Below are 230,686 nucleotides of genomic sequence, written 5' to 3'. Positions count from 1 at the left end.
TCAACTTCTACATATTACGCTAACTCCACCCGTTGAAGAAGCAGTTAGCTTAGTAGCAAGTGCGACAATTCCAACAGTTATGATTGTTCTAGGGATGCAGCTTGCTAATATCAAGTTAAAAAACATTGCGTTTCGCAAACTGTCTTTTTCGTTATCATTAAAATTATTAGTTTCACCAATTCTTGCATTTATCATTGTTCAATTTTTACCGATTGATCAAATGACAAAGCAAATACTCATTATTATGGCTGCCATGCCAACAGCAGCTAATACCACAATGTATGCGCTCGAGTATAACACTGACACCGAGTTTGTCTCATCATCCACGCTTATTAGCACCTGTTTGAGCCTTATTACTCTTCCGATTGTATTGAGCGTTGTAGTCTAAATAAAAAGAGACTGAGACATAAGTAGTTCAGCCTCTACTATACCTGAACGATTGAGAATTCATAACTTTTAATCGTTCAGGTTTTTTGATGATTGTGAAAAACAATGTTGGAAACAGGGTGGAATGGAGCGTAGGGCACTCGACTCCTGCGGGAAAGAGAGGGAAAACGGAGATCCCGCAGCGCAGCGAGGAAGCTCAGGTTCCTCCCCGCGGAAAGCGAGTGGCCGTAGCGCAATGGAACGAACGAGTTGAGACAAATCAAAGAGATAGGAACAGCTAGTGTTCGTCTTTTAGAAGCCATCATTTTGTTATGTCCCAAACTCTTTTTTATCATTTTTTAAAAATCCCGAACGGTTTTCCAATCGGAAGCACTTCTCTTCCAAAATGCGTATTCAATACTGCGGCTGCCGATCCATAGAATGACATAATTGCAATTAAAAGCTCTGAAAAAGCAGCTAATAAATGTGTGACATGGTACATAACATTAAACGAACTCAATGATAAACCAATAAATAAGAAATCGATAAGAACAAAAATAATGAAAAGAACTTTATTCGTTTCCATTGCTCCAACTGTCATAAATAAGCTGAAAATTAAATAGCCGATAAAAGCCATACCTAATTGTCGCCCATCAACTACTGCGAGTTCTTCTCCAAAAACCCCTAGCTGCATTAACCATGAAGCAGCTACACCGAACCAGAACAATCCGAATGCTCCAAATGCAGTCATACCAAACGTATTATTATGCTTGCCATCTTGAATAGCTGCGAACAATTGCGCAAGACCACCTAAGAAAATAGCCCACGGCAAAATAAAAGCTAATCCATCTGTTAAGCCCAGCTTTTGTGATGATGCTACTAGCGTCACCATTGCCAAACCGAATAACCCAATAGCTGATGGATCAGCAGTGGTAATCTTTACTTCTTGTGCTTTAACTTGACTCATTCTTTACCTCCTAAAATACACATGCTTAAATAAAGTACTTGTTTATTGAGAAGCTGTCAATACATTTTTGTAAAATAGAAAAAGCTACCTTAAATAAGGTAGCTTTTAACGATTTAAATTAAAGTTTTACAACGTTTTCAGCTTGAGGACCACGTTGACCTTCAACGATTTCAAACTCTACGCTTTGGCCTTCTTCTAATGTTTTGAATCCGTCTGTTTGAATAGCTGAGAAATGAACGAATACGTCATTTTCTCCTGGAACTTCGATGAACCCAAATCCTTTTTCACTATTAAACCATTTTACTGTACCTTTAGTAGCCATAAAAAAACCTCCAAAAAAATGTAAAAAATTTAATATGTTACTCTATATTTACACCGTAAATAAAAAATTCACATATTATAAAGACTTTCTACTACGAAGTAGATCTCCTTTATAACACGTGAATTGTGTATCAACCATCTAGTTCGCAATAAATCCTCTCATTCTGAAATAAGTGAGAGCACTTAATTTTTTATTTAAAAATTAAAAATGTTTACGTTTTCATTCTACAATAACTTTTTCTAAAATGCAAGAGAGAACGGTAGTTTTTTACATTCTTCTTTTCTTGATTTAAAAAAGAATACAAAGCCGAATCAACAGGTTCGGCTCTCACCTCTCTATTATGTAAGCATATTGTCTAAATCTTCATCGATGACTTCTTTACGCTTATTTTGTAGCGTTTCAAATAACAATCGTGCTTCTACTTCTGTTAAAGCAAAGGTTGTTTTCTCATGTTCATTCCCTGTTTCGCTTCGTATAATCAATAAGCTTTCTTCAATTCCACCGTTCATTTTTACCACTCCTTTTTGGCTTAGTATAAGCTTATTTCAAATTTCTATGTATGTTTTCACCTCGTTTAACGAAAGCTAACGAACGAAAATTATTTCACAAGGAGGAATGAGACATGATAAAAAAATCACTTTTTGTAGCAGTTAGTTTCGCAACAATTTTATCATTATTTGGTTGTAACACTACAGACCAAGGAAAAGATGGCCTCATTAATGACGATACGGTCCGCAACGTTTCATATGAAAATGAAATGGATAACAATATGAATGACGTAACGCAAGAAAAAAAGCGTGATCAATATGCTGAATCACGCATGGAAGTAGCAAACGGTGCAGCCGATCGAGTAAATGCATTAAGTGAAGTGAAAAATGCAAACGTTGTTATAATGAATCGTGATGCGTATGTTGCAGCAGTTTTAGAAGATAAAAAAGAAGGCAAGTTAACAAAAGAAATGGAAACAAAAATTGCTGATGAGGTTAAAAAATCTAACAACAACATTCAAGAAGTATATGTTTCAACAAACCCAGATTTTGTTGATCGCATGAATAGTTATGTTAACAAGTTGGAAGATGGACAGCCAATTACCGGCATTATCGACGAATTTAATGAAGTAGTACGCCGAGTATTTCCGAACAATCGTTAATTAAAAAAGGCCAATGCGGCCTTTTTTTGTTTTAGAACGTGTACATATTTTTAATCAAAAAGCATCATATTAAATAGTAGAAAGCAACAATTTTATTGGTAATTTATTCTAATTTTTAAAGAATAAATACATGTTTTAATATTCATAATATTTTTACTTTATTTTTATTTAGTAAGCGGTTTCATTGGCTTTATTTATGTAATCAAGCGGGTTTCATTTCAAAAAATTCGTGTTTAATAACTTGATACTCTGGGAAAAGTTTGTTAGCTTAAAAAACCGTAAGCTGTTTATATGACACGATTTTCCACAAGTCATATATAAAAACAGAAAAAGGAGAGATATTGTGGATATTAGTTTATTTATTTCACTAGCAATTTATTTTATAGGGATGCTGGCTATCGGTTGGTATGCTTATAAAAAATCTACTGATGACATTTCAGGCTATATGCTAGGTGGTCGTGGACTTGGTCCTGCTGTAACAGCCCTATCAGCTGGTGCATCTGACATGAGTGGTTGGATGTTAATGGGTTTACCAGGTGCTATGTATGCTACAGGAGTATCTAGTTTATGGATTGCCGTTGGTTTAACAATCGGAGCTTACCTAAATTACCTAATTGTTGCTCCGCGTCTTCGAACGTACACAGAAGTAGCAAATGACTCCATTACAATCCCAGATTATTTTGAAAACCGCTTCAATGATACATCCAAAGTTCTTCGAACAGTATCAGCCATCGTTATTTTTGTCTTCTTCACTCTTTATACTTCTGCTGGAATGGTATCCGGTGGTACATTATTCGAGTCTGCGTTTGGTTTAGACTATCGAATTGGTTTATTTGTAACAGCAGGTGTTGTTATTGCTTATACACTATTCGGTGGATTTTTAGCGGTAAGTTTAACCGACTTTGTACAAGGTATTATTATGTTTATCGCTCTTGTTCTTGTACCGATTGTAGCGTTTACTGAATTAGGCGGTGTTGGAACAACGTTTGATGTAGTTCGTGACATTGACCCAGCGTACTTAGATTTCTTTAGAGGTACAACGGTTGTTGGAATTATCTCATTCTTAGCTTGGGGTCTTGGCTACTTTGGGCAACCTCACATTATTGTTCGATTCATGGCTATTTCGTCTATTAAAGAGTTAAAACCAGCTCGCCGAATCGGTATGGGATGGATGATTATTTCCATTATCGGTGCAATGTTTACTGGATTAATTGGTATTGCTTATGTTGACCAAACTGCAACCACATTAGCAGATCCAGAAACAATCTTTATTAAATTCGCACAAGTATTGTTCCATCCATTTATTACAGGGTTCTTACTAGCAGCGATTCTTGCTGCAATCATGAGTACAATTTCGTCTCAGCTACTTGTAACATCAAGTGCTATTACGGAAGACTTTTATAAAGCGTTTTTCCGTCGCAAAGCAACAGATAAAGAACTTGTCTTAGTAGGACGTCTATCTGTACTAGGTGTCGCAATCATTGGTATTCTCTTATCATTAGATCCAAATGATACGATTTTGGGTCTTGTAGGTTATGCATGGGCCGGGTTCGGTTCAGCATTTGGCCCTGCAGTTTTACTAAGTCTATACTGGAAGAAGATGACTCGTTGGGGTGCTCTTGCCGGTATGATTGTTGGGGCTGCTACGGTATTAATTTGGGTAAACGTACCTGGATTAAGCGAAGCACTTTATGAAATGATTCCTGGTTTCGTACTAAGCTTCTTAGCTGTCGTCGTTGTCAGCTTGTTAACAAAAGATCCTTCAACGAAAGTTCAAGGTACTTTCGTTGAAATGGAAGAAACATTAGAAGAAGAAACTAAATAAATCCAAACGAAAGCTCGCAAACATCTTTTTGCGAGCTTTTTATTTTCTATACGTAGCCCAAGCTTTTTCTTCATACGTATATAGATAAGAGCTTATAAGGAGGTTTATAACATGCATCCATCCATGTTTCCATATAATCACCAGCCCCCACCATCACGTGAAGGAAATGAGCGTGAGCTAAAAGTGATAGGAGAAGGCCATATTACGGCTGTTCCAGATGGCATTTCCATTATTATCGGTGTTCGTACAGAAAACCTAAGCGTACAGCAAGCATTAAAAGAAAACACTACCGTTTCCAATACAATGATTGATGGCTTTCAAAATGCCGGAATTGAACAAAGTGATATTGAGACCGCATCGTTTACTATTAACCCAAAATATGACTACACTGATGGCAAAACGACATTAGTTGGATACGAAGTACAGCATTTATTTGAAGTTCATGTTGCAGATATTAAACAAGCTGGTGAAGTGTACGCTATCTCTGTTGCAAGCGGTGGAAACGTAGCAGAAGATATTCGTTTTTTTGTGAAAGATCCGACACCCTATGAAAAGCAAGCACTTTCTCAAGCCGTTCAGCACGCTGGAGAGAAAGCAACGGCTATTGCAGACACCCTAGGCGTTGCCTTAAACCCTATTCCGCTGGAAGTCACTGAACGGACTCAGCAGCCCCCTGGTGGCTATGTAGTGGCAGCTAAGACACTTGGGTCTGCTCCACCGATTCAAACGCAGTCTCTGACAGTTGTATCAGCTGTAGAAGTGACATACAGGTACTAGAGTATGTGTGCTAAACTAATACGTATATTAATAAAAGGAGTTTATGCATCGTGATATCAGATGAACAATTGTTTAGCGCCTATCAAAAACTTTGGGTAAATCGCTCTTTTTCCAACCAAGATAATCTTTCCGTTAAAGAAAAGTTATCCTATGCTATTCAAAAGGATTTACGTGATGAAATGACGCATCCTCGCGTTCGTAAATCTCCTGAGGTAAAATATGAACTGGCCGTTCAGCGGATTAACAATAGCAGTCTTGCTCATAGCGAACAGCTGGCTTTAATCGACCTGTACACAAAACTACTCAGAAATTGCTAAAAAAGAGGTTGTTTCTATTTAAATCTAGAAACAACCTCTTTTCTTCTATTATTATTTAGTTACGGCTTTTTCTTGAAAAGAAATTAGAGCATTATTAAAATCTTCTTTTAAATCCTCATACTCTTCCAGTCCAACTGATAAGCGTAACAGCGATTCTGTAATACCTTTTTCATCTCTCACTTCTTTTGGAATACTAGCGTGAGACATTGTTGCTGGGTGTGTTAAGATGGATTCAACTGCGCCTAAACTTACACCAATCGAAGATAAGCGCACGTTTTTTAATATATGCTGTGCGAGTTCATCATTGTTTAATTTAAACGAAATAATTGCTCCGTATCCGTTTGCCTGCTCAGTAATCAATTCATAATCAGGATGTGTCTTCAGCCCTGGGTAATAAACCGCTTCGACGTCACGTTGCTCTTCAAACCATTTCGCTAGCTCTAAAGCCGTTTGTTGTTGCTGATCTAACCTTACTTTTAATGTTTTAATGCCTCGTAGAAATAAGAAGCAATCCTGTGGCCCTAAAATAGCTCCAAATGCGTTTTGAACAAACTTTACTTCATCAGCAAGCTTTTCATCACTTACAACAACCAATCCACCAATTACATCGCTATGGCCACTAATATACTTTGTCGCACTATGAATGACGATATTTGCCCCTAAATTAATTGGTTGCTGCAAGTAAGGTGTCATAAACGTATTATCAACGATTGTTAACAGGTCATAGCGTTTAGCTAACGCTGCAACGCTTTTAATATCCGTTACCTGTAAGAATGGATTTGATGGGCTTTCAATGTAAATCGCTTTTGTTTGGCTCGAAATGACTTCCTCTACTTCCTCTACATTTGTCATGTTGACAAATGTAGTTTTAATACCAAACTTTGAAAATAATCTTGTTAATACGCGATATGTGCCACCATAGATATCGTTTGAAACGATAATTTCATCGCCTGCTTCAAATAAACAAAGAACAGATGATACAGCGGCCATTCCTGATGAAAAAGCAAACCCAGCAGCTCCATTTTCAAGCTGTGCAATCGTATTTTCTAAAGCTTCTCGTGTTGGATTACCTGAACGCGAATAGTCATAGCGCCCACCGTTTGTTTCGTCTTCTAGATTGAAAGTAGACACTTGATAAATGGGAACATTTACCGCTCCAAAATGTCCATCAATACCTGTTTTTGCATGAATTAAATTTGTACCAAATGAGTGTTTATTTGTTGTATGCATCAAATGCCTCCTTTAAGTCTTGAATTAAATCCTCTGCATGTTCAATCCCAACAGATAAGCGTAATAAGCAATTCGTTACGCCAACTCGATTTCGTATTTCTTCTGGAATATCTGCGTGAGTCTGACGAGCTGGGAACGTCATTAAGCTCTCCACACCACCTAGACTTTCAGCAAAGGTAATCACCTTTATATTCTCAAGTAAGACTGGCACAATTTGCGGGTCCGTTACAGCGAAGGAAATCATTCCGCCAAAGCCTCCTGCTTGTTGCTTCATTACGTGATAGCCTGGATGAGATTCAAGACCTGGATAGTACACTTTCTCAACCAGCTCATGTGAAGTCAGCCAATTCGCAATTTTCAGCGCATTTTCATTGTGTTTCTCCATGCGCAAAGCAAGCGTTTTAATACCTCGCAGCAACAACCAGCTATCTTGCGGACCTAAAATTGCACCTGCTGCATTTTGATAAAAGCGAATTTTTTCACCTAGCTCACGACATCGTGCAACGACTAACCCGGCTACTACGTCATTGTGACCACCAATGTATTTACTAGCGCTATGAATAACGATATCCGCTCCAAGAGAAAGAGGTCTTTGATAATAAGGTGACATAAACGTATTATCCACAATTGTTAACAAGTTACTTTCTTTAGCAAGTTCAATTATTCCTTTTAAATCGGTTACGTGCATCATTGGATTTGTCGGTGTTTCAATAAATAACGCTTTCGTATTCTGCTTTAATACTGCTTTAACTTGGTCTAAATGAGCTGTATTTACATACGTTACTTCTACACCTTGTTCTGCAAAAATATCATTTAAAACTCTGTATGTACCACCGTATAAATCTTCAGAGACGATTAAATGATCACCGTTTTTAAACAAAGCAAGTACAGCCATAACTCCTGCCATTCCCGAAGCAAATGCCGCTCCAACTTCGCCTTCTTCTAACGCAGTGATCGCATCTTCTAACGCTGTTCTTGTTGGATTAGCTGTTCTAGCATAGTCATATCCTGTGCTTTCTCCTAAACGGGGGTGTGCAAACGTAGATGCTTGGTAAATAGGTGTTGTAATGGAACCTGTAGCAGGGTCTCGATTGACGCCCGAACGAACAAGTAGTGTTTCAATATGCATAATGTCCTCTCCTCTTTGCAGTAAATAAAAAAAACTCTTCACAGATGGAAGAGCGTTCGCTTAATCACGACTTCTCTCATCTGTTAAAATACAATCGTATTTCACAGGAATTAGCACCGTTCAAACTCACTGACTAACATATGGTTTGATGGTTGCCGGGCTTCGCAGGGCCAGTCCCTCCGCCACTCTGGATAAGAGTTTTATTAAGTTAATTATTCATTGTGTATACTTTAATAAAAATAACAAAGAATGTCAATAGAATTTTCTAAACAATTTCAATTGTCTCATTTATTCAAAAAGACTTCATTGATTTTCTTATATAGGCTGCTCTGTCTTTAATAAAGTCACAAATAAACGCAGGTTCTTGATAAAAAGTAGCTAACTTGTGCTGTATATACGGATCTTTCTCTACATAAGGCAAAATCAGCTGGTGGAGTGCTTCAATCTTTGGTTTCATATAGTTAACAGTGAACTGATGATTTAGCGCAGAATTCATTTTTTCAATATATTGTTTCTTAAATTTTGATATGGCCAAAAGTCGTGCTGTTAACGTATTAAACCCTTCCATTCTCACATAGTTACTTTCCATTTCATCTCCGTTGACATCGCGCCCCCACGTAGCATCATAGTCCCAAGGAAGGAGTTCAAAGCACTTCGTATCACTGTTCCGGTACAAAGCATAGTTATGAACAAAACCATCAAAGTTTTGAAGACAAATTACTCCCACCAACCAGGCTAAATAGCGATCTACCTCCAAGTGCTCTTCAATGTTATCTTCAAACTCTTGATTCGTCCATGTATTCAAGTTATAAATAAAATATTCTAGCGCTTCTTCATCTTTTCCGTACGCTACTTTTGTTTCGTATCCTGATTGAAGCGATTCTTTTGGCTTCTCATCCAAATCACTCATTAACGAGAAGTTGGCATCTCCGTCTACAGCGTAAAAGATAGAGCCTTTTGGCAAGCTACGCTTTGTTAAGAAGTACTCGTTTACCGATTCTAACTGTAAATAAACACCTTCATTTTTCCCGTTAATGGTGAGATGAACAAACTGTGATTTCGGTGATAGTACACCAAGGTCTGAAAAGAAATCGAGCGATAGTTTATTGCGAACTAGCGATGGATCTTTATATTCTGCATTGAGATGAATTTCGTTGGTCTTCCCGAATTTATTTGGTGAATAAAACTCTATATAGTACGATTTCTTTCTCATTTCTCGGATGTGTGATCCCCTTAGAGTTAAGCCTATTTCATACCTCTTTTTGTGAACTTTCATCACTGCGGGTATGGAATCTTCAGACCAGATGTCGGCCTTTAGTTCTTTAAAGTCCCGAACATTAGCAAAAACAGAATAGGTGGCAATTCCCATCTCTTTCCCTCCTTTTGGATACATTTTAAATTATATGAGCTCCTCTCCCACCGAGATGCTAGAAACTCCTTGGTTATTTCTTAAAATTCCACGTTTATCTCATAGCAAGTACGGCGTATTAAGCGTATCTTATGGTGAAAGGCAAAAAAATGATTCTCATAAGGAGGTTTTTAGATTGTATATTCAATCTAAGCGTATTCGTAAAGCTGCTGAATCTTTACAAAAATCAGAGCTAGGCAGATTTATGTATCAAGAACCAAAAGGTCATAGCTCAAAAAGTTCATCTAAAAAAACAGCTCTTTCTCACAAAAAGACGGAGAAAAAGACAGAAAAGAAAACAGAGAAAAGAACGGAAAACAAGTACTGTACGAAAAGCTCACGTTCTCACAAAAAGCATCGTTCTCACAAAAAAGTAACGTGCTTCTGTAAAGAAAAGCATTCTCATAAAAAGCACCGTTCTTGCAAAAAACACTCTCACTCCACAAAGCACTCTCATAAAAAGCACCGCTCTTGCAAAAAACATTCTCACTCTACAAAGCATTCTCATAAAAAGCACCGTTCTTGCAAAAAACATTCTCACTCTACAAAGCACTCTTATAAAAAGCACCGCTCTTGCAAAAAACATTCTCACTCTACAAAGCATTCTCATAAAAAGCACCGTTCTTATAAAAAACATTCTCATTCCACAAAACACTCTCATAAAAAACACCGCTCTGAAAAGAAAAAAACATGTTTCTGTAAAGAAAAACACTCTTACAATAAGCATCAACCTTCTCAAACGTTTAAACATTCCCATAAAAAAGAGAAACACTCTTCAAAAAAATATGGTCACAAGAAAAAAATTGGGCATTCACACTTACCTAACTTAACAAGCCATCCAATTACAGGCAAAAAGCCAGTTAAAAAATGTGACCATTCTCCTTGCTTCTGTAATCACCCATTCAACCGCTTCTTTAGATAAAACATTACATGCTCTACAAGACGTTATAGCTTCTTGTAGAGCCCTTTTATTCCATTTACATACTATACAATTCTTTATATTTTAAAGATACCTGTAAACCCTTTTACTAAGTTTGTTAATTGATTCATTGCTCCCATCATCTGTCCCGCTGTATTCATCATTTTATTAACGTCATAATTTCCGTCTGAAGATTTAAATTGAGACATTAAAGAATGAAACTGGTTAGGCTGTTGCTTCATTTGCTGATTACCTTTTGGATAAGGATTTGGAAAAGGCATTCCATTTTGATAAAAAGGGTATTGCTGTTGGTTGTTTACATATTGCATTTGGGGTGGAACTTGAGCATAAGGCTGTTGCGGCAACTGTGTATGATGCCATGGTTGCTGATGATATTCTGGAAATGGGTACACCTGACTTAAATCAAACCGTTCTTCTTCCCATTGATTCTGCATGTAATATGGATAAGGATTCTGTTGATTATACATACTGGCTCGCTACCTCCCTTTAAAAATTTTATTATATGGTATGTGGGTACTCAATCTGAGGTGACGCACTACACCTTTTATTTTTCACTTTATATTTAGAAGAAAGTTGTGAAAAATGTTAGTTTCTGTCGAAAGTTTAAATTTTTCAAAAAAACGAGATAATTTCAATCTATGTTACGATAACTATAAGTGATGCTAACAAGACAAGCACACAAAATGGGGATAAGGAGTGAATTTACATGTATGTGAACGAGCTTCAACAAGCTTTTATGGCTAAAAAACAGTATGAGCCAACTTCAAGTAATGAGCTGCTAGACTTCGCGCAGCAGCAGTATTTAAAAGGTTGTTTAACACTATCCGATTATAAAATCGCCGTTCGTGAGTTAGAACAAATCGGAGCTTCAAAACCCGAATTTGCACACGAGAATTAATTGTACTACATTGCCCTCAGCTAATTGACTGAGGGCTTTTCTATATTTAACTACTTATACTCACCGCTACTGTGACGCATATTAAAAAAGATCGTCCATTTCATTTCAAGGAGGAGTTTCGATGAGTCGAGGAAAACACTTTAACCATAAAAAGCAAGGGCATGAACCAACCGTTTCGCAAGCGGGGCAGCCCGTTACACCAAAACACACTCAAAAAGTGGATTATGTAATCAATACAGTCGGTACGGAAGACGATCCTGCTGTTAGCATCCACGTGCAAAAAGATAACGATTAATTCAATTACAACACAGCAAAAGCCTAAAAGTGTAAACACACCTTTAGGCTTTTACTGTTTAATCAAACTTAACCGTTCATTAAAATGGACTCTAATACGTACTTATTTGATTGATACATTTGCTTAAAGCGCTTGTCTCGCGTCTCTTGATAAAAAGACTGGAGCACTACGTTTTGCAAGTTTTCACGAAGGGTATCTACTTGATTGATGTGAATATATTTAGGCTTTGTTTCTTTGAGCCACTTGGTAACAAGATCCGTCCACATATCTAACTCATAAAAAAAACTGATCAACATATGGTTTGACCTCCCCAAAGAAATTCACCTCATACTCTGAATTACTTTTAATAGTGGATAAACGAGTAAGAGCTAACTCATTATAGTGATGTAGTACCTTTGTTGCTTCTATCATTAAATTCATATTTGTCACCTCAACGATGACATTGTACCATAAATCATCGTTACACTGTACGTAGTAGTACTTCTCTTCTCCGCCATTCTGATTGAGTTGGGATTTCATAGGCTGCAGCTTCAATTTCTCGTAACGACTCGTCAATACGCTGAACGTGATTGCTATATACTTCTTCACAAGTAGTAAACGCTTGATTAACTTGTGAAGATAATGTATCTTCTACAACATCTATTTGCTCTAATACATTATCGAATAAACTTAACACTTCGTTCGTATTTACCATTTTCAGCTTCATAGCCATCCCTCCAACTTTTCGTTTAACTACCTATTCTCTTTTTATTTTTAATCTACCTTCACACATGACAAAACTAGTTTCCATTCGGCAAAGAAAGATGTTTTACGCAGAAAATGTTTTAATTTGCACGAATTGAAATGAGGATGAGTGAAAACACTATGATTAGATTGTGCAAGAAACACGTATTGTATGTGCAGTCAACTTTGTTACAACATTCATTTGGAGGTGTAAGAAGTGGCAAATAAACATGAACAAAAACAGCCAAAAAACAAGCCTGAAACAAAAACATTTGGTGACCCTAAAAAATTAAACGGACCAAACCGTCCGTCTACGTAATATGTCCACCTAGATGAGGCTGGACATAAGTAATTCAGCCAATGATAAACCTGAACGATTGAGAGTTCATAACTTTTAATCGTTCAGGTTTTTTTGGTTGATTGTGAAAATAATGTTGGAAACAGGGTGGAATGGAGCGTAGGACACTCGACTCCTGCGGGAAAGAGAGGGAAAACGGAGATCCCGCAGCGCAGCGAGGAAGCTCAGGTTCCTCCCCGCGGAAAGCGAGTGGCCGTAGCGCAATGGAACGAACGTGTTCAGACAAACTAAAGAGATTGGAACAGCTAGTGTTCGTCTCTTAGAAGCAATCATTTTGTTATGTCCCAAACTCATCTAAAAAACTTCTTTATTCCTACCAAGACATGCAGCTGCTTCTGTTTATTTTGGTACCACTCCGTAATCGGCATAGGTGCGGGTAAATCAAGACTCTTCATTAATTTCTTCTCTCTACGCTTTGAAATTCTCCACTGTCCCCTTTTTTTCTCATGATGTGAAACAATTGGAAAGGTCATTCGCAAATAGGGTGTGTCTCTTCTTTTAGACCGAAATACATACTGTTCATAATCAACGCGTGATCCCGTATGAACAGTCGACATTGAAAACTGAAGGAACTTTGGATACAAAGCTTGTGAAAACAGCAGTTCACCGAGCTTTTTACCAAGCTTAATTCGCTCATCTACCTTGGTGAAGCTATGTACGGAGCACCCATAAATTTCACCTTCCATTGTAGGGAACAAAACGGAACTAAAATGCAAAGAGTCCTGAAAGTGAAATACTAAGCGATGAAACACTTTCTTCTGGTAGAAAGGATGTGCTATTACCGCTGGCTCAATAATATGCTGTTCATTAATAATGAGAGCATGCATAAGCTCAATTTCTTTCTTCCTTTCCCAAAAGACAGTCCATTTTTCGTACATGAACGGAGATACATCAAAATATTCAAGAAGGTGAAAATAAGACTTCTCGTGTTTTTTTGATATTTCATATAGCAGCAGCTGTGGAAAAGCGTCTTGAAAGATCAGCCAATTCGCTCGCTCGTACGTTAAAAACAATAAATCTCGCGTTTCTATAGATAGTAGCTCAGGAAACCACTTTCCCTGCAAGTCACACATATTCCAGCCTGCGTTTCGTGAAACCATGCTAGCAAGAAACGACCACTTTACTTCAGGATGATTATTGTAAAAAGTTGCGTAAGCTTCTGTTCTTGATATATTATCAATGTTCAACTGTTTTGTTTTGAGCCTAATTGTTTCCACTACTTGCTGTTCAAAGCTTGTCAACATGCTGCTTTCTTCCTTTACATTTGGTATGAACACGAAGTATGTTTTCATTCTATCTCAACTGAAATTTGGTATAATAGAGTGTGCGTGTGTGAAATTAAGTAAAGGAGTGATGTGCATGATTCGTTATCCTAACGGAAAAGCATATAACCCTGCTAAGCCTCCCAACAGTCCTTCCCGGGCGAAAGTTGAGTCCGTATACAGTAATCGAGGTATGACTTTGGAAGAAGATTTAAATGAAACCAATGAGTATTATTTAGCACAAGGAATAGCAGTGGTTCATAAAAAACCTACGCCGATTCAAATTGTGAACGTTGACTATCCTAAGCGAAGTGCTGCAGTTATTAAAGAAGCTTATTTTAAACAAGCTTCTACAACCGATTACAACGGCGTATACAAAGGAAAGTATATTGATTTTGAAGCAAAAGAAACAAAAAATAAAACGTCTTTTCCCTTGCGTAATTTTCACGAACATCAAATTCAACATATGAACCAGATCGTGAAACAAAATGGAATCTCATTCGTTATATTAATGTTTACTTCTTTGGAAGAAATATACCTTTTTGAAGCACCGTCCCTTTTTCCCTATTGGCAAGATATGAAAAAAGATGGACGAAAATCCATCCCAAAAGCCGATATTGAAAAAAAAGGACATTTAATCGAACTTGGTTACCATCCTAGAATCGATTACATAAAAACTATAGATAAATTGTATTTTTAAGAGTATGATATATATGTTTACGGAAATCATTCTCTTACAATTGTTTGAAAGGTAGGAGCTTTTATGTCAGATAATTATCGCTCGCGTGAAGAACGAAGACGAGCAATGAATGACAACAAACAAACGAACAAATCACAAGGAAACAAGAAAAAAGGCGGCATTTTCCGCAAGATTGTTGCTGCAGTTTTCATTTTAGGTATTATTGGACTGATAGCTGGTGTTGGAACCTTTTTCGCATTAATAAGCGATGCACCTAAAGTTGACGACTCTGTTTTAAAAGACTCGTTTTCATCTAAGATTTACGCAAACGATGGAAAAACGGTCCTTAAAGAAGTCGGAGGCGAAAAGCGTACATACGTACAATATGATGAAATTCCTCAGACTGTTAAAAATGCGTTCATTGCAACCGAAGATGTTCGCTTTTATAAACACCATGGAATTGACTTTTATCGAATTGGTGGCGCTGTAGTGGCCAACTTCAAAGAGGGCTTTGGATCAGAAGGCGCAAGTACCATTACGCAGCAGGTTGTGAAAAATTCATTTTTATCACCTGAAAAAACCGTAAAGCGTAAAGTACAAGAGATGTGGCTCTCTTATCAGCTAGAACGTAAATATTCAAAACAGCAAATTCTTGAAATGTACCTAAACAAAATCTACTTCTCGACTGGAGAAGTATACGGTATCGCCAAAGCAGCAGAAACATTTTATGGCGTGACTGATCTAAACGATTTAACAATTGATCAAGCCGCTATGCTCGCTGGCTTACCAAAAGCACCATCAACGTATAATCCGTATAAAAACCCAGAGAATGCTACAAAACGCCGTAACACAGTATTAAATTTAATGGCTAAAAACGGATTTATTACACAAGCAGAAGCAGATAAAGCAAAGCAAGTTGACGTGCAGGCAAATTTGGTTGAACAAAATGAGAAAACGTCAAAGTATGATGCATTCATTGACCAAGTAATTGAAGAAGTTCAAGAAAAAACGGATGCTAACGTCTCTTCTTCTGGATTAGAAATCTACACAACGCTTGACGTGGATGCACAGGATTATGTTGACCAATTAATGAATAACGAAATTGTCACCTTCCCTAACGATAAGTTCCAGGCTGGTCTTGTCGTGTTAAACAATGAGACAGGTGCAGTTGAAGCAATTGGTGGAGGTCGTAACCGCGTAGCTGGAGGCCTAAACTTTGCTACCGACATCGAGCGTCAACCAGGCTCAACAATCAAACCTGTTCTTGACTATGGACCAGCCGTTGAGTATTTAAAATGGTCTACCGCAGAACCAATTAAGGATGAACCACATCAATACTCAAACGGTACGCAAATTCGAAACTATAGCCGAAACTATAAAGGCTGGGTATCAGCTCGTGAAGCTCTAGGACGTTCGTTAAATATCCCTGCTTTAAAAGCCTTCCAAGCTGTAGGAGCTGATAAAGCACAAGAGTTCGGTGAAGGCTTAGGTCTTGAGCTTGGAGAATCTAGCGGCGAAAAGTTTGCCGAAGCGTTTTCTATCGGTGGATTTACTAAAGGTGTTACGCCTATGGAACTAGCCGGCGCTTATAGCGCATTTGCTAACGAAGGAATGTTTACAAAACCTTATACGGTAACAAAAGTAAAATTCTCAGATGGTACAGAGTTAGACCTATCGCCAAAACCGAAGCGTGCGATGCAAGACTACACGGCGTTTATGGTAACGGACATGATGAAATCCGTTGTTGAAGCACCGTACGGAACAGCACGTGCTGTACGTGTACCTGGCTTAGACATCGCAGGTAAAACCGGAACATCTAACTTTAGTGCCAAGGAAAAAGCAAGCTTTAATATTCCAGAAGGCGGCGTAAAAGATGTGTGGTTCTCAGGCTTCACGCCAAAATACACGGTATCAGTTTGGACAGGATATGAGAAAAATTCCGACGGCTATATTTATAGTGAAAACGAAAAAGCCATGGCAAAGAATATTTTCAAGCAAGTCATTACACACGTATCTCAAGGTGAAGAAAAAGGCAGCTTTAAACAACCTGATAGCGTGGTAAAACGTGCCGTTGAAAAAGTCTCAAGTAAAGATGTGAAGAAACCAAGTGGTGCAACACCAAAAGATTCAATCACGTATGAGTACTTCGTACGCGGCACAGAGCCAACAAAAGTTTCTCAAGTCTTTGTAGAAAAAGAGAAAGAAAAAGAAGAGAAAGAAGAGAAAGAAGAAAAAGCAAAACTTACAGCTTCCTTCAGCGAAGGTTCTAACGCCATTAACGTTAACTGGTCAGGTGGCGATGACGAAACAGAATTTACCGTCAATATGACCTCTTCTGATGGCGCGAGCCAAACGTTAGCGGATAAAGGAAGTGCTGGCAGCACCTCTATCCCATCACCTACTCCAGGTGCGACGTATAGCTTCATCTTAAGTACAAATAACGCCGGCAGCGCAAGTGCTTCTGTAAAGGTACCTCAAACAGCTGAAGAGGAACCAGAAGATGATTCGGAATCCGAACCGGGTGATGAAGAGCAAAATCCTGATGAAGGAACGCGCCCTGAAGATGAAAACGAAAACGATGGTGAAGAAACCGATCAGCCTGATAGCGAAGGTCCACAGAACCCTGATCAAGGTCAACAGCCTGATCAAGGTGAAACGGAGAACTCTAGTGAACCACCTAGTCAGCCTGGAAACAATGGCAATAATGGAAACGGAAATAATGGCACTAACGGCAATGGACAAGGAAACAACCAACAGCCTCCTGCCACTCCAGATCAACAAACTGAAAATGAATAAAATAAACCGCTCACGATGAGCGGTTTATTTTTTTAAACGTATACGCTTAATGGCATACTGCTTTTGCAATTCTGTATATAGTTCACTAAGTTGAACGAATGAGTGATACATTCCAGGCTTTTTCAACAAAAATAATACGCGCTCAGACGTGTTAACTGGCTTGTATGTTAGCTTTTGAATATTAGCTTCCAGTGCTGTAAGACCTTGAAGAGGTCCCCCATTAATCCAAAACAGCGCGCTTAAAAACCGTCCACTCCATTCAGTGACTATCTCTTTTGCGTTTGTCACTTTACGCAGAGAAAATTGTTCATGGAGAATTTTCTCTTGGGTTTTCCATTCTATAAACAACGAGGGGATACAGTCTTCTAGTGAATTCCACGGTGCTTCTAAAAGCCCTTCTTCTTTCGCTACTATATCATAGATAAAAATTGGTTGATGATGCGTTTTATGCCTTAGCAGAGGCGGCTGAAACGAAATAACATCTTGTGCGAAAAAAATGGATCACGCTTAAATTCAGGCGGCACTTTAACTTTTGCTAACATGCTGACCTCTCGCTTTCATTCGCTTTTTTCCTTCTCGACACAGCTCTAATAATGGACAGGTTGGGCATTGCGGCGACTGAGCTTTACAGTGATAGCGACCAAAGAAAATTAAGCGGTGATGAGTAACTCCCCACTCTTCTTTTGGAACCTTTCGCATCAGCGTTTTTTCTACTTCTAATACTGAATCTTTCCACCGACAAATACCAAGCCTTTTACTAACCCGTTCCACGTGCGTATCAACCGCAATAGCGGGAATACCAAAAGCCACGGAAACGACGACATTAGCTGTCTTTCGGCCCACTCCAGGAAGCTTAGTAAGCTCATCTCGATCTTGCGGTACTTCACCGTTGTACTCATGAATTAAAAGCTCACACAGCTTTCGAATATTTTTTGCTTTATTACGATAAAGACCTATTGAACGAATATCTTGCTGAAGCTCTTCTAATGAAACAGCTAAATAATCCTCAGGTGTTTGATATTTTTGAAATAATTCTTTTGTTACTCTGTTGACAAGTGCATCCGTACACTGAGCGGATAGAGCAACTGCAATCACAAGCTCAAATGGATTTTTATGATTTAATTCACAGTGTGCATCAGGAAACATTTCAGCCATTACGCCTAAGCAGTGACGAATTTGTGTTAGATTTAACATAGCTTACTAAAACAAACTTAATTTGTTTTAGCTTTTCACCCCTTTTTATTTTGGTATGTATTATCATGCTAAAAAAGCTGATTCAACATCAGGCACGCCTGATGTTGAATCAGCTTTCCTCTTCCGTTAACCACTCTAAGTAATAGAGCATGTTACTTTACTGTTCAAGCCAGTTGAAAAATGGAACGGCTGAGGAATTTTGAGATTGAGAAGGCTTCTGATTTTTTGGTTGTTGATGTTGTCTAAATTTTTGACTATGCGCTCGTGCTTGATCAATAGTCTTAATGCCGTTTTTCTTCCACTCAAACAAGATGCGGTCGATGTATCGAAAGTTTAATTTTCCGGACATAACGGATTCACGAAGAGCCGTTTTAATAATGAGTGGGTCGTGATGATCTTGGTCTACCCACATAGCCAACGTTTCACATTCAAACGGCGAAAGCGGACGACCAAACTCTTTTTCAAAAATAGAATATAAATTTATCTCTTCTTGCTCCTGCTCTTGCTGCACTTCATTTTGATTTTCTTGCATTAATAAATTGATTAGCTTTCTCCAAAGCGGTTTAAGAGAATATTGCTCAGAAATAACCGAAGAGGAATCATCAAGCTGTTCGATCGTTAGAACACCTTTTTGAATAAGATTTCGAAGTACTTCCATACACTTTGTCGTGGAGACGCTCATTTTTGCAGAGAGATCATGTGGAGTGGGAAAGGATTCACCACTATCAATAAATACATTAAGATGCATCAGCATCATAAATTCTGTTTCGTCTAAGCCTAAATCGCTATAGTGATTAAACAATAGCTTTGGAATAGAAACTGAGCCTTGCTCAAACCATGCGATCATGTCATCTTTTTTCATTTTGGAACACCTCTAAAGTTAGTATATCACGAAGGACAGATGAAAACGAAAAACTGTTTACGAAAACTTTCATCAAAAAACAAATAAAAATCCACCGTTTTCTAAAAAGGGTGGACGTTTATTTAATGTGAAACAACATTCATTAGAAAAAGATGGCGTAATGCCACCTTTTTCTAATGTAACAATTTTACATCCGAAGTCACTTCGCTTCTATTAAGGATACAAACGGTTTAATAAGCGTGGGAATGGAATTGTTTCACGAACGTGTTCAACACCACTAATCCATGCTACCGTACGCTCAAGCCCTAATCCGAATCCAGAATGTGGAACTGATCCATACTTACGAAGCTCTAAGTACCATTTATATGTTTCTGTATCTAGCTCATGTTCTGCTACGCGCTGAGCTAGTAGTTCTTGGTCGTGAATACGCTCTGATCCACCAATGATTTCACCATAACCTTCTGGCACAATTAAATCTGCACATAACACTACATCTGCATTTGTTGGATCCGGCTGCATGTAGAATGGTTTTAATGACGTTGGATAGTGCGTGATAAACACAGGTTTATCATAGCTTTCTGCGATAGCCGTTTCGTGTGGTGAACCGAAGTCATCTCCCCACTGAATATCATCAAATCCTTTTTCATGTAAGAATTTTAGTGCATCATCATACGTAATACGTGGGAACGGAGCTTTAATTTGCTCTAATTTAGACGTATCTCGACCTAGTACATTTAACTCTAGCTTACAGTTCTCTAGTACTGACTGAACCACGTGTGATACGTATTCTTCCTGTACTTTTAAGCTATCTTCAAATTGATAGAACGCCATTTCAGGTTCAATCATCCAGAACTCAATTAAATGACGACGCGTTTTTGATTTTTCTGCACGGAAAGTTGGACCAAATGAAAATACTTTTCCAAGTGCCATTGCAGCTGCTTCCATATAAAGTTGGCCACTTTGTGAAAGGAATGCATCTTCATCAAAGTACTTCGTATGGAAAAGTTCTGTTGTACCTTCTGGCGCGCTTCCCGTTAAGATTGGAGGATCTACTTTTGTAAATCCATTATGATTAAAGAATTCATATGTTGCACGAATAATTTCGTTACGCACTTTCATTACAGCGTGTTGACGCTTTGAACGTAACCATAAGTGACGGTTGTCCATTAAGAACTCTGTCCCGTGCTCTTTTGGCGTAATTGGATAGTCAACTGCTTCATGAATAACTTCTACATCCGTTACTGTTAATTCATATCCAAAAGGTGAACGTTCATCTTCTTGAACAGTTCCTGTTACGTATAAAGAAGATTCTTGCGTTAAGGCTTTTGCTTTTTTGAAAATATCTTCCCCTACTTCTGCTTTCACAACAACCCCTTGAATAAATCCAGAGCCGTCTCGAAGCTGTAGGAATGCAATTTTACCACTTGAACGTTTATTTGCTAACCAAGCACCGATTGTCACTTCTTTTCCAACGTGCTTACTTGCTTCAGAAATCGTAATTTTCACGATTAAAATCCCTCCAAAAAACTTACATCCTTTAATTATGTATGCCACCCTATTATACATTTCGACACTCACAATAACAAGTAACAATCATGGGAAACTTATGACATCACCAATAAAAGAGCGGCTTCTATAGAAGCCGCTCTCCATCACTTTATTTCATGTGTCTTGCCATAAATGACGCAATTCGCGCCACTGCTTTTTCCAATAGCTCAAGCGAAGTAGCATAAGATAAACGAACATTTTCAGGAGAACCGAATCCTGAACCTGGAACAAGCGCTACTTTTTCCTCTTCTAAAATCGCTTCTACCCAAGCATCAACTGTTTCAAATCCTGTTAGTCTAGCAGCTTCGATTGCATTAGGGAACAAATAGAATGCACCTTGAGGCTTTAAACAAGAAAAACCAGGAATGTCATTAAGTTGTTTATGCATTACGTTTAAACGTTCTTCAAAAGCTTTGCGCATCATTTCCACAGGCTCTTGCGTTCCGTTATAAGCTGCAATTGTTGCATATTGAGCAATCGACGTTGGGTTAGACGTGCTGTGACTCGCTAGATTCGTCATTGCTTTTATAATGGTCTCATTACCAGCTGCGTAACCAATGCGCCATCCTGTCATTGAGTGAGATTTAGATACCCCATTGATAATAATAGTTTGCTCTTTGAGAGCTGGTGATAATTCTGCAATCGAAACATGCTCTGCACCATCGTATACTAACTTTTCATAGATTTCATCTGATACGATTAGCACATTATGCTTTAAGCAAACTTCACCGATTGCTTCTAGCTCTTCACGCGTATAAATCATACCTGTTGGGTTACTTGGTGAGTTTAAAATCACAGCTTTTGTTTTATTAGTAATCACTGACTCTAGCTGTGCTGGCGTAATTTTAAATTCATTATTTTCAGAACCTTCAACATAAACCGGTGTACCTTCTGCTAGCTTTACTTGTTCAGGATAACTTACCCAGTAAGGAGTTGGGATGATCACTTCATCTCCCTCATCTAAAATTACTTGAAACAATGTATACAAAGCATGCTTTGCACCTGAACATACAATAACTTCAGATGGCTTGTATGTTAAGCTCTGATCACGGTTAAACTTTTCAATAATTGCGTCTTTTAAAGGCATAAGTCCACCTGCAGGCGTATACTTTGTTTGGCCTTCATTCATTGCTTTTACAGATGCTTCTAATATATGCTGCGGCGTATTAAAATCTGGTTCACCTGCACCTAAGCCAATGACGTCATGTCCTGCGGCTTTGAGCTCTTTTGCTTTGGCTGTAATAGCCAATGTCGATGATGGTGTTAAAGCTGATACACGTTTTGCTAATTTCACTAAAATCTCCCCCTATGAACTACGGCTATAATCAGCTATGTAAAGCTGATTATAGCAACAATTTTGCTTCACTCTAAGGTGCAAAGCGTTTTATAACACGTATGTGTAAACATACGTTATAAATAAACTCATTCAGGTTTTGTTAAGCTATAGCGCTTCATAAACTCCCCGCTTGTAAAATCAAGATAGTAGTAAGTTAAATGTTTTTCTTCTTGATCAATATACGTAACTTCCCATAGCGGCTTTTCATTTTCAATTCCTAGTCGAACTGATTTAATTTCTTTTGGATCTCGGTCTCGCTGAACAATCTCTATGGCTTGTTCTTTTGTAATTCCATCTGCTACTTTTTTTAGCACCGCTTTTTGCTTTTGACTTTTTGGAACCCAAGCGATAACATCTTCGTTTTTATTGTTAGTACCTTCTACTACATAAAATGTATGATCTCCAAAATATGCTTGTGTACTCGTCACAGATTTCAGATTAAAATCTTCTTTTGCCTTGGCTGATGCTTTTTTTTCGTCAGCTTGTACATCGTTTACAGCCGCTTTATAAATTGAATGGGTTTGCCACCCTGCTACTAAACATACAACAACAACAATTCCAATAAACCACTTTTTCATTTTATCCCTACTTATGTACGATAAATCGTAAAAATTGCTTTACTTTGATCTTCTTGGTCTAACGCTAGGCCAAACATCAAATCTTTCTTTTTTAACGTTCGATTTAAGCTGTCCACAATTTTATATAAATCAGAAGAATGCTCAATACGAACGGTTGATAAAACTTCAATTTTGCTTTCCATGCTGTTCCTCCTCTTACAAACACCTCTAAATAAAATGATTATCTGTTTATCATAACACACGGCTTGGCTTTTGGGCTATTGTATTCCCCACCTAAACATAAAATCAAACTGAGAGAATTCGTTCCGCTCCCTCTAAAGCCTCTCTATTTTCATTATAATTATCTCTCTTTCTTTTGCAAAAGAAATTTAGGTAGTCTTCTTAAATTTCATGACGTCATAGATGGTAGGTGACATTTTAATAGAAAGCGATTCTCTTTTATTTGTATCGTATAACTCAACCCATCCATCCGTTAATCTTGATACAAGCTCAGGATGAATAGTACGGTCTTCTTTTGAGAATAAAACACCAATCTGAGGGTTTAACTGCTTTAAAAACGACTCAGACAGCGGCTCACCTTCACCAAAATTTGCGAGTTTAATCAAGTCTATTTTTTTTAATGGCTTCATAAGCAAATGCCTCTCAATAGTAGATGCTGAGTTACTCATATAAAGCATTTGATGCTCGCCGAATGCTATTATCAAATCCATTGAGGGTGAATTTACTTCCTCATGATAAAGAACAGATACATGAATATGCTTTGATAGCTGATACACATCCCTACCTTGCCACATGCGAATATGTTGACTTTGTAAATCATTTGAGCCTTTAGGCAAAACTACTTCTTCCACCTGATATTTCTTTGTAACCCAGTCTACATTTCCGTTGTATTTCTCGCTTTGCTTTGTAATAATCACTTGGTTAATTTGCTTAATATGATAAAAATCCAGCCAATACGCCAACTCTTTTCGCGATTTTTTACTACCTGTATTAATGAGAATAACTCGATCCGTTCCGTCTTGCAAAAGCGTGGCTTCTCCATCGAATAAAGGAAAAAAAGAAATTGCTGCTTCATCTTCTTTAAGGCTAAAGTCCACTTGACTAGCCCCTTGCACGGTAGAACCGTTGCTAAAAAAGCATAAGCATACCGCCCATATTAACATATTTCGTTTAATCATATTAAACACCCTCACTTCCTGTGTTTTCCACTCTTAGCGTGTACATCTACAAGAAGAGCTATGCAAAAAAAGCTTTAGCACTGAGTATGCTAAAGCTTTTTTGACGTCCACCATGCTTCAAAATCATGAAGTGCTACCGAAAATGACTCACTTACGATATCTACATCCGGCAAAGAATGAAGAAAATGAGAGCCATACATCGTTGTAATCATACGATTATCTAAAATAAAGATAGATCCTTTATCTTGCTTGGTTCGAATTAGTCTTCCGAATCCTTGCTTGAAACGAATGACAGCCTGAGGTAGTGAATAGTCCATAAATGGATTTTTCCCTTCTTTTCGGAGTTGCTCAAATTTTGCTTTTAGAAATGGATGTCGTGGTGACGCAAAAGGTAAGCGAACAATGATGAGACTAGATACTAATTCACCAGGAAGATCAATGCCTTCCCACAAGCTGTTCGTTCCTAATAAAATCGATTGTGAAAACTGCGCAAAGTCTTTTAATAATCGATTTCGATTACGGGTTGTGACTCCTTGACCAAGGATGACAAATTCCTCTAAATCATTTAGTTCTTTCATATACTGATACGTCATTTTTAACATTTCATAAGAGGTAAATAGTACAAGCATGCGCCCTTTAGTAATAGATGCGATATCTAAAATACTTTCTGCCATAATCGCACTATATTCTTCAAGCGTTACATCATTTACAGCTGGCATATCTTTTGGGATATATACTTTTGCCTGGCTTCGATAGTCAAATGGAGACGGTATCGTCATTTGAAGTGGTTGAAAATCATATAAACCAAGCTGTTCAATAATATATGAAAAAGAATGATTGACCGTTAGCGTAGCAGAAGTTAGTATAACGCTTTGCTTTTTCGCAAAAAACGTATCTGCTAACGTGTCCGCTACCGAGAGCGGTTGACGATATAAAAAAGTAGCGTTTGCCGCTCCTTTTGGCTCTATTTCAATCCACGTTACCTCTTCAAGATGCGGCTGGAAGAAAAAGTCCGCAAACTCACTCGACAGATGATGAAATTGTTCAATTGCGCTTGTTAACTCATGAATATGGGACTGTTCCCTTTTTGTAAGCTGCTCCTGATAGGAATCCATCACCTGAAAATCAGCATGTAAAAGAGATAGAATATCGTTCATTAAAAATCTCACTCGAGATGCCTGTTCCTGGATGGTATGCCAATGAAGAGTATTCTCTTCTTGAACATTATAGCGATAGCTCACTCGCCCAATTTCACTATCCGTTTGCTTATTTTTTTTCATTACATACGCATGGACAAGACGAAATAAGTCATCACACTCAATGCGAAGCTTTTCTAGCATTTCTTCTAGTTTTTTCGTATTTAGCCTTATATCATGTTTTTGACAAAGCTTATGTACTTTGTTTAACAAACCTTTATCGTCTAACAAGCCAATCCTGCTCAACAAGGCATGAATGGAAAAGTAATCTAACCTCCCTCCAAGCTCTTCGCTTGCAATCGTGTCGAAATGATGCGCTTCATCAATTACAACCTGTTCATAGCTTGGAAGTAAGTTCCGCTTACTTACAACGTCTAACAAAAGAAGACGGTGATTTGTAATGATAATCTGAGCTTGTGCTGCACGCTCCTGTGCACGATTATAAAAAGAATGTTGGTTCCACGGATGCTTAAAGTCTAAGTGGGAAGGATTGCTTTCATTCAGCTGTTCCCAAAATAGTTTTCCACCTGACGGTAAGTTGATTTCATCAACATCGCCTGTGTCCGTCTCCGTCAACCAAATCAATAGCTTTGCTTTCGTTAGAATAACATCATAGTTATGGTTGCGCTCTTTTAAAAACTGATTAAATTTCCGAATGCTAAGATAATGTTCACGCCCCTTTAAAACTGCTGCGCTTAGCTCAAATGGCATAAGCTTTTTTAACATTGGTATATCTCTTTCCATTAGCTGTTGTTGTAACGTTACAGTATGCGTTGAAACAACTACTGGCTTTTTATGCTGTTGAGCATAAAAAGCAGACGGAATTAGATAAGCAATCGTTTTTCCAATACCAGTTCCCGCTTCAATAAGCGCGTGTTCGTTATCCATTAAGCTCTCATGGACTGCATTCATCATTTTTTCTTGACCCGTTCTCTTTTCAAATGAGCTAAACACTGATGCTAAAGTTTCCCTTTGTTCTTGAAACTCCTCGTATGTAACAAGAACTTCCGATGGCTTCACAACAGGCCTTTGCTTTCTAAGCGCTAAGCCATGAACAAAATCATAACCTTCATGATAATCATCTTGCTTTTCATTCATTATACCTTGAATCAACTCACCAATCTCACTTTTCAAATGCAAAGACAGCGTGTATAGCTGCTTTAATGTTGCAAGAGGAAGACTATTTAATTTTTCCATTAATAGAAGTAAGATCTTCGCCGTCACTTCAGCATCACTGTCAGCTTGATGAGGCTGATCATGATTTAAATTTAAATATTCAGCCAGCTGATTGAGCTTATACCCCTCTACTGTAGGGAGAAGCATACGCGCTAATTCGACCGTATCCACCGTGGATGGATACAGCTTATCATACCCGCTTTGAGCTAATGATTCCTGTAAGAAATTAAGGTCAAAAGCAACGTTATGTGCTACAAAATAAGCACCTTCTAACAGTTCAATAATTTTCTCGGAAATATCCTCAAACGTCGGGGCATCTTCGACCATTTTTTGATGAATATTTGTCAGTTGTGAAATAAAAGGAGGAATTGGTATATTGGGGTTCAAAAACGTTGAGAAACGCTCAACTATGCGGCCGTTTTCAACAACCACGGCTGCAAATTGAATAATTTGATCTCCTTGTTTTGGAGAATGTCCTGTCGTCTCTAAATCAACAACAACAAAGCGTTTATTCATCATCATGACCTCACCTGCCTGTTCTTATAGTATAAAAGAAAATACATGCTTCTATACGAAACTACTTATGTAGAGCTTATATTCGCTCAAAAAAATCCCCCTCGATTAAGGGGGATAATATTATAAAATTGTACCAGCTGGCTCTTGTTTAAGCAATTGTTTAATTTTGTTGTGTTCATCCATAATGGCTACTGTTGGATGGTGATCAGCTACTTTTTCTTCAGCTACTAGTACATAAGAGATAATAATAACAACGTCTCCAGGCTGTACAAGGCGTGCTGCCGCACCATTTAAACAAACAACCCCGCTGCCTCTCTTTCCCGGTATAACATACGTCTCTAAGCGAGCACCATTATTATTGTTTACGATTTGCACCTTTTCATTTGGCTGGATACCTACAGCCTCAATTAAGTCTTCGTCAATCGTAATACTTCCTACATAATTTAAATTTGCTTCTGTTACATGTGCTCTATGAATTTTTGCATTCATCATTGTTCGGAACATCGTGAAACCCTCTTTCTATGGTCAAATTTCCATAATAATATTATCAATTAATCGAGCTTTAGAGAATTGTATAGCAATTGCAATAATAAACTGCCCATCTAGCTTGTCTAAAGGCTTTAGCTCTGGGTAAGAATAAATTGCTACGTAATCTATTGTACCGCTTGTATTCTTTTTAATCGTTCTTTCAATTTCCATTTTAACCATTTCAACGTCACGTTCGCCACTTCCAATTAACTGCTTGGCTTTTTGCAAGCTTTGATATAAGGCTGGCGCTTCTTTACGTTCAGAATCTAGCAAGTTTACGTTTCTTGAACTTTTTGCTAAGCCATCTTCTTCACGCACCGTATCAACTGCCACGAGCTCAATTGGGAACTTAAAATCAGTAATCAACCCATGCACCACGGCTACTTGCTGAGCATCCTTTTTCCCAAAGTATGCTCGGTTTGGCTGCACGAGATGGAATAGTTTTGTCAGCACTGTTGCAACACCGTCAAAATGTCCTGGACGCTTTGCTCCACAAAGTACATCCACACGATCAATAACCGATATGGAAACAGAAGCTTGACCGGGATACATTTCAGCTACGCTTGGATAGAACAAATAGTCAGCTGCCTCTGCTTTTGCCAAGCGTTCATCACGTTCAAAATCTCGTGGATACGTATCAAAATCTTCGTTTGGTCCAAACTGAGTTGGATTAACAAAGATACTTAAAACCACAATATCATTCTCAGCACGTGCCTGCTTAAGTAATGCGAGGTGACCTTCATGTAGAAACCCCATCGTCGGTACAAATCCAATTGTTTTTCCTTGATGCTGAAGCTTGATTGAAAGCTCCTGCATGTCTTTGGCAGTAGAGATTACTTTCATCTTACTTCCCCCCATATAAAGCCGTTAGCTGTTCATCATTCATGGTAAATGTATGACTCTCTTCCGGAAATTCACGAGCTTTAACATCATGCACATACTGGGACAGACCTTTTTTTGCAACGTCTCCAATGTTACCAAACGGCTTAACAAATTTCGGAAAGCGCTCAACCCCATACGTCAATACATCGTGATAGACGAGCACTTGACCATCTGTTTCCTTTCCTGCTCCAATTCCAATAGTTGGAACGCTTAGTCTGGTAGAAATATCTTTAGCCACCTGTTTAGGTACACACTCTAAAACCACTGCAATTGCACCAGCTTGCTCACATTTCACGGCATCTTCAATCAACTTTTTCGCTCCGCTCGCTTCTTTACCTTGTACCTTATATCCCCCAAGAACTCCAACAGACTGAGGTGTTAAGCCAAGATGAGCGATAACCGGAATTCCTGCTTGGGTTAATTCTGAAATTGTAAAAATAACGTCGTCTGCGCCTTCTACCTTTAGAGCATGCGCCCCACTTTCTTGCATAATTCGAGCGGCTTGTTTCATCGTTTCTTCTCTTGAAATATGATAAGACATAAAAGGCATATCTGTTACGATAAATGTATTAGGCGCGCCTCTTTTCACCGCTTTTGTATGATGAATCATATCATCGACCGTCACTGGAATCGTTGAGTCGTATCCTAACACAACCATTCCTAATGAGTCTCCTACTAAAATCATGTCCACTTCTGATGCTTCCGCATATTTCGCAGACGGGTAGTCGTAAGCAGTAAGCATCACAATTGGTTCTTGTTGCTGTTTCATTTTTAAAAAATCCAGCTTCGTTTTCAACATAAATCTCCTCCTATACTAGAGGAGATGACAACGCAAAAAACCTTCTTACACTAAAGCGGAAGAAGGTTTTTGACAAAAGTAGTCTATAGCTAAACAGCGTGCTTAAACGCACACGCTTGTCCTTATATATTGTCATCCCTCTGTCCTAGTCTTTTTTAGATCAAGGCAGTTCGTAAACGATAAATTATAAAAAAGAGTATCAGGTGAAGTTCTGTCGATACTACCCTGATACTCGTATTATAAAGAAATATTCTTACATTTTCTAGTTTTATTTCGAAGAGAGTTCAATATCAGCGGAATGAATGTGATGAACCGTTCCATTATCGTCCTCTAACAGCAGGACGCCATCGTTTGTAATCCCCTTTGCATGCCCTTCAATCGTTGCTTTTAAAGTGCGTGCAATAATCCGCTTTCCAATGCTAATAGAATAAGATTCCCATAAATGCTTTACTAATCCAAAACCATTTTCCAAGTAATCTTCATACAAAGATTCCATCTTTAAGAAAATCGCTTGCATAAGGGCTGCGCGATTCACTTCTTTTTGCTCTTCAATTGATAAAGAAGTAGCCAAGTGTTGAATGTCGGAATCAAAATGTTCTAGCTTTTGATTGACATTGATTCCTATCCCAATAATAACAGAGTGAACTTGCTCAACATCAGCTTGCATTTCAGTTAAAATTCCTACTAGCTTTTTATTGTTCACTAAAATATCATTTGGCCATTTGATATCAGGTAGCACATTCGTTACTTCTTGTATCGCTTGTACAATCGCTACGGCGGCTAATAGGGTCAGCTGTGGTGCATGCTGTGGTGGAATGGCAGGTCGTAAAATAATGCTCATCCATACTCCCGTATATTTAGGAGAGTACCATTTGCGAGCAAGGCGACCTCGACCAGCTGTTTGCTCTTCCGCTACAATCACCGTTCCTTCTACAGCTCCTTCTTGAGCAAGACGATGCGCAATTTTTTGTGTTGACTCCACGGTTTCCTCATAGTGAAGGTTTTGACCAATTTTTTTCGTATGCAGGCCAAGAAGCAGCTCGTTTGTACTTACTTTATTAGGCTTAGTGACAATACGATAGCCTTTCTTTCGAACAGCTTCCAGTTCATAACCTTCTTTTCGTAAGTCTTCAATATGTTTCCACACCGCCGTTCTTGAACAGCCTAGCAAGTCGCTAATGCGCTGGCCAGATACATATTCACCCTCTGCGTTTGTAAACATCTCTAATAACGTTCTTCTAATATCTGTTTGCAAGACTGAATCCACTCCTTTATCGACGCTTTGCTATTTTTTATTTCACCATTTAATACTTTCATTTCTATGGTTTGTAACAAGGCTGAAAGCCATGGACCGCCCTTACGATTTAGCCACGTCATAACATCTTGCCCCGTGATGGCAAGCTCTTTCATAGAGTGAATAGGAAGCTCTCGATAACGAGAAACAAGCAAGGTTGTATGCAGATAATTAGTACTTCTCACTAATTGCAAAATTCGATTTACTCTTAAAGAAGACTCTTCTCCAAGTTTATACATCGTTTCTTTTGACCAACCATTTTTTAATACGTCCTCAAGTCCACCAAGCTGAAGCTTCACGGATTTTATTTGTCGATTAGCAAGCTTCCATTTACGTAAAAATGGATCTAAATCAACGCCTAGTAAATAAAGAAGAAGCGTCCAGCATTCCGATATATCTTCAAGCATCATCCAGTCGTATTTACACAAGCGTCGAAAAGCTTCTTCACCAATATCTAATCCCGGCAAATGCTCATATAATTTAGTGTCTGCTATGAGCGCAAGAGCTAAAGAGGGGCGTTTACCCAAAAGAAGCTTCTCAAACTCAATGGTAATTCGTTCAACTGATACGTGCTTCAATAGATTTCCATGCTCTGAAATAGCTCTCTTCGTTTTATCTGAAATAGAAAACGCTAGTTGACTCACAAAACGAACAGCTCTCATCATTCGCAGCGCGTCTTCATGAAAACGTTCTTCTGGATTCCCTACCGTACGAATAAGTTGGTTACGTAGATCCTCTCTGCCATTAAACGGATCAATAATTTCACCTTTTTCATTCATAGCCATAGCGTTGATGGTAAAATCACGACGTTTTAGATCTTCCACCAGTGATGAGATAAACTGAACAGATGTCGGGCGTCTAAAATCTGCATATTCCCCTTCTGAACGAAAGGTAGTCACTTCATATTGCTCTCCTTCATGAAGCACCACAACGGTCCCATGCTCAATCCCCACATGAATTGTTTTTGGAAATAGACTCATAACATCGTCAGGACGAGCAGATGTCGCGATATCTACATCACCTACTTTTCGCTGCAAGATCATATCTCGAACAGCACCACCAACAAAATAAGCTTCGTGTCCGGCTTGTTGTAGTGTGTGAATAATAAATAATGGATGGATGAAAGGCTCTTTCATAATATCCTCCATTCCTTAACGTTGTAAAAGATTGTAATAAAGCTGTTCATATTGGTTTACAATCTCCGTTGAATGAAATTTTTGATTCACTGCCTGTAAAGCTCCTCTGCTTATTTGTTGATGAAGCTGTTGATCACTTAACAATTGCACTGCTTTACTCGCAGCTGTTTCAACGTCCCCTAATTCACAAATATAACCTGTTACACCATCTTCAATAACCTCTGGAATACCACCGATTCTTGTGCCAATACAAGGTACGCCACAAGCCATGGCTTCTAGTAGTACGAGACCAAAACTTTCTTTTTCAGAAAACAGAAGCTTTAAATCACTAATGGAGTAGAGCTCCGCTACATTATCTTGCTTCCCTAAAAACAGTACATCATCCTCAAGGTTCAATTCTTTTACAAGCTGACTTACATTTCTCATATCCGGACCGTCCCCAACGAGCAAAAGCTTAGAAGGAATGCGCTCATGGATTCGTTTAAACGTACGCACAACATCTTGTACTCTTTTAACTTGACGGAAATTTGAAACGTGAATAATGACCTTTTCATCGTCTGAAATACCGTAGTCCTGCTTTAAATTACCAACATCTTTACGATGGTACTCTCGCTCATCGATAAAATTATAAACTGTACAAATATCTTTATCTGGATTAATGAGCTGATTCGTTTGCTCAATTAACGCATCAGATACCGCAGTTACACAATCCGATTTTTCAATTGCAAATTTGATTAGTTCTGTTAAAGACGAGTCTTCTCCAAGAACCGTAATATCCGTCCCGTGAAGCGTCGTTACTATTTTTAGATTTGGTGACACCATTTGCTTAGCTAGAAACGCACACACCGCATGCGGAATGGCATAATGAGCATGAATTAAATCTAATTTCTCACGCTGTGCAACTTCTGCCATCTTACTTGCTAGTGCCAAATCGTAAGGTGGATACTTAAATACAGAATACTGGTTCACTTCTACTTCATGAAAATAAATATTTGGATATACCTTATTTAAGCGAAAAGGCATACTTGAAGAAATGAAGTGAATTTCGTGTCCCTTTTCTGCAAGGAGCTTTCCTAATTCAGTTGCGATGACACCAGAACCACCAACTGAAGGATAACACGTGATACCAATTTTTAATTTCATCTACCGCCACCTACTAAATCATCATAAATAAGCAGCGGCTTCTTAGAAAGAAAGCCTTCTGCATACTGAACGCCTACTTCTTTTCCAAACATGCGCTCTCGGCTTTCAACTGTTTCTATATACCCGTTGACCAACGGCGTCTCCACGCTTCCTGCTTGTTTGATGAACTGACTTTCATAAGCTTGTAAGCTTTGCTTTTTCTTTTCAAATGTATTCGTTACATCAACAGCAAAATCGGGTTTATGAAAACCATTAATCATATAAAAATACAGTCCATCCGGTCGATGAGACCCCACGTTTTGCTCTGCCGTATAGTTGCGAATTCCAGCTGAAAATACGGCTTCTTCCACTAGGCGCGCGCAGTTTCCATGATCCGGATGACGATCATCAAAATAAGGAGAAAACACAAGTTTTGGCTGATATTTGCGTATTACCGATACAATTTCTCTAATGTAGGATCGCTGTAACAAAAGTCCTCTATCCGGCATCTGTAATTGAACTCGCTTGTATATACCAAGAAGTTGTCCCGCCTTTTCAGCCTCTTGTTTGCGTAGCTCTACCGTTCCGTTTGACGATAGTTCTGCTTCTGTCAAATCACAGATAACAACTTTTAAACCTTGCTCAGTCATCTTGGCGATAGTGCCGCCCATGCCGATTTCAACATCATCAGCATGAGCTCCAAAAGCAAGAACATCTATTTTTTCAATCATTTTATTTCACCCTATTGTTTTAAAATTGAACGCCACTGTAAATCTCCTCGCTCTAAACCATGGATTAGAACCTCAGCTGTTCCCATATTGGTTGCGAGTGGAATAGCATACACATCACATAGGCGCATAAGTGCTGATACGTCTGGCTCATGAGGTTGAGCTGTAAGCGGATCACGAAAGAAGATAATCATATCCATTTTATTCTGTGCAACAAGAGCACCAATTTCTTGGTCTCCACCTAATGGACCCGATTGAAAACGATGAATCGATAATCCTGTCGCTTCAGAGATTCGCATTCCCGTTGTACCCGTTGCAAAAAGCTCATGGTTCTTTAGAATATGTTGGTAAGCAGTTGTAAATTGAACCATGTCATTTTTCTTTTTATCATGTGCAATTAATGCTATTTTCATATATGACTCTCCTTACTCAATAATATTTTCCAAACCATATACAAGCGTATCAATATTTATTACCGCTTCAACCGCGAGCTTCACGCCAGACATGAAGGACGCACGATTATACGAATCATGACGAATCTTTAATCCTTGTCCAAAGCCACCAAATAATACTTCCTGGTGAGCAATTAATCCTGGCAAGCGTACGCTATGAAGATGAATGCCGTCATATGTAGCTCCTCTTGCACCTGCTAAAATTTCTTTTTCTTCTGAGTGACCTTGCTTTTTCGTTTCACGAACTTCACTAATGAGCTCTGCTGTTTTTAACCCTGTTCCAGAAGGTGCGTCTAATTTTTGATCATGGTGAAGCTCAATAATTTCAACATCGTCAAAATATTTAGCTGCCATTTGAGAGAACTTCATCATTAAAATAGCACCAATCGCAAAGTTTGGAGCAATGATACAGCCAATTCCTTTTTCTTCTGCTAATTCTTTTAATTCCGCTAAATCTGCTTCGGAAAAACCTGTCGTTCCGACTACTGGACGGATGCCGTATTCTAACGCTTTTTTCGTATGTACTCTTCCAATTTCAGGCGTTGTTAAATCAACTAATACATCAGCTTCAACAGTTTGGAAGCATTTTTCAATATCTGTAAAGATAGGAGCTTGAACATTTGGCATTCCTTCTAAGTCGCTAATTAACTTCCCTTCATGAATACGATCAACAGCAGCTACTAATTCAAACGCTTCTGTTTCTTGAATTAGGGTCACAGCTTCTTTTCCCATTCTCCCACGAGGGCCTGCAAGTATAATTCGAGTTTTTTTCATGTTAATTCTCTCCTTGTTCATCAATTTTTGTCCAACGATCTTTATCCCGCGTATTAAATTTCTGCATAACGCGATTATGTGCTTCTTCTAAATCAATATTTAACGAATTGGCAAAGCAAATTAATACAAATAAAATATCGCCCATTTCTTCTTCAACTGTCCGCTCTGCTTCTGTTGTCTTTTTAGGCTTTTCTCCGTAATAATGATTAATTTCACGGGATAACTCTCCAACTTCTTCAGTCATACGAGCCAACATCGCCAAGGGGCTAAAGTAGCCTTCTTTAAACTGTCCAATATATTGATCAACTTCAGCCTGCATAACCTTCATTGATTTATCTGCCATATGTATTCACCTCTTTACCTTCTATGCCTCTCTCATTGCATAATAAGTATTTACCTTTTATTTTTTTGTACATTCAACTTCATATTATAACATTTCTTCCCTAAATTTCTTAATAGAAAAGTTTGATTAACAAACATTATAAATGAATAAAGCTATTCTCTTTAGCCGTGCATGATTCAATATTTAAACGTGTATGATACAAACAAAGCGCTTTGGACGGTTCATTTGGACGATGACATTTCTCTTATCCATTTAGTATGATAGGAAAGAATGTATTCATGTTTATAGAAGGAGGTTTTCTATTGTGAAAGGACTAAAGTTCAAGAATATCTTTTTTATTTTGTTAGGTTCGGCTATTTTTGGATTTGGACTTGTGAATTTTAACATGCAAAACAACTTAGCAGAAGGCGGTTTTACTGGTATTACACTGCTTTTATACTTTTTATTTAACATCGACCCTTCCTATTCAAACTTAGTGCTTAATATTCCACTATTCTTTGTCGGATGGAAGCTGTTAGGACGAACCTCATTTTACTACACCATACTAGGCGTTATCAGCCTTTCTGTTTTCTTATGGATTTTTCAGCGCTTTCCAGTCGATATGCCTTTAAAAGATGATATGACGCTCGCAGCTCTATTTGCAGGTGTATTTATTGGAGTGGGGCTTGGAATTATTTTTAGATACGGAGGGACAACGGGTGGAGTTGATATTATCGCTCGTCTCGTTCAGAAATATATTGGGTGGAACATGGGAAAAACAATGTTTTTATTCGATTTTCTTGTTATTATTACCTCTCTTATCTATTACCTAACCTATACAGAGGCAATGTATACGCTCGTAGCCGTATTTGTCGCTGCTAGAGTCATTGATTTTATTCAAGACGGAGCTTACGCCGCAAAAGGAGCAACCATTATCTCTGCTCGTAACGAAGAGATCTCAGCAAAAATCATGCAGGAAATGGATCGTGGAGTGACTATTTTAAAAGGCCAAGGATCCTATTCTAAACAAGAAACTAACGTATTGTACTGTGTTGTAAGTAAAAATGAAGTCTTTCGATTAAAACAGGTCATCACTTCTGTTGACCCATACGCGTTTGTAGCGGTGAGTGACGTTCACGATGTACTAGGTGAGGGTTTTACATTGGATGAAAATAAAAAGCCGTTAGAACGTTAAATCGTACATACAAAATGAGGGTGGGACATAACAAAACAAATTTCCAAAAAGACGAACACTCGCTTTTCTCACCTCTTTACGTTGTCAGAACAAGTTTATTCCATTGCGCTACGGCCACTCGCTTTCCGCGGGGAGGAACCTGAGCTTCCTCTCTTTCCCGCAGGAGTCGAGTGTCCTACGCTCCATTCCATCCTGTTTTCACAATCAACAAAAAACCTGAACGATTAAAAGTGAAGAACTCTCAACCGTTCAGGTTTAATATTGGCTGAATTACTTATGTCCCAGCCTCATTTCAATTAATCTTCGTTGTTCATTCCTGTGTAAATTAAGATTAAACGCACAAGCTCTAGTACTGCAACCGCTGCTGCTGCAACGTATGTTAAAGCTGCTGCGTTTAGTACTTTTCGCGTCTCACGCTCTTCGTCGTTGCGAATTACACCGCTTGATACGAGAAGGTTCATCGCGCGATTTGAGGCGTTAAACTCAACTGGAAGCGTTACGACCTGGAATAAAACTGCTGCTGCCATAAACACAATCCCTAGCAACAATAGGCCGCTCATCTGAGCAAAGATACCAATCATGATTAAAATCCATGAAAAGTTTGATCCGATGTTAGCTACTGGTACTAAGGCATGACGCATGCGTAAGAACGAATAGTTTTCATCGTCTTGAATTGCGTGCCCTACTTCATGGGCTGCTACCGCTGCGCCTGCTACAGATGTTCCGAAGTAGTTATCTTCAGATAATCGTACTACTTTTGAACGTGGATCGTAGTGGTCAGACAACACGCCGCGAACTGGCTCAACTTGAACGTTGTACAAGCCGTTTTCGTCCAAGATACGTCGTGCCACTTCAGCACCTGTCATTCCAGAAGAACTGCTTACTTTTGAATATTTTTTATAAGCACTTTTCACTTTAAACTGTGCCCAAATCGGCACTAAAATAATGATGAGAAAATAAACCAAAAACCCCATATGCACACTCCTTTACTTGTATGGTTGGTACATTTTCATTTTAGACAATTCGAATATGTCCGTCAATCATTTCGCTCCGGCTCAGCCTTGCGAACACGCTCTGCTCGATACTTACGAAAACCAACATACGATAAAGTAAATACAATAATACTTCCTGTCGTAATCATGACCCATATAAGTGATGGATCTACCTTATCTTCTTTTAAATGTTCAAACAGAGACTGAAAATCTTCTTCTGCTGCTACTAATTCTTGTGAAGACATCACCATTGCATCATCTTGCTTTAAATCTTCAATATGCTGTTCAACACGTTCAATATCCTTATCATCAACATCGACTTGAACACTTGGAGAAATCAATTCATAGGCTTGTAGTAAACTTTGAAGCTCTTCTTGATACTGCCCATCTTCACCTTTTGATATACTCATTTTCATATCTTGAAACGTGGTAATAACTTCTTTTTCCATTTCTGTCCAAAGAGGTTGGTATTCACTTGATAAAGCATCAACTAGTAACCGAAACTGTAATGCTGTATTTACAGGGTCACTATTTTCATCGTCCAGTGCTCTTTCAACATTTTGAGCTGTTACTACCAGCACTTGATACTCTTTAGTGGATAAATCTAAATCATGTATATTTACGCTTGAAACTTCATGTGAAAATTGTTTCATTAAATCACGCGCTTCATCATATTTTTCCTGCTGAGCAAGGTCTAATGTTTCATCAGCAAGTTCATTTAACTTATCCCAAGATTGCTGTGTAGCCGCATTAACTGATGTTGTTAATAGTAAAAAAATAAGCATGGCGATGACAGATATTTTCTTGTTCATTCTTGTCCCTCCTCTAGCTTCTATTAGAAACTTATGAGGAATAGGACAAGAGTAGACCTATTAAATCCCTACTTCAAAGGGGTAATAAAGTTTTGCGTATAAAACTTTTCATACACGCCAACACCAAGATGCGTAAAATCATTATTTAAAAGCGCCTTACGGTGACCTTCACTATTTAACCAGCCTTCAACCGCAGCAGGACCATCCGTATAGTTAGATGCAATGTTTTCACCAGCTGTTCGATACAAGACGTCTCCTTTTTGCAGACGATTTCTTAAATCTCCTTGAACTGGAGACTCATGAGCAAAATATTCTAAATCGCTCATTTCTTTGCTGTGTAAATAAGCCACTTTCGCCGTATCTTCATCCCACGATAATGCCTCTTTTCCATGGCGCTTTCTAATAACGTTCGTCAAGTCGATAATTTGTTGAGAAGCTCCATCTTCAATCTCTTTCCACTCTTCTTGAGAAAGTGATGGTACTTCAGGGAAACTCCCTCTATACATTACTTCATACGGCTTTTGCTTCATTAAAGTTTCACTATCCATGACGCGGATACTTGATAATGTATTTAAAAATTGATCAAAATAAAGCTGGATATATACATCATCATACTTTACTAATGGGCGCATTTTTAAATCTTCGTCATTGAGTTGAAAACGATAATAATCGAGCCCTTCTCTCAATTCAACTTCTCGCTCAATTTTAACAGCTTTCGCTACTTCAGATCGAGATTGACCAATCACAAATGGTGCGGTATTTACGTTTTGACCAATAGAATACACGCTCACCACTCGGTCACCATCTACCCCTACCTGCATGTAGGAATGATCATCGGTTTTATACACCCACCAATCATATCCGTAAGCAGAAGGATCAACACGGGTTGGTTCTCCATACATTCCCATGACTTGTTCAGGATGTAGACCAATCAAATCAATAACGTTTTCCCCTTCTATTTCTGGTGCAGCCGTTTCAACCGCACGGTCATTTATAGTCTCATTATTTGAAACCTCTTCCTGTGCTGATTCATCTACATACTGCTCCAATAAAGGGATATATTCATCAGCGTATACAAATGCAACGATTAACACGAGAACAAATATAACTTTTTTCAGCGTCAGTTCCTCTCCTTACATCTTCAAGAGTTCGTATAGTTATTATACATGTAATGACGTGAAAATAGCTAATAAAAAAGCTATCAACACCCTTTGGTGGCGACAGCTTTTCCTGGATTAATGAAGTTGATTGGAAATACGAGAAAGAGCTTGACCAGCTTGTTCATCTGTAAAGCGATACGTAGATAAATCTCCTAAAGCGACAACGCCAATAAGCTTGTTTCCTTCTACAACTGGAAGCCTTCTGATTTGATGATTGGCCATAATTTCCACAGCTTCTTCTACCGTTGATTCGCCCGATACCGTTACTAGTTTATCACTCATTACGTCGGTTACTTTACTGGAATTGGGCTTCTTTTCAGCAATACCTCGAATAACTAAGTCTCGATCAGTTATTAATCCAATTAATCGGTCTTGATCAACAATTGGAATACTACCAACGTTTAATTCTTTCATCTTTAATGCAACTTCGTATACATTATCTAACGTGGTACACGTTTCAACGTCTGTTGTCATTACATCACGAACACATTTCATAGAATCTCCTCCTTTACATTCAACGTTATTTTGACCGTTTTTCAAAAAATCTTTCACGTTATTTACAATTTCTTGGTCTTTTCAACTGAAAATCCGGATAAACATTGCAAGTTTTATCCAATCATACTATGATGAAAATGGGAGAAACATTTGGTTTAAAGGGGGAACTGTAATGAAACTAGAAGATATGGATTTTACTGATGTAAGAGTTGATTTAGAGCATGCCGATGAGATTATGAGCCGATTTGGACTAGTGCGAGCTGGACAGTGGGATTACGAGCGGGTAACATATGATCGCAAGTTTGAAATTCAGCACCATACCTTTTATTTACGCGTACAAGGATATGCTGCTGAAGGGGACATTGGCGGCAGGCATGCGTTGATTCAATTTATGACGCCTCTGCTTGGCAAACACTATTATCCGCACGGCGTAGAATATGGAGAAGAAGAAAATTTCCCTTCTACACTGGTTGATCAATGCAAGCGAATTTTAAGCCAAATTCATTCCGAACTTCAAAGCGTTCAGGCTTCCTAATAAAAAGAGTGCTTACAATCCTGTAAGCACTCTTTTTATTGAGAAGAAATCGGAGATGAAGCATCATAACCTGCATCAAGTTCCATTTCCTGCTTCTTATCTTTTTCACGCTCTTTCTTCGCCCACCGGAAAAAGGTGTAGCCAAGAATAATCCCATATACAATCTCTTGAATAATTTTCATGATGACTCCCCCAAGCTGCTGGTCTTCTACCGGAGGCAATACGTTAAACATTTCTGGGGCTAATGCGCCCATCGCTTGAATAACATCCGGGGATACGCAAAGGGCTAAAGCATTCACCCACGCCTGCGAATCAGTATACGTGGCATATAGCGACGTATCAGCAAATATAATTAACGCACAAGCAGGCGTTAACAACATCCCATCAGCAAAAATGTAGCCAATTTTTTTCACACCGTTTAACGTCTGATACTCCTCCAGCTTGTTTAAAAGTGGCCACCACATGCAAAAAGAAGCTATAAACAGCAAAATGCTAATAATTGCGTGAAGCGTCATATCTGTCTTCACAGTGTCAAACACAAGCGGTATATGATAAAGAGAGAATAATCCGTTAAAGACAAGTAAAGCAATGAGCGGCTTTGTTAAAAAGTGAAACACTGGCTTAATGCCTTTTTGATGAATCAGTAATCGCGCCATCCACGGCGGTGTTCCCAGAATAAGTAAAGGTGGAATAGCTAAATAAACCAGCGCCATTTGGGCCATATGTGCACTAAACATCAAGTGCCCTAGTAAATCTAGCGGACCGCCTTTGCATATGTATAGCAGCGCCATTCCAAATACAAAAAACGCTTTTGTTTTACGATCAACTTCTTTACTTCCTTCAATTTTATATCGATACGGACCTGTGAACAATAAATAAACAACTGTCACCGCACAAATAACGAAGAAAAAATACGGACTCCATAACGCTTCGAATCCAAACATTCTTAAATTATCAATCACAATCCGTCCCTCCTTTACTCAATTGCGAATAGTACATGCTTGAAAAGAGCTAGCAAGCGCTAGCTCTTCTTTACTTACCACCAAATAATTGTAACAAATGCCCAAACCGTTATAAGTGCTACAAGCACTCCTGAATATAGAAACATCGTTGGCACTTCATGTCCTTTATGATTCATATGCATAAAGTAATAAAGCTGAAAGATAACTTGCACAACTGCTAACAAAATAATAACTGGTACGGTAAACCATCCGCTAAAGCTATCGCTCCATACGGCAAAAAAAGCTATGAGCGTAAGGAAAATCATTAACGCAAACGAGATTAACTGCATTCGCATGTCTTCAGCGTTTTTCTTCTTACGATACTGTAAGTCTACCTTTGGGTTACCTGTGTCAGAATGATTTGTTGTCATCTCTTCATCCCACCATTCCCATTAAGTATACAACTGTAAAAATAAACACCCATACAACATCAATGAAATGCCAGTATAAGCTTGCTACATAAAATTTTGGCGCATTGTATAGACTTAAGCCACGCTTTGAGTTACGGATAAGCAATGAGCCAATCCACAATAATCCAAACGTTACGTGCGCTCCGTGCGTTCCTACCAAGGCATAAAATGCAGATCCAAACGCACTGCTCGTAAACGTATGGCCTTCATGAACATAATGCTTAAACTCATAAATCTCTAATAGTAAGAAAGCGAACCCTAACAGCCAAGTAATCCACATCCAAAGCTGCATCTTCTTATAGTTAAAGTTCTTCATATGATACATTGCATATACGCTTGTTAATGAACTTGTTAATAAAATCATTGTGGCAATAAATACAAGCGTAATATCAAATAATTCTTCTGCTTTTGGGCCTGTATGCGTTGAATTTCTCAACGCTAAATACGTTGCAAACAACGAAGCAAAAAGTACGGTTTCTCCCCCAAGAAAAAGCCAAAATCCTATGAACTTATTTTTCCCTTCAAGGGTTGATTTCTCAGGCGAATCTGGAAAAGTTTCAGGCGTTAATTTTTGTTCTGCTTCCATCTTTATTTCGCCTCCTCATCAAGCAAATCTTCTTTATGAATATGATAGCCATGATCATCAATCCACGAACGGAAGAACATGGAGATAAAGGTAATCACTAATCCTATAATTCCAACTAGATCTCCCCAGCCATGGTCATTGCGGAACAAAAAGCCAAATGCTGAAACAAACAGACCAAGAGAAATAATAAACGGAATGATTGATGAGTTTGGCATATGAATATCACCAAGCGGCTCAGCAGGCGTAATGCCCTCTTTGTTTCCGGCACGTTTTTCTAACCAGAATGTGTCTAATCCACGCACAAGCGGCGTTTGTTTAAAGTTATATTCTGGAGGCGGTGATGAAATCGCCCACTCCAGCGTACGACCTTCTCCCCACGCATCGCCTTCTGCTTTTGGTCCATTGATGCTTGTTTTGATGACGTTAATAATCAGTACAATGGTTGCCAAGGCCATAAAAATGGCTCCAGCTGAGCTGATTGCATTTCCAAGATCCAAGCCCTGTCCTGGTAAAAAAGTTGCTACACGACGAGGCATACCCATTAAACCTAAGAAATGTTGAATAAAGAACGTTAAGTGGAAACCGATAAAAAACAGCCAAAACGTAATCTTGCTAAGCGTTTCATTAAGCATACGCCCAAACATTTTCGGCCACCAAAACGTGACTCCTGCAAATAGAGCGTACACAACTCCACCTACAATAACGTAGTGAAAGTGAGCAACAACGAAATACGTATCATGGAACTGATAGTCTGCTGGTGCCGCAGCAAGCATAACACCTGTTACACCACCGATAACAAACGATGGAATAAACGCTACAGAGTACAGCATTGGTGATGTAAATTCAATGCTTCCTCCCCAAAGCGTAAACAACCAGTTAAAAATCTTAATTCCTGTCGGTACAGCAATTGCCATCGTCGCTACTGCGAAAATTGCGTTTGCGATTGGTCCAAGGCCTGTTGTAAACATATGGTGAGCCCAAACCATGAATCCTAAAAACCCAATCAGCACTGTTGCAAATACCATAGAAGAGTATCCGAACAGTCTTTTTCTTGCAAACGTCGGTAAAATTTCTGAAAAAACTCCAAAGGCCGGTAAGATTAGTATGTATACTTCTGGATGTCCGAAAATCCAAAATAAGTGTTCCCAAATAATTGTGTTTCCACCCATCGTTGGATCAAAGAAATTCCCACCAAACAAGCGATCAAAAATCATTAAAAATAATCCAACAGTTAAAGCAGGAAATGCAAATAAAATAAGTGCTGATGCCACAAACGTAGTCCACGTAAAGAGGGGCATTCTCATGTAAGTCATACCAGGTGCTCTCATGTTAATAATTGTAACAAGAAAGTTAATACCCGCAATCAGCGTTCCAGCACCGGAAATTTGCAGACCTAATGCGTAAAAATCAATTCCGTGTGTAGGCGATGCTAGTGATAGTGAAGCGTATGATGTCCAGCCTGCATCAGGTGCTCCACCTCCTATAAACCAGCTTAAGTTTAGAAACAATCCACCAAAAGCAAATAGCCAAAAGCCAAGTGCGTTTAAAAATGGAAACGCTACGTCACGAGCGCCAATTTGAAGTGGCACAACTGCGTTCATTAGCGCAAACAACAGCGGCATAGCTGCTAAGAAAATCATCGTTGTGCCGTGCATTGTTAAGATTTCATTATATGTTCCCATCGCGACAAAGTTATTTTCAGGAATAGCCAGTTGAATTCGAATAAAAAGTGCTTCGATTCCTCCAACTATGAAGAAAAAACCTCCCGCAATTAAATACAAAATGGCGATTTTTTTATGGTCAACGGTTGTTAAATAGTCCCATATTGTCGCCCCTATACCCCTTTTTTGAGTGAGCGTACTCATAGCTAGACCTCCCCTTTTGAAAGCTAATTACCGTTTATTTTTCTTTCAGCTCTAATAAATACTCGGTTAGCTGATCGACTTGTTCATCTGTTAAGTCAGGATATGTATTACTCATTTTGTTTCCTGGCTTAATTTCTTCAGGGTTTTTGAGCCATTGTTTTAAATTTTCTTCATTATGTTCTAAAACACCTGCAATACGCTCACGATCTGCAAATCCAGCTAGATTTGGAGCCTGACGCGCTTGTTCTGGTCGACCATCCTGCGCTTCAACAGCGTGACAGCCAATACAGCTTTCTGTAAAGATTTCCTCTCCCGCTTTTGCTGAAGCTGTCGATACGTCTGGTTTCACATCTTTAATATCGCTAACCCATGTATCAAACTCTTCACTTGGAAGGGCTTTAACTTTGAAATCCATATAGGCGTGAGATGGACCACATAGCTCTGCACACTTCCCATAAAAAAGACCGTTAGCGCTTTCAGCCTTTTCTGAATCAAACACAAGCCAAAACTTGTTCTCATTCTCTGTATTCGTATCTACTTTTCCGCCCACTGAAGGAATCCAAAAGGAGTGTTTGACATCTGAGGCTTTCACGTTAAAATACACTTTTGTATCTGTTGGTACAACAAGATCTTGGGATGTAATGATTTTTTGGTTTGGGTATTCAAACTCCCACCAATACAAGTTAGCTCTTACATTGACGACAATTGCGTCTTCCTTTTCCATTCCTTTCACATCAGCTAATTTAAACGTATCAGCTACTGTGGGAACTGCTAGGATGACAAGTAGAATAATAGGAATAACAGTCCAAAGAATTTCTAACTTGTGGTTTCCTTCTACTTGTTTTGGAATCACATCTTCCTCACCTTTGCGGCGTTTAAAACGCACAACTACATACACAAAGATGATTGTAACAACAATAATTACAAGAACCATAATTGCTGTACTAAGCAGCATAAGTGAATACTGCTTTTCTGCCACTTCACCTGCAGGACGAAGCGTTGATAAAAAAGGCTCTCCGCAGCCAGCTAATAGCACGGCTACCAGACTAAACAACGATAAAACACGAAAGTTTAATCGCCATTTTCTCATAGCTTTTTCAACCTCTCTTTCATGGACGTGATTTTCTTATTCATAACAGAAGCTGCTATGAATAAACTTTCTTCCTTCTATGATAAATTCTAGATTAGAAGAAATCCCCTGTATTTAAATTTTTATGTAGGACTACGGTGTCTAGGAGCTCGTTACGCAAAATAGATGACTTCTTAGCGGCCTCTTTAGGTAAGCATATGTTGTTGAAGCAGTGGTATGAAGAATCCGTTTACAGTTTTGACATCACAAAAATCATCTATTCACAAATATTTCACATTTGTTTTAGATTTCTGAAATCTTACAGCCTGATGCATGAACATGTAAAGATGTAAATTACTATATTTCTCCTGTTTATTAAAGCATATTTTGGAAAGTTTATGTGAAATTTTTTTGAAATAAATATGGATTTTTTTTGTCACCTTGTACAAAACCCTATCTTATACTTGATTATTGTATACTATTATAAGTAGAATAAGGTGTTGTATCTTGTCGAATGAGTTTAATAACTTATCTTTCTAGCAATACAACCTTACACTTTCTACCATTATAACAAATGAATACATGCTTATGGGATTTTATTCGAACTTTTTCAACGAAACCTTAAACTAGTAAGTCATGTACTTCCATTCGTCTTCCTGTCTAAAGGAAACGTTTAGCGGACTAATTATCATACTTTAGGAAGGTGAATACATTGAAACGTGGATTAAAAGGGCTTTCTGTTATTGTAACGTTAGCAATGCTCCTGATTTTACTTGGGGGAGCACTTGTAACCAAAACTGGATCAGGAGATGGCTGTGGCGACTCTTGGCCTCTATGTAACGGTGAATTGATTCCCAGCAACATAACATTTGAACTCGTCATTGAACTTAGTCACAGACTTGTATCAGGTGCTTCAGGCATCTTAGTACTTTTACTCTGTGTGTGGGCTTGGATTGCACTAGGACATATTCGTGAAGTAAGACCACTTGCTTTTATCTCGTTTTTCTTCTTAGTGCTACAAGCGTTAATCGGTGCTGCTGCGGTTATGTGGGGACAATCAGATGCCGTACTTGCACTACATTTTGGAATTTCACTTATTTCATTTGCATCTGTTCTCCTATTAACTCTCATCATTTTTGAGGTAGATAAGAAGTTTGATGCTGATAGCGTCGTCATTGGTTCAACGATGAAAAAACATATTTATGGATCTATTCTTTATACGTACGTTGTCGTCTATACAGGAGCGCTAGTACGCCATAAAGAAGCAAGCTTAGCTTGTCCCGATATTCCGTTCTGTTCCAATGCAGCTGGCTGGTTACCAGGTGATATTAACCAATGGATTCAAATGGGACACCGAACTGCTGCAACCTTAATTTTCGTTTGGATTTTAATTGCGTTTATTCACGCGTTTAAGCACTACCGTGACCAGAAGAATATTTATTATAGTTGGCTAATTGCTTTAGTGTTAGTAACAATGCAGGCCATTTCAGGTATGTTAGTTGTTGTTACTCGCCTAAACTTAGGACTAGCTTTAGCCCACGCACTAATTATTTCTCTATTATTTGGGGTCTTAAGCTACTTGACACTTCTTGCTACTCGCAGTAAAAGAACAAAATAAAAAGTACGAGCAGAATGTCTGCTCGTACTTTTTTTAGCTTTCGAATTCAACAAGTAAGTCTCCAGGTTGAATAGCGTCTCCGCTTCCTACATGAATATTTTTCACAACACCATCAAATGGTGCCTGCACCGTTGTTTCCATTTTCATTGCTTCTGTAATCATGAGATGATCACCTTTGGATACTTTATCGCCTTTTTCAACGATAACGCGAATGACCGTTCCAGGCATAGACGCTCCAATTTGATTTGGATTTGTTAGATCTGCCTTCATCTTTGATACAACCGTCGTCTTCACGCTTTCGTCTTTAATGACTACTTCACGAGGCTGACCATTTAGTTCAAAGTAAATTGTACGATTACCGTCAGCTTGTGCTTCTCCAATTGATACAAGGCGAACGATTAACGTTTTCCCTTTTTCAATCTCAATTTCAGCTTCTTCTCCAAGACGCATTCCATATAAGAAAGTAGCCGTATCAAGTACCGAAATGTCACCATATTGCTCAACCGCTTTGTGATAATCCATAAATACTTTTGGATATAAAGCATATGCCAAGGCATCAAAGCTTGTAACTTGACGTCCTAACTCGTGGAATAGCTTTTCCTTAAGAGCATTAAAATCAACATCTTCTAACAGCTCACCCGGACGCACCGTAATTGGCTTTTTACCTTTTAAAATAATTCGTTGAAGCTTTTCAGGGAATCCACCGTGTGGTTGACCTAAATAGCCCTCAAATAGTTCAATAACTGAATCAGGGAAGTCTAATGATTCACCACGTTCAAATAGCGTTTCTTCCGTTAAATTGTTTTGAACCATAAACAGCGCCATGTCCCCTACCACTTTGGAAGAAGGCGTTACTTTGACAATGTCACCAAATAACTCATTCACACGTGAATACATGTCTTTTACTTCATCCCAGCGGTTTCCAAGACCAACTGCTTTCGCCTGCTGTTGAAGGTTGCTATATTGACCACCCGGCATTTCATGAACATAAACTTCCGTATGCGGAGCATTCATGCCACTTTCAAAGTCTTGGTAGTACTTGCGTACATCTTCCCAATAGTAAGATAGCTGTTCAAGGTTTTGAATGTCCAGCTTCGGCTTACGCTCGGTCCCTTCTAAAGCATAATATAATGAATTGGCGCTTGGTTGCGACGTTAAGCCTGCCATTGCGCTTACTGCTACGTCCACAATATCAACGCCTGCTTCAATTGCTTTGGCATATGTTAGAATGCCGTTTCCGCTTGTATCATGCGTATGAAGATGAATTGGAATATCCACCGTTTCTTTTAATGCAGACACTAAGTCATAAGCAGCTTGAGGCTTTAATAATCCTGCCATATCCTTGATTCCTAAAATATGTGCCCCGGATTGCTCTAATTCTTTCGCAAGGTTTTTGTAGTACGTTAAGTCATATTTGCGGCGAGATGGATCTAAAATATCTCCCGTATAGCACATTGCTGCTTCGGCAATCTTACCTGTTTGTCGTACGGAATCAATGGCTAACGTCATACCCTCAACCCAGTTTAAGCTATCAAAAATTCGGAACACGTCAATTCCAGCATATGCTGATTTCTCAACAAATTCTTTAATTACGTTATCCGGATAGTTTTTATACCCTACGGCGTTTGATGCACGAAGAAGCATTTGGAATAAGACATTTGGCGCCTCTTGGCGTAGCGTTAACAAACGATCCCAAGGATCTTCTTTCAAAAAGCGATACGCTACATCAAACGTCGCTCCTCCCCACATTTCAAGAGAAAACAAATCCGGTAATAGTCTTGCTGTTGGATTAGCAATTTGTTTTAAATCGTTCGTACGTACACGCGTTGCTAGTAAAGACTGATGCCCATCTCGGAATGTTGTGTCTGTTAAAAGAACTTCTTTACGCTCTTTTACCCAGTTAACAAGCCCTTCAGCACCCTGTTCATCTAAAATTTGCTTCGTTCCATTTGGCACTGGCGTTGATAAATCTAGCTGAGGAACGCGAGGTTTTGTGAAAATTGGTTTTTTCTTTTCAGCTACCCCAGGGAAACCATTAACCGTTACGTTTCCAATGTATGTTAGCATTTTAGTACCACGGTCTTTACGCTTAGGAAATACAAATAGCTCTGGCGTAGTATCGATAAAGGACGTATCATACGCTCCCGTTAAGAACTTTTCATGCTTTACCACGTTCTCAAGGAACGGAATGTTTGTTTTAATACCACGAATTCGAAATTCTTTTAAGTTACGAACCATTTTGGACGCCGCTTGATCAAACGTTAAGGCCCACGTTGTTACTTTTACAAGAAGAGAATCATAGTAAGGCGTGATGACTGCTCCTTGGAAGCTGTTGCCCGTGTCAAGACGCACGCCAAAGCCACCGCCTGAACGGTACGCCATAATCTTACCCGTATCTGGCATAAAGTTGTTTAGTGGATCTTCTGTTGTTACACGAGATTGAATAGCATAACCATGCGTGATAATCTCTTCTTGCTTCGGTATTGCAACAACATTACTATGAAGGTCATAGCCATCCGCAATTAGAATTTGAGATTGAACGATATCAACACCTGTAATCATTTCTGTAATTGTGTGCTCCACCTGTACGCGAGGGTTTACTTCAATAAAGTAAAACTCTTTACCTGATACTAAGAACTCTACAGTACCCGCATTTATGTAGTTTACATTATCCATCAGCTGTACCGCAGCATCACAAATTTGATCACGCAGCTCTTCGCTTAGCGACAAGCTTGGTGCAACTTCTACTACCTTTTGATGACGACGCTGTACTGAACAATCACGCTCATACAAATGAACAACATTTCCACTGTGATCCCCTAAAATTTGAACTTCAATATGCTTTGGGTTTTCAACAAGCTTTTCGACATATACCTCGTCGCTTCCAAAGGCTGCTTTTGCTTCAGACTTAGCACGTTCATACGATTCCGCTAGGCTTGCTTCATTGCGAACGACGCGCATGCCACGACCGCCTCCACCTAACGCCGCTTTAATCATGAGGGGGTACCCGTGCTGTGCAGCAAATTCTTTTGCTTCATCTAATGAATCAATTGGTCCATCCGTTCCTGGAATGACAGGGATATTAGCTTGAATTGCTTGATGACGAGCTTTTACTTTATCTCCAAACATATCTAAATGCTTAGACTTTGGCCCAATAAAAATAATGCCCTCTTCTTCACAACGTTTCGCAAATTGGATATTTTCTGACAAAAAACCATAGCCAGGGTGTATTGCGTCAACATCATGTAGCTTTGCCGTTTTAATAATATCTTCGATGTCTAAATATGCATCGATTGGTTTTTTGCCCACACCAACCAAATACGCTTCATCTGCTTTGTATCGATGATAGGAACCTGCATCTTCTTTTGAATAAATTGCCACCGTTCGAATATTTAGCTCCGTACAAGCTCGAAATACTCGAATTGCGATTTCTCCACGATTTGCAACTAGTACTTTTTTTATTTTTTTAGTTACCAGACTCACATCGAATTCTCCCTTCAATCTTTATATAAACTTCAATATATAGCAAAATTGGATAAAAGAAAAGCAAAAATGAACGGAAAGTTATAAATTAACCGTTCATTTTTGCTTTTTTGAGATGATATATATACCCGAATGTTAAGATAAGTCAGGATTAGCATTATTCGGATAAGAAACAACGTTATTCGCTTTTTTGCTACTTTTTTCTTGATAGTTCACAAAGAACGAAATATTAACAACAATCCCCATGGCAATCATTAAACTTAGCAGTGATGATCCACCGTAACTAATAAACGGAAGCGTTACGCCGGTAATCGGAATAAGACCGGTTAAGCCACCCAGATTAATAAACGCTTGAATTCCAAGCATGGTCGCTACACCTATGCAAATAAGGCTAGCAAAAGGGTCCTTTGAGCGTTTGGCAAGTGTCAGAATGCGATAGATTAAAAAGCCTAGTAAACCTAAAACGAGAAATACGCCAAAGAATCCAAGTTCTTCTGCAATAACCGCCATAATAAAGTCGGTATGTGACTCTGGAAGATAGCCATACTTCTGCACGCTTTCACCAAGTCCAAGCCCTTTTAACCCTCCAGAACCGATAGCTAAGTAAGAGTTTACAAGCTGATATCCTTCACCTTGTGCGTATTTAAAAGGATCCGATGCTCCTGTAAAACGTCCGATACGATTTTCAGTCACTTGCCCTGTTAATACACCAATCGTTCCCATAATGGTCAGCATGACAAGCCCTAATAAAATAAGCTTAAAAAATGTTTTTCGAGATATTCCCGAACATAGCATGATTGCAACTGCTATCATTAAAATAATGAGGCCTGTCCCAAGGTCTGGTTGAATCGCTACGAATATAAAGATACCCATTGTTAACCCAATTGGCCCAATAAAAGCACGCTTAATATCATTTATGTATTCTTGACGTTTTCCTAACACAAGCGCTAAATATAAAATAACCGTTAACTTTGCAAACTCAGCGGGCTGCAAGCTTGCTCCAGCTAACTTTAGCCAACTTTGAGCGCCTCCTGCCGTATGCCCCATTAAAAACACAAGCCCTAAAAGACCAAATGTACCAAGTACAGCTATAGGTAACAGCTTTTGATATAGCTTGTACGGGAATAAAATGGTTGCTAAAAATACGAATCCAGCAATGATAAGCCAACCTTTTTGTTTGCCATAGAAAAAATCGCTATCCTGCCCATACCGCGTAATACTCGTAATCATGCTGGAGCTATATACCATTACAAGGCCAATTGTACAAAGCAACGCAATGGTAATAATGATAGAATAATCATAGTGCTTAAAGATTTTTTTTAGCATAAACCTCTTCCTTTAAACGTTAATAAGTGATGCCTTTACTCATTTTACTATACATTATATACTTTCGCTTTTCTCACGTAAGAATGTAAACGAGCTGTAACAAAAAACTCAAACTATCCATCTAATAGTTTGAGTTTCACCGTGTGTGTTATTTTTTTGTAAATGCTTCATGCAGTGCAGAAAGTTCACGCTCAAGTCGATCTAGCAATGTTTTTCCGACATGCTCATCAATTAAATTTAAACGAACTGCAAAATCAATTTCTCTTGATAAACCAAACATTTGTGTATCTAAAACCTCTTCGTAAAGAGGACATTGTGGCATTGTTAAGTTATCCATTTGAACTTGAATTAATTGCAAAATCTTATCTGCATCAGCTTTTAACAATGCATAAGCTTTTTCACGATGATCTATCATTGTCTCAGGCGTCAAACTCAATCCCTCCGTTTCCGAGCGATTACCTAATCTATCTTTTAATAGTAAGGTTTTACTCGTAAAAAAGCAAGAACTAACATGCATGTCATCAGACCTACGAATTCTCTTACAAATTACGTGTACTATTCATCGCAACTCTCGCTTTATTAATATAGATTTATTATAGCACATTCTATTTTAGTACTTCTACCAAAATCCTGAGTATGGATGACAAATTACAAGAAAGCGCTTATACTTTTACCAAGGAGGCGTTTTTATGAATTCAATTATTTCGCTACATGGGAAAGTGCGTTACCCCCTCACGTTAGATCCTGGAGTTTGGATTTTTGATGATCGAAAAGTAGACTTAACTACTTTTTTTGATACTGAGGTCGAAAACGTAGATGAAAATGAACAATATACGAAGGCTGTTTCAAAACATTGGGATCGAGAAATCCAAGAAGGTGCCGTATTCCCACCAACTTTAAAAACAGAAAAGAAATACGAAAAACAAAAGCTATTGAACGGTACGTTCGGTATCTCCTTTGCTCCTTTTTTAAAGAACGCTCAGCCTCTAGAAGAGGCAACCGCAGTTACGCTTGTAACAGCTAATGAATCCGTTAGCTACTCATTAGAAGAGGCTAAAACGCTTATTTTTGGCTTTAGTAAAAACGGAAAACCTTTAACTGAAGATGGACCTGTACACGTTTATGAACGCGATGGCTCTAACCGTGACAAGCCGCTTACGTACTTAAAAGAAATTATTATTACATAATGAACGAGCGCGCAGAAAGGAAAAGCTGCGCGCTCATTTTTTTCCACTTATAAAATATCAGCAGCTAGCTGTGCGAGACCTGAACGCTCTCCTTTAACAAGCCTTACATGACCTGATATTTTCTGTTCTTTAAATTTTTCAACTACATATGTTAACCCATTATTGTATTCATCAAGATATGGATGATCTATTTGAGCAGGGTCACCCATTAACACAATTTTACTCTTTTCACCAACGCGCGTTAAAATGGTTTTAACCTCATGCTTTGTTAAGTTTTGTGCTTCGTCAATGATGATAAATTGTTCTGGTATACTTCTTCCTCTAATATACGTAAGGGCTTCTACCTCAATTGAACTAAGGCCTGCTAGGATAGCATCCAGTTCCCCAGGCTTTTTTGTGTTAAATAAATATTCTAAATTATCATAAATTGGCTGCATCCATGGTCGAAGCTTTTCTTGCTTTTCACCCGGTAAAAACCCTAAGTCTTTTCCTACCGGTACAATTGGCCGTGCAACCAACAACTTCTTAAAGCAGCCCAAGTCTTCCGTTTGCATTAAACCCGATGCTAAAGCTAATAAGGTTTTACCCGTTCCAGCTTTTCCGATGAGCGTGACAAGCTGGACATCGTCTCGTAAGAGCAGTTCGAGCGCCATAATTTGTTGAACATTTCGCGGCTTAATTCCCCAAATATGGTCATATTCAAAGAGAAGCTTTTTTACTTTTGTAGCGGTCTGATCGACGATTCCAATAGCAGAACCTGAACCTCCAAATGCATCTTTCATAACGAGAAATTGATTTGGGAAAAATGGATGATTTGCGATCTGAGAAGTGAGAATTTCACCGTTTTCATAAAAATGATTTAACACTTCTCTTGGGATATATACTTCCACAAATCCCGTATATATACTGTTAAATTCGACAACACGATCGCTTAAAAAATCCTCTGCTTTCAAACCGATAGCATCAGCCTTCACGCGTACCAATACATCTTTACTAACAAGAATGACTTCACGGCCGTCTTCCTTGGTTTCCTCTTCGAGCGACAAATTTTTTGCGACCGCTAAAATACGATTATCATTCGTTTTCTCTACAAAAATCTCTTGTAATTGATGAAACGAACGGTGATTGAGCTCGATCCGTAAATGTCCACCATTTTCCAAAGGGATTTTCTCATGTAATTTACCGTGTTGACGCAAGTTATCAATGAGCTTTGATACTTGTCTCGCATTCCTTCCAACCTCATCCATATTTCTCTTTTTCGAATCTACTTCTTCTAATACTACAGCTGGTATTACAACTTCATTATCATCAAATGAAAAGATTGAATGCGGATCTTGCAATAACACATTTGTATCTAAAACGTAGATTTTTCCCAACAATTCAGCCTCCTACTCCATTTGGTTTCCAGTTAAGGAGTGTAACAAGGAATCCATTCACTTTTATCTTATGTAAACCGCACGCGTGAAGTTCGAGTAAATGGACGGACCATTTGCTTTAAATATATGAACATATGCATAAAGATAGAAGAACTATTGAAAACTAAACACAAATTGCTACAAAAAATGAGCCATTACCAAAGGAGGTATCTCCCCAATGAAAAAAGGATTACTTATTGCTAGCTTAGCTTGTTTTACAATAGCAGGTTGTAACAATAATCAATCCCAGATTGAAGAAGGACAAAAAACAGACCGCATCGTTCAGGTGAAAAACTCAACGCCTGAAACTGAAACAAAACGCTCTGCTGGGCAAATTTCTCAGCATCTTGTAAGCTTAGCAACAAGCGCTCCAAACGTAAATGATGCTACTGCTATTGTGTTAGGAAAATATGCAATCGTTGGTATTGATGTAAATAACGAAATTGATCGCTCCGAAGTAAGTTCGATTAAGTATACGGTAGCAGAAAGTCTAAAAGCAGACCCATACGGAGCAAATTCCGTTGTCATTGCTGATCCTGATACCGTAACGCGCTTAAAAGAAATTGCGAGAGAAATCGGACGTGGTCGACCAGTTACAGGCTTTTTAGATGAGCTTGCTGCCATCGTAAACCGCGTCATGCCAGAAGTAGCGGAAGAGATTCGCCGCAACCCAGAACCTACCAAAACAAATGATGAAAAGTTAAACAATGAGCAGCAGCAACAATTACGAGACAAGCAAGAAAAACAATCAAATAATCACCTTCAAAAGAACGAATAAAGAATAGACAAGCTTAGTTCACGCTAAGCTTGTTTTAATGCGCTCATTACCTGTTTATCTAATTTAGAAGCAGCTACTGGATCATATGTTTTTTCATAAGTCGGATTGGTAGAGATTTTAGATCCATAGAACATAACGTCTCTTACTTCTTTTATGCTTACTTCAATCAGCGTCAGCTTAATTGGAACGTTTTCCATTCTCTCTTTGGCAACAATTGCACTGCCTTTAATCGCATAGCAAGATTCATTTGCAATCAAATTCACAACAACATCTTTACACTGCGAAATGTCTTTAACCATTCGGGACTTGCTTGCGACAGCAAAACGGATGATTTGATTGGTTGGAGCATAAATCCATGAAATGGCACTCACATTTGGTCCTTTTGTTTCATAATCAACGGTTGAAACTGTTACAAAACGTTCTGCTTGTAGCTCTTCGTACAGTGCTTCGACTAAACTGGATTCAACTTCATTTGCCATTTATATCCCTCCTCCCGTTTATGTATACTTACTTGTTTTCTAGACAAAGAATCTGTTTACCTGCTTACTTTTCCTTGTTTTCAAAACTTTTACATTGTTTAAATAACGACTAAATACATTTTACAGCTTTATAAACAATGCACTTTGGGCTAGAATGTTGTATAGAGAAAACGAGGTGAGATAGATGAGAGTAAAATGTGTCCTATGTGATAAAATTGAATCAATTGAGGATGAAACGCTTGTAGCAAAAAGACTTCGTAATCGTCCTATACATACATATATGTGCAATGAATGCTCAGAACGTATTGAAGAGCGCACAAAAGAACGAATTGCTACCGGAAACTTTAAGCTATATCAATCCAAGCAGACGGAGGAGGACTGGTAAGCATGATTTATAAAGGAATGGTTGTAGGAGTAATAAGTGGCACTGTGCTAGGTTTGGTCTTAAAATGGCTGGAGCAGCTGATGTCTAAAAAGGTTTATACACTCTTATTAAACGTCGATTTCATTCCCATTATAGGAGACATCAAATGGCCTGAATGGGTGGAGTTTGTGTTTCACCTAGTCATTGCAGTCATTATAGGGATTGTTTTTATGTGGATACAAAATCGATTTCGTCACTTATCGTCAGGTAGCATGCTTGTTATAGCCTTTCTCTTAACTTTACCTACCATTCCTTTATATTTCCTCTTACAGCTTTAGCCATTAAAGCTACCCCGCGTATCGATGACACGGGAGCTTTCTTCTATTGGACGGCGGGACATATTCTTTTTGCCCTGTCTTTATGGATAGGTAGCTTCATTTATAAAAGCCGCTAAGATTTGTCCTTAGCGGCTTTTACATATTTATCGTTGAATCTTCTTTTTTGGATTGATACAGCCTAATCTTATAAATAATTAAAATAAGCGCTGCCACAACTAACCCTTCTGCTACCGGCAAAAAGATACCTAAAAACGTAAGCACAGTACAGCCGAACCCTAGGAACAGATAAATAATAATGGATTTTAAAAGCGGCAATTTTTTCGCAAACCCCAGCTTATATACAACAATTGACAGCAATAAAATTGTAAGATAAAGCATCCACATTCCGACATCCGAGTTTTTATCAACACGATATAGAGCTGCAAAAAAAGACAGACGATCTTCTACGTTCACCCTATGTTTCCTCCTTTATGTAATCCCACTGACTTCTCTCTTATGAAGTAGGCTTCTTTTTACTTATCAACATATACAATATTCGACAATGAGCTTCCTTTTACCTCTATAAAAAACAAAAAAGTTGCTAGAGCATAGCGCTTTAGCAACTTCTTTACTGCTTATTTCATATCAGCATATTTTTTCTTTTTCGCGATTTTTTCACGCTCGTTTTTATCTAGAATCTTTTTACGTAAACGAATCGATTCTGGCGTAATTTCGCAATACTCGTCATCGTTTAAGTATTCAAGAGATTGTTCTAGAGACATGATACGCGGCTTTTTCATACCTGTTGTTTGGTCTTTGTTAGCTGAACGCATGTTTGTCATTTGTTTCATTTTACAAATGTTAACAACAAGATCATTTTCACGCGTATGCTCACCAACGATCATTCCTTCATACACTTCCGTACCAGGCTCTAAGAAGATTGTACCGCGGTCTTCTACACCTTGGATTCCGTAAGTCGATGATTTTCCTGTCTCCATTGATACAAGCACACCTTGACGACGTCCGCCTACTTGACCAGCTTGCATTGGCTGATAGCTATCAAATGAGTGGTTGATGATACCAAAACCACGAGTTAATGATAAGAACTCTGTTGTATATCCAATTAATCCACGAGCCGGCACCATGAAAATAAGGCGAACTTGACCGTTTCCATTGTTGATCATATCAACCATTTCACCTTTACGAGCACCCATAGATTCCATAATAGAACCAGTATGCTCTTCTGGCACGTCTATTTGAACGCGCTCTACAGGCTCACAGCGTACACCGTCAATTTCACGTACGATTACTTCTGGTTTTGACACCTGAATTTCATAGCCTTCACGACGCATATTTTCAATTAAGATAGATAAGTGAAGTTCACCGCGTCCTGATACAACCCATACGTCAGGAGAATCAGTGTTTTCAACACGAAGACTTACGTCTGTTTCAAGTTCAGACATTAAGCGCTCTTCAATTTTACGAGATGTAACAAACTTACCTTCACGTCCTGCAAATGGTGAATTGTTTACTAGGAACGTCATTTGTAATGTTGGCTCATCGATACGTAATACAGGAAGTGCTTCTTGGTGTTCTGACGGACAAACCGTTTCACCCACGTTAATGTCTTCCATTCCTGATACGGCAATTAGGTCTCCTGCTTTTGCTTCTTCGATTTCTACACGCTTTAGCCCTAAGAAACCGAACATCTTCGTTACGCGGAATTGCTTAACTGAACCGTCAAGCTTCATTAAAGCAACTTGCTGTCCTACTTTCATTGTTCCGCGGAACACGCGTCCTACTCCAATACGACCAACGTAATCGTTATAGTCAAGCATTGCTACTTGGAATTGAAGCGGCTCTTCACTGTTGTCAATTGGTGCTGGAATGTGCTCAATAATAGAATCAAATAATGCTTCCATGTTGTCATCTTGCTTCTCAGGATCTACGCTTGCAGTTCCGTTGATTGCTGATGCGTATACAACCGGGAATTCAATTTGCTCTTCTGTTGCACCTAACTCAATAAATAAGTCAATTACTTCATCAACAACTTCAGTTGGACGAGCAAAGTCACGGTCAATTTTGTTTACAACAACGATTGGTGTTAACTTTTGTTCTAAAGCTTTCTTTAATACAAAACGTGTTTGAGGCATACAACCTTCATATGCGTCAACAACAAGTAGAACACCATCTACCATTTTCATAATACGTTCAACTTCTCCACCGAAGTCGGCATGTCCTGGCGTATCCATGATATTGATACGCGTATCTTTATAATTAATAGCTGTATTTTTAGCTAAAATTGTAATTCCACGCTCACGCTCTAGGTCATTTGAGTCCATCGCACGCTCTTCCACGTGCTCGTTTGTACGGAAAGTTCCGGACTGATGTAATAATTTATCTACTAACGTTGTTTTCCCATGGTCTACATGGGCAATAATGGCAATATTACGTAAATCTTTACGAATGTTCACGCATTTCACTCCTATGCTTGTAATAACTAAGCTATTATATCACACTAAATCTAGAATTGCTGAATGATTTTGTTGTACACTATACTTATTGAATAAATTTGGGAGGAATCAACATGAAAAACATTAAGTGGGTATTTGTTTTATATGCAATGCTAGCAACTTTTTCAATTATGGCAATTGGTATATTTATCGGGGAAGGAAGCGCTACCGGTGTTATTGGATCCATCGTTGCCCTCGTTGCAATTATGGGCTTCGGATTCACAACAAAAAAGAAAATGAGAGAAAAAAATCAACTGTAATTTTTTTCTGAAATAGCACAAAAACGAAACGAGGTTGAGACATAAGTGTTTCAGTCAATGATCTATCCGAACCATTGAGAGTTAACGACTCTTTTATAGTTCGGATTTTTTGTTGATTGGGAAACCAATTTTAGAGAATTAGTGGAATGGAGCGTAAGACACGTGACTCCTGCGGGAGATAGAGGAAAGGCTGAGACCCCGCAGCGTAGCGAGGAGGCTCAGATTCCTCCCCGCGGAAAGCGAGTGTCTGTAGCGCAATGGAACGAACCGGTTATTATAACCTAACGACTTTAAAAAAGGCATCATTCGTCCTTTAGAAAGGAACATTTTGTTTTGTCCCAGACTCGTCTTTTTTCAGCCTTTATACTTAGAAAGATACGTAGACAAAATTTCTTCGTGTAAACCTGGCTTGGCAACGAATACGCTGCTTCTGTCTAAAATATCTAAAGGCTTCCCTTCTAAGTCTGTTACGACGCCTCCAAGCTCTTCAATTAAAACTTTCCCTGCTGCAAAGTCCCACGGTGCTAAGCGCATCGTAATATAAGCATCTAACCTTCCTGCTGCAACATATGCAAGCTCAATGGCTGCGGACCCATATGACCTTGTTCCTCTCACACGCGTTACTAGAGGTGAAAGCACCGATGGATCAATTCTTCTATTTTCCGTTACCCACGTTGCGTTTAAGCTGACAATAGACTCTTCAATGCTAACTTGCTTTAAAGGTGGCAGCTGTTGGTCATTAATATATGCTCCCTTCCCTTTTCTAGCATGGTACAGCTCATCATGTACAACATCATATATGAATCCAGCTTGTCCAACTCCATTTTCAAAAATACCTACGGAAATAGCAAAATTTCGCTGTTGATGAACAAAGTTCATTGTTCCATCAATTGGATCAATTACCCAAATAACACCTTCAGATGTTTCAATTTTTTCGCCATACCCTTCTTCACCTAAAATCCGGTGGCCTGGAAATACTTCTTTAATCTTTGAAATAAAGAACTGTTCAATATCTTTATCCATATTGGTTACTAAATCGTTAGGGTTTGATTTTGTTTCAATCACGAGCTCTCTACTAAAAGAAGCTTTAATTCGATCACCTGCTTCTTTAATCCATTGCTTTGCATATGTATCAACCTGATTCCAAAAATCCCTCATTTAGTGTTCCCCCTTTTTTGAAAGTCCTGTATTAAGCTTAAAAAAACGACTGCAAGATGTCAATTCACAGAACAAAGGAGAGAAGTATTTACGCTCCTCTCCATTCCCTTTACTCTTATATTCACCAGTTTTTTCTACTCTCATTCCAGCATCAGCTATCTTTATTGCAAGGAGATCATTTCTTGGCGAAGCTTCTCTAACTTTTGCTTGCACTGATTCTTTTTCTCTTCGTTATTTTCAACCATTGCTTCATACAGCGTAGCTAATTCGTAATCAAGCTCTAATCGAATAACTCCTAGTCTCTTTTGCCCATCATTCTTCTTATACATATTCACCACTTGTTTCATTGATGAAACACCCCTCTCAATAATAATGAATGGTCCTCAAAACGGCTTCAATAAAACTAAATTTTCAGAATTTTTTCGGTTAGAATAGTCTATGTTGAAGCTCAATTTCATGTAACTAAATTGTGTGATTACCTATAAAAAAATGATAGACGTGTTTTTGACAAGCATATGCGAATAAATTGGTGATTATGCCCTTTCTATGGTAAAATCACTACGAAATATGAGATGAATTATCTATTATTGGATATTGGAGGTATTGAATTTGTTTGAAGGATTTTCAGAAGCTGATTTTAACGTATTTACAATAGGTGGTTTAGATGAACGAATGGAAGCAATAAAAACACAAATTCGTCCTAAATTCGAAGAGTTAAGCACGCACTTTGCTCCTACACTTTCCTCATTAGTGGGCGATGAAATCTTTGTCCATGTAGCAAAACATGCGCGTAGAACGGTAAATCCACCAAAAGATACATGGGTAGCATTTGCTACTAACAAGCGTGGCTATAAGATGTTACCTCACTTCCAAATTGGTCTTTGGGGCACTCACGTTTTCGTTTGGTTTGCGGTTATTTATGAAGCACCGATTAAATCAGCGTACGGCAAAATACTAGCCGACCAGATAGACCACATTAAAGAGCAAATTCCTCAATCATTCGTTTGGTCAAAAGACCATACAAAACCTGCTGTCGAAAAAATGAGTTCCTTATCTACCACAGAACTTAAGGGATTATTTGAACGATTAGAACATGTTAAAAAAGCAGAGATTTTATGCGGAATTAATGTATCAAAAGAAGAAGCAGTTAAGATGACTGGCCAACAATGGATTGATTTAATTGATGATACATTTAAGACATTAGCTCCTTTATATGAACTTAGTAAAAAAGCGCACGCGTAAAAAGAGATGCTAAGAAATAAATATTTCAGCCACTAATATATCCGGACTATCAAAAGTTAACTACTTTTGATAGTCCGGATATTTTTTGTTGGTTCGGAAAACATGTTAAAGAATTTTCTTTACTTTTTCATGCGAATAATGTCACCAGATTGGCCAGCTTTTGCTTGTTGAATTGTTCGATAGGATGAATACCCACTTTGATCTTCAAAGTCATTGCAAATTGTTTTTTCTTCTGCTTTGCTTGGAACAATTTCTTTAAAACGACGATAGATACCCATTAGCTGTTCGCGCTCAATTCCTTTTTCATAAGCTTTTCCAATGCTTTCAAAAAATTTAACCACATCAATGATTTCTTCTGTACTCCAATCAAGGGAGATAGGATATTGATATTCCATCTAACTCCTCCGCTCACTTTTTATGTATTTGTCCTAAGACTTTCAAGTAATACTTTATCATATGAATTCAGCTTCACAAAACTTTATCGCTACGCGTAAGTTTAGATTGATTTCTTATAATGCGAATATGTTTAAAAAATCCCTTTGCAAACATATTAATAAGTGCTATAATTCATTTGTTTTATTGAATACATAACGAAGAAACTGTATGAAATTACATTTCTTCTTATTGTTTTTATTTTTATAAAACAGTTTACATGTCATGCACATTTAATCAGTGGAGAATGAATCTTCACTGATTCTTAGTTATAGCAATATAGCGCACGGGAGACCTTCGTACAAAAGCTGGCTCCGCTCATTATTTTTATTAAAGAGGTGTTTAGCAAAGTTGACTTCTCAATTCTCAACTCCATTATTCACAGGGTTAGTGGAACATGCAAAAAAAAATCCCATTCAGTTTCATATTCCTGGTCATAAAAAAGGAAATGGCATGGACCCTGAATTTAAAGATTTTATTGGCGACAACGCACTTTCAATTGATTTGATTAACATTGGACCACTTGATGATTTACATCAGCCAAAAGGTATTATTAAAGAAGCTCAGGACTTAGCTGCTGAAGCGTTCGGAGCAGATCATACTTTCTTTTCTGTCCAAGGAACAAGCGGGGCTATTATGGCAATGGTCATGACAACTTGTGGGCCTGGAGATAAAATCATCGTTCCTAGAAACGTTCATAAATCCGTTATGAGCGCCGTTGTCTTTTCTGGAGCTACGCCTGTTTTCATTCATCCTGAAATCGATGAAAACCTCGGTATTTCTCATGGAATTACGACTGATGCAGTTGAAAAAGCGCTAGCTCAGCATCCTGATGCAAAAGCGGTACTCGTTATTAATCCTACCTACTTTGGAATTTCAGGTGACTTACGTAAAATTGTTGAAGTTGCTCACTCTTATAGGGTACCTGTTTTGGTTGATGAGGCTCATGGTGTTCATATTCATTTTCACGATGAATTACCGCTATCAGCTATGCAAGCAGGCGCAGACATGGCCGCTACAAGTGTTCATAAGCTTGGGGGATCAATGACTCAAAGCTCTATTTTAAACGTTCGCGAAGGGCTTGTATCGCCACAGCGTGTTCAAGCAATCCTAAGTATGTTAACAACAACATCTACATCATATGTGCTACTAGCTTCTTTGGACGTAGCTCGTAAGCGATTAGCCACAGAAGGCGAAAAATTAGCTAATCAAGCTATTGCACTGGCTGAATATGCTCGTACAGAGCTTAACAAGATTGAGCATATTCACTGTATTGGTCGAGAGATTTTAGGGACAAAAGCAACGTACGACCTAGATCCTACAAAGCTTATTATTTCCGTATCAGACCTTGGTATTACAGGATATGACGTAGAGAAGTGGCTGCGCGAGACGTACAATATTGAAGTGGAAATGTCTGATTTATATAATGTTTTATGTATTGTAACACCAGGAGATAGTAAGGAAGACATCGATTGCTTACTTACCGCTTTACAGCAGCTGTCAAGAGAAGTTCATCACTTAGCTGAAAAAGCAACAAAACCAGCTATTTTACTACCTGATATTCCAGTCTTAGCAGTTACTCCTCGCGATGCTTTTTATGCTGAAACCGAAGTTGTGCCATTTCATGAATCAGCTGGCCGAATTATCGCTGAGTTTGTAATGGTATACCCACCGGGAATTCCAATCTTTATTCCTGGAGAAATTATTACGGAAGAGAATCTGAGTTATATTCAAACAAACCTAGAAGCTGGTCTACCCGTTCAAGGACCGGAAGATTTTGAGTTAAAAACATTACGTGTAATTAAAGAACATAAAGCAATTCAATAACAAAAAGGTGCGCTATAATGCGCACCTTTTTCTATTTATTAGTCTAAATCTTCATGGACTGCTTGACATTCTCCCTCTTTACATTTTGAATATAGCCGCGTCACTTTCTCATCTTCAAAATGTTCAATTGTGCAGTTGCAAGTTTGACATACAATAGTTCCCATGTGTAACTCCCCTTTGGTTTCAAAGATTTTTGAAAGCGTTTTATTCTTCTTGATATTATAATAGTATGTAACATTTATTCTGTCAATACTAAATTAGTATGTCACATTTAATTTTTCGACCGCCTTTTTTCGACATTCAAACGTAAAAAAAGAGTTTGGGATATAACAAAATGATTGCTTCTAAAAGACGAACACTAGCTGTTCTCATCTCTTTAGTTTATCTGAACACATTCGTTCCATTGCGCTACGCTCCATTCCACCCTGTTTCCAAACTGGTTTTTCCCAATCAAAAAAAGCCTGAACGATTAAAAGTTGTGAACTCTCAATTGTTCAGGTATAGTAGGGGCTGAACTACTTATGTCTCAATCTCTTATAGGATGAGCTATTCGTTATTATTCAGTTGGCTAATTAATACATCTTTAACGTCTTCTTGTGATAACCCTTTCCAAAACAGGGTACCGTTAATCAACAAGTCTACATGCAAATGTAATTCTGTATTATCTTTTTGCACCTCTCCGCTTGTACCAGAATTTCCAACGTAGCCGATTAGCGTATCTTTTGTAATAGTATCACCCACGTTTAACTCTTCATCGACTTGATCTAGATGAGCAAATCGTGCCTGCATGCCATTGTCATACTGAATCCATACTTGTCTACCACGTAGCTTATCCAGGATATAAGCAGGAGTCTTTTGAACCTCTTTACAATATGCTAAATCTTTGTTTCGTTGCTCCACGGATTCATACGGCTTATAATTATGATCCACTCGTACCACTTTGCCTTTTCCCATTCCATACACTTCAGTTTCTTTATTGACAACTACGCCCGCTGAGTATGTATACCAGTCTAACCCTTCATGGAAACCATGGCGATATGTACGATCAGCTCCTGGCAAATGAGATGGAAACGTATCAGCTTTAGCGTTTTCTAGTGGTGGTGTTAACCCACTCATATACTGCATCACTTCTTCTCTTGTAAACTGCTTAGTACTAACTGCTTGAGCTGCTTCTTCGCTTGATTGAGATGACTTTAAAATAGCATACGCTGCTTTAAGTTTAACGTAGCTAGGTTCTTGTTTTTCTAAGAACGATGCTGATATAAACGCTCGATTGTTTTGAATGAAAAAATCTTGTTCAGCGAGTGGAAAAAGTTCATTATTAATTTGGACGACGGGAACATTTTCAATAAACATATAAACGTTATCCGCGACAACAAGCTGAAGCTGACGGTCGACCGGGCTGTATGTAGAATCATAAGCCGCCGATTGAATCGTCATATCTAAATAGGCCTTTCCTTCCCTGTATACATATCCTGCTTTTTCTTCCGTGCTTAACTTCATAAATAAAAAAGCGGTACATGCCATTAAAACAACTACCGTAAGCCACACTCTTTTTTTCATACGGACTCCCCTTTCTATTATTACGTCATTTTGTCCTCTTTGACATTGTCTTAAACGAAAGATGAATCGTACTGCACGAGGAAAGTGTAAAAATGGTTTCATGTATAGTAAAAAAGGTTAAAAGAGAAACTGTACATAAGAGGTTTTTTCACGAAAGGAGTGCGAGCTAATTGAAAAAGCTGACGCCAGTGTTTCTGTTTTCTGTGATTATTGCGGCTTTGTTTATTATTTGGGGAGTCATTCCAGAAAGCACGCTAGGAAATGCCGCTTTAACGCCTGTTACCAGTGCTATTCATCAATTTATTATTGAAAAATTCGGTTGGTATTACCTATTAGCTGCTACCCTATTTTTAGGCTTTACACTATTTTTAATTTTTTCACGGTATGGAAATATCAAATTAGGTAAGACAGAGGATGAACCTCAATATAGTTATATATCCTGGTTTGCCATGCTGTTTAGTGCAGGGATGGGGATCGGTTTAGTATTCTGGGGCGCTTCTGAACCTATTAACCATTTTCATACCCCACCTTCTGGAGATGGAAATACAGCAGAAGCCGCTCGAGCAGCAATGCGATATTCTTTTTTTCATTGGGGATTACATCCTTGGGCTATTTATTCAGTGCTTGCTTTGGCACTTGCGTACTTTCAATTTCGTAAGGGATATCCTTTTGTAATTAGCAATATTTTACGTCCTCTTTTAGGTAAGCGCGTAGACGGAGGGTTAGGTACTCTTATTAACGTTATCTCCGTGTTTGCAACTGTGTTTGGCGTAGCCACATCACTTGGGTTAGGAGCCATTCAGATTACAGGTGGAATGGCTTACTTATCTCCAGCCATTGATAACAACTTTACTACACAGCTAATCGTCATTATTATTGTTACGGTACTATTTATGTTATCCGCTCAAACGGGTCTTAATAAAGGAATTAAATATTTAAGTAACATTAATATCCTATTAGCTATTCTTTTAATGCTTTTCTTACTATTTGCGGGTCCTACAAACTTTATAATGGACTTATTCGTCACAACAATCGGGTCTTACATTCAGTATTTACCATCTATGAGCTTCCGATTAAGTCCGTTTGATAACAACACGTGGGTTCAGGACTGGACGATTTTCTACTGGGCTTGGTGGATTGCTTGGGCTCCATTTGTTGGAACTTTTATAGCTCGCATTTCTCGCGGACGTACGATTCGAGAGTTTTTAATTGGTGTGTTAGCCGTCCCAACAATATTTGGTGGCCTATGGTTTTCTGTATTCGGTGGATCAGCCATTCATTTAGACTTCTTTAAAAACATACCAGTTATGGATGTCATTAACGAGCGAGGCTCAGAAGTAGCTCTGTTTTATGTATTAGAACAATTTCCATTAGGAACGGTTATGTCAATTATCGCTATTTGCTTGATTGCTACCTTCTTTATTACATCAGCCGACTCTGCAACATTTGTTCTCGGCATGCAAACGACGAATGGTGACTTAAACCCGTCAAATTCTGTGAAGTTTATTTGGGGTATGATTCAAACTTTAACTGCGGTTATCCTGCTTTGGACTGGTGGATTAGATGCGCTTCAGACAGCCGCCATTATTGCAGCATTGCCATTTTCAATCGTACTGGTACTCACGGTCTTCTCACTCATCAAATCGTTTAGAGAAGAATTAAAAAAAGCAGATGTACATCCTAAAAAAATTTAAGAAAAGAAGCATTCCCGTTTTCGGAATGCTTCTTTTACTATGTTATAATTTCACATTAAACGAAATAATCCTTTTATTATCATCTAATAAATAAAAAAATGACGGTGTAGCCTAGAAAAAAAACAAAGAGCGAGCTACATGTCACAAAGAACGCTTTTTTCTTCGAGTGTACATTCATTTTAGCAATTCCATATGCTAAATAGGCAAATACAAAGAAAAGAATAATTTTTGCTGTTAATTCATCACGTTTTGATAAAAGCTCAACTGTCGCATAGCCGCTCCAAATCATAAGCTGCAAGCTGTACAAAAAAGGTTTAACCATCGCTCATTCCTCACTTTTATAACGGCACTTACATCACTTATATGCAGCTTGACCACGTTTTACAACAAAAAAGCTCATGCCGGAGGCATGAGCTTTTTCATCTATTATTTTACAATGTGAATTGGGCTTCCGATTGCTACTTCAGCTGCTTCCATTGTAATCTCACCTAATGTTGGGTGAGCGTGAATTGTTAATGCAATATCTTCAGCAGTCATACCGCTCTCGATTGCAAGACCAAGTTCAGCGATCATGTCAGATGCACTTGGACCAGCAATTTGAGCACCGATTACAACGCCATCTTCTTTACGAGTGATTAGCTTTAAGAATCCTTCTGCAGCGTTAAGTGCAAGTGCACGTCCGTTAGCTGCGAATGGGAATTTAGAAGCTTGAATTGCTAAACCTTCTTCTTTCGCTTGTGCTTCTGTGTAACCCACGCTCGCAAGCTCAGGCTCAGAGAATACAACAGCTGGAATTCCTAAGTAATCAATTTCAGCTGGTTCACCAGCGATTGCTTCAGCAGCAATTTTACCTTCGTATGAAGCTTTGTGTGCAAGTGGTGGTCCAGAAACGATATCACCGATTGCATAGATGTTGCTTACAGATGTACGGCATTGTTTGTCAGTTTCGATTACACCGCGGTCAGTCATTTTTACGCCAACTTGCTCAAGACCAAGCTCGTCAGTGTTTGGACGACGACCAACTGTTACTAATACGTAATCAGCTTCAACTGTTTTTGCTTCTCCACCAACTTCAAACGTTACTTTAACGCCATCAGCAGTTTCTTCTACACCTTTAGCCATAGCTTTAGTGAAGATTTCAACGTTTCCTTTTTTCTTAAGGTTACGTTTTACAAGAGAGCTCATTTGTTTTTCGAAACCAGCTAAGATTTCATCAGCTGCTTCAACAAATGTTACTTCAGTTCCGAAGTTAGCATAAGCAGTACCAAGCTCAGTACCGATGTAACCTCCACCGATTACAACTAATTTTTTAGGAACTTCTTTAAGCGCTAATGCACCTGTAGAGTTGATTACGCGCTCAGAGAATTTGAATCCTGGAATCTCGATTGGACGAGAACCAGTTGCAAGAATTGCGTTTTTGAACTTGTACGTTTGTGCAGAATTTTCATCCATTACACGTACAGTTTCGCTATCCACGAAGTAAGCTTCACCTTTTACGATATCTACTTTGTTACCTTTAAGTAAACCTTCAACACCGCCAGTAAGTTTGTTTACTACGCCGTTTTTGAACTCTTGAACTTTTGTGAAGTCAACAGTTACATTTTCAGCAAAAATACCCATATCTTCTGAGTGTTTTGCTTCTTCAAAACGGTGACCTGCTGCGATTAATGCTTTTGAAGGAATACAACCAACGTTTAAGCACACACCACCAAGGTTACCTTTTTCAACGATTGTTACTTTTTGTCCTAGTTGAGCTGCACGAATTGCTGCAACGTAACCACCAGGGCCAGCACCAATGACAAGAGTATCAGTTTCGATTGGGAAATCTCCTACTACCATTTATTACGCCTCCATTAATAATAATTCTGGATCATTTAATAAACGCTTGATTTGGTTAAGAGCGTTTTGAGCTGTTGCACCATCAATGATACGGTGGTCAAAGCTTAGAGATAATGCTAATACTGGAGCAATTACAATTTCACCGTCACGTACAACTGGTTTTTCAGCAATGCGTCCGATACCTAGAATTGCAACTTCTGGGTGGTTAATTACTGGAGTGAACCATTGTCCACCAGCAGAACCGATGTTTGTGATTGTACAAGAAGCGCCTTTCATTTCAGCAGGAGCTAATTTACCTTCACGTGCTTTTCCAGCAAGGTCATTAATTTGGTCAGAAATCTCAAATACAGACTTGCGGTCAGCATTTTTCACTACAGGTACTAAAAGACCTTTTTCAGTATCAGCCGCGATACCGATGTTGTAGTAGTGTTTTTGGATTACTTCATCAGTAGAATCATCAATAGATGTGTTAAGAGCTGGGAACTTCTTAAGTGCAGAAGTTAATGCTTTAACAACATAAGGTAAGAATGTTAATTTAATACCTTGGTCAGCTGCTACTGATTTGAACTTCTTACGGTGTGCAACAAGTGCTGTAACATCAATTTCGTCCATTAATGTTACGTGAGGAGCCGTTTGCTTAGAGTTAACCATTGCTTTTGCAATTGCACGACGAATACCGCTCATTTTCTCACGAGTTTCTGGTAAGTCACCTTCTGGAATTGCTGTAGCTGTAGCTTTTGGTGCTGCCTCAGTTGCCGCTGGAGCCTCTTCAGTTGCTGTTGAAGCTGCTGCAGTTGAACTACCAGATAAGAAGCTATCGATGTCTTCTTTTACGATACGGCCGTTTTTAGCTGATCCTGGAACTGCTTTAATGTCTACGCCTTTTTCACGAGCATATTTACGAACTGAAGGCATAGCAATAACTTTGCGGTTTGGATCTACTTCAGCTTGTGGTTGCGCGCTAGCTGCTGCTTTTTCTACGTCTTGTCCAGCTTCAGCTGTTGCTTGAACTTGCTCTTCTTCTTTTGGAGCTTCTTGTTTTGGCGCGTCGTCATGATCGTCGCCTTTGAATTTTAGATCTTCGTAACCAGGAGCATCAAAAGTTACGATAACTTGACCTACAGTTGCTACTGTACCTTCGTCAACCTTAACTTCTAATACTTTACCTTTTACAGGAGATGGGATTTCAACAACAGCTTTGTCGTTTTGTACTTCGGCAAGTACATCATCCTCATCGATTTCATCTCCAGCTTTTACGAACCATTTTACGATTTCACCTTCGTGGATACCTTCACCGATATCCGGCAGTTTAAATTCAAATGCCACGTGTCTTCAACCTCCTAGTTAGTTGCAATATGTTTAGTTGGTTTTTATACCTTATTTACAATAGAAATCAGCAAAATGCTGATTTCTATAGAGTAACAATCAATTAAAATTCAAGAACTTTTTTAGCAGTTGCTACAATATCCTTGTGGTCTGGTAACCAAACGCCCTCTGCTTGAGAGAATGGGAATACTGTATCTGGAGCAGCTACGCGTAATACTGGAGCTTCTAAGCTTAAGATTGCGCGGTCGTTGATTTCAGCTACAACGTTTGAAGCGATACCAGCTTGCTTTTGAGCTTCTTGAACAACAATTGCACGACCAGTTTTTTCAACTGATGCGATGATTGTTTCGATATCTAAAGGCTGAACTGTACGTAAGTCAACAACTTCTACAGATACGCCTTCTTTTTCTAATTCTTCAGCTGCTTTTAATGATGAATGAACCATTGCACCATAAGCGAAGATTGAAACGTCAGTACCTTCACGTTTTACATCAGCTTTACCAATTTCAATTGTATAAGCTTCTTCAGGTACTTCTTGACGGAATGAGCGGTATAATTTCATGTGCTCTAAGTAAACAACAGGATCGTTGTCACGAATTGCTGAAATTAAAAGACCTTTTGCATCGTATGGAGTTGAAGGAATTACAACTTTCAAACCAGGTTGAGATGCTACTAAACCTTCTAAGCTATCAGCGTGAAGTTCTGGTGTGTGTACGCCGCCACCGAATGGTGAACGGAACGTGATTGGTGCGTTCCAACGACCGCCAGAACGATAACGCATACGAGCTGCTTGACCAGAAATTGAATCAAGAACTTCAAATACGAAACCGAAGAATTGAATTTCAGGTACTGGACGGAAACCTTGAGTCGATAGACCAACAGCAAGACCGCCGATACCAGATTCAGCAAGTGGTGTATCGAAAACGCGATCTTCACCGAATTCTTGTTGAAGACCTTCAGTTGCACGGAATACTCCACCGTTTACGCCAACGTCTTCACCAAAAACTAATACGTTTTCGTCGTTTTTCATTTCTGTGCGTAACGCATCAGTGATTGCTTGAATCAATGTCATTTGCGCCATGGCTTACTTCGACTCCTTCTCTTTGTAGATTTCATACTGCTCTTTCAAGTTGAAAGGCATTTCTTCATACATGATATCCATTAAGTCTGTAACTTTTTGTTTTGGATAGTCATCTGCTTTTTTGATTGCATTTTTAATATCTTCTTTAGCTTGCTCGATTACTTTGTTTTCTTCTTCTTCATTCCAGATGCCTTTAGCTTCTAAGAATTTACGGAAACGTACTAGTGGATCTTTCTTTTCCCACTCAGTATCAAGCTCTGCTGTACGATAACGTGTTGGGTCATCTCCAGCCATTGTATGTGGACCATAACGGTAAGTTAATGTTTCAACTAATGTTGGACCTTCGCCGTTTACTGCGCGCTCACGAGCTTCGCTTACGGCAACATAAACTGCTAATGGATCCATTCCATCCACTTGTACCCCTGGGATACCTACTGCAGCTGCTTTTTGAGCAATTGTTTTAGCAGCAGATTGCTTTTCAACTGGTGTTGAAATCGCAAAGCGGTTGTTTTGAACAACAAAAATTGCTGGAGCTTTGAACGCACCTGCAAAGTTCATACCTTCGTAGAAGTCACCTTGTGAAGCTCCACCGTCACCAGTGTAAGTGATTGCTACTGCTTTTTTACCACGTTTTTTAAGACCTAATGCAACACCCGCTGCTTGAACGATTTGTGCACCGATGATAATTTGTGGTGAAAGTGCGCCTAAATCCTCTGGCATTTGGTTACCGTGGAAGTGACCACGAGAGAATAAGAACGCTTGGTATAATGGAAGACCGTGCCAGATTAATTGTGGTACATCACGGTATCCAGGTAAAATGAAGTCTTCTTTCTCTAATGCAAAATGAGATGCAATTTGAGAAGCTTCTTGACCAGCTGTTGGTGCATAGAAACCTAAACGACCTTGACGGTTCAATGAAATTGAACGTTGATCAAGAATACGTGTGTACACCATACGAGTCATTAGTTCTTTTAATTGTTCATCAGATAAATCTGGCATTGCTGATTTATTTACTACTTCGCCCTCTTCATTAAGAATTTGGAACGTTTGGTACTGCTCAGCAATTTTATCAAGTTGCTTTGATACATCAATAATAGCTTTTTTAGTTTTAGCAGCCATCTAAGTCACCTCTTCCTTTCATTTAAGCCTTACTTTTCAATGTGCTAATCAAACAAAAAAATACACATTGCTAGGATACCCAAAACAAGCACCTAAAAGTCATTTTTTGTCGACTAGAATTCCATTTGAGTCCGCTACGTATTTCAACATGTTTTATGTATTCCCGGGCGCACTCGATTCAAACATTTAAGTAAAAGGAAAGTTTAAGCGAAACTTTCATTCCGTTAAACTGTATTAATTATTTCAACAAAATGATTAATACAACACTTACTACGCTAAATAGTGTACACCACATTAAAACGGTTCGTCAATCTATTTACGCTTATAAATTTAAGCTTTTTGCCTTATTACACTTTTAAAAAATGTTAAATCCATCTGTGCTATTACACAAACATATCCTGTACTACTTGTCTTATAATAACCGTTTAAAAACCTGCTTAATATCACCGTTTAATTTCTTACAAACCCTTTGAATGAAAGCGTTTTACAGACTATTTAATTCATGTCGAATACTGTTGTATATCAAATCAAAAAACAGCCAATGCTTATTGCTTTGAGTGTTTCCTGCTTTTATTCTTGATCTGATTTCACCTTTTTGTAGAAGTTCTTTTTTTCTTCATTATAAGCATCCGTTGCTTGATTAAACTTTTCACTATTCTCCTGCACCTTTTGGTACATCTCATTAATAGAAGAAATTTGGTTTTCTAAATCGTTTAGCTTCACGTTTGTTTTTTGAAACATTGTGTATAGCTCTCTGTCTAACTCCACCGATTCTTCATACGAAGCATACATCAAGTCGTATGCCTTATAGCGACTTTCCATTAAAGAAGCGAGTTTGTTGGCTTGCTTCTCTATGTCTTCATCTTTTACCAGTTCGATTTTCTCTTTGGCTTTTTCAAACTCTTCTTTTGAACGCTGCATACTTTCCTGTTCTTTTACTAAATGTTCTTCTCGTTCATCTAATAATTGGAGCGCTTCGCTTGCTTTTTCGTCAACTTTTTCTTTTTCTTTCATTCCAATTGATAAGATTTCTTCATATAGAACATTTTCTTTGTCTTCGAGTGCCGTCATCGGTTGCTGCTCTTTTATAAACTGCTTCTCTTGATCAGCGACTTTCTCAAGCGCTTTATAAACTTCTAGTTCGTCTCCGCTTTCTGCTGAACATCCTGCTAAAAGCATCATACTTATACCTATTGCACTTACTATTTTTTTAGTCTTCATACCTGGTAAATCCTCCCTTATACCAGCACTATTTTATCTTTATTGCCCGAATTAAGCAATTCATCTACACCATTTTATTATCTTTTAATATATTATACTAACCCATCAAGAAAAAACGGTTAAATCGTTTGTGTTTTTTGGGATTCTGTCTGTTCAGGAGTGTGTTAGTTATGTATTACGGAGGATATGGATACGGATGTGGCGGTTCAAATAAAGAATTCGTTCTTTTAATTGTGCTATTTATTTTACTGGTTATTATTGGCTGCAGTTGGGGCGGCTGTTAATTAGTTAAACAAAGAGAAAGTCAAGTGGCTTTCTCTTCTACATATAGCAACTCGGATGACTTTTCATATGTCTTTTGATACACTTTATAGTACTAAACTGACAAGTATATGTCATAACTATTAGTACCATATATCGTTAGGGAGATGTGAACAGTGATTACAATGGATAAAATTATTAGGGATGGCCACCCTACTCTGCGCAAAGTAGCACAAGAAGTAAAGCTTCCAGCAACAGCTGAAGATAAAGAAACGCTTAGACAACTACTTGAGTATGTTCAAAACAGCCAAGACCCTGAAATTGCAGCCAAGTATAATTTACGTCCTGGAATTGGATTAGCTGCTCCTCAAATCAACGTATCAAAGCGAATGATTGCTATTCAAGCACCTGATGAGCGTGGAAACGTGCAAAGCTATGCTCTTTTCAACCCGAAAATTGTGAGCCACTCCGTTGAAAAAACGTATTTAACAAGCGGTGAGGGATGCTTATCCGTAGATGAAGAAATACCTGGATATGTCCCAAGGTATGCTCGTATTACTGTAAAAGGTACAACGCTAGAAGGAGAAGAGGTTAAAATCCGTTTGAAAGGCCTATTAGCTGTGGTCTTTCAGCATGAAATTGACCATCTTGATGGCGTTATGTTTTATGACCATATTAATAAAGCAGAGCCGTTTAAAGAACCTGAAAATGCAAGCCCTTATATGCGCTAAAAAAAGAGGCTGGGACATAAGTAATTCAGCTAATGATAAACCTGAACGATTGAGAGTTTCTCACTTTTAATCGTTCAGGTTTTTTGTTGATTGTGAAAACAATGTTGGAAACAGGGTGGAATGGAGCGTAGGACACTCGACTCCTGCGGGAAAGAGAGGGAAAACTGAGATCCCGCAGCGCAGCGAGGAAGCTCAGGTTCCTCCCCGCGGAAAGCGAGTGGCCGTAGCGCAATGGAACGAACGTGTTCAGACAAACCAAAGAGATGGGAACAGCTATTGTTCGTCTCTTAGAAGCAATCATTTTGTTATGTCCCAAACTCTTTTCTGTTAAGACAGTAATCCTACAAGTTGAAGACCGTGTGCAATTCCGTTATCAGCTACGTCTTTTGTAATATAATTTGCCACTTCTTTTACTTCATCATGGGCATTTCCCATTGCTACGCCATTTCCTACGTACGAGAGCATTTCAATATCATTTAAGCCATCGCCAAATGCATACACATTTTCTTTCTTATAGCCTAACTTATTGATCATAACCTCAATTCCCTTTGCTTTTGATCCACCAGCAGGAAGCACATCCGTTGAGAATTCATGCCAACGAATATAATCAAATTTTTTAAATTTTTCTTCGTAAGGCTTCTCTTCACCATCCGTACAGAAAAGAAGCGCTTGATAGATTTCGCGGTTTTCATAGTACAAAGGGTCATGAATTGGATGTGTGATGCCAAGCTTTAGCGTGCTAATGCTTGCTTCAATATGTTCATGAAATTCAATATTAGACCTCATATCATCATGATCTAAATAAACGACTGGATGATTTTTTTGAGCAGCAAACGCGGTGAGCGCTTGAAGCTCTTGTACGTCTAATGGATTTTGATACAGAACTTCACCATTTAATACGATGTACTGACCATTAAAGCTAATATATGTATCGATACCAAGCTCATCTCGAAGCTCTTTAAACATAAACGGTGCTCGGCCTGTAGCAATGGCTACTTCATAACCTTTTTCCTTGAGCTGATTTACCGCTCGCTTTGTTGACTCAGGTAATTTTTTATCATGATCTAACAATGTACCATCAATATCAAAGAACACTATTTTTTTGTCCATTGTTTCACCTAACTTTTCTATTTTTTTTCGTTTCTCACGCCATTATAACAAACCACTTCTACTTTCTCCATCTTTCCATATATAACCACGCAAGTCTATGCGCTTTTTTCATATACTACAACTATAAACATAGACAGGCATTCATCAGATATAAAGGAGATGAGATTCATGCTAAAAGATTTTCGAAAGCGCCTTTTAAGACGTTGGAATGAATTATTACGAAAAAAATCAATTGCTTAATTAACGATTTAAGGGCTTTCTATCAATACATTTGCAGAGCGTGTGTCTGCAACGTAAAATAGAATAGCCCTTATTTTCTATTTAAATAAGCAGTCCAGTCAGTCAATTTTTTCACATAGTCATAATTTCATATTAGCTATTCGTATAATTTTTCAATAAAATTTAAGTTTATCGATAGAAATCGTCCCTATTTTGCATTTAACGAATTGACTTGTGTTATTTTGATGTCTAAAATGTAGTGAAAGCAAGTTTCTTTAGAAAATACATGAAATACATACACATTTTATATTATAATAAAATAAGTTATTTGAATTTCGGATTTAAGGAGAGAATGAAGTTATGATTTTTAAAGTATATTTTCAAGAAAAATTAACAGAAGTACCAGTTCGTGAAAACACACAAACTGTTTATGTAGAAGGAGAGTCTGAACGCGACGTTCGTAAAAAGTTAAAAGCGCGTTCAATTAACATTGAATTTGTTCAACTAGTGGACGGAGACTACTTAGAATATGAGCAACACAGCGAAGATTTTAAAGTATTGGAGATATGATAAAAATGAAATTTGTAAAAAATAATCAGACGGCGGTATTCGCTCTAGGTGGACTAGGTGAAATCGGTAAGAATACCTATGCCGTACAGTTTCAAGATGAAATTATTCTTATCGATGCCGGAATTAAGTTTCCAGAAGATGAACTATTAGGTATTGATTATGTAATTCCTGATTACAGCTATTTAGTTAAAAACGCAGACAAAATCCGTGGACTTTTCGTAACACATGGTCATGAGGATCACATCGGTGGAATTCCGTATCTTTTACGCGAATTAAACATTCCAATTTATGCTGGAAAGCTAGCGTTAGGTTTACTACGCAATAAGCTGGATGAGCACGGATTACTTAGAACTGCACAGCTTCATGAAATTACAGAAGACGACGTTATTAAGTTTCGCAAGACGTCGGTAACGTTTTTCCGTACAACACACAGCATTCCTGATTCATACGGTATTGTTGTAAAAACACCAAATGGACAAATTGTACATACAGGTGACTTTAAGTTTGACTTTACACCAGTTGGAGAACCAGCGAACTTAACAAAGATGGCTGAAATCGGTAAAGACGGCGTACTATGCCTACTATCAGATAGTACAAACAGTGAAATCCCTAACTTTACAATGTCTGAGCGTCGCGTTGGTGACAGCATTCATGACATTTTCCGAAAAGTTGAAGGCCGTATTATTTTCGCAACGTTTGCATCTAACATTCATCGTTTACAGCAAGTTGTTGAAGCTGCTGTATTAAACAATCGTAAAATTGCTGTGTTTGGTCGCAGTATGGAAGCAGCAATTGATATTGGTCAGGAGCTTGGCTATATCTCTTGTCCAAAAGATACGTTTATTGAACCATCTCAAATCAATCGTATTCCTGCTAACCGCGTAACAATTTTATGTACAGGTAGTCAAGGTGAACCGATGGCTGCTTTATCACGTATTGCAAACGGTACACACCGTCAAATTCAGATTATCCCTGGGGATACAGTTGTTTTCTCTTCATCACCAATTCCAGGTAACACAGTAAGTGTAAGCAAAACGATCGATATGTTATTCCGTGCTGGTGCTGAAGTTATTCATGGTAAACTGAATGACATCCATACGTCAGGTCACGGTGGACAAGAAGAACAAAAATTAATGCTTCGCTTAATGAAACCAAAGTACTTTATGCCAATTCATGGTGAGTACCGCATGCAAAAGATGCATATCAAGCTAGCAACTGACTGCGGTGTTCAAGAAGAAAACTGCTTCATTATGGATAACGGTGAAGTATTAGCACTAAGCGAGAACGAAGCATCCGTAGCGGGTAAAATCCCATCTGGTTCTGTTTATATTGACGGAAGCGGCATTGGTGATATTGGTAATATCGTACTGCGAGATCGTCGTATTCTATCTGAAGAAGGTCTTGTAATCGTCGTTGTTAGCATTAACATGAAAGACTTTAAAATTGCAGCGGGTCCAGATATTATCTCACGTGGATTTGTTTACATGCGCGAATCTGGCGATTTAATTAACGATGCACAATCATTAATTACAAAGCACTTAAATAAAGTAATGGAGCGCCGTACATCTCAGTGGTCTGAAATTAAAAATGAAATTACAGACACACTAGCTCCATTCCTCTATGAAAAAACAAAACGTCGTCCAATGATTTTACCAATCATTATGGAAGTATAAGAAAAAGGATTCGCTTACGCGAATCCTTTTTACGTATGTTTCTTCTCTAAAATATTAATTCCAAGAGCCATTAATACCACTGTAATAATGCATAATAATAGGCTTGAGTACGCAATTTTTTGCCATGCATAATCATAGAGCACAACTTGCTTTAAAAGGTCCATTCCATATGTCAACGGTACGAACTTTGAAAGTGTCAGCATAACTGGAGATGTGACAATTTCAAGAGGCCAATATGCCCCTCCTATCATTGCCATACTCACTGCTAATAGAGGAATAAGCACGTGATACTGAGCAATGCTCTTGACCACTCCTGCTAGAAACATACATAGAGCAACAGTTGCCAATAGGTAAGGAATAACGATGAGTAAACTAAGTACAAATCGACCGTTAAAATCTACTCCAAGACCAAAATGGAATGTGCTAAAAATAACAATGACTTCTACATACGCAATTAAAAATGAATATACTAAGTTCCCTGTATAAAGGTCTACTTTTGAAAGTCTTGAAATAAGAAGGCGGTCCCAGACTCCAATTTTCCGATCTTGCAAAATTTTGAGCACACTAAATCCAATGGTATATATGATAAAAAATAGCGTAAAGCCAAAGAGCGCCTGCATATTCTCTTGAAGCATAATTCCTTCTGTTTTTTGCATACTTTCTACATTAACCTTAAAGATAGGAGCTTCTTCAATTTTTTTGTTAATCATGCCTGCTTCTTTGGATGTAAACTGCTTCGCAAGTGATTGGGTTTGTATTCGCTGTTCGTAATGTGCTTTCACATGTTGATTTACTTTTTCTGTAAGTGTTGTTTCTGATGTTAAGATTAACTTAAAATCATTTATCCCTGCTTCTAAAGCTACTTCTGCTTTACCTTCTTTTACTTGATCTCGCGCTTCATTTTCATTGCTTTCTTTAAATAGTAAGTGCTGGGTTTGGTTTAAATCGTGAATAAGAGATGTGACGTTTACTTGTTGATCTTTACTATATACAAGGATAGTAGTACTCGTTTGATCAACTTTTCCCATTAGGTACGCAAATACAATAACTAAAAAGAGTGACACCACTACCGCCCATGGACTTCTACGCAGCTGCTTAAATCGCCCAATTAAAACCGTATTCAACTTTTCCACACCTTCCTTCCAAGCAACCAGACGGTACTAAACATGACGACAGCCGTCATAAGCAACGTAAACAGTTCCCCGCTAATATTCAGAATAGATTCCCCTTGCAACACGCGTAAGTAAGCTTGCGTACCAGCTCCGTTTGGCACTATTTCACCGATTTTTGCAAGCTGGCTTGAAAGCTGTTCAGTAGGAAAAAAGCTGCCTCCCAAAAATGCTAATATCGTAACAACTACATTTCGAAAGATGGAAACCACATCCTCTGAATTGCAGCGATGCACCACAGAAGATAGACATGCGCTAATTCCTCCTACAGCCATACTCACAGCAACAGTAATGGTTAAAAACGCCAGTAAGTTCGGCCATATAATTCCAAAGCATATTGTCACGAGACTATACAAAATAAGCAATTGACATAGAGCTAGTAAGAAACCTGTACAGAAAATACTAAAATAATAAAGAGTCGGCGATACGTTAGCAAGAATGATACGCGACAAGCTATGAGCTTCTTTTTCTACATAAGCGTTCGTAGCTAAGCTAGGAGCAAGATAGAGAACAAACATCATGCTCATGCCTATCGCATAGTAAGCAAGAGCTGAAAGCGGCTTTTCTTTGTTCGCCGTTTCTTTTTCTCCTAAAGAACCTACTATTTCGATATTACCTGCTTTTTCAGGATTTACTTGACTAGCATAAGTGTACAGAGATAACTTTTGTTGATAAGCTTCTATTATACTAGTTACCGTATCGGCACCAATTGATTTGTCTTCATTTTGAATAATTGTTAGCGGTGGATTCTCGATGTTTCTTTTTAAAAATTGATTTTGTAATACCCCGTATGAGAACCCTTCAGGAAACACCATAATTGCACTATATTCATTGCTTCGTTTGGCTTTTTCTAACCCAGTATCTGAAATCTGTTTCATCTTAATAAACTGCGTTACTTCTTTTTGTTGAAACGTATTTTGTAGTAAAAACTCTATTGGCTTCATATGATCAACAGTCGTAAACACCTGTTTCTTCGCTTCCTCAGGTAACGATTGCAGGGCTAATTCTTTTTTAAAGCGTTCTATTTCTTCTTCTTCATCCCCTTTCACAACTACCCCAACAGTGGCTTCAAAACCAGGCTTATCAGACATAATACTTCCAAGAGAAAATCCTAAGATTACAATTAAAACAAACGGCATTAACAATAAAATAATAAGTTCTTGAGGGCGTCTAATAAACTGTATGAACTGCTTTTTTAAAAGCGCAAAAAACATCCTTATTCCCCCTCATCAATCTCTTAACGTTCGACCAGTTAAATGTAAAAACACATCTTCAAGCGTTGGTGCTTCAATCTGGACAGCGGAAATCATCATCTCTTGTTCCTCAGCAAACTTAAACAAATCGGCTAATATATTCACATTTTTTGGAACAGAGAATTGAACAGATCCATCCGTATGCGTTAACTTTGATACAGATGGGTGAGACTGTAGTTTATGAATAAGTCCTTCTTTAATCCAATCTGCTTTAAAATGAATAATTTGTTCAGAAGATAAAATGCTTCGAAGCTCTTCTTTTGTACCAGAAGCAATAATGTTTCCTTTATCCATAATGTAAATACGGTTACAAAGCTGTTCTACTTCTTCCATATAATGACTTGTATAGATCACGCTAATACCATAGTGCTGATTTAAATGCTTAACCGACTCTAGAATGTGAAACCTAGATTGTGGATCAATTCCAACGGTCGGTTCGTCCATAATTAAAAGCTTTGGACTATGAAGAAGCGCAATACCGATGTTAAGTCGTCTTTTCATTCCTCCAGAAAAGATTTTCACACGATCATGCTGGCGGTCGGTTAAGCTAATCATGTTTAAAATCTCATCCACTTTTTCAGCTAGCTGTTTTCCTTTCATTCTTTGGGTTCTTCCAAAAAAGTCGAGATTTTCTCTTGCCGTTAATTCATCATATAAAGCTAGCTCTTGAGGAACAACGCCCAGTATTTGTCTCATATGAATTGGATCTTCTACGCTGCTTTTCCCGTTGATACGTATGTCACCGCTTGACGGTTTAATAAGAGAAGAAATCAAAGAAATGGTCGTTGACTTTCCTGCACCGTTTGGCCCTAATAATCCAATTGTTTCGCCACGTTCTAAAAACAAGCTGATGTTATTTACTACTTTCGCTTTTTTGTATGCTTTACTTAGTTCGATGACTTCTAGCATAAGGCTTCACTCCTTTATTTTCTTTCTTACTTCATCTTATAAATTCAACACTTCCTTCACCACTTACTTCCGTCACTTCTTCTATTCCAAACTATGACCTCCGTCACATGACAAAAAATCTTCTGACCTCTTGTCAGAAGATTTCTTCACGCTAAGTGATTTTTCACAGCATAAATAGCCAGCTGCGTGCGGTCACGCAGCTCTAGCTTATGTAGAATTTGCGTAAGATGATTTTTAACCGTTCCAATTGATAAATAAAGCTCTGCTGCAATTTCCTTGTTCGTTTTCCCTTCTCCTACAAGTTTGACTAACTCTCTTTCTCTTTTTGTAAGTTCAATCTGTATAGGGTCTGCTGCTTCTTTTCTTAATAACCTTGGCATAATTTTAGCCGTTACGTGATCATGAATACTTAAACCACCGTTCATACAACTATGAATGGATTGAATGAGATGCTCGGGGTCAGCCGTTTTTAGCATAAACCCATTTGCTCCATATTGAAGAGCCTGCATAGCATACTCTTCATCATTAAAGGTCGTTAGCATTAATACCCGTATTGTTGGCCACTGCGCTTTTATCTTCTGGGTCGATTCAATTCCGTTCATAATTGGCATTGATACGTCCATAATCACAAGATCAATCATATGACGCTCCAGCTGCTCTAACGCTTCTTTTCCATTACTCGCTTCTGCTCGCACGCACAGAGCAGCATCTTGTTCAATCATCATTTTAATTCCTGAACGAACAATGCTTTGATCTTCCACAAGTAAAATATGAATCAAGTAAACTCACCTTCTTTGTATCCCTTAATTTAGTTTAATGATGCCTTCTATAGAAAAATGTTCAGGTGTTTGCAAGTAGCTTACTTGTCCTCGGATACTTTCAATCCGCTGCTTTAATGCCTTTAACCCAAACCCTTCTTGAAAAGGAGGTGCATCAGGTGCAATGCTGTTTTTTATTTTGAAAGATAAATCTCCTACTGGTGATAGCATTAGAGTAATTGCTAATTCTCTTGAACTACCGTGACGCATTGCGTTTGTAAATCCCTCTTGAATAGCGCGATATAACGCGACGCTTTGAGTATTGGACAGCGTCAGTGATAATACTCGCTGCTTCACTGTAAACGAAACATTCATATGACTCTCTGATTCTAACTTTTTAATTAAATGAACAATGGATGCTACTCCCTGTAAGGTTGATTTATCCAACTCCTTTACAGCATGACGTGTTTCGGCTAAGCTTTCTTCTGCTAACCGTTTTAATTGGTCTAGCTGTACATTTTCTAACTCTTGACTCATCTTTAACACTTGAATATTTAGTAATAAAGCCGTTAATTTATGGCCAACAGAATCGTGAATATCTCGAGCAATTCTTGTTCTTTCTTCATTTCGAGCCGCTTTATCTGCCTCCAAACTCATTCGTTTAAGAGAGCGATATTCACCTCTAAGCTCATCATATAAAAGCTGTTTTTGTTGCTTTTCTTCCCTACTTACACCTAATTGATACAAAACAACCCCAATTAGCACAGTTATGATAATGGTTGGTAGTAATAAGTCCTCTAACTTAATCCAGGTTAAAAGTAAAAAAGCAATCAGTGTACATCCAGCATAAATTCGAAAAGAAAGTCCCTTCACTTCACTGGCTGCTTCAACACTAACATACAGAAAAAGAGCCATTAAAAGTGGGGAGAACGATAAGAAGAACCCTAAGCTTGTCAGCACCAACACTTGACACATTTGATTTCCTAGCTTCTGCCTCCACAGTGGTTTTGTAAAATAAATAAGCATGGACAGAAAACTTAAAAAAAGTAATCCAAGAGTATTTACGCTTTGATACATTGAAAAAAAAAGGGCAATCCATATCGCTAAAAACATAGTAGTTTGCACTAAAAAAGTTTTCATCTTGCATTCCTCCGCTTACTATTGTACTAACAAACCACCAATAAAATCCATATTTTCTATAAATACATAGCAAAAACCTGCTTCCAATGCTGAAAGCAGGTTTTCATTACATATCTGCGAATTTATTCTCAAATCGATTAATATTTACATCTGCACCAATAACAATTAAAATGTCACCCTGTTTGATTGACTCTGATGCTTGTGGAGAGACAATAATATCTTGGCTTCTCTTAATTGCAACAATATTAATACCATATTTAGCACGAATATCTAAGTCGATAAGCGTATTTCCCGCCATTTTTTTACTCGCAACTAGCTCAACAATACTGTGCTCATCAGATAGCTCTAGATAGTCAAGTACGCTATTGGAAATCATACTATTGGCAATTCTTCTTCCCATATCACGTTCTGGATGCACAATAAAGTTAGCTCCAATTTTCGATAATACCTTAGCATGATAATCATTTTGCGCTTTTACCGTAATTTTCTTTACGCCTAGCTCCTTTAAAATCAGCGTGGTTAAAATGCTTGCTTGAATATTATCACCAATAGCTACTATGACATGATCAAAGTTACGAATGCCTAAACTTTTTAGTACACCTTCATCCGTAGAGTCTCCCACTACGGCATGTGAGGCAACGCTCGCATACTCATTTACTTTCTCTTCATCCGTATCAATAGCCAGTACTTCCATACCTTGATCACTTAATGTTTTACAAATGCTACCGCCAAATCTCCCTAATCCAACTACTGCAAATTCCTTTTTCATGAAAAATCCTCCATATAGTAACAAGTGAAGTCCATATACTACTTTATTTTACCATAATGTAAGACTTCTTTTCTCTATACATGTCAGCTTGCAGAAAAAAAAGCTGCGGATTTCCACAGCTTTTAGATTTCCCTTTACTTTTTCTCTACAGCATGACCACCGAATTCATTTCGAAGAGCAGCCACAACTTTCCCGGTAAAGGTATCATCTTCTAATGAACGATAGCGCATCATTAGTGAAAGCGCAATAACCGGTGTTGGAACTTGTAAGTCTAAAGCTGATTCAACCGTCCATTTTCCCTCTCCAGAAGAATGCATCACGCCACGGATATCATCCAAACGAGGATCTTTTGAAAAGGCACGTTCCATCAGCTCAATTAACCACGAGCGGATAACAGAACCATTGTTCCATACTCTCGCAACAGCTTCATAGTCATAATCAAACTGACTTTTTTGCAACACATCAAACCCTTCTGCAATTGCTTGCATCATACCATATTCAATTCCATTATGTACCATTTTCAAGAAGTGGCCGCTTCCTGCATCTCCTGCATACAGATAGCCTTTTTCCACATTTATATCTTTAAAAATAGGTTCAATGTGAGCGAAAGCTTCCTTATCTCCACCAATCATCATGCAGGCTCCATTTCGTGCTCCTTCCATTCCACCGCTGGTTCCGACATCAAAAAAGTGAATCCCCTTTTGATGAGCTTTTTCAGCATGACGAACAGAATCTTGGTACTTTGAGTTTCCACCATCTATAATAATATCTCCTTCATCAAGCAGGCCTTGAAGCTCATTTATTACCTTTTCTGTAAGATCTCCCGCCGGTACCATCACCCAAGCTACTTTTGGCTTTTCTAATTTTTTAACTAATTCTTCTATTGAGTGAGCCCCCACAGCTCCTTGTTCTTCCAACGTTTTAACCGCTTCTTTATTCACGTCAAATGCTACAACTGCATGGTTGTGTTCCATCAAGTTTAGCGAAAGGTTCGCTCCCATTTTTCCCAGACCAATCATTCCAATTTGCATATAAATTCCTCCTTCAATACTAAATTATTGTTAGTATGATATAAATTCGTCATCTTCAAACGTATTTTCTACTTTCTAAACAAAACATAAAAAACACTGATGTCTACTTTTTAGAAACACCAGCATTTATATATTTTCACTTAGCTTTAACTAATTCTTCAGCCGAACTTTAGCTGTAAGAAAGTTTTTATCTTTGCCCTAAGCTTTTTTATAACGTAGCTTGTCCTGGTTTCCAGTTTGCAGGACAAAGCTCCCCAGTTTGTAAAGCGTGTAATACGCGCAGCGTTTCATCTACATCTCGGCCAATGTTATTATGGTTGACAACAGCGTACATCAGTTCTCCTTGAGGATTAATAATAAATAAGCCACGTAAAGCTACGCCTTTTTCTTCAATTAAAACGCCATATTCACGTGAAACAATATGATTTGTATCTGCAGCTAAAGGATAGTTAACTGGTCCTAATCCGTTGTCTCGTCGATCTGATTTAATCCAAGCTAAATGCGTATGAATAGTATCTGTTGAGACGCCAATTACTTCTGCCTCTAACTTTTTAAACTCATCGTATCGATCTGATAAAGCCATAATCTCAGTTGGACACACTGTTGTAAAATCCATAGGATAAAAGAACAGAACTGTCCATTTATCTTGTTTCATATTTTCTTCTAAGCTTACTTTTCCAAACTCTTTATTCGGCAATACTGCTTCCATTTCAAAGCGTGGGGCCTGCTTGGCTACCATGCGTTCTGGCATGAATCATCCCTCCAACATAATAATAAACTCAGGTTTATTCTGCTCTTCATTTAAATATAGTAAATTATACCTATTAATTCGTTACAAACTACATGAAATAGGACGATATACATGTTATGCCCTATTTTTATCTAAGATAAACGAACTTTTTTTGCTCATTTCTAGAAAAAATAACGTTAATGACTTGCAAAAAGGGACAAATTAAGTTTAGCATGTCTAATAGCGGGAATAAATTAATGTACTGAAAGAGCCAGAAACTAAGCAAGTTTTTACATTACATATGGTTATCTTCTTCATTTATTTCCAGTTAAGGCTTTATGTTTAGAAAGGATGAATTTTTTATGTTGAATTTTTCAGAAGTCAATTGGGAACAACTTCTGACAGTTGCAGGGGTAGTTGCGTTAAAACTTATCCTCATCTTAATTGGTTTCTTAATCGTACGTTCCATTGGAACTCGTATTATTGATCGTTCTTTCAACCGTATGATGGAACGTGATAGCGTGTCAAAAGGTAGAGCACTTACGCTTAAAAGCTTAATGGTAAATGTATTTTCATACGTTCTTATCTTTATTGTTATTGTAATGTTACTTGAAACTGTTGGCGTGCAGGCAACAGCGCTTCTTGCCGGTGCTGGAGTCGTGGGATTAGCAATTGGTTTTGGCGCGCAAGGACTTGTGAGCGATATTGTTACAGGATTTTTCTTACTACTTGAGAAACAAATTGATGTGGACGATTATGTAACAACAGGGAGCTTTTCAGGCATTGTTGAATCTGTAGGACTTCGTACAACTCAAATTCGCGGATTTGACGGAACATTGCACTATGTGCCAAATCGTGAGATTACGAGCCTAAGCAACCACTCTCGTGGAAATATGCGTGCGCTTGTAGACATTGGCATCTCATATGATGACGATATTGATCGCGCAGTTTCTATTTTACAAGAAGTATGTGATCGTATTGCACAAGAAGATGAAAACATTGTAGATGGACCAAACGTTCTTGGTGTTCAGGGGCTAGGTGCATCAGACGTTGTACTACGAGTAGTTGGAAAAACGAAAAATGGCGAGCAATGGGGAGTAGAACGTAAGCTTCGTAAAGCGTTTAAAGAAGCATTTGACGCGCATGGAATTGAAATTCCTTTCCCACACCAAGTATACGTTGAAAAGCCGACTGGTGAATCACCACAGCCCGCTAAAGATAACGGATAACGAAAAAACCCTGGAAGTTTAGCTTCCGGGGTTTTCTTATGCAATGCCTTTCATTTCGAAATAGCGAGTAATAAGAGAAATGGCTACCTCAATTGCTTTCTCATCAGGCTGAAGCTTTGAATGATGAAGACCATAAGGAGAATTTACTCCAAGCCAAAACATAAAGCCAGGAATCTCTTTTAACATGTAACCAAAATCCTCTCCCGTCATCGCTTTTTGACACTCAATAACCTCAACTTCTTCTTGAGCTCTAGCAAATGTCATAAATTCCTTTGTCATATCATGATTGTTGTAAACTTGATGATACATACAACCATAATCAATGACTGTCTCACACTGATAACCTACTTCCACACCTTTTACAATAGCCTCAATCCGCTCTTTAACACGTGCCATTGACTCAGGAGATAGCGTACGAATGGTTCCTTCAATGCGAGCGCGCTCAGCAATAATATTTTGAACCGTTCCAGCAGTAATTTTGCCAACGGTAATAACAGCACTATCTAATGGATCAACGTTTCTAGCAACGATTGTTTGTAGCTGTGAAACCAATTGACAAGCGGCTACCACCATATCATTTGTGTTATGTGGGTATGCTGCATGTCCTCCTTTTCCTTTTAAATCAATAAACAGTTCAGATGTGTTCGCAAATAAAATGCCTTCTTTCACCGCAATTGATCCTACTGGATATTCAGGAGCAATGTGTAGCGCAACAATTTGATCAGGCTTCCACTCTTTCATAATCTCGCTTTCAAGCATTGGCTGAGCTCCACCCGACCCCTCTTCAGCGGGTTGAAAGATAAACAGCAAGTTATCATCAATTGGATGGTTTGCAAAGTGTGTTAGAATGCCTAAACCAATACTCATGTGAAAATCATGACCACAAGCATGCATTAAACCTTCATGAGTGGACGAAAACTCATACTCAGTTTCTTCCGTAATTGGGAGACCATCAATGTCAGCTCGATAGCCGATTGTTTTCGTTGGTTTTTTCCCTTTCACTTTCACAAAGATGCCGGTTTTCCACGTTTTAATTTCAAGGTGTTCTTGAGGAAGACTTTCAATATAGCGTAGTAAAAACGCTTGCGTTTTTACTTCTTGAAAGCCTAGCTCAGGTATTTTATGTAATTCTCTGCGCAAAGCAGCAAATTGAGAAATGTCCACGTACCAAAAATCCTCCTTATAGTTAAGAAAGCGTGGTTGCCCACGCTTTCTGTGTCTTTCGCTTATTAGTCGTTTAGTTGACGAAGCTCTTGTTTGATTTCAGTTTTTGATTTTGTTTTTTCGTCAATTTCTTTAATAACACGAGCTGGTGTACCTGCTACTACCGTATATGGTGGTACATCTTCAACTACGATTGCACCAGCGGCAACAACTGCACCTTTACCTACTGTTACACCTTCTAGAACAACTGCGTTTGCACCAATTACAACATCGTCTTCAACAACAACTGGTTTTGCAGAAGGTGGCTCAATTACGCCAGCTAATACTGAACCTGCACCGATGTGACAGTTTTTACCTACTGTTGCACGTCCACCCATTACAACGTTCATATCGATCATTGTACCTTCACCGATTACAGAACCGATGTTGATTGAAGCACCCATCATAATAACAGCATTGTCTCCAATTTCAACTTGATCACGAATGATTGCACCTGGCTCAATGCGCGCTTTGATATTTTTCATATCTAAAAGCGGAATTGCAGAGTTACGACGATCGTTTTCGATAACGTAATCTTCTACTTTTCCTTCGTTTGCTTCAATTACAGCTTGAATTTCTTTCCATTCACCGAATACAACACCTGTGTTGCCAGTTACGAATGTTTTAGAAGAAGCGCCGAAGTCGATTCCTTCTAAATCACCTTTTACATATACTTTTACAGGTGTTGATTTTGTGCTGTTTTGAATAAATGAAATAATTTCGTTTGCATCCATCATTTTCATATTATGTATTCCTCCTAAGTTAGCATTTGCTTCATTTTACTAATGTAACAAAATGAGTTCCACATGACAAGTTAGAAGTCACGTAATTTTCTCATTTTTTCACATAATGCGTAGATGTATTATGATAGCTCTTTTTCTTGCTGTTCTTTGATATACTCTTTGACAATTTCCATAAATGCACGCACTTGTTTCAGCTTAAACGCTGACTCATATCCTACTAACCAAGTATCTCTAGTAATCGGCTCTTTATTTTCTTTTAATAGTGGAATGCGATGTAAGTGCTGCGCATCTTTCACAGCAATTGACGGTAAAATGGCAAAACCCAGACCGTTTAAAGCCATTTGTTTACACGTCTCAATTTGGTCTACAACAATCGTTCGCTTTGGAGTTGTATGAAACTCCCTGTGCCACCAATCGAGTATTTCTTGATAATAGGTGGAATCACTTTTAAATTGAATAAACGGTCGATCATTATTTGGTACCTCAGAGGCATCTTCAATTTCAGTATCTACTAAATATAAAGGGTCGGTAAAGAGATGTTCCTTTACACCTTTCCATTCGGGATTTCCTCGAATAATTCCGATATGAACTTCATCTTCGTAAATATAGCGAAGCATTTCGCTGCTCCATCCCGTTACAAGGGAAATCTTTGCATGGGGGTATTTATCCATATACTTTTTTAAAACCGCTGGCAGCCAATGCTGGCCGATAATGGAGGCTACAGCGAGCTTTAACGTACCGTATACTTCGGTGTCTAAATGATGAAGATCTTCTTTTACTTGGTCTTCTTTTTCAACAACTTCCTTTGCAAACTGCACAATTTTTTCACCAGCTGGTGTTAAAGAAAGACCTTTTTGGGAACGGATAAAGATTTGAGTATCCCATGCCCGCTCAATTGTTTGCAGGCGCTGTGATAAAGCTGGCTGCGATACAAATAAGCGCTCAGCTGCTTTTCTCATATTTAATTCTTGGGCCAATACGACAAGCATGCGACATTCTACTAATTGCATTTTGCTATTCCTCTCAACACATTGTTTTACTTTTTCACCTTCTAATCATATAAAAAAATGCTTCAGAAAGATAGACAAAAGTTATTTATTGTCAAGATTCTTTTTAACTTTTTATATAAAATGAAGGACGTTTAGTATATCAGTTATTTTTGACATATAAAAAGCCTTGGATACACGTAAATGTGCACCCAAGGCTTTAATTCGAATCATCGACAATTTACAGATCTAAGCTGATTAATGGCTTCATTAATGAATTAATTCAAAAATCTCAATTGCAATCATGTCAATATTATCAAATTGATAAACGCTTGGCTTCTCGCCATCTTGATATACTTCAAGTTCAAACGTTTCAGTTTTCGCATGATATTTCACGCTACAAATTCGTTTTCCATCTACTTCGAAGAAGCGTTGTGGTGCTTCACTTCCACTTGCTTGCTCACGGAGATTCACAAGACGAGTTAAAATACCTTGTAATTGTGACATATAATCTCTCCTTTCAACGATTACATCATTACTTACCCTATTTAAGGCTTGTTTATTCATTCTCATTTCTTCAGCATGAATCCTCATGCATAAAAGACACCATTTCACTATATGCCACATACAGAAAAAACACAAGTACTTTACATGAATTTTCGTAAGAAATTGGCTTATTATGGCGCAGTTTGTCGTTTTTGATTATAATATCATATTATACAATAAGGAGTTTTAAGATGAAAAACGTAGAGTTATATACACAACCAGCTTGTCCACCGTGTGAAATTGTTAAACTGTTTTTAAAACACAATAATATTTCATATAAAGAATATGACGTTTCCAAAGATATAGCAGCTAGAAATCGTATGATTGACGTATTTCAATCGTATTCAACACCAACTGTTAAAGTCAACAATGATGTGATAAAAGGTTTTGATTTACAAACACTAGAAAAGCTTTTAGATCTTTCTTAAGTTAAACACTTTATGGGAAAAGGTTAGCTCGGCTTTTGATTACTATATGTAAATCCTGACACTTTCCATTTTCCTTCATGGCGAGTCAACGTCAGCATCTCATAATGCCCAACATAAGATACGGGGCCATCTTTTACAGCCGGAAAATATTCGAAGACGTAAGCTTTTTGCATAGATGGATGAACCGCTACCTTTGTCTGTTCATCATATGAAAAATACGGGATATAATGAAGAGCAAAATCAGAACCGTATACGGTATACCCCTGAGCTTCTTGAACCATATTGTCATCTAGAAATTTCTCTGCATAACTTTTTTCAAAATATGGTAGCAGTGTATTCATTGCTTTTTCCTTTGAATAATGCTCGTTCGTTAAACGAAGCTGTGCTTGAAATGCTTCATGTAGCGCAGTAAAAATTTCATTGCGCGTATCTCCGTCGACTTCAGCCTGGGCGGGCGTATACAAACACACTACACATAAAAATATGATTATGGATGCTACTACTTTTTTCATAAACGATCATCCCTTTCGTTTTAATTAGTAATAGCTTTCCTTCTTTTTAACCCCATATTCTTTCATTTTTAGAAATAAAAAAAAGCATGCCCCCAACTAAGAGTGGGCATGTTTTTTTATAATGCGTCTTTCTCATATAAAAAGGCGTATGAAATATCAATAAATAGATAATGACCGTTTTCAATTGGGTACGAAAAGGTTCGGATGTTCTCTCCTGTTTCAATATCGTTATATAAGTCCGATAAAATCCCACGTTGCTCATGATTCATTCGGATGATATTTTCGAGAAAATACGGACGCCAGCTCCAGTTTTTGTGAAGGTAATCTGGCTCAGCAATCCATTCATGTTCTTTCTTTAAGAAGTTTGATGAGCGCTGAAACCCATTCTCGTCGCATATATATACTCGAAAGCATGCGATTGAAAGCTCACTCGCAATATACTGAAGCATCTCGTCATAGCCTTCCATCTTGCGACATTGACTCATTAACTGCTGCATTTTCACTTCGAAACTCTCCGTTAATTCATAAATAGCCTGTAATTTTTTCTTTTCATGAGCAATAAACATTTCAAATTGATTTTTCAATTTATCTTTTAACAGAAACGGGTCAACCAACTCAGCTGATGGTTTATGTAAATAGAAACCTTGAAAGTACCTCCCGCCGTTACGCCATGCATATTGCAGCTGGTAAGAAGCCTCAATGTCTTCATACAGCAGGGTAGCTCCCATTTTACGCGCTAGCAATGATAACGAGTACAAAACGTCTTGATAAGACTGCGTCATAGCGGTTTGTCGTAAAATATGCAAATCTACTTTTAAGATATCTGGTGAAAGCAAACCAATGCGATCTAAGTTACTGCTTTCTTTACCGATATTATCAATTGCCACCTTAATGCCATACGTTTGATAATATTTCAACAAATGCTGAAGAGATTCAATATCACCATTAAAATTGTGCTCAGTAATTTCTAAAACAACTCGATTAAGTGATAACCCCTTTGTTTCAAAATACTGCAATAGTTCTAACAGTGATTCTCCATGGTCATTCATCAATAAATTGGGATTTTGATTAATAAAGATTAAAAACTCTTCTTTTTGCTCTAAAATGTGATTCAATGCTTTTGTTAAAACGGCATAATCCACTTCAATTCGATATTCATCCGGAATCGCATCATCGTGAAAAAAAGCTCCTAAACTTTCAATCTCGTCATCTTGTTTAATCCTTGCTAACACTTCATACCCAACAATCTTGTGTTCATCCGCACTAAAAATTGCTTGATAATATGGAAGGGTGTTCTCTATGTTTGTTAACACATCTAAAGGATCCATGACGTTCCCCCCTTATCATATAGATTCAATTCAATCCTCTTTCCAGACCTTTTGATCTACTTTCATTGGTTTACGTAAGCGCAATGAATATTCAAGCTTTTTTGTAGCATTCAATGTGCTCAATTACTATATATACATTTTTAGTAAGTATAATATGAAAATCCTGTTTTTGCTAGTCTTTGCAATGAAGTAACGCTTTCATAAAGTTCAAAAAAGCAGACATTCGGCTGTCTGCTTTTTTCCTTCATTTAAAAAGGATATTGGTTTAACCATTGGCCTCCATCCATTGTTATGCATTCACCATTAATATAAGAGGCTTCATCCGAAAATAAAAATGCAGCTAGTCCTGCAATTTCTTCTGGTGTACCAAATCGTCTAAGTGGTACCGAATTAAGTGTACGCGCTTTCATCTTTTCGGATTGAAATAATTTATCTGCTCCACCAGTACGCTCAATTGGTCCAGGAGCGATTGCATTCACTCGAATACCATATTTACTTGCCCATTCAACAGCTAATGTTCTTGTCATTGTTAACACGCCAGCTTTAGCTGAAGCTGAATGAATAACTCCAGCACCTGCATTCCAGGCATATGTAGCTACAATATTCGTAATGGCTCCTTTAATCTTGTGGTCAATCCAATACTTTCCTACTTCGGAGCTACAGTAAAATGTACCGTTTAACACAATATCAATAACACTTTTCCAACCGTTTACTGAAAGCTCTTCTGCAGGGCATATAAAATTCCCTGCGGCATTGTTAATAAGGTAGTCGATTCGACCAAACTGCTTATCAGTTTCACTTACCATCCGCTTTACATCTTCAGGGTTTCGTACATCCATCTGCACAGGTAATACTTGATTTTCAAATGTTTCAATCTCCGCCTTCGTTTCTTCTAACCTCTCTAGAGACCTTCCAGTAATTACGACATACGCTCCGTCGCTAGCAAAACGCTTCGCCATATGTTTGCCCATCCCACTTGAACCACCTGTTACAATCACTACTTTCTCCTTCATTCTGTTATCCCCCTTTTATTAAAACTCTTACTCTTTTATTCTACCTTTTTTTATCTAAAAGAGAAATGAATAGTTATTCACTTTTCTCGAAAATAAGTTTTTTTACTAGTTATTTAGGTAAATAAGGGTTTTAAGTTTTATCCTTTTTTCGGAGGTGCTATAATTAAACTTTAGCCATTATAAGTAGAATGGCAATATGAAAGAGAATAGGTTGATTTTAAAATGAAAAAGACGTATACACGACGCTCTTTTTTAAAAGGTTTACTTTCTTTATCGTTAGGAACTGTATTAACGACTTCCTTTGGTTATACATATGCGAAGTATATTGAGCCAAGGCGACTCCAGATAACGCGTAAAAACATCTTTTCAAACAATATTCCAACCGGCTTTCACAATCGGACAATTTTACAATTTAGTGATACTCACCTTGGGCTTTCTTATAATCTTCAGCAGCTAGAAGAGCTTGTTAGTAAGATTAACAGCCTCAAACCTGATGTCATTTTGTTTACAGGAGATTTAATGGATGCACCGAATGAATATGCTTATCCGCATCGAATTCCTCCTATTTTACACCGATTAAAGTCGCCTCTTGGAAAGTACGCAATTTACGGAAATCATGATCATGGAGGATATGGTACGACGCTTTATCAAGATGTAATTCAGGAATCAAACTTCCAACTTCTAGTCAATGACGTACGCACCATTACACTTGATAGCGGCGAATATATCCAGATTTGTGGGTTAGATGATGTGATGTTAGGAGATCCTCAATATGAACAAACACTTGGTCGATTAGAGCCTTCTACTTTTTCAATCGCTATGATTCATGAACCTGACGTAGCAGTTAAAGCTGCGGCATTTCCCGTTGATTTACAGCTATCAGGGCATAGTCACGGAGGACAAATTCAGCTTCCATTTTTCGGGCCGTTAATCACTCCTCCTTTTGGTACAGTTTATCCAGAAGGATTTTACGAGGTTGGAGAAAGCAAAATGCAGCTATATGTGAACCGCGGCATCGGCACAACGCGCATTCCTTTTAGATTTTTAGCTACACCTGAAATTACATTATTCACACTGAAGAAAACGTCTAGTTAGACGTTTTTTTGTGATTACACTAGAAACATATAGTAAGACAGACTCATAATGAAACCTACCACCATACACTACATAGACAACATTGAAGGAGGTTGAATTATGTATCATCAATATTATCCGTATGGCGTATATCGTACCGCTCCTAACGGTGAACAGCGCTTTTTTGCTTTTCCATTCGTAGCTGGCCTAGCTGGTGGCTTACTTGGAGGACTAGCAGTGGGCGGATTCGGTGGACGCCCGGGTTGTTGCCCTCCGTTCTACCCATATCCACCTACTCCATACTATGGAGGTCCACCTGTTTACAACACTTTCTATGGGGCTCCAGGCACACCAGGATTTGGCCCCATTCCTCGATAACAAGTGCAAAAGCCGATTTCTATCGGCTTTTTTGTTTACTCTTCATCCTCCATGACTTGATATGCTAGTTGCCTAAAAACTTTTTGGCTATCAACAGCTTCTTGTTGCCCCTGCGGCAGGTAATAGTAATTTCCGCTCGCATCCTGCTCTCTAGCTTTTATGTTATCTTCAAGCATAAGGTTTAACCATTTTAGCGTTCTGTTTTTTAACGATTTTTCGAGAATTGGAAATAGAATTTCAACGCGCTTTACCATATTTCTTGTCATCATATCAGCAGATGAGAAATACACCTTTTTTTCTCCATTGTGATGAAATGTATAGATGCGACTATGCTCTAAAAACCTCCCTATAATACTCCTCACTCGAATATGTTCGCTAATCCCTTCCACTTTGGGACGCAGACAACACGTACCGCGGACAATTAAATCAATGGACACACCAGCCTGCGAAGCTTCATATAACTTCATAATTAATGCCTTATCTGTCAGGGAATTCATCTTAGCAATAATTCGGCCATTGCCGTGTTTTTTATGACATGCTATTTCTTTATCAATTAACGCAAGGAAATCATCTCGAATATCAAACGGCGCAACTGATAAGTGGTGATAAGCTGGCTTTTGCGTATAGCCACTTAAGTAATTAAAGAAATTAGTTGCATCAATACCAAACTGGCGCTTTGATGTTAAGTAACTAATATCCGTATAGATTTTAGCCGTTGCGTCATTATAATTGCCTGTGCCAAGATGAACAAATCGCTCAATTCGATTGTGGCGCTTCCTGACAACAAGCGTAATTTTGCTATGCGTTTTTAAGTGTGTCATCCCATAGATAACGTGACAACCCGCTTTTTCTAATTTTTTTGCCCATTGAACGTTCTTCTCTTCATCAAACCGTGCTTTTAATTCAACCAATACGGTAACCTGTTTTCCATTTTCAGCAGCTCTTTGCAGCGCTTTTATGACGGGTGAATCTCCGCTTACACGATATAAAGTTTGTTTAATGGCTAATACATCAGGATCTTCTGCAGCATCGGCTACAAAGTCAACAACCGGCTCAAACGACTCGTAGGGATGATGAAACAACAAATCCTGCTCTAACAATTTTTCAAAGATATCTTCATCCGATGCTAAATCTTGCGGAGGCTGCGGGATAAACACTTCAACACCTAAATGCTCATGCGTCACTTTAATCTTGTCACAAAACGAAAACAGCATGGTTAAATCAAGAGGTGAGTCAACTACGTACACATCTTTCGTGTGGATATCCAACACTCTTTTTAAATAGACTAGAACCTGTTCATCATAATAAGAGGCTTTTACTTCTAAACGCACAGCAGCGCCCCATTTTCGTTTTTTCAGCTCTTTCTCAATTTCTTTTAAAAGGTCTCGAGCTCCTTCTTCATGAATGGTCATATCCGCATTTCGCGTAATGCGAAACTGCGTCACAGATGTTACTTCATAACCGCTAAACAATTGCTGAATAAAGTGGGCAATCACTTCTTCTAATAAAACGAATGAGCGTTCCAATGAATCCGTTGGGAGTTCAATATACCGTTCTAAAACCGCAGGCACCTGCACAATGGCAAGTCTTCCTTTTATCCCCGTAACTTGCTGCTCTTCGTTATCTTCTTTTAATACCACAGCTAAATTTAAACTTTTATTGAGAAGTATCGGAAACGGTCGGTACGCATCAACTGCCATTGGAGTTAAAACAGGAAACACTTGATCTATAAAATAAGATTTTAAAAACTCTTTCTGATGCGTCGTTAATTCCTTGATTGAAACAAAGTTGATTTGTTCTTGTTTTAACAATGGCAATAAAGTATGCATATAGGTTTCAGATTGAACTTTAATGAGCTCATGATTTTTAATCGCGATTGCTGAAAGCTGCTGTTTTGGGGTCAGTCCCGCTTTGTTCTCAGGCTTATTAAATCCTGCTTTTACTTGATCTTTTATTCCTGCTACTCTTACCATAAAAAATTCGTCTAAATTAGAACTGAAAATCGCTAGAAATTTTAATCGTTCTAAAAGAGCATTCCGTTTATCAATCGCCTCTTCTAGTACGCGCTGATTAAATGCCAACCAGCTTAGTTCCCGGTTATTATAATAGGAAGGGTTTGTCAGTTCATTTTCTTTATCCAGTCTATATATTTTATCCACATCCACCATCTACATTTCCCCCTAAATGCTCTCCTTTTTTAATTAATATCTAATTATGAACTAATTATAAAGATAAGATGAACGACATGTATATTTTTTATTTCTTATTTTGTACAGGAATAGTATCACCTTTTAATTCGTAATGTATTTAAAATTCAACGCAATAGGTTTTTTCAACACTTTTTCTAAATGCTTTTTTTGTTTTTCAGCTTGGTATTCTTCCGCTTTATAATTACCATTACACACGAGCGTAAAAGTTAACATTGCATCCGTAATCTTGACTTCTATATGTGTTACCACATTTCGCTTAGTTGCATTTAAGCTTGTTGCCAATTTTAATAGAGCTCCTACTAATAAGAGTTTTCTCTGTTCTTCTTTTGAAATCCATTCACGAAACGGCTCAATATATTGTCTAAACGTAGATTTCCCTTTATAAGAAGCAACTAATGCTAACTTTAGGCGTTCTAAATGCGTTAACCCGTCAATTGTACGATTTGCTAATAAATAAAACGTATGCTGACTGCTGGATTCTGAATCAATATATTCTCCCAAATGAAACACTTGAGCCCCTTTTCTTAACAATTCGAGGTCATCATCTGTTAAGGTTGGTAAAGCATTCACTCGCAGGTGCTGAAACAGCATTGTAGCGGTACGCGTTACTTGTTGAACGTAAATTGGATTAATTTCAAAGTCATCGACAAGTTCTTGAAAACTACGTTCCACTACGTCGGGATACATTGTTCCCTGGCTTTGCTCATGTGCTTCTTTATATAGCACTCCTTCTCTAAGCCCTTTACGACTGAGAATAAATGAAGGCGCGTTTACGACCTCACACAGGGCTTGAAACACTTCAATAGCAGGCATAATGGTGTCTGCTCGATCTTTGGATAGCCCTTCTAATTTTTGAAGTTCAGCGTAGGAGTAGGGGGTAATAATTGTTTTCACTTGTGCAATGTCCCTAGGTGCCATTTTATATTGATGCACCCCAGCAAGCGGATACTGAATAAAACTTTGATGGAGCTGTACAAGATTTCTCGCACTTCCACCGATTGCTACAATTGGTACATAGCGTTTTTTAAGCCAAGATAGCGTTTGAAATTCACTTCGTACAAAATCACGGATTTTGCCTCTTTCTTCATTGGTCGGTACATGGTCTTTCACATACTGCAAACGTAAGGAGAGCGCACCAAAAGGAAAGCTATGATATTCAACAAGTTCTCTATTTCGAAAGTAAGTAAGTTCTGTGCTCCCTCCTCCTATGTCAATTGTTACAGCTTCTTCTATTGAAGTTGAATTCGTCACGGCAAAAAAACCATAAAAGGCCTCTTCATATTCCGATAAGATCTTCATTGAGAAGTCAGTGTTTTCTTTAACCAGTTGGACAATGTACTCTTTATTTTTAGCTTGTCTAACCGTAGCAGTCGCTACGCAGCTAACGTGTGTTAATTCGTGATGACGCGTAATAATTTGAAACGTTTGTAGCGTTTGAAGCAAAACATGAATGCCTTCTTCGTTTAACAAACTGTCATTATCTAAATAATTACGTAATCTGGCTACTACTTTGAGGTTTTCAATTTGCTTAAAGCCTTTCCGTTCTCTATTTTCATAAATCACTAGTCGCATTGTATTCGACCCAATGTCAATCATTCCGTGCTTCATTTTCATTTTTGTTCAACACCTTCTAATTTCGTATATATGAAACCTTTACTCTATTGCTCACTTTCTCCTCACGCTGTTCATATAGTAACAAATAATCCTATAGATTTATATAATAACGAAAAATTCTGTTAATTTTAAAAAGATTTATGATTAAGGAGGGAAAGTCATGCTCCATGTTGCGAAACAAGGTGAAACATTGTATCAAATTTCACTTGATTATCGAAGGCCTTTCAGTATGATTCTTGCGGCCAATCCAGGGTTAAACCCAAACATCATCGTACCAGGGCAAGTAATTCTTATTCCTGACCTACCAGATAAAACAACCATTCCATATTCCATTCATGTCTTTATCGCGGAGAGAGAGTTGGAGCTAAGAGAAAATAATGTTGTAAAAGCAACTTACCCAATTGCTGTTGGGCAGATGCTTAGCACAACACCTGTTGGAGACTTTGTCATTGTGAATAGAGAGCCAAATCCCGGTGGACCATTTGGTACAATGTGGCTAAGCCTTTCAAAACAATCCTATGGCATTCATGGAACAAATGACCCTAGTTCGATTGGAAAAGCCGTTTCAAAAGGCTGTATTCGAATGAAAAACGAACAAGTAAACGAACTTGCTTCCATTGTGCCAAATGGTACCGGTGTGTATATTCGTCCTTCTAGAAGAATGAATTAACCTTTTCCTGCTTGAAAACTTGGATATAGGGTCATTCCACCATCAGCATACAGCGTGATGCCCGTAACATATCTAGCTTCGTTCGATGCTAACCATGCCGCGACGCTTGCAATTTCTTCTGGTTCTCCAATCTTAGCCATTGGAATCAGCTTTTCCACATCAGCTTTGGTTGATGGATCTGAGAATTTTTCAGCATTGATTGGCGTATTAATCGCACCTGGACCAATTGAATTTACGCGAATTCCTCTTGGCGCATATTCTAATGCTAACGTTTCTGTCATCATTTTAATGCCGCCTTTACTTGATGCATAATGAACAAAATGTGGCCACGGGATAATATCGTGTACGCTTGACATGTTGATGACCGTACCTTTGATATTATGTTCAAGCATGTAATTAATTGCTTCTCTACACCCCATAAACGTCCCTGATAAGTTAACAGAAATGACTTTGTTCCATTCTTCAAGCGACATTTCATGAGAGGGAATTTCTTTTTGAACTCCAGCATTATTCATCATGACATCTAGCGATCCAAATGTCGTATGAGCTGATTCAATCAATCGCTTCACATCTTCTTCTTTTGATACATCAGCTTGTACAGCGATTGCCTCTCCACCATTTTGCTTAATTTCTTCCACTACTTTTTGAGCATCTTCACTTTTTGAACGATAGTTCACAACCACTTTCATTTTTTCTTGTCCAAATCTTATTGCAATTGATTTTCCAAGTCCAGTTGCCGCTCCTGTCACGATTGCTACTTTTCCTTCTAAATCTTTATACACAGTAATCGCTCCTTTTTTTCTGGTTTCGTTTTTTATGAGAGTTTTATTTATTTTTTCGTAAATCCAAGCAGTACCCCACCTACGATGATTAGAATACAGCCGATGATGACAAACGTAATTTGTTTTTTCGATTTCTTTTCACCAAGTAGGAAAATACCACCTAACGTTGAGATAATAATTCCCATTTGTGAGAATGAAAAACTTGTTGCTACTCCGACACGAGGAGCTGCTACTAATAGACCAATATTACCTGTTGCCCAAACAAATCCTGTTAAGATGTTGCGTGTAGCATATTTGTTAAATGGCTTATGACGGAAAGTAAGAAGCAATGCACCTGCTAGCATACCCAAAGACTGTGGTAAAATCGCAGACCAGCCTTCTACTCCAAACCATTGAACGACGATAAAATAACCTATGTAACCTAATGTTGAAATGAAAAGTGTAAACATCCCTTTACCAAATTGACTTTTCCCATCAGCTTCTTTGTTATTTTTATCATTTAATGACGTAAACACTACACCTACAATAATAAACGCAAGAGCAGCAATTCCAATTAGTAGCTTTGTTTGAGTTGACCATTCACCAAACAGTAAGACACCAAATAACGATGTCCCGACTAGCTGCATACCTGTGGAAATAGGCTGTGTTTTTGATACACCTAAATATTCAACGGCTGAGAATTGGTTCATTTGACCAACTGACCAGAATAAACCTGAAACAAAACCTACAATAAAGATTTTCCATGTAAGTTCAGGTGAGACAATAAAAAATGCTACAATCGAGAATAAAAGCGCTCCTCCAGTTAAACCAATTGTTTGGCTATAAGCTTTGCCTCCGAGCTTCGAACTTACAAGTAAAATACTCCCCCACATGACAGCGGGAATTAATGCAATTAAAATATCCACTTCATTCAACACCTTCTTATGCTTTCAAACTTTTGTTGTATTATTTGTATAACCTCTCATTTTTAAACGAAACCTAAAAGAAAAATATTTTTGAATTTATCCAATCTCTGTGTAATTATTTTCAAATTGGACAAGACACGCTATAATAAAAGAACTAAGCCTTATGAAACAGCATTTGCTTCATGAAGCGACTAATGAAAGGGAGTGAATTTATTTATGCCTCATTCAACCAACCAAGAAACGTTCAATCCATCTACTGCTGAGATTGCACAAGCTATTTTCACGGTAAACAGGCACGCTAAAGCAGCCCCTGATCCGAAGCAGCTTTATACGTTAAAAAAGCTTGCGCTTGAGCAACTGATTTCAGAAGGAAAAGCAAAAAAAGAAGGACTTCATTTTTCACCTAACCCAGGTAAAAGTCAGCAAAAATCAGATGTGCTGGTATCCGTTGGAGATTACTTTTTCCATATGCCTCCTAAGAAAGAGGACTTCAAAGAACTAACACACCTCGGTCACTTAAACCATCAATATCGAAATCCCAAAACGACAATGTCACTATCTTATGCAAAACGATTATTATCCAAATATACTGGCTTTTTATTATCAGCACCTAACCCTGTTCAGCCTTCTAATGTTCGCAAACGGCAGGCGCCTGTTTTTAAGCCACTAGGTAAAAGCTATTGGTAAGTAAATAAAAAGTGCCTCAAAGAAACAATTGAGGCACTTTTTTCATTAACTTGATATTGCTCACAACTACTTTATAAAATAAATTCATCAATCATTTGCACTAGTTCACCAATTTGCGGTTTACTTACTTGTGCTTGTGCACCAACCATTTTTCCTTTATGACGTAAATCTTCTGTGATTAGAGATGAAAAAATAATAACAGGGAGTGCAGATAAACGATCATCTTCTTTTATTTTCTTGGTAAGATGATGTCCATCCATTTGTGGCATTTCAATATCTGTAATAACTAGTTGTACCTCATCTTCAATGGCATGACCTGACTCTACGAGTGATTGTAGATAAAGTAACGCATCATACCCGTTTTCAAAAAACTCTGTATTGGCATAGCCTGCTGTTCCCAATGTATCTGAAATCATTTTGCGTAATAACGGTGAGTCTTCAGCAACTACTAATCGCTTGCTTGATCGCTGGCGCTGACCTAATCGCTTAATTTTAGACTGATCAATTCCAGCTTCAGGATTAACGTCGGTGACAAGTTTTTCAAAGTCCAGTAATAAAATCATATCGCTTTCATCTTTTACTACACCCGTGATTTGAGTTTCTAGCCCTTGGTATAAATCTGAAGGCTTTTCAATTTCCATCCACGATATGCGATGAATTTGCGTGACTTGATGAACGTGAAAAACAATTTTTTGTTGATTAAATTCTGTGACAATAAATTTATCCTTAGCAGGTTGATTCGATGCTGGGCGCTTTAGTGCCTTCGCAACGTCAACAACAGGCAGAACTTCTCCTCTCAGCTCAATGATTCCTTCTATGTAAGAATGGGAATTAGGAACCGGTGTAATGGTTACTGGGTTAATGATTTCTCGAACTTTAATAACATTGATTCCAAAACGAATAGTATCGACTGAGAATTCAACAATTTCTAGCTCATTTGTTCCGCTTTCTAATAGGATTCCTTTATCGTGCTGCATAAATTTTCGCCCTTCCATAGTAAAGTGTACTTATGTAGTGGTCGTCCTTTATTATAGTAATGAAACTTTATAGTCGTAAAGTAAAACCACCTAAAAAATAAATGTTTTTAACATAAAACGTTTTCATCTCTGTATTAGTAATTATCGGCTGAAAGTGCGAGAGGTTTAATAACAAATTCTTATCTTCTAGGATATAACTCGTTCACAAAATGTTAACGAAAATCTTTGTAATACCTGTGGACGATTGAATTGAAACCCTTTATACTACACATGATAAACCACAATTACTTAAAGAAGGTGTATGTTTAATGAAAGGTTCCGTCATTCTTTTTAATGATGAAAATGAAATGACTATTATTGAAGATGTAGAAGAAGAGATTTACGAGAATATTAAAGAGCAAGCTGGCACAGATCACTGTATCGTGACATTAGACGACCAAACGGTGGACTTCGGTCATGTATCTCCTGTGTACTGGCGCGAAGGAAACATACACACTGACTGATTCTAACTATAAACATAATGCATAATTGCTTTGAAAGGCTTAGCAACTTTTGTTGTTAAGCCTTTTTTGTGTGTAACTATGAGGGGGCTAACACTAGCTTCTGTTCTTCGATTGGCGTGATTTCCACTACCCTTACGAAGCTGTTACATACATAATAATTTTAAGTAGACTACCTCTCACTGTATTTCAACTAAATACATACATTTAAATAAAACGCCCCCTCTCGTTTAGCAATAAAATCATAAAAACACAGTGTCTATTTATGATTTTTAGAAAACGGAGGGTTGCATGCGCCATAAGAGGGTATAGATTAGTAAGTATAATTAAAGGGGTTGTTGAGTGATGAACGATTATCGAAAAAATAAAAATTTCGCCACATCTACTTCATTTAGACCTGTCCAACCATACTATTCAAAAGAAGCAAGTCTATTGTTGAAAAAGTTATCAACGGATTTTAACAAAAAGCATGTAAGAGAATTAATTGACGAAGCGCTTGATAACAGAGATGAAGAACTTTTTTACAAATTAATAGCTCGCTATTCTCACCTTTTATAAAGTGAATGATTAAAACCACTATCTTCTCAATCTGCATTGAGAAGATAGTGGTTTTTTACATGTATACATTATGATAAAATGAGTGAAACACTGTGGAAGGATGGAACGACTAGTATGGAACATTTAATTAACAAACGAGTAAAAGGCATTGAACTGTCGGGTATTCGCAAATTTTATAATATGGTAGCTCAGTATGATAACGTATTGTCATTAACAATTGGACAACCTGATTTTCTAACGCCGCCTCATGTGAAAGAAGCTGCTAAAACGGCTATTGATGAAAACGCTACGTCTTACACACATAATGCAGGAACAATTGAGCTAAGAAAAGCAGCCGCTGAGTTTGTACATACAAAGTATCAATTATCCTACGATCCATCATCTGAGATCATTGTTACGATTGGAGCGAGTCAAGCCATTGATATTGCGATGCGAACAATTTTAGAAGATGGCTCAGAGGTACTTTTACCAGGTCCAGTCTATCCTGGATACGAACCGCTCATTAAATTAAACGGTGCTATTCCTGTACATATTGATACAACACAAACTGGATTTCGTTTAACTGCTGATTTAATTGAGCAGCACCTAACGGATAAAACAAGATGTGTTATCTTACCTTACCCTTCAAATCCAACCGGCGTAACGCTGTCCAAAGAAGAGCTTCAAGAGATTGCTGACTTGTTACAGGATAAAGAGGTTTTTGTCTTATCTGACGAAATTTATAGTGAACTTGTATTTGAAGGTAACCATCATTCGATTGCAGCCATTCCTTCAATGCGTGATAAAACCATTGTGGTAAACGGCGTATCTAAGTCTCATTCGATGACAGGTTGGCGCATCGGATTATTATTTGCGCCAGCATACTTAACAAAGCATATTTTAAAAGTGCATCAATATAACGTCAGCTGCGCATCATCCATTTCGCAAGCTGCGGCTCTTAACGCTTTAACAGCAGGTAAAAATGATGCTGTAGACATGAAAAAAGAATACGAAAGACGATTGAATTATGTTTACGAGCGTCTTGTTAAGATGGGCTTTGATGTGGAAAAGCCTAACGGTGCTTTTTATATTTTCCCATCGATTCAATCACTTAACATGTCGTCGTTTGACTTTGCACTTGAGTTAGTAAAAGAAGCAGGCGTAGCTCTTGTTCCCGGTAGTGCATTTTCAGACCTAGGTGAAGGCTATGTTAGACTTTCTTATGCTTATGCAATGGAGACGTTGGTTGAAGCAATGGACCGTATGGAATCCTATTTGCAAACAAAAAAAGGCTAAAAATGACTTAACGAGCTTTGTTTAGCTATGATCTCTATACGTATCCTATCTAACCTCCTACTAATGATATATATTAATAAAAAAGCGTGAGTTCTCATGGAAACTCACGCTTTTTTATTAATGTACTTTTTTACAACCTTAACTAGAACTTTATTCTTTTTTATATAGCTTATATAAAGCCTGAGTTCCGCTATCTTGTTCTCCTTCTGCAGCTAACTGTTCATATAGATGATTCGCAAGAGCTAACCCTGGTGTTTCCATTCCTAGCTCTTTTGCTTCCTTTAAAGCAATCTGCATGTCTTTTATAAAATGCTTAATATAAAAGCCAGGTTCGAAATCTTCTTTTATCATACGCGGAGCTAAATTGCTCAGCGACCAACTTCCCGCCGCTCCTGCAGAAATTGAGCTTAATACCTTCTCCGGATCAAGGCCTGCTTTCTCAGCATAAACAAGTGCTTCAGCAACGCCCATCATATTGGAAGCAATCGTAATTTGGTTACACATTTTTGTGTGTTGACCAGCTCCTGCATCACCTTGTAAAATAACGTTTGTTCCTAAGAGCGAAAAGACATCTTTACACGCTTCAAATGCTTTCTTGTCTCCTCCGACCATAATTGTTAATGTTCCATTTTTAGCCCCTACATCTCCACCTGATACGGGAGCATCTAACGCATGAATCTTTAACTCTTTTGCTTGTTGGTATATTTCAACAGCTAAGCTTGGCTCCGAAGTGGTCATGTCAATAACATATGAACCAGCCTTCGCATTATGTAAAATTCCCTCTTTCCCAAAATAAATTTCTCTCACATCAGCTGGATAACCTACCATGGTAATAATGATGTCAGATTCGCTTGCTACGGTCGCTGGACTATCGTTCCATATAGCTCCTTTAGCAATAACCTCTTTTGCTTTTTCTTTTGTACGCGTATATACATTCACAGAATAACCTGCCTTTAGTAAATGCATAATCATGCTGCTTCCCATAACACCGCTACCGATAAATCCAATTTTCATAAAGTCTCCTCTTTTCTTTTCAAGCTCAATGTTTGTGATGACAACCCCTTAGGCATACTAAAGCATATATCTTGACGTTCATCCTATAAACAGGATAGAATGTGCATCAATTCCATCATTTTCACATTTATTTATTGGAGGTTTTTTAGTATGTCTAAAAATTTTTTTGATGTTGTAAGCGAGCGTACATCAATTCGCCACTATGACACATCTGTAAAATTAAGTAAAGAAGAATTAACTGAGCTACTAGACGCAACAGTGAAATCACCTTCTGCATGGAACTTACAGCACTGGCACTTCGTTGTCATTACAGACGAAGCTGCAAAAGAACGCTTGCTTCCAATTGCATACAATCAAAAACAGATTGTTGAAGCAGGTGCAGTCATCGCAATCTTAGGTGACTTAGAAGCAAACAAAAACACAGATGCTGTATATAACCCATTAGTTGACACTGGTCACATGACTGCGGAAGTAAAAGACATTTTAGCTGGTCAAATTAACGGTGCTTATAAAAATGCAACGTTTGCACGTGATGCAGCATTCACAAACGCTTCTTTAGCTGCCATGACGTTCATGCTAGCTGCGAAAGCAAAAGGATATGATACATGCTCAATGGGTGGCTTTAACGCTCAAAAATTTGTTGAAGAATTTAAAATTGAAGATCGCTACATCCCAGTAATGTTAATCTCTGTTGGAAAAGCTGCAAAGCCTGCTCATGCTAGTGATCGTTTACCATTAGACCAAGTAACAACATGGATCTAATAATAGAAAACACGCAAACACATCGTTTGCGTGTTTTCTATTAAATGGACTTCACTAAGCCTCCATCTACTAAAAAGGACTGCCCCGTCATATACGAATTTGCTCCTGAAGCAACAAACGTGACGACTTTAGCAAACTCCTCAGGATTCCCATAGCGTCCGAGAGCAATCTGACTTGCCATTTCTGTTTGTACTTCTTCTTTCGTTATCCCTAACTTATTAGCCCGAATTGAATCTAATTCTCCTACTCGATCCGTTGCAATTCTTCCTGGAGCAACGGTATTAATTAAAATACCATAAGCTGCTAACTCTTCAGCAAGCGTTTTAGTTAAGCCAACAATTCCTGTTCGAAACGTATTTGACAGAACAAGACCAGGTATTGGCTCTTTAATAGAAGACGAGGCAATATTAATTATTTTGCCACCGCTTTTCTTCATAATCGGAACGACAGTCCGAGTCATTCGAATACAGCTCATTAAGTTATTTTCAAACGCCGTATACCAGTCTTCATCAGTCATCTCTAGAAAGTTACCTGCCTTTGGTCCCCCCGCGTTGTTTACTAAAATGTCGATTGTGCCAAACTCTTCTTCCGTAAACCGAACGGCTTGTTCAATATCTTGTAGGCTTGCTACATCAGCTTTGATATAACGTACATTATGTAATTCTATTTTGTTCAATTCGCTTACTACTCTTTGAAGCTTGTCTTCAGAACGACTAGCTATTACAACATTCGCTCCTTCTTTAGCAAACTGTGTTGCAATTGCTTTGCCAAGCCCTTGACTCGCTGCAAAAACTAAGGCTGTTTTCTCCTTTAAATTCAACTCCACTTTGACACCGCCTATCGTCTATTAACTATCTGAATCTTTTTAATAGTATCACAAAATCTAGATATGACTCAAATAAAAAAAGAGCATCTCTTCAATGCTCTTTTCCTAAACTTCTTCTAGGGTCCACTCTGCTTCTTTTTTGTTAAAAATCAAATAAGCTCTTAATTTACTCTCTTCTTGATTATTAAAACGCTCGTTATACATATCCTCCATATCCGTAAATCGACCGATCGTATAGACTGGAATATGCAGATCTTTACGTGACTGAGCCTGTTGTTCAAAATCAAAGAGCAAGCCGTCCTGCGTCAACATTAAAAGCGTATTAGCTACTACAAGTGGTAAAGCAGGATATTCAGATTTTTTTCGTCGAAACCCAAAACCTTTTTGCTTCAAAGAAGATGCTTTCAACGGAATCACACGGCTTATCATATGCTTAATATCGTATACATCTCGATAATACGTTTTATTATAATAGCCATCTTCACCAGCTAAATAAACAAACTGATTGCTTAATTTATTCACAAAAGGTGAATGTAAGGGCTTTTTCATGTGCCCTAAATACAAGAGAGAAGCAACATCTTGTGGCTCCAATAAATCAAGTGAAGACACATCATCTACATCTATCCAACAAAAATCACCGTAATCTGATACCTCTTCGTCTACTAATAAAGAAACCTGTTCCTCTTCAAGATAGTCCATATGAGTAGAGTAATGGTAATCGCTATCTTCAAATTGATGTTTTAATAACAAAAGGTTCGTGAGAGGATTACGCAATGACTGATAGAACTCTTTAAACGTAATGCCATGCGTGACAAAGCACTTCTCATTTACATTTCCATTTATATAAACGACATCTTTCATTCCTTCTGCTTTACTCAACCTTCCTAACCACCTTACCAATTCATTTCAAAGAGTAAATACGTTCCTTCAATTCATTTATTATATCTCTAAAATAAAGAAGGTGTAAATATATATATGCAGTAATTTTTCAGAGAATTTTCCATTTTAATCATTAAAAATTCCCGAATATGATGCTACAATATTCCATAGTCTAAAAACAAATTTTAATTGGAGTGAATGCTTTCATGGATGTACGTCATCTACATTATTTTACTGAGGTTGCTAAGCATAAAAATTTCACGCGTGCTTCAGAAGCTTTACATATCTCACAACCTTCACTAAGTAAGATGGTGAAGTCTTTAGAGGAAGAGCTTGGAACTCCACTATTAGATCGTTCCTTTAAAAAAGTAGAACTAACTGATGCGGGAGCCATTGTGTATGAACAAGCTGAAAGCATCATCGCTTCTTTACGCGACCTATCTAATTCTTTATATGACTTAATGCATTTAAAACGAGGAATCATTAAGATTGGCATTCCTCCCATTATCGGTACATTGTTTTTCCCACGTATTATTAAATCATTTCGAGAGCAATATCCTGACGTTCAAATTCAAATGATTGAGTACGGAGCAAAAAAGATGGAGAAAATCGTAGAACAAGGAGACGTAGACGTAGGAGTTGTGCTACTGCCAGTAAACGAGGACATGTTTTCCTTTACCCCATTAGCAAAAGAAACCTTGCAGCTCATTGTTCATAAAAACCACCCTCTTGCTCGTCATAAAAGCATTTCGTTGCAAGAATTAAAAAATGAGACCTTTATTTCGTTTCACGAAGACTTTACGATGTATGAGATGGTTTACAATGAGTGTTTAAAAAGCGGCTTTGAGCCTACTATTGGCTATAAAAGCTCACAGTGGGATTTTATTAGCGAAATGGTCGCCGCTAACTTAGGAATTGCGCTGTTTCCTTATTCTTTGTGTGAAAAAATTGATTTAGAACAGCTCACAGTTGTTGAGTTAGAAAACGGGATTCCTTGGGAACTAGCTCTTATTACAAAACAAGATCGCTATATTTCATACGCCACTCAAGCATTTATTGATCATATTAAACAAACTGTATAATCGCACGCGCTGCAAGCTAAACTTTTGAAAAAATAGAAATGTAAGAAGTATAATAAAAGGTACTGAGTAATGGAACAAAAATGAGGTGAACCAATTGAGTCAGCTAAATAAAGAATTTAATTGTGAGAAAGAATTGACGCTCGCTATCATCGGCGGAAAGTGGAAAATGCTCATTCTATGGCATTTAGGTCATGAAGGGACAAAGCGCTTTGGTGAATTAAAAGCCTTAATCCCTGACATCACGCCTCGCATGCTGGCAAATCAGCTACGAGAGCTAGAAGATGATGTAATCGTCCACCGAGAGGTATACCCTGTCGTTCCTCCAAAGGTTGAGTATTCGCTAACTGAACATGGTCAAAGCCTGATACCAGTCTTAACTGCTATGTATAGCTGGGGACAAAGTTACCGTGAAACTGTACTAGTAAATCAAGAAAAAAGTGAAGCAATCACCAAATAAGAATTGTGAAATAAATTTTTTTAGAGATGATGCATTATGCATCATCTCTATTTTCCCAAGTAAATAAAGCGATTACATAGCTGTTATCACCAAAAGTATACTTTAGTATACTATCAAATTCTATAGTAGTTGTTTACAAAGTGCGTACTTTTAGCAGCAAATAAAACTGGGTATACTACTTTTACACCTGTTGCTTTGTTACACAACAGTGAATAGATAGAATTTCTAAGGAGTGAAGAAAGCATGGAACTACAATTAGCATTAGATTTAGTAAACATCGCTGAAGCAAAAGAGGTTATTAAAGAAGTCGAAGATCATATTGATATCGTAGAAATCGGGACGCCCGTTGTCATTAACGAAGGCTTGCGTGCTGTAAAAGAGGTTAAAGAAGCATTTCCAAACTTAAAAGTATTAGCTGACCTTAAAATTATGGATGCTGCCGGTTACGAAGTACAGCAAGCATCAAAAGCTGGCGCTGACATTGTGACGATTTTAGGTGTTGCTGAAGATATGTCAATTAAAGGTGCTGTGGAAGAAGCAAAAAAACAAAACAAAAAAATCCTTGTTGATATGATTGGTGTTAAAGATATTAAAGGTCGTGCTCAAGAATTAGATGAGCTTGGCGTTGATTATATTTGTGTTCATACTGGTTACGATTTACAAGCTGTTGGCCAAAACTCATTTGAAGACTTAGTAACGATCAAAAGCGTTGTTAAAAATGCAAAAACCGCTGTTGCTGGTGGCATTAAGTTAGAAACGTTACCAGAAGTAGTAAAAGCTCAGCCAGACCTTGTTATTGTTGGTGGCGGTATTACAGGTCAAGACGATAAAAAAGCGACAGCTGCTAAAATGAAAGAACTTATTTCAAACTGAGGAACGAATCGTGAATATTAACAGCCATTTACGTCAAATTGTAGACGAACTGACACAGACTACAGAGCGTGTTTCAGCTAGTGAAGCTGAGCAGCTTGTTAATGCCATCATTGAAGCAAAGCGCGTTTTCGTAACAGGCTCTGGTCGTTCAGGCTTCATGGGAAAATCATTTGCCATGAGAATGATGCATATGGGTATTGATGCTTATGTTATCGGCGAAACCGTTACCTCAACCTTTACCAAAGATGACCTGCTTATTTTAGGATCTGGATCTGGTGAAACAAAAATGCTTATTCCAGTTGTGGAAAAAGCAAAAGAAATTGGTGGTAAAGTTAGCGTTGTTACCATCTCTCCTAAATCGACGCTTGGAACGTTAGCTGATTTTACTGTCAAACTTCCAGGTGCAAAAAAAGACCAAACAAATAGTGACTATCAAACTGTACAGCCAATGGGGTCTCTATTTGAACAAACGCTCTTGCTTTTTTACGATGCGCTTATTCTGCGCTTTATGGAAAAGAAAGGTTTAGATACGCACAAAATGTACGGTAAACATGCTAATTTAGAATAGCAAAAAAGCCACCTCTTTTATAAGATGGTGGCTTTTTTCATTCCACTTTATCTATAGTTAAAAGGCATAGTAATTATAGTTATTATATATTTTACGTTATAGCTAAATTTAGGTAAGATAAGTTTGTAGCATTCATCTTCTCAATTTATACCTCATCGGTATAAGCCAAAAATACTTTCTTTTTCCCCCAATAGAGTCGCCGATTAGGCGGCTCTATTATTATGAATAAGCTCAAGGAGGAACATCATAATGAAGGTTTTAACATTATTTGTTCAAATTCTTTTTTTCATATTAATCTTTTTTGTTGGTCAACAGATTTCTCAAGCGCTGAACCTTCCTATTCCAGGAAGCATTGTTGGATTTGGTTTGCTGTTTTTGTTGCTTCATTTGAAGGTCATTAAATTAAATTGGGTAGAGCGAGCTGGCAATTTGCTTGTTGGTGAACTATTACTCTTTTTTATTCCAGCCGTTGTAGGTCTAATTAATTATGGAGACGTTCTTAAATCATTTGGACTTCAAATTTTAATTGTTATTACGATAAGTACCATTGTAGTTATGGCGATTACCGGAATGATGGCTGAATCTATTTCTAAACGCAAGGAGGTGTCAAACGAATGACTTGGTTAACAGCTGTAGCATTTCCACTTACACTCGTTGTCTATACGCTTTCAAAATGGCTTTATAAAAAATATAAAACCATTTTGGTTTCGCCTATTTTACTAGCTCCCTGCTTGCTCATCATATTTTTATTATTCTCACATGGTTCATACGATCAGTATAAGCAAGGAGCAGACTTTATTAGCTACATGCTCGGACCCGCTACGGTAGCATTTGCTGTGCCGATGTATAAGTATTTTCATCTTCTAAAAAAACATCGTGTAGAGATTGCCGTAAGCGTAGCAACTGGAACTCTTGTAGCGATGGTATCTTCAATGGTTTTAGCAGGTCTTTTCCATATGAAAGCCACGCTTGTACAAAGTATTATTCCACGTTCTGTGACTATTCCTATTGCCATTAACGTATCAGAAACGCTTGGAGGAGATCCGAATATTACAATTTTATTCGTTGTGCTGTCAGGCATTATTGGAACGTTTATTGCACCTACCCTTATCAAATACCTTGCTCTTCACTCTTCACTAGCTAAAGGCTTGCTTTTAGGAGTGGCGTCACACGGTACAGGTACGGCTCGTGCATTCGAGTTTGGTAAAATTGAAGGGACATTCTCAAGCTTAGGAATGATTGTAGCAGCGCTTTTAACGATCGTGTTTGCTAATATCTTTTTACCTTTGCTCTTTTAAACAACACAAGGTTGGGACATAACGAAATGCTCCCTTCTCAAAGACGAATCATAACGTTTCTACAATAGTTAATTTATAGCAACAAGTTCGTTCCATTGCGCTACGGACACTCGCTTTCCGCGAGGAGGAATCTGAGCCTCCTCGCTGCGCTTGCGGGGTCTCAACCTTTCCTCTATCTCCCGCAGGAGTCGAGTGTCTTATGCTCCATTCCACTATTTTCCTAAAGACGATTTCCAAATCATCAAAAAAACCGAGCTACTGAGAGTTAACTTTCAATAGCTCGGATAGATTATTACCAGGAAGACTTAGGTCATAGCCTCATTTTATACTATAAAATTCAAAAAAGATGCTCTAATCACTAGAGCATCTTTTTTATTAGATATGGAATTTTGATTTTACAAATTCAATTACTTCTTCAGTAGAAGACATTGATAAAATCTCATCTAAGTGTGGTTCAATATCCGCTTTTGATAATTGACGGATTTGAGAACGTGCTTTTAAGATAGATGTTGCGCTCATTGAGAATTCATCTAAGCCTAAGCCTAAAAGAATTGGAATCGCAATTTCATCTCCAGCCATTTCTCCACACATACCAACCCATTTGCCTTCTTTATGAGCCGCTTTAATAACCATGTTTACTAAGCGTAAGATTGCCGGGTTATACGGTTGATATAAGTAAGATACGCGCTCATTCATGCGGTCAGCCGCAAGCGTGTATTGAATTAAATCGTTTGTTCCAATTGAGAAGAAGTCTACTTCTTTTGCAAATAAATCTGCAATAACTGCTGAAGAAGGAATTTCAACCATCATACCTACTTCAATGTTATCAGAAACGCTAACGCCCTCTGCTTCAAGCTTTGCTTTTTCTTCTAAAAGAATGGCTTTTGCTTGGCGGAACTCGTCAACTGTTGCAATCATTGGGAACATGATTTTTAAGTTTCCATATACGCTAGCACGTAATAACGCACGAAGCTGTGTACGGAACATATCTTGCATTTCTAAGCATAGACGGATTGCACGGAAACCTAAGAATGGATTCATTTCTTTAGGTAGGTTTAGATAAGGAAGCTCTTTATCTCCACCGATATCTAAAGTACGAACAACAACAGGCTTGCCTTCCATACGCTCTAAAACTGTTTTGTATGATGTGAATTGTTCTTCCTCTGTTGGAAGTTCTTCACGACCCATATATAAGAACTCTGTACGGTAAAGACCAACGCCTTCACCACCGTTTTCTAATACACCTTTAACATCTTCAGGCGTTCCAATATTAGCAGCAAGTTCTACGTGATGATCATCCGCTGAAACTGTTTTTTCGTTTACAAGCTTTGCCCATTCAGCTTTTTGTGCTGCATATTCTTCTGCCTTTTTCTCATACGCTTTAATCGTTTCTTCTGATGGGTTAACAATAACGTTTCCATCAAGACCATCAACGATTACAAGTGTACCGTTTTCAATGTCTTCCATAACTGTTTTTGTTCCAACAACAGCTGGAATTTCCATTGAACGGGCCATAATTGCAGAGTGAGAAGTACGGCCTCCGATATCAGTTGTAAACCCTTTTACAAATTTACGATTTAACTGAGCTGTGTCAGATGGCGTTAAGTCTTCTGCAATAATGACAACTTCTTCAGAAATCATGCTTGGGTTTGAAACGTTTACACCTAAAAGATGTGCTAATACACGCTTCGTTACGTCACGAATATCTGCTGCACGCTCTTTCATGTATTCGTTATCCATTGACTCAAACATGTTGATGAACATCGCTGCAACTTCGTCTAGTGCGACTTCTGCATTCACGTTTTCACCAGTAATTTTATCTTTAATCGGATTGATTAATTCCGGATCGCTTAATACTAATAAATGTGCTGCAAAGATTTCAGCTTTATCTTCGCCAAGTTCTTTACGCGCATGTTCTTTAATCGTTTCAAGCTCTGATCTAGATGTTGCAAGTGCTTCTTCTAGACGAGCTACTTCAGCTTCAACGTCTGAAACGGATTTCTTTTCAACGGTTAACTCTGGATTTTCTAGACGGAATGCTTTAGCAATAGCAATGCCGCTAGAAGCGGCAATGCCTTGAATTTCCACTGTCATTATTCGCCTAATCCTTCTTTTTTCATTGTATCTTCAAGAGCTGCAATTGCATCAGCTTCGTCTGAACCTTCAGCAGAAATTGTGATTGTAGCTCCTTTTTGGATACCTAAAGACATAACGCCCATGATTGATTTTAAGTTTACAGTTTTACCGTTGAACTCTAAGTTGATATCAGAATCAAATTTGCTAGCTGCTTGTACTAATGTTGTTGCTGGACGTGCGTGAATTCCTGAGTCTGCTGTTACTGTAAATGTTTTTTGTGCCATGTTAAATCAATCTCCTTTTTACTTTGAAATAGTAATAATATTTTGTTCTTGCAATGAAACTTCGCCTTGCTTTAAGATTTCTACCTTTTCATCTGCTTGTAGGTTTGTAAAGATGACAGGTGTAATCGTAGATGGTGCATTTGATTTTACAAAATCCAAGTCAACTTGTAATAATGGTTGGCCTTGCTTCACTTCGTCACCTTGAGCAACAAGTGCATCAAAACCTTCACCTTTTAAGTTAACTGTGTCAATTCCAAAGTGAATTAGAATTTCTTGCCCAGTCGTTGATTCAATTCCTAAAGCATGCTTCGTCGGGAATAAGTTTACTATCTTTCCATCCACTGGCGCAACTACTGTGCCTGTTTTCGGAATAATCGCAAAACCGTCACCCATTAATTTTTGTGAGAATACTTGGTCCGGTACTTCTGATAACGGAACTAATTCTCCTTCAATTGGTGAAACAATGTCGCCACCGTTTGTGCTTACCGCAGCTTTCGATGCTTCTTCTACAGCTTTTGGTTCTTCTTTTGGTGCAACAGGCGTTTTGCCATCCATAATGTCTTTAATCTGACTCTTTAACGTATCAGATTTAGGACCAAAGATTGCTTGAATATTGTTACCTACTTCTAACACACCAGAAGCCCCTAACTTTTTCAATCGCTCTTTATCAACATTTTTAACATCATCAACTGATACACGTAAACGAGTAATACATGCGTCTAAGTGCGTAATGTTTGGTTGACCACCTAATGCTTCTAGGATATTGCGTGGTAATTCACCCGCTTCAACCTTATCACTATCTGCATCATCCGATTTCTCTTCACGACCTGGTGTTTTTAAATTAAACTTACGGATCGCAAAGCGGAAACCAAAGTAATAAATAACTGCTAGAACAAGACCAACTGGGATTACTAACCACCAATCTGTTCTATTTTGTAACACACCGAATAGGATATAGTCAATAACCCCACCGGAGAATGTCATACCAATTTTAACATTTAAAATCTCCATGATCATAAATGATAGACCAGCAAACACTGCGTGAATTGCGAATAAAACTGGTGCTACGAATAAGAATGAGAACTCAAGTGGTTCTGTAATACCTGTTAAGAATGATGTTAAAGCCGCTGAACCCATGATACCAGCTACATACTTCTTATTTTCAGGACGAGCTTCGTGATAAATAGCAAGCGCTGCTGCTGGTAAACCGAACATCATGAACGGGAATTTACCAACTTGGAACGTACCTGCTGTTAATTCAGCACCATCTGCTAATTGTGCCATGAAGATACGTTGGTCTCCACGGAACACTTCACCAGCTTGATTCACATAAGACCCAAACTCATACCAGAATGGTGAATAGAAAATATGGTGTAAACCGAATGGAATTAATGAACGCTCAATAACCCCGAAGATAAATGCCGATAGCGTTAAGTTTGCATCAATCATATTGTTTGAGAATGCATTTAGTGCATTTTGAATGATTGGCCATATTGCTACCATGATTAAACCAATAACAATTGATGATACCGCTGTTGCGATTGGAACAAAGCGCTTACCAGCAAAGAAACCTAAATATGGAGGTAGCTCGATGTTAAAGAAACGGTTGTACATAGCCGCTGCTAGCACCCCAATTATAATACCACCAAACACACCTGTTTGTAACGTTGGAATTCCTAACACACTTGCGTATGCAGGATCTTCTAATAACTTAGCAAATTCAGCTGGTTTTAAACCATCCAGCCCTTTTACTGTACCCATCGTTACGTTCATAATTAAATAACCAACGATTGCTGCAAGTCCGGCTACGCCTTCTCCTCCAGCTAACCCAACTGCTACCCCTACAGCAAATAGTAAAGGTAAGTTACCAAAAATAATGTCTCCAGCGTTGGACATAACATGAGCAACCATCTGGAACCAGTCAGCATTTAAAGCCGGTAATCTTTCAAGTAACGTTTCATTTTGAAAAGCAGTACCAAACCCAAGTAGGATACCTGCTGCCGGTAAAATCGCAACCGGCAACATAAGTGCTTTTCCGACTTTTTGTAAGACGCCAAAAAGCTTTTTAAACATGGCGTTTTACCCCCTTTTTATATTTGTATTGTGCAACAAGATGATGTTTTGATACACATTCAATTCAAACGCTTTCTTTTTAACCAAAAAGGGTACGTGAATCTAAGTGAGTATTTCATTAGTTTGTTCATGATTACGCTTTCTTACAACAAAAAAGGCATGGTGAAAATTGAAACACCAACAAAAGGATAGACCTATCCCTGTCCATGCGTTTCATTTCTCACTCATGCCTGATCGTATCAGTAACACGTATGAAATGATTTTATAAATCCGATTTTGTCATAAGTCGCTGCAGATGCATCGTTAAATAAACGGCTTCTGCTTCATAAACTGGTAAGTGTAGAGCTTGTTGCATAATTTTAATCACTTTCCATGAGACATTGTAACATAGAGGATATTCCTCTTTCAATAGTAAAGCAATTTTTTTTGGTTCTTCAATGACTTCCCCTGTCTTCACCCGATCAATTGCAAAATGCAAGTGGCGAATTAGCCTCATATAATGAACAGATTCTTTGTTCACATCAAGGTTTAAAGACTCTTCAATGACGTTAATAATTGTTTGAATAAGCTGCGAATCTTGATTTACTTCTAAAATATTTTTTTCCGTTAGCGCGCTGTGAATATGCAGTGCAATAAACCCCACTTCCCCTATCGGTAGCTGCACTCCAATTTTTTCATGAATCATTGCTACAACCTCTTCAGCAATTTCAAATTCTTTTGGGTAAAGAGCTTTTGTTTCAATTAAAAAAGGATTTTTCAAATCAAGGCCTTGTTGAAAACGCTTTACAGCAAATGCAATATGATCTGTTAATCCGATATGAATGTGCTCATTTAAAGGTTTAGATACACGTGCTTGTATATGTGTAATGATATCATTCATCATCTCAATTACATTTTCGTCAACCTGTAGTAAAAGCTGCTTATATTGTTCCTGCTCTTCCTCGCTTTTAAGCAAAAACATCTTTTCTACAGCATCTGCATCTATTTCGTCGTTTTTCTTTTTATTAAAGCCAATTCCTTTTCCTATTAAAACAACCTCTTTGTATGCATTGTGTGTAGCAATTAAAACATTATTATTTAGTACCTTTTTTACAAAAAAGGACTCTCTCACGAATCCTTCACTCCCCTACTTGACTTCAATTACGCGTTTTTTTATTGTACGAAAACTGGCAAAAGAACGTCAAATCTTTTGTTTTGTTTCATTTTTACCTTTATAACCTAATGAAAGAAGCATCTCTTGGGAAAGTAAATATTTTCCTTCATTAAATGTTTAATAAGTAAAAGCTTACCTTTTTTTATACTAGCTTCAAAATAATTTATTGTACGTACTATCTTAGTGCTTATTTCTCATAAACGCAATGAATTTTTTTGAGTCGGTTCCATAACATGCATTGACAATAAATTGGTTATATTTAGCTGTAAATAAAATTACTACAGCATCTAATAGTGCAAAGAACCCCAACGAATTCCATTTAGGTAACACCAATATATCTGTAGACAGTAAAACGAAATCAGCTATTCGAAAACCAAGAAAAAAGCAGCCTAGCATGGTTAGAGAACGCTTTAAAATTCCCCAAGAATATAGGGCTGTTAAAAGCCATACATAAAGTGTATTAAAACTAAGCACATCCCGTGTCTCTGATTGAAACCACCCCACATGTATAGAGTGGGTTTTAAACATGGCAAGTAAAAACAACATGATGGTTGTGTTAATTGCTAATAAGCTAAAGAATAAGTTTAATACATGAATCCACCGCTCAAATCGATCAGACAGCCACGCATGCCATGTCTTTGCAATGACGAACCCAATTGTCATAAAAATACCTGTGTAAATCGTTTTCCACCAATACTGTGTATAAACACCTAAAGAGATAAACAATTCTTCAATTCCCATAAAAATAAACGATATAAGTACAATATAACGAAACTTCAGCTGATAAGCCCCAATTAAAACAGCGATAACTGGAAATGCAAAGGCTTGTGATACCAACGACCCCAAAATATTATCAAGGTCTGTTTCATGTACAAAATTCGGATTATATTGATAGCTTTTAAATAGTACAAGAATGAAGTACTCCAACACGTACGCTAAACCAATCATAAAGAATAATAAGATAATCAGTTTTTTATCCCTTGTATTCCATAGAACAAAAACAAAGATTAGGACACTTATGATAATTAAAACTAAAAACGGTATATAATGAGGCATGAAAGTCTCCCTTAACATAAACTAGTTACTATATAGGGTAAAACCTTTCCTGTAAATTATACATTTGTAAATAGTTTAAAAAACGCTTGCTACAGTTCTAGACTGCAACAAGCGCTTTTTATTACCCTTCAATTAAACGAGACAAATTTGCCATCTCAATAGCAGAAGCTGCTGCTTCCCATCCTTTGTTACCGGCTTTTGTACCTGCACGTTCAATCGCTTGTTCAATTGTTTCCGTTGTCAGTACACCAAAGATAATTGGTACGCCCGTTTGTAGACTCTGTGAAGCAACGCCTTTTGCTACTTCGTTACAAACAAAATCAAAGTGTGGTGTTGCGCCGCGAATAACTGTTCCTAACGTAATCACCGCATCATACTTTTTTGATTCTGCGAATTTTTTTGCAATTAACGGAATTTCGTATGCGCCAGGTACCCAAGCAATGTCCACATCTGCTTCTGCTACACCATGACGTTTTAGCGCGTCTTGCGCTCCGCCTAACAATCGGCTTGTAATAAATTCATTAAAACGCCCCACTACAATTGCAACTTTTAATCCAGTACCAACTAAATTCCCCTCAAACACATGACTCATTTTCTATTCCTCCTAGTTTTTTTATGTTTTATGTGTAAATTAAATAATTAAAAATGTAATAAGTGACCTAGTTTCGTCGCTTTTGTATTTAAATATTTCTCATTTTCGGCTTCCTTTGGCATTTCAATTGGAAGACGTTCAACTACCTCAAGATCATAACCTTTTAAACCGGTAATTTTACGCGGGTTATTGGTTAAAAGCTTCATCTTTTTCACGCCTAAATCCTTTAAAATTTGCGCACCAATCCCATATTCACGAAGGTCATCAGCAAACCCTAATTTTTCATTAGCCTCAACCGTGTCATATCCCTGCTCTTGCAGTTCATATGCTTTTAATTTATTTATTAACCCAATACCTCTTCCTTCTTGACGCATATAAAGAAGGATTCCCGATTGTTCCTCTTCAATTTTTGACAGTGCTGCATGAAGCTGTGGTCCACAATCGCAGCGTTTGGATCCAAAAATATCGCCAGTTAAACACTCAGAATGAACACGAACAAGAACAGGTTCTTCGGGATTAATTTTACCTTTTACAATAGCTACATGTTCTTTATCATCAATTTTATTTGTATATCCAATCGCCTTAAAGTCACCAAAAGCAGTTGGTAATTGAATTTCTACCTCGCGCTTTACAAGCTCATCATGCTTGCGACGATATGCAATAAGATCTTTAATTGTAATCATTTTTAAGTCAAATTGCTCTGCGATCACAGCAAGGTCTGCCATGCGTGCCATAGTTCCATCTTCTTTCATGATTTCACAAATAACACCCGCAGGCTTACCTCCAGCAAGAAGTGCTAAGTCAACGGCAGCTTCTGTATGACCTGCACGTCGTAATACTCCTCCTTTTTTCGCAATTAAAGGAAATACGTGACCCGGTCTACGAAAGTCTGTAGCTTTAGCTTTATCATCAATTAATGCTTGAATGGTTGCCGAACGCTCATGAGCACTAATTCCCGTTGTTGTTGATACATGATCAACACTAACAGTAAAAGCTGTACCATGCATATCCGTATTGGTTGTTACCATAGGATTAAGCTCTAATTTAGCAGCAACTTCTTCTGTGATTGGTGTACAAATCAAACCTCGACCATGCGTTGCCATGAAGTTAACGATTTCGGGAGTAGTCGTTTCAGCTAGTGAAATAAAATCCCCTTCGTTTTCGCGGTCTTCATCATCACAAACAATAACCACTTTACCTTTTTTTAAATCATCAATTGCTTCTTCTACTGTGTGAAACATTTTTCTCACCTCTCTTTTAATTTGTAAACCCGTGCTTTTCGAGTAAACTTTGCATATTGGAAGGTTTCGGTGCAGGAGCAGATGAAGGTTTCATCATCATTTCTTTAATATATTTGGCTAACATATCACATTCAATGTTAACAACATCTCCTCGTTCTTTTCTTCCAATAATTGTTTCTTTGGCAGTATGCGGAATTAAAGAAATTGTAAAAGAATGATCTGTAACATTAAATATCGTTAAGCTTGTCCCATCAACAGTAACAGAGCCCTTTAACATCATATAATGACGAAGGCTAGGGTCTACCTTAATTTCATAATATACAGCATTGCCTCTTCGCTCTTTATTCACAATTGTACCGATACCATCAACATGCCCACTCACAAAATGACCACCAAACCGTCCATTTGCGCTCATCGCACGCTCTAAATTAACCTTTGAGCCCACGGTCAATAATTGGAGCGTACTCGCTTTGATCGTTTCAGGCATCACGTCAACGGTAAATCGATTAGTTGAAAATGAAGTCACTGTCAGACACACACCATTAACTGCAATACTGTCTCCTAGAGACACATCCTGTAGGACAACACGTGCTTCAATGGTTAATACAATTGCTTCTTTTCCTTTGTTAATTTGTTTCACTTGACCAATTTCTTCAATAATTCCTGTAAACATTCTTTCACCTTCTTTCCCCATACAATGTACGCAAAAAGCCCCCTTAAACAAGTGTCCAAGGGGGTTGTTTTTAGAATCAGTGTATACAAAGCATCCACAAACAAGATAGCACTTAATAGCCATCTCACTTTGCGATATACTAAATAAGCAGTTGGATATAACGGTTTTCTAAAAAAGCCATTACGCCTATGTAATCGCTACACATCCACTGTGCTCCTGATCCTTCTCCCATCCAGACTTTTACTGTCGGCTCTAGATTTTAACTAGATCCACCGCTATCGAAAAATACGAAAACGGGTCACGGGCTTAAAGGCATTGCCTTATCACCGCCGGTTGGGACTTACACCCGACCCCGAAGGATATTTATGTCGACAATATCTGTCGAATTTGACCTTATTATAGCAAAGCTTTAAACAGTTGTCACACTTTTTAACACATTTTCACTTAACTTACAGAGTTAACTTTTTTCTTTTTTGATACAGAGCATAACTAAAAGTGCTAATCCAATATAGCCGAAAATCGGATACAGCACCTTCAACAACTCTCCATACCCAACCTGTGCAACTAGAAAACATAGCGCAAAGATAAAGGCAAAAGCTCGCTGATTTGAGATTGGCAATATGGATTGAATCTGTCTAGCAATTCCAAATACATTTCCAATTAGTGTGGTGAAAATCTCTCCAAAAACTACTAGTAAAAAGAGCCAATTAACGAAAAGGCCAATATGTTTTACTACTTCACTCATTGGAATATCTAAATGGTATGCATACGGCAAGTTTGAAAGAGCTAAATGCGTTGCCACCATCATAAATGTTAAACCAATTCCTCCTAAAACCGCACCGTTTTTAATGACTTTTCTATCTTTCACTTCGCTTCCTAAAGGAACAAGGACGGCTTGTGCTAATGCTAAATTAAGAGCCACATACAAAAAAGGACTAATCAGCCAGTTCCAATCCCCTTGAAAATGAACCGTTGACACTTGTAAAAATGAAAAATCAGGAGCGTGTGGAATAAAGATTAAAATTGAAAAAGCAAGCATCATTGGCACTACAAGTGAATTAACAAATAGTAACCCATTAATTCCTTTGGACACTGATATGTATGCTAAACCAATTGTAAGAAGCATACCCACCTGTGGCCAAAGTCCAAACTGTTCGGCTGCAATTGCTCCCGTACTCGCTAGCATAACGGATGTGACTCCAAACAAAATAATAATGGTAAATCCATTAATCAGCTTCCCCATAAATGTACCGAATAGATGCGTATTTAACGTTTGATAAGACGTTGCATCAATCGATTGTGCAATAAGCATCATTTTTGACCCTAACCAAATAAAGAACAAACCGCTAATTAAAATTCCGAATAAACCCATTGAGCCATACTGAGTAAAAAATTGAACAATTTCTTTACCCGTTGCAAACCCAGCCCCCACTACCGTACCGATATAGGTAGCAGCTACTTGTAGCGTCAGCTTCCATTTACTCAAGTTCTCCACCTCATTTTCTTGGAACTCACTATTTTTTATTCTTTATGACAACATGTCTTATCGCTCAGAAAAGCAGCTTGTACTAAACTATATGTAGAGGCAAAGTAAAAATGACGAATCTTTAAAGATGTAATCGCTTTATCTACCTGTTATAATCAAAGCGAATTTACTATCTAGTTCTTTTGAAAGGGTTGAAGGTATGCAATACATAAAGCTAGCGGAAGATTTAAAGTTTTCAAGAATTATTCATGGGTTATGGCGTTTAGCCGATTGGAACTTATCAACAAATGATACGCAAACTCTAATTGAACAATGCTTAGATCGAGGTATTACTACATTTGACCATGCGGATATTTATGGTAACTACAGCTGTGAAAAGTTATTTGGGCAAGCGTTAGCGCAAAAGCCTTCTTTACGCGAGTCTATGCAGCTTGTTACAAAATGTGGCATTAAGCTAACGTCTGATAAATATCCAGAGCGTAAAATTAATTTTTATGATACGAGCAAAGAACATATCATCAACAGCGCCAACCAGTCATTAAAGAATTTAAATACGGACTATGTAGATGTTTTACTCCTCCACCGTCCAGATCCTTTTATGGATCCACAAGAAGTAGCAGATGCGTTTATTCAGCTTAAAGAAGAAGGAAAAGTACGCTACTTTGGAGTCTCGAACTTTAAACGTTCACAGTTTGACTTACTTCAATCGTTCTTACCTTTTTCACTTATTACGAATCAAATTGAAGTCTCGCCTACTTATTTAAACCATTTTGAAGAAGGCACAATTGAACAATGCCAGCAGCATAAGATAGCGCCAATGGCTTGGTCACCACTAGGTGGCGGCTCCATCTTCACTGCTGAAGATGAGCGTTCCATTCGCGTTCGAAACAAGCTAACAGAAATCGGTGAAGAAATTGGAGCGAAATCGTTAGATCAAATTGTCTATGCTTGGTTACTAGCTCACCCAGCTACTATTATGCCGATTGTCGGGTCTGGAAAAATGAACCGCATTGATGTAGCTATTCAAGCGTTGGACTTAAAGGTGAATCGCATGCAGTGGTTCCAAATTTTAGAGGCTTCTAAAGGACGACCTGTTGATTAAACCTATTTAGATAATTTCTTTTCTAACACGTAGATTTCAACAATTTAATTCAATGCACTCCGAGGCTGAGAAATAAGTAATTCAGCCAATGATAAACCTGAACGGTTGAGAGTTCCTCACTTTTAATCGTTCAGGTTTTTTATTGATTGTGAAAACAATGTTGAAAATAGGCTGGAATGAAGCGTAGCGTAGGACACTCGACTCTTGCGGGAAAGAGAGGGAAAACTGAGATCCCAAAGCGCAGGGAGGAAGCTCTGGTTCCTCCCCCCGGAAAGCGAGTGGCCATAGCGCAATGGAACGAACGTGTTCTGACAACGTAAAGAGGTGAGAAAAGGGAGTGTTGGTATTTTTGGAAATTTGTTTTGTTATGCCCATCCTCTTCTTATGATTTATTAGTGAAATTTTCGAAATTGTCTTGTATAATATACAAAAATCAGATAAATTAGATAATAAGATTAAATTTCATCTTTATCGTTCGTTTCTTTTTAAGTAAACATATCGCAGAATGAACTAAAATAATAATCATATATGGATTCTTATCACGAGAGGTGGAGGGACTGGCCCTTTGAAACCTCAGCAACCAGTCGAAATGACATGGTGCTAAATCCAGCAAGCAAATCGCTTGGAAGATAAGAAGAAGAAATAAAGTCTTCTTCTTACAGAAGGCTTTTTTTGTTAATTCATTTTCTTTTTTTATTTGAACACAACTGATAACAGATGAAATGGAACGTTTAAGGAGGTTTTCAAATGGGGTTACTTGAAGATTTACAATCACGCATTTTAATAGGAGATGGTGCAACTGGTACCCTTCTGTATTCACATGGAATTGATAGCTGCTTTGAAGAGCTAAACATCACAAAAAAAGAAGAGATTCAGCGCATTCATCGTGCATATGTAGAAGCAGGTGCAGATGTCATTCAAACCAATACATATGCTGCCAATTATCAAAAGCTTGCACGATATGGTTTAGAAGATGCTGTCAAAGATATTAACATTTCAGCCGTCAGAATTGCAAAGCAAGCTGCTAAGAAAGATGCATACGTGGTCGGTACACTAGGAGGCATTCGCTCATTTCAAAAAAATGCCATCTCAACAGAAGAAGTAAAGCGAAGCATTCGCGAGCAGCTATTTTGGCTGTTAAATGAAGGCGTTGACGGCTTGCTATTTGAAACATACTACGATTTTGAAGAATTAAAAACGGTGTTGTCCTTGGCTAGAAAAGAGACATCAAAACCAATCATTACGCATGTTTCACTCCATGATATTGGCGTATTACAAAATGGAACATCCCTTTATGATGCGTTTCAAGAGTTAGAATCTTTAGGTGCAGATGTTGTCGGTCTGAACTGTCGTTTAGGCCCTTCTCATATGATTCAATCGCTTGAAGAAGTTCCGCTTTTAGATCGTGCTTTCTTATCAGCTTATCCAAATGCAAGCTTACCAGCTTATGTAGAAGGAAAAGTGGAGTACGCTACAAATCAAGATTATTTCGTTGAAAGCGCCAAAGCTTTTCGCAATCAAGGCGTTCGTTTAGTAGGTGGATGCTGCGGTACTACGCCCGCTCATGTTCAAGCGATGTCACAAGCATTGAAGCATGAAAAGCCTATTACGCAAAAGAAAGTAAAGATTAGACCAGTTGTAGAAATCAAAGAACAAGAACAAACAAAGGAACCACACCTCCATGATCTTGTGAAAGAAAGGCGTTCAATTATCGTTGAGCTTGATCCACCAAAACAGCTCGGACCAACAAAATTTTTAGATGGTGCAAAAGCTCTTCATAAGGCTGGTGTTGATGCGGTTACCCTTGCAGATAATTCTCTGGCATCACCTCGAGTAAGCAACTTAGCAATGGCATCGCTTATGCAGCAGCAAACGGATGCTCGACCGCTTGTTCATATTACGTGTCGTGACCGTAACTTAATCGGACTTCAATCCCATTTAATGGGACTTCATACACTTGGCATTAACCAAGTATTAGCCATTACAGGAGATCCATCAAAGATTGGAGATTTCCCTGGAGCTACGTCCGTTTATGATGTCTCTTCATTCGATTTAATTAGCTTAATTGCTCAATTTAATGAAGGATTATCCTATTCAGGAAAGCCACTTGGACAAAAAACCAATTTTTCAATCGCAGCGGCATTTAACCCAAACGTTCGACATTTAGACCGTGCAGTTGTCAGACTTGAAAAGAAAATTTCATGCGGTGCTCACTATTTTATTACACAGCCGCTATACTCAACAAAACAAATTGAAGAAGTGTACGAAGCAACGAAACATTTAGATGCTCCAATTTATATCGGCATCATGCCACTAACAAGTGCTCGTAACGCTCGCTTCATTCATCATGAAGTACCCGGAATTAAATTGTCGGAAGATATTTTAGCACGCATGGATGCTACTGGAGAAGATCGAATTAAAGGTGAAGTTGAAGGATTAGCAATTGCAAAAGACTTAATCGATACTGCCTATGAATTATTTAATGGTATCTATTTGATTACACCGTTTTTGCGCTACGAAATGACCGAGATTTTAACTCGTTATATCAACGATAAACAGCTTGTAACGACAGAAAGGAAGAACTAAATGACCTCATTAATTCAAGAACAATTACAAAAGCGAATATTAATTATTGATGGTGCAATGGGAACCATGATTCAAGACGCAAATTTAACAGCTGCTGATTTTGGTGGCGAAGAGTACGATGGTTGTAATGAGTATTTAACCCTAACAGCTCCTCACGTTATTCAGCGTATTCACGAAGAATATTTCGCTGCAGGTGCTGATATTATTGAAACCAATACGTTTGGCTCTACTTCCATTGTATTAGATGAGTACGATTTAGGTCACCTTGCCTACGAGCTAAACATCGAAGCTGTAAAGCTAGCGGTGGCAGCACGAGATAAGTTTTCAACGCCTGAGTGGCCAAGGTTTGTAGCCGGAGCTATTGGTCCTACAACAAAAACATTGTCGGTAACGGGCGGAGTTACCTTTCAAGAATTGGTCGAGTCGTACGAAGAACAAGTTCGTGGATTATTAGACGGTGGCGTTGACCTCCTTCTGGTGGAGACGTGTCAAGATATGCTAAACGTAAAAGCTGCTTTTTTAGGAATTATAGCTGCATTTGAAGCATCGGGCAAAGAGCTTCCTATTATGATTTCAGGAACAATCGAACCGATGGGAACGACGCTGGCGGGCCAAGATATTGAATCTTTCTATCTATCATTAGAGCATATCAAGCCTCTATCTGTTGGCTTAAATTGTGCTACTGGCCCTGAGTTTATGACGGATCATATTCGCTCTTTATCTGAATTAGCAACGTCTGCTGTTAGCTGTTACCCAAATGCTGGCCTTCCAGATGAAGAAGGTAACTACCATGAATCACCTGAACTTCTTGCTCAAAAAATTAAAAGCTTTGCGGACAAAGGTTGGTTGAATTTTGTTGGTGGCTGTTGCGGTACTACGCCTGCTCACATTAAGGCGTTGGCTGAAGCTGTGAAAGACGTCTCTCCTCGTCCATTAAATCGACCTGAGCATAACCATGCTGTTTCTGGAATTGAGTCATTAATTTACGATGACTCCATGCGCCCTTTGTTTGTAGGTGAACGTACCAACGTTATCGGCTCACGTAAATTTAAGCGCCTTATTGCAGAAGGAAAGATTGAAGAAGCTTCTGAAATCGCGCGCGCTCAAGTAAAAAATGGTGCACATGTTATTGATATTTGCTTAGCCGATCCCGATCGCGATGAAATTGAAGACATGGAACTGTTTATCCAAGAGGTTGTGAAAAAAGTCAAAGTCCCTCTTGTTATTGATTCAACGGACGAAGCCGTAATTGAACGTGCCCTCACCTACTCACAGGGTAAAGCAATTATTAACTCCATTAACTTAGAAGATGGCGAAGAGCGGTTCGATGCCATCTTACCGCTTGTAAAAAAATTCGGTGCTGCTCTTGTGGTTGGTACAATTGATGAAGAAGGTATGGCGGTTACCGCTGAGCGAAAGCTTGAAATTGCGAAGCGCTCACACGATTTACTGGTTCAAAAACATGGATTCAACCCTAAAGATATTATTTTTGATCCGCTTGTTTTCCCTGTTGGTACAGGTGACGAACAGTATATTGGCTCTGCGGAAGAAACGGTAAAAGGAATTAAAATGATTAAAGAAGCATTGCCTGACTGTCAAACAATTCTCGGCGTCAGTAACGTATCGTTTGGCTTACCGCCTGTTGGGCGTGAAGTGCTAAACGCTGTATACCTCTATCACTGTACGCAAGCTGGTCTTGACTATGCCATTGTAAATACTGAAAAGTTAGAGCGCTATGCGTCCATCCCTGAAGCAGAAATTAAGCTAGCAGACGCGTTACTGTTTACTACTAACGATGAAACGTTAAGCTCGTTTACAGACTTTTATCGTGATAAAAAGAAAGAGTCAAAAATCGAAGTATCGAATTTAAACCTTGAAGAACGTTTAGCTATGTATATTGTAGAAGGAACAAAAGAAGGACTGCTCCCGGATCTGCAAGAAGCGCTTGCTAAATATGATGACCCATTGGATATTATTAACGGTCCATTAATGAATGGAATGGCAGAGGTTGGGCGGTTGTTTAATGATAACCAGCTAATCGTCGCCGAAGTTCTCCAAAGTGCTGAAGTCATGAAAGCATCCGTTGCCTTTTTAGAGCCGCATATGGAAGCGTCAGAAAACGATTCTGGTAAAGGGAAAGTGATTTTAGCTACAGTTAAAGGTGATGTACATGATATCGGTAAAAATTTAGTCGACATTATTTTAAGCAACAACGGATTTAAAGTGATCGATTTAGGAATTAAAGTAACGCCTCAACAGCTCATTGAAGCTGTGCAAAAGGAAAAGCCTGATATCATTGGCTTATCCGGCCTACTAGTAAAATCAGCTCAGCAGATGGTATTAACAGCTCAGGATCTTACGCAATCTAAGATCAACGTGCCTATTATGGTAGGAGGCGCTGCGCTATCTCGTAAGTTTACTGATTTTAAAATTGCACCTGAATACGAAGGTGCTGTTCTATATGCTAAAGACGCAATGGATGGCTTATCGCTTGCCAATAAACTTCAGGACAAAGAAGAGATTACACAGCTTCTTGAAGATTTAAAAGTTCGTCAAGAAAAGAAAGTCACGTTTAAAGAGCGAAAACATCAGGAAAACACAACTGCAACAGCCGTGTTACAACGGTCTGCTGTATCAACGGATGCTCCGGTGTTTATTCCATCTGATTTAAAACGTCACGTTGTGAAGCATTACGATTTGGCGCAAGTTTTACCCTACATTAACTGGCAAATGCTTTTAGGCCATCATCTGGGACTTAAAGGTAAAGTTAATAAATTACTTGCTGAAAAAGATGAACGAGCCGTTCAATTAAAAGAAACGGTAGATGAATTGCTGGAATTAGCTCTAAAGGAAAACTTAATTAAGCCAGCTGTTATCTATCAATTCTTCCCTGCGCAGTCAGATGGAAATGATTTAATTATCTATGACCCTTCTGACCAGAAGACAGAAATTGAGCGCTTCACGTTCCCGCGTCAAGAGAAAGGACAGTTCTTGTGCTTATCTGATTTTGCCAAGCCTGTTGAGAAAGAAATGGATTATGTCTGCTTCTTCTCAGTTACAGCCGGTACAGGAATCCGCGAACGTGCCGCTCAGTTTAAAGAAAACGGTGAGTTTCTAAAGAGTCACGTTTTCCAAGCGCTAGCACTTGAACTAGCAGAAGGCTTGGCAGAACGTGTTCATCAACAAATTCGAGACCGTTGGGGCTTCCCTGACTCTCCAGATTTTACTATGGCAGAAAGATTTTCAGCTAAGTATCAAGGACAACGCTTCTCTTTTGGCTACCCGGCATGTCCAGACTTAGAAGATCAAGCCAAGCTATTTAAGTTGATTGAGCCTGAAGATATAGGTATTCAACTTACGGACGGCTTTATGATGGAGCCTGAGGCTTCCGTTACCGCTCTTGTGTTCGCTCATCCAGAAGCTAAATATTTTAACGTCCTATAATAAATAAAGAAAAATCCATCGTTATCTAACGGTGGATTTTTCCTATTCAAACATTAAAAAACTAAAAAAATTAACTTTTCTAAAAAAATACCTTGTCACCTCCTCTGACATTTGTTAGGATAAGAATATTAAATTTTCAAACAATTAAAACTTTTGTTTTTTAGGAGGATGTTCACATGGTTACTTTTTTCGCTTCTATTGCCCTTTTAATCGGGGGATATGCCATTTACTCAAAAGTGGTTGAGCGAATTTTCGTTATAGATCCAAACAAACAAACACCAGCGTATGAAAAGTTTGATTCATTAGACTACGTTCCGATGAAATGGTGGAAAGGTTCATTAATTCAACTCTTAAACATCGCAGGTCTTGGCCCCATCTTCGGAGCCGTTATGGGCGCTTTATACGGACCGGTAGCGTTCATCTGGATTGTCATCGGCTGTATCTTTGCAGGAGCTGTACATGATTACTTCTCTGGTATGCTATCTCTTCGCCATGGTGGAGCACAGTACCCAGCGCTAGTTGGTAAATATCTTGGAGCAAATATGAGAAAGATCATCAATGTCGTTTCTCTTGTGCTTATGATTTTAGTAGCGGCAGCTTTCACAGCTGGTCCAGCTCAGTTAATTACAAGCGTTACATCTTTACCTTTTATCGTATCGCTAATTATTATTTTTGCTTACTTTATTTTAGCGACGGTCCTACCCGTTAATAAAATTATTGGAAGAATTTATCCTTTATTCGGTGCAGTATTGATTTTCATGGCTGTCTCAATTGCATTTGCACTTATTTTCATTTCAAAAGAATCTGTACCAAATTTAACATTAGAAAACCTTCATCCACAAGAGCTGCCGATTTGGCCTCTATTAATGGTAACTATCTCATGTGGTGCTATTTCGGGCTTTCACTGTACGCAAAGTCCAATTGTTGCTCGTACACTAAAAAATGAAAAAGACGGACGCAAAGTATTTTTCGGCGCGATGATTGGAGAAGGAGTTATCACCTTAATTTGGGCAGCAGCTGCAATGACATTCTTCAACGGAACAGGTGGCCTTCAAGAAGCACTTGCTGCTGGTGGACCATCTGCGGTAGTAAATGAAATCTCAACATCGTGGCTTGGAACATTAGGAGGCATTCTCGCTATTTTAGGTGTTATCATTCTACCAATTACAACTGGGGATACGGCATTACGTTCATCTCGTATGATTTTAGAGGATCTTGTTAGTAAGAACCATAAAGAAGAAAAAGGAAATAAAAAAGCAACGTTTATTTATACATTATCCGTTGCGGTTCCAGCTTTTTATCTATCAACAATTGATTATTCATTCCTTTGGAGATACGTTGGCTGGACCAATCAAGTCGTTGCCACTGTCATGCTATGGACAGCTACCATTTACTTGCTTCAACATGCTAAAAACCATTGGATTTGCGGAATTCCATCTATGTTTATGACGGCGGTAGTTTGTTGCTATATCTTCTATGCTCCAGAAGGTTTAGGGTTAGATTATGGTTTATCAATGGGTATTGGTACAGTTCTTACTTTATTCGTAGGCGGTTGGTATATTAAACAGATTCGCACTTATACTAATCGAAACATTAATACACAAGTAGCATGATAAAAAGGCTTCCGATTCGAGGAAGCCTTTTTATATGAAATACAAGCGTTTTCTTGATACAATAAATACGCATGTATACTACTATTTATAAGAATATGACCGGTTCATTGAAAGGAGCTTTTTTAAGTTGATCAAACTATTTGTCAGCGACCTTGACGGTACGTTGCTTCATCAGGAAAAATATGTTGAAACACATAATATTGAAGCGTTAGTAAAGCTTCAAGAAAGCAATATTGATGTTTGTTTAGCATCAGGACGAATGGATAGTGAAATTCTAAAAATTTCGTCTGATATTCAAAATAATTTTCATCGAATTAGTCAAAATGGTGCGTTTGTTTGGACAAGAGATAATCATTCACTACACGCTAAGGTATTTGAAAGTGAGTTAGCTTCCAGCCTATACAAACAAACGCTAAATCCTAACCACGTCGTCTTAGTTTGTTCAAACGATACGAACTATGTAGAAACGAAAACCGACGTCATTAATGAAATTGAAAAGCATATGTTTTTCCCAATTGAGGAGCAGGAAAATATGCTCGACTCTTTTGGATTAAACCTCTCGCCATCTAAAATTACAATCCTTGGAGACCACTCCGAATTGGTAGCTCTTCAAGCTGATTTAACACATCAGTTTAAAGAGCAAATTGATGCCTACATTTCTGCCAAAAACTGTTTGGATATCATGCCAAAGCACATCAGCAAAGGAAATGCTATTCAAATCTTACTAGATCATTTAGGTTTACAACCTGAAGAAGTAGCATGCGTGGGTGATTCCTTTAATGATATTCCAATGTTTCACTTAACGCCGAATAGCTTTGCGATGGCCACAGCTCCTGAAGAAGTGAAAAAACACGCTTCTGCTGTTGTTTCATCCGTCAGTGAAGCAGCGGAAATTGTTTTAGCACGAAATAATAGCATCCCTACTAAATAAGAAAAAGTGCGAAGCGTCTGCCTCGCACTTTTTTAATGTCTCTTCCAAACTGCCCGGAGGTATTCTCCTAGGCTGTGCTGAGCACCATTATCTGTCTTGCCTGCTTTTACAAGAGCCTGAATACGTTCTCTCCTAACAATCGTTAAGATCAGCGTCATAAAAAACAGAATGGAAATTCCCATTACAAATAGCGCTAATAATGATGCTACAATGGTTTCTGGCATTGTTAAAGATCACAAATTTACCTTCTCCTTTCTTTTTGTACAAAGGAAGGAGTTAGTTGAATCGCTTATCCTAAAAGATTCTTCTGTTCATATTCATTCTCTGCATACGATTTTAAATCCTGAATTTCTTGATATGCCCCTTCAAGACCTTGCTGTTTTGCTTTTTGATTCATATGGTTATACACCATCTTCACCTTACACACTGTTGCTTTAAGAGATGTTTCTGGGTCAGCATCTTCTTTTAAATGAACATTTGCCAAATCTACAATGGAGCGAGCTAATAACTCGACGCTATTGCGCAGCTCAACTTCGTTATAGACCGCACGATCTTGAAGCTTAAAACGAATAATCTCATTTGCTAACTCCCTCACACGTACAAACTGCTGCTGTTCATTCATAGTATTTCCGCAGTAAGAAACTTATACCCCACTCTTTAGGCGTAATAAGTAACTAGACTTCTTACGGCTGAGATCCCCCTTTTATTAGGCCTAGTCTGCTTTTGATAAATAAAAAACGCTTTTCTTATGTTATTTTACTATTAGATATTCGATAAAATAACTGCGTTTCCCTTTATCTCTTTCCCTTTAATTGCCGACATATTTTGCTTCTATTCCGACTTTAAATGCGCCAAAACATGATAAACAAACAGTAAAATCCCAACTGTTGTTAAAGTAGCTTCTACTGCTATAATAAGCGTCATGCTTTACGTATTAAGCACAGTCATCAAAAATAATCCTATCATCATAGGAAGCCCTAAGTTATGCAACCACGCATGAATTTTGTCTACCTTATTCCTTCTTTTAGAAGTTTAGAATCATCCATTCAAATAAAAAAGCAGCTGGCAATCCAGCTGCTTAACTTTATGCAATATAATGTAAAACAAAGTTCAAGAAAAATAACAACGCAATTACGTACATAAAAGCGGATACTTCACGCATTCTGCCGATTGCAAGCTTTAAAAGCGGGTATGCAATAAAACCAAAAGCGATACCATCAGCAATGCTGTACGTGAGCGGAATTAGAGCGATAATTAAAAACGCTGGGAAACCTTCTGATAGATCTTGGAGGTTGATGTTCTTGATATTTTGAATCATCAAACCACCAATAACAATCAAAATCGGTGCAATTGCACTATCTGGAATAAGCTTAATAAATGGAACAAAGAACAGTGAGCTTAAAAATAACACGCCTGTAATTAAAGACGTAAGTCCCGTTCTTCCACCCGCTGCAATACCTGATGCTCCTTCAACTGAAGCAACAGTTGGGCTCGTGCCAAGAAGACCTGCCAAAGAGGCAGAAACAGCGTTTGCTTGAAAAGCTTTTGAAAACTTTTCCTGTTGGTCCATCATGCCTAATTGGCCATGAATTAATCCAATGTTCTCGAATACAAGTACCATGGTTAGCGAGAACACTGCAGCCCAAAACGTAATTTGTCCAAGCGCTGTAAACGAAAAGGCACCGAAACCTGCAAAAAATTCTTGAAAGCTTGTAGAGGTGCTGCCGTTCGATTGATTTTGAACACCAAACAGCATTGCAATAAGCGTTCCAGCAATCATGCTGAGCAAAAAGTTTCCGCGTATATTTCGAATAAATAACACAATTGTAATCATCAATGTCAACAACGTACTAAGCACAAACGGATCTGATAGATTCCCTAATGCAACAAACGTTGTATCACTTGGAATAACCAATCCACCTTTTTGAAGCCCAATAAATGTTAAGAATAACCCGACTCCAACGGTAATTGCTTCTTTTAAAGAGTGCGGAATCGCAGCCACAAGCTTTGCAGATAGCCTTGAAAATGCAAGCAAAGTGAACAAAACGCCGGATATAAATACGGCAGCTAGTCCTTCTTGCCACGTTAATCCCATTGACTGTACCATTGTATACGTAAACAACGCGTTGATTCCCATACCTGGAACCAAAATAAGGGGGGCGTTTGCCCAAAACGCCATCAGTAAACAACCAATGACCGATACAGCCACCGTCGCAAAAATACCTGCTTCTAATGGGATGCCTGCATCTGATAAAATAGTTGAATTAATCGCAATGATATATACAATTGATAAAAAGGAAATAACGCCCGCAACGCTTTCTTTTCCAAGCGTTGTGTTATGATGCTTCAATTGAAACAAATTTTCTAATAACGCTTTCAAATTTTCTTCCTTCTTTTCTCAATATCCCTCACCCACCCAGTGTCTAAAAAAGCCACCGTGGCTATTATAGCAAAATCCGTGGCGGTTGCAAGAGAAATTTTACGTTTTCTACAGTATCGACTTCTACTGCATTTATAGTATCGGCATTTTTTGCATGCTTATCGATAACATCTTTTACTAATCGCTGTATTAAAAAATAAGCAATCCTAATGAAATAATGACGCCGCTTACTAACAAAATCATGACGCAATATCCCATGATATCTTTTGCTTTTAACCCAGCGATTGCAAGAGCAGGAAGCGCCCAAAATGGCTGAATCATATTCGTCCAAGCATCTCCCCAGGCTACTGCCATGGCAGCTTTTGCGGTTGGTACATCTAAAGCTTGAGCTGCGTCTAAAACTACCGGAGCCTGAACTGCCCACTGCCCTCCTCCGGACGGTACAAAAAAGTTAACAATTCCAGCACTCCAAAAAACAAACATCGCAAACGTTGTTTCAGTTGAAATCGAAACAAATGCTTCTGAAATCACAGTTGCTAACCCTGAAGATACCATGATGCCCATCAGCCCTGCATAAAATGGAAATTGAATAATAATGCCACTTGTTCCTTTCACAGCTTCTGTTACCGCTTTCAAAAAATTACGAGGCGTTCCATGAAATAAAATTCCCAGAAACAGAAACAGAAAATTGACAATATCTAAATTTAATAAAAGTCCTTTTTCCACGAAGTAATAACCTAAAAATACGATTCCCGCAGCCCCAATTGTCAATGAAATAATTCGGCTATTCTCTAAACGTGCTGCGGGCGTCATATGCTCAACTTCAGCCGATGCTGCTTGAAAGTCTTTTAACAGCTCAGGATCTACTACAAATGCTTCTTCCTTTGGTGGCATCATTAATCTATTCACAATCGGTACGGCTACAAACAAGGCGGCTACAATCACTAAGTTAAATGTAGAAAAAATGGTTTGACTTGTTGGAATAAGTCCAATCATGTCTTCTGCAAAATGACCAGGTGTCGCAATCGTTAAAGGAACAGAACCGGAAAGTCCTCCATGCCAAATGACAAAGCCGCTGTATGCACTCGCAATTAATAAACGATAGTCGACATACTTCACTTGTTTCGCTAATTCCTTTGAAAATAACGCACCTACAACCAGCCCAAATCCCCAGTTTATAAAGCTTGCTAGTAATGAGATAATCGATACAAGTACCACTGCTTGTCCTGGAGTCGAAGGCAAGCTAGCAAGGCGCGTTAATCCTTTTTTACATAAAGGACTGCTTGCTAATACGTGCCCCGTAACTAATACTAGAATCATTTGCATAGAAAAAGCTAATAACCCCCAGAAACCTTCTCCCCAGTACTGCACTAGATTTATTGAGGTACTATCTGTAAAGATAAGCCCAAATCCAAACACTGCAAATGTTAGGATAATGACAAATAAAAATGGATCTGGTAAATACCTTTGCATAATCCCATTAAAAAAACCAACTATGTGTTTCATAGAAGTTCCCCCTTATTCGACTTTTTCTGACGTCATGTATGATATTCGCTTTTTTTATTCTTTTTTCCTTTAAAACAGGAAAAGAAGTGAACCACTGCTCACTCCTTTTCTTTAAAAATCATGTTATACGATATTGCATATATTTCCTTATTCAGTTCACATGGGCATAAGCAGGATTTTTTAACATTTAAACTTATAACCCTTGACAAGTTTAAACGTTATGTTTAGAATTAACTTCCCTAGATTTGAAATATATAAGTGTACAATGTTAGAAATAGTTAGTCTTCCCTGTAATGAAGCACGCCCTGTGGGCGTGCTTCATTTTCATTTATTGAAATAAATACATATCTCAATTCCCCCAGGTAATACTACTACCATCTTTTTATGACTGGAGAAGGATGTCATTACAGTAAATGCGCTTTGTCCTGGTTATGTAGATACGCCACTTGTTCGTAACCAACTTCAAGACTTAGCTAAAACACGTAACATCTCACTTGAGAAAGTATTAGAACAAGTAATCTACCCCCTCGTTCCACATCAGCGTTTGCTAACAGTTGATGAAATTGCTGATTATGCAACTTTTCCTAGCAAGCGATAAAGCGAAAGGAGTGACAAGCCAAAGCCATTGTAATGGACGGCGGGTATACAGCTCAGTAAAAAATGACATAAAAAAGGCGATGAATTTTGCGTTCATCGCCCATTTTATGAAAAGGATAAAATGATTGCATCTTTATAATGGAAAACCCTTTTTTGACCATTGGTTTAAGGCTTATTCTCCCCTTTATAAACCTCAAAACGCGCTATTATTGTATAAAGTCATCTCCCCAAATAACTTTATACAAATCGAACTGAAATCGCTTACAATCTTAACTTTATGAAATCATTTCCTTTTCGTTCTATGTTCATTAAACACTAATTTTTTCAAAATAGCAACCCTTTTTATCGGATTTCTTTAAGTATGTTCTAAAAGATGATATTTTTATATGAAGTCCTCATATTTTATTGAAATATGGGGAAATGATACGTAAGAAGGAGTGACAATTATGAGTGAAAACATCAAAGAATATTTAGAAAGAGGACTATATGGCACCCAAGAAACAAAGCAAGCTGAGCGTAAATACTTCCTCACTGCTTTACGTGAACGAATTGAAATTGCTCTAACTAAGGGACAGGTAATGAAGCCAACCGTTTATAAAGAGGTTGAAACAACCATCACTAACGTTCAAAGTGGACAAGTCTTTTTAAACGGAACGATTTCCTACTCTTTTTTATCAAAATATATTCAAATAGCAAACAAACATAACGTTCCTTTTACTATTGTACAAAATCTAGAAGCTGATACAGATATCGGACTCGTGGTCACAGGGTCAAAAGGTTCCACTGAAAATGAAATTTTTATCAAAAATTAAAAAGCCGTCAAATCGACGGCTTTTCTTTATTTTGCAAATACATGATTTCCAATTGTTTTTACAACTTGACGAGAGCGAATCCAATCATCTGTCGCTGTGTCAGGGTTATAAAAGTAAATGGAATCATTTAAGCGATCTTTTCTCATTAGTGCCTCTTCCACTGCACGGTGTGCTTCATCAGATGCTGGCTTATTAATTGAGCCGTTTTGAACAGGAGAAAACGCATAGCTAGTCCCTACCACTTCCATAATTACTCCGTTAACACTGTTTGGAAACTGCTGTGACTCTACACGATTTAGGACAACGATAGCTACACCTAATTTTCCTTCATACGACTCACCTTTTGCTTCCGCTTCTACTAAGCGTGCCAACAAATCTTTCTCTCCTTGAGAAATGGCCATTCCTTCAGGAGCCGGCTGTGTTTCTGCCTTAACTTCTTCTACTTCAGCAGGTTGGCTTACTTCTTCCGTTTCAACCGCTTTAACGGCTTTCTCTTCTTCAGCTACTTTTGACTCTGAAATTAGCCCATCAGTATCTCGACCGTTTGGCTTTTCTGGAATACGAAGCGTTTCCCCTTCATAAATCCATTCGTCTGTACGATTATTTTCGTCCATTATATCTGCAATGGTTACACCATATTGTTTACTTAACTGCCCAAGGGTATCTCCCTTAATGACTTTATATTTCGTTTCTGCTACTGCGACTGACTGAACGCTTCCAAGAGCAAACATAGCAGTTAGCATCATGAATAAAGACTTAACATAACTCTTTTTCATGCGGTAATACCTCCTGAAAATTCGTATGGTACTACTCTAACATAGCGTAGTACCTCTTTCACCGAACGATTCCTTTACATTTCTTTTAGTTTGATTAATAACATTACGAATCAAACACGATTATGACAATAATCCTATATATTTGTCATAATGAAGGAATTTTTTTGTGCAAGGAGGTAGGTATTACCTTGTTTACATTTCCCTTTTCAGACTTTTGACTCACTTCAAAATCATTTCAATTCTAGAAATAAATGCACATTTAACTACTCTATAACTACATTTGCTGAAAAAAGCAATTATTCAAAACGAACTCTATGCCACACCTTTCCCCCAAGATATTGTGAGTAAAACAACTCCTATCAGGCAAAGTCATCATTCGTTATGTGAAACTTTCCTCTTAGAAAATCGAATTAAAAAGATATAGAGTATGACTTCTCCTTTTCCTTAAAAGTCCTGTGATTGAAGCGAACTATCTGAAGTGAGAATCACGACTCGTTGCGCGCGTTCTGCTCTCTTTCACACCCAAACAATACATAGAGATAAGTAGTTTTCCCACTACTCGAAGAAACCTGTGATTGCAACGAAGGATGGGAGACTCCTGCAGGACTAGCGAATGCTCTGAGACCCGGCAAGTTTACGAGGAGGCTTAGGCTTAGACCGAGCCCTGCGGAAAGGGAGCAGCCGGAGTAGAAATCACAACCCATTGTATGCGTTCTTTCTTCTTTCAAAACAAAAAAGATGAAGCGCAAATTTACACGCTTCATCTTCTTTAATCTTCAAGCTCTATTTCTACAACATCATAGAAATCAATTACTAGCTTAGCACCTGTATCGTCCATAAACGTAAACGCAGATTGATCGTCTGATAAATCCAGGACATAACCTGACAGTAGCTGTTCACTATTATCATAAACCGTTGTTAATGAAACCTTTTTGTGCTCAACAAACGCTTCTTCTAATAATGAATGGAGGTCGTACTCCCGGTCGTCAGCTGGCCGGTTTGTTAACAGCATCCCATATGTCATCTGTCCATTTTTATCTTTCCATATATAATCTGCAAAATAAAATGGTGCTGTACTTTTTCGAAAATCGTCCATGTAATCCCTCCTATAGCTACACATTACTTTCATTATATAAGCGTCTGCTCAAGAAAGCTAGCGTTTCAACTTAACTACGAGGCGTTTCGGTATAATAATACGTAAAGTTCCCACCTCGACCAGCTACTCCGCGAAAATGCTTGAAATCCTCTCTTCTTACAAGCACAGGTTGAAACCCTAAAAAATCCTCTTTACGAACGTGTAGCTCTTGAATCTCGCCGTCACGGAGAGCATCTAACTGCTTCATTACTTCCTCTTCGTTCATTTATATGTACTCCTTTCTACGAAAAGTCCTTTAACCATTCTTTTAGTTTATCATACTGTTCTGCAGCTTCTTCATATCCTTGCTTATACAAAACGTCTAACTTTGATCGGTCTTTCTCCATTCGCCCTACTACCAGTGGCTTCTGTGGACGAATCACAAATATATTTCCTGCTTCCTCCTGCTCATCGATATAAGCAAGCGTATCATTATAAAGCTTATAGCGGTTCTCTAATGCCTTAACTAAACCTGGATACTTACGATAATAACGCTTTGTAAACCAAGATGAACTGGATTTTTTCTTTTGGTATCCTTTATTTCGTGTTAACACCACAATATTTTTCTTAAATCCATCACTCTCTGCTTTTTTTACTGGAATTGGATCGCTGATTCCCCCGTCTAACAGCTGTTTACCACCATACTCCACAACTTTTGACACAAATGGAAGCGAGCTTGACGCGCGAATAATGGTCAGCAAATCGTCCTCATGATTGTCAAAATAAACAGGCTTTCCCGTTACGCAGTCCGTTGTGCCTACTACAAGCTGTTCAGTTCGCTTGTGAAAAGAATCAAAATCAAATGGAAGTAAGCTGGTTGGAATTTCTTCAAATACAAAATCCATCCCAAACATCTCACGCGTCTTAAAATAATTTCGCAGTGACAAATAACGTGGATCATCTATATAATCTAGATTAGCTCGACGGCTTCTTCCTACTTGTCGTGATAAATAGGAAGTTGCATGACAGGCTCCCGCCGAAACACCAATCACATAAGGTAAATATAAATCTTGTTCCATAAAGTAATCAAGTACCCCCGTTGTATAAAGGCCTCTCATACCGCCACCTTCTAATACTAACCCTGTATTTCTCATAATAATTGACACCTTCTATTTCTAATGTTTTAATCATTAAATAATCCTACATGTCAGTACTATATCGAATTACCCTCCTTTTGTCGAAGAATTCACTTAAAAAAACATCTTTTTTTACATTTTTTAAAAAACATCTTTACTAATTAACCAATTTAAGGCAAAATTGAGAAAAAGAAAATAGAAAGCGTTAACTAGATTTACTTTTATAAATTTTCTAAAAATAATCTAATAAAGGAGCGATTGCGATGAAAATTGCAGAGGTAGGAAACGTAATTGAATTTAAAAATGGTTTAAAAGGTATTGTAGAAAAAGTAAATGAGAACTCTGTAATTGTTGACCTAACTTATATGACTAACTATCGTGATTTAGACTTAGAACAGCGAACAGTTGTAAACCATAAAAACTACACCATTATCAATCATGCGATGTAACAAATAACCACCCAGTACAAAGTACTGGGTGGTTATTTGTTACAAATCTTTTCCTTTTGCTCTTTACTTAAAATACCGAGTTTGTACAACATATACGCATATTGTTGTGCTTTTTTAGCCGATTTCATTTCCTTCCTCCTCATGCTTTTACTTTATTATATTCACACAACTAAAAAAGTTTCCTTAAGGAAAGAAAAATAGCTTCCTCTAAAAAAAGAAAAAAAGCCTCTAAATTCGAGGCTTTTACTTTGCAATCACTTTTTTACCATTTGTAAATGAGTAATAACATTCTCCTGTGAAAATATCTTGACTTTCATGGATATGAACCCCTGCTTTATCTTCCATAGCCGCTTTCATCATTGCTTTTGCAACATTGTAAGCTTTAATTGGTCGATATTTCTTCCATTTACCAATTAGGCAGAATGAGCAAGACTTAAGAGTGTATTCCCCTACTTTTTCAAACAAACGAAACTCATCGCGTTTGCCTAATAGTAGCGATGGACGGAAGAAATGCGTAGATCGAATGTACAGACTCGCAATATCTTCTTCCACCTGACCTTTTACCTTACTGTAAAAGAAAGGGGAACGAAGATCAGCACCAATTGCTGTAACGGTTAAAAAGTTTTGGCAGCGATTTGCTTCGGCACATTTTGCTGCTTTTAGTGGGAATTCATAGTCCACTTTAATAAATTTCGATTTTGTTTTTGCTTTCTTCATCGTTGTGCCTAAACAACAATATACATCATCAACTGCAAAATCTTTCTCATACTTTTCAAGCTCTGCAAAATCAATTTCGAGCTGACGTAGCTTTTCATGTTCAACCGGCAGTGCCTTTCGAACAAGTACTGTCACATGGCTATATGAGCGATTATCTAAAAGCAACTGTAAAAGTTCTTGACCAATAAGGCCACTTGCTCCTAGTACTAATGCTGATCTTTGTGACATTCTTTCACCTTCTCACCTTGTTGTTGTTTACATCGGAAAACAGGTTGTTAAGACAACCTGCTTTCATTAACGATTATCAATCGTTTCTGGATATAAATCGTGATTCATTAATCGATAAGAAGCCATTTCTTCATACTTTGTGCCTGGACGACCATAGTTTGTATATGGATCAATGGAAATTCCACCACGTGGCGTAAATTTCCCCCATACCTCAATATAACGTGGATTCATTAATTCGATTAAGTCATTCATAATAATATTCATACAATCTTCATGGAAATCACCATGATTTCGGAAACTAAACAAATAAAGCTTTAAAGACTTACTTTCAACCATTTTTTCATCAGGTATATAGCTAATATAGATTGTAGCAAAATCAGGCTGTCCTGTTTGCGGACATAAGCTTGTAAATTCTGGACAATTAAATTTAACGAAATAATCTCGATTTGGATGCTTGTTATCAAACACCTCTAAAATTTCTGGTGAATACTCAAACAAGTACTTTGTTCCTTGATTACCTAAAAGCGTTACACCTTCTAATTCCTCTTCTTTACGACCACTCATGTGTGTTTCCTCTCTTTCTACGATTGTCATTCTAACAGCGTTTTTTCATTTTGTACATATTTGTTTTTGTATTTTATTTGTAAATTTTTTAAAGAACGCTTACACGCCTCTTTTATTTCCCCATACAAGTGCATGAACCTGCGGCAACACGCGTACATTATTCATATCTGTTGTAGCTACAACAAGATCAATTAGCCACTCATACTTCCCTAATAATTTACGAGTTAACGCCTCGTCATCCGTTGTTGTCAAATCATCATTTCCTACTTGAACAAAGAATGGCACTGATGGATAGCGCTGATGAATGTGTTTTGCATAATCGAAATCCGTTTCATCAAACACAACCACTTTAATGCTAATATGTTGACTACGTCCATTGTTTTGCAAGCGTTCAACAATATCATCCAACACTTCGTAATTTGTCTTCATTCCCGAGCTTGGTGGCTTGGGTGAAAGAGTTAAATCATCAATTTTATAAAACCACTCTTGAAAGCGACTTCCCTGAGTTTCAAGCGCGACTTGCTTTTGATGATCATGCAAGCGATCAATTAGTTTATCTAAAGATTTCAACAGCGCTGGATTCCCGCCTGAAATAGTTACATGGTCAAAGCGGTCTCCTCCTAAGGTTTGCAATTCATGCCAGACCTCTTCGTCCGTCAATTGACGGATGTCACTTTTCGCTGACCCATCCCAAGTAAATGCCGAATCACACCAACTGCATGAGTAATCACAGCCAGCTGTGCGCACAAACATTGTTTTTCGGCCCACAACCATTCCTTCTCCTTGAATCGTTGGACCAAATATTTCGAGAACAGGAACCTTATTATTCATCTCGCTTCACCTTCTTTGGACGATATACAACATAGCTTGTAGGAGTTTCACGAACAAACACTTGCACGCATGCTGGCTTATTTTCAAGTTCATCTAAGTGAGCTTGTACAAGTTCATAAATTTTCCGAGCAATCACTTCAGATGTTGGGAAATCATTCGCATCCTCTTCATTAAATAAATGCTTATGATCATTTAAAAGCGTATGGTCGAACTGACCAGACACAATCTTTTTCAACGTAGCAAAGTTAACTAAAAAGCCTGATGAATCTAATTCATCACCTGCAATAGTTAGATTCACAAAATACGTATGGCCATGAACCTGCTGACATTTTCCTGCTGACTCATGAGGAACAAAATGCGCAGCGGCAAAGTTCATGTCTTTATTTAATTCGTACGAATAAGGATGTGCTACCTGTGGGTAAATTTGCTGAAGCATTACTGTTCCCCTCCTTGTTTCGTGTCAAGATATTGTTCTAGACCTCTCTTGCGAAGTTTACATGCAGGACACTCTCCGCACCCGTCTGCAATAATACCGTTATAGCAAGTTAACGTATGTTCACGCACATAATCAAGCGCACCTAATTCATCGGCTAGTCCCCATGTCTCTGCTTTATCAATCCACATTAATGGTGTGTGAATGACAAATTCAAAATCCATTGATAAATTCAACGTTACGTTTAGCGATTTAACAAACACATCTCTGCAGTCTGGGTACCCTGAGAAATCTGTTTCGCATACACCTGTTACTAAATGACGTGCACCGCTATTTTTAGCTAATACAGCCGCAAATGATAAAAAGAGAAGGTTGCGTCCGTCCACAAACGTTGTCGGTAGCTCCCCTTCCTCTTGGCTAATGTCAATATCATCTCTTGTTAGTGCGTTAGGCGCTAGTTGGCTTAACAACGACATATCTAAAATTGTGTGCTTCACACCAAGATCTTTTGCAATGGCTTCAGCAACCTCAATCTCTTTACTATGACGCTGACCGTAGCCGAACGTAACGGTTTCCACTTCTTTAAAATTTTTTAGCGCCCAAAATAAACAAGTCGTACTATCTTGTCCACCGCTAAATACAACAATTGCTTTTTCGTTTTTCATTTTTTTGTCTCCTTTTCCTTTATAAAGTCAAAGAAGAAAACATTCCGTTGTTTAGATCATATAAAAAAAGAGATTGCTTCGTTTGCAATCTCCCTTAACTAAGAATCCCTTTCTTATATTAAAAAAGAAACAGGAAAAAAGCCCCTAAAATCGGCGCCATTTGTCATCTCACTGATGATCTTAGTTTTTTATAGAGGGAGTTTACGAACCTCTCCCGCACATAGAGCACGGCATTTCTTCTTTCAATTTTCGCTTTTAACTATATCATACTCCATTTAAAATTACTATGTACTTCTACTTTTCTTCCTACTTTTCAATTGAATCATCACCAGCGCTACGATTGGAATGACAAACTGCATGGGAATGTGAATCCAAACTGGTACAATTTTCAAACCTATCTCTAAATGTTTAACAGCATTATCCGACATAAAAATAGTCGTAGTCAGAATGGATACCGTAACCAAAAGGAGTGATAGCTTGTGACTCCCGGTTTGATAAATATCTTTTATCCCTAAAATAGCTGCATATGCGAAAATCGTTACTTTAGCAAAACCGCCAATAATAAGAACACTAATGGCTAGCATATCCATCCGCTGAATAATATCTCCAATATTCACTTGCTGTACGGTTACAAGTAGGGGGATTGTCGATGATCCTACCAAGTGCTCTCCGAGTGTAGTTAAGCTAATTAAACTTAGCATACTAAGCATAACGCCTCCTATCACCACGGCACGCGTTCCCATCTTTCTAAGAGACTTTTCTCCTTTTATAAACTGGTTAAACATTAAGAAAACAACCATTTCTCCAAATGGAAACGTCAAAATAAGCGGAAACACCGCTCTAAAAATTGAACCGATTCCTTCAGCTAAAATGGGGTGCATACGATCTGGGTTCATAACATCAAAAAAGAACAGTAAGAAAAAACCTAACACAATGAAGCCAACAAAAACAACTAACAATAACACACTCGCTCTTGCGATTGGCTCAACTTCTAAAAAGCATGCATACGCAATAACTAGCGTCATAACCCCGCCCACAATAACTAGAGGCGTATCCTTCATTGATGTTAACAATAACAGCTCACAAAAGTCTCTTAGAACACGCGCACCAATGTAAATAAAATATAGCACGTACAGCATGCAAATAATTTTGCCAACTAGCTTTCCAAAAGCAATTTTTAATATTGTTGGAAACGTTTCTTCTGGATGCCTTTTATATAAAAGTGTAAAAAGAGCAAAGAAAGGCAGGTACATTAACATCCCTACTAAAACGGCAATCCATGCGGATTGACGTGCTTCCTGTCCAATACTCACAATGGTCGCACTTCCAAATAAGAACAGCAGCATCATTGAGAATAGTTGAAAATTGCTTATTACTAAGCGTGGATGCATTCCTTTCCTCTCCTTTCCTCACTAGGTAGTTACCGATTTTCGGTCATACTTGCCACAAGACTTCTTTGCTATATCAATTAGCGTCGATTGAGGGTATTTTTTGATTAACCATAATAAAAGCCTCGCAAATACTAACCCACTTCCTGTTCCAATTATTGCACAAATCCAAGCGATGTTCTTTGCCACAGCTAATAATAAAGTAGATACAACTAAGATTGCACTTCCAATGGAGAATACGTGGGTTAATGTAAAGAACTGTTTCCCACTTATCACTTCTTTTTGGCTCATATTGAACACCTACACCGAATAAAATGAAGAAAAGATATCAATGATGGACTGCATCCAAAACTCAAGGGCATACAGCGGAGTTGGAATGGTTATTCGAAAAATAACCACTATCCACATTACCACTCTTGTAGTAGAAAAGCTGCTGTATATTACGATTTCTTTTATCTGTTTTTGTTGATAAAGAAGGCGGATTGCCTTATATGCTAAAAAGCTGAATACCCCTAAAAACAGCAGTAAGTTTTCCATGTTGCACTAATCCTGCATCTCTTTCATGTATGAGTTATTCAACGTTCCAAGTCGACGGATTTGCACATCTACTTTTAAGTTCACTTCTAGATCTGTCGCAAAGATTTCATCCCAGCGATTTTTCATCTTGTTCCAGTCCTTTACGTTTTGGCGGTAAAAAACTTCTCCAAACCCAAAGACATCACTTTGATATTCGTTTTGTGCTCTCTTAATTGCTCTTCGCATTTTATCTTGCACATCATGTTCCGCTTTTTTCTCTAGTTCAGTAATCATAGCAGGGTCCTGCAAGTTAACCTGGCACTCTACGTCAGCGATGTTTGCTTCTCCCTTTAAGTTCACATCAATAACAGGCTTTCCATCTTTCATACGGCTTTTAATATCCGTACTTGTTCGCAGCATCTCAACTCCAATAATGTCATGGGATTTTTCTTTTTTTTCACACGGAATAACAACGACCGTACTTTTTACATTTCCGGTAACATAGTTATATCCTTTACTTTCACTTTCATTAAACCACCCAACAAGTTCATCTCCTTTAAAAATGCCAAGACCTTTAAATTTTAGAATGGTATTTTGATTAACTCGCTGGACATTTGCCATATCTCCGCCCTTTTTGTGGTTACCTTTTACAAGAACAGCGGTTAACACAGGATGTTTGCCTTGACTCGTTAAGTTACTAATAAGCTCATTCAGCTTTACACCTCGCGTAGGCGCCCAAACTTTTTGTGACGTATCCAATGCAGAAAACATATAATTGGCTGGAATTTTTTCAATGGTTGTCAAGACATTTAAAACGGATGAAGCGCGTGAATTTTTTGCTACCACAACAAAATAATCGGTTCGCACCTCATGATCTCGCGCGAAAAAATCTAACACTTCAGCAATTCCGCTTTTTGCAATTCCTTCACTAAGAACAAGCATCCGTAAATGAGATAAGTATATTTTTCTAGGTGATTCAATTGTCATTTTCCGAAGAGCTTCCATGACAGAATCTGCTTCAATCGAGTACGTAGTAACCGAGGGACCATTCGACGGCGTTTGGGCTTGAATATCGCTCGGGTTAATAATTTGAACCGTTAACTCAATTCCATCTTTTACTTCGTCAATACCTACCGCTACGGTGATGGCCAATTCATTTAGCTCTCGACTACTCCAACAGCCTGATAGTGGGAGTAGACATATGCATAATACAAGTACGATTCGTTTCATGCTTATTCCACCTTTATAAAAGCTAATTCTCATCATTTGACCGTTCACGTACAACGTTTTGTTCGTTAATAAGCTTCGGTCTCGTATTCATTTTCTTTAACGAACGACGAATGAGCGCATCTTTTTGGTCACTACTTACAAATGGAGCCATTGGTGTCATATATGGAATACCAAATGAACGTAAACTGCACAGATGTAGAATCATTAAAATAAGTCCTAAAATAATTCCAAACAATCCAAATGTTGCTGCTAAAAACATCAAGGCAAAGCGAAGCATCCTTACAGCAATCGCCATATCGTAAGCCGGCGATACAAAGTTACTGATGGCAGTTATGGATACAACAATGACCATCGCTGGTGAGACCAACCCCGCCTGTACCGCGGCCTCCCCTAATACGAGCGCTCCTACAATCGAAATAGCAGAACCTACGGCTCTTGGCAATCGAATTCCTGCCTCACGCAAAATTTCAAAGACCACTTCCATAATCAATGCTTCAATTACGGCTGGAAAAGGGACACCTTCACGCTGAGCTGCAATGCTAACAAGCAAACCAAACGGCAGCATTTCTTGATGAAAAGTGGTAAGCGCAACATAAGCTGACGGCGTTAATAAAGCTAAGAAAAATGCGACGTATCGAATAATACGAATGAGTGTACTAATATCTGCACGCTGATAATAATCTTCAGCAGCTTGAAAGAATTGAATAAACAAAGCCGGGACTAATAGCACAAACGGCGTTCCGTCTACAAAGATTGCTACTCGACCTTCTAAAAGACCTGCTGATACTGAGTCAGGTCTCTCTGTGTTATAAATTGTTGGAAAAGGAGTATAATCTTCATCCTGAATAAGCTCTTCAATGTATCCGCTCTCTAATATGCCGTCAATATCAATTTTAGAAAGCCGGGACTTTACTTCTTTCACCACTTGCTTATCAGCTATTCCTTTTACATACATAATCGCTACGTCTGTTTGCGTTACTTTACCGATTTTCTGAGACTCCATTCGTAAATTAGGAGATTTAATCCGTCTTCTTACCAGTGCCGTATTGGTGCGCAGCGTTTCAGTAAAGCTATCTCTTGGTCCACGCACTACTATTTGAGCCTGTGGTTCTGAAATCGCTCTTTCTCCCCACCCTCTTGTACTAGCAATGATACACGTTTGATAACCTTCTATAAATAGAGCCGTATCACCTGATAAAACATGTAAGATGACGTCATCTAAAAGAGTCACCTCTTTAATTTCCCCAATTGCTAAGCTGTAATTTTTAATGAGCTCAAACATGTTCACAGCACCATCATCATGAACGAGCTGTTTCGTATGATTATGCATGATTGATTCCATGATAAACTCTTGTACGCTATCCTCACTCGCCAATCCATCAATATAGATAAGCCCTAATCGAAATTTCTCTTGAACTGAAATGGCAAACTCGCGGCAAACCAAATCAGCACTATCTCCAAGCTCTGCTTTCACCGCATTCAAGTTATCTTTTACGCTTTTTAACAGTTCAGTATCGGAAGATGAAGGTTCAGCTATTGGTTGTGATTCATTTTCTTTAGGCTTTTTAGATCGATTTTTTAATTCTGATAGTTTTTTTATTCGCATACGTCATCCTCCATTTTCCAAACGGCACAGCGTTCCTCTTCAAGTCCTTATAGTTTCTATCTATGCAGGAAATTTATTCAGTTATCTTGGTATTTTTAACCGCCTTATAGAGCAAGAGCTTTGACAATGGTTCTCTACATTTTGTAGGATTAGATGGATTGCTAATTTATTCAGCTACTCATTTAGCATGATTTGCAAACTGATTTTAGCAATAACGATAGTTTAATTAAGAAGGAGTGACGAAAGATGGGACAATCATTACAAGGAAAAGTAGCCATCATTACTGGTGCTGGTAAAGGTATTGGCCGAGCAACAGCGCTTGATTTAGCAAAAGAAGGTGTCAACCTTGGCTTACTAGCACGTACAGAAGCTGATTTACAAGCCGTTGCACAAGAAGTCGAAGCATTGGGTGTAAAAGTTGCTTATGCTACAGCAGACGTATCTTCAATGGAAGAAGTAAATAAAGCCGTTGATTACTTATATAACCAACTAGGTAAAGCAGACATTTTAATCAACAATGCCGGCATCGGAAAATTCGGAGGCTTTTTAGAACTATCTCCCGAAGAATGGAAGCAGATCATTGATATTAACTTAATGGGTGTCTATTACGTTACAAGAGCTGTTTTACCACAAATGATTGAGAAAAACGGTGGAGATATCATTAATATCTCCTCTACTGCTGGACAAAAAGGAGCTCCTGTAACAAGTGCATACAGTGCTTCAAAATTTGGTTTATTAGGTCTGACAGAATCGCTTGCTCTTGAAGTACGCAAACACAATATTCGCGTAACTGCTTTAACACCAAGTACAGTTGCTACAGAGCTTGCTTATAAGGAAAACCTAACAGACGGTAATCCTGAAAAGGTAATGCAACCTGAAGATTTAGCGGAAATCATGGTAGCACAGCTGAAGCTACACCCTCGTATCTTTATTAAATCAGCTGGTATGTGGTCTACTAACCCTTAATCTAAACAAACAAAAAGCCCCTCGATTAGAGGGGTTTTTATTATTTATTTTTATTTTTTGGCGTAATTTCTTCTGCTAATTCTTCAAATGACTTTACTTTGCCATGAGCTGGATTTTGCGACTGTTTACGCACATTCCATTGACGCTCTTGCTGTCTTTTTGATTGTGTCATCGTTCATCATCCTTTTCTATAGTGTTCCTTTCTAGGATGTGCGAAAAACGGACGAATATGCTTGCCACTTTTATTCAACCAAATGCCGTTGAAACCACTTGTCAATCTCAGCATTATACTGATTATAATAGTTACTTAGTGGGTGATCTCCGCCTTTGTATAAGACATATTTATACTCTTTGTTTTGTTCTTCAAGCTGCGCAACTAGCTTTTCTGCTTGCGTATGATGTACCTTTTTATCGTGATCTCCTTGTAAAATAAGAAGCGGCGAATTTACCTTATCGCTCCAATACACAACCGATCGACTTTTATATCGTTCAGGATACACCTTAGGATCTCCAACAATATCTCTTAGCACTTGCTTCATTTCAGAACCCCGTTGGTCGTAGAACTGAAACATATCCGTAATTCCGGATTGAACAACCACCGCATCAAAGGATATGCCATTTTTCATGGTTAAATACGTCATCATTCCACCGCGAGAATATCCAAACGCTACTTTTTGTTCAGGGTTTACATAAGGCAACTGTTCTCCCCATTTAATGAGGTTAAGGACATCATGAATATCGTCCCCGCCGTATGTTTCTACTCCTTCGCTTCCACCATTACCACGATATTGGGTTGTAACCACAACATAGCCTTTATCCGCCCATGATGATAAGTAGCGCAGCGTTTTATCTCGAATCATACCGTGCTCACGGTTCCCGCCACGATTATAAACTAGCAGTGGATATTTTTTATCCACAATGTCTTTTGGCTGTAATAAAAAACCTTTAACCTGCAACCCATCGCTTGGATATGTGATTTGATATATATCAACACTACTAGCATAAGGTGAAAATAAATGCACTTTCTCTTTATTAACATCGCCGCTTTCCGCTCGATAAAAAACAGCGGTTACGCCAAGTACAACGATGGTAAGTAGTACAATGAACCCCCACTTTTTCAAACAGAATCCTCTCCTCAATTACTAACTTTTATCTCTTTTTATGATGAGCCGTTTCTTTTTGCTCTACCCTTTTTAAATGTTTGCTAAAAAGGATTTTTGTGGAACCCTTCACAAATAGCTCTTCAACTAAACGTTATGGTTTATTGTATTACTACTTTCTCTTTTTTGGAAGAGAAAGATTAGAGCTTCTACTCACATTACCTCTAACAGCAAATATTAAACATGATTGGTACAATAAAAAGCTTTGAATTCTTAATAAGTAATTAAGAATTCAAAGCTTTTTAGACCATAAGTTATTTTTGTTTAGCAATACCAAGTCCTGTGTAGCCCAAAATTACAGCAAATATTGGACATAGCAGACAGAAAAATGCAAAAGGTAAATAATCGACAACCGGAACACCAAGTGTTTGTGAAATGAAAGCTCCACTTACTCCCCACGGAATTAATGGGTTAATAACTGTTCCTCCATCTTCTAACGTACGAGATAAGTTTTTCTCCTGCAAGTTCCACTTCACGTAAAGAGGCTTGAATGTTTGCCCAGGTAATAAAATAGATAAATACTGCTCGCCTGTTATAACGTTAACACCAATAGATGAAAGAACTGTCGAAAACACTACATCGCCACTTCTTCGCACTTGCTTAGCTAATCCTTCAATTAAAGCTTGAACAACACCAAGTTCACGCATCAACCCACCAAGAGCTAGCGCAATAATGACAAGGGACACTGAAAACATCATGGAGTCCAGTCCGCCTTTTGTGACAATAGCATTTACAATTTCATTTCCTGAATCAATTTGACCACCGCTTTGAAGAGCCCCAAGCATGCTTCCTAATGTAACAGTTGGCTGTAATAATACCCCTGTTATTACGGCGATGATAATTCCAATTACCAACGTAGGGAGTACATCAAATCGTTTAATCGATAGAATTAACACAACAAGCGGTGACAAAAGTGTTAGAAGATTAAGGTTAAACGTATCACCTAATGCACTTTGTACAGCTTCAATATCTCCATAGTTTACACCTGTTCGATGTGTGCTTATGCCAATGACCAATGCAATTACAGCCGTTACAATAATACTTGGTAACGTGGTCCACAACATATGGCGAATGTGATCACTTAGAGAAACGCCAACAATCCCTGAAGCAAAGTTAGTTGTGTCGGATAAAGGAGACATCTTATCACCAAACACTGCTCCTGACACAATGATTCCTGCAGCTAGGCCTGGATTCACCCCAATAGCCGTTCCAATTCCAAATAAAGCTACTCCAACCGTGCTAATCGTTGTAAATGTACTTCCCGTAAAGCTCGATACTAAAATTGTGATTAAAAGTACGCTAATTAAGAAATATCGCGGTGAAATCCAATTGAATCCATACGATAAAATAGTTGGAATCGTTCCGCCCACCATCCAGGCAGCAATTAATACACCAACAAGCATAAGAATTAAAATTGGCTTAACCCCTACTTTAATCCCTTCTACAATGCCATGTTCAAAAGTTTTCCACTTACCACCCATAAGTGCTCCAATGGTACAAAGCGCTACAATGCTAATAAGCAATGGAACATGTGGTGCTAAACCTAATAAAAATAATGATGCAAAAATAAGTCCTAATAAAACAACGACAATCCCAATTGACTGTCCAAATGTTATCTCTTTTTTCATTAACTTGTTCCCCTCAATCTCTTTTTCACTTAAACGCTTTTATGCTTTTATGCACTAAACATAGTTGAAGTATATGGGTTATTCCTACTACTGTCAATCGCTTCTCGCCAAAAAACAACATCGTCAATAAATTCCACTCTCTTTTCTATGTTTTGCCCAATTCTAACCGGGTACATTACCTATACTTCTTATTTATAATTATTAAAGGAAAAGGTGATTGGAACGGAGGATGTGAGACTCCTACGGGATCAGCGAGACAGCTTGAAATCCCGCAGGAACGAAGTGACGAGGAAGTTCAACGCGAGCCCCGTGGAAAGCGAGCAGTCCGGAGTGGAAATCACAATTATTCGTTGCGTATGCTCCTTCCTTCAAAACAAAAAGACAGCGAAGCAGGACTTGTTCCTTCTATTCCAGAAGCCTGTGATTGGAACGGAGGATGTGAGACTCCTACGGGATCAGCGAGGCAGCTTGAAATCCCGCAGGAACGAAGTGACGAGGAAGTTCAACGCGAGCCCCGTGGAAAGCGAGCAGTCCGGAGTGGAAATCACAATTATTCGTTGCGTATGCTCCTTCCTTCAAAACAAAAAGACAGCGAAGCAGGACTTGTTCCTTCTATTCCAGAAGCCTGTGATTGGAACGGAGGATGTGAGACTCCTACGGGATCAGCGAGGCAGCTTGAAATCCCGCAGGAACGAAGTAACGAGGAAGTTCAACGCGAGCCCCGTGGAAAGCGAGCAGTCCGGAGTGGAAATCACAACTCGTTGCGTGCATTCTTACTACATCTCATATAAAAGGTAATAAACAAACCACAAAATATTCTACTTAAAATAAGAAATAACTTCCAAAAAAAAAAATGTAAGCAAAACACTTGAAAGTCAAAAAAGGTCAAAGTATAATGAACTCACAAAGGTCAAATATAGTCAAAGTCAAATTGACTAATTGATCAATGATTACATTCATTTAATCATTCTAAGGAGGTCTTTTAAATGATGTGTCAAAACTGTCAACAACGTGAAGCAACAATTTATTTAAACGTACAAGCTAATCAACAAAAATCACAATATCGTTTATGCCATACATGTTATCAATCATTAATGAAACAAAGTAAAATGCCGTCTGGATTTGGAGGTGGGCACTTCATGAACATCGATGATTTATTCAATCAATTAGCAAATGAACAAGCCATGAATCAATCAGCTCAGCAGCCTACTCCTCAGCAAAGAGGTAACGGGGGTGGATTCTTAGATGAATTTGGTCGCAACCTAACACAAATTGCAAAAGCTGGACTAATTGATCCTGTTATTGGACGTGACGAAGAAATTGAACGCGTCATTGAAATTTTAAACCGCCGTAACAAGAACAACCCTGTTTTAATCGGTGAACCTGGTGTAGGTAAAACCGCTGTTGTCGAAGGCTTAGCATTAAAAATTGCAGAAGGCGACGTTCCTTCAAAGCTCATGAACAAAGACGTATACTTACTAGACGTCGCTGCTCTTGTAGCAAACACGGGTATTCGCGGTCAGTTTGAAGAGCGCATGAAGCAGCTAATCGCCGAACTACAACAACGTAAAAACGTTATCGTATTCATTGATGAAATCCACTTGCTTGTTGGAGCGGGTTCTGCTGAAGGTTCAATGGATGCAAGTAACATCCTAAAACCAGCGTTGGCGCGAGGTGAACTTCAAGTCGTAGGTGCCACAACGCTGAAAGAATACCGCGCTATTGAAAAAGATGCGGCTCTTGAACGTCGTTTCCAGCCTGTGATGGTTCATGAACCATCTGTTGACGAAGCCGTTCAAATTTTAAAAGGCATCCAAAACAAATACGAAGCGTATCACAACGTCAACTTCACAGAAGATGCAATTAAAGCTTGTGTAAATTTATCACATCGCTACATCCAAGACCGCTTCTTACCTGATAAGGCCATTGACTTATTAGACGAAGCTGGCTCAAAAATGAACTTAAAAGCAGGTATCTCAAACAAAGACGATATCGATAAACGACTAAAAGAAATTGCTGTGGAAAAAGAAACAGCTTTAAAAGAAGAAAAGTACGAAGCGGCTGCCAAACTTCGCGATGAAGAAGCAAAACTTGAAAAGCAGCTAAACCAAGAACAAGATAAAGCTGAAGTTACCGTTGAGCATATTCAAGCAATCATTGAAAAGAAAACGGGTATTCCAGTTGGGAAACTTCAAGAAAATGAAGCTCACAAAATGAAGAACCTGTCAGCAAACCTTTCCGACAAAGTCATTGGTCAAAGCGAAGCTGTAGAAAAAGTTGCAAAAGCAATTCGTCGCTCTCGTGCTGGGTTAAAAGCTAAGCATCGTCCAATTGGATCTTTCTTATTTGTTGGTCCAACAGGAGTTGGTAAGACAGAGCTTACAAAAACTCTAGCAGAGGAAATGTTTGGCACAAAAGATGCGATGATTCGTCTTGATATGAGTGAGTATATGGAGAAACACGCGGTGTCTAAACTAATTGGCGCACCTCCAGGATACGTAGGTCATGATGAGGCTGGCCAACTAACTGAAAAAGTACGTCGTAACCCTTATTCAATCATCTTATTAGATGAGATTGAAAAAGCGCACCCTGACGTTCAGCATATGTTCCTACAAATCTTAGAGGACGGACGTTTAACCGATAGTCAAGGTCGTACAGTAAGCTTTAAAGATACTGTAATCATCATGACAAGTAACGCAGGTGTGGGAGAAAAGAAAATTACGGTGGGCTTTGAATCTGAAAATGCAGCTCTTAGACATGCATCTGTTTTAGATTCACTATCTGCTTACTTTAAGCCTGAATTCTTAAATCGTTTCGATGCCATTATTGAATTTAATCACCTTGAACAAGAACATCTGGTTAAGATTGTTGAGCTTATGCTTCAAGAATTAAAAGAAACGCTTAAAGAACAAAACATCGCCCTACAAGTTACAGATAAAGCGAAAGAAACACTAGCATCTCTTGGCTACCACCCGGCATTTGGTGCTCGCCCACTGCGTCGCGCTATACAGGAGCATGTTGAAGACCAAATTACTGACCTTTTACTAACGGATGAAGAAGTCAACGAGGTATTCATTGATGTCAATGAACAGCAAGAAATCCGCGTCACTTCTAAACTGAAATAATGAAAAAGGAAAAAGCGATTCCCTTGGGAGTCGCTTTTTTTCTATTTGTTTTATTGATTATCTTCTTGGTCATCTGTTGATTCGTCTGTTTCCTCTTCAGCTGGTTCCTCTGCCTCTTCTGTTGCATCTTGATCTTGCTCTTCTGTATCTTCTTCTACGGCTTCTTCCTCAACTGGTGTTTCTGCCGGCTCTCCAGTTGTTTCTTCCGCATCTTCCGTTTGTTCTTGATCTGTCATGTCTTCTCCCTCTTCTGCACTACATGCTGTCATAAGCGTAATTGCTGCAAATGCTCCAAATAATTTGACTAAGAAACTTTTACTCATCGTACCTGTCCCCTTTCAAATCAATTGAGCCACTATGTACGTGCATCAACATGGCTCTTGAGATGATTATAGTTCAAAAAAAAGGAAAAAAGAGCGTTTTTACAGTCTTCTAACAAACTCTTTACACTATGCTCATTTCTTTATATTTCTCATTCATTTCCTTTACAAAGTAACAAAAAGCGAGCTGAAGTGGCTCGCTTTTCCTTACAATGATTGATCATCTATACTATTTAAATAAGCCTTAATCTCACCAACAACTGACTTTACGCAACCGTCTTCAAAAGGAGAAAGCAAATTGGCTTCTTTCACAAGCGAAGTAAACGACTTACTTCCACCCAGCTTACATAAGTGCAAATAGTCTCTCCATGCCTCTTCATGATTTTCATTATCTTTTTTCCAAAATTGAAATGCACAAATTTGCGCCAGCGTGTAATCAATATAATAAAATGGATCGTTATAAATATGGGATTGCTTTTGCCAAAATCCGCCGTTTTCAAGGTAAGCTTCCCCATCATAGTTTTTAGAAGGCATGTATTTATGTTCTAGCTTTCTCCATTCATTTTTTCGCTCTTTTGGCGTGAGCGTTGGGTTTTCATAGACAACATGCTGAAACTCATCAACTGCTACACCATAAGGTAGAAAAAGAAGGCCTGAGCTTAAATGAGTAAACTTATACTTTTGTGCGTCTTCTTTAAAAAAACTTTCCATCCACGGCCACGTAAAATACTCCATGCTCATAGAATGAATTTCAGCTGATTCATAAGTTGGCCAATAATATTCCATTACCCCAATATTTCGGCTTTGATATACTTGAAAAGCATGTCCTGCTTCGTGAGTTAATACATCAATATCACCTGAGGTCCCGTTAAAATTCGAAAAAATAAACGGTGCTTTATAACGTTCTAAAAACGTACAGTAGCCTCCACCCGCTTTGCCTTTCTTTGCAACTAAGTCCATAAGATTATTATCCATCATAAAAGCAAAGAATTCATCTGTTTCTGCTGAAAGCTCACTATACATCTTTTTACCTTTCTCAATAATCCAGCTTGCATCTCCTTTTGGGGTTGCGTTGCCTGTTTGAAATTCAAACGACTCATCATAATAGAGTAATTCGTCAACTCCAATACGATCTGCCTGTCTCTTTTTAAGTTCTTCTGCTAATGGAACAATTTCTGTTAAGACTTGCGCGCGAAATGCTTGAACCATCTCTGCGTTATAGTCTGTACGAGTCATACGTGCATACCCAAGCTCTACAAAATTTTTATACCCCAGCTTTTTTGCCATTTTTGTTCGTACTTGAACTAACTCATCATAAATCCGATCAAATTCATCTTCATGGTCTTTAAAAAATTGAAAGCGTGAAGTCGCAGCACTTTTTCTAGTTTCTCTGTTTGGTGACTGCATGAAAGGCTCCAGCTGAGCAAGAGTGCGTTCTTCACCGTCAAACATAATTTTAGCGGAGGCTATAAGCTTCGTATACTGAGAAGAAAGTCTGTTTTCTTGTTGTAAATCTTCAATGATAGACGGATGGAACGTTTTTAATTGGTTTTCAGCTAATGCAAATAGCTGCGTTCCTAATGCAGCCTCTAGCTCTTCGCGAAAGCTTGATGAAACAAGCGCTTCGTAGTATTGATGCATAAGCTCTTCATACAGAGGGTTGATTTCATCAAAATAATCCTGTTCGTTTTGATAAAACTCATCGTTTGTATCAATGGAATGGCGAATATAACATAAGTTGCTCATCGTACTATAATCTGTTCGCAACTCGTTTAATTCTTCAATCGCTTCGTACTGTTTTTCAATGGTTTTAGCTTCTTTTAAAATGCCAATGCTTTGTTTAAACTCTTTTTTCAGCTGATTTAAATCCGGTCTTTCATATGTATATTGATGAAATGTCACGTCTTTTTCCCCTCTCTTTTTATAGGCTCATTTATGTACTTCGTGATGATTACATAATCTCCTTTAAACAATCCGCAATCGCTATTTTCTCACACAAAAAAAGCATCAAACCGATGCTTTTTTGCTTTATTCAGACGGCGTATACTCATCTGCATAGTGTCCAATTTTCTTTAGTAGCGAAATGGCTACTTCTTGCTCTTCACTTGTAAGAACAGATAAAATACTATGAATGCGCTTCTCATGATCAGGAAACATGCTTTCAATCATTTCTTTTCCTGCTTCTGTAATTTGCGCATACGTGACACGACGATCATTTGGACAAGCTACACGCTCTAAAAAGCTCTTTTTCTCTAGCTTGTCAATAACATACGTGATGCTACCGCTTGCTAATAAAATTTTGCCACCAATTTGCTGAAGAGGCTGTTTTCCTTTATGATATAAAAGCTCTAATACAGCGAATTCAGTTGGGTTCATACCGTGTTGTTGAATAAACTTATGAACATGCTCCATAACGGAACGATTCGCTCTTGATAGAACAATGAATAATTTTAAAGATTGATCTAATTCTTCTCGATTTACTGTTGAATCCATTTTTATCAGTTCCTTTTTTAATTTATCTCGATATCAAGATAATACTAAAATCTGGTTAAAAAGTCAACGAAGCAAGCTAAACAGTAGATTTCTTCTAGTTGTTCTACTACAATAGATATAATTAGATTAAAAAGGTGAAGCTTATGAAACCATCTCATTTATTTTTTAATTCAGCAATTGGTTCACAAAAACCAGAAACCATTGTAAATCGTCAAAATCCTTGTCCATTCTGTGATGTGGACTCCTTAACAGGCATTATTGAAAAAGAAGATTCAATTATTTGGTTAGAAAACAAGTACCCAGTTCTCCAAAATGCTTACCAAACTGTGATTATCGAAACAGATCAATGTCAATCAGAACTATCAGAATATCCAAAAGAGCATTTGTATAAACTGTTTTCGTTTGTCACTACTCGCTGGCTACAGATGATTGAGAGTAAAAAATATGAGTCCGTCTTATTCTTTAAAAATCACGGACCCATGTCAGGTGGTTCTCTTCGCCATCCGCATATGCAAATCATTGGATTAAAAACGTTTGATACAAGCTCAAATATTACTGATGCACATTTTGAAGGCATCTCAATTCAACAAAATAAAGATGTCGAGTTTAACTTATCTACAAAGCCAAGAATGGGATTTTTTGAATTTAACATTGTGACATCGAATATTGAAGAACATAATAAAGAAGTAGCTGATTATATTCAAGCTGCTACTCATTATTTGCTTAATCATTTCCATCGTAGCTGCACGAGCTATAACCTGTTTTTTTATCAGTTGGATGATGGACGAAGTGCATGTAAAGTGATTCCTCGCTTTGCAACCTCTCCGCTGTTTGTTGGGTATGGAATCCCTCAGGTGTCAAACAAAATTGAAGAGATTGCAAAACAAGTTCACTCTCTTTATTTTTCAAAATAAGCAACAATGAAAAAAGAGGCTGGGACATAAGTAATTCAGCCAATGATAAACCTGAACGATTGAGAGTTTCTCACTTTTAATCGTTCAGGTTTTTTGGTTGATTGTGAAAACAATGTTGGAAACAGGGTGGAATGGAGCGTAGGACACTCGACTCCTGCGGGAAAGAGAGGGAAAACTGAGATCCCGCAGCGCAGCGAGGAAGCTCAGGTTCCTCCCCGCGGAAAGCGAGTGGCCGTAGCGCAATGGAACGAACGTATTCAGACAAACCAAAAAGATTGGAACAGCTATTGTTCGTCTCTTAGAAGCAATCATTTTGTTATGTCCCAAACTCTTTTTTCATATGAGAATATGAAAGAAGTTCTGCTTTCGCGAAAGAATAAAGAAGATTATAATGAGTGTAGTAATGATGTGGAAAGATAGAAGAAAAAGGAGATTGTTATGACAGACGTACTTATAGGCAGTATTCTTTCTGCACTATCTACAGGACTTGGTGCTGTGCCAATTCTGTTTATGAATCAGGCAGTAACGCACCGTTGGAAAGACGTGTTGCTCGCGTTTACAGCCGGAATTATGATGGCTGCTTCAACAATGAGCTTAATTCCTGAATCCCTTGCAAGCGGAAGTTTTTATTCGTTAGCAATCGGGCTTTTACTCGGGGTCATGACGCTTACAATTTTAGAACAAAACATACCTCATATTGACTTAGAGCATTCTAAAACAGGGATTCAGTTTGACGAAAAAGCTTTATTAATTATTGCAGCAATTACGCTACATAACTTGCCAGAAGGATTATCAGTTGGTGTAAGCTATGCATCTGATGCAGAAAATACCGGAAACCTGATTGCTTTAGCCATCGGATTACAAAATGCACCGGAAGGATTATTAGTTGCTTTGTTTTTAGCGCAGCAAAATATCAGTAAGTTCAAAGCATTTTTTATTGCAACATTAACAGGATCAGTAGAAATTATTACGTCACTACTTGGTTTTTATCTCACTAATTTTGTCGAGTCTCTTGTGTCGTATGGATTAGCATTCGCAGCTGGAGCAATGTTGTTTATCATTTACAAAGAGCTAATACCGGAAAGTCATGGAGATGGAAATGAACGCTTTGCAACGTATTCTTTCATCACGGGCCTATTATTTATGGTTTTTCTTATTAACTTCTTTTAAGGTACAAGTAGATATAGGGCAGATTCGAGCACAGCTTTGCTGCCCTTTTTTACGATTTTGAAAAAGACAAAAAGCGACTGATTGTTGCTGTAATGCTTGTCCGATCTTCTTCCTCACGTAACAGTTGTTTTTGATAAAGCGTTAAAAGTTGATCTAGCTCTTGACTACAGGTAATCGTTTCTTCACTTGATAAACCTGTTTTTTCACCAATCTCCACCATTTTTTGTCTTTTCCTCACAATTTGTATAAATAACGCTTCTGATTTACTTTGCTTTTTTAAACCAAACACAAGATCCTCTCCTATTAAAAGAAAAATTAGCCTATAACGCATTATTACAAATTCTACTAAATATGTAAATAGAGTCGCAATAATAGACATTTTTCCACTAGCGTCGCATAAATTTTAACCGAATTTTCTGTTTTCTTATTTTTCCTTTTATAAAGAAAAACGAATACTCTTGAACAGAGGTAGTAAACATCCATTTTTTTACTATAACTGTTGACGAGTGTGACAGAGGCGGGAAACCCTTTATGGGACCGCTTTTCCTGCGATTTTTCGTAGCCATAAGTGAGCGGATTTCCATGGAGCTGCCTTCAGTAAACGACTAATTTGTAAGTACGTTCTCGAACTATTCGTGTTCAGTTGTGCCAGTACATGCAGGCAATAGACAATCATCGCGATGTACACCTGATTATGCACGCCTTGTTCGCTTTGTGCGTAGAACTTTTTAATAGTCAAGTGCTGCTTCAGCCATTTAAAAAATAGCTCGATTGCCCAGCGCGACTTATATAACTCAGCGATTTCGTCAGCGCTTAAATCAAATCGATTCGTGATCAGATGCAGTTCGTTTCCTTTTGAATCGAGCACTTTGATGAAGCGAAAAGCGTTTTCTGCACGGTTTTGTGGTGTACCAATCAAAACCATTTCATCTGAAAACACAAGCGAGTCTTCAGGCAGTTTAAATGGCTCGATTACACGAATGACAGCGTTTTTTCGTAAGCGTGACACAAAGAAATACCCATCGTCTGTCATGCGGTCAAATCGTTCATAATCCAAGTAACCCCGGTCAAAGACGTACATGCATTCTTTGTCGTCAACGAGTACTTCCAGCTGACCACGATCATGTTCTTTCGCGTTTGTCAGCACCGCTTTATCTGGATAGGAACAGCCTTTTTCTGCGTAAACAAGACGTAAATGAAGCTTGATGCCCGACTTTGTTTTACGGAATTCAGCCCACTTATGGTTTTTCAAGTTCAATGGCAACGTACTCGAGTCGATAATTTTCAGTGGTGTTGTCGTTTCTCGGCGCTGCTCATAATGTGATTTCTCGTGAATTTGGGCAACTAAATCCAAAAATACCTGTTGGAACACTTCAGTCGGCACTTGATTTAATCGGCGTCCGAGCTGCGAAAAGCTAATCGCTTCTAAATGCGTCGCTTTTTGAAGGTCGTCAGAAAATAATGTCTCACTGACTGCACGCAGACTCTCGGTTTCATTGAGCTGAGCGAATACGAACAATTTCAAGAATGACGCAATGTGTAGCTTCTTTGTATAGTAATTTAATTGATAGCTTTCAACCAATTCCTCGAGTTTTGTGGAGAAAATCGGTGAAAACCATTGTTCAAATGATGTTTTTCGTGTAAACTTATCTATGCTTATTGTCCTTTATTTTGGATTTGGATGGTTTAGTACCTCCCAACCATTATAAAGGCTTTTTTATGCAAAGATAAAATTACTGAAAATTTAGATTTTTATAAAGCGCTGAATTATTTTAATGCGACACTAGTGACATTTTTCTTATAAAGTTTTTTTAGCCTAAAGAAAGAAAGCGTTATCAACGTTGATTTCTCAACCTTTAAATTTTAGAAAAAAAAATTCCTCTTCGACAAAACATGCAAATATGACAACGCATCTACAAATTCTGCAACGTCTCCTTTAGACGATAAAACCGACGTGATAAATTCACGTCGGCCTCTGATTATGTCGCTTTTTGAGAAGCAATTTGAACCGCATCCCAAACGGTAGCAAAAGGCGGAGCATAGCTAAGATCTAGCATGGTTAATTGCTCGGTTGTTAGCCGTGCCGTAATGGCTGTTGCAAACACATCAATCCGCTTGGCTGCTTCTGACTTACCCATAATTTGTGCTCCTAATATAATATGTGTATCTTTTTCATAGATAAGTTTAACCAACATTTTTGTTGCATCTGGATAATACGGCGTATGATTATAAGCGTCTACCGTAACCGCTTTATATTGAAGGTTTTCTGCTTTTGCCTCTTTTTCAGTAATTCCAGTTTTAGCAATTTCTAAATCCATAACTTTTAGGATGCTGGTACCAATGACACCTGGAAAATGTTTATCTTCTCCTCCTAGGTTTGCGCCTAAAATTCTTCCTTGCTTATTAGCAATTGTACCAAGTGAAAAATGAACTGGCTTTTTCAACACAAGATGGTAGCTGCTTGCACAATCACCTGCTGCATAAAGGTGCGGAACGTTGGTTTCCATTTTGTCATTAATGAGGATCGCACCGTTTTCGAGCATTCGAATGCCGTTTCTCTCTAAAAAAGATGTATTTGGCTTCACTCCCACATTTACAATAACAAGGTCTGCTTCATGCGTATTTTTATTGGTGCGAACCGCAGTTATTTTTTTACGTTCTGCAATTAACTCTTCCACTTCTTCATTGACATGAAAAGCAATATCATTTTTCAGCTCGCCCTGTATTCGTGTAGCAATTTCTTCGTCAAACATGGATAGTATATGATTCCCGCGCTCAATAACAGACACTTGCTTTCCTAATAGATGCATGGTCTCTACTAATTCCATTCCAATATATCCACCGCCGATAATCACAACTTTTTGTACATTTTCTTCTTTTAAATAACGATGGATGTTCGTACTATCTTCTAACGTCTTTAATGAAAAAACATTTTGAGCATCAATCATAAAGGGTGGCTTTACAGCTGAAGCTCCCGTTGCGATAATAAGCTCATCGTACGACACTTCTTGTGACTCATTTGTTTGATGATTATGTACAACAACATATTTCTTTATGTGATTCACTTCTTTTACTTCATGTTGAAGATGAACCATGATATCACGCTCTTTAAACTCATCAACTGTTCGAGCGATAAGACTTTCTTGCTCTTTCACAACACCTGATAAATAATACGGCATACCGCATGCACTATATGAAACATCTCGGCCTTTCTCAAATACAATAATTTCGGCTTCTTGATCTAAGCGACGCAGCTGAGATGCTGCACTCATACCACCCGCAACGCCTCCAATTACAATAATTCGCTTCATTTTATAGCCTCCTTTTTATTTGCATATTTCCCTTACTTTGCCCGATTTCAAACAAAAAAATTGCACGAAGATGACAAAGTCACCTCGTGCAATCTACCGTAATCATTTCTTTGAACGATAGTATGTAAGAGCTAAAGCCGCTGCAAGAACCGTTCCTTTAATAATATCTTGTGTATAATACGGAACATTTAACATCGTTAAACCATTTAAGAGAACGCCAATTAAAATAGACCCTAGCAGCGTGCCAATAATATTCGGTTTACCTGCTCCAAATACAGAGAAGCCGATATAGGCTGCGGCAACGGCATCCATTAGAAAAGGAGCTCCTGCATTCACTTCTCCTACCCCAATTCGCGCTGCTAACACAACTCCTCCAATCCCCGCTAGTAAGCTAGATAACACATAGGCATACATGCGGTAGCGGTTGACTGGAATTCCTGAAAGCCTCGCTGCTTCCATATTTCCACCCGTTACATAAAAGAATCGTCCGTATTTTGTATACGTGAAGAAAATATGTACAACGAGGACAGCAAGGAGCATAATAATTACTGGCACCGGAACTCCCAAAACATGTCCTTGTCCTAAGGCTAAAAAAGAAGGAATAAAGATTCCAGGTGCACGCTCTCCACTTTCTAAAGGCATATTCGTATAAATAGCCGATCCTTTCGTATAGGTTAACAAGATTCCCTGCACAATAAACATCATTGATAGCGTGGCTAAAATATCAGGAATTTTAACTTTCACGACAAAAAATGCATTCACAAGCCCTACAAGAAGTGAAGCTAAAATAGGAATCAACAATGCCACTAGCAGCTCTTGACGGTGCAACACAAGCATCGATGCTGATAGAATGGTTGCTAACCCAGCCGTCGAGCCAACTGATAAATCAAGACCATTTACAGTCAGTGAAATTGTCACACCTAATGCGATAAGCGTTACAATTGAAATCGAACGTAAAATATCGCTGATGTTTCCTGGAGTTAAAAAATTGGGTGAAGCAATTGAAAAAAAGATGGTGACTAATAAAATGGCTACTACCGTACCGTATTTTGTGACAAACTCCATCAGCTGTCCTGTTTGTTTCTTTGCTTTTACTTGTTCATTCACTAACTCTGCACTCATACCGTTCCTCCAGACGCGTAATAAAATAGCTGTTCATACGTTGCTTCTGCTTTCGATAGTTCTTTTACAATTTTCCCGTTATACATAACGTAAATTCGATCAGCCATGTTGACCAGTTCATCAAATTCACAAGTTGCATATAAAATGCCTTTTTGCTGTTTAGTTAGCTCATTCATTATTGAGAAAATCTCCTGTTTGGAGCCGATATCAATTCCTTTTGTTGGCTCATCAAATATATATACATCGGTCTCTTTTAAGAGCCATTTACCAATAGCTACTTTTTGCTGATTCCCACCGCTTAGCGTTTTTACTTTTTGCTCAACAGACGAGGCTTTTACACCAACATTCGCAGTAACACTCTGAGATGCTTCTTTTTGTTTTCGCTTTTGTACAAAAGACCATTTCGTAAAATCTTTTAAGCTTGGAAGTGACAAATTAAGTACAATCGATTCGTCTACTAAAATGCCTTCTTTTCGTCTTTCTTCTGGTATGAGAGAAAGCTTATTTTTAATATAGTAACGAGGAGAGCGATTTACTAAAAGCGGATGATTGCGCATTGATAGCTGACCCGCTGTTTTGTTCTCCAGACCAAATAAGCTTCGACATAGCTCTGTTTTCCCTGCACCGACAAGTCCCGCAATGCCAACAACTTCACCTTCTTTAACATGAAAGGTAATATCTTGTAGTACGTTTGGCAAAGACAACTTTTCCACACGAAGCAGTTCAGCTCCCACCGCTACCTCTTCACGTACCGACTCCTGCGCTACTTGCTTCCCTAGCATAAATGTAATCATTTCTTGCATTGTAGATTGCACAATTGCTTTTGTCACAACATGCTTTCCATCTTTTAAAACGGTGTAAACGTCGCATAGGTCGCTAACTTCTTGAAGGCGATGAGAAATATAAATAATACCCATGCCTTTTTTCTTTAAGTTCGTCACAACTTCAAACAAACGCTTTGTCTCATGTTGACTTAGCGGTGCTGTTGGTTCATCCAAAATAATATATTCCGCATCTTGTAAGATCGCACGAGCGAGTAATACCTGCTGCTTTTCTGCTAACGTTAATTCCGATACATTCTTTTTAACGTTTAACGTTGAACCCAGCATAGCAAGCGCCTTTTTCGCTTCAGTATCATGTTGCTTCCACTTAACAATTGCAGGGCTACCTTTACTTGTTTGGCGGTCCAGCACAATATTCTCTGCCACCGTTAGTGATGGTACAAGCGCGACATCGACTTCTTGATGAACAATTGCAATACCTAAGTTTTTTGCGTCTTTTGGAGAACCAAGCGTAACAGAATGACCATTTTTGTAAATGGTCCCAGTATATTCTGAGTATGCTCCAGATAATATTTTCATCAGCGTACTTTTCCCTGCACCGTTTGCTCCCAGTAAAGCATGGATTTCGCCTTTTTTCACGGTAAAGCTCACATCTTGAAGCGCTTGAAATGATTCAAATGACTTTGCGATATGCTTCATTTCTAATTGTTCGATCGTCATCTGCCTTCTCCTCTACTCTTTTTGATTCCAAGCTTCTACAAACTCACCCACTTGGTCCATATTAATAGGCGCATCAGGTAAATCATCCTGAGTGATGAGCGTTGGGTTAAACGAGTAATATCTCGGTATGTCTTGTCCAGCAATTCTTTGCAGAACAAATTCCACTTGCTTTTCACCAATTGCTGCTGGATTTACCGCTGCTGATGCTTTCCATGGGCTATTTTCTTCTTGCATCATCTGCAGATCTTCATCCGATAAATCGACGCCGTAAACTTTAATTTCATCTCGGCCAGCTTCTTTAATTGCACGCGTAGCTCCTTTGGCGAATTCGTCCCAAGGTGCCCATACGGCTGTAATGTCGCCTTTGTTTGGATATTTTTTCAAGATAGCCGCCATTTTTGTTTGAGTATCTAGCGATGTATTAGATGTAGCGTTTCCAAATCGCGCTACTTCTTCTACGTCCGGATAACGTTCTAGCATTGCTTCATAAATGGTGTTTCGCTTTTCCATTGGCGCAAAACCACCAACAAAAATGTACACAATCTTTCCTTCGCCATTAATATCCTGCATCATTTGCTTTAAGCCTTGCAGCGCCAACATATAGTCATCTTGATCAATCGTTGTTACGCCGTCTACATCTAGCTCAACATCAAATGCAACAACGGGTATACCTTTTGCAACGGCACGCTTCACGCCAGGTTCCAACGTTTCAGAACGACCGTGCTTAATGATAATACCATCCACATTTTGATTAATTGCCGTATCTAAATACGCTGCCATTTTTGACTGATCGTTGTTGGCATCTGACACGGTAAGCTGAATACCTTGTTCTTTGGCAGCTGCTGTTGCACCGCTAATATACTGGGCTGCGTGCGTTCCCGTCGTAAACTCGGCAATAAGAGCGACTTTCGTATCTTTACTAACGTTTTTTGCTGTGAAATTCGCCTCTGTCTTTTGTTCTTCTTTGACTTGTGGCTTACTTGCCGCGTTTATATCCGGCTGTTCGTTTGCACATCCAACCGTAACGAACAGGACAAATAGCAATAAAATAAATGGGCTGCACCATTTTTTTACATTTTCCATCTTCTTCCTCCATCTATTACTATTCTCATAAAAATAGTAAGAATTATTCCTAGCGCAATGAAGAGCAAGCGCCGACTTAAAGCTTTTATTGCTTAAGAAAATGCCGCTTCATCAAGAAGAGAAGCGGCATTTTCTTGCGTTAACCACGCATACATCCTGCTATTTTTCCTTGTCTACAATCTCAATTTATTCGTAGATTGGCACCCAGCCTTCTGTTGTAACAAAAATACGAACGGCTACTACTTTGCGATCTTCCATTAGTGTAAAATAATGACGCACATTTTCTGGAACAGAAATTAAGTCACCTGGCTCTAACTCGACATCAAAGAATGAACCATCTTTTCCTTGAATGACGAAAATACCATGTCCACTGACGATAAAACGAACTTCGTCGTCCGTATGGTGATGCTCACGCTGAAAGTTTTTTAATAACTCTTCTAAGTTAGGCGTTGTATCTGATAACGAAATCACATCTTGTGCTTGATAACCTCGTCGCTCAGAAATATCCCTAATCTCTGTATCAAATGAAGCTAAGATTTCTTCTTTTTCTTCGTCTGTTAAATTAAATTTTTCACGCAGATTTTCAGGTAGCTTTGTAATATCCCAATTTTCATAAATGACTTCATTATTAGCTAAAAAGCTTGCTACCTCTTCTTGATTTTCAATGCGTACATCTGTTGCATGTAAACGAATGTTTGCCATATGTAACTCCCCCTTAAGTAAGTGTTGATTGATTATATTTCTTTAGTGAAAGAATTTTCACGTGATAACTAAATAAAAACTCGTATGCTTCTAGCGCTTTTTTCGCTTCAAATGCATTTTCCCCCCATACGGTAATACCGTGGTTACGAATTAAAACAGCCCCTTGATCCGCCGTTACATATTCAGCAAAGACTTCAGCTAACGTCGGAATGTCCGCATAATTCGGAATAATCGGAACGGTAACCTCTGCATCTTCTTCCCAAATACCGAGTGCTTTAATAATCTCTTGCCCCTTAAACGTTACCTTTCCTTCGTCACCATATAGTTCAGAAATGACGTTGTTATCAATTGTATGTACATGCAGGCTGCACCCAGCGTTTGTATGACTATAAACCTTAACATGTAAAAGCGTCTCAGCGGAAGGTTTCAAGTGTGTTTCTTCTGCTGCTTTCCCATGGCTATCTACAAGTAAGAAATCTTCACTTGTACGCTTTCGCTTATCTTTTCCACTAGCTGATACGAAGAAGGTTGTTGGCTCTTCACTTACTTTAATCGATAAGTTACCACTCGTTCCAAAAAACCAATCTCGCTGTGCAAGTTCTTCTTTTACATCCGCAATCTCTTGTAAACGCTGCTGTGCTAAAATACTCATACTTCCACCTCCGATAATTCGTTAATATGTTCAATGACATCATGGAATGTTTCAAACGGCCGATGCGGTAAATGTAACTCTTTGCATTTCTGAAGCAAGAAATCACGTGCCAATACGCAATCAGCCATTTTTGCTGCCTGCAAATCCGTAATGGAATCTCCAATTACGATGATAAAATCTTTGTCATCTACCAGATTTCGCATAATTGACGGCTTACAGCAGCCGCAGCCATTTTCACAGTGGCTATCGCATGTATGAGGCCACGTAATTTTAATCGTTTGCCCTAAAAAATCTGAGCCGTTGCAGTAAAGGTTCTTTTTATCTATTTTGCCGTCTAACATTGGCTCAACAAAAAAGTCAATTCCTCCACTGACAATATATAGCGGAATATCCTTTTCTTTTGTGTAATGCACAAACTGCTCGAATCCTGTTCGAATCTCCGAAGTTGATAAAATAAATGATACAATCTCTTCCTTTAAAGAGATTGGCAGTAAAGAGAACATTTTGCCAACGCCTTCTTGAATCGATACGCGCTCTGCCAACACATCATCTTTGATAGCTTTCCACTCACTTGGAGCAAACTTTTTCATAATAGCAATGATGTTATCGCTGTTTGTAATCGTACCGTCAAAGTCACAGAAAATCTTCACGTTCATCACCCCTTCACCTTCACTGCTCCCCATAGCTCAAGTGCTTTTTGTAGCGCTTCGTCATTTGTATCTTCTAAAGGCTGTCCAGCAAGCGTAGCATCAACTGCTGCACGGAATGCTTTTCCTCCACCGACTGCTCCATCTGGGTGACCGTGTACGCCTCCGCCTGCGTTAATAATGCTATCCACACCGAAATCGGAAATAAGCTGCGGAACCATGCCTGGGTGGATACCTGCTGATGGAACCGGGAACGTTTGCTTATAGGTATGTAGCGGTCTTGTTACCTCGTACGTAATTCCAGCTGTATCTTCAAGCGGCATCGCGACGCTGCCGTACGGTGATGGGAATAGTGAAAAATCTGCTCCAACAAGACGAAGTAATTTTCCTAGTAAAAGAGAATTTGAGAATCCATGAAATTCAGATGGTGTTAACGCACCGCTTACTGCTGGGTGAGCCATGATTGGTAAGTTAATATCATCATCTTCACGAAGAGCTTGTAGCACATCTAGTCCATATGCAAACACGTTAAACAATAGAGCATCGGCTCCGAGCTCTGCTGCTTTTCTAGCTTTCTCTTTTAAATCAAATGTACGCCCCGTTAAATTTACGGCATATAGCGTACGATGACCCATTTCTTTATATACTTCATCAAGAACTTTTTTCCCTTCTGTAATACGCTTTTCGAACGGTGTCAGTTCGTTGTCAAATAGGATTTCGTCATCCTTTACAAGATCGACACCTCCAAGTGCTTGTGCCCGAAGCTGCTCCGTTAAATAATCCATATCACGCCCAATTACACCTTTAAAAATACTCATTACTAGAGGACGATCGTACACTTTTAGTTTCTCACGAATCCCTTCAATTCCAAAGCGTGGGCCAGGAAAAGCGGCTAATGCTTCTTGTGAAAACTCTAAATCTAATAATTTTACTTTTCCGTCTAATGATAGTTTTCCGAAAACAGTAACTAAAATAGCAGGTAAATCATTTGTATAATTAGAAAGCGGATAACCAATTTTCACAATCGCTTGCTTTGTCGTTTGCTCTAAATAATTGTTGACGCGATCGCAGTCTTCAAGTGGCGTAATGTCAACTACGCGCCCTTTGTGCTTTCTAAGTTGCTCCTGCTCAAGCTGAGGTAGATTTGTCCAAGAACCTACCGTTAAGCCTAGAGCAATGCCTTCTGCTTTTTTTTCAAAGTTTCCTTTTTCATCATGTAATAAATAACTTGCAACGATTTCACTCATTTGCTTCAAACTCCCTTGCTGTAAATTTCCCATCGTTACGAAATAAAAAAGCCTCTTCTTGTGAGAAAGAAGAGGCTTTTTTGCTCTCTTCTTATCTCTCAGCTACTGCTGCAAGATTTAGCACCGTGCTTAACAAAACGTTAAGTCGGTTGCCGGGCTTCACAGGGCTAGTCCCTCCACCTACTCTTAATAAGAAAATTGCTATTTATATTGTATAATCGATTTTCACGCTAATCGTATTCATCAAAAATATGTGTTTATGAATCAACAACTTCTTACATATTAAGCCAACTCAAAAAGAATTGTCAACGTATTTTTTGAATAAATTTAATTTAGCAATTCGATCAACCACTTCTTTCAGTCGATCTTCATCGGTTAATAAACCTACGCGCACATAGCCTTCTCCGTATTCACCAAACCCAATTCCAGGAGCAACAACGACGTGTGCTTTTTCAAGTAACAAATCAGAGAATTCTTCTGATGTATAGCTTTTTGGAACCGGCAACCACGCAAAAAACGACCCTGGTGGGGCTTCAACGTCCCATCCGATTTCACGCAGTCCATGAATGAGAACCTGGCGACGAGATTCATAGCGTTCGACTAGTTCATCTACGCAGTTCTGTGACTCTAGTAAAGCAACCGCGGCTGCTTGCTGTATTCCGCTAAATACACTTACAAATAAGTGATCTTGTAAAAGATTAATCGCTTCAATAACGCTTTCGTTTCCAACAGCAAAACCGATGCGCCACCCCGCCATATTATACGTTTTGGATAGCGTATAAATTTCAATGCCCACTTCTTTGGCACCTGGAGTTTGCAGAAAACTAATGGGCTTTTGACCGTCAAACCCAATTGCGCCGTACGCAAAGTCATGTACAATGCACGTATCGTACTGGCGAGCAAATTCAACCGTTTTTTCGAAAAATGATGCCGTAGCTACTGCACCGGTCGGATTATTTGGGTAGTTTAAAAACATGAGCTTAGCTTTTTGCTTCACTTCTTCGCTTATTTCCTCGTAAACTGGTAAAAAATCATTCTCTTTTTTCAAGGGCATAGCTTCCATTTTCGCTCGTGCTAGCTCCACGCCTGACCAATAGTCTGGGTAACCTGGGTCGGGCACTAAAACTGTATCTCCAGGGTTAAGTAAACACTGAGGAATTTCTACTAACCCAGCTTTGCCTCCAAACAAAATAGCGACTTCTTTTTCGGGATTTAGCAGGACACCGTATTCTCTTTCGTAAAACGCTGCTGCCGCTTTTTTCAAAAAAGCTTGTCCGCGAAACGGTGAGTACTTGTGGTAGTTTGGATTTTCACTCGCGTCTTGAAGTGCCTTGACAATATGAGGGGGCGTTGGCTGATCTGGGTTTCCTTGCCCTAAATTAATCACATCATGCCCTTCTTTTATTACTTTTGCAACTTTGCTAACAAGGGATGCAAAAAATTGTTTCGGTAAACTCTTCAATAGTTCTGATTGTTCAAACTGCTTCATGTGAACACCTTCTCAAAAAATTCTTGAAATTCTAGTCACAAATAATATATTGTAATAGTCAACTTGTAAAGTCATTTTTATAAAATAAATCAGGATGGTGAAGTTTAATGAGCTTAAAAGTAGCGTGTTTACAACTTGATCTTGCATTTGGAAACCCTAAAAAAAATTACGAGCATGCTGAAAAAAAAATGAAGGAAGCACTGCTTGAATCTCCAGATATTCTTATACTGCCAGAACTTTTTGATACGGCTTATGATTTACAGAACCTCGACGCTATCGCGGACTCAGAAGGTAAGCAAGCGACTAGCTTTTTCTCTGCTTTCGCCAAAACACACAGCGTGAACATCATCGCTGGATCAGTTGCTAAGAAAACAAAAAGCGGCGTTACGAATACAATGTATGTCTTTAATCGTGAAGGCCAGGAGGTCTCGCAATATAACAAGCTACACTTATTTAAGCTGATGAATGAGCACTTATTTCTACAACCAGGTGAAACCAAAAACATCTTTACGCTTGAAAACTCATTATGCGCAGGCGTTATTTGCTATGATATTCGCTTTCCAGAATGGATTCGCGTTCATACAAGCGCAGGTGCAGAACTCCTTTTTGTGGTTGCTCAGTGGCCCAAGCCAAGACTTGCTCACTGGAAAGCACTTCTGGTAAGCAGAGCCATTGAAAACCAATGCTACGTGGTTGCCTGCAACCGCTCTGGAGACGATCCAGCTAACACATTTGCTGGTCATTCGTTAATCATTGACCCTTGGGGAGAAATTATTGCAGAAGCAGGTGAAAATGAAGAAATACTAACAGCAGACGTTGATTTATCAACCGTAAAGGCAATCCGAGAACAAATTCCGGTCTTTACAGATCGTCGCACAGAATTTTATTAAATTTCGCTGTTGACATCCAAAAATTCACATGATACGATGTTCTCCAGAAGTTACTAATAAGTCAAACAAATCAAAATTAAATAATATCTTTACTCTTATCAAGAGTTGGCTGAGGGATTTGGCCCTATGACGCCCAGCAACCGACCGTAATACCATTGTGAAATGGAGCGCAGCTTTTTAGCGCTATAAAACAATTCGTTGTTTTATGAAGGCACGGTGCTAATTCCAACAGAAAGAGAAATCTTTCTGGCAGATAAGAGGTTTGAATGACAATCAAGCCTCTTTCACTCACCGAAAGAGGCTTTTATATGATTTAAAAGCCTCCGGTATACTTATTTTTATGGAGGTAGATAACGATGACAACAACAACTTATACATATGAGCCACTAAATGAAATTACAGCGATTAGACTTGTGAAACAGCTGAAGTTATTTTCGGAAAGTGAAGCTCTTACAGCTCGTGAAATTGGTGATGGCAATTTAAACCTTGTTTTTCATATTGTGAACGACCAAACCAACAAGTCCATTATTGTAAAGCAGGCTCTTCCTTATGCGAAAGTTGTAGGAGAAAGCTGGCCTTTATCACTCAAGCGCGCAACGATTGAAAGCAATGCGCTCAAACAGTTTGGCAGCTTAACACCCGAACTCGTTCCAGACGTTTATTATCATGATGAAAACTTAGCTGTTACGGTCATGGAAGACCTGTCTCACCTAACAATTTCTCGTACAGGATTAATCCAAGGAGAAACATACCCACTTCTTTCAGAACATATCGGTAGATTTTTAGCTCATATTGCATTTGAGACGTCTGACTTTGCGATTAAGCCACAGGAGAAAAAAGAGCTGGTTGCTCAATATATTAACCCTGATTTATGCAATATTACAGAAGACTTAGTGTTTACAGATCCGTTTTTTGATTACAATACAAATGAATTTGAAGAAACGCTTCGAAGCGATGTAGAAAACTTATGGACAGATGAAGAAGCTAAGCTTGAAGTAGCTAAGCTTAAACAAAAGTTTTTAACAAGTAGCCAAACGCTTGTACACGGTGACCTGCATACGGGTAGTATTTTTGCTAGTGAGCGCGAAACAAAAGTTATTGATCCTGAGTTTGCGTTTTATGGGCCCTTTGGCTTTGACTTAGGACAGTTTGTTGCCAATCTTCTGCTTAACACCTTGTCTCGTCCTGCTCAAAAACGCAGTGTACTTTTGGATCATATCACCAAAACGTGGGATGTTTTCCAAACAACATGGAACAAACTTTGGGTTGAGTCTAAAGTGGAACCGTTCGTTAAAAATCCAAACTATTCCGACTATATCTTACAACAAACGTGGACCGATGCTGTTGGCTACGCGGGGTGCGAGTTAATTCGACGTACAATTGGATTGGCGCACGTAGTAGATATTGATTCATTGCCTGATGAAGAGCGCTTAAACGCTCAAAAAGCAGCTCTTCGTTTAGGACGTTATTTACTAACTCATCAAACAGAAATTAGTGCACATGATTTTAAGAACTTGATTGAAGAATGAAAGGAGCCCAACATGACACACACTCTTACACTCCCTCGTTCAGTTGAATGGAAGGAAACGTTTATTTCACTGCTTGACCAGCAGCTATTACCAAACACAGTTGAATATATTAAGCTACATACTTTACAAGACGTATGGGACGCTATCGTTACGCTAAAAGTACGAGGGGCACCTGCAATCGGCATTACCGCAGCGTTTGGCTTAGCGCTTTCGCTTCAAAACTACGATGTACAGACGATTGAAGAATTCAAAAAAAAGCTGCAGGCCGACAAAGAATTTTTGGCGAGTTCTCGCCCAACAGCCGTCAACTTATTTTGGGCGTTAGAACGCGTAGTAAACAGCATCAATAACGCCATTTCCATAAATGAGGCTAAAACACTTGTTATTCATGAAGCGATTCAAATTCAAGCGGAAGATGAAGCCACCTGCTACCGCATAGGTGATTATGCATTATCGCTGTTTAATAAACACGATCGTGTTATGACAATTTGTAATGCTGGCTCGATTGCCACAGCATATTATGGAACTGCTTTAGCGCCTTTTCATATTTCAAAAGAGCGTGATATTCCGCTGAAAGTATTTGCGTGCGAAACACGCCCCGTTCTCCAAGGGTCACGCTTAACGGCATGGGAGCTTCAAAAATCAGGCGTAGATGTGACACTTATCACAGATAGTATGGCTGCACATACCATTAAAACAAAAGGGATTAATGCCATTATTGTCGGAGCTGACCGTATTGCAGCTAACGGTGACACTGCTAATAAAATTGGAACATATGGGCTTGCACTTTTAGCAAAAGCATTTAATATTCCGTTTTATGTAGCAGCTCCAAAATCAACGTTTGATTTGTCGATCGCATCAGGAGCAGAAATTCCAATTGAAGAGCGCTCTGCAAAGGAAATTACGCATATCGGTGATGTACAAGTTGCTCCAGACAATATTTCTGTTTATAACCCGGCATTTGACGTTACGCCAAGTGAATTCATTACAGCCATCATCACAGAGCATGGCATTATTCACTCACCTTCTGTCGATACAATTAAACTCGTACTAAACTAAAAAAAGAGAGAATCTCAGGTTACAATGTGATTCTCTCTTTTTTGCTTTGTAACATAAATGTAACAGTAATTTATCATCTACCTACATATATTATAGTTAGTTTTATCATGTTAAGCGAAATCTGTATAGGAGGGGTAGCTATGACCAAACAAGAACATCCCGACTCAACCTGTAAAAAGCGAAAGCAGCGGGCACGAAAGGAGCAATTTCAGCTTTTAGATGTTACAAATCAAACCATTCAGCAAGATCATTCAGACGAAACGTTCACGTCTGTAGATGGTGTATTTGTACAAGGGGAAGGATGGAAGCTAGAGAACGATGATGAAGCCTAGCAGCGCTACGCTAATACAACCTTTCCGTTTGCTACTTGTATTCCTTCTAACGTTAAAAGCTTCTCTTTTAAATGAACCTGTGCTCCTGCATAGCCAGTTAAATCTTTTGATGCGCCAACAACACGATGACAAGGTAAAAAGATAGGTAGACGGTTTCTACGATTTGCTTGTCCTACGGCACGAACAGCTTTTGGCTGTCCAATCATACTTGCTAACTGTTTATAGGAAATGACTTCTCCATATGGTATGGTTTTAAGTTCTTTCCACACCTTTTGCTGAAAAGCCGTTCCTGTTATTTCTAACGGAAGATCAAAGTTTTGCCGCGTTTGAACTACATACTCATGTAGCTGCTTTGTCGCTTCTTTAATATATTCATGATTTTCGAGCAAAGTGGCCGTTCCCTTTGTTTGTAACATCAACTCATCAAAAGAAAAGAATAAACCGGAAATCCCTTTATCAGAACATGTAACATACACATGTTCATTGTCAAACAGCGGAATGCTTCCATAGTAATTCATCGTTTTCTCCTCTCTATTGTACTTGGGAAACGGGTAACGTCACATGAAATGTTGTTCCGACCCCTAACTCACTTTCTACTTCAATATATCCCTTATGTTCTTCTACTATCTTATAAGACACCATCAGTCCAAGTCCAGTTCCTTTTTCTTTTGTGGTATAAAACGGTTCTCCTAGCTTACGAATTCGCTCTGGGGGCATGCCTTCTCCTTCATCATGAATGGATACTCTCATATAGCGATTGTTAAGATGCTTGACCTCTATGGAGATTACCCCTCCACCCTTCATCGCTTCAATTGCATTTTTAATTACATTAATAAACACTTGTTTTAGCTGATGAGGCTCACAATAAACCTTTGACAATGATGGATCGAAGTCTGTTTCAAATTGAACATTTTCAAGTAAAGCTTGAGCATTCAATAAATCAATCGTCTCTTGTACGATGACGGCTAGTGATTTCTCTTCAAATTTAGTTGCTTGTGGCTTAGCTAATACTAAAAACTCTGTAATAATTGATTCAATTCGCTGCAGTTCAGACGTAATAATATCAAAATAAAGCGAATGACCTTCTTTCATGCTATCTTCAAGTAGCTGAATAAAACCTTTTAATGCGGTCATTGGATTTCTTATTTCATGCGCAATGCCAGCTGCAAGCTGCCCTACTACTTGAAGCGTATCCGATTTCCGAATTTGCTCCTCCATTTGCTTTTTCTCCGTTACATCGCGAATAATTGTCATGTATAGGCCTGGTAAAATACCTTTTTTCGTCGAAAACTCAATTTGCTTCACTTTACCGCTAGCTGTTTTATACTGAATGTCTCCTTCTCCTTCACCTTTGCTCTCAATCGTAGCCTTATGCTCAATGACTAAATCAAAGTTAGAGGATGATAAAAACATTTCCATCGTTTGGGAACAAATGTCTTCCTTCGTTTGTTCTAAAATTTCACAAGCAGGCTCATTAACATCAATGATCTGCTGCTCTCCGTCCCATAAGATTAAGCCATCTATGGAACCATCAAAGATTTTACGAAACTTTTGTTCATTATTCCGAAGTTCTTGCTCCATTTTGGTTCGCTCGCTGATATTGCGAAAAATGGTTAAATGATAGCCTTCAATAATGCCTTTTTTCCCTGTAAACTCAAGCTCTTTTTCTTCTCCGTTTGGCATATAAAAGGTAAGCTCTTCCCGAATCTCTTCCTGCTCAATAAATTGATAATAAAGCTTCCATACGTGACGATCTTTTTTTATTAATAAACGTTTGAAGATTTGTGCCGATTAGTTCTTCTAAGGGTAGTTCAAATGTCCTAGAAGAAGCTGCGTTAGCATTTACAATTACCCCGTCATGACGCCAAATTAAAATAGCTTCAATTGCATCTTCAAAAATGGCTCGAAAATTTTTCTCACTTCGCAACAATTTCTGCTCCATTCTTCTTTTTTCCGTTACGTCACGCATAATTGACATATAGTAACGACTATAAATATTTGCGGTTGTCGTGAATTCAAAAAAAGTTATGTCTCCATTTTTAAGCTTAATCGGAAGTTCTCCGCTCGCTTTTCCTTGCTGCTGAAGAAGGCGCCATAATTTTTTTAGCTTATAGTGATAAGCAGGCTCAACTAATTCTGTTAACGTTTTTGTTAATAAGTATTCTTTTGGAAAATTCAACCGGTCACAAAACGATGGATTGACATCAATCAGCTGCCCTGCTCGATCAAAAATGACAATCCCATCAACCGCTTCGTTGAATACGTCCATAAACATATGCTGACTCAAAAAGCGTTCGTTCTCCACCATTTTTTGTGCTGTAATGTCACGGAAAGTACAAATCTTACTGCCAGAGGCTTCGCTTCGTTGTTCGCACGTAAACTCTACATATTTTACGATGCCATTTTGCAAGCTCATTGTACCTTTATACGTAAACTTCTGATTTTCTACTAGCTTTGGATAATAATCATTGATGACATCATACGGAAACAACATAAGAAAGTCTTTTAATTGATATGCAATCAGTTCATCATAATGTTTGTCAAATAACTGACTGGCTGCTTCATTAACATGCTGAACGCAAAAATTCTCGTCAAATACAATAATTGCATCTGAAACTGCATTAAAAATGGCACGCAACTGCTTTATTTCTTCGTGTTGGTCTTGTTCAATCGGTAGTTGCCGATGTGGAGCCATGCCACATCCTCCTTTCTAAACTCTTTCTTCCTATCAAAAGACAAAGCTATTTCGACAAATTTCTACTCTCTTTCATAATCTAACGATTCCCAGGTAGATATGTGCGCAGTCATTGATAGGCACATTAGTCACTAATACACTATTATTCTACAAATTTCTTTTTTCACCTTTAAAAAAACAATGAAAATCTTCCTGAAAAAAGTCCGCTACGCGTACATCTATACACATAGCGGACTTTTTAAAAATTATTTCCAGAAATCGTCGAATACTGAAATAGGCAGGCTGCGTTTATGAGCTGTTTTAACGAAATGACTCTCAATTTTCCTACTTGCTTCCTCCCCAACTTCTTTACCTTCTAAATAGTCATCAATTTGATTATATGTAACTCCTAATGCTTCTTCATCTGGCAGCTGTGGACGATCTTCTTCTAAATCAGCTGTCGGTTGTTTTAAATATAAATGTTCAGGGCAACCTAATTCTTTTAACAGCTGTTTGCCTTGGCGCTTATTAAGACGGAAAATCGGCACTAAATCTGCGCCACCATCTCCAAATTTCGTAAAGAATCCAGTCACTGCCTCTGCAGAATGATCCGTGCCAAGCACAACTCCTTGATGCATGCCAGCAATGCTATACTGTGCAATCATACGTTCACGTGCTTTTACGTTTCCTTTGTTAAAGTCAGAAACAATTTCTCCCGTTGCTTCTTCGACTGCCGCAATCATTGCATCTACAGCAGGCTTAATGTTAACAGCAACCGAACGACTTGGTTGAATGAAGGCTAGAGCGTCTTGACAGTCTTGTTCATCAGCTTGTACACCATACGGTAGACGCACAGCGATAAACTGATATGTTTCTTCGCCTGCTTCTTCATTTAATTCTTCTATAGCCATTTGGGCAAGCTTACCTGTTAACGTAGAATCTTGGCCTCCTGAAATGCCTAGTACAAATGAACGTAAAAACGAGTGCTTCTTCATATATTCTTTTAAAAAGTCGACACTTCTACGAATTTCTTCTTTAGGGTCAACAACTGGCTTTACTTTCATTTCGTCAATGATGTACTGTTGCTTCGTCATATGGTCCTCTCCCTGCCTCTAATTGTTATACATGAGTTAATAGCTGAGACGCTCTAGAGCGCGCTTCATTGATTTTATCCATCTTATTATTCCAACAATTTGTGCTAAGGTCCACAGGGTATTCGGTTGGTCGCAGCACTTCTTCGTTCGATTTAGCAATCATTTTATAGTCATCCCACAAATGATTAAGGTTTTGTAAGCAATATGCGCGCATCTCTTCGACTGACGGCTGTTTGTAGATGAGTTTACCAGATTCAAAAATTTGCTTATGAATCTTACGGGCATGAAAATCTGTGACAAACTTACTTACATGAGTATAAACCGGATGAAACATCTTCAAATGATGCTCATGGTTTGGCTGCTCATTCTGCATGGCAATATAATCGCCTTCCCATTTTCCGTTTACTTGATTAACAATACGGTATACATCCTTTAATCCAGGCGTCGATACCTTTTCAGGATTATCTGACAGCTTAATGGTATCAACAAGCTCCCCGTTTTCACCTTCAATTGATACAAGTTTATAAACTGCGCCAAGCGCGGGCTGATCATATGAAGTAATCAGCTTTGTGCCGATACCCCAGCCGTCAATTTTAGCTCCTTGTGCTTTCAAATCCATGATGCTATGTTCATCTAAATCATTTGAAGCAAAAATGCGCGCGTTTTGAAACCCTGCTTCATCTAGCATCCGTCGTGCTTCTTGAGATAAATAAGGAAGCTTTCCGCTATCTAAGCGAATACCTACAAAATTAATGCGATCCCCCATCTCTTTAGCAACGCGAATCGCATTTGGAATTCCTGACTTGAGGGTATTGTACGTATCAACAAGGAAAATGCAGTTTTGATGAGATTCCGCATATTTTTTAAACGCGGTATATTCATCACGGTACACCTGTACCAGCGCATGAGCATGCGTTCCAGAGATTGGAATACCAAACACTTTTCCTGCTCGCACATTGCTAGTCGCATCAAACCCTCCAATATAAGCTGCTCGCGCTCCATATAACGCTGCATCAAGCTCGTGAGCTCTCCTTGCTCCAAATTCCATCAAACGATTATCACTTTGCTCATACACCGCATCTTCTCCAGCTGCTAAGCGAATTCGGGAAGCCTTGGTTGCAATTAATGGGTGAAAGTTTAAAATGTTTAAAAGCGGTGTTTCAATAAGCTGTGCTTCTCCTAACGGTGCATCCACTTGAAGAATAGGTTCATTCGCAAAAATCATTTCACCTTCTACCACCGATTTAACGTTACCCGTAAAACGAATTCCTTTTAAATAATCAATAAATTCATCTTCATAGTGCAGCTCGCTGGATAAATAATCGAGATCACTTTCTGAAAATCGAAAATTCGCGATGAAATCAATCATTCGTTCTAGTCCTGCAAAGACTGCGTAGCCATTATCAAAAGGCATTCGACGAAACGAAGCTTCAAATACAGACCTGCGTTTATGAATTCCATCTTTCCAATATGTATTGGCCATATTTAGCTCATACAAATCTGTATGTAAAGCTAAGCTATCGTCAGCATATCGCCTGCTCATCATTCGTACCCCCAACAATTTTTACAATTCCATTATATTTGTGTAAACCTCTTTACAATAGAGTAAGTATAATACATTCCCTCATTTAAATAAATAAACAGATACTAGAAAAGCAAATTTTCTAGAGAGGATTTCTTATCACTTTTATACTTTGTCCATTAAATGTGCTACAATAGTGAATTGGTTTAAGATTATGTTAAATAAAGGAGCCTTTTTACATGAACATTGTTGTCAGTACATTGAATGCCAAATACATTCACACATCTTTGGCCCTTCGATGTTTAAAAGCATACGCAGAACCTGACTATCACGTTGAGATGGCTGAATATACGATTAAAGATCCAGCGATGAATATCGTGACGGATTTATATAAGCGCAATCCTGATATCATTGGATTTAGCTGCTATATTTGGAACATTGAAGAAACGATTACAGTCGCACAAATGTTAAAAAAAATTAACCCTAACCTAACGATTATTTTCGGTGGACCGGAAGTAACATATGATATTCCGTACTGGCTAGACCGTATCCCAGAAGCTGATTTCATTGTAATTGGTGAAGGAGAAGAAACGTTCAAGCAGCTCTTAGATGAGCTTCATGGAAACCGTCAGTTTGAAAACGTCAGTGGTGTTGCATTTAGACAAGATGGGAAACACGTAGTGAATCCACAGCGCAATAAAATTGATCTTCGCGAAATGCCTTCACCGTTCCGGTTTGAAGAGGATCGCAATTCTTTATCTAAGCGTGTTGTCTATATTGAAACAAGTCGCGGCTGTCCGTTTAGCTGTCAGTTCTGCTTATCTTCTATTGAAGTAGGCGTGCGCTACTTTGACCGCGAGAAAATCAAAGATGACATTCGCTATCTAATGGATAACGGTGCTAAAACCATCAAATTTGTGGACCGCACATTCAACATTAGCCGCAGCTATGCTATGGAAATGTTTCAGTTCTTAATTGACGAGCACAAGCCTGGTACTGTTTTCCAATTCGAGATTACGGCTGACATCATGCGTCCAGAAGTTATTCAGTTTTTAAATGACCATGCACCAGCTGGACTCTTCCGCTTTGAAATTGGTGTCCAGTCGACAAACGATGCTGTAAACGAGCTTGTAAAGCGTAAGCAAAACTTCACAAAGCTTACTCGTACCGTTACGATGGTCAAAGATGGCGGTAAAATCGATCAGCACTTAGACTTAATTGCAGGCCTTCCTGATGAAGACTACCATTCGTTTAAAACCACGTTTAATGACGTATTTGCTCTGCGTCCAGAAGAGCTTCAGCTCGGGTTTTTAAAGATGCTTCGTGGAACAGGTTTACGCCTTAGTGCGCAGCGTTACAACTATCAGTTTATGGACCAGTCACCGTATGAAATTCTAAGTAATAACGTTCTGCCGTTTTCTGATGTTGTTCGTATTAAGCACGTTGAGGATATCTTAGAGAAATTCTGGAATGATCACCGCATGGACGAGACGATTGAGTTCCTGGTCCAAAACTGTTACGAAACGCCATTTGATTTCTTCCAAAACTTTGGTACTTTCTGGGATGAGATGGGCTGCCCTATTATGTCAGTACACCACCATATTTCACCTACACGATTTTTTACATAAAAAAGCCACCACAAAATGTGATAGCTCATAACTCTTGCAACTCTTTCCAAGGTCGCCCGTATTGTTTGGTATGCTGTTTAGTTAGATGTTTATTATTATATGTTTGTTTAACTGGCGGAGCCATATGACAAATAAAAGCTGGTTGCATATCACCACTTGCTCTTACGCTGATGATTGCATGGTGATCTGGTAACTTAAACGCTTGCTCGAGTGGAATGGTATCTTCAAACCGATGTTTCGATAATTCAAATGTTTTTGTATGATCATTACGGAATAAGAACTGTTGCACACCGCCACCTTGTAAATTCTCTTGTAAGGAAGGTTGTAACTTATTCCAATGGTGAAATGCATAAATGCTTCCTAACCTCTCCTTACGTCCCTCTGTGCCGATGCGTCCCATTAATTTCGTTAACCCTTCACTTTCATATTGTTCAGGCTCATTAAAAACAATGAATGCTCCATTTTTCTGTTCTTCTTTGCTCATCAGTAACCGAGTCATAAACACCTTTAAGGTAATCCAATGAACCAACGTTTTGACAGCGTGTTCTCCTAATCCTCTTCCATTTGGAACCCGTAGGATAATGACCTTCCCCTCACGCATCCACTTAGCGAAATCCAGCTCTTTTAATGGTTCTTGAGCAAAGATATCATAAAGTCTTTCGTTACCAAAGAAGCGGTTTAAACGATGTAGAATAGCATCGCATTTTGTTCCTAATTCTTTATTATCTCCCCATTGAACCAACTCACTGGCAAGGCGTGTATTCCCTTCTGCTATTAGTTCTTCAATACGTTGAACACGATAATCTTCATCCTCAATAATCCGCTTAATGTTAAAGAGTGAACCGCCGCTTGCTTTGGCTGCATCCGTTAAATATTTTTCGGAACGATTGAGTCCTTCAATATCAATGAAGTCAATCATTTCATCAGCAAATCGACTTGTGCCGTTTCGTCCTAGAGATTGGATAACTTCTGTTAGGTCCAGTGGTGGAATAAAATCATCATCGTTCAAATCAATGTCAATGATGTTTTCTGGTGGCAATGCATCGCGTATGCCATCTGCCATTCCACGATCACCTTCTTCAACGATGGCATCTGGAATAATAAAGCTGATGCCGTGCTTCAAATTCCCCTCTACAACAAAGTTTTTGATAGCTGTATCTTTTCCGGCTCCCTGTCCTCCTGTAAAGACATACCCGCGGTAAAAATTATCAGGGTTGCTAACAGGCATATAAATAGGAACCTTTACATCTTTTACAGTCGCTTCACCTAAATAGATGCCATTTTTGTCTTGAAGTGCTGCTGGTATTTCAACTTCAACACGCTGCTTCGTGTTTAAAGCATCGGCATATTTACGCTGAATATCTTTATTAGGCATCTGAAGTGCTAGTTTACTCATTTCATCTGTACTAATAAGGTTAACGTTTGGATCTAGTTTTGTTTTCTTTGATAGTTTCATTGTATTCATTTCATTAATAATTTCATTTTTACGACCACGCATCTTTACTTTAATGCCATGCAGTTCATTTGTTTCACTCAAATCCGCTAACGATAAGGATAGGGTTTCACTAATCGTATCCCTGGTTAAACGGTCTTGCGAATGGGCAGCAACACGTATACGACTTTTAAATACAGGCTGATTCCCTTTTTCATGACTAACACGAGTAGTGAACACTTCATCTTGGACTGAGTGTGCTTTTTCGATCACCTTTTTGTGTTTGAAGTTTTCGTCTGACTTGAAGAATGTGTTTGCGAAGGCTTGGAATGTATCTGTTACCAATGAGTTAATTTCATTTACCAAACCGGCAACTCCGACTTTCGCGCCATTCGTGATACGTTTTCCGTTAGCTGTGGCTCGTTGCGGAACTTTGCCGTTTCGTAATTTCTCGTAGGCCCATTGTGCGTTTTTTACCCATTTGGTGCGGTTTTCTGCTTCATTGCAGATGCTAAGACGAGCAAAATCTCCGTCATATTGTAATTCGTCTAGCGTGTTTAAAATATTTGAGATAGGCGTTTTGACGTCGCTAGTGTTACTGTTTAATGAAAAGATATCATGATGTAAGTATCGTAATTCTTGCACAATCGTATGTTCTGTTGGTACTTGTAATGATTTTATATCCGCTTCTGTCATTGTGATGCTCATTTTATTTTCAAGTTTACGCTTTAATTTTTGCGCTTGATAACGTGAGGTGCTGACATAAAATTCGATACGCTTGACGTTGTTCTGCTGTTTAAAGACAATATCAAACCAAAAGTAATCCTTCTCACGATAATGCAATTTAAATCCTTCACGATCTAAGCGACTTTTCGGACTTTCGTACATTTCATACATCTTATAAATAGTTTTCCATAACCGCTTGTTGTTATTGGTGACATCAGCATGTGGCGTAATTCGATATACCACCATTTCATTTTGGTCGTATTGAAAAAACTCACTCCAACTAATCGTTTTTACTTTTTGAAACCATTTTGTTTTTGGTGGATCCACCTGTTTAATTTCAGCAGGTAGACCCCCATTGTATAGCACTGGGTATTGCATTTTGGTTGTAGCTGGCAAGTTACTGTCAATACGTTTAATCTCCATATTCACACACTCCCTAAGATGCAAGTTGCTGCAATTAAGTACGCTCCGAAGCGCCCTAGATGTTTCATCATTTGCCCTTTGCTTGTCATAGCTCCTAAGATAATCATAGCGCCGTATAAGATGGCTCCATACCCCATTAGGTCAGGTAGAATGAAGATAAACCACTCCCATAAAAACTGACCAAAATCGTGCAGAAAATGACCGAGAGGTTTTAAAATCAACTCAACCTCTCCTTGTATGAATGCTTCGGAAAAATTATTGAAGAAATCCATCCAACTTCCGTCTTTTGCTGGTGTTCCGATGTACTTATCCGGCATCGCTGTCTGAAGAACTCCGTTTTGTAATGTGAATTTCATGGCTTATATCCCCTGTAAGAAGTTTCTGATATCGACTGCATGACGAGCAAGTATATATCCGCATGATACGCCAATTAGAATCTCGATGGCTTTTGTGCGGTGTCCAAACCCCCACGATGCTCCAGCGAAGATAATGACCAACACAACACCCGCGTCGAACGCATTCATGATTGCCTTATGAACATTGCCAAACGTAGCATCTGCGGTTGCAGCAAACGCTAATTTCGGTGTGATTAATACCAACATCGGTAACGTGGATGTTAAAATCTTCGTTGTTTGATCTACACTCTTTTTATAATCACCGTTCATAAACTCACGAAATGGAATCACTTCAGTTTTCATGTTGTTTCCTCCTTGGTGTATAAAGATGATGAAAGCAGGACATTCTAAACGTATTCACATATACATGAAGGGATTGAGAACATGCATATTATTATTGCTGCTGGAGCAGGATACGCAATTGGAATGTTAGTCAATCTTTTGGCTGGTTAATAAATGGACCTGGCGGTTTGCTGGGTCTTTTTAATTTGTCTTTTAGCGCATCGAACTTGTTAACTTCTGCATCCTTTTTCTGTTCCTTTTTAGGAGCAGGAGCTTTTTCGACTTCTTCCCACTTCCCTTTCGCTTTCATATCTGCTTCAATTAAGTTTTTGACATAGCCACTAAAATTACGTCTAGCCACATACTTTAACATCCTCTGATCACGTTCATTTTTGATGTTAAAACCGACTGGCTTTGTTCGCTTGTTTTCACTCATAAACATCATCCTTTCGGTGTTACCGGTAATACCGTTACAGATGAAAAATTCGCTCACAAACAGTAGCACGTTATCACTACCGCTTGCGAGCGACGCTTGTAGTAGTAACGTATGCGCGGATATCGAGAAAGATGCCTGTTCCTTCTAACATTTCGTGCGACATCTTTTTTATGTGTTGGCGCGACCGTTTTTCAAAAGAATGAATCTGCTTCTACGTCCAATTTCCTTACAATAGTTTGCTGTCTTCGAACCGGAATCCCTTCCATATCTCTTTGAATCAAACGCTTAATATATTTTGAAAAAGCACCTTGGTCTAATGAATGTTCTAAGAGTTGAATTTCGAAAGCATCTTTTGTATTGAAACTAACATTTAATTGTTTTCTCATACGTAAACCTTCTTCCCTAATTCGTAAAAACCAGCAGCGTTAGCGAATACAGGATGCATAGACTCTCCATTGATAATAGGCTCAAGTAATTTTATGTTTGTAAAATACTTACTTAAATGATCTATAGCAAAGTCTGAGATACCACCACATACCCGTACCACATCACCTTTACTCCACTTCTTCGTGGTGTAGGCTACGATAGATTCCGCTAACAACTTCAAATCAGTTTGAGCTTCAGTGTTTGCACCAAATGGAGCTGTGAAGCTATCGCGGTCAATGAATCTACCATTAAAAATAGTTGCACAGTTTACTGTACCGCTTCCGATATCTAAAATCCGAACCTTCTGCTCCATTCCTGTATAAGAAGCAATTGCTCCCGCTCCTTCTGGCGCTACATTCACATGTTGAATATAGAAGGTTTTGGTCACACCGTTTAAAGTTAAGGTATGTTTACCTAGCAGCATGCTTTTCATTTTCTCTTTTTCCTGGTGTTTTGAGATGGGTTGCCCAATGACAATATCGTGTTCTGAACCTTCAGCATAGCGGTGGACACCAATTAAAACACGTATTTTTGCATCTTCATGAGCTTTACTATCCCCATACATTTCTCGACGGAAAACAGACTCATACGCTGCTAATGTTCCAGCAAACCCCTTTTGTCCATTGTACTCATACTCAAGATCATCACCGAAATTAGAGACAAGTTGACGTTCTCTTGCTTCACCTAAACACGACAAAAACTTAAATGCTCCATTTTCATTAACTACTTTTACTTCATAATTTCCTGCATCAATACCTAAAATCATATTTGTTCCCCCTTTGGTGTGTATTGGGTCCCCCTTCACGCTGTCCGAAACTAGATTTGAAAGCGGTTGGTAACCCGTTGGTTAATACACTATATGGGCACATGAACTAAAACTTACATTGTCCATCAATTTTAATTTGTTTTTTTATTTGTGATAACTTATGAAAACGTAATTAATAACAGAAGGATAAGCATACATACGCATCGAATTACATATAGTGGTGATGTAGATGAAATGGAAAAATAATATTGATCATTACATTAAAGAGAGCGGAATGTCTAAGAAGTTCATCGCAGCTAAATTAGGCATTTCTGTCAATCAATTGTTCGCTTGGAGAAAAGGAAACGTATTACCACCTGTTGACAAAGCGATGTTATTAGCAGAACTATTGAATTGTTCCGTTTACGATCTATTCCAAAGAGAAAATTGAGCCTTTTAGATCTTATTTAGAGCATGTAAGAACTAACTCTTGCATGCTTTTCGTTTACGTTTATAATAAAACTTGTCATTATAGGTAAATTTATGTAGGAGGATGGGTATGAAAAAATTACTTGTAGGTATGTTAGCGGTAGGACTATTAGCAGGTTGTGGGAATGAGAAAGTGAGCGAAACACCGAAGGAAGAAGAAAAAGCTACTGCTGTTGCAAAAGATGAGAAACCAGTTGAATTGTCAGTAGATATCGTAGATGAAGCGAGTTATACGTATGAAGATGACACAGAGTTGATGGGGAATTATTCGGCTGTTATCGAAAATAAAAGCAATATCCCTGTAGATGTATCAAACATCACTGTTACTTATGAAAATAATGACGGTAATGTCATTGGATCTAGCACCAATTCAACTGTATGGGTATCTCCTCATGTTATAGAACCTGGACAAAAAGCGTATGTGATGAATGAAACAGATTTACCTATCGCAAGTTCAGATGATTTTAAAAGTGCCGAAATGACGGTTACTCCTGAAGAAACAACAGAAAAAGCGATTGAATTGCCGATTGAAGGAGAATTACTAACAGCGGATGATAACAGTGTATTTTTACGAATGATCGGTAAAGTGAAGAACACAAGCGATACACCTCTTGACCACGTAACAATAGCAGCAGCTATTTATGATAAGAATGATAAATTTGTAACGGTATCTTATGGCCAAGTACAAGAAACGTTTAACCCAAATCAAAGTGTGCCGTTTCAAACAGATTCACCATGGCAAAACTTCGGGAAATTGCAAGAACCAGAAAGATATGAGATTTTCGCTTATATGTACGAATAAAAAACAGCCCACCGCTCAATTGAGTAGTGGGCTTTTCTTTTTAATATCCTTTAGATTTTAAGACCGCTTGCAGTTTCTTTTGTGTATTTGGACCATAAATTCCATCTGCTTGTCCAGGAACATACACACTTTGAAAACGTCGTACTGCATCCGCCGTATCATTTCCATAGATGCCGTCTATACCATTGTTTTTAGCACTTTTATTTGGGTAAAAGTGAACAGCAACTAATGCAGCTTGTAATTGACGCACCAATTCGCCTCGTGAGCCCTTTTTAAGAACCTGTGAAGGTAATGGGTATTTATAAGCGGATTGTGGCTTTTTAGACGCTTCTGGCTTTGGTGTATATGCATGTTGAGCTTTTCCTAATTTAATAGTTTGACCTACCTTTAATTGTGTTGGGTGTATATCTGGATTAGCAGCAATCAAATCATTTACTGTAATGCCTGCTGGACCATCTTTTTCAGCAATTGACCAAAATGTATCTCCTTCTTGAATTGTATATAAATCAGGTGGTAATGAAGGCTTTTGGTTGGCTCCAGGTGCAATTGTTTCTAAGATATCTTTGAAAGCTTTGTTATAGTCATATACGCAGCATGCTTTCCAACTGTAACCTGGCATTTCATTGTGAGACTTATCATATTTACCGATACCATCTTTAATTAATGCATTACGCAAATCAATAATGGATGCAATGGTTGCCTTGCTTAATTTATCAGTACGGTAGTCGCCAATTACACAAATTCCAAGACCGATTGTATTGCTGTTACCAACATGATAACTACGTTTGCTAATATCTACACAATAATAGATAGCTGCCTTACCATTAATAATTGTGTTTGGATCAATAATTAAATGATAAGCAACTTCTGGCCAGCCGTTTGTTCCAACGTGAAAGTTTGCAAAGGAAACAATATTAGAGCCTCCTGCAGATAATTTTGTTAGCGAGTGATGCCATACACGAGTTGTAATTGAATTGACACCATTTGCTCGTTTACTATAAGAGCCTTTGCTTGGTAATTTCCCTCTTTTATCAACTAATTGAGCGAGCTGTTCAAATTTATAAGTCATCGCGTGTTTCCTCCTTTTTAAATAAAAAGAGCCACATTTCACAGCGGCCCTCAATTACAATTGAATTATTTTGTTTCAGAATCATTTTTAAGCGTTTCTACAGGCGCTACAGGAGGTATTTCTACAGTTGGTGGTATTTGTACTTGATTACCTAATATAGCTTCTTTACGACCTTCTGAGCGTGTTATTTTAGCATTAATTTCAGATGCTACAGCTTTCAACATCCACTCTGGTATCCATTTATCATATCCAGCTCTTGCGAAGTTTGCCGTCATGCTCATCCAACTGTGATAAATTAAGCCGGAAGAAATGAATAAATAAAAACCGCTAATAGGTACATCAGCAATGACAACGGGTGTACCTATGATTGTATCCATTAAACGGCCAACTAAAGGCAACATTAAAATAACAGTTGTGCGAACTACCCCTCGAATGCCATAGTCACTGGAATAAGACCCATCCTTTAGTGCTGCACCAATAGCTCCTAACCAATCAAATGCAACAACAAGAATGAGCAATAAAGCAATGTACATATTAACTTGTGAATTGCCATATAAAGCATTTAATACTATCCCAATCGATCCACCAGCAATACCGGCAAAGCTAAAACTGGGGTTAATGAGTAAGCGTAAATCAAAGATATCAGCTGAAAACTTCATAGGAACCTCCTTAAATAAAAAGAAGGCCAGAATAAATCCAAGCCTCTTTTTAATTGATTTTTTTAGATTTCACAAACTTTAAACTAAACTAAGGTCTAATAATAGTGGAGCTATCGAAGGTGCAATCTCTTTTTTTACTGCAAAATATTTCTTTTTGAGCATGGTATCTTTCATGAGATATTCTTCATAGTCATCGGATTCTGCCATTAAATTCAATTGAGCTTGCTTATAATTATCCTCTAACACCTTATAAGCAATTTCACGCTGAAAATCTGTTAATAAATCCTGTGTAATAACGCCATTATAATCCTTTTCTACGATGATATAAGGAACGTTAATTCCTGCAGCTGTCATGTTTGCTGTTTTAAGAGAATCTACACCAAGAACAAAAGGCGGTGTTACATAATCAACAGCCATAATTTCTAGTGTTTCAGGGTTTAAATAAAGAACTTTGTGTGTGTTTCCTGCAATATTTTGTTGTAAACTTTCATCGTAATTTAACATTGATTTTTCCATAGCCATTTCTACATTTCCCCTTTTTTAATTAATTTTTATATGTTACTTCAACTTTTAGATTATTGTTGAAGATCATATACGGACTATCTGCATACATCCAAAGACCAATACCATAAACAGAAGTTTGATTAATAGAATTTTTAAACGCTGCTGTTGCATCAACCCATTTACTTTCTCCCCACTTGAATCCTGCTGTATATGCTGTACCAGTGGAAAGACCACCATAGAAAGTAGGTTGTGAACTACTAGACGGTTGCGATTGATAACCATGTAAGACAAAACGCGCGTTTTTTGAAGCAGAAGAACCGCCGCCATTATAACGCTGCGCCCAAATGCGAACCTTTGTAATTGTTTTTCCATTGAACTGATTGAACTGAGTACCAAAGAACCAATAACCCATATAACGCCCGTAAGAGCTGGTCCAAAGAGCTTGACGAACATTCCCGCCATACCACTGACCACCAAAACCTGAGCGCCATGAATTACCACTGTTAGCTGTTACTGTAACTGTTGTATACGTTGCTGGTGCAGGTGTAGAAGGAGCTGTAGATGTTGGATAAGTCCAAGCGCCCTGAACAATTCCACCCTCATCACCAAATTCATTTTTACTTGAACCTGTTGGTGCTGTTCCTGAACCGGCAATAAATGATGAACGGTATGCTCTCATGCCATTTAAGCCACCGGAACCTTTACAGTTAATTACATCCATACGTGAACCGTAGCCGGCAAGGATAGATGAATTTGTTCCGTTATAAAATTCACTTGATCTAACATCACCATATGAGCTTAGGAAGTAACAAGCATAGGCCGTTAACTTCTTCGCATCGGTTATAGTTGAAGAAGTATGAACAGCTGCGCAACCCTCAACGTATAAAGGCGCAAAATCACTGGTTGCAACAATTTTACCTCTGTTAATATTTACATTTACCGTACAATAGTAAAATTGCATGCTGCCGTAAATTACATTTGAGTTTGTTTGAAAATCAATTGTTAATTTTCCGCTACCTGTAAACCCTGCAACTATAACATTTTCATACATTTCAGCTGCATTTGAATAATGCGTTTGAATGCGTACATCATGAGAAAGTATTTTAGGTAAACGGTTAACAGCTTCTTGAATAGTTGCTAATGCTCCCGCGGCCCAACTTGTACCAGGGTTATCGTCATTTCCGTTGATAGGATCAACATATAAATTAATGACGTCAGTAGTTGTTTCCACAATGTTAGGAGCTTTAATGCTTTTAGATGCAAACAAAGTTTCTGCTACAACGTTTTGAAATCCTGAATAATAAGTTACACCGTCATCATCTAAAGTGTTTAACCCTACAGCTAAATCACCATTTGCATCTAAAACGATTAATTGACCGTTAACATTGTTTGCCCCTCCAAGGGTAGCAGTTCCACCTTGCAATTTATCAAATTCAACGGATGAACCTTTAATGTGTCGGCCTTCAATTGTACCGTCAACAATTAAATCAGCATTTGCTTTTCTACGCCAAATAAGATTGTCTACATAAAATTTATTTGTTGTTTCACCATTAGTTGAAAAGCTGATGTAAAAACGTAAATATGCAGTACCATCAGGAACTTTAAAAGAACCGCTTTTTGTAACGAATGCTGTTGTTTTTGGTGATTCGGTCCATCTTAACGGCGTATTCCAAATGTCTAATGATTGCTTTTTAGCGTCATAACATAAAAAACCTACTCTTCCATTACCTGTTCCCGCCGTGTTTAAATAACGTGCTGTAGCTTGAATAAACATTTCTTCACCAGCTGTAACAGGTATAAGGTTATTTACGTAAATACTGTTATTGGAGCTTTGTAAAGCATCCATAGCTAAAGCTTTATTTGAACCGTTCCCGTTTTGGAAAGTGGAAATATCCTCTACCCTGTTCTTTGATCTATTCGCTTCATAACTTGGATAGTATCCTAAAGGGAATGTGTTTAACGTATCGTTTTCAAAATCAGGATTTTCAACAAGGTTCGTCCAATCAGCTAATAAAAGAGACTGCGCAAAAATAGTTCCTGTTGCTATTGCAGCTCCATTAAAAATTGAATTTTGCCCGTTGAATCTCCAAAGAGTAACCGCTTCTGCTGCATCAGACCACTTAGTACCATTAAGAGACAAATTATCTAAAGCGCTTTGTCCTTTGCCATCAGCTTGATCAATTGCGTCTGTAATATCTTTTACATGCGGATTCCAGGAAGTTGCTTTATCTCCCTCTTCTAATTTAAGAGAATGAAAATTCAATTCGCCGCCTGTTTGCCCTGTAATTCTATACAAGGTAAAGCTGTTGTAAGTTGCATTTGTAGCAGTAAACGTAAAAGTTACGTAAGTCCAAGTAGTTGTTAACGCTACGTTTTTTTGCCCGCCTTGCTCATGTCCAATAGTCCAGGTTCCAGAACCTTTAACCCAACCGGACCAAGTATATTTTTTACCTACTGTTAATCTTGGAGCTGACCAATAACGGCCACCGCTAGTTGTAGATGTATCTGTTCTGAGAATTTGAGCTGCAACGCCATATGGTGCAGTAGATTCAGTAACAAAAGATAATGAAGTAGCTACGCCGGTCCCTACACTAGCACTTAATTTATTGGCGTAATTTTTCATACCCGTTAACTCAAGTAAGTTGGCCCCACCTACAACTACATCATCTACATTTTGTTTCTGCTTTGCTTCAATAGCTTCTTTCAATGCGTTGACTGCATTATTATATTGTAGGAACTTATCCCTGAATGTTGATTTCGTTACACTGATTGTTTTTGATTTATTAACTGTTGATAGATCCCAAATCTTAACCGGTGTTAAACCATCCAAATAGGTTTTTAAGTTCGTATATTGTGTTGCTACAGCTATATACAAAGAATCAACCGTTGCCATACCTGCATTTAAAGCTTGCTTTCTTACCGAATAAACTTCACCTTTACTACTACCATCAAGTGTTGTGATTGTCGGCAAAGTGGTTGCACTATCCGCGATGACGTAACCGATAATTTCAGTTATTCTATCCTTCAAAATTTTTCGTTCTGTATAATCAATCAAGCTATCGCTTGTAATATCATCAATGCTTTTCTGAATGCCATCAATAGTGTCTGAATAATTTGGATCAAGTTCACCTACTTCAATCCAAGCTGAACCATTCCACTTTTTCATCATGTTAGGAGTGACACTTGTATCTAACCAAAGAGTATCAATTGAAGGGTTTGCTGGTGCTGTTCCCGCTACTATTGCATCGTTTAAATCAACTAATGAAAATGTACCTGTTGCAATTGCCATCAATTAGCCTCCTTTCTTCAAAATAAAAAGAAGGAGGAATTCCCCCCTTCTTCTTACGCCTTATCTAAATCACACACAACATTACCCCTTGCATTTACATCAGATGCAGCAACAGTAATTGTTTTCCCTGTCTTGCTTCCGGTTGTATTCCAGGTTGTGTTTTTCACACCATTAGCATCATACAAGGACCAGTTATAAGTAAACATGGTTCCTGCAGCATCAACTTCTACACCAGCTTGAAAAACTTCAGCTGTTAAAGTAACGGTTCCTTGTCCGTTTTTAAATGTATTCGTTCCTACGATTGTTACAACATACGGATCACTAACATCTACTACGGTGCAAACATCTGAATATTTAACGCCACCATAAGTTACAACACATTTGAATGATTCAACGCTTGGAATGGCACTTGCCGGAATAGTGATTGTATCAGTTGTATAACCTGTAACACCATTTGCGGTTGCAGCATCTTTCATTAATCTCCAACCATTACCGCCATCTGCATCACCACCGCTTGATGTTGTAGCAGAAGCATCTTGATAGTACCACTTGAACGCTGTACCAGTTACTTGATTCGCTCCTTTGTATACATCCACATGAGCTTTAACCGTTCCTGTAGAGTTACGCACTACATTTCCTTCCGGCGTCCATACAACAGCTGTTACCGCATCAGCACCGGCTTGACCTGTTTGACCATCTGCAACAATCGGAATGATTTGTTCATCAATAAAGTTTGTTGCCGATGGTGTAACACCAGCTTGATACAAGCGCACACGAACCGCTTTAATTGCAGAAGTGGCTTGAGCTGTTGGTGTATATGTTTTAGATGATTCATTTGAAGCTGATGTATATTTATCAGTGAATGTTGAACCGTATGTTGATTCAGCAATAACAAACTTTCCGGCATAAGCAGAAGGTGTTCCCGCTCCCGTTTGGGCGAATGCTGAGAATGTAATACTAGACGGTGTGTAAGCTTTTGAAATGTTCATTTGGATTGCTGAAACGCTTTGAGATAACCAGTAAGATGTTGCGTTAGCTCCACCTTTAGTTTTATTTACAGTGAATATTTTCGTAATAGTTGCATAACCGCTTCTTGTCGCTTTGAAAGTAACGGTTCCTACATCTGCACTCATACCTGTAGTTGTAAATGTTCTGTTTGCTGGTGTACCTGATGCTGTACCTGAAATACCTGATAACGCTTGTGTAATGGTCCAGTTCGCGGTATCATCTGTTGCACCATTGAAGATTGAAATAGTTGTTGCAGCTCCACCATAACTTGAAACCGTGCCGTTTGCATCAGCTGGTACGTTTGCAGATTCATTGCTTAATACGGCCATAATTGCATTTGTACCATTCGTACCGTTTGAACCGTTCGTTACCTTCACAATCTCGTATTCTGCTTTTGTTGTAACATCGAATCCGGTTCCTAGATCAGTGTAAACAATTTCAGCCATGTAAGTCATAGAGTTATTTGAAGCTAAAACGTTTGATTTGATTGTGAGAGTTTTAACGGCCCCTGTACCTAAAGTATAAGTAGTGTCACTAGCTGTAATTTCTGTATAATTTCCTGAGCTGTTCGTTTGATAAAACCATTTAATGCTCTTTGCTTGAGAAGCAATATCTGTATTGTTACCAGCAATAAAAAGCTGAGGTGTTAAAACATTATTACTTGATGCATAGTTAGGTGTGTAAGCTCCACCGTTGGGATTATAAATAACTTGTCTTTGTTGTGATGAACCTATAAAAGCTTGCAGTTGTCTTGCATCCGATAAATCTACTAAACTCATTGAACCAGTAGCTACAGTAGTCATAAAATTCCACTCTCTCTTCTTCTAATTTTTTGTTCTTCCGGTATATCAATGTCACAATAGAAAGTGGCGCGCTGGTAAACATCGGATGTACTAACTGATATCTTGCTACCTACATTCTTGTGTGCATTTGTCCAAACGTAATCAACATTGCCCGCTCTATCTTTTTTCGTCCAAATGAACGCTTCTATTGGCAATGTATCCGTTATGTTTTCTTTTCCTCTGTAAACACGTGCGGTTAACTCTGTATCTATTAAACCGTTTTTAAATGCCATGCCATTGCTTGAAATTATTTCTACTTTGTAAACAATATCGTTTTTGATTTTGTCTACTTTTTCTTGCGCACCTTCCGGCGTTTCAGCTCCTATTTCACTAGCTGTTGTAGGTGTTGCTTTTCTCCACTCAAAACCGTCCCAGGTGTAAAGAATTTCTACAGGTTTAGATGTATCTATCCACAACACATTAAACGCCCCTTTTGGCGGCGTTGGTTGTCTGAGTATCTTAACCCTTAGATTCTTTTTAAAATCATCAAATTCAGCTAATACATCCCGCTGAGAGTATTCAACGAATTCTCCTAATGTATAGTTCTTAGATGCTTTATCAACTAAAGAACGTTCTACGCTAATTACACGCGCTTCTACGTACAAAGGAGGAATGTAGTGTAAATCTTTAATGCGTAATGTATCCCCAAACCTAACTTTTTCATGTTGATAACCTGGAACGTTTTCTAAATCAGCTTGTGAAATTTCATATTCAACAATACTGTTGATCCGTTTGGCTAATTCAGTTTTACCTAAAGAAGTTAAACGCTCTTTTGTCATTTCTGCATCTGAACTTTCAGGCTCATATATCTTCCACAAATGCTTCCCTTTTCGGCCCCAACGTCTTAATGCATCATTATCTTGCACGACAACAGAAAGCCGTGAACCATCATCTTTTTCAGGACCTAAGCACAAAAGAGCTGTTAAAATGTCATCTGTTTTTTCTTTACGCACCAAATTAAGCAAGTCTTTTCCAAATTCAACTTCTTTACCCCTGAATTCTCCAACTTGCTCAAGCATATCTACAACGCGTCTAACAATGCGGTTTCCGTCAATTTCCACACGAAAATCTAATTCACGGTTAAAAGTTTTTCCTACCAGCTGTATTGATTCATAAGGATCTGAATAGTCAAAAGATATTTTTCTGATGTTTTCGTTATCTGTTACACCCATTTCCCACTCAGTACCATCTAACACAAAGTTACCGGCGGTTCTGACTGTTTGCCCTGTTAATTCTTTAGGCTCAATAGTCTTTTGCTTACGTAGGTCTAAATAGGATGCTGTACAAATTGCTGTTACTTCTTCATCGCGTTCAATGTCATCTATGATAAATTCGCGAAAATTACCGTCTTCATCAGGAATTGCAACCCTATTCCTTCCTACAATAAATTCCGCTTTTGGATGATCTGCAGGACAAGAAAATTCAAACGTTTCTTCTAACTGTGGATTTCTTTTGTGTTCCCCTGAATGCAGGCTTTCATCAAGCGTAGCAACAATATCATCTGATTGTTTTTCAAGAATGTGGATCATCTAAACTTCTCCCTCCACGTTACCTTAGTAGGCAAGGCCGGGCTTGTAACAATAACGTTATCACCGCGATTGAGAGGAAAATATTCACCACCAAATGCTTTTAAATCAAGGCGTGATTCACCATTTACTAAAATATCTTTACTCTTATGATCAAAAGTGACTACATCACCTTGCTTTACGATGTAAGGAATTTGATTTTTAGTAAGCTGGTTAATCTTATACACTCTTACATCATCAGCTCTCAGCGATGGAACCGGACGCGTTCCGTATTGTGCAATGTAGATGCCTATTTGAGTCGGTTTTCTCATAAATTGCTGCTCTACATCATTAAATTCTTTGAACGTCCTTGCTGTATGTTTTCCAGTGTTTTTATCCACTTTAGCAACATAAGCAGTCCAGCGTGTGCCAACCCGCTCAACCCGTAATATTCCGTAGAAATTCCAGTAAGTTGATTCCTTTTCGCCGGATGTGCTAACAATATCCCTGTACCCTGCATCACCGCCGCCTGTTCGTGCTGTAGCATAGTTACGCTTTCCGGATGAATCAACATCTTTAATTGTTAACATACAAACGGAAAGGTTGTTTTCATCTAACAAGTAGACCTCAACCTTTCCGAATTTGTCTTCACTGGTATTTAGAATTTCCACCATTGCTTCCATGCGAAAATCTGTTAAAGTTTGCCCTAATGATTTTTTATAAAAAGGACCATGCCAAGCGTCTTGAGTAGTTCCAAAATCTTGAGCTATAAAACGGTATCCATCGGATTTCATGTTGCCCGTTGCGTATCCATCAATCCCTACGCGTCCTTCCGTTTTAGCCCACCCGACAATTGAAGTTAATTTATCATTCAATACAGTCTCTTCTTTATCTACTGCGTAATCTTCTAAATTAACAACGCGGCCTATACGGTTGATTTCTTCACCGTTAGTAATATCAATGTTTGTATAGCTTTTATCAATTTGAATTTCTATAACTGGTTGAGTTTCAACAGTCCCGGCGTTACTCACTGTTGTTAGTGCAGTACCGTTTGAAATGACTGAATCAGCAACCTTTTCTGTTTTGGCATATTTATAAGGATCAGCACAAACAAAAGTTATTGTACCCTGTCCAAGTGTCACAATTTCATCAGGATCAAATGAACCGTCAACCAACGCATAATATACGCGGTCCGGTTCATCATCAAAGATTAATTCCGCTGCTTCATCTGTAATCAACCAAGCAGCTAAATCTTCTTTGATCTTTTGTAGATTCTTTGCATTTATCCACACGGGAATAGTGATTTCTCGAACGTCTACGGTTGTCCGCTGATGATAACCACCTGGACGGTTTGGAATTTTTAGAATGTCTCTTTGAATCGGCGCCCAAGCTGGACGTTTCCAGCCTGGTGCGATATTCAAATAACTTCGGCGTTCCCCGTTAAATGTAATACCCAAGGTTATCACCCCTTCCTAGAATCGTTTTTTAACATCATCTTGCTTACTGTCATACTCTTTACGTGCTTTGTAAGTAGCTTTAGCGAACGATTTACCATCAATATTAAGCTCTACAAGAATAGGCTTATCATCTTGGCTATTTCGCTCAGGCGTTTGACTAGGTTTTTCATTAGCTGGATAGTTTTTGACTAGGTTTGTTGTATTAGCGTAATCAGCTGCAGCGAATGAAGGAACTGGTGTTGTAATAGCTGAAACTGCATTGTTAGTTAAACCTTGTAGTAATGATGATAAAGACAACCTACCATCCATCAACATGTCCATATCAAAACCTAATTGCTCACCTACATATCTAAAGAGCTGTAACGCACGGGCGCGGAATTGTTCAAGTGGAATAATAACTTCACGTTTTCCACCTTCACCTACTGTTGCATCATGTTCATAGTTAATGATTCCACCACGTTCATATTTGCGTTTTCCAGTAGGCCCCCAACCCCTACGGCCATAAGGCAAATCTTTTCTCCATTTCGTGTTGTTAAAGAACGCTAATAATTGATCATAGCCTGAGAAAATGTTGCTATGGCCTTTCACGGAATAATTTCGGAATGTTGACCCCACATATTGAAGCAATCCTTTTGCCAAATTTCCAGTTCTTGCGTTAATATCATTAACGCGCGGATCTTGAGTGATTTTTTCGTTACCCTTGGATTCTCTATGAATTTGGGCAATAATCCCGTTTACTTCTGCAGGTGTTACTTTCTCTTTCATTTGTGCTGCAGCTCTTAAAATTGCACCTCTCCAAGCTTCTGCACCTTTACCGGATTTACCACCAGCACCGCCACCGCCTTGCGCCATGAAGTCTAGATGCACATGGTCAGTATGCGGATTCACCCCGCTGTAATGTCTCCAAGGTTTACCCATACCAGGCCCGGAAATTCTTCTGTTGTAAATTGCGTATTGTAAGTTATTCATGTGTGTACGCGCCCACTCAGCAATTTGTGACATAACTTTGTGGGAACCCCCAATATCAAAGGCGCGGCCATAAGCATGCATTGACTTACTAGAACCGCCCCGCACGTTACGGTTGTTATAAGCACCCATAAATTTAGTAGGTCCAAACTTATCTTTCACTTTGTTGTACCAGTATTCAACATATGGATGCATCCCGCCGAATCCACTACCAGGACCTACGGTTGAACCATCGCCCCCGCCGCCTGAGAAAGACATATATTCATCTAGTTTTGATTTGATAAAACCAACTGTAGAATCTTTTGCTTTCTTCACGCCGCCGGTTAGAATGTCACCCGCTGCACTACCTAGTTTCGGTAGATCAGGAATGAATTTACCAAACACCTTTTTCATGAGTCCTTCCGGATCAGACATGTAATCCCAAACGTCTAAAGCTAAATCTTTTGCTTTACTTGCTGTTTTTACTGTCTTATCCTTTGCATGCTCATAAAGTTCTTGTCCTTTATCTACTGCTTTGCCGCCTGTCTCTTTAGCCCAATTACCAACAGCTTTTGCAGCGTCACCGATAACGTTACCCTTTTTATACATCGGAGCAGCAATTGAACGCATGAATTGAGCTGTTTTTTCACCACTCAATACTTTTGTTCCTTTTTCCATGTTGACAAGTGTAGGTTTATTTGGACTTAGTGCAGCAGTTCCATCAGGTCTAAGCATTAATTCAGGTTTGTATCCATCACCAACCCAAGCAGGACCATCTTCCGGATGCCCGTCTGTTCCCCGCTTGTATTTTGGAATTGTCCATTTAGAAATTTCTTTTACATCTATCTTTTTAAGTACCCAGTTCACGCCATCAATTGCACCATTTAAGCCTTTACCCATCGCCCCAACTAAAGTGTTTGCAAATGAAGTAACACCTTTTTTCACGCCACCGGCCATTGCTTTGATACCATCACCGATGCGTCCAGGTAATTTTTTAGCACCTGAAACGATATCATCAAAAACAGAATTCACTTTTGTCTTGATACTTTGGAACATTTCCGTTGTGCGGTTACGTAGCGAAGTCCATGCATTTACTACACCGTCTTTTGCTGATGATGCTAATTTTGTCACATTATTTTTGATTCCAGACCATAAATCTGAAAGGAATTTTCGCACCGAATTAAAAATATTGATTGTTCCATTTTTCAATGCATTCCACTGATTTTTCACATTGTTCCAAAGACCTTGAGCTGCTTTTGTTACGAGATTTTTCAAAGCGCTCCATAAGTCAGACAGGAATTTTTTCACCGCGTTGTAAATATTAATTGTTCCGCTCTTCAACGCATTCCATTGGCTTTTTACGTTATTCCACGTTGCAGAAGCGTATTTTGACACGGTATCTTTCAAGCTAGACCACAAATTTGTTAGGAAGGATTTTGTAGCGTTATAAATATTGATTGTTCCAGCTTTTAATGCATTCCACTGTGACTTAACACCATTCCAAAGAGCTTGAGCCGCTTTGACCGCATTATCTTTCAAAGATGTCCACAAATTTGAAAGGAACGTTTTTATTTCGTTGTAAACCGTCACTGTTGAACTTTTCAAGGCGTTCCAGTTATTTTTTACGTTGTTAATGTAATTTTGTACGATTTTGGTTGCATTATCTTTGATCCAATTAAACGCCGCGACTATGAAATCTTTGACTGAGTTATAAATTGAAATTGTATTATTTTTTAAATTATTCCAGTCATTTTTTACGTTCGTCACAAAATTTTGTACGATTCCAACCGCTAAATCTTTAGCTTTCGTAAGCGCGTTTACTACTGCATCCTTGACTGCATTAAAAATTGAGATAGTTGAAGATTTTATAGAATCCCAATTTTTCACAATCGCGTAAACGGCTAATCCAATCGGTCCACCTAAAGCAGCAAGCAGTAACGGCCCCCACTGTTTAAAGAAGGAAATCACCGCATTAAAAGCTGTTGATGTCGCTGATTTTATTTGATCCCAATACTTAACAACCGCATAAACCGCTAATCCGATAGGTCCGGTAATAATCGCTAGGATTTCCGGCCAATACGTTTTCAAGAAATTCCAAACCGCTGAAGCACCTGTTTTAAATGCATCAAATAATTTATTAACGAAATTACGGAAGGTTTCAGACTTGTTATAGGCCACGACAAAAGCCACGCCTAAACCAACTAAAGCCGCGATAATTAAACCTATAGGATTCATCATCATACTTAAATTAAGCGCTCTTTGTGCAGCTGTTACCGCTGCTATAACACCCTGCAAACCACCGCCTGCTAATGTATAAGCAATCATAGCCGCTCTAACAATACCCATGATAGCCACTGATGCTTTTTGTGCTAGGTTCCAAGCTTTTACTGCAGCTGCAACACCTGTAACTATTCCTTGATAGGTAACAAACGCTGCTGCTAGTCCTAGAATGACAGGTGTAAAACCTTCCCACTCAACAAATGCATCAACTACACTAGCTATTTTTTCAGCAATTGGTTGTATAGCATCGCTCACTTTATTCAGACCAACGGCTATTTTATCCCCGATGGATTGCCAAAAAGAAGCCATGTTTTGCGCATCGCTTCCAATCAATTTATTAAGTAGAGTAGTTACTTCATCACTTATCATTTTGAATGCTTTAACAAAAGGCGCTGCAATGGTACTACCCGCTTGTTTCAATGTATCCCACAAGTGCATAACAGCATTGCGTAAATCCTCTGAGTTTTTCCATAGCTTAATAAATGTTCCACCTACTAGAACTAAGGCCCCTGAAACCACCGTTGCAGCTCCCGCTATCCTCAACATACCAAGAACAAACGGTTTGATGATCAAGAAGGTTGCTGAAAAGGCCGCTTGCATCCCTTTTGCTCTACCGATACCGATAGCCATAGGTGATAAAATTAAACTCATTGCGGTGAAGAGATACATAAACATTCCTGCTGCTGCTGTTATACTTGGATTCATTTGATTGACCGAATTAACAAAGTTACCAATAGCTGTTGCACCATCAACCACTTTAGCCGCTATCTTACCCCAAATATCTATGAAAGGTTGTAGTGCCTCTAACCAAGTGGATTTAGCTTTTTCAAGTGAAATACCTAAAGGTGTTAAACTATTTTCAAGCGCTTTGATTTTTTCGGATGTTTCTTTTTGTAATCCTTCTAATTCTGTTAGTGCTTCTTTACGAGCTAAAGCATGTTTTTCTTTCCATAGTGCAACATACTTGTTCAATTCAGAATCAGACATTTTAGTAAGTGCTTGAATTTGGCCCGCTGCTTCCGGTCCCATTTTCCTGAGAGAATCAAGCAATCCCTGGTCAATTCCTCTTTTAGCTAAACTATCAATGTTTGAAGCCCAATTCTTCATCACATCTACTTGACCTTGCAGATTTTTCATCAAGGTTTCAGGTTTTGTTTTCTCCACCTCAGCCTTTTCGAATAATCCCCAGGTATCCACAATTTCTTGTGTACGATCTTGTACTGCTTTTTGATAATCAAGCAATAACTGACCACGCTGTTCAAATACATCAGCCATTTCAGGACCTTTTGCTGCGTTAAACATCGCTACTGTAAAACCAGCTAATGCAATCCCTACTCCTATAGCAACTTGATTCATACGCATTAAGCCCTGATTAATGAGCATAATTCTATCATTCAGGTCTTTCATACTGGCATTACGGCCTAACATGCTTAATGCGATATTAGCCGCTGTTCCACGCTTACCCATATCTTCTAAACGATTACCGATGTTTAAAAAGAATTTATCAATCCTTTGGATATGACTGACTTCCGGTAAAATATCCATCATCTTTTTTGATTGATTGCTTCTTGCGTTCATCATATCAATTGAACGAATAAAACGGTCCTTGTATGCTTCCATTTGGATAGCTGCCTGATTCGCTGCATCTGATGTATTTACGCCTAATTCCGTAATCATAGCTTGGTAAGCTCTACCGCCACGTGATGCGGCCATCATAGCCCTGTCAACATCGCGCAACTTTTGTTCAACAACTCTCATTCCAGCTTCATAAGAACCGAAATCACCAGCATCACGCAACTTTTCTAGCTCTTTTCTTGAATCGTTTAACTCTTCTTTGAATTGAGCAAGACGGTGTGTAGTTTCTTCTGTTGAAATTTTCACTGTACCGTCACGATTAAGACCTAAGATAGCTAATTGTGTTTCCTTGGTAGCATCGCTTAAACCTTGGATAGTCTTAATTGCTTCTTTACCGGTCTTTGTAACGCTTGTAATTTTATTCATAGCTACACTTGATTTGATAGCTGCATCAGCCATTTGTTCTAATGACTGTGTACCTTGAACGCTCATTCTTCTAATTTCACGACTAGAAGCATTCATTTCACGCCCGAAATCTTTCAAGTGTTCAGGAAGTTGTTTAAATTTACGTTCAAAGTCAACGTCATCAGCTGCGCGTTTCAATGCTTTAAATTGGATTTCAGCACCCTTGATAGAATCACGAACTTCATCAAAAGCACCGCCATCACCTAAGTTATCAAGCACATCATCAATGTTGTTTAACTCTCTTTCAATCATGCTCAAACTACGTTGCGTAACTTTTCCTGTACGTGACATTTCTTGTTGAACACGATTAAGGGAACTATCAATCTTGTTGAATGAGTTTGTTTCACCAAGCGCTTCAAATTCATGTTCTAAATCGTTCACGGTTTGGCGCGTTTGCTCAAAATGTTGGCGTGAATCTTTTAAAGCTCTGTTTAAGTCATCTAATGCTCTACGGTCATTTAATGAATCAATTGTGTCACTAACCGCTGAAACACTATCATTCATCTGTGAGAAACTACGCGATGACTCCCTAACCGTTTGCTGTGAAGTTCTACTTACACCTTGCAAACTACGCCTAACACCTCTAACAGTGGATAACAAACCATTTGCAGAAGCAGTAAAGATAGTACGCATTTCCCGTATAATTCCGGCCACTATTTACCCTCCTTCCTGTTGGGCTTTTAACTTCTTGAGCAGTTCAATGTCTGTTTCAAATCGCTTATCCGCTTTTGAACCAGCTTCTACTTTCGGCTTGATCAGTTCAATGAATTGATTTCTCGCTTGTTTCATTTCTGAATCATCCGTTTGTAATGGATGTGAATGAGCAAGTGAAAGAAAGTTTATCCATCTATCAAACTCTTTGTTTTTAGCTTCCATTTCATCTTTATCTTTCAATAAGCTCATATGCCCTAACGCTTCTCTAAGCGGTAATTTGAGAACTTCTGAACGCCCACCAAGTAAAGGTGCAAGGCGGTAAATTATCGCTTCATGCAGCTCTATTTTTATTTTGCTGCTGCTTTTGTTTTTGGTTTTTCCGTTGTCGTCTTCACTTTCTCCATGAAATTCTTGAACTTGAATTTTGTTTGCGTCAACGCTAAAGACTTTTTTGCGCGGTTTATAAGATCATCCATATCATTCTCTTCTAAAACAGCATCATAAATGTCCATAACATCTTTAAGCTTTTGTCTTTCCATTACATCAAGTTCAACGCCACTCAAGATGCTTAGTAATTTAAAAGCTTGGTCAGGCAATTCAACCGCTAACATATCAAAAGAAGCAATCGCTTTAGTAATTACATCTTGATCTGCTGCATCTTCATCTTCTAATCCCTGGCCGTTAGTTAGTGAACCAAACAATACTTTCAAATCTTCATTTTCATTCACTTTAGCCATGATTTCTTTTATCGTTTTCATGAGCTGCTTAAATTGCAATACATCAATTTCTTCAACTTCATGATTTTCTTTTCTTACGTTACCTTCTTGATCTTTGATTTTTAATGTAATGACTGTTGCCATGTTATTTTCCTCCTTGGAATGAAAAAGAGGACTGAATTCAGCCCTCTTCTTTTTAGATTGATTTATTTAATTAAGCTGCAGCGTTTGGATCTTTTGCACCGATGTAATAGAAGTTACCAGGTTTAGATGCATCAAAGTTGTCACGAATGAACATAGACATTTCAATAGTGACGTTACCCTGTTCATTAGCAGAACTACGGTTAAAGTCACCGTCAGACGCCATTTTATAAATAGTGATATCAAGTGATTGATCTGCACCTAGCACACGTGGATGAATTTTTACGCGTTTAGCTTTGCTTCTTAATGAAGTTCCTAAAGCTGCATCCATTAACCCTACTTTAGCGCCTGATGTTGCATCAGTAATAGCTACAGTTGCAGCCATCGCTAACTCAAAGTTATCAATGCTTTCTTCTGCTGCAGTAATAGTTAATTTCGCTTCCCAACCTACTAGAATTTTGTCATAAGTTGATTCACCAAAATCAGCTACTTTAACTTCTGTGAATTGAGGTGTAATAACTAATTCTCCACCTTCTGCTTGTAGGTTGTCTTTACCGTTAAAGTTCATTACGTTAGCACCTTCGCCAACTGTAATATCTGACATACCAAAAGGAATACGTTTAGTTTGTGGTGTTCCCGCCATCGTTTATTTCCTCCTTTAAAGTGATTAATAAATTCAGTGAATATTCCATTACATCGCCACTTACACCTAAGCGGCTAGGTTCCGATACGGCTTGAATAAAGTACACGCGGTAACACGTTTCAAGCTCAGGAACGCAAACAAGCTCATCCACGGTTTGCATGTGAAAGAGCTTGTATAATTTATGAGCGGTTACTTCTGCTTCACTGAAATCAGAAGACCGAATGAAAATCATATATTCCGGACGGCGCGTTTGTGCTTCATCATTTTGATATGCTGCGCGGCCACCCTCATAATAAACGGTTCCTGTTCTATCAAGTCCAGTGTAATAATCAACGGACCATTCCAAATCAGGTTTAACCGGTTTAGCTTTGTTCATCAAAAATTCTTGGATCATTTAGCATCACCTTCTAAAGTTCTGTCACGGATGCGTTCGTTCATGCTGTTATAATCCGCTTCTGTAGCGTTAATAGCATTCTGCATGAACTTTCTGCCCGGCTTATATCCACGCCAACGGGCCTTGGTTAGCGTTCTTCTACCCCGTCCATTCAGATAGTAACGCGGATATTTCGCGCCATTATCATATTTGGTGTGTGTACCAGGACGATAAGGTTCTTCATGTCGGCGCCATGCATAAACAGAACTAGAACCACCTTCAACCACAACTTCTTGTCCGACACGTTTTGCTTCATCAAATGAAATAGAATCTTCTAAATCCCCTTCATCATGATGAACCAGCGCTTTAGCGCCTTCTTCTACAAGCTTGCCGTACATAGTCATTTCCTCAATTGCGATTGTTTCAAAGGTTTCCGGCATTTCTTCAAATAGTTGTTCCAGCTCTTTCATGCCTTGAAATTCAACATCAATATGATCTCTTTTTGCCAACGTAAGCGGTCCTAAAATAAACTTTTTTGCCGGAATAATTAAGTGTCTCTTCTAACACTGTTACATCACCCCTGACCACTTCACCAAACCGGCCTAACCATTCGATTTCAGAACCGTATTCAATTCGCGTTTCAGGCGGCAAAGTAACTTTAAGTGTAGATGTAAACTTGCTTCCATCCGTTTCTTTTACAGAAGAAGCAAATTTAGTTCCATCAGATAATTGAAATACTTCTGATGTGTATTGCACACGGGCTTTAGAAGTTTCTTTAGAGAACGCGGGCTTTCCGTATTTATCTTTTTCACTGGTAGGCGTATAGACTGTTACTTTGTCTTTCATTGGCGGTGCTGGCATATCATATTAACCTCGCTGTTCTTGCGCCGCTAGGCTTGATTTCCTTTTCTTGCTCCCGCGTAATGATTTCAACTACATCCGGTGAAATTTGTTGCGTTAGATCATACGAGAAAGAGATACCTTCCACGTTCATGCTTTTCACGCCTTGACGTTTGAACATCGCGTGTTCTTCCTCTTCACCTTCAATCATGTAGACTGTTTGTAGGCCGATGACTTTAGGTGTAAGATACTTTTCATCATAGAAGCTGGTAAGCTTGTCATAAGCGGTAAATACAAGCTTCTCCTTATCTTCCATAGATTTTTCCGTGTACACATCCGTGTACTTTATAGATTCCAGATAGGCGTTGACTAATTCAAATTCATAGCCATTCATAAAGCTTCACCTACTCTTCTTTAACAGCTTTTAGAAGTTCATCCTTCTTCATATCGTTATAGCCTTCAACGCCTTTTTCAGCGGCTATTTCCTTTAATTCAGGAACCGTTTTTTCTGCAAGAATACTCTCTTCTGTTGGCCCCACTTTATCACCAAGATTCTTTGCTTGGTCCTCAGTTAATTCAATTTCTGTACCTGGACCAACTACTTTATCTTTATAAACTAAATAGGCTTGCGCTTTATATTGTGGCATTCCATTCACCCTTTCTTTTTAAAATAAAAAAGACAAAGCAATTCGCCTTGTCTTAGAGCTTCTTCACATATCCGATTGACTCAAAATAATCTGCTGATTTTTCATCAATCTCAAGCGTTTCACCTTTCACTTTTCCGTCAATTTCAGCATCTAACACTTCAACTTCTACTTTTTTATTTTCCTCTTTTTTAGCAGCTGGCATGTTGACCACTCCTTTTCATTTAGTCTTTATTTATTAAGGTGTATAAACATCAAGGTGACGAATTAAGAAAGGATTCTCTAGTGTTGGGAACCCTGCACCATATGTTTCAATTACTGAGCGAATAGGACGCGTTAAATCCTCATTGTTCAGGTAAATGCCCGGTTGAAAATCGTTTTCCAATGTTGGACCTAATAGATATTTACCTGCACCCTCTGAAATCATGACAATGCGGTTTACAGGCATGAATTCACGTACAATAGTTTGATTTGTTGCATTGTCTTTATAAGTCATTTTACGCTCAGAAACAACGCGTAGCGGCGGTAATTCGTAGCTGTTTAATAGTTCGCTTACTTCCGCTTGATTCACACGTGTTGAACCAGCTGGACGCCCTACTTCCGCAATGATCTTTGAGTTAGTTAGAATCTTAGCGTTAAGTTCACGGGATACTAACAGTTCATCCGGTGTTTTACCGCTGTTTGCATCTGCATAAGCTTGAACTTGAGCTAATAAGAAACCGATAATATCAAAATCAGCTTTGTTGAAATCATTACCTGCAGTTAATCCTACTTTGTTTTCTGCGGGGATACCGAAATCAAAGTTGATTTTCACGTTGTTCCCGCTATACGCTAATGTACCTTTCATAAGCGCTTCTAATTTCGCTAATTGAATAAGGCGTAGTGTACCGTTCACAATATCAATGTTTCGAACAACAACCTTATCAATCATTGCAGCTTCTTCACGGTCATTACGTGCTTCATTAATTGCTACTAACTCTTCATACGTAACGATATCTTGTAAACCGAACTGAGCGATTTCACCCATACGATCAGCTACAGCGTTACGATCTACAACCGGCGGTTCTGAACCCATACCGATATATCCGGCCATAAAGTTATTTGTTTTTACAATGTCATAAGCAAATTGACGGTTAAACGTTTCTTCTGTAGGCATGTAAGCGTCCGCTAATGTAAGTGGTGCATTAGCAACCGTTTCATCTACTAGCCCACGTAATGCAGGCTTTTGGAATTGTTTTAAATGTGTAATACCAGCCATTTTATAATTTCCTCCTTGTTTTTAGGCATAATAAAAGCGCTCCCTGTTTAGGTAAGCGCCTAATTAAATGTGTTTAACGTATCGAATAAGCGGACGCGTTGCCGTTTTAAATGTTTCTGTTACTGTAGAAGGTAATTTAGCATCATAGACAGAAGCACGAATAAGAACTTCTCCTACAATCACATCATTCTTACCATCACAATCTACATCAACATTCAGTAAAGCGAATTCATCAAATCCTGTTGGAAGCGTACCAGCTGTAGCTTCTTTGTATACTTCAAATTTACCTGATGTTGTGTTACGTGCAATAGGTGTTCCAACAGGTAAATATTTCGCTCCAATTTTAGCAGCGTCTAAAGTTGCGCCACCTTCAATGTATTGCATATGAACAGAAGCTAAAATGTTTGTACCGCCTTTGAACGGTGTACGTTCAGATTTTAAATTGTACGGCATTTGTTAGTCCTCCTTTTTATTTCGGTTACGTTTTGCCATTACACGTTGATAGCTTGCAACACCAACATCATAACCGTCTTTTTCTTTTGGCTTGGTGTTTCCTTTTTGAGTAGAACCAGCGGAATAAAAACCCTTTTTCTTTGCTGTCCTTTGGTCTTCCTCTTCATCTGATTCTTCTTGAGCTTTAAGGTATTGCGGGAACTCTTCCTGTAACTCTTCAAATAGTTCATCCAAGTTTTCCGGCTCTCCATCTTCATCAAGCTCAATATCATCAACATTAATTAAACGAGCAAGCAATTTTGGATCAACGCCATTATCAATAGCAAATTCCTTTACTGTTGCACGTTTTTCTCTACGTTCAGCACGTAGGAGCTTTTCCTCTTTGGCTTTCAATTCTGATTTCAATTCATCTGCATCATCATGATCTTCTTTATCAGAACCTTTGCCTTTGTCTTTACCTTTTTCAGCCATTTCTTTGAGTCGGCGATACTCTTCAACGTCCACATTTTCGAATTTCTTCATACGTTTTCCAAGCTGCGTTTTCAGCAATTCTTGATATTGCTTCTTCAATGCAGGGTCTTTCAACATTTCCGCTAAGTTAGGCGTATCATCTTGGTCGTCGTCAGAATCCTGATCGTCGCCTTCATCACCTTCACCAGCGAAATATTGAATATCTAAACGTACAAGCGGTTCGAATGAACGTTGAAATAAAGGTTTTGCAAACATATTAAATCCTCCCACTGCGTAAGGTGCAGGAACCATGTACTCATGTAGCTTTTTATGTCATCAACGATGGTTTGGACAAGAAAAAAGCACCCTGTTAAGGACGCTTAAAGTAATAACTCTATTTGTGTGTCGGTTTTTTCTTTGTCATCAAACTCACCCGCTAAGTAACGAGCTTTAAACTCTGATAAATCATAAGGTGTTACATCGTAACCATAAATATGGTGAAATAATTTATGAATATCTTCTCTTAATGGAACGCCAATTATATCCTCATGATATTCCCTTAACCTTTCAACTATAGCGTTCAGTTCTTCTTCTTTATATTTAGCGACTTTATTAAGGAAAGGTAAATTTAGTTCTCCAAGAACTTTATTCCTCACTACATGAAAAGGTGTAGAGTGATGAATCTGTAAATTAATAGAATCTCCAGTAACAAAGCATCTCGATTCTTTTGTAGGTTTATACTTACCTATCCATTGTCTAAGTCTAGCTCTTAAATGCTGATTTAATTCACTAACTCCACCTCTCCATTGATGGTGGTTCTCTCCTCGGTGGATATCATGACCGCAATGAGGGCAACCTTTGCCTAGTTTTAAATTTCCTCTAGTTATCGATGAAGTAAATTGAGGATGTTTCGGACATCTGTATTTAAGTTTATAACTGGATGGTTTATATTCTGTTTCCAACAATTCATATCCTCGTTTATCAAATTCCTCTTTAATAGCTTCAAATGTCGAAAACACTCTAACGCAATGCACACATCTTGTTCCGTTCCTTAAAGCGTTCAATTTTATATAGCTTACATATTCAGGATGATAATTACATCTATATTTTAACTTTTGTTGAGCGTTCTTATAATCCGTTTCTAATAATGTGTAATTCAGCTCTCCGAAAATTCTTTTAACTTCCTCAAAAGAGAATCTTTTCACTGAACTTTTTCTTTCGTTTTCACATAAACTACATCCTGTTTTCTTATGCCTTACATTTCCATAATATTTTTCTTGTACAACATCATGGTGCTTCGGACATTTACATTTCATTTTCTGTCCCGTATTCCTGTATTCGGTTTCTAACAGTATGAGCCCGACCGCTTCGAAATCTTTTTTTACTTGAGAAAAATCAACTTTTTTATTTTTGGAACAAATGTTACATTTACTACCTCTTATCAAAGAAGCTAAAGTGATTTCCGATTCCACATCTGGATGTTCAGGACAGATAAACTTCATCTTTGTAACGTTGTTTTTATATTCAGTTTCCAGTAGTTCATAACCTCGTTCGGTGAATATCTTTTTAACCTCTTCATAACCGTATCTAACACCAGGTCTAGTCATTTTTCACATCCCCTTTATACAATACTTTATCATATTTATATTGTATCATAAAAATTACGTATTGTATATGCAATACCTGTTGTGATATTCTTTGATTAAGGAGATGATTTTATGAAAAAACGTATAACTTTTACTTTTGATAAAGAGACGATAAATGAATTAAAAGAAGTATCTGAACAAACGATGATTCCTCAAGCACGTTTAGTCGAACAAGCGTTAAAGAAGATAATTAAAGAACACAAAGAAAAGGAGTCGTAAGACTTCTTTTTTATTGTGCTTTTATTTCTTTATTTGCTTGTCTGTATTTCTGTTGCAACAACTTCCATGACTTGCCGTTTGTTCGTTTAATCCTCCTGAACGCACCTATGGTTTTTGGAAAGCCTTCACCCTTCAACAAAGAACGGTACTTTTCATATAGTTTAAACTCATCGTTTGCCTTCCTTCTAATATCCTGTTCCTTTTTGTAGGCTCTTTGTTGACTGTTAGAACGAATATCTTCTTTAGGTTTCCAGGTCTTCCATTTATCCTTTTCCTTTTGAATCTCTTCTTTTGTTTTAAAAGCAATTACAAAAGGAATTATGGTGTGTCTGCAGTTAGGATGAAAAGGAGGTAATTGAACCCCGCCATCATTGATTGATTTAAAACCAGGATTATCACCGGTTAAGCTAATAACCATTCCTTGAAACCCTGCGCACACATGGCACGTTGGAGCGTGTTGACTTACTTTCACAAGGGTAACACCGCTTTCTATATAACGGTTAGCAGCTCCTTGTGTATTAGCTTCACGCATTTTAGTTCTTACTACAGTTCCAGCGTACTTATCAACCCTTAACCTTCTGCGCTTACCTTTTTTATCAGGTGCAGTTAAAAAAGCGGTTAGTCCTTCTTCCTGGAATGCTTTTGCTAGTCTCTTTCTTACAACCCTGTTGTGATTACCAAGAATTAAACCATCTGCAATTTCTTTCTTAACCTTCTTTAACACCTTATTAATAGTGGTTCTAGTGCTTTTCTTAGCGGTCCTTATAGCTGCTTTTAAATCTGTTAGTGTATCACTAACAATCTTTTTAACTGCAGCAATGTGTATTTTTCGTTGGAACCCTTTTGCAATGAAACCTCTTTTAGTCATCGCATAAGCACCATCTGTTTTAGTACCCGCTTTTTCTAATGATGCACTTGCTTCATCTACAGCTAGATAATACGCCTTCTCAAGCTCTTTTGGCATCACTTCACTTGCTTTGATACCTAAACCATCTAAAGCTTTTAAAATAGCTGAAATAAGCGCCTGAGCGTTTTTATCTTCACTTAAATTAGAAGCGGAACCAATTTTATTTAATATCTGTTGGATGACATCAGCAAAGTATTCTATAAGCTGATTTGAATTCATTCTTCATCATCTTCAACTTCAATCGGATCACCGTTTATATCGCGGTTATCATCAAGATTATCACCATTTTGGCCGCCGTTCTGAATAGTTACGCTATCTACGGTTTCCCGCTCCATTTCAATGCGCTCTATTTCTTCTTGAATCCATTCTTCTGATGCAGTAGGGTTTGTTTTTCTTACGAATGTTTCAAGTGACATACCGCCGCCTTCAAATGCTGGTAAGTTCTCAGTGATTAGATCCGTTCTTGTTACAGGAACCATACTATTTAAAGCAATATCCGGTTCTTCAATCTGCACCGCTTTATCATCCTGGTTCAATAACCATAAGCAGCTACGGATTAATTGTTTAAGAAAATAGATGTATTCTTGCTGAATCTGTTCAGCTTTTACGATGGATACGAATAGATCATAGAATTTGGCTACACCGCTAACAGCTCCATTTGATGAAGAATCAGCGTAAAAATCCAACGCCTTTTCTGATGTACGTGTTTCCATCAGCATAGTTTTCATGAGGTCCTTGGCCCACTCTAAACCACCGATATTTTTAACATCTACTTGGATAACTTCCATTGCATGCCCGTTTTCATCAAACGTAGTAATTTCTAAATCTCTATGGTCAATGCGACCATTACCTACACCATACCTTTCTTCTGATTTAGACATTAGATCATCAAACACCGATTGACTAATAGCAATGCGCGGTTTTGAATTTCGTTCGTACACAATCCCGGTGTTGGTTAATCTCCAATTTATCTCTTCCTGCTTTCCAAACAGATTACGTAAATCAGAAACACCTAAAGGATTCATGAATGTTTTATTATTCGGCCAATAGCTAATGAACATCTGAGAACGTCCAGGAAAAGTATTTTTTAACTGGTCCTTCTTCAATATCTCTTTAGCGGTTGCATCATCAAGCCTTGTCATTCTTGTACCTTCTAACAAAAACAACATGTCTTCTACTTCTAAGTTTCCTTTATTTTGGCGTTCCCTGTATACGTGGATATAATCCGTTTCATTTATGGTGCGTTTATAGGCTAAATCAGCACCTAAACCATCTTCATGAGGAAAATATACATCCCTTGATTTGAATTCAATCCTAATGCCATTTTCATCATTCCAAGGCACACCAACCAATCCACCATCAACTTGATGCTGAACAATGTTGCTCCAATGTTCTAACTGCAGCTTACTATTTGTTTCAATCTGTTCTAACACTTCATTCTGCAGATCATCAATTTCACTTGAATCACCGGATGTTGGACCGTCAATAAATTCATCTGTTTCTTCATTGGCCGCTTCACTATCTTCTTTATCACTTGGAATAGAAGAAGTTATTTTTCCAATAGAGCGGGCAACTAGCATAGCGGGAACTTCTGCAATGAGTTTACAAAGGTTTGCGATGATATAAGGTGTTTGAACGTTCTTTGCTTTCACTGGTCCATTGTAATAGCGGTCTGTAATCTCACCGTTTTCTATAAGGTCTTTTGCTCTAGGGAACAATTCAGCATGGTTGCCTTCATATAAGTCACGATGCAAAAAGATATCACCGTGTTTTTCTGTTATCGTTTTATCATCCCAATTCTTCCATTCAATTGTCATCTGTTCACCTACTCCCATTCAAAATAATGTATAGATCATTCAATTTTAGTTAACATAATAATTCTTACAGGAACCAATCAACGACAAAGAACCTCACAACAGCAACGTTTGTGAAGCTTCTAAAAACACCCCTTTATACACGGTTTTATACATCGTTGATTTAACAACGTTTATTCTTCGGCTTTTTTAATTATTTCCCGGATATCCTGTATATTCTGATTAAGAAATTCACCGTCCACTTGGAACTTTAAAACACCACGTTCAACTTCATCTTTGAGGTCTTCTTGTGTGTAGAAGCTTATGATTTTCGTATGGCCTGAGTAACCGCCCTTTTCAGACTGCAGCATTTCATAAACTACAAAAGCATCTGCTTCTTCTCTCAATAGAGCTTCACGTGCTGCGCTTTCATTATCTGCTCTTTCAATCACTCTTCCATCGCTTGCTAATAAATCAACTACACGTATTCGTTTTAAACTCATGCGTTTCTCTCCTTTTACCAAGCGCTTGAGCTACTTGAACCAGCGCGCTTTTTAAATACGATTGTATTAACAAAATAGCGGTCTGAATCTAGGTGATGGTCATTCTTTTTAATTGGCTTTTCTTCGCCCCTATCCGCTGCTTTTTCATCCCAAATGTAAGAAGCAAATTCACGGAACGTTTCTTTGCAACAGTCATTGTAATAAATGAGCTTACGCTTCAACGCGCTTGCTACGTTGCGTATACCGTCCGCTACATCATTGATAGCTTTGATAACTCTAAAACCATCCTTCTTTAACTGAGCAATGAAACTAGCAGCTGATGGATCTACAATAGCCCCTCTTATCCGGATACCTTCCACAAAGGCTTTTAAGTCCTCACTGTATTCTGCATCTGTACGTTGTTTAGACTCTTTACGGCCTTCATAATGGTATTCTTTGACCTTATACCATTTATTCTTTAACTTGCCCCACAAACCGAAAACAGTAGGGTTTTGTGTACCATAGTCAATTGCTACATAGTATTCAGTGTAAGGTCTGTCTTCCGTATCTACTACGTTATCATCATGGTTGAACATATCGTAAATAACGCCTTCTGCAAGGACCCACAAACCAAGCACATAACGTTTATAGAAGATACCTGAATACATACGTTTATAACGCTCTTTAACACGCTCAGATAGCGATAAATTATCATCCATTGTAAAATGCAAATGCACCATACGTTTTTCTGTTAATTGATCTAAGTATTCAAGCTTAAACCAATGATAAGGACCAGCTGGATTGCAGTTGAACCACATCTTTGCACCTTCTACAGAACAGCGCGCGGTTGCTTGGTTAACAAATGATTGTGGCATAAGCGCAACTTCATCAAAGAACATGCCCGCTAATGTGATACCTTGGATTAAATCTTGTGAACTTTCATCTTTCCCACCGAAAACGTAAAAGTAATTGACTTTGCCTTGAAAGCTAATTGTTAAATAGTTATCAGCGCGATGATCTTTTACTTTGTATCCACGCGTTTTTAACATACGCTTGAGCGGGTTTAATACGTTACGCCGCAAAGCTCCAATAGTTTTTCCGGCCATCCCTACATTTTCTTCATTGAAAGTTTCCATAGCCCACATAACATAAGAAAGAGACATTACAACCGTTTTACCAGCACGAACAGAACCATCACAAATAATTCCGTCATTGTCTTTCACATGTGAATCTTTTCGCCACCATGTTAAGACCTGCAGCTGCTTAGTTGAAAAAGGTTTGAATTTAAAAGGAGCTGGTTTCTTTTTAATCATCGCCCCACACCTCAGCGGTTTTACCATCTAATGCTTCAATGAATCCATCGCTTTCAAACTCTTCATTATCTCCACCATCTTTAGCGGCTTTTATTTGTGCAAGTTTAAGCTTCTCTTCTTCTATCTCACGTTTGAACTTATCAGGGAACAGATCAAAGTATAAAGACAGTTTTTCCAGAGCTTTCATTTTATCCGCTAACTTAACAGATATACCATCACGGCCCTGTTTAACTTCTGATATCAATGTACCATCAATTTTACTTGATTCATTGAATTCAACGTAGTTAACCATCCTAGTTATTACGTTACCATCTTCATCTTTTATTGGACCGAACGCGCCCATCACTTCCACTTCTTTTTGTCCAAACGTTAGATAATCAGTTACATCAGCAAAGGCGATTTTTACCCACTTCTGCAACACATCCATTGCGTCAATGAATATTCCTTGTGTCATGTCCTGTTTGATGCGCTTGATTTCCTTTGAAACCTTAGCATGTCTTAACAACCTGCTACCTTCTACATGAGCGCTTTCAGGTGCATAACCGGCCTTTATTGCTGACTGAGTAGCATTGAAGCTCTTAACGTAGTACAAACAAAAAAGCCTTTGTCTATCGGTTAATTCATCCGATTCCACAATGGCTTCTATTGCATCATCACGTATTAGATTAGTGGTTGCATCCTTTTTCTTTTTGGTTGCAACCTTCTTTGGTTTGGTTGCATCCTTTTTAGTTGCACGTTGCCACTTCTCGCGGCTCTTTCTACTCTTCAATGTTCCTAGCTTAATATCATGTTTAGCTGCTAATACTGAAAGTGTGATATCACTGGTTTCAAACTCTTTACGTATTGCATCCCAATTCATTATGTCATCACTTCCTCACTCCATTCATTTTAGGCTTGTATATGTATTTAATTATTTTTATCCGGGTATCTTTCCGCGAATTGTTTTAATGTTAACCACTCTATCTTAACTACACTCCACATAGGAACTGTAAAATCACCATCATTAATCAATAAGCCTTGCATACTTTGATTTGCTGCTCTAATTATATTCGCAATTCCATCAGAAGCTTTAGCACTCATTACAAATTCTTCTCCACCTACTAAATGTAATATTCCTCTTATACCTGCCACATTGTTCACTCCTTTATGTTTATTCTCTCTCTACCAGGCAGGAAAGAAGGAATGGACGTCTACACCCCTTTTTGCGCGCTTTCAGTTTCCTACCTGATAGGCAAAGAATAAACCGCTCTTTATAAACGGTTCATCTTTCCTAAATACTCTTCTTTTGTCATTGGCTTTCCAAATGGTGTATATTCAATCTCAGCTCCATAAGCTTTCATGAAAGCCCGCTTTGTTATTTCTTCATTCGTTCCATCTTCTACTTGTACCGTTTTAGAAGAACCATTTATATCAATCGTTACTGTTTTCATGTTAATCTCTCCTATCATAAAAGGATTGTATGTAATTCAAGGTGCTTTCTAAATCTTCACCAGCGGTTGTTTCTTGCATATAGACAGTTGTTTTTAATTTATCATCACGTATTCTTGTAACAGCTATATCTAAATCAAAACCTGCAGCTTTCAAACGGTCAGTTATTTTTTCTTTTACTTTTTCCGGTGTGCTGAATAGACTTAATTCTGCTAAATCATAATCATTTAATTCAACCATTCTCATTTGATTCACTCCTTATAGCCGTATTCAGATTTACACACAAAAAAAGGACACTGAATAATCAGCGCCCTTTTCTTGATATTATGTTTTTAAATTACTCCCGGTCTACGTCCTCTACCTGGTTGATGTAGAATGTCGCCACCTCTAGGAATGTCTTCTAAAACTTTTCCACCTCTAGGATCTGAATAACCTCTTCCCGGATCAGCAGAAGGATTTCCACCTCTAGGATCTGTATAGCTTCTTCCTGGTTGTTCCATGTTTATCACCCCTTGTCTTTTATTCCTATAGTTATTTCGACAAAAGGGGATGCATTCCTTTATTTTCCTTCTCTTTCACATGAGAGAGGACGCGAACAAAAAACAACTGTATGTTTATTTAATGGCTTACCCCACCGACACATATAACATTTATGTTGTTTAAATGCTTCTTCACGTTTCCTATCCTCATTCTCTTCAAATTGTCTTTTGTTCATGTCCTCACCTCGCTGGTTTCCCGTATATTGGGATGTGTACCTGTATTTGTTTCTTAATTACCTCATGAATTTATTAGAAACTAAAAACGCCTATCCAATTGGATAAGCGCTTGTTAGTAGCTGATTGAAAAACTCTTTCGTTTAAAAGGCAAAAGTTAAGTAAAGCTTCCGTACTATAATGACCTGGAATGAATAGCCCTCGCTCTATTCACTTACAGGAATTTAGCCGGTATAAGGTTTTTCCGTGCCTTATACCTAACTTAAAGCAGGTTGACGTTCAGCACTTGTTTACTGCTGTCACTGCTTCTCCCACATTATAACTTGAATTATTTATTGATTTCAGCTTTTGGTCTAATTGGATTTTTTGGGCTTTTTGAGCAATCGTGGAAATTATGGATTCTTTGGATACTCTTATAGTTTTACGCGTCTTTTTCATATGTTCAGCGATTTGTGTATAAGTCATCCCTTCCAACATAAGATCATAAATTGTTTGTTCTTTTTCGTCCTCTATATCATCAGTAGCAGCATCTAAGAAGTGAACAATTTCTAAATAACGATAATAACGCTTTTCCCTACGGTCCAATTGATTCAATTCTGCTTGACTGATACCTGCACTTCCTTTAGGTAAAGTTGATTCAATACCGTATGTTGCTGTTAGCTTTTGAATTATAGGACTTACTTTGTTTAGCATTTTATTTAATCGTTTAATTTCATCCAACATAAAACCATAATCACGAATCCACTCTTCAATTTGCCATTCAGTTAATTGTTGAGTCATCCCGCTTCCTCCTACCTCATTCTGCTTGAGCCATCTTCCACATCAATCTTTACTTTATATTTCAATGCATTTATTTCTTCTTTCGTGCTGTCAAAAGCATTTCTCCAACGTTGCATATTCCCATAAGCCTTTGCTTCTTGCTTCCTTAACTCACGAACTGCTATTTCGGCATGAGCCTTCTTGTTCTTTTCTGCTGCTAGTTCAGCTTCTGCATAGACATATTTCCGTTCAGCATAAATGCTTTTGTATTCTTCTGAAAATGTAGCAGCTAACTTACCGATAAACACCAGCATCCGTGATAAGATTTCAATTCGTTGGACTTTCATCTCAACAGGTGTGCTTTCTAATCGCTTTTGATACTTCTTTATTTCTTCAAGGTGTTCAGCTACCCAATCTCTTTCAGTCATTTCTTTACCTTCAATCCAAAAAACCAACTTGTATCAATCTTTTTCATTTCGATAAAGTGGCTATACGTTATAGCACGAAAAGTATTTAAAAATGGTGTGACTACACAAAATAAATCCCACATACCAGGAACTTCACATCTCAATTCACAACATCTTTTTGTAGCAATCCAAGCTGCTACTGCCGAAATTAGATAAAACACGCTTAATATTACAACAGCTGCAATGATGTCATTTGTCATTTTTTCACCTTCTCGTCCAAAACCCTTAACACCTCGTTAATTAAAAAGTAAATAGCCAAACAAGCGGAATACACAGCGTAAATCATATCTTTGTCCATAACTACAACTAGTAAACTCGTAATCAAACACAACCAACTTAATCCAAAACTAACTAATTTCATCACTTAGCCACCTTCTTTTCTTCCTTCTTGAACTTCTTATATTCCTCTATCGTCACCCATCCACCAAACTTCTTCACATATTTCACAACCTTGAGTGATAACTCTGGATACTTTTTCTCAAACAACTTTCTCTTAATCTTAAAATCTGTTGTTTCCATGCCCTTTACGTCCACTACTTCACTGCGGCCGTCTTCGTATTGAACCGCAAAATCTGCTACATATTCAATTTTCCTAAATAGGATACCGTTCTTTCTAAATGATTCCTGTAGTAAGTATCTAGGTTGAGGAATAATTGCTGTTACAACCCCTTTTTGCATGAGATCTGATAAGTATGTGTAATATCTCGCTTCTGCTTGGCTATCGAATACTAGACCGTCTATTTCAATTTTCTTATTTTTGTATTTACTCACGTTCTCTCTCCCTTATAGCAGGTACACCATACGATGTACCCTGTCTTTATTTTGTATCTACACGTTTAATGCTTGCTTCTTTGCTAAAGCCGTTCTTATATCGCTTGGATAACTTACTGATATTAGCGGTTGCAACTTCTTCTAATGTGAATCCTCCTAGTTGAGCTAACATTGACAGATACCAGAGTAGATCCCCGCATTCTTTCAAATAACTATCCTTGTCCAACTCATGTCCATGGAATACGTGCTTCTTAATCATGTCAATTAACTCTCCGCATTCGCCTGCTGCACCAAGACCATAGTTTGCTAATCTCATATTCAAAGGCTCTTTATCGTTATCTGTACGACTTGCTAATTCTTGATACTGATTTAATCCAAACACTTTCATTTCCCCTTGTCCCTTTGTCATCATTTCTGTAATTTCACCTACTAAATGGCTTGTGTTCATCATTTTATTTCCTCCCCCTTTAGTTGATCCATTGGAAAACCACGTTTTATAAAGTCTTTAAACTCCCCTAACTTATCTCTGTAGCACAACTCACCGTACATGGTACACATATCTTCTTGTGTTAATTCCGTTTCAAAATAGGCATTCACACGCTTTAACAGACGTTTCGCATCCTTATCTTCTAGACCTTTGCCGATAGGACGACACAGAACAAATACAGACCACGCTTCAATATCCGCTAAATCTTTGCATTCACTAAGTGGTAAATAAATATTTGTTTTATGATCGATAATCATTTCACCGAATCTATTAACATAATCTACACTGAATTTTTTCATAAACTGAAACACTTCGTTAAAATCTAACGTTTTTTGCATGCCATATCCCCTTTAAATTAATTTGTTTATCAACTTCACCCATCCGAAAAAGCTAATCCATAAAGGAAGGGAGAAGAGAGTGCCGAATAGCAACCCTCTAATCATCATTTTTAGCTCTTTTCTCAATCACGAACACAATAATCAACACCGCTATTAAGAACGTTGTAACTCCTGCGCCACCGAAAATGAATATATGCGTTAACTTTTTAATAAGCTTGTACACAATGACTGTTCCAAACAGTAGGACTAGGCATAGAAAAGCTTGGAGCATACTTATTAGCAATGTCATGCAATCACCTCATTTAATTGGTTCTTGATCTTCGCCACACTGTTTACATTTGCGTATAATGTACTTGCCCTTTAATCTGAGTGAGAAGCTACCATACCCACAGAAGGAGCATGTGCCAGGTCGTTGTGTAACCTGGACAGTTTCCTCTTCTTCCTTTTGATAAAATTTCTTTAAATCATTCTTCATCAGCACGTCTTTGCAGTTCGGCTGCCGCCTTATATTTATCAGCCAACTCACAAGGCTCATGTAGAGCGATTGTGAGTAGCTGTTCTTGTGTAGCTAACTTGTAATCCATTAATCTTCTACTTCTTCCGTAATGGATACTTCTAAATCAAGATCAGGGTTGTCCACTTCTAATTTATCCGCCATGATTTCTTCTACTTCGCTTACCGGTCTTAATTTGTCGTCATACATAATTTCTGCTTCTTCGCAACCAGCTAATAATCCAACACTTAGAACCGTTAAAATCCCTAAACGTTTTTTCACATCGATTCCCCCTGTTTATTTCGTTTTATTCTCGTAACACGAAAAACATTCTAACCTTATTCATCATCCTTTGTAGCCTTGATAGCCCATTTAATGCATAGTAAACTTATTACTATCAACGCCCACACAGTTATTACATTCTGCCAAATAATCAGTGTTTTCACTCCTTAATTTTAAGTGCTGACATACCAGACCCAATTACAATAGCCAACAAAGCAATGTAGTGAATTAATTTCATATCAACTGTGTATCCAAGTGTAAAAGCACCGCCAAATAGCAATAAAGTTCTTACAAGTGAAAACAAAATCTCATTCATTTTTATCCCTCCTTATTTCGCATTTTCCGTCAATTACCTAACTAATCAAAATGGTAAATCATCATCGCTCAAATCAATCGAATTTCCACTACCTGCAAATGGGTCATTATCCCTCGTATAGCTGTTTTGACCACCTTGTGATGTATTTGTATTACCTCTGCCATTTGAAGGCTTAGAAGGGAAATCGAATCCATCTACCAATACTTCAGTGAAATACTTTTTCTCGCCGTTGCCTTTCTCCCATACGCGATTTTGTAACTTGCCTTTGATACCGAACTTATCACCCTTATTTACATGATTGGCGATGACCTCACCTAGCTTGCCGATCACCACATAGTTGTGGAAGTCTGTTTCATATTCGCCTTGCTGATTTTTATAATCTCTTCTTACTGCAATTGTTCCGTTGCAGATTGGTGTACCACTTTGGTTATATCGAAGTTCCTGTTTAACTAAATTACCTGTAAGAATAATGACGTTCATGTTAATTACCTCTCATCTCTTTTAATTTATTTGCTTTAGCACTCATTATCGGATCTACTGGGCCAAACAGCTTCTTACCTCTAATCCCTTTGCTGTATCGATGTTGGACAGTTCTGTAGTTTAAACCATAATGTCTCGCCCAAGCCTTCAGTGATTTTATTTGACCATCTATTTCAATCGATAGTTGTTTCTTTTGGACTGGCTTTATCAAATCCTCACCACGCAAACCAATTTCGTGATATCTGTGATGAAAAGTGAAATAATTAATGTTATAGTGTCTTGCGTGTTCTGATAATGTTCTTGTTACGCCTTCAACTTCAGTAAAAACATTAATCCGTGTATTGTTAGCTTGTACCTCCCTTGTCTCCCACCTACAATTAGAAGGTTCGTAATTCCCATCATTATTAATTCGATCAATTGATAACTCATCGTTATAACCGTTTTCCATAGACCATTTGTAGAAGTTTTCAAAAACATCCCACTCTTCAGAAATCTCAATCCCTCTTCCACCATAATTTTTAAAAGAAGAATTTTTATGATTCTTGCATCTGTTACGCATGTTTAACCAAATTTCGTATAATCTTGTATCTGTAAGTCCATGCTTTTTAAATGTTTTGCTGGTATTTTCTTTCCTGAGACACCCGCAACTTTTACATTTACCTGAGTTCAAAGAATTTAAAGGCACTAATCTTTCGCCACCACAATCACATTTACACCGCCAACGCGTTCGTTTTCCTTTTTCAGCCACTAAATCTACAGCTATCAATCGCCCAAACCTTTGACCACTTATATCCTTATACGGTTTACCTGGCATTTTATACCTCCTCTGTTCCCCTTTGTGTTCGTAAGCACTTTGTAGTAATGTTTTAAATGGATTAGTTTTGCTTATTTCTGAACAAAGATTAAATAATCAAAGTCTTTCGGCTGCGAATTGTCCACTGTTACGACTTGCAAAACCTCTTGATCGGTGTTCCTCTCCACTTTTACCTTCACATATCGTTTCATATGCTCCCCCTTATTTATTCACCCAATATTTCTCCCTCTCTTTATAACGCTGATAACGCCCTGTCTGCTGTAGTTTAACTAGTTTAGTAGCAATGGTTGTCTGTGTGCGTTCTAACGCCATGCTCATCGACTGTAAGCCGTCATATTCGTGATACTTACATAGATACTCTAAATCTTCTTCACTCCAAGGTGTCCCTTGTTTAAGGTGTATCTCTGGATGGTATAAGATGCGGTAGTTGTCATCTTATTCAACATGCAGATCCTTTAAGCGCCGCATATCAACTCTCCCCTTCCCCGAAAAACTTCTCAAATGATTTATCATCTGTATTTGGTATCAATCCTAATTTGAATAAATCGTATTTATCGCAGAAGTAATGCGGTCCATATAACTCTTCGTGTAACGCTTCTATTTCCTTTCTAAGCGTTTCATTTTGGTGTGGGCTGTAATTACCCCTATGATGCTCTGAACAAAGGAATCTGATGTTTCTCCATCCCCCACGACCCGAATTCCCACGAAATTTTACGTGATGAGCTTCTAAACTAGTTTGGCAACCACATACATAACATTCGTATCCATGCTGTCTAGCTGCTTCGTTGTATTGAGCTGTAGTAATCTTCCCACGTTGTTGCTTCGTTGGTATTTTGCGACCTTTATAGATTTCTTGTTTCAAAGGGTTTGTTTTCTTCGTTTTCTTTGGACGCTTTTTCATATACGACTTTAACTTCTTGTCTACCTTAGTAGGCTTTGGACACGGATTAAATTCATTCAACAACTTTCTCCCTCCCCACTAATTCCTCGAACCACTCACGATCATTGGTTGCTAATGCTAGGTCAATGACATGACGGTAATCCATTTGTGTATCTATCTGTTTTAAGTACCTTTTATGTAAAGTCATCTCGATGTGTAGTGGTACTGCGACGCCTGTAGCGTATTTTAATAATCGGACATTTGCTAAATCATTTGTTTTATCAAAGCTGTGTACGTACGCCATGCATCCATGAATTTTGCGGTTAAAGATACAATGAATCATTACAAGTTCATCAGCTTTCATTTCCCCCAACTCCCTTAAATGTATTGAGCTAATTCTTTTACTGTTGAGCGTATACGATTGCGTAGTTCTTGATTTTGTTTCACTTGTTGTTCCAGCTCGTTTTTGTAGGTTTCAGCAACCTTTGCAATATGTTCCTGTTCTAGTGATTCTGCACCATGCAGACACTCGATGTTTTCAATATCATCTTGCAGCGTCTCTATATCTGCTTTTAATCTCTCATTCTCTCGTTCTAGTTCACTCACACGTTGATTCTTCGCTGTGACTGTTTCCGTTAGCTGATGAATTTTATCCTCTAACTGCTCCACTGTAACTTTCTTTTTATCTAGCTGAACTTTCAACTCACCCATCAACTTTTGATACTCTTGATCGGGTTGCTGATTTTTTTTCGCATCTTGTTTTCCACCGAACCATTTCTTTTTGTGATAAGCCAATGTTGGTTGTTTGATACCAAACTCTCTTGCAATTTCAGTATCAGTTTTTGTTTCAGCCATTAACTGATATGTTTCTTTTGAAAACACTTTCTTTTGCACTTTCGTCATTTTTTGTTTCCCCCTTGATATTTTGTTTAATTTATCTCCTAATGCAAGCAACTGCTTGTTGACCGGACAAGGTGTGCAATGATGCATATTCTTCCGATTACCATAGTTTTTGCAACTCTTGCACTTTCGGTCTATTAAATCATCAATCTTGTTAATGACCGCCAACCGTTGCGGATTCATTTTATTAACCTCATTAACATTTGATTCAATCTATCTAAACTCTCTACACGTTGTTTAAGTTGCTTATTCTCCGTTTCTAGCTGTTTAATGTACTTGTCATGAGCCTTTATATTTCCTTGAGCATAAATGTCATATTGAGCAATCTCTGACATTCTGAGTATGTCTTGTGGTTTCATGTCAACCGCTCCTTTGGTTGAATTTTTCCTTTTATTGCACGATCTATAATTAAAATGGCTACGTCATCTATATTTCGTTTAAAGTGCTTGGCTATCTGTTTGACTGTCAATCCGTTAGTGTACAAGCGGTCTACCTCTTCCACATCTTCTTCGTACCAGTCAAGACTGATTCCGTGTGAGTCGCAATCGTCTAAGGCGTAGTAGACTTTCCCTTTATTCTCTACGCCTTTGATTCCGTTGAAGTGTTTACGCTTGTTTAAATACTTCTGTTCAATCCTGGTGATAACAGCATCCTCAATCCTCACTACTGTTGTCATATCCCATTCTCCCTTTCAAAATATTCAATTCGTGCATCCAATTCCATTAATTGTTGTTCTAACCTGTCCAAACCGGACATATCATGAGAGCAAGAGCAATTTTCTACGACGATCATTCCGGGAGCAGGAGAGTTAGCCACTCTCCCTAACCCGTTACAAGTGTTACACATTGTCTTTAACCTTCATTTCACGCTTAATTTGTTCCATTAAGTTATCTCTGATGATTTTATCCGCTTCTTCATAAGAACGATTTGTTTGTCTTGCAAAATCACTAACCATTGCATGTAAATAACCTAGAAAGAACCATTGTTTTTGTTCTTCTGTTTCAGGTTGAATCTTCGTCATTTCTCCATCCCCCTAAAAAGGTATTTGTTCACAATCAAGACTTTTTCTTCTTAACTACAGGCATTACCGTATGTGGCATTTGAGTTTCATGTGTGAAGAACATCGATTCTTGCACGGCTTTGTCGTACGTCTTATAAACCGCAACTATCTCAGCTTCTTTTCCTGCACCAACACAAACTCCCCAATATTGTTCGTTTTCCATTTGAACACCCCTTTTATTTTTATTAGCAAAAATCGCTCCAACTCATACCAACATCATGCATATGACAAGTTGACGAACAATAGATATAGCTGCATTTCGTGTCTTCCTTTGTTAAATATCTTTTGTCCATATGGTATTTACAACGTGAACAGAAATATTGTTTACCTTTTGTGAATCTCCATCTTTGCTTCTTCATTTCTCCATCCTCCTAGAAAGGTATATTTATCATTCGTTTGGAAACCCTACATAATAGCTTTATTTTTCCGATAATCAGTTGTAAACATATCAATGAATCGTGTTTCTTCGTACATGCGACTGTACGCTCTATCACCTACAACACGCTTCAATTGGTCTTCATCATGGTTTGTCGTCCACACTGTCGGCAAACCTTTTCTATTTTCTACAATGTTTGTCCATGTAGTAATGGCCCAACTTGCTTCTTGATCCAATTTGACTGCTTCTGCACCTACATCATCAATGAAGAGTACGTCTAGAGTCTTCATTTCTCCGTATAAGCGTTTTTGCAAAACTTCCGTATCAGGTTTACCAAATGTTGATTTAAACTTATGAAAGAGCGAATGAGCTGTTACAAAACCTACCTTTAAGCCTCTGTGTTTCAATGTTCTTGCTGCTGCTTTGGTTAAGTGCGTTTTCCCTGTTCCTGTTGAACCTTGAACGAGCAAATTTGTTTCATCCTTTAATGAGTTTTGGCAAATAGCTTGTACATAGTTTCTTATCTTGTCCCTCGCTTCTAATTGGACGCTGTTACTAACTTCATAATTTTTAAATCCGAACTTCTCATCATCTGTTGCTTCATACCAATTAGTAATGAGGTGATTCAACCGTTTTTCTTCTGCATGATCCGTTGCGATTTTTGATAATTCTTTGTTTCCACATTTCAAACATTTCTTCCAAGCAGGTATTACGAGTTTTTCGCCCTTATACAAGAAGGAATAACACCAAAAATCTTCTGCTTCACATACTGGACATTGACCTGGAATAACATCTACTTCCGTTGCTTCTGCATAAGCAGGAAATTGATATTTAAAGTTACGCTTCATAAGGGGCAACATCATCTTTTCATCAAATGGCTTTTCCATTAAAACTCCATCTCCTCTACGGCTTTATTTGAACGTTCTAACGCTTCGTCTGTGAGAGGTTCTAATTTATTTTGGCGTTCTAAGGTTTCTTCACTCGGTTTAAATAAGCTGTTTTGCTTTTGATGTGTTCCGATGTTTACTTTCTTTTCTTTCTCACCTTTAATTTGAGCGATTAAGGTTGTAGCCTTTTCACGTAATTTTGCTGTGCTTAGAATGTTTGATTTCCAAAAGTGATGTTGATGTGACCAAGTAATTAGATAATCGATTTGTTCAACAGTTCGTCCATCTTTCTCACGCATTAAACGAATGTCATTAGCCCACTTTTCAAAATTAGGTTCTCGTACAT

The 230,686-nt window shown here is 38.3% G+C and carries 245 protein-coding genes, 2 pseudogenes and 6 riboswitches (2 of these 253 only partly in view); of the genes and pseudogenes, 62 read left to right on the top strand and 185 right to left on the bottom strand.

The window, feature by feature from the left end:
* Positions 1 to 388 carry the final stretch of an AEC family transporter gene (locus MKZ18_RS07665; RefSeq protein WP_144593691.1) on the top strand. Its footprint begins 515 nt before the window's first position, so the window shows 388 of its 903 coding nt (coding positions 516–903); its start codon lies beyond the left edge, outside the window; its stop codon occupies positions 386 to 388.
* A 330-nt stretch (positions 389 to 718) separates the two neighbouring features.
* Here the strand turns inward: MKZ18_RS07665 and MKZ18_RS07660 are convergent, their stop codons facing one another.
* From MKZ18_RS07660 to MKZ18_RS07650, 3 genes are all read right to left on the bottom strand, one after another.
* Positions 719 to 1,333 (bottom strand): acetate uptake transporter, encoded by a 615-nt coding sequence (locus MKZ18_RS07660; protein WP_025907132.1) that lies wholly within the window; start codon positions 1,331 to 1,333, stop codon positions 719 to 721.
* Between the two features lie 118 nt (positions 1,334 to 1,451).
* Positions 1,452 to 1,655 (bottom strand): cold-shock protein, encoded by a 204-nt coding sequence (locus MKZ18_RS07655; RefSeq protein WP_025907130.1) that lies wholly within the window; start codon positions 1,653 to 1,655, stop codon positions 1,452 to 1,454.
* A gap of 338 nt (positions 1,656 to 1,993) precedes the next feature.
* The gene (locus tag MKZ18_RS07650) at positions 1,994 to 2,164 is read right to left on the bottom strand and encodes a hypothetical protein (RefSeq protein ID WP_186317490.1); all 171 of its coding nucleotides are present in this window, start codon (positions 2,162 to 2,164) and stop codon (positions 1,994 to 1,996) included.
* 113 nt (positions 2,165 to 2,277) lie between these two features.
* Between MKZ18_RS07650 and MKZ18_RS07645 the strand changes: the two genes are divergently transcribed.
* From MKZ18_RS07645 to MKZ18_RS07630, 4 genes are all read left to right on the top strand, one after another.
* The gene (locus tag MKZ18_RS07645) at positions 2,278 to 2,805 is read left to right on the top strand and encodes a YhcN/YlaJ family sporulation lipoprotein (protein ID WP_138117180.1); all 528 of its coding nucleotides are present in this window, start codon (positions 2,278 to 2,280) and stop codon (positions 2,803 to 2,805) included.
* A 343-nt stretch (positions 2,806 to 3,148) separates the two neighbouring features.
* On the top strand, positions 3,149 to 4,630 hold the full coding sequence (putP, locus tag MKZ18_RS07640; protein ID WP_100347469.1) for a sodium/proline symporter PutP: 1,482 nt from the start codon (positions 3,149 to 3,151) through the stop codon (positions 4,628 to 4,630).
* A 111-nt stretch (positions 4,631 to 4,741) separates the two neighbouring features.
* Positions 4,742 to 5,407, top strand: coding sequence for an SIMPL domain-containing protein (locus MKZ18_RS07635; RefSeq protein ID WP_061786548.1), 666 nt, complete (start codon positions 4,742 to 4,744; stop codon positions 5,405 to 5,407).
* A 50-nt stretch (positions 5,408 to 5,457) separates the two neighbouring features.
* Positions 5,458 to 5,724, top strand: coding sequence for a hypothetical protein (locus tag MKZ18_RS07630; protein WP_025907398.1), 267 nt, complete (start codon positions 5,458 to 5,460; stop codon positions 5,722 to 5,724).
* A 51-nt stretch (positions 5,725 to 5,775) separates the two neighbouring features.
* On the opposite strand, the gene MKZ18_RS07625 is transcribed toward MKZ18_RS07630, so the two are convergent.
* The 3 genes from MKZ18_RS07625 to MKZ18_RS07615 form a co-directional block, all read right to left on the bottom strand.
* Complete coding sequence (locus MKZ18_RS07625; RefSeq protein WP_100347467.1) at positions 5,776 to 6,954, bottom strand: trans-sulfuration enzyme family protein; 1,179 nt, start codon at positions 6,952 to 6,954, stop codon at positions 5,776 to 5,778.
* Positions 6,938 to 8,083 (bottom strand): trans-sulfuration enzyme family protein, encoded by a 1,146-nt coding sequence (locus tag MKZ18_RS07620; RefSeq protein ID WP_025907394.1) that lies wholly within the window; start codon positions 8,081 to 8,083, stop codon positions 6,938 to 6,940. Before MKZ18_RS07620 ends, MKZ18_RS07625 begins: the two co-directional genes overlap by 17 nt.
* A gap of 73 nt (positions 8,084 to 8,156) precedes the next feature.
* Positions 8,157 to 8,281: riboswitch (SAM riboswitch) on the bottom strand.
* Positions 8,282 to 8,375: 94 nt separating this feature from the next.
* The gene (locus MKZ18_RS07615) at positions 8,376 to 9,452 is read right to left on the bottom strand and encodes a CotH kinase family protein (RefSeq protein ID WP_025907391.1); all 1,077 of its coding nucleotides are present in this window, start codon (positions 9,450 to 9,452) and stop codon (positions 8,376 to 8,378) included.
* 34 nt (positions 9,453 to 9,486) lie between these two features.
* Here MKZ18_RS07615 and MKZ18_RS21065 point away from each other — a divergent pair, with 34 nt between their 5' ends.
* Complete coding sequence (locus MKZ18_RS21065) at positions 9,487 to 10,413, top strand: CotG/ExsB N-terminal domain-containing protein (RefSeq protein WP_445936758.1); 927 nt, start codon at positions 9,487 to 9,489, stop codon at positions 10,411 to 10,413.
* Between the two features lie 74 nt (positions 10,414 to 10,487).
* Here MKZ18_RS21065 and MKZ18_RS07610 read toward each other — a convergent pair whose 3' ends face one another.
* A complete protein-coding gene (locus MKZ18_RS07610; protein ID WP_061785559.1) occupies positions 10,488 to 10,898 on the bottom strand; it encodes a YppG family protein in 411 nt (136 codons plus the stop codon).
* A gap of 239 nt (positions 10,899 to 11,137) precedes the next feature.
* Here MKZ18_RS07610 and MKZ18_RS07605 point away from each other — a divergent pair, with 239 nt between their 5' ends.
* Positions 11,138 to 11,329, top strand: coding sequence for a YppF family protein (locus MKZ18_RS07605; RefSeq protein WP_025907386.1), 192 nt, complete (start codon positions 11,138 to 11,140; stop codon positions 11,327 to 11,329).
* A gap of 121 nt (positions 11,330 to 11,450) precedes the next feature.
* Positions 11,451 to 11,624: a hypothetical protein gene (locus MKZ18_RS07600; protein ID WP_167556155.1), complete on the top strand. Its 174-nt coding sequence runs from the start codon at positions 11,451 to 11,453 to the stop codon at positions 11,622 to 11,624.
* Between the two features lie 68 nt (positions 11,625 to 11,692).
* On the opposite strand, the gene MKZ18_RS07595 is transcribed toward MKZ18_RS07600, so the two are convergent.
* From MKZ18_RS07595 to MKZ18_RS07585, 3 genes are all read right to left on the bottom strand, one after another.
* Complete coding sequence (locus MKZ18_RS07595) at positions 11,693 to 11,920, bottom strand: DUF1798 family protein (protein WP_341344527.1); 228 nt, start codon at positions 11,918 to 11,920, stop codon at positions 11,693 to 11,695.
* A 164-nt stretch (positions 11,921 to 12,084) separates the two neighbouring features.
* Complete coding sequence (locus tag MKZ18_RS07590; RefSeq protein ID WP_025907382.1) at positions 12,085 to 12,330, bottom strand: hypothetical protein; 246 nt, start codon at positions 12,328 to 12,330, stop codon at positions 12,085 to 12,087.
* Between the two features lie 665 nt (positions 12,331 to 12,995).
* Positions 12,996 to 13,949 (bottom strand): DUF2515 family protein, encoded by a 954-nt coding sequence (locus tag MKZ18_RS07585; protein WP_076513277.1) that lies wholly within the window; start codon positions 13,947 to 13,949, stop codon positions 12,996 to 12,998.
* Positions 13,950 to 14,064: 115 nt separating this feature from the next.
* Here MKZ18_RS07585 and recU point away from each other — a divergent pair, with 115 nt between their 5' ends.
* Together recU and MKZ18_RS07575 are read left to right on the top strand one after the other, a co-directional pair.
* Complete coding sequence (recU, locus tag MKZ18_RS07580) at positions 14,065 to 14,667, top strand: Holliday junction resolvase RecU (protein ID WP_025907378.1); 603 nt, start codon at positions 14,065 to 14,067, stop codon at positions 14,665 to 14,667.
* Between the two features lie 63 nt (positions 14,668 to 14,730).
* Positions 14,731 to 17,442, top strand: coding sequence for a transglycosylase domain-containing protein (locus MKZ18_RS07575; protein ID WP_341344526.1), 2,712 nt, complete (start codon positions 14,731 to 14,733; stop codon positions 17,440 to 17,442).
* Between the two features lie 24 nt (positions 17,443 to 17,466).
* Here the strand turns inward: MKZ18_RS07575 and MKZ18_RS07570 are convergent, their stop codons facing one another.
* The 19 genes from MKZ18_RS07570 to MKZ18_RS07480 all read right to left on the bottom strand — a co-directional run bounded on the left by MKZ18_RS07570 (position 17,467) and on the right by MKZ18_RS07480 (position 35,084).
* Complete coding sequence (locus MKZ18_RS07570; protein WP_341344608.1) at positions 17,467 to 17,799, bottom strand: YpoC family protein; 333 nt, start codon at positions 17,797 to 17,799, stop codon at positions 17,467 to 17,469.
* Between the two features lie 168 nt (positions 17,800 to 17,967).
* The gene (gene nth, locus MKZ18_RS07565; protein ID WP_340842605.1) at positions 17,968 to 18,636 is read right to left on the bottom strand and encodes an endonuclease III; all 669 of its coding nucleotides are present in this window, start codon (positions 18,634 to 18,636) and stop codon (positions 17,968 to 17,970) included.
* A gap of 157 nt (positions 18,637 to 18,793) precedes the next feature.
* Positions 18,794 to 19,498, bottom strand: a complete 705-nt coding sequence (locus MKZ18_RS07560; protein ID WP_025907372.1) for a DnaD domain-containing protein — start codon at positions 19,496 to 19,498, stop codon at positions 18,794 to 18,796.
* A 213-nt stretch (positions 19,499 to 19,711) separates the two neighbouring features.
* The gene (gene asnS, locus MKZ18_RS07555; protein WP_340842606.1) at positions 19,712 to 21,004 is read right to left on the bottom strand and encodes an asparagine--tRNA ligase; all 1,293 of its coding nucleotides are present in this window, start codon (positions 21,002 to 21,004) and stop codon (positions 19,712 to 19,714) included.
* A gap of 151 nt (positions 21,005 to 21,155) precedes the next feature.
* Positions 21,156 to 22,340, bottom strand: a complete 1,185-nt coding sequence (locus MKZ18_RS07550) for a pyridoxal phosphate-dependent aminotransferase (RefSeq protein ID WP_025907367.1) — start codon at positions 22,338 to 22,340, stop codon at positions 21,156 to 21,158.
* A gap of 128 nt (positions 22,341 to 22,468) precedes the next feature.
* Entirely contained in the window at positions 22,469 to 22,960 is a 492-nt protein-coding gene (locus tag MKZ18_RS07545; RefSeq protein ID WP_025907365.1) for a cell wall elongation regulator TseB-like domain-containing protein, read from the bottom strand.
* Between the two features lie 11 nt (positions 22,961 to 22,971).
* Entirely contained in the window at positions 22,972 to 23,142 is a 171-nt protein-coding gene (locus MKZ18_RS07540; protein WP_064484047.1) for a YpmA family protein, read from the bottom strand.
* Between the two features lie 186 nt (positions 23,143 to 23,328).
* Positions 23,329 to 24,138, bottom strand: a complete 810-nt coding sequence (locus MKZ18_RS07535; protein ID WP_025907363.1) for a hypothetical protein — start codon at positions 24,136 to 24,138, stop codon at positions 23,329 to 23,331.
* Between the two features lie 89 nt (positions 24,139 to 24,227).
* Positions 24,228 to 27,032 (bottom strand): ATP-dependent DNA helicase DinG, encoded by a 2,805-nt coding sequence (gene dinG, locus MKZ18_RS07530; RefSeq protein WP_340842609.1) that lies wholly within the window; start codon positions 27,030 to 27,032, stop codon positions 24,228 to 24,230.
* Between the two features lie 114 nt (positions 27,033 to 27,146).
* Positions 27,147 to 27,530, bottom strand: a complete 384-nt coding sequence (gene panD / locus MKZ18_RS07525; RefSeq protein ID WP_340842611.1) for an aspartate 1-decarboxylase — start codon at positions 27,528 to 27,530, stop codon at positions 27,147 to 27,149.
* Between the two features lie 21 nt (positions 27,531 to 27,551).
* Entirely contained in the window at positions 27,552 to 28,397 is an 846-nt protein-coding gene (gene panC / locus MKZ18_RS07520; RefSeq protein WP_341344525.1) for a pantoate--beta-alanine ligase, read from the bottom strand.
* Between the two features lies 1 nt (position 28,398).
* A complete protein-coding gene (gene panB / locus MKZ18_RS07515; protein ID WP_025907356.1) occupies positions 28,399 to 29,232 on the bottom strand; it encodes a 3-methyl-2-oxobutanoate hydroxymethyltransferase in 834 nt (277 codons plus the stop codon).
* A 271-nt stretch (positions 29,233 to 29,503) separates the two neighbouring features.
* Positions 29,504 to 30,490 (bottom strand): biotin--[acetyl-CoA-carboxylase] ligase, encoded by a 987-nt coding sequence (locus MKZ18_RS07510; RefSeq protein WP_061785564.1) that lies wholly within the window; start codon positions 30,488 to 30,490, stop codon positions 29,504 to 29,506.
* Positions 30,460 to 31,665 carry a CCA tRNA nucleotidyltransferase gene (locus MKZ18_RS07505; RefSeq protein WP_025907352.1) on the bottom strand — a complete coding sequence of 402 codons (1,206 nt, stop codon included), beginning with the start codon at positions 31,663 to 31,665 and terminating at the stop codon, positions 30,460 to 30,462. Before MKZ18_RS07505 ends, MKZ18_RS07510 begins: the two co-directional genes overlap by 31 nt.
* Positions 31,666 to 31,680: 15 nt before the next feature.
* Entirely contained in the window at positions 31,681 to 32,808 is a 1,128-nt protein-coding gene (gene bshA, locus MKZ18_RS07500) for an N-acetyl-alpha-D-glucosaminyl L-malate synthase BshA (protein WP_340842614.1), read from the bottom strand.
* Positions 32,805 to 33,518 carry a bacillithiol biosynthesis deacetylase BshB1 gene (gene bshB1 / locus MKZ18_RS07495; RefSeq protein ID WP_340842615.1) on the bottom strand — a complete coding sequence of 238 codons (714 nt, stop codon included), beginning with the start codon at positions 33,516 to 33,518 and terminating at the stop codon, positions 32,805 to 32,807. Before bshB1 ends, bshA begins: the two co-directional genes overlap by 4 nt.
* An 11-nt stretch (positions 33,519 to 33,529) precedes the next feature.
* Positions 33,530 to 33,928 carry a methylglyoxal synthase gene (gene mgsA, locus MKZ18_RS07490; protein WP_025907347.1) on the bottom strand — a complete coding sequence of 133 codons (399 nt, stop codon included), beginning with the start codon at positions 33,926 to 33,928 and terminating at the stop codon, positions 33,530 to 33,532.
* Positions 33,929 to 33,940: 12 nt separating this feature from the next.
* Positions 33,941 to 34,741, bottom strand: a complete 801-nt coding sequence (gene dapB, locus MKZ18_RS07485) for a 4-hydroxy-tetrahydrodipicolinate reductase (RefSeq protein WP_025907346.1) — start codon at positions 34,739 to 34,741, stop codon at positions 33,941 to 33,943.
* 1 nt (position 34,742) lies between these two features.
* Positions 34,743 to 35,084, bottom strand: a complete 342-nt coding sequence (locus MKZ18_RS07480) for a nucleotide pyrophosphohydrolase (RefSeq protein ID WP_061785566.1) — start codon at positions 35,082 to 35,084, stop codon at positions 34,743 to 34,745.
* Positions 35,085 to 35,388: 304 nt separating this feature from the next.
* Here MKZ18_RS07480 and MKZ18_RS07475 point away from each other — a divergent pair, with 304 nt between their 5' ends.
* The gene (locus MKZ18_RS07475; RefSeq protein ID WP_061785567.1) at positions 35,389 to 36,258 is read left to right on the top strand and encodes a YitT family protein; all 870 of its coding nucleotides are present in this window, start codon (positions 35,389 to 35,391) and stop codon (positions 36,256 to 36,258) included.
* A gap of 296 nt (positions 36,259 to 36,554) precedes the next feature.
* On the opposite strand, the gene MKZ18_RS07470 is transcribed toward MKZ18_RS07475, so the two are convergent.
* The 4 genes from MKZ18_RS07470 to MKZ18_RS07455 all read right to left on the bottom strand — a co-directional run bounded on the left by MKZ18_RS07470 (position 36,555) and on the right by MKZ18_RS07455 (position 39,717).
* Positions 36,555 to 37,232 (bottom strand): zinc metallopeptidase, encoded by a 678-nt coding sequence (locus MKZ18_RS07470; RefSeq protein WP_025907342.1) that lies wholly within the window; start codon positions 37,230 to 37,232, stop codon positions 36,555 to 36,557.
* A 62-nt stretch (positions 37,233 to 37,294) separates the two neighbouring features.
* Positions 37,295 to 38,062 (bottom strand): sporulation protein YpjB, encoded by a 768-nt coding sequence (locus tag MKZ18_RS07465; protein ID WP_025907340.1) that lies wholly within the window; start codon positions 38,060 to 38,062, stop codon positions 37,295 to 37,297.
* Between the two features lie 68 nt (positions 38,063 to 38,130).
* Complete coding sequence (locus tag MKZ18_RS07460) at positions 38,131 to 39,156, bottom strand: CAP domain-containing protein (RefSeq protein WP_235859224.1); 1,026 nt, start codon at positions 39,154 to 39,156, stop codon at positions 38,131 to 38,133.
* A 141-nt stretch (positions 39,157 to 39,297) separates the two neighbouring features.
* Positions 39,298 to 39,717 carry a CBS domain-containing protein gene (locus MKZ18_RS07455; RefSeq protein ID WP_061785707.1) on the bottom strand — a complete coding sequence of 140 codons (420 nt, stop codon included), beginning with the start codon at positions 39,715 to 39,717 and terminating at the stop codon, positions 39,298 to 39,300.
* A gap of 172 nt (positions 39,718 to 39,889) precedes the next feature.
* On the opposite strand from MKZ18_RS07455, the gene MKZ18_RS07450 reads away from it, so the two are divergent.
* Complete coding sequence (locus MKZ18_RS07450) at positions 39,890 to 40,252, top strand: YugN family protein (protein ID WP_025907334.1); 363 nt, start codon at positions 39,890 to 39,892, stop codon at positions 40,250 to 40,252.
* Between the two features lie 35 nt (positions 40,253 to 40,287).
* Here MKZ18_RS07450 and ctaG read toward each other — a convergent pair whose 3' ends face one another.
* From ctaG to coxB, 5 genes are all read right to left on the bottom strand, one after another.
* Complete coding sequence (gene ctaG, locus MKZ18_RS07445; RefSeq protein WP_082636378.1) at positions 40,288 to 41,214, bottom strand: cytochrome c oxidase assembly factor CtaG; 927 nt, start codon at positions 41,212 to 41,214, stop codon at positions 40,288 to 40,290.
* 74 nt (positions 41,215 to 41,288) lie between these two features.
* Complete coding sequence (gene ctaF, locus MKZ18_RS07440) at positions 41,289 to 41,624, bottom strand: cytochrome c oxidase subunit IVB (RefSeq protein WP_025907330.1); 336 nt, start codon at positions 41,622 to 41,624, stop codon at positions 41,289 to 41,291.
* Between the two features lie 4 nt (positions 41,625 to 41,628).
* Positions 41,629 to 42,249, bottom strand: a complete 621-nt coding sequence (locus tag MKZ18_RS07435) for a cytochrome (ubi)quinol oxidase subunit III (protein WP_025907328.1) — start codon at positions 42,247 to 42,249, stop codon at positions 41,629 to 41,631.
* Positions 42,250 to 42,251: 2 nt separating this feature from the next.
* Positions 42,252 to 44,114, bottom strand: a complete 1,863-nt coding sequence (gene ctaD / locus MKZ18_RS07430; RefSeq protein ID WP_100347453.1) for a cytochrome c oxidase subunit I — start codon at positions 44,112 to 44,114, stop codon at positions 42,252 to 42,254.
* A 34-nt stretch (positions 44,115 to 44,148) separates the two neighbouring features.
* Complete coding sequence (gene coxB / locus MKZ18_RS07425; protein WP_076513286.1) at positions 44,149 to 45,204, bottom strand: cytochrome c oxidase subunit II; 1,056 nt, start codon at positions 45,202 to 45,204, stop codon at positions 44,149 to 44,151.
* Between the two features lie 691 nt (positions 45,205 to 45,895).
* Between coxB and MKZ18_RS07420 the strand changes: the two genes are divergently transcribed.
* On the top strand, positions 45,896 to 46,801 hold the full coding sequence (locus MKZ18_RS07420) for a COX15/CtaA family protein (RefSeq protein WP_025907324.1): 906 nt from the start codon (positions 45,896 to 45,898) through the stop codon (positions 46,799 to 46,801).
* A 33-nt stretch (positions 46,802 to 46,834) separates the two neighbouring features.
* Here MKZ18_RS07420 and pyc read toward each other — a convergent pair whose 3' ends face one another.
* The 3 genes from pyc to MKZ18_RS07405 all read right to left on the bottom strand — a co-directional run bounded on the left by pyc (position 46,835) and on the right by MKZ18_RS07405 (position 52,025).
* On the bottom strand, positions 46,835 to 50,284 hold the full coding sequence (pyc, locus tag MKZ18_RS07415) for a pyruvate carboxylase (protein WP_374700374.1): 3,450 nt from the start codon (positions 50,282 to 50,284) through the stop codon (positions 46,835 to 46,837).
* Positions 50,285 to 50,419: 135 nt separating this feature from the next.
* Positions 50,420 to 51,610, bottom strand: a complete 1,191-nt coding sequence (locus tag MKZ18_RS07410; RefSeq protein ID WP_025909106.1) for an FtsW/RodA/SpoVE family cell cycle protein — start codon at positions 51,608 to 51,610, stop codon at positions 50,420 to 50,422.
* A gap of 148 nt (positions 51,611 to 51,758) precedes the next feature.
* Complete coding sequence (locus MKZ18_RS07405) at positions 51,759 to 52,025, bottom strand: YlaN family protein (protein WP_373688708.1); 267 nt, start codon at positions 52,023 to 52,025, stop codon at positions 51,759 to 51,761.
* A 274-nt stretch (positions 52,026 to 52,299) separates the two neighbouring features.
* On the opposite strand from MKZ18_RS07405, the gene MKZ18_RS07400 reads away from it, so the two are divergent.
* Positions 52,300 to 52,797, top strand: coding sequence for a peptidyl-prolyl cis-trans isomerase (locus MKZ18_RS07400; RefSeq protein WP_340842619.1), 498 nt, complete (start codon positions 52,300 to 52,302; stop codon positions 52,795 to 52,797).
* Positions 52,798 to 52,844: 47 nt separating this feature from the next.
* Here the strand turns inward: MKZ18_RS07400 and MKZ18_RS07395 are convergent, their stop codons facing one another.
* Complete coding sequence (locus MKZ18_RS07395) at positions 52,845 to 54,173, bottom strand: PhoH family protein (RefSeq protein WP_025909109.1); 1,329 nt, start codon at positions 54,171 to 54,173, stop codon at positions 52,845 to 52,847.
* A 217-nt stretch (positions 54,174 to 54,390) separates the two neighbouring features.
* Here MKZ18_RS07395 and MKZ18_RS07390 point away from each other — a divergent pair, with 217 nt between their 5' ends.
* Positions 54,391 to 54,990 carry a YhcN/YlaJ family sporulation lipoprotein gene (locus tag MKZ18_RS07390; RefSeq protein WP_340842622.1) on the top strand — a complete coding sequence of 200 codons (600 nt, stop codon included), beginning with the start codon at positions 54,391 to 54,393 and terminating at the stop codon, positions 54,988 to 54,990.
* 23 nt (positions 54,991 to 55,013) lie between these two features.
* On the opposite strand, the gene MKZ18_RS07385 is transcribed toward MKZ18_RS07390, so the two are convergent.
* Positions 55,014 to 55,469, bottom strand: coding sequence for a pyridoxamine 5'-phosphate oxidase family protein (locus MKZ18_RS07385; protein WP_061785703.1), 456 nt, complete (start codon positions 55,467 to 55,469; stop codon positions 55,014 to 55,016).
* A 184-nt stretch (positions 55,470 to 55,653) separates the two neighbouring features.
* Here MKZ18_RS07385 and MKZ18_RS07380 point away from each other — a divergent pair, with 184 nt between their 5' ends.
* Together MKZ18_RS07380 and MKZ18_RS07375 are read left to right on the top strand one after the other, a co-directional pair.
* Positions 55,654 to 55,854: a YlaI family protein gene (locus MKZ18_RS07380; protein WP_025909112.1), complete on the top strand. Its 201-nt coding sequence runs from the start codon at positions 55,654 to 55,656 to the stop codon at positions 55,852 to 55,854.
* Positions 55,855 to 55,856: 2 nt separating this feature from the next.
* Positions 55,857 to 56,171 (top strand): hypothetical protein, encoded by a 315-nt coding sequence (locus MKZ18_RS07375; protein ID WP_240046384.1) that lies wholly within the window; start codon positions 55,857 to 55,859, stop codon positions 56,169 to 56,171.
* A gap of 135 nt (positions 56,172 to 56,306) precedes the next feature.
* Here the strand turns inward: MKZ18_RS07375 and MKZ18_RS07370 are convergent, their stop codons facing one another.
* Entirely contained in the window at positions 56,307 to 56,624 is a 318-nt protein-coding gene (locus MKZ18_RS07370; RefSeq protein WP_025909114.1) for a YlaH-like family protein, read from the bottom strand.
* 161 nt (positions 56,625 to 56,785) lie between these two features.
* Positions 56,786 to 58,624 carry a translational GTPase TypA gene (gene typA / locus MKZ18_RS07365; protein ID WP_025909115.1) on the bottom strand — a complete coding sequence of 613 codons (1,839 nt, stop codon included), beginning with the start codon at positions 58,622 to 58,624 and terminating at the stop codon, positions 56,786 to 56,788.
* Between the two features lie 113 nt (positions 58,625 to 58,737).
* Between typA and MKZ18_RS07360 the strand changes: the two genes are divergently transcribed.
* A complete protein-coding gene (locus MKZ18_RS07360; RefSeq protein ID WP_025909116.1) occupies positions 58,738 to 58,923 on the top strand; it encodes a YlaF family protein in 186 nt (61 codons plus the stop codon).
* Positions 58,924 to 59,277: 354 nt separating this feature from the next.
* On the opposite strand, the gene MKZ18_RS07355 is transcribed toward MKZ18_RS07360, so the two are convergent.
* Together MKZ18_RS07355 and MKZ18_RS07350 are read right to left on the bottom strand one after the other, a co-directional pair.
* On the bottom strand, positions 59,278 to 60,081 hold the full coding sequence (locus MKZ18_RS07355; protein WP_025909117.1) for an inositol monophosphatase family protein: 804 nt from the start codon (positions 60,079 to 60,081) through the stop codon (positions 59,278 to 59,280).
* 161 nt (positions 60,082 to 60,242) lie between these two features.
* Positions 60,243 to 60,428, bottom strand: coding sequence for a hypothetical protein (locus tag MKZ18_RS07350; RefSeq protein WP_025909118.1), 186 nt, complete (start codon positions 60,426 to 60,428; stop codon positions 60,243 to 60,245).
* A 262-nt stretch (positions 60,429 to 60,690) separates the two neighbouring features.
* Between MKZ18_RS07350 and MKZ18_RS07345 the strand changes: the two genes are divergently transcribed.
* The gene (locus MKZ18_RS07345) at positions 60,691 to 61,323 is read left to right on the top strand and encodes a YktB family protein (protein ID WP_340842625.1); all 633 of its coding nucleotides are present in this window, start codon (positions 60,691 to 60,693) and stop codon (positions 61,321 to 61,323) included.
* A gap of 119 nt (positions 61,324 to 61,442) precedes the next feature.
* Here the strand turns inward: MKZ18_RS07345 and MKZ18_RS07340 are convergent, their stop codons facing one another.
* Positions 61,443 to 61,718, bottom strand: coding sequence for a UPF0223 family protein (locus MKZ18_RS07340; RefSeq protein WP_341344524.1), 276 nt, complete (start codon positions 61,716 to 61,718; stop codon positions 61,443 to 61,445).
* Positions 61,719 to 62,106: 388 nt separating this feature from the next.
* Between MKZ18_RS07340 and MKZ18_RS07335 the strand changes: the two genes are divergently transcribed.
* Positions 62,107 to 63,582, top strand: a complete 1,476-nt coding sequence (locus MKZ18_RS07335) for an aminotransferase class I/II-fold pyridoxal phosphate-dependent enzyme (RefSeq protein WP_025909121.1) — start codon at positions 62,107 to 62,109, stop codon at positions 63,580 to 63,582.
* 38 nt (positions 63,583 to 63,620) lie between these two features.
* Here MKZ18_RS07335 and MKZ18_RS07330 read toward each other — a convergent pair whose 3' ends face one another.
* The gene (locus MKZ18_RS07330; protein WP_076513032.1) at positions 63,621 to 63,746 is read right to left on the bottom strand and encodes a GapA-binding peptide SR1P; all 126 of its coding nucleotides are present in this window, start codon (positions 63,744 to 63,746) and stop codon (positions 63,621 to 63,623) included.
* A 382-nt stretch (positions 63,747 to 64,128) separates the two neighbouring features.
* Positions 64,129 to 65,145, bottom strand: coding sequence for a M23 family metallopeptidase (locus MKZ18_RS07325; protein WP_061784970.1), 1,017 nt, complete (start codon positions 65,143 to 65,145; stop codon positions 64,129 to 64,131).
* A gap of 170 nt (positions 65,146 to 65,315) precedes the next feature.
* Here MKZ18_RS07325 and MKZ18_RS07320 point away from each other — a divergent pair, with 170 nt between their 5' ends.
* Positions 65,316 to 66,839: a glycine betaine uptake BCCT transporter gene (locus MKZ18_RS07320; protein ID WP_061784971.1), complete on the top strand. Its 1,524-nt coding sequence runs from the start codon at positions 65,316 to 65,318 to the stop codon at positions 66,837 to 66,839.
* Between the two features lie 79 nt (positions 66,840 to 66,918).
* On the opposite strand, the gene MKZ18_RS07315 is transcribed toward MKZ18_RS07320, so the two are convergent.
* The 6 genes from MKZ18_RS07315 to MKZ18_RS07290 form a co-directional block, all read right to left on the bottom strand.
* Positions 66,919 to 67,161, bottom strand: a complete 243-nt coding sequence (locus tag MKZ18_RS07315) for a hypothetical protein (protein ID WP_025909124.1) — start codon at positions 67,159 to 67,161, stop codon at positions 66,919 to 66,921.
* A 104-nt stretch (positions 67,162 to 67,265) separates the two neighbouring features.
* Positions 67,266 to 68,678, bottom strand: a complete 1,413-nt coding sequence (gene lpdA, locus MKZ18_RS07310) for a dihydrolipoyl dehydrogenase (protein WP_025909125.1) — start codon at positions 68,676 to 68,678, stop codon at positions 67,266 to 67,268.
* A gap of 3 nt (positions 68,679 to 68,681) precedes the next feature.
* Entirely contained in the window at positions 68,682 to 70,004 is a 1,323-nt protein-coding gene (locus tag MKZ18_RS07305) for a dihydrolipoamide acetyltransferase family protein (RefSeq protein ID WP_025909126.1), read from the bottom strand.
* 103 nt (positions 70,005 to 70,107) lie between these two features.
* Complete coding sequence (locus MKZ18_RS07300; RefSeq protein WP_025909127.1) at positions 70,108 to 71,085, bottom strand: alpha-ketoacid dehydrogenase subunit beta; 978 nt, start codon at positions 71,083 to 71,085, stop codon at positions 70,108 to 70,110.
* A gap of 3 nt (positions 71,086 to 71,088) precedes the next feature.
* Positions 71,089 to 72,204 carry a pyruvate dehydrogenase (acetyl-transferring) E1 component subunit alpha gene (gene pdhA, locus MKZ18_RS07295; RefSeq protein ID WP_025909128.1) on the bottom strand — a complete coding sequence of 372 codons (1,116 nt, stop codon included), beginning with the start codon at positions 72,202 to 72,204 and terminating at the stop codon, positions 71,089 to 71,091.
* A gap of 570 nt (positions 72,205 to 72,774) precedes the next feature.
* Positions 72,775 to 73,425 (bottom strand): YkyA family protein, encoded by a 651-nt coding sequence (locus MKZ18_RS07290; RefSeq protein ID WP_078989985.1) that lies wholly within the window; start codon positions 73,423 to 73,425, stop codon positions 72,775 to 72,777.
* A gap of 170 nt (positions 73,426 to 73,595) precedes the next feature.
* On the opposite strand from MKZ18_RS07290, the gene MKZ18_RS07285 reads away from it, so the two are divergent.
* Both MKZ18_RS07285 and def read left to right on the top strand, forming a co-directional pair.
* Positions 73,596 to 73,709, top strand: coding sequence for a YjcZ family sporulation protein (locus MKZ18_RS07285; RefSeq protein ID WP_076513034.1), 114 nt, complete (start codon positions 73,596 to 73,598; stop codon positions 73,707 to 73,709).
* 153 nt (positions 73,710 to 73,862) lie between these two features.
* Entirely contained in the window at positions 73,863 to 74,417 is a 555-nt protein-coding gene (gene def, locus MKZ18_RS07280) for a peptide deformylase (protein ID WP_025909130.1), read from the top strand.
* A 327-nt stretch (positions 74,418 to 74,744) separates the two neighbouring features.
* Here the strand turns inward: def and MKZ18_RS07275 are convergent, their stop codons facing one another.
* Positions 74,745 to 75,527, bottom strand: a complete 783-nt coding sequence (locus MKZ18_RS07275) for a Cof-type HAD-IIB family hydrolase (protein ID WP_341344523.1) — start codon at positions 75,525 to 75,527, stop codon at positions 74,745 to 74,747.
* Positions 75,528 to 76,106: 579 nt separating this feature from the next.
* Between MKZ18_RS07275 and MKZ18_RS07270 the strand changes: the two genes are divergently transcribed.
* Together MKZ18_RS07270 and rnjA are read left to right on the top strand one after the other, a co-directional pair.
* Positions 76,107 to 76,316: a DNA-dependent RNA polymerase subunit epsilon gene (locus tag MKZ18_RS07270; RefSeq protein ID WP_025909132.1), complete on the top strand. Its 210-nt coding sequence runs from the start codon at positions 76,107 to 76,109 to the stop codon at positions 76,314 to 76,316.
* Positions 76,317 to 76,321: 5 nt separating this feature from the next.
* Positions 76,322 to 77,989 carry a ribonuclease J1 gene (gene rnjA, locus MKZ18_RS07265; RefSeq protein ID WP_025909133.1) on the top strand — a complete coding sequence of 556 codons (1,668 nt, stop codon included), beginning with the start codon at positions 76,322 to 76,324 and terminating at the stop codon, positions 77,987 to 77,989.
* Between the two features lie 29 nt (positions 77,990 to 78,018).
* Here rnjA and MKZ18_RS07260 read toward each other — a convergent pair whose 3' ends face one another.
* From MKZ18_RS07260 to MKZ18_RS07225, 8 genes are all read right to left on the bottom strand, one after another.
* Positions 78,019 to 79,113, bottom strand: coding sequence for an ABC transporter permease (locus MKZ18_RS07260; protein WP_206782749.1), 1,095 nt, complete (start codon positions 79,111 to 79,113; stop codon positions 78,019 to 78,021).
* The gene (locus MKZ18_RS07255; protein WP_340842628.1) at positions 79,110 to 80,372 is read right to left on the bottom strand and encodes an ABC transporter permease; all 1,263 of its coding nucleotides are present in this window, start codon (positions 80,370 to 80,372) and stop codon (positions 79,110 to 79,112) included. Before MKZ18_RS07255 ends, MKZ18_RS07260 begins: the two co-directional genes overlap by 4 nt.
* Positions 80,373 to 80,387: 15 nt before the next feature.
* Positions 80,388 to 81,320, bottom strand: a complete 933-nt coding sequence (locus tag MKZ18_RS07250) for an ABC transporter ATP-binding protein (protein WP_076513037.1) — start codon at positions 81,318 to 81,320, stop codon at positions 80,388 to 80,390.
* Between the two features lie 146 nt (positions 81,321 to 81,466).
* Positions 81,467 to 82,099 carry a response regulator gene (locus MKZ18_RS07245; protein ID WP_025909137.1) on the bottom strand — a complete coding sequence of 211 codons (633 nt, stop codon included), beginning with the start codon at positions 82,097 to 82,099 and terminating at the stop codon, positions 81,467 to 81,469.
* A gap of 24 nt (positions 82,100 to 82,123) precedes the next feature.
* On the bottom strand, positions 82,124 to 83,218 hold the full coding sequence (locus MKZ18_RS07240) for a sensor histidine kinase (protein WP_340842630.1): 1,095 nt from the start codon (positions 83,216 to 83,218) through the stop codon (positions 82,124 to 82,126).
* Between the two features lie 106 nt (positions 83,219 to 83,324).
* Positions 83,325 to 83,987 carry a potassium channel family protein gene (locus MKZ18_RS07235; RefSeq protein WP_025909139.1) on the bottom strand — a complete coding sequence of 221 codons (663 nt, stop codon included), beginning with the start codon at positions 83,985 to 83,987 and terminating at the stop codon, positions 83,325 to 83,327.
* Positions 83,988 to 84,121: 134 nt separating this feature from the next.
* A complete protein-coding gene (gene gnd, locus MKZ18_RS07230) occupies positions 84,122 to 85,018 on the bottom strand; it encodes a phosphogluconate dehydrogenase (NAD(+)-dependent, decarboxylating) (RefSeq protein WP_340842632.1) in 897 nt (298 codons plus the stop codon).
* Positions 85,019 to 85,226: 208 nt separating this feature from the next.
* Positions 85,227 to 85,769: a peroxiredoxin gene (locus MKZ18_RS07225; protein ID WP_340842633.1), complete on the bottom strand. Its 543-nt coding sequence runs from the start codon at positions 85,767 to 85,769 to the stop codon at positions 85,227 to 85,229.
* 341 nt (positions 85,770 to 86,110) lie between these two features.
* Here MKZ18_RS07225 and MKZ18_RS07220 point away from each other — a divergent pair, with 341 nt between their 5' ends.
* Positions 86,111 to 86,977, top strand: a complete 867-nt coding sequence (locus MKZ18_RS07220; RefSeq protein WP_025909142.1) for a mechanosensitive ion channel family protein — start codon at positions 86,111 to 86,113, stop codon at positions 86,975 to 86,977.
* Between the two features lie 36 nt (positions 86,978 to 87,013).
* Here MKZ18_RS07220 and MKZ18_RS07215 read toward each other — a convergent pair whose 3' ends face one another.
* The 4 genes from MKZ18_RS07215 to MKZ18_RS07200 form a co-directional block, all read right to left on the bottom strand.
* A complete protein-coding gene (locus MKZ18_RS07215) occupies positions 87,014 to 88,141 on the bottom strand; it encodes an N-acetyldiaminopimelate deacetylase (protein WP_341344522.1) in 1,128 nt (375 codons plus the stop codon).
* Between the two features lie 65 nt (positions 88,142 to 88,206).
* A complete protein-coding gene (dapD, locus tag MKZ18_RS07210; RefSeq protein ID WP_025909144.1) occupies positions 88,207 to 88,923 on the bottom strand; it encodes a 2,3,4,5-tetrahydropyridine-2,6-dicarboxylate N-acetyltransferase in 717 nt (238 codons plus the stop codon).
* Between the two features lie 119 nt (positions 88,924 to 89,042).
* Positions 89,043 to 89,933 (bottom strand): LysR family transcriptional regulator, encoded by an 891-nt coding sequence (locus MKZ18_RS07205; RefSeq protein WP_025909145.1) that lies wholly within the window; start codon positions 89,931 to 89,933, stop codon positions 89,043 to 89,045.
* A gap of 246 nt (positions 89,934 to 90,179) precedes the next feature.
* Entirely contained in the window at positions 90,180 to 90,416 is a 237-nt protein-coding gene (locus MKZ18_RS07200) for a YkuJ family protein (protein WP_025909146.1), read from the bottom strand.
* 230 nt (positions 90,417 to 90,646) lie between these two features.
* Between MKZ18_RS07200 and MKZ18_RS07195 the strand changes: the two genes are divergently transcribed.
* A complete protein-coding gene (locus tag MKZ18_RS07195) occupies positions 90,647 to 90,883 on the top strand; it encodes a glutaredoxin domain-containing protein (RefSeq protein WP_076513039.1) in 237 nt (78 codons plus the stop codon).
* 23 nt (positions 90,884 to 90,906) lie between these two features.
* Here the strand turns inward: MKZ18_RS07195 and MKZ18_RS07190 are convergent, their stop codons facing one another.
* From MKZ18_RS07190 to fadH, 3 genes are all read right to left on the bottom strand, one after another.
* Positions 90,907 to 91,395, bottom strand: a complete 489-nt coding sequence (locus tag MKZ18_RS07190) for a DUF3993 domain-containing protein (RefSeq protein ID WP_025909148.1) — start codon at positions 91,393 to 91,395, stop codon at positions 90,907 to 90,909.
* Positions 91,396 to 91,511: 116 nt separating this feature from the next.
* Positions 91,512 to 92,723, bottom strand: a complete 1,212-nt coding sequence (locus MKZ18_RS07185; protein ID WP_025909149.1) for an EAL domain-containing protein — start codon at positions 92,721 to 92,723, stop codon at positions 91,512 to 91,514.
* 248 nt (positions 92,724 to 92,971) lie between these two features.
* Positions 92,972 to 93,736 carry a 2,4-dienoyl-CoA reductase gene (gene fadH, locus MKZ18_RS07180; RefSeq protein WP_025909150.1) on the bottom strand — a complete coding sequence of 255 codons (765 nt, stop codon included), beginning with the start codon at positions 93,734 to 93,736 and terminating at the stop codon, positions 92,972 to 92,974.
* 222 nt (positions 93,737 to 93,958) lie between these two features.
* Here fadH and MKZ18_RS07175 point away from each other — a divergent pair, with 222 nt between their 5' ends.
* Positions 93,959 to 94,831 carry a metallophosphoesterase gene (locus tag MKZ18_RS07175; RefSeq protein WP_206782750.1) on the top strand — a complete coding sequence of 291 codons (873 nt, stop codon included), beginning with the start codon at positions 93,959 to 93,961 and terminating at the stop codon, positions 94,829 to 94,831.
* Between the two features lie 99 nt (positions 94,832 to 94,930).
* On the top strand, positions 94,931 to 95,188 hold the full coding sequence (locus MKZ18_RS07170; RefSeq protein ID WP_119542973.1) for a hypothetical protein: 258 nt from the start codon (positions 94,931 to 94,933) through the stop codon (positions 95,186 to 95,188).
* A 35-nt stretch (positions 95,189 to 95,223) separates the two neighbouring features.
* On the opposite strand, the gene MKZ18_RS07165 is transcribed toward MKZ18_RS07170, so the two are convergent.
* Positions 95,224 to 97,356: an RNA degradosome polyphosphate kinase gene (locus MKZ18_RS07165; protein WP_340842638.1), complete on the bottom strand. Its 2,133-nt coding sequence runs from the start codon at positions 97,354 to 97,356 to the stop codon at positions 95,224 to 95,226.
* Between the two features lie 123 nt (positions 97,357 to 97,479).
* The gene (locus MKZ18_RS07160) at positions 97,480 to 99,012 is read right to left on the bottom strand and encodes a Ppx/GppA family phosphatase (RefSeq protein WP_138117193.1); all 1,533 of its coding nucleotides are present in this window, start codon (positions 99,010 to 99,012) and stop codon (positions 97,480 to 97,482) included.
* Positions 99,013 to 99,172: 160 nt separating this feature from the next.
* Between MKZ18_RS07160 and MKZ18_RS07155 the strand changes: the two genes are divergently transcribed.
* The gene (locus tag MKZ18_RS07155) at positions 99,173 to 99,682 is read left to right on the top strand and encodes a L,D-transpeptidase family protein (protein WP_341344521.1); all 510 of its coding nucleotides are present in this window, start codon (positions 99,173 to 99,175) and stop codon (positions 99,680 to 99,682) included.
* On the opposite strand, the gene MKZ18_RS07150 is transcribed toward MKZ18_RS07155, so the two are convergent.
* Both MKZ18_RS07150 and MKZ18_RS07145 read right to left on the bottom strand, forming a co-directional pair.
* Complete coding sequence (locus tag MKZ18_RS07150) at positions 99,679 to 100,464, bottom strand: glucose-1-dehydrogenase (protein WP_025909204.1); 786 nt, start codon at positions 100,462 to 100,464, stop codon at positions 99,679 to 99,681. The genes MKZ18_RS07155 and MKZ18_RS07150 overlap by 4 nt on opposite strands.
* 47 nt (positions 100,465 to 100,511) lie before the next feature.
* Positions 100,512 to 101,369, bottom strand: coding sequence for a GRP family sugar transporter (locus MKZ18_RS07145; protein WP_061784982.1), 858 nt, complete (start codon positions 101,367 to 101,369; stop codon positions 100,512 to 100,514).
* Positions 101,370 to 101,585: 216 nt separating this feature from the next.
* On the opposite strand from MKZ18_RS07145, the gene MKZ18_RS07140 reads away from it, so the two are divergent.
* Positions 101,586 to 102,056, top strand: coding sequence for a YkyB family protein (locus MKZ18_RS07140; protein WP_025909202.1), 471 nt, complete (start codon positions 101,586 to 101,588; stop codon positions 102,054 to 102,056).
* A gap of 71 nt (positions 102,057 to 102,127) precedes the next feature.
* Here MKZ18_RS07140 and MKZ18_RS07135 read toward each other — a convergent pair whose 3' ends face one another.
* Complete coding sequence (locus MKZ18_RS07135; protein ID WP_341344520.1) at positions 102,128 to 103,033, bottom strand: chemotaxis protein; 906 nt, start codon at positions 103,031 to 103,033, stop codon at positions 102,128 to 102,130.
* 308 nt (positions 103,034 to 103,341) lie between these two features.
* Here MKZ18_RS07135 and MKZ18_RS07130 point away from each other — a divergent pair, with 308 nt between their 5' ends.
* The 3 genes from MKZ18_RS07130 to MKZ18_RS07120 all read left to right on the top strand — a co-directional run bounded on the left by MKZ18_RS07130 (position 103,342) and on the right by MKZ18_RS07120 (position 105,366).
* On the top strand, positions 103,342 to 103,536 hold the full coding sequence (locus tag MKZ18_RS07130; RefSeq protein ID WP_061784983.1) for a hypothetical protein: 195 nt from the start codon (positions 103,342 to 103,344) through the stop codon (positions 103,534 to 103,536).
* A gap of 342 nt (positions 103,537 to 103,878) precedes the next feature.
* A complete protein-coding gene (locus tag MKZ18_RS07125) occupies positions 103,879 to 104,091 on the top strand; it encodes an IDEAL domain-containing protein (protein ID WP_025909199.1) in 213 nt (70 codons plus the stop codon).
* Between the two features lie 114 nt (positions 104,092 to 104,205).
* Entirely contained in the window at positions 104,206 to 105,366 is a 1,161-nt protein-coding gene (locus tag MKZ18_RS07120; protein WP_163070716.1) for an aminotransferase A, read from the top strand.
* Positions 105,367 to 105,516: 150 nt separating this feature from the next.
* Here the strand turns inward: MKZ18_RS07120 and MKZ18_RS07115 are convergent, their stop codons facing one another.
* Positions 105,517 to 106,380, bottom strand: coding sequence for an NAD(P)-dependent oxidoreductase (locus MKZ18_RS07115; protein WP_251385367.1), 864 nt, complete (start codon positions 106,378 to 106,380; stop codon positions 105,517 to 105,519).
* A 150-nt stretch (positions 106,381 to 106,530) separates the two neighbouring features.
* Between MKZ18_RS07115 and MKZ18_RS07110 the strand changes: the two genes are divergently transcribed.
* Positions 106,531 to 107,142: a nitroreductase family protein gene (locus tag MKZ18_RS07110; protein WP_025909196.1), complete on the top strand. Its 612-nt coding sequence runs from the start codon at positions 106,531 to 106,533 to the stop codon at positions 107,140 to 107,142.
* A gap of 40 nt (positions 107,143 to 107,182) precedes the next feature.
* Here the strand turns inward: MKZ18_RS07110 and MKZ18_RS07105 are convergent, their stop codons facing one another.
* Together MKZ18_RS07105 and MKZ18_RS07100 are read right to left on the bottom strand one after the other, a co-directional pair.
* The gene (locus tag MKZ18_RS07105; protein WP_035320403.1) at positions 107,183 to 107,968 is read right to left on the bottom strand and encodes an SDR family oxidoreductase; all 786 of its coding nucleotides are present in this window, start codon (positions 107,966 to 107,968) and stop codon (positions 107,183 to 107,185) included.
* Between the two features lie 105 nt (positions 107,969 to 108,073).
* Complete coding sequence (locus MKZ18_RS07100; RefSeq protein ID WP_025909194.1) at positions 108,074 to 108,847, bottom strand: hypothetical protein; 774 nt, start codon at positions 108,845 to 108,847, stop codon at positions 108,074 to 108,076.
* Between the two features lie 206 nt (positions 108,848 to 109,053).
* Between MKZ18_RS07100 and MKZ18_RS07095 the strand changes: the two genes are divergently transcribed.
* From MKZ18_RS07095 to MKZ18_RS07070, 6 genes are all read left to right on the top strand, one after another.
* A complete protein-coding gene (locus tag MKZ18_RS07095; protein ID WP_025909193.1) occupies positions 109,054 to 109,929 on the top strand; it encodes a LysR substrate-binding domain-containing protein in 876 nt (291 codons plus the stop codon).
* Between the two features lie 94 nt (positions 109,930 to 110,023).
* Positions 110,024 to 110,386: a winged helix-turn-helix transcriptional regulator gene (locus MKZ18_RS07090; protein ID WP_061784986.1), complete on the top strand. Its 363-nt coding sequence runs from the start codon at positions 110,024 to 110,026 to the stop codon at positions 110,384 to 110,386.
* Positions 110,387 to 110,629: 243 nt separating this feature from the next.
* Entirely contained in the window at positions 110,630 to 111,259 is a 630-nt protein-coding gene (gene hxlA, locus MKZ18_RS07085) for a 3-hexulose-6-phosphate synthase (protein ID WP_025909191.1), read from the top strand.
* Positions 111,260 to 111,269: 10 nt separating this feature from the next.
* On the top strand, positions 111,270 to 111,827 hold the full coding sequence (gene hxlB, locus MKZ18_RS07080) for a 6-phospho-3-hexuloisomerase (protein WP_076513043.1): 558 nt from the start codon (positions 111,270 to 111,272) through the stop codon (positions 111,825 to 111,827).
* A 249-nt stretch (positions 111,828 to 112,076) separates the two neighbouring features.
* On the top strand, positions 112,077 to 112,445 hold the full coding sequence (locus MKZ18_RS07075; RefSeq protein ID WP_061786316.1) for a CidA/LrgA family protein: 369 nt from the start codon (positions 112,077 to 112,079) through the stop codon (positions 112,443 to 112,445).
* A complete protein-coding gene (locus MKZ18_RS07070; protein WP_061786317.1) occupies positions 112,442 to 113,125 on the top strand; it encodes an LrgB family protein in 684 nt (227 codons plus the stop codon). Before MKZ18_RS07075 ends, MKZ18_RS07070 begins: the two co-directional genes overlap by 4 nt.
* 375 nt (positions 113,126 to 113,500) lie before the next feature.
* Here the strand turns inward: MKZ18_RS07070 and ptsP are convergent, their stop codons facing one another.
* The 9 genes from ptsP to MKZ18_RS07025 form a co-directional block, all read right to left on the bottom strand.
* On the bottom strand, positions 113,501 to 115,219 hold the full coding sequence (gene ptsP / locus MKZ18_RS07065) for a phosphoenolpyruvate--protein phosphotransferase (RefSeq protein ID WP_061786318.1): 1,719 nt from the start codon (positions 115,217 to 115,219) through the stop codon (positions 113,501 to 113,503).
* Positions 115,219 to 115,485 (bottom strand): phosphocarrier protein HPr, encoded by a 267-nt coding sequence (locus MKZ18_RS07060; protein ID WP_025909186.1) that lies wholly within the window; start codon positions 115,483 to 115,485, stop codon positions 115,219 to 115,221. The genes ptsP and MKZ18_RS07060 overlap by 1 nt, the downstream gene beginning before the upstream one ends.
* An 18-nt stretch (positions 115,486 to 115,503) precedes the next feature.
* Positions 115,504 to 117,558 (bottom strand): glucose-specific PTS transporter subunit IIBC, encoded by a 2,055-nt coding sequence (gene ptsG / locus MKZ18_RS07055; protein ID WP_061786319.1) that lies wholly within the window; start codon positions 117,556 to 117,558, stop codon positions 115,504 to 115,506.
* A 262-nt stretch (positions 117,559 to 117,820) separates the two neighbouring features.
* Positions 117,821 to 118,669: a glucose PTS transporter transcription antiterminator GlcT gene (gene glcT / locus MKZ18_RS07050; protein WP_061786320.1), complete on the bottom strand. Its 849-nt coding sequence runs from the start codon at positions 118,667 to 118,669 to the stop codon at positions 117,821 to 117,823.
* Between the two features lie 222 nt (positions 118,670 to 118,891).
* The gene (locus MKZ18_RS07045) at positions 118,892 to 119,767 is read right to left on the bottom strand and encodes a hypothetical protein (RefSeq protein WP_138117199.1); all 876 of its coding nucleotides are present in this window, start codon (positions 119,765 to 119,767) and stop codon (positions 118,892 to 118,894) included.
* 121 nt (positions 119,768 to 119,888) lie between these two features.
* A complete protein-coding gene (gene ribH / locus MKZ18_RS07040) occupies positions 119,889 to 120,359 on the bottom strand; it encodes a 6,7-dimethyl-8-ribityllumazine synthase (protein ID WP_025909182.1) in 471 nt (156 codons plus the stop codon).
* A gap of 47 nt (positions 120,360 to 120,406) precedes the next feature.
* The gene (locus tag MKZ18_RS07035) at positions 120,407 to 121,600 is read right to left on the bottom strand and encodes a bifunctional 3,4-dihydroxy-2-butanone-4-phosphate synthase/GTP cyclohydrolase II (protein WP_144593618.1); all 1,194 of its coding nucleotides are present in this window, start codon (positions 121,598 to 121,600) and stop codon (positions 120,407 to 120,409) included.
* Between the two features lie 16 nt (positions 121,601 to 121,616).
* A complete protein-coding gene (ribE, locus tag MKZ18_RS07030; protein ID WP_025909180.1) occupies positions 121,617 to 122,273 on the bottom strand; it encodes a riboflavin synthase in 657 nt (218 codons plus the stop codon).
* 216 nt (positions 122,274 to 122,489) lie between these two features.
* Positions 122,490 to 122,637, bottom strand: a riboswitch (FMN riboswitch).
* Between the two features lie 93 nt (positions 122,638 to 122,730).
* Positions 122,731 to 123,759: a YkvI family membrane protein gene (locus tag MKZ18_RS07025; protein WP_025909179.1), complete on the bottom strand. Its 1,029-nt coding sequence runs from the start codon at positions 123,757 to 123,759 to the stop codon at positions 122,731 to 122,733.
* 199 nt (positions 123,760 to 123,958) lie between these two features.
* On the opposite strand from MKZ18_RS07025, the gene MKZ18_RS07020 reads away from it, so the two are divergent.
* The 5 genes from MKZ18_RS07020 to MKZ18_RS07000 all read left to right on the top strand — a co-directional run bounded on the left by MKZ18_RS07020 (position 123,959) and on the right by MKZ18_RS07000 (position 133,435).
* On the top strand, positions 123,959 to 124,861 hold the full coding sequence (locus MKZ18_RS07020) for an aldo/keto reductase (protein ID WP_340842647.1): 903 nt from the start codon (positions 123,959 to 123,961) through the stop codon (positions 124,859 to 124,861).
* A 533-nt stretch (positions 124,862 to 125,394) separates the two neighbouring features.
* Positions 125,395 to 125,497: riboswitch (SAM riboswitch) on the top strand.
* Between the two features lie 111 nt (positions 125,498 to 125,608).
* Complete coding sequence (locus MKZ18_RS07015; RefSeq protein WP_119542958.1) at positions 125,609 to 127,447, top strand: bifunctional homocysteine S-methyltransferase/methylenetetrahydrofolate reductase; 1,839 nt, start codon at positions 125,609 to 125,611, stop codon at positions 127,445 to 127,447.
* Positions 127,448 to 130,891, top strand: a complete 3,444-nt coding sequence (gene metH, locus MKZ18_RS07010) for a methionine synthase (RefSeq protein ID WP_340842648.1) — start codon at positions 127,448 to 127,450, stop codon at positions 130,889 to 130,891.
* 176 nt (positions 130,892 to 131,067) lie between these two features.
* Positions 131,068 to 132,504: a carbon starvation CstA family protein gene (locus tag MKZ18_RS07005; protein ID WP_138117201.1), complete on the top strand. Its 1,437-nt coding sequence runs from the start codon at positions 131,068 to 131,070 to the stop codon at positions 132,502 to 132,504.
* A 127-nt stretch (positions 132,505 to 132,631) separates the two neighbouring features.
* Positions 132,632 to 133,435 carry a Cof-type HAD-IIB family hydrolase gene (locus tag MKZ18_RS07000; RefSeq protein ID WP_025909174.1) on the top strand — a complete coding sequence of 268 codons (804 nt, stop codon included), beginning with the start codon at positions 132,632 to 132,634 and terminating at the stop codon, positions 133,433 to 133,435.
* A 32-nt stretch (positions 133,436 to 133,467) separates the two neighbouring features.
* Here MKZ18_RS07000 and MKZ18_RS06995 read toward each other — a convergent pair whose 3' ends face one another.
* The 4 genes from MKZ18_RS06995 to MKZ18_RS06980 form a co-directional block, all read right to left on the bottom strand.
* The gene (locus tag MKZ18_RS06995) at positions 133,468 to 133,659 is read right to left on the bottom strand and encodes a hypothetical protein (protein ID WP_076513104.1); all 192 of its coding nucleotides are present in this window, start codon (positions 133,657 to 133,659) and stop codon (positions 133,468 to 133,470) included.
* Positions 133,660 to 133,724: 65 nt separating this feature from the next.
* Positions 133,725 to 134,057, bottom strand: a complete 333-nt coding sequence (locus MKZ18_RS06990) for a hypothetical protein (RefSeq protein ID WP_076513049.1) — start codon at positions 134,055 to 134,057, stop codon at positions 133,725 to 133,727.
* Between the two features lie 462 nt (positions 134,058 to 134,519).
* Positions 134,520 to 135,815, bottom strand: a complete 1,296-nt coding sequence (locus MKZ18_RS06985) for an NCS2 family permease (protein WP_340842649.1) — start codon at positions 135,813 to 135,815, stop codon at positions 134,520 to 134,522.
* Between the two features lie 189 nt (positions 135,816 to 136,004).
* Positions 136,005 to 137,321, bottom strand: a complete 1,317-nt coding sequence (locus tag MKZ18_RS06980; protein WP_283880724.1) for a short-chain fatty acid transporter — start codon at positions 137,319 to 137,321, stop codon at positions 136,005 to 136,007.
* Between the two features lie 403 nt (positions 137,322 to 137,724).
* Here MKZ18_RS06980 and MKZ18_RS06975 point away from each other — a divergent pair.
* Together MKZ18_RS06975 and MKZ18_RS06970 are read left to right on the top strand one after the other, a co-directional pair.
* Positions 137,725 to 137,978: pseudogene (locus MKZ18_RS06975) on the top strand (SDR family oxidoreductase); the annotation flags it as partial.
* Between the two features lie 386 nt (positions 137,979 to 138,364).
* Complete coding sequence (locus MKZ18_RS06970; RefSeq protein WP_340842651.1) at positions 138,365 to 138,730, top strand: YueI family protein; 366 nt, start codon at positions 138,365 to 138,367, stop codon at positions 138,728 to 138,730.
* Positions 138,731 to 138,756: 26 nt separating this feature from the next.
* On the opposite strand, the gene MKZ18_RS06965 is transcribed toward MKZ18_RS06970, so the two are convergent.
* The 4 genes from MKZ18_RS06965 to MKZ18_RS06950 all read right to left on the bottom strand — a co-directional run bounded on the left by MKZ18_RS06965 (position 138,757) and on the right by MKZ18_RS06950 (position 141,738).
* Positions 138,757 to 139,506 (bottom strand): cell wall hydrolase, encoded by a 750-nt coding sequence (locus tag MKZ18_RS06965; RefSeq protein WP_025908425.1) that lies wholly within the window; start codon positions 139,504 to 139,506, stop codon positions 138,757 to 138,759.
* A 769-nt stretch (positions 139,507 to 140,275) separates the two neighbouring features.
* Entirely contained in the window at positions 140,276 to 140,602 is a 327-nt protein-coding gene (locus MKZ18_RS06960) for a hypothetical protein (RefSeq protein ID WP_061786160.1), read from the bottom strand.
* 70 nt (positions 140,603 to 140,672) lie between these two features.
* Positions 140,673 to 140,867, bottom strand: a complete 195-nt coding sequence (locus MKZ18_RS06955; protein ID WP_025908423.1) for a hypothetical protein — start codon at positions 140,865 to 140,867, stop codon at positions 140,673 to 140,675.
* A gap of 16 nt (positions 140,868 to 140,883) precedes the next feature.
* Positions 140,884 to 141,738 (bottom strand): patatin-like phospholipase family protein, encoded by an 855-nt coding sequence (locus tag MKZ18_RS06950; protein ID WP_061786161.1) that lies wholly within the window; start codon positions 141,736 to 141,738, stop codon positions 140,884 to 140,886.
* A gap of 242 nt (positions 141,739 to 141,980) precedes the next feature.
* Here MKZ18_RS06950 and MKZ18_RS06945 point away from each other — a divergent pair, with 242 nt between their 5' ends.
* Entirely contained in the window at positions 141,981 to 142,166 is a 186-nt protein-coding gene (locus tag MKZ18_RS06945) for a YkvS family protein (protein WP_025908421.1), read from the top strand.
* Positions 142,167 to 142,409: 243 nt separating this feature from the next.
* Here the strand turns inward: MKZ18_RS06945 and MKZ18_RS06940 are convergent, their stop codons facing one another.
* From MKZ18_RS06940 to MKZ18_RS06895, 10 genes are all read right to left on the bottom strand, one after another.
* Entirely contained in the window at positions 142,410 to 143,111 is a 702-nt protein-coding gene (locus MKZ18_RS06940) for an oxidoreductase (protein WP_025908420.1), read from the bottom strand.
* 66 nt (positions 143,112 to 143,177) lie between these two features.
* Positions 143,178 to 143,675, bottom strand: a complete 498-nt coding sequence (queF, locus tag MKZ18_RS06935; protein WP_061786159.1) for a preQ(1) synthase — start codon at positions 143,673 to 143,675, stop codon at positions 143,178 to 143,180.
* Positions 143,676 to 143,774: 99 nt separating this feature from the next.
* Positions 143,775 to 144,506, bottom strand: coding sequence for a 7-carboxy-7-deazaguanine synthase QueE (gene queE, locus MKZ18_RS06930; RefSeq protein WP_061786158.1), 732 nt, complete (start codon positions 144,504 to 144,506; stop codon positions 143,775 to 143,777).
* Positions 144,499 to 144,942: a 6-carboxytetrahydropterin synthase QueD gene (gene queD, locus MKZ18_RS06925; protein WP_144593624.1), complete on the bottom strand. Its 444-nt coding sequence runs from the start codon at positions 144,940 to 144,942 to the stop codon at positions 144,499 to 144,501. Before queD ends, queE begins: the two co-directional genes overlap by 8 nt.
* Positions 144,942 to 145,604, bottom strand: coding sequence for a 7-cyano-7-deazaguanine synthase QueC (queC, locus tag MKZ18_RS06920; RefSeq protein ID WP_025908416.1), 663 nt, complete (start codon positions 145,602 to 145,604; stop codon positions 144,942 to 144,944). Before queC ends, queD begins: the two co-directional genes overlap by 1 nt.
* Positions 145,605 to 145,778: 174 nt before the next feature.
* Positions 145,779 to 145,822: riboswitch (PreQ1 riboswitch) on the bottom strand.
* Between the two features lie 66 nt (positions 145,823 to 145,888).
* The gene (locus MKZ18_RS06915) at positions 145,889 to 146,995 is read right to left on the bottom strand and encodes a GerAB/ArcD/ProY family transporter (protein ID WP_341344519.1); all 1,107 of its coding nucleotides are present in this window, start codon (positions 146,993 to 146,995) and stop codon (positions 145,889 to 145,891) included.
* Between the two features lie 21 nt (positions 146,996 to 147,016).
* Positions 147,017 to 147,283 (bottom strand): GerAB/ArcD/ProY family transporter, encoded by a 267-nt coding sequence (locus tag MKZ18_RS06910; RefSeq protein WP_076513052.1) that lies wholly within the window; start codon positions 147,281 to 147,283, stop codon positions 147,017 to 147,019.
* A 9-nt stretch (positions 147,284 to 147,292) separates the two neighbouring features.
* Entirely contained in the window at positions 147,293 to 147,529 is a 237-nt protein-coding gene (locus MKZ18_RS06905) for a hypothetical protein (RefSeq protein ID WP_144593626.1), read from the bottom strand.
* Between the two features lie 6 nt (positions 147,530 to 147,535).
* Entirely contained in the window at positions 147,536 to 148,738 is a 1,203-nt protein-coding gene (locus MKZ18_RS06900; protein ID WP_144593627.1) for a Ger(x)C family spore germination protein, read from the bottom strand.
* Positions 148,739 to 148,760: 22 nt separating this feature from the next.
* Positions 148,761 to 150,344, bottom strand: coding sequence for a spore germination protein (locus MKZ18_RS06895; RefSeq protein WP_144593628.1), 1,584 nt, complete (start codon positions 150,342 to 150,344; stop codon positions 148,761 to 148,763).
* A 246-nt stretch (positions 150,345 to 150,590) separates the two neighbouring features.
* On the opposite strand from MKZ18_RS06895, the gene MKZ18_RS06890 reads away from it, so the two are divergent.
* Positions 150,591 to 151,310, top strand: coding sequence for a 3-ketoacyl-ACP reductase (locus MKZ18_RS06890; protein ID WP_061786151.1), 720 nt, complete (start codon positions 150,591 to 150,593; stop codon positions 151,308 to 151,310).
* A 40-nt stretch (positions 151,311 to 151,350) separates the two neighbouring features.
* On the opposite strand, the gene MKZ18_RS06885 is transcribed toward MKZ18_RS06890, so the two are convergent.
* The 3 genes from MKZ18_RS06885 to nhaC all read right to left on the bottom strand — a co-directional run bounded on the left by MKZ18_RS06885 (position 151,351) and on the right by nhaC (position 154,098).
* On the bottom strand, positions 151,351 to 151,482 hold the full coding sequence (locus MKZ18_RS06885; protein WP_220387661.1) for a DUF6254 family protein: 132 nt from the start codon (positions 151,480 to 151,482) through the stop codon (positions 151,351 to 151,353).
* Between the two features lie 70 nt (positions 151,483 to 151,552).
* A complete protein-coding gene (locus MKZ18_RS06880) occupies positions 151,553 to 152,431 on the bottom strand; it encodes an alpha/beta hydrolase family protein (RefSeq protein WP_061786150.1) in 879 nt (292 codons plus the stop codon).
* A gap of 293 nt (positions 152,432 to 152,724) precedes the next feature.
* On the bottom strand, positions 152,725 to 154,098 hold the full coding sequence (gene nhaC / locus MKZ18_RS06875; protein ID WP_144593629.1) for a Na+/H+ antiporter NhaC: 1,374 nt from the start codon (positions 154,096 to 154,098) through the stop codon (positions 152,725 to 152,727).
* A 350-nt stretch (positions 154,099 to 154,448) separates the two neighbouring features.
* Between nhaC and MKZ18_RS06870 the strand changes: the two genes are divergently transcribed.
* On the top strand, positions 154,449 to 154,889 hold the full coding sequence (locus MKZ18_RS06870; RefSeq protein WP_340842654.1) for a hypothetical protein: 441 nt from the start codon (positions 154,449 to 154,451) through the stop codon (positions 154,887 to 154,889).
* A gap of 195 nt (positions 154,890 to 155,084) precedes the next feature.
* A complete protein-coding gene (locus tag MKZ18_RS06865) occupies positions 155,085 to 157,223 on the top strand; it encodes an ATP-dependent Clp protease ATP-binding subunit (RefSeq protein WP_025908408.1) in 2,139 nt (712 codons plus the stop codon).
* A gap of 50 nt (positions 157,224 to 157,273) precedes the next feature.
* Here MKZ18_RS06865 and MKZ18_RS06860 read toward each other — a convergent pair whose 3' ends face one another.
* The 3 genes from MKZ18_RS06860 to MKZ18_RS06850 form a co-directional block, all read right to left on the bottom strand.
* Complete coding sequence (locus tag MKZ18_RS06860) at positions 157,274 to 157,546, bottom strand: hypothetical protein (protein WP_025908407.1); 273 nt, start codon at positions 157,544 to 157,546, stop codon at positions 157,274 to 157,276.
* Positions 157,547 to 157,750: 204 nt separating this feature from the next.
* A complete protein-coding gene (locus MKZ18_RS06855; protein ID WP_025908406.1) occupies positions 157,751 to 159,445 on the bottom strand; it encodes a M3 family oligoendopeptidase in 1,695 nt (564 codons plus the stop codon).
* Between the two features lie 126 nt (positions 159,446 to 159,571).
* On the bottom strand, positions 159,572 to 160,036 hold the full coding sequence (locus MKZ18_RS06850) for a MarR family winged helix-turn-helix transcriptional regulator (RefSeq protein ID WP_025908405.1): 465 nt from the start codon (positions 160,034 to 160,036) through the stop codon (positions 159,572 to 159,574).
* A gap of 143 nt (positions 160,037 to 160,179) precedes the next feature.
* Here MKZ18_RS06850 and MKZ18_RS06845 point away from each other — a divergent pair, with 143 nt between their 5' ends.
* Positions 160,180 to 160,950: a DUF4931 domain-containing protein gene (locus MKZ18_RS06845; RefSeq protein ID WP_061786600.1), complete on the top strand. Its 771-nt coding sequence runs from the start codon at positions 160,180 to 160,182 to the stop codon at positions 160,948 to 160,950.
* Positions 160,951 to 161,388: 438 nt separating this feature from the next.
* Positions 161,389 to 162,120 (top strand): ZIP family metal transporter, encoded by a 732-nt coding sequence (locus tag MKZ18_RS06840; protein ID WP_061785071.1) that lies wholly within the window; start codon positions 161,389 to 161,391, stop codon positions 162,118 to 162,120.
* Between the two features lie 49 nt (positions 162,121 to 162,169).
* Here the strand turns inward: MKZ18_RS06840 and MKZ18_RS06835 are convergent, their stop codons facing one another.
* From MKZ18_RS06835 to MKZ18_RS06785, 11 genes are all read right to left on the bottom strand, one after another.
* The gene (locus MKZ18_RS06835) at positions 162,170 to 162,409 is read right to left on the bottom strand and encodes an aspartyl-phosphate phosphatase Spo0E family protein (protein WP_061785072.1); all 240 of its coding nucleotides are present in this window, start codon (positions 162,407 to 162,409) and stop codon (positions 162,170 to 162,172) included.
* A 240-nt stretch (positions 162,410 to 162,649) separates the two neighbouring features.
* Positions 162,650 to 163,774: an IS4-like element IS4Bsu1 family transposase gene (locus tag MKZ18_RS06830; protein ID WP_340842986.1), complete on the bottom strand. Its 1,125-nt coding sequence runs from the start codon at positions 163,772 to 163,774 to the stop codon at positions 162,650 to 162,652.
* A 325-nt stretch (positions 163,775 to 164,099) separates the two neighbouring features.
* Complete coding sequence (locus tag MKZ18_RS06825) at positions 164,100 to 165,431, bottom strand: CoA-disulfide reductase (RefSeq protein ID WP_144594043.1); 1,332 nt, start codon at positions 165,429 to 165,431, stop codon at positions 164,100 to 164,102.
* Positions 165,432 to 165,533: 102 nt separating this feature from the next.
* On the bottom strand, positions 165,534 to 166,553 hold the full coding sequence (locus tag MKZ18_RS06820) for an ABC transporter permease (protein ID WP_025908400.1): 1,020 nt from the start codon (positions 166,551 to 166,553) through the stop codon (positions 165,534 to 165,536).
* Positions 166,550 to 168,055: a sugar ABC transporter ATP-binding protein gene (locus tag MKZ18_RS06815; RefSeq protein WP_340842658.1), complete on the bottom strand. Its 1,506-nt coding sequence runs from the start codon at positions 168,053 to 168,055 to the stop codon at positions 166,550 to 166,552. Before MKZ18_RS06815 ends, MKZ18_RS06820 begins: the two co-directional genes overlap by 4 nt.
* Before the next feature lie 12 nt (positions 168,056 to 168,067).
* The gene (locus MKZ18_RS06810; RefSeq protein WP_341344518.1) at positions 168,068 to 169,138 is read right to left on the bottom strand and encodes a sugar ABC transporter substrate-binding protein; all 1,071 of its coding nucleotides are present in this window, start codon (positions 169,136 to 169,138) and stop codon (positions 168,068 to 168,070) included.
* A 186-nt stretch (positions 169,139 to 169,324) separates the two neighbouring features.
* A complete protein-coding gene (locus MKZ18_RS06805) occupies positions 169,325 to 169,840 on the bottom strand; it encodes a 1,2-dihydroxy-3-keto-5-methylthiopentene dioxygenase (protein ID WP_061785076.1) in 516 nt (171 codons plus the stop codon).
* Between the two features lie 13 nt (positions 169,841 to 169,853).
* Complete coding sequence (locus tag MKZ18_RS06800; RefSeq protein WP_061785077.1) at positions 169,854 to 170,492, bottom strand: methylthioribulose 1-phosphate dehydratase; 639 nt, start codon at positions 170,490 to 170,492, stop codon at positions 169,854 to 169,856.
* On the bottom strand, positions 170,489 to 171,148 hold the full coding sequence (locus tag MKZ18_RS06795) for a 2-hydroxy-3-keto-5-methylthiopentenyl-1-phosphate phosphatase (protein ID WP_340842660.1): 660 nt from the start codon (positions 171,146 to 171,148) through the stop codon (positions 170,489 to 170,491). Before MKZ18_RS06795 ends, MKZ18_RS06800 begins: the two co-directional genes overlap by 4 nt.
* Positions 171,148 to 172,386, bottom strand: coding sequence for a 2,3-diketo-5-methylthiopentyl-1-phosphate enolase (gene mtnW / locus MKZ18_RS06790; RefSeq protein WP_025908394.1), 1,239 nt, complete (start codon positions 172,384 to 172,386; stop codon positions 171,148 to 171,150). Before mtnW ends, MKZ18_RS06795 begins: the two co-directional genes overlap by 1 nt.
* 88 nt (positions 172,387 to 172,474) lie before the next feature.
* Positions 172,475 to 172,582, bottom strand: a riboswitch (SAM riboswitch).
* A 96-nt stretch (positions 172,583 to 172,678) separates the two neighbouring features.
* Positions 172,679 to 173,875 (bottom strand): pyridoxal phosphate-dependent aminotransferase, encoded by a 1,197-nt coding sequence (locus MKZ18_RS06785; protein WP_341344517.1) that lies wholly within the window; start codon positions 173,873 to 173,875, stop codon positions 172,679 to 172,681.
* 107 nt (positions 173,876 to 173,982) lie between these two features.
* Between MKZ18_RS06785 and MKZ18_RS06780 the strand changes: the two genes are divergently transcribed.
* The 4 genes from MKZ18_RS06780 (at position 173,983) to MKZ18_RS06765 (ending at position 177,685) form a co-directional block, all read left to right on the top strand.
* Entirely contained in the window at positions 173,983 to 174,765 is a 783-nt protein-coding gene (locus tag MKZ18_RS06780; RefSeq protein ID WP_061785079.1) for a carbon-nitrogen family hydrolase, read from the top strand.
* 92 nt (positions 174,766 to 174,857) lie between these two features.
* A riboswitch (SAM riboswitch) is annotated at positions 174,858 to 175,025 on the top strand.
* A 96-nt stretch (positions 175,026 to 175,121) separates the two neighbouring features.
* On the top strand, positions 175,122 to 176,294 hold the full coding sequence (gene mtnK, locus MKZ18_RS06775) for an S-methyl-5-thioribose kinase (protein ID WP_025908391.1): 1,173 nt from the start codon (positions 175,122 to 175,124) through the stop codon (positions 176,292 to 176,294).
* A gap of 12 nt (positions 176,295 to 176,306) precedes the next feature.
* The gene (mtnA, locus tag MKZ18_RS06770; protein ID WP_061785080.1) at positions 176,307 to 177,353 is read left to right on the top strand and encodes an S-methyl-5-thioribose-1-phosphate isomerase; all 1,047 of its coding nucleotides are present in this window, start codon (positions 176,307 to 176,309) and stop codon (positions 177,351 to 177,353) included.
* 140 nt (positions 177,354 to 177,493) lie between these two features.
* Positions 177,494 to 177,685, top strand: coding sequence for a hypothetical protein (locus MKZ18_RS06765; RefSeq protein WP_035320185.1), 192 nt, complete (start codon positions 177,494 to 177,496; stop codon positions 177,683 to 177,685).
* 5 nt (positions 177,686 to 177,690) lie between these two features.
* On the opposite strand, the gene MKZ18_RS06760 is transcribed toward MKZ18_RS06765, so the two are convergent.
* The 5 genes from MKZ18_RS06760 to MKZ18_RS06740 form a co-directional block, all read right to left on the bottom strand.
* Positions 177,691 to 178,203 carry a methylated-DNA--[protein]-cysteine S-methyltransferase gene (locus tag MKZ18_RS06760; protein ID WP_061785081.1) on the bottom strand — a complete coding sequence of 171 codons (513 nt, stop codon included), beginning with the start codon at positions 178,201 to 178,203 and terminating at the stop codon, positions 177,691 to 177,693.
* Positions 178,204 to 178,216: 13 nt separating this feature from the next.
* Positions 178,217 to 179,368 (bottom strand): PAS domain-containing sensor histidine kinase, encoded by a 1,152-nt coding sequence (locus MKZ18_RS06755; RefSeq protein WP_341344516.1) that lies wholly within the window; start codon positions 179,366 to 179,368, stop codon positions 178,217 to 178,219.
* A 34-nt stretch (positions 179,369 to 179,402) separates the two neighbouring features.
* Positions 179,403 to 180,380 (bottom strand): PAS domain S-box protein, encoded by a 978-nt coding sequence (locus MKZ18_RS06750; protein WP_341344515.1) that lies wholly within the window; start codon positions 180,378 to 180,380, stop codon positions 179,403 to 179,405.
* Positions 180,381 to 180,625: 245 nt separating this feature from the next.
* Entirely contained in the window at positions 180,626 to 181,453 is an 828-nt protein-coding gene (gene nadE / locus MKZ18_RS06745; RefSeq protein ID WP_025908388.1) for an ammonia-dependent NAD(+) synthetase, read from the bottom strand.
* Positions 181,454 to 181,478: 25 nt separating this feature from the next.
* A complete protein-coding gene (locus MKZ18_RS06740; protein ID WP_144594055.1) occupies positions 181,479 to 182,996 on the bottom strand; it encodes a nicotinate phosphoribosyltransferase in 1,518 nt (505 codons plus the stop codon).
* A gap of 218 nt (positions 182,997 to 183,214) precedes the next feature.
* Here MKZ18_RS06740 and MKZ18_RS06735 point away from each other — a divergent pair.
* Positions 183,215 to 184,549, top strand: a pseudogene (locus tag MKZ18_RS06735) (DUF4080 domain-containing protein); the annotation flags it as partial.
* 79 nt (positions 184,550 to 184,628) lie between these two features.
* Here the strand turns inward: MKZ18_RS06735 and MKZ18_RS06730 are convergent.
* The 6 genes from MKZ18_RS06730 to MKZ18_RS06705 form a co-directional block, all read right to left on the bottom strand.
* Positions 184,629 to 187,184: an ATP-binding protein gene (locus MKZ18_RS06730; RefSeq protein WP_340842670.1), complete on the bottom strand. Its 2,556-nt coding sequence runs from the start codon at positions 187,182 to 187,184 to the stop codon at positions 184,629 to 184,631.
* 2 nt (positions 187,185 to 187,186) lie between these two features.
* A complete protein-coding gene (locus MKZ18_RS06725) occupies positions 187,187 to 187,540 on the bottom strand; it encodes a hypothetical protein (protein ID WP_025910624.1) in 354 nt (117 codons plus the stop codon).
* A 3-nt stretch (positions 187,541 to 187,543) separates the two neighbouring features.
* Positions 187,544 to 187,882: a glycosyltransferase gene (locus MKZ18_RS06720; protein ID WP_340842673.1), complete on the bottom strand. Its 339-nt coding sequence runs from the start codon at positions 187,880 to 187,882 to the stop codon at positions 187,544 to 187,546.
* A gap of 130 nt (positions 187,883 to 188,012) precedes the next feature.
* Positions 188,013 to 188,297, bottom strand: a complete 285-nt coding sequence (locus MKZ18_RS06715; RefSeq protein WP_340842675.1) for a hypothetical protein — start codon at positions 188,295 to 188,297, stop codon at positions 188,013 to 188,015.
* Positions 188,298 to 188,488: 191 nt separating this feature from the next.
* Entirely contained in the window at positions 188,489 to 188,683 is a 195-nt protein-coding gene (locus tag MKZ18_RS06710; protein ID WP_340842677.1) for a hypothetical protein, read from the bottom strand.
* Positions 188,680 to 189,489, bottom strand: coding sequence for a ParM/StbA family protein (locus tag MKZ18_RS06705; protein ID WP_340842680.1), 810 nt, complete (start codon positions 189,487 to 189,489; stop codon positions 188,680 to 188,682). Before MKZ18_RS06705 ends, MKZ18_RS06710 begins: the two co-directional genes overlap by 4 nt.
* Before the next feature lie 229 nt (positions 189,490 to 189,718).
* Here MKZ18_RS06705 and MKZ18_RS06700 point away from each other — a divergent pair, with 229 nt between their 5' ends.
* Both MKZ18_RS06700 and MKZ18_RS06695 read left to right on the top strand, forming a co-directional pair.
* Positions 189,719 to 189,919 (top strand): helix-turn-helix transcriptional regulator, encoded by a 201-nt coding sequence (locus tag MKZ18_RS06700; protein WP_340842681.1) that lies wholly within the window; start codon positions 189,719 to 189,721, stop codon positions 189,917 to 189,919.
* Between the two features lie 108 nt (positions 189,920 to 190,027).
* Entirely contained in the window at positions 190,028 to 190,759 is a 732-nt protein-coding gene (locus MKZ18_RS06695) for an FxLYD domain-containing protein (protein ID WP_340842683.1), read from the top strand.
* 40 nt (positions 190,760 to 190,799) lie between these two features.
* Here the strand turns inward: MKZ18_RS06695 and MKZ18_RS06690 are convergent, their stop codons facing one another.
* The 21 genes from MKZ18_RS06690 to MKZ18_RS06590 form a co-directional block, all read right to left on the bottom strand.
* Entirely contained in the window at positions 190,800 to 191,828 is a 1,029-nt protein-coding gene (locus MKZ18_RS06690) for a peptidoglycan-binding protein (RefSeq protein ID WP_273122679.1), read from the bottom strand.
* Between the two features lie 65 nt (positions 191,829 to 191,893).
* On the bottom strand, positions 191,894 to 192,487 hold the full coding sequence (locus MKZ18_RS06685) for a phage holin family protein (RefSeq protein WP_273122677.1): 594 nt from the start codon (positions 192,485 to 192,487) through the stop codon (positions 191,894 to 191,896).
* A 78-nt stretch (positions 192,488 to 192,565) separates the two neighbouring features.
* On the bottom strand, positions 192,566 to 193,009 hold the full coding sequence (locus MKZ18_RS06680) for a hypothetical protein (RefSeq protein WP_340842687.1): 444 nt from the start codon (positions 193,007 to 193,009) through the stop codon (positions 192,566 to 192,568).
* Between the two features lie 22 nt (positions 193,010 to 193,031).
* Positions 193,032 to 196,280 carry a hypothetical protein gene (locus MKZ18_RS06675; protein ID WP_340842690.1) on the bottom strand — a complete coding sequence of 1,083 codons (3,249 nt, stop codon included), beginning with the start codon at positions 196,278 to 196,280 and terminating at the stop codon, positions 193,032 to 193,034.
* Positions 196,281 to 196,333: 53 nt separating this feature from the next.
* Positions 196,334 to 198,091, bottom strand: coding sequence for a hypothetical protein (locus MKZ18_RS06670; protein WP_340842692.1), 1,758 nt, complete (start codon positions 198,089 to 198,091; stop codon positions 196,334 to 196,336).
* Positions 198,088 to 199,659, bottom strand: a complete 1,572-nt coding sequence (locus MKZ18_RS06665) for a phage tail spike protein (protein WP_341344514.1) — start codon at positions 199,657 to 199,659, stop codon at positions 198,088 to 198,090. Before MKZ18_RS06665 ends, MKZ18_RS06670 begins: the two co-directional genes overlap by 4 nt.
* Positions 199,656 to 201,092, bottom strand: coding sequence for a distal tail protein Dit (locus MKZ18_RS06660; protein WP_340842695.1), 1,437 nt, complete (start codon positions 201,090 to 201,092; stop codon positions 199,656 to 199,658). The genes MKZ18_RS06665 and MKZ18_RS06660 overlap by 4 nt, the downstream gene beginning before the upstream one ends.
* A gap of 15 nt (positions 201,093 to 201,107) precedes the next feature.
* Positions 201,108 to 207,011: a hypothetical protein gene (locus MKZ18_RS06655; RefSeq protein WP_340842696.1), complete on the bottom strand. Its 5,904-nt coding sequence runs from the start codon at positions 207,009 to 207,011 to the stop codon at positions 201,108 to 201,110.
* Between the two features lie 3 nt (positions 207,012 to 207,014).
* Entirely contained in the window at positions 207,015 to 207,260 is a 246-nt protein-coding gene (locus MKZ18_RS06650) for a hypothetical protein (RefSeq protein ID WP_340842698.1), read from the bottom strand.
* Between the two features lie 98 nt (positions 207,261 to 207,358).
* Complete coding sequence (locus MKZ18_RS06645) at positions 207,359 to 207,871, bottom strand: hypothetical protein (RefSeq protein WP_340842699.1); 513 nt, start codon at positions 207,869 to 207,871, stop codon at positions 207,359 to 207,361.
* A 70-nt stretch (positions 207,872 to 207,941) separates the two neighbouring features.
* Positions 207,942 to 208,511, bottom strand: coding sequence for a hypothetical protein (locus MKZ18_RS06640; protein ID WP_255905647.1), 570 nt, complete (start codon positions 208,509 to 208,511; stop codon positions 207,942 to 207,944).
* Entirely contained in the window at positions 208,489 to 208,905 is a 417-nt protein-coding gene (locus tag MKZ18_RS06635) for a hypothetical protein (RefSeq protein ID WP_340842703.1), read from the bottom strand. The genes MKZ18_RS06640 and MKZ18_RS06635 overlap by 23 nt, the downstream gene beginning before the upstream one ends.
* On the bottom strand, positions 208,902 to 209,393 hold the full coding sequence (locus MKZ18_RS06630) for an HK97 gp10 family phage protein (RefSeq protein WP_340842704.1): 492 nt from the start codon (positions 209,391 to 209,393) through the stop codon (positions 208,902 to 208,904). The genes MKZ18_RS06635 and MKZ18_RS06630 overlap by 4 nt, the downstream gene beginning before the upstream one ends.
* Entirely contained in the window at positions 209,371 to 209,745 is a 375-nt protein-coding gene (locus MKZ18_RS06625) for a hypothetical protein (RefSeq protein ID WP_255905650.1), read from the bottom strand. Before MKZ18_RS06625 ends, MKZ18_RS06630 begins: the two co-directional genes overlap by 23 nt.
* A gap of 1 nt (position 209,746) precedes the next feature.
* On the bottom strand, positions 209,747 to 210,118 hold the full coding sequence (locus MKZ18_RS06620) for a hypothetical protein (protein WP_255905651.1): 372 nt from the start codon (positions 210,116 to 210,118) through the stop codon (positions 209,747 to 209,749).
* 10 nt (positions 210,119 to 210,128) lie between these two features.
* A complete protein-coding gene (locus tag MKZ18_RS06615; protein WP_309150023.1) occupies positions 210,129 to 210,371 on the bottom strand; it encodes a Rho termination factor N-terminal domain-containing protein in 243 nt (80 codons plus the stop codon).
* 52 nt (positions 210,372 to 210,423) lie between these two features.
* Positions 210,424 to 210,573: a hypothetical protein gene (locus MKZ18_RS06610; protein WP_328264594.1), complete on the bottom strand. Its 150-nt coding sequence runs from the start codon at positions 210,571 to 210,573 to the stop codon at positions 210,424 to 210,426.
* 33 nt (positions 210,574 to 210,606) lie between these two features.
* Positions 210,607 to 211,626 carry a major capsid protein gene (locus MKZ18_RS06605; RefSeq protein ID WP_340842712.1) on the bottom strand — a complete coding sequence of 340 codons (1,020 nt, stop codon included), beginning with the start codon at positions 211,624 to 211,626 and terminating at the stop codon, positions 210,607 to 210,609.
* A gap of 63 nt (positions 211,627 to 211,689) precedes the next feature.
* The gene (locus MKZ18_RS06600) at positions 211,690 to 212,079 is read right to left on the bottom strand and encodes a hypothetical protein (protein ID WP_160203500.1); all 390 of its coding nucleotides are present in this window, start codon (positions 212,077 to 212,079) and stop codon (positions 211,690 to 211,692) included.
* 3 nt (positions 212,080 to 212,082) lie between these two features.
* Positions 212,083 to 212,805 (bottom strand): hypothetical protein, encoded by a 723-nt coding sequence (locus MKZ18_RS06595; RefSeq protein WP_340842716.1) that lies wholly within the window; start codon positions 212,803 to 212,805, stop codon positions 212,083 to 212,085.
* 104 nt (positions 212,806 to 212,909) lie between these two features.
* Entirely contained in the window at positions 212,910 to 214,136 is a 1,227-nt protein-coding gene (locus MKZ18_RS06590; protein WP_340842718.1) for a hypothetical protein, read from the bottom strand.
* Positions 214,137 to 214,247: 111 nt separating this feature from the next.
* Between MKZ18_RS06590 and MKZ18_RS06585 the strand changes: the two genes are divergently transcribed.
* Positions 214,248 to 214,394 (top strand): ribbon-helix-helix domain-containing protein, encoded by a 147-nt coding sequence (locus tag MKZ18_RS06585; RefSeq protein ID WP_340842719.1) that lies wholly within the window; start codon positions 214,248 to 214,250, stop codon positions 214,392 to 214,394.
* Between the two features lie 10 nt (positions 214,395 to 214,404).
* Here MKZ18_RS06585 and MKZ18_RS06580 read toward each other — a convergent pair whose 3' ends face one another.
* The 29 genes from MKZ18_RS06580 to MKZ18_RS06440 all read right to left on the bottom strand — a co-directional run.
* Positions 214,405 to 215,520 carry a phage minor capsid protein gene (locus MKZ18_RS06580; protein ID WP_340842721.1) on the bottom strand — a complete coding sequence of 372 codons (1,116 nt, stop codon included), beginning with the start codon at positions 215,518 to 215,520 and terminating at the stop codon, positions 214,405 to 214,407.
* Complete coding sequence (locus MKZ18_RS06575) at positions 215,517 to 217,118, bottom strand: hypothetical protein (protein ID WP_340842722.1); 1,602 nt, start codon at positions 217,116 to 217,118, stop codon at positions 215,517 to 215,519. The genes MKZ18_RS06580 and MKZ18_RS06575 overlap by 4 nt, the downstream gene beginning before the upstream one ends.
* Before the next feature lie 170 nt (positions 217,119 to 217,288).
* Positions 217,289 to 217,597, bottom strand: a complete 309-nt coding sequence (locus tag MKZ18_RS06570; protein WP_330533885.1) for a hypothetical protein — start codon at positions 217,595 to 217,597, stop codon at positions 217,289 to 217,291.
* A gap of 14 nt (positions 217,598 to 217,611) precedes the next feature.
* Positions 217,612 to 218,889: a PBSX family phage terminase large subunit gene (locus MKZ18_RS06565; RefSeq protein WP_328249918.1), complete on the bottom strand. Its 1,278-nt coding sequence runs from the start codon at positions 218,887 to 218,889 to the stop codon at positions 217,612 to 217,614.
* Positions 218,882 to 219,748 carry a terminase small subunit gene (locus MKZ18_RS06560; protein WP_445936757.1) on the bottom strand — a complete coding sequence of 289 codons (867 nt, stop codon included), beginning with the start codon at positions 219,746 to 219,748 and terminating at the stop codon, positions 218,882 to 218,884. Before MKZ18_RS06560 ends, MKZ18_RS06565 begins: the two co-directional genes overlap by 8 nt.
* Before the next feature lie 47 nt (positions 219,749 to 219,795).
* Entirely contained in the window at positions 219,796 to 220,020 is a 225-nt protein-coding gene (locus MKZ18_RS06555; protein WP_340842726.1) for a hypothetical protein, read from the bottom strand.
* Positions 220,021 to 220,139: 119 nt separating this feature from the next.
* Entirely contained in the window at positions 220,140 to 220,319 is a 180-nt protein-coding gene (locus MKZ18_RS06550) for a hypothetical protein (RefSeq protein ID WP_255905662.1), read from the bottom strand.
* A 1-nt stretch (position 220,320) separates the two neighbouring features.
* Positions 220,321 to 220,563, bottom strand: coding sequence for a hypothetical protein (locus tag MKZ18_RS06545; RefSeq protein WP_340842728.1), 243 nt, complete (start codon positions 220,561 to 220,563; stop codon positions 220,321 to 220,323).
* 86 nt (positions 220,564 to 220,649) lie between these two features.
* Positions 220,650 to 220,817 (bottom strand): hypothetical protein, encoded by a 168-nt coding sequence (locus MKZ18_RS06540; RefSeq protein ID WP_340842730.1) that lies wholly within the window; start codon positions 220,815 to 220,817, stop codon positions 220,650 to 220,652.
* A 492-nt stretch (positions 220,818 to 221,309) separates the two neighbouring features.
* Positions 221,310 to 221,810 (bottom strand): hypothetical protein, encoded by a 501-nt coding sequence (locus MKZ18_RS06535; RefSeq protein WP_340842732.1) that lies wholly within the window; start codon positions 221,808 to 221,810, stop codon positions 221,310 to 221,312.
* 11 nt (positions 221,811 to 221,821) lie between these two features.
* Positions 221,822 to 222,217 carry a hypothetical protein gene (locus MKZ18_RS06530; RefSeq protein WP_340842734.1) on the bottom strand — a complete coding sequence of 132 codons (396 nt, stop codon included), beginning with the start codon at positions 222,215 to 222,217 and terminating at the stop codon, positions 221,822 to 221,824.
* Entirely contained in the window at positions 222,214 to 222,456 is a 243-nt protein-coding gene (locus MKZ18_RS06525; protein WP_340842735.1) for a hypothetical protein, read from the bottom strand. The genes MKZ18_RS06530 and MKZ18_RS06525 overlap by 4 nt, the downstream gene beginning before the upstream one ends.
* A 160-nt stretch (positions 222,457 to 222,616) precedes the next feature.
* Positions 222,617 to 223,027 carry a DUF1064 domain-containing protein gene (locus tag MKZ18_RS06520; protein WP_340842739.1) on the bottom strand — a complete coding sequence of 137 codons (411 nt, stop codon included), beginning with the start codon at positions 223,025 to 223,027 and terminating at the stop codon, positions 222,617 to 222,619.
* Positions 223,028 to 223,073: 46 nt separating this feature from the next.
* Entirely contained in the window at positions 223,074 to 223,415 is a 342-nt protein-coding gene (locus tag MKZ18_RS06515) for a nucleoside triphosphate pyrophosphohydrolase family protein (RefSeq protein ID WP_445677374.1), read from the bottom strand.
* A gap of 59 nt (positions 223,416 to 223,474) precedes the next feature.
* Positions 223,475 to 223,852, bottom strand: coding sequence for a hypothetical protein (locus MKZ18_RS06510; RefSeq protein ID WP_340842742.1), 378 nt, complete (start codon positions 223,850 to 223,852; stop codon positions 223,475 to 223,477).
* Positions 223,853 to 223,949: 97 nt separating this feature from the next.
* Positions 223,950 to 224,141: a hypothetical protein gene (locus tag MKZ18_RS06505; protein WP_340842743.1), complete on the bottom strand. Its 192-nt coding sequence runs from the start codon at positions 224,139 to 224,141 to the stop codon at positions 223,950 to 223,952.
* A gap of 294 nt (positions 224,142 to 224,435) precedes the next feature.
* A complete protein-coding gene (locus MKZ18_RS06500) occupies positions 224,436 to 224,627 on the bottom strand; it encodes a hypothetical protein (RefSeq protein WP_340842745.1) in 192 nt (63 codons plus the stop codon).
* Positions 224,628 to 224,787: 160 nt separating this feature from the next.
* Positions 224,788 to 224,943 (bottom strand): hypothetical protein, encoded by a 156-nt coding sequence (locus tag MKZ18_RS06495; protein WP_340842746.1) that lies wholly within the window; start codon positions 224,941 to 224,943, stop codon positions 224,788 to 224,790.
* A gap of 45 nt (positions 224,944 to 224,988) precedes the next feature.
* Entirely contained in the window at positions 224,989 to 225,423 is a 435-nt protein-coding gene (locus MKZ18_RS06490) for a single-stranded DNA-binding protein (RefSeq protein WP_340842747.1), read from the bottom strand.
* Position 225,424: 1 nt separating this feature from the next.
* Positions 225,425 to 226,237, bottom strand: coding sequence for a hypothetical protein (locus tag MKZ18_RS06485; protein ID WP_340842749.1), 813 nt, complete (start codon positions 226,235 to 226,237; stop codon positions 225,425 to 225,427).
* Between the two features lie 469 nt (positions 226,238 to 226,706).
* The gene (locus MKZ18_RS06480) at positions 226,707 to 227,198 is read right to left on the bottom strand and encodes a hypothetical protein (RefSeq protein WP_340842751.1); all 492 of its coding nucleotides are present in this window, start codon (positions 227,196 to 227,198) and stop codon (positions 226,707 to 226,709) included.
* Positions 227,191 to 227,481, bottom strand: coding sequence for a hypothetical protein (locus tag MKZ18_RS06475; RefSeq protein ID WP_340842753.1), 291 nt, complete (start codon positions 227,479 to 227,481; stop codon positions 227,191 to 227,193). Before MKZ18_RS06475 ends, MKZ18_RS06480 begins: the two co-directional genes overlap by 8 nt.
* Positions 227,482 to 227,495: 14 nt before the next feature.
* Positions 227,496 to 228,020, bottom strand: a complete 525-nt coding sequence (locus MKZ18_RS06470; RefSeq protein WP_340842754.1) for a hypothetical protein — start codon at positions 228,018 to 228,020, stop codon at positions 227,496 to 227,498.
* A 176-nt stretch (positions 228,021 to 228,196) separates the two neighbouring features.
* Complete coding sequence (locus MKZ18_RS06465) at positions 228,197 to 228,376, bottom strand: hypothetical protein (RefSeq protein ID WP_340842755.1); 180 nt, start codon at positions 228,374 to 228,376, stop codon at positions 228,197 to 228,199.
* The gene (locus MKZ18_RS06460) at positions 228,373 to 228,693 is read right to left on the bottom strand and encodes a hypothetical protein (protein WP_340842757.1); all 321 of its coding nucleotides are present in this window, start codon (positions 228,691 to 228,693) and stop codon (positions 228,373 to 228,375) included. Before MKZ18_RS06460 ends, MKZ18_RS06465 begins: the two co-directional genes overlap by 4 nt.
* A 162-nt stretch (positions 228,694 to 228,855) precedes the next feature.
* Positions 228,856 to 229,038: a hypothetical protein gene (locus MKZ18_RS06455; protein WP_340842758.1), complete on the bottom strand. Its 183-nt coding sequence runs from the start codon at positions 229,036 to 229,038 to the stop codon at positions 228,856 to 228,858.
* A 34-nt stretch (positions 229,039 to 229,072) separates the two neighbouring features.
* On the bottom strand, positions 229,073 to 229,240 hold the full coding sequence (locus tag MKZ18_RS06450) for a hypothetical protein (protein WP_340842759.1): 168 nt from the start codon (positions 229,238 to 229,240) through the stop codon (positions 229,073 to 229,075).
* Positions 229,241 to 229,482: 242 nt separating this feature from the next.
* Positions 229,483 to 230,340 (bottom strand): ATP-binding protein, encoded by an 858-nt coding sequence (locus tag MKZ18_RS06445; protein ID WP_340842761.1) that lies wholly within the window; start codon positions 230,338 to 230,340, stop codon positions 229,483 to 229,485.
* Positions 230,340 to 230,686, bottom strand: the end of a protein-coding gene (locus MKZ18_RS06440; protein ID WP_340842762.1) for a hypothetical protein. It continues 562 nt past the right edge of the window; only the last 347 of its 909 coding nucleotides appear in the window; its start codon lies beyond the right edge, outside the window; the stop codon is at positions 230,340 to 230,342. Before MKZ18_RS06440 ends, MKZ18_RS06445 begins: the two co-directional genes overlap by 1 nt.

It is taken from the genome of Priestia sp. FSL W8-0001 (genome assembly GCF_038050335.1).
In the GTDB taxonomy this organism is placed as follows: domain Bacteria; phylum Bacillota; class Bacilli; order Bacillales; family Bacillaceae_H; genus Priestia; species Priestia flexa.
Note: the sequence above shows the minus strand (reverse complement) of the source record. Positions and strands in the feature narration are given on the sequence as shown.

Bases quoted from the DNA above. Each gene is read 5' to 3' on its own strand.
- MKZ18_RS07660 (WP_025907132.1), bottom strand. From the start codon at position 1,333: ATGAGTCAAGTTAAAGCACAAGAAGTAAAGATTACCACTGCTGATCCA.
- MKZ18_RS07655 (WP_025907130.1), bottom strand. From the start codon at position 1,655: ATGGCTACTAAAGGTACAGTAAAATGGTTTAATAGTGAAAAAGGATTT.
- MKZ18_RS07650 (WP_186317490.1), bottom strand. From the start codon at position 2,164: ATGAACGGTGGAATTGAAGAAAGCTTATTGATTATACGAAGCGAAACA.
- MKZ18_RS07645 (WP_138117180.1), top strand. From the start codon at position 2,278: ATGATAAAAAAATCACTTTTTGTAGCAGTTAGTTTCGCAACAATTTTA.
- MKZ18_RS07635 (WP_061786548.1), top strand. From the start codon at position 4,742: ATGCATCCATCCATGTTTCCATATAATCACCAGCCCCCACCATCACGT.
- MKZ18_RS07625 (WP_100347467.1), bottom strand. From the start codon at position 6,954: ATGCATACAACAAATAAACACTCATTTGGTACAAATTTAATTCATGCA.
- MKZ18_RS07620 (WP_025907394.1), bottom strand. From the start codon at position 8,083: ATGCATATTGAAACACTACTTGTTCGTTCGGGCGTCAATCGAGACCCT.
- MKZ18_RS07615 (WP_025907391.1), bottom strand. From the start codon at position 9,452: ATGGGAATTGCCACCTATTCTGTTTTTGCTAATGTTCGGGACTTTAAA.
- MKZ18_RS21065 (WP_445936758.1), top strand. From the start codon at position 9,487: ATGAGCTCCTCTCCCACCGAGATGCTAGAAACTCCTTGGTTATTTCTT.
- MKZ18_RS07610 (WP_061785559.1), bottom strand. From the start codon at position 10,898: ATGTATAATCAACAGAATCCTTATCCATATTACATGCAGAATCAATGG.
- MKZ18_RS07605 (WP_025907386.1), top strand. From the start codon at position 11,138: ATGTATGTGAACGAGCTTCAACAAGCTTTTATGGCTAAAAAACAGTAT.
- MKZ18_RS07600 (WP_167556155.1), top strand. From the start codon at position 11,451: ATGAGTCGAGGAAAACACTTTAACCATAAAAAGCAAGGGCATGAACCA.
- MKZ18_RS07595 (WP_341344527.1), bottom strand. From the start codon at position 11,920: ATGTTGATCAGTTTTTTTTATGAGTTAGATATGTGGACGGATCTTGTT.
- MKZ18_RS07590 (WP_025907382.1), bottom strand. From the start codon at position 12,330: ATGAAGCTGAAAATGGTAAATACGAACGAAGTGTTAAGTTTATTCGAT.
- MKZ18_RS07585 (WP_076513277.1), bottom strand. From the start codon at position 13,949: ATGTTGACAAGCTTTGAACAGCAAGTAGTGGAAACAATTAGGCTCAAA.
- recU (WP_025907378.1), top strand. From the start codon at position 14,065: ATGATTCGTTATCCTAACGGAAAAGCATATAACCCTGCTAAGCCTCCC.
- MKZ18_RS07575 (WP_341344526.1), top strand. From the start codon at position 14,731: ATGTCAGATAATTATCGCTCGCGTGAAGAACGAAGACGAGCAATGAAT.
- nth (WP_340842605.1), bottom strand. From the start codon at position 18,636: ATGTTAAATCTAACACAAATTCGTCACTGCTTAGGCGTAATGGCTGAA.
- MKZ18_RS07560 (WP_025907372.1), bottom strand. From the start codon at position 19,498: ATGAAAAAAGATGACATGATCGCATGGTTTGAGCAAGGCTCAGTTTCT.
- MKZ18_RS07545 (WP_025907365.1), bottom strand. From the start codon at position 22,960: ATGAAAAAGTGGTTTATTGGAATTGTTGTTGTTGTATGTTTAGTAGCA.
- MKZ18_RS07540 (WP_064484047.1), bottom strand. From the start codon at position 23,142: ATGGAAAGCAAAATTGAAGTTTTATCAACCGTTCGTATTGAGCATTCT.
- MKZ18_RS07535 (WP_025907363.1), bottom strand. From the start codon at position 24,138: ATGATTAAACGAAATATGTTAATATGGGCGGTATGCTTATGCTTTTTT.
- dinG (WP_340842609.1), bottom strand. From the start codon at position 27,032: ATGATGATGAATAAACGCTTTGTTGTTGTTGATTTAGAGACGACAGGA.
- panD (WP_340842611.1), bottom strand. From the start codon at position 27,530: ATGTTCCGAACAATGATGAATGCAAAAATTCATAGAGCACATGTAACA.
- panC (WP_341344525.1), bottom strand. From the start codon at position 28,397: ATGAAAGTAATCTCTACTGCCAAAGACATGCAGGAGCTTTCAATCAAG.
- MKZ18_RS07505 (WP_025907352.1), bottom strand. From the start codon at position 31,665: ATGAAAGAGCCTTTCATCCATCCATTATTTATTATTCACACACTACAA.
- bshA (WP_340842614.1), bottom strand. From the start codon at position 32,808: ATGAAATTAAAAATTGGTATCACGTGTTATCCTTCAGTTGGTGGTTCT.
- bshB1 (WP_340842615.1), bottom strand. From the start codon at position 33,518: ATGATTGAAAAAATAGATGTTCTTGCTTTTGGAGCTCATGCTGATGAT.
- mgsA (WP_025907347.1), bottom strand. From the start codon at position 33,928: ATGAAAATAGCATTAATTGCACATGATAAAAAGAAAAATGACATGGTT.
- dapB (WP_025907346.1), bottom strand. From the start codon at position 34,741: ATGAAAAAAACTCGAATTATACTTGCAGGCCCTCGTGGGAGAATGGGA.
- MKZ18_RS07480 (WP_061785566.1), bottom strand. From the start codon at position 35,084: ATGGCAGATAAATCAATGAAGGTTATGCAGGCTGAAGTTGATCAATAT.
- MKZ18_RS07470 (WP_025907342.1), bottom strand. From the start codon at position 37,232: ATGGGGTTTTTGGTTTATTTTCTCATCATTATTTTAGTGCCGATTTGG.
- MKZ18_RS07465 (WP_025907340.1), bottom strand. From the start codon at position 38,062: ATGAACAAGAAAATATCTGTCATCGCCATGCTTATTTTTTTACTATTA.
- MKZ18_RS07455 (WP_061785707.1), bottom strand. From the start codon at position 39,717: ATGAAATGTGTTCGTGATGTAATGACAACAGACGTTGAAACGTGTACC.
- MKZ18_RS07450 (WP_025907334.1), top strand. From the start codon at position 39,890: ATGAAACTAGAAGATATGGATTTTACTGATGTAAGAGTTGATTTAGAG.
- ctaF (WP_025907330.1), bottom strand. From the start codon at position 41,624: ATGACAACAAATCATTCTGACACAGGTAACCCAAAGGTAGACTTACAG.
- MKZ18_RS07435 (WP_025907328.1), bottom strand. From the start codon at position 42,249: ATGGAAGCAGAACAAAAATTAACGCCTGAAACTTTTCCAGATTCGCCT.
- ctaD (WP_100347453.1), bottom strand. From the start codon at position 44,114: ATGAGTACGCTCACTCAAAAAAGGGGTATAGGGGCGACAATATGGGAC.
- coxB (WP_076513286.1), bottom strand. From the start codon at position 45,204: ATGAGAAAATGGCGATTAAACTTTCGTGTTTTATCGTTGTTTAGTCTG.
- MKZ18_RS07410 (WP_025909106.1), bottom strand. From the start codon at position 51,610: ATGCTAAAAAAAATCTTTAAGCACTATGATTATTCTATCATTATTACC.
- MKZ18_RS07405 (WP_373688708.1), bottom strand. From the start codon at position 52,025: ATGATAGATCATCGTGAAAAAGCTTATGCATTGTTAAAAGCTGATGCA.
- MKZ18_RS07400 (WP_340842619.1), top strand. From the start codon at position 52,300: ATGAATTCAATTATTTCGCTACATGGGAAAGTGCGTTACCCCCTCACG.
- MKZ18_RS07390 (WP_340842622.1), top strand. From the start codon at position 54,391: ATGAAAAAAGGATTACTTATTGCTAGCTTAGCTTGTTTTACAATAGCA.
- MKZ18_RS07385 (WP_061785703.1), bottom strand. From the start codon at position 55,469: ATGGCAAATGAAGTTGAATCCAGTTTAGTCGAAGCACTGTACGAAGAG.
- MKZ18_RS07380 (WP_025909112.1), top strand. From the start codon at position 55,654: ATGAGAGTAAAATGTGTCCTATGTGATAAAATTGAATCAATTGAGGAT.
- MKZ18_RS07375 (WP_240046384.1), top strand. From the start codon at position 55,857: ATGATTTATAAAGGAATGGTTGTAGGAGTAATAAGTGGCACTGTGCTA.
- MKZ18_RS07360 (WP_025909116.1), top strand. From the start codon at position 58,738: ATGAAAAACATTAAGTGGGTATTTGTTTTATATGCAATGCTAGCAACT.
- MKZ18_RS07355 (WP_025909117.1), bottom strand. From the start codon at position 60,081: ATGAGGGATTTTTGGAATCAGGTTGATACATATGCAAAGCAATGGATT.
- MKZ18_RS07350 (WP_025909118.1), bottom strand. From the start codon at position 60,428: ATGAAACAAGTGGTGAATATGTATAAGAAGAATGATGGGCAAAAGAGA.
- MKZ18_RS07340 (WP_341344524.1), bottom strand. From the start codon at position 61,718: ATGGAATATCAATATCCTATCTCCCTTGATTGGAGTACAGAAGAAATC.
- MKZ18_RS07330 (WP_076513032.1), bottom strand. From the start codon at position 63,746: ATGGGAACTATTGTATGTCAAACTTGCAACTGCACAATTGAACATTTT.
- MKZ18_RS07325 (WP_061784970.1), bottom strand. From the start codon at position 65,145: ATGAAAAAAAGAGTGTGGCTTACGGTAGTTGTTTTAATGGCATGTACC.
- MKZ18_RS07315 (WP_025909124.1), bottom strand. From the start codon at position 67,161: ATGGTTAAACCTTTTTTGTACAGCTTGCAGCTTATGATTTGGAGCGGC.
- lpdA (WP_025909125.1), bottom strand. From the start codon at position 68,678: ATGGTAGTAGGAGATTTCCCAATCGAAACTGATACTCTTGTCATTGGT.
- MKZ18_RS07300 (WP_025909127.1), bottom strand. From the start codon at position 71,085: ATGGCGCAAATGACATTGATTCAAGCAATCACTGATGCGTTACGCACA.
- pdhA (WP_025909128.1), bottom strand. From the start codon at position 72,204: ATGGCTGCTAAAACTAAAAAAGCTATTATTGATGTATCAAAGCAACTT.
- MKZ18_RS07290 (WP_078989985.1), bottom strand. From the start codon at position 73,425: ATGAAGACTAAAAAAATAGTAAGTGCAATAGGTATAAGTATGATGCTT.
- MKZ18_RS07285 (WP_076513034.1), top strand. From the start codon at position 73,596: ATGTATTACGGAGGATATGGATACGGATGTGGCGGTTCAAATAAAGAA.
- MKZ18_RS07275 (WP_341344523.1), bottom strand. From the start codon at position 75,527: ATGGACAAAAAAATAGTGTTCTTTGATATTGATGGTACATTGTTAGAT.
- MKZ18_RS07270 (WP_025909132.1), top strand. From the start codon at position 76,107: ATGATTTTTAAAGTATATTTTCAAGAAAAATTAACAGAAGTACCAGTT.
- rnjA (WP_025909133.1), top strand. From the start codon at position 76,322: ATGAAATTTGTAAAAAATAATCAGACGGCGGTATTCGCTCTAGGTGGA.
- MKZ18_RS07255 (WP_340842628.1), bottom strand. From the start codon at position 80,372: ATGTTTTTTGCGCTTTTAAAAAAGCAGTTCATACAGTTTATTAGACGC.
- MKZ18_RS07250 (WP_076513037.1), bottom strand. From the start codon at position 81,320: ATGCTAGAAGTCATCGAACTAAGTAAAGCATACAAAAAAGCGAAAGTA.
- MKZ18_RS07240 (WP_340842630.1), bottom strand. From the start codon at position 83,218: ATGAAAACTTTTTTAGTGCAAACTACTATGTTTTTAGCGATATGGATT.
- MKZ18_RS07235 (WP_025909139.1), bottom strand. From the start codon at position 83,987: ATGAAAAAGGAATTTGCAGTAGTTGGATTAGGGAGATTTGGCGGTAGC.
- gnd (WP_340842632.1), bottom strand. From the start codon at position 85,018: ATGCAAATTGGAATGATTGGTCTGGGAAAAATGGGAGCGAACCTTTCG.
- MKZ18_RS07225 (WP_340842633.1), bottom strand. From the start codon at position 85,769: ATGCCAGAACGCATGGTAGCCAAGCAGGCCCCACGCTTTGAAATGGAA.
- MKZ18_RS07220 (WP_025909142.1), top strand. From the start codon at position 86,111: ATGTTGAATTTTTCAGAAGTCAATTGGGAACAACTTCTGACAGTTGCA.
- dapD (WP_025909144.1), bottom strand. From the start codon at position 88,923: ATGAAAATGATGGATGCAAACGAAATTATTTCATTTATTCAAAACAGC.
- MKZ18_RS07205 (WP_025909145.1), bottom strand. From the start codon at position 89,933: ATGCAATTAGTAGAATGTCGCATGCTTGTCGTATTGGCCCAAGAATTA.
- MKZ18_RS07200 (WP_025909146.1), bottom strand. From the start codon at position 90,416: ATGTCACAATTACAAGGTATTTTAACTCGTCTTGTGAATCTCCGTGAG.
- MKZ18_RS07195 (WP_076513039.1), top strand. From the start codon at position 90,647: ATGAAAAACGTAGAGTTATATACACAACCAGCTTGTCCACCGTGTGAA.
- MKZ18_RS07190 (WP_025909148.1), bottom strand. From the start codon at position 91,395: ATGAAAAAAGTAGTAGCATCCATAATCATATTTTTATGTGTAGTGTGT.
- MKZ18_RS07185 (WP_025909149.1), bottom strand. From the start codon at position 92,723: ATGGATCCTTTAGATGTGTTAACAAACATAGAGAACACCCTTCCATAT.
- fadH (WP_025909150.1), bottom strand. From the start codon at position 93,736: ATGAAGGAGAAAGTAGTGATTGTAACAGGTGGTTCAAGTGGGATGGGC.
- MKZ18_RS07175 (WP_206782750.1), top strand. From the start codon at position 93,959: ATGAAAAAGACGTATACACGACGCTCTTTTTTAAAAGGTTTACTTTCT.
- MKZ18_RS07170 (WP_119542973.1), top strand. From the start codon at position 94,931: ATGTATCATCAATATTATCCGTATGGCGTATATCGTACCGCTCCTAAC.
- MKZ18_RS07165 (WP_340842638.1), bottom strand. From the start codon at position 97,356: ATGGTGGATGTGGATAAAATATATAGACTGGATAAAGAAAATGAACTG.
- MKZ18_RS07160 (WP_138117193.1), bottom strand. From the start codon at position 99,012: ATGAAAATGAAGCACGGAATGATTGACATTGGGTCGAATACAATGCGA.
- MKZ18_RS07155 (WP_341344521.1), top strand. From the start codon at position 99,173: ATGCTCCATGTTGCGAAACAAGGTGAAACATTGTATCAAATTTCACTT.
- MKZ18_RS07140 (WP_025909202.1), top strand. From the start codon at position 101,586: ATGCCTCATTCAACCAACCAAGAAACGTTCAATCCATCTACTGCTGAG.
- MKZ18_RS07135 (WP_341344520.1), bottom strand. From the start codon at position 103,033: ATGCAGCACGATAAAGGAATCCTATTAGAAAGCGGAACAAATGAGCTA.
- MKZ18_RS07130 (WP_061784983.1), top strand. From the start codon at position 103,342: ATGAAAGGTTCCGTCATTCTTTTTAATGATGAAAATGAAATGACTATT.
- MKZ18_RS07125 (WP_025909199.1), top strand. From the start codon at position 103,879: ATGAACGATTATCGAAAAAATAAAAATTTCGCCACATCTACTTCATTT.
- MKZ18_RS07120 (WP_163070716.1), top strand. From the start codon at position 104,206: ATGGAACATTTAATTAACAAACGAGTAAAAGGCATTGAACTGTCGGGT.
- MKZ18_RS07115 (WP_251385367.1), bottom strand. From the start codon at position 106,380: ATGAAAATTGGATTTATCGGTAGCGGTGTTATGGGAAGCAGCATGATT.
- MKZ18_RS07110 (WP_025909196.1), top strand. From the start codon at position 106,531: ATGTCTAAAAATTTTTTTGATGTTGTAAGCGAGCGTACATCAATTCGC.
- MKZ18_RS07095 (WP_025909193.1), top strand. From the start codon at position 109,054: ATGGATGTACGTCATCTACATTATTTTACTGAGGTTGCTAAGCATAAA.
- hxlA (WP_025909191.1), top strand. From the start codon at position 110,630: ATGGAACTACAATTAGCATTAGATTTAGTAAACATCGCTGAAGCAAAA.
- MKZ18_RS07075 (WP_061786316.1), top strand. From the start codon at position 112,077: ATGAAGGTTTTAACATTATTTGTTCAAATTCTTTTTTTCATATTAATC.
- MKZ18_RS07070 (WP_061786317.1), top strand. From the start codon at position 112,442: ATGACTTGGTTAACAGCTGTAGCATTTCCACTTACACTCGTTGTCTAT.
- ptsP (WP_061786318.1), bottom strand. From the start codon at position 115,219: ATGACAGTGGAAATTCAAGGCATTGCCGCTTCTAGCGGCATTGCTATT.
- MKZ18_RS07060 (WP_025909186.1), bottom strand. From the start codon at position 115,485: ATGGCACAAAAAACATTTACAGTAACAGCAGACTCAGGAATTCACGCA.
- ptsG (WP_061786319.1), bottom strand. From the start codon at position 117,558: ATGTTTAAAAAGCTTTTTGGCGTCTTACAAAAAGTCGGAAAAGCACTT.
- MKZ18_RS07045 (WP_138117199.1), bottom strand. From the start codon at position 119,767: ATGCCTCATTATATACCGTTTTTAGTTTTAATTATCATAAGTGTCCTA.
- ribH (WP_025909182.1), bottom strand. From the start codon at position 120,359: ATGAGTCATGTGTTTGAGGGGAATTTAGTTGGTACTGGATTAAAAGTT.
- MKZ18_RS07035 (WP_144593618.1), bottom strand. From the start codon at position 121,600: ATGTTTCACACAGTAGAAGAAGCAATTGATGATTTAAAAAAAGGTAAA.
- ribE (WP_025909180.1), bottom strand. From the start codon at position 122,273: ATGTTTACAGGAATTATTGAAGAAATTGGTCAAGTGAAACAAATTAAC.
- MKZ18_RS07020 (WP_340842647.1), top strand. From the start codon at position 123,959: ATGCAATACATAAAGCTAGCGGAAGATTTAAAGTTTTCAAGAATTATT.
- MKZ18_RS07015 (WP_119542958.1), top strand. From the start codon at position 125,609: ATGGGGTTACTTGAAGATTTACAATCACGCATTTTAATAGGAGATGGT.
- metH (WP_340842648.1), top strand. From the start codon at position 127,448: ATGACCTCATTAATTCAAGAACAATTACAAAAGCGAATATTAATTATT.
- MKZ18_RS07005 (WP_138117201.1), top strand. From the start codon at position 131,068: ATGGTTACTTTTTTCGCTTCTATTGCCCTTTTAATCGGGGGATATGCC.
- MKZ18_RS06995 (WP_076513104.1), bottom strand. From the start codon at position 133,659: ATGCCAGAAACCATTGTAGCATCATTATTAGCGCTATTTGTAATGGGA.
- MKZ18_RS06990 (WP_076513049.1), bottom strand. From the start codon at position 134,057: ATGAATGAACAGCAGCAGTTTGTACGTGTGAGGGAGTTAGCAAATGAG.
- MKZ18_RS06980 (WP_283880724.1), bottom strand. From the start codon at position 137,321: ATGAAACACATAGTTGGTTTTTTTAATGGGATTATGCAAAGGTATTTA.
- MKZ18_RS06970 (WP_340842651.1), top strand. From the start codon at position 138,365: ATGAGTGAAAACATCAAAGAATATTTAGAAAGAGGACTATATGGCACC.
- MKZ18_RS06965 (WP_025908425.1), bottom strand. From the start codon at position 139,506: ATGAAAAAGAGTTATGTTAAGTCTTTATTCATGATGCTAACTGCTATG.
- MKZ18_RS06960 (WP_061786160.1), bottom strand. From the start codon at position 140,602: ATGGACGATTTTCGAAAAAGTACAGCACCATTTTATTTTGCAGATTAT.
- MKZ18_RS06955 (WP_025908423.1), bottom strand. From the start codon at position 140,867: ATGAACGAAGAGGAAGTAATGAAGCAGTTAGATGCTCTCCGTGACGGC.
- MKZ18_RS06945 (WP_025908421.1), top strand. From the start codon at position 141,981: ATGAAAATTGCAGAGGTAGGAAACGTAATTGAATTTAAAAATGGTTTA.
- MKZ18_RS06940 (WP_025908420.1), bottom strand. From the start codon at position 143,111: ATGTCACAAAGATCAGCATTAGTACTAGGAGCAAGTGGCCTTATTGGT.
- queF (WP_061786159.1), bottom strand. From the start codon at position 143,675: ATGAGTGGTCGTAAAGAAGAGGAATTAGAAGGTGTAACGCTTTTAGGT.
- queE (WP_061786158.1), bottom strand. From the start codon at position 144,506: ATGAATAATAAGGTTCCTGTTCTCGAAATATTTGGTCCAACGATTCAA.
- queD (WP_144593624.1), bottom strand. From the start codon at position 144,942: ATGCTTCAGCAAATTTACCCACAGGTAGCACATCCTTATTCGTACGAA.
- queC (WP_025908416.1), bottom strand. From the start codon at position 145,604: ATGAAAAACGAAAAAGCAATTGTTGTATTTAGCGGTGGACAAGATAGT.
- MKZ18_RS06915 (WP_341344519.1), bottom strand. From the start codon at position 146,995: ATGCATCCACGCTTAGTAATAAGCAATTTTCAACTATTCTCAATGATG.
- MKZ18_RS06910 (WP_076513052.1), bottom strand. From the start codon at position 147,283: ATGAGCCAAAAAGAAGTGATAAGTGGGAAACAGTTCTTTACATTAACC.
- MKZ18_RS06905 (WP_144593626.1), bottom strand. From the start codon at position 147,529: ATGGAAAACTTACTGCTGTTTTTAGGGGTATTCAGCTTTTTAGCATAT.
- MKZ18_RS06900 (WP_144593627.1), bottom strand. From the start codon at position 148,738: ATGAAACGAATCGTACTTGTATTATGCATATGTCTACTCCCACTATCA.
- MKZ18_RS06895 (WP_144593628.1), bottom strand. From the start codon at position 150,344: ATGCGAATAAAAAAACTATCAGAATTAAAAAATCGATCTAAAAAGCCT.
- MKZ18_RS06890 (WP_061786151.1), top strand. From the start codon at position 150,591: ATGGGACAATCATTACAAGGAAAAGTAGCCATCATTACTGGTGCTGGT.
- MKZ18_RS06885 (WP_220387661.1), bottom strand. From the start codon at position 151,482: ATGACACAATCAAAAAGACAGCAAGAGCGTCAATGGAATGTGCGTAAA.
- nhaC (WP_144593629.1), bottom strand. From the start codon at position 154,098: ATGAAAAAAGAGATAACATTTGGACAGTCAATTGGGATTGTCGTTGTT.
- MKZ18_RS06865 (WP_025908408.1), top strand. From the start codon at position 155,085: ATGATGTGTCAAAACTGTCAACAACGTGAAGCAACAATTTATTTAAAC.
- MKZ18_RS06860 (WP_025908407.1), bottom strand. From the start codon at position 157,546: ATGAGTAAAAGTTTCTTAGTCAAATTATTTGGAGCATTTGCAGCAATT.
- MKZ18_RS06850 (WP_025908405.1), bottom strand. From the start codon at position 160,036: ATGGATTCAACAGTAAATCGAGAAGAATTAGATCAATCTTTAAAATTA.
- MKZ18_RS06845 (WP_061786600.1), top strand. From the start codon at position 160,180: ATGAAACCATCTCATTTATTTTTTAATTCAGCAATTGGTTCACAAAAA.
- MKZ18_RS06840 (WP_061785071.1), top strand. From the start codon at position 161,389: ATGACAGACGTACTTATAGGCAGTATTCTTTCTGCACTATCTACAGGA.
- MKZ18_RS06825 (WP_144594043.1), bottom strand. From the start codon at position 165,431: ATGAAGCGAATTATTGTAATTGGAGGCGTTGCGGGTGGTATGAGTGCA.
- MKZ18_RS06820 (WP_025908400.1), bottom strand. From the start codon at position 166,553: ATGAGTGCAGAGTTAGTGAATGAACAAGTAAAAGCAAAGAAACAAACA.
- MKZ18_RS06815 (WP_340842658.1), bottom strand. From the start codon at position 168,055: ATGACGATCGAACAATTAGAAATGAAGCATATCGCAAAGTCATTTGAA.
- MKZ18_RS06810 (WP_341344518.1), bottom strand. From the start codon at position 169,138: ATGGAAAATGTAAAAAAATGGTGCAGCCCATTTATTTTATTGCTATTT.
- MKZ18_RS06805 (WP_061785076.1), bottom strand. From the start codon at position 169,840: ATGGCAAACATTCGTTTACATGCAACAGATGTACGCATTGAAAATCAA.
- MKZ18_RS06800 (WP_061785077.1), bottom strand. From the start codon at position 170,492: ATGAGTATTTTAGCACAGCAGCGTTTACAAGAGATTGCGGATGTAAAA.
- MKZ18_RS06795 (WP_340842660.1), bottom strand. From the start codon at position 171,148: ATGAACGTGAAGATTTTCTGTGACTTTGACGGTACGATTACAAACAGC.
- mtnW (WP_025908394.1), bottom strand. From the start codon at position 172,386: ATGAGTGAAATCGTTGCAAGTTATTTATTACATGATGAAAAAGGAAAC.
- MKZ18_RS06785 (WP_341344517.1), bottom strand. From the start codon at position 173,875: ATGAAGCAGTTTGAACAATCAGAACTATTGAAGAGTTTACCGAAACAA.
- MKZ18_RS06780 (WP_061785079.1), top strand. From the start codon at position 173,983: ATGAGCTTAAAAGTAGCGTGTTTACAACTTGATCTTGCATTTGGAAAC.
- mtnK (WP_025908391.1), top strand. From the start codon at position 175,122: ATGACAACAACAACTTATACATATGAGCCACTAAATGAAATTACAGCG.
- mtnA (WP_061785080.1), top strand. From the start codon at position 176,307: ATGACACACACTCTTACACTCCCTCGTTCAGTTGAATGGAAGGAAACG.
- MKZ18_RS06765 (WP_035320185.1), top strand. From the start codon at position 177,494: ATGACCAAACAAGAACATCCCGACTCAACCTGTAAAAAGCGAAAGCAG.
- MKZ18_RS06760 (WP_061785081.1), bottom strand. From the start codon at position 178,203: ATGAATTACTATGGAAGCATTCCGCTGTTTGACAATGAACATGTGTAT.
- MKZ18_RS06755 (WP_341344516.1), bottom strand. From the start codon at position 179,368: ATGCCAAACGGAGAAGAAAAAGAGCTTGAGTTTACAGGGAAAAAAGGC.
- MKZ18_RS06750 (WP_341344515.1), bottom strand. From the start codon at position 180,380: ATGGCTCCACATCGGCAACTACCGATTGAACAAGACCAACACGAAGAA.
- nadE (WP_025908388.1), bottom strand. From the start codon at position 181,453: ATGACGAAGCAACAGTACATCATTGACGAAATGAAAGTAAAGCCAGTT.
- MKZ18_RS06740 (WP_144594055.1), bottom strand. From the start codon at position 182,996: ATGAGCAGGCGATATGCTGACGATAGCTTAGCTTTACATACAGATTTG.
- MKZ18_RS06730 (WP_340842670.1), bottom strand. From the start codon at position 187,184: ATGGAGATTAAACGTATTGACAGTAACTTGCCAGCTACAACCAAAATG.
- MKZ18_RS06725 (WP_025910624.1), bottom strand. From the start codon at position 187,540: ATGAAATTCACATTACAAAACGGAGTTCTTCAGACAGCGATGCCGGAT.
- MKZ18_RS06720 (WP_340842673.1), bottom strand. From the start codon at position 187,882: ATGAAAACTGAAGTGATTCCATTTCGTGAGTTTATGAACGGTGATTAT.
- MKZ18_RS06715 (WP_340842675.1), bottom strand. From the start codon at position 188,297: ATGAGTGAAAACAAGCGAACAAAGCCAGTCGGTTTTAACATCAAAAAT.
- MKZ18_RS06710 (WP_340842677.1), bottom strand. From the start codon at position 188,683: ATGAGAAAACAATTAAATGTTAGTTTCAATACAAAAGATGCTTTCGAA.
- MKZ18_RS06705 (WP_340842680.1), bottom strand. From the start codon at position 189,489: ATGATTTTAGGTATTGATGCAGGAAATTATGAAGTAAAAGTAGTTAAT.
- MKZ18_RS06700 (WP_340842681.1), top strand. From the start codon at position 189,719: ATGAAATGGAAAAATAATATTGATCATTACATTAAAGAGAGCGGAATG.
- MKZ18_RS06695 (WP_340842683.1), top strand. From the start codon at position 190,028: ATGAAAAAATTACTTGTAGGTATGTTAGCGGTAGGACTATTAGCAGGT.
- MKZ18_RS06690 (WP_273122679.1), bottom strand. From the start codon at position 191,828: ATGACTTATAAATTTGAACAGCTCGCTCAATTAGTTGATAAAAGAGGG.
- MKZ18_RS06685 (WP_273122677.1), bottom strand. From the start codon at position 192,487: ATGAAGTTTTCAGCTGATATCTTTGATTTACGCTTACTCATTAACCCC.
- MKZ18_RS06680 (WP_340842687.1), bottom strand. From the start codon at position 193,009: ATGGCTATGGAAAAATCAATGTTAAATTACGATGAAAGTTTACAACAA.
- MKZ18_RS06675 (WP_340842690.1), bottom strand. From the start codon at position 196,280: ATGGCAATTGCAACAGGTACATTTTCATTAGTTGATTTAAACGATGCA.
- MKZ18_RS06670 (WP_340842692.1), bottom strand. From the start codon at position 198,091: ATGACTACTGTAGCTACTGGTTCAATGAGTTTAGTAGATTTATCGGAT.
- MKZ18_RS06665 (WP_341344514.1), bottom strand. From the start codon at position 199,659: ATGATCCACATTCTTGAAAAACAATCAGATGATATTGTTGCTACGCTT.
- MKZ18_RS06650 (WP_340842698.1), bottom strand. From the start codon at position 207,260: ATGAGCTTATTGAAAGATAAAGATGAAATGGAAGCTAAAAACAAAGAG.
- MKZ18_RS06645 (WP_340842699.1), bottom strand. From the start codon at position 207,871: ATGGCAACAGTCATTACATTAAAAATCAAAGATCAAGAAGGTAACGTA.
- MKZ18_RS06640 (WP_255905647.1), bottom strand. From the start codon at position 208,511: ATGGCGGGAACACCACAAACTAAACGTATTCCTTTTGGTATGTCAGAT.
- MKZ18_RS06635 (WP_340842703.1), bottom strand. From the start codon at position 208,905: ATGATCCAAGAATTTTTGATGAACAAAGCTAAACCGGTTAAACCTGAT.
- MKZ18_RS06625 (WP_255905650.1), bottom strand. From the start codon at position 209,745: ATGCCAGCACCGCCAATGAAAGACAAAGTAACAGTCTATACGCCTACC.
- MKZ18_RS06620 (WP_255905651.1), bottom strand. From the start codon at position 210,118: ATGAATGGCTATGAATTTGAATTAGTCAACGCCTATCTGGAATCTATA.
- MKZ18_RS06615 (WP_309150023.1), bottom strand. From the start codon at position 210,371: ATGCCACAATATAAAGCGCAAGCCTATTTAGTTTATAAAGATAAAGTA.
- MKZ18_RS06610 (WP_328264594.1), bottom strand. From the start codon at position 210,573: ATGCCAGCTGCTAAAAAAGAGGAAAATAAAAAAGTAGAAGTTGAAGTG.
- MKZ18_RS06605 (WP_340842712.1), bottom strand. From the start codon at position 211,626: ATGGCTGGTATTACACATTTAAAACAATTCCAAAAGCCTGCATTACGT.
- MKZ18_RS06600 (WP_160203500.1), bottom strand. From the start codon at position 212,079: ATGCCGTACAATTTAAAATCTGAACGTACACCGTTCAAAGGCGGTACA.
- MKZ18_RS06595 (WP_340842716.1), bottom strand. From the start codon at position 212,805: ATGTTTGCAAAACCTTTATTTCAACGTTCATTCGAACCGCTTGTACGT.
- MKZ18_RS06590 (WP_340842718.1), bottom strand. From the start codon at position 214,136: ATGACTAGACCTGGTGTTAGATACGGTTATGAAGAGGTTAAAAAGATA.
- MKZ18_RS06585 (WP_340842719.1), top strand. From the start codon at position 214,248: ATGAAAAAACGTATAACTTTTACTTTTGATAAAGAGACGATAAATGAA.
- MKZ18_RS06580 (WP_340842721.1), bottom strand. From the start codon at position 215,520: ATGAATTCAAATCAGCTTATAGAATACTTTGCTGATGTCATCCAACAG.
- MKZ18_RS06575 (WP_340842722.1), bottom strand. From the start codon at position 217,118: ATGACAATTGAATGGAAGAATTGGGATGATAAAACGATAACAGAAAAA.
- MKZ18_RS06570 (WP_330533885.1), bottom strand. From the start codon at position 217,597: ATGAGTTTAAAACGAATACGTGTAGTTGATTTATTAGCAAGCGATGGA.
- MKZ18_RS06565 (WP_328249918.1), bottom strand. From the start codon at position 218,889: ATGATTAAAAAGAAACCAGCTCCTTTTAAATTCAAACCTTTTTCAACT.
- MKZ18_RS06560 (WP_445936757.1), bottom strand. From the start codon at position 219,748: ATGAATTGGGATGCAATACGTAAAGAGTTTGAAACCAGTGATATCACA.
- MKZ18_RS06550 (WP_255905662.1), bottom strand. From the start codon at position 220,319: ATGAAAACAGTAACGATTGATATAAATGGTTCTTCTAAAACGGTACAA.
- MKZ18_RS06545 (WP_340842728.1), bottom strand. From the start codon at position 220,563: ATGAGAATGGTTGAATTAAATGATTATGATTTAGCAGAATTAAGTCTA.
- MKZ18_RS06540 (WP_340842730.1), bottom strand. From the start codon at position 220,817: ATGGAACAACCAGGAAGAAGCTATACAGATCCTAGAGGTGGAAATCCT.
- MKZ18_RS06535 (WP_340842732.1), bottom strand. From the start codon at position 221,810: ATGACTCAACAATTAACTGAATGGCAAATTGAAGAGTGGATTCGTGAT.
- MKZ18_RS06530 (WP_340842734.1), bottom strand. From the start codon at position 222,217: ATGACTGAAAGAGATTGGGTAGCTGAACACCTTGAAGAAATAAAGAAG.
- MKZ18_RS06525 (WP_340842735.1), bottom strand. From the start codon at position 222,456: ATGACAAATGACATCATTGCAGCTGTTGTAATATTAAGCGTGTTTTAT.
- MKZ18_RS06515 (WP_445677374.1), bottom strand. From the start codon at position 223,415: ATGAAAGTGTTTGGATTAAATCAGTATCAAGAATTAGCAAGTCGTACA.
- MKZ18_RS06510 (WP_340842742.1), bottom strand. From the start codon at position 223,852: ATGCAAAAAACGTTAGATTTTAACGAAGTGTTTCAGTTTATGAAAAAA.
- MKZ18_RS06505 (WP_340842743.1), bottom strand. From the start codon at position 224,141: ATGACATTGCTAATAAGTATGCTCCAAGCTTTTCTATGCCTAGTCCTA.
- MKZ18_RS06495 (WP_340842746.1), bottom strand. From the start codon at position 224,943: ATGAATGAGATTTTGTTTTCACTTGTAAGAACTTTATTGCTATTTGGC.
- MKZ18_RS06490 (WP_340842747.1), bottom strand. From the start codon at position 225,423: ATGAACGTCATTATTCTTACAGGTAATTTAGTTAAACAGGAACTTCGA.
- MKZ18_RS06485 (WP_340842749.1), bottom strand. From the start codon at position 226,237: ATGCCAGGTAAACCGTATAAGGATATAAGTGGTCAAAGGTTTGGGCGA.
- MKZ18_RS06475 (WP_340842753.1), bottom strand. From the start codon at position 227,481: ATGAAAGCTGATGAACTTGTAATGATTCATTGTATCTTTAACCGCAAA.
- MKZ18_RS06470 (WP_340842754.1), bottom strand. From the start codon at position 228,020: ATGACGAAAGTGCAAAAGAAAGTGTTTTCAAAAGAAACATATCAGTTA.
- MKZ18_RS06465 (WP_340842755.1), bottom strand. From the start codon at position 228,376: ATGAAACCACAAGACATACTCAGAATGTCAGAGATTGCTCAATATGAC.
- MKZ18_RS06460 (WP_340842757.1), bottom strand. From the start codon at position 228,693: ATGACAACAGTAGTGAGGATTGAGGATGCTGTTATCACCAGGATTGAA.
- MKZ18_RS06455 (WP_340842758.1), bottom strand. From the start codon at position 229,038: ATGACGAAGATTCAACCTGAAACAGAAGAACAAAAACAATGGTTCTTT.
- MKZ18_RS06450 (WP_340842759.1), bottom strand. From the start codon at position 229,240: ATGGAAAACGAACAATATTGGGGAGTTTGTGTTGGTGCAGGAAAAGAA.
- MKZ18_RS06445 (WP_340842761.1), bottom strand. From the start codon at position 230,340: ATGGAAAAGCCATTTGATGAAAAGATGATGTTGCCCCTTATGAAGCGT.